This window comes from Neisseria subflava (genome assembly GCF_005221305.1).
Classification (GTDB): domain Bacteria; phylum Pseudomonadota; class Gammaproteobacteria; order Burkholderiales; family Neisseriaceae; genus Neisseria; species Neisseria subflava.
The window spans coordinates 691,484-922,169 of record NZ_CP039887.1 but is presented as its reverse complement, the minus strand read 5'-3'; the positions used below and the strand labels follow the sequence as shown (position 1 = coordinate 922,169).

The 230,686-nt window shown below is 48.7% G+C and carries 192 protein-coding genes, 3 tRNA genes, 1 other RNA gene and 14 pseudogenes (1 of these 210 only partly in view); 95 read left to right on the top strand and 115 right to left on the bottom strand.

All coding sequences use genetic code 11. From position 1 onward, the window contains the following. Nucleotides 1–189, bottom strand: the 5' portion of a protein-coding gene (gene mpl, locus FAH66_RS04445; protein WP_137040820.1) for a UDP-N-acetylmuramate:L-alanyl-gamma-D-glutamyl-meso-diaminopimelate ligase. Its footprint begins 1,188 nt before the window's first position; 189 of the gene's 1,377 nt are visible here — the first part of the coding sequence; the start codon lies at nucleotides 187–189; its stop codon lies off the left edge, out of view. Nucleotides 190–389: 200 nt separating this feature from the next. Here mpl and FAH66_RS11135 point away from each other — a divergent pair. Together FAH66_RS11135 and FAH66_RS04440 are read left to right on the top strand one after the other, a co-directional pair. Then, a pseudogene (locus FAH66_RS11135) lies at nucleotides 390–509 on the top strand (hypothetical protein); the annotation flags it as partial. A gap of 58 nt (nucleotides 510–567) precedes the next feature. After that, nucleotides 568–891 carry a BCCT family transporter gene (locus tag FAH66_RS04440; RefSeq protein ID WP_279638376.1) on the top strand — a complete coding sequence of 108 codons (324 nt, stop codon included), beginning with the start codon at nucleotides 568–570 and terminating at the stop codon, nucleotides 889–891. Here the strand turns inward: FAH66_RS04440 and FAH66_RS11020 are convergent. Together FAH66_RS11020 and FAH66_RS04430 are read right to left on the bottom strand one after the other, a co-directional pair. Continuing rightward, nucleotides 862–1,844, bottom strand: a pseudogene (locus FAH66_RS11020) (low temperature requirement protein A). The gene FAH66_RS04440 and the pseudogene FAH66_RS11020 sit on opposite strands and share 30 nt — an antisense overlap. 208 nt (nucleotides 1,845–2,052) lie before the next feature. Then, complete coding sequence (locus tag FAH66_RS04430) at nucleotides 2,053–2,766, bottom strand: aldo/keto reductase (protein ID WP_208648088.1); 714 nt, start codon at nucleotides 2,764–2,766, stop codon at nucleotides 2,053–2,055. Between FAH66_RS04430 and FAH66_RS04425 the strand changes: the two genes are divergently transcribed. Further along, nucleotides 2,752–2,979 carry a hypothetical protein gene (locus tag FAH66_RS04425; RefSeq protein ID WP_244285017.1) on the top strand — a complete coding sequence of 76 codons (228 nt, stop codon included), beginning with the start codon at nucleotides 2,752–2,754 and terminating at the stop codon, nucleotides 2,977–2,979. The genes FAH66_RS04430 and FAH66_RS04425 overlap by 15 nt on opposite strands. Nucleotides 2,980–3,233: 254 nt before the next feature. Here the strand turns inward: FAH66_RS04425 and FAH66_RS04420 are convergent, their stop codons facing one another. The 6 genes from FAH66_RS04420 to yhbY all read right to left on the bottom strand — a co-directional run bounded on the left by FAH66_RS04420 (nucleotide 3,234) and on the right by yhbY (nucleotide 12,508). Then, complete coding sequence (locus FAH66_RS04420) at nucleotides 3,234–3,572, bottom strand: P-II family nitrogen regulator (protein WP_003683576.1); 339 nt, start codon at nucleotides 3,570–3,572, stop codon at nucleotides 3,234–3,236. Nucleotides 3,573–3,661: 89 nt separating this feature from the next. After that, entirely contained in the window at nucleotides 3,662–5,446 is a 1,785-nt protein-coding gene (gene lpdA / locus FAH66_RS04415) for a dihydrolipoyl dehydrogenase (protein ID WP_137040818.1), read from the bottom strand. 77 nt (nucleotides 5,447–5,523) lie between these two features. After that, entirely contained in the window at nucleotides 5,524–7,140 is a 1,617-nt protein-coding gene (gene aceF / locus FAH66_RS04410; RefSeq protein WP_049352293.1) for a dihydrolipoyllysine-residue acetyltransferase, read from the bottom strand. A 144-nt stretch (nucleotides 7,141–7,284) separates the two neighbouring features. Next, complete coding sequence (gene aceE, locus FAH66_RS04405; RefSeq protein ID WP_049352289.1) at nucleotides 7,285–9,948, bottom strand: pyruvate dehydrogenase (acetyl-transferring), homodimeric type; 2,664 nt, start codon at nucleotides 9,946–9,948, stop codon at nucleotides 7,285–7,287. 620 nt (nucleotides 9,949–10,568) lie between these two features. Next, nucleotides 10,569–11,996 carry a tetratricopeptide repeat protein gene (locus tag FAH66_RS04400; protein WP_070631074.1) on the bottom strand — a complete coding sequence of 476 codons (1,428 nt, stop codon included), beginning with the start codon at nucleotides 11,994–11,996 and terminating at the stop codon, nucleotides 10,569–10,571. Between the two features lie 224 nt (nucleotides 11,997–12,220). After that, the gene (yhbY, locus tag FAH66_RS04395) at nucleotides 12,221–12,508 is read right to left on the bottom strand and encodes a ribosome assembly RNA-binding protein YhbY (protein ID WP_137040817.1); all 288 of its coding nucleotides are present in this window, start codon (nucleotides 12,506–12,508) and stop codon (nucleotides 12,221–12,223) included. Between the two features lie 111 nt (nucleotides 12,509–12,619). On the opposite strand from yhbY, the gene FAH66_RS04390 reads away from it, so the two are divergent. Both FAH66_RS04390 and ftsH read left to right on the top strand, forming a co-directional pair. Continuing rightward, nucleotides 12,620–13,240 carry an RlmE family RNA methyltransferase gene (locus tag FAH66_RS04390; RefSeq protein ID WP_101755469.1) on the top strand — a complete coding sequence of 207 codons (621 nt, stop codon included), beginning with the start codon at nucleotides 12,620–12,622 and terminating at the stop codon, nucleotides 13,238–13,240. Nucleotides 13,241–13,310: 70 nt separating this feature from the next. After that, nucleotides 13,311–15,272: an ATP-dependent zinc metalloprotease FtsH gene (gene ftsH, locus FAH66_RS04385; RefSeq protein ID WP_137040816.1), complete on the top strand. Its 1,962-nt coding sequence runs from the start codon at nucleotides 13,311–13,313 to the stop codon at nucleotides 15,270–15,272. Nucleotides 15,273–15,375: 103 nt separating this feature from the next. Here the strand turns inward: ftsH and tpx are convergent, their stop codons facing one another. The 3 genes from tpx to trpS form a co-directional block, all read right to left on the bottom strand. Next, nucleotides 15,376–15,870: a thiol peroxidase gene (gene tpx / locus FAH66_RS04380; RefSeq protein WP_049328352.1), complete on the bottom strand. Its 495-nt coding sequence runs from the start codon at nucleotides 15,868–15,870 to the stop codon at nucleotides 15,376–15,378. A gap of 43 nt (nucleotides 15,871–15,913) precedes the next feature. Next, entirely contained in the window at nucleotides 15,914–16,453 is a 540-nt protein-coding gene (locus tag FAH66_RS04375; protein ID WP_137040815.1) for a hypothetical protein, read from the bottom strand. Between the two features lie 81 nt (nucleotides 16,454–16,534). Next, entirely contained in the window at nucleotides 16,535–17,545 is a 1,011-nt protein-coding gene (trpS, locus tag FAH66_RS04370) for a tryptophan--tRNA ligase (RefSeq protein WP_137040814.1), read from the bottom strand. Between the two features lie 258 nt (nucleotides 17,546–17,803). On the opposite strand from trpS, the gene clpB reads away from it, so the two are divergent. Next, nucleotides 17,804–20,377: an ATP-dependent chaperone ClpB gene (gene clpB, locus FAH66_RS04365; RefSeq protein WP_137040813.1), complete on the top strand. Its 2,574-nt coding sequence runs from the start codon at nucleotides 17,804–17,806 to the stop codon at nucleotides 20,375–20,377. Nucleotides 20,378–20,605: 228 nt separating this feature from the next. Continuing rightward, nucleotides 20,606–22,594, top strand: coding sequence for a site-specific recombinase (locus FAH66_RS04360; protein WP_137040812.1), 1,989 nt, complete (start codon nucleotides 20,606–20,608; stop codon nucleotides 22,592–22,594). 65 nt (nucleotides 22,595–22,659) lie between these two features. Here the strand turns inward: FAH66_RS04360 and clpP are convergent, their stop codons facing one another. The 10 genes and pseudogenes from clpP to FAH66_RS04310 form a co-directional block, all read right to left on the bottom strand. Beyond that, entirely contained in the window at nucleotides 22,660–23,280 is a 621-nt protein-coding gene (gene clpP / locus FAH66_RS04355) for an ATP-dependent Clp endopeptidase proteolytic subunit ClpP (RefSeq protein WP_049328347.1), read from the bottom strand. 89 nt (nucleotides 23,281–23,369) lie between these two features. Continuing rightward, on the bottom strand, nucleotides 23,370–24,680 hold the full coding sequence (gene tig / locus FAH66_RS04350; protein WP_137040811.1) for a trigger factor: 1,311 nt from the start codon (nucleotides 24,678–24,680) through the stop codon (nucleotides 23,370–23,372). Nucleotides 24,681–24,872: 192 nt separating this feature from the next. Next, nucleotides 24,873–27,212: pseudogene (locus FAH66_RS04345) on the bottom strand (DNA translocase FtsK); the annotation flags it as partial. A gap of 293 nt (nucleotides 27,213–27,505) precedes the next feature. Beyond that, on the bottom strand, nucleotides 27,506–28,057 hold the full coding sequence (locus FAH66_RS04340; protein WP_137040809.1) for a hypothetical protein: 552 nt from the start codon (nucleotides 28,055–28,057) through the stop codon (nucleotides 27,506–27,508). A gap of 36 nt (nucleotides 28,058–28,093) precedes the next feature. Further along, complete coding sequence (locus FAH66_RS04335; RefSeq protein ID WP_137040808.1) at nucleotides 28,094–28,447, bottom strand: nucleolar protein; 354 nt, start codon at nucleotides 28,445–28,447, stop codon at nucleotides 28,094–28,096. 47 nt (nucleotides 28,448–28,494) lie between these two features. Next, a complete protein-coding gene (locus FAH66_RS04330; protein WP_137040807.1) occupies nucleotides 28,495–30,414 on the bottom strand; it encodes an ATP-binding cassette domain-containing protein in 1,920 nt (639 codons plus the stop codon). Between the two features lie 171 nt (nucleotides 30,415–30,585). Next, the gene (locus FAH66_RS04325; RefSeq protein ID WP_137040806.1) at nucleotides 30,586–31,353 is read right to left on the bottom strand and encodes an amino acid ABC transporter ATP-binding protein; all 768 of its coding nucleotides are present in this window, start codon (nucleotides 31,351–31,353) and stop codon (nucleotides 30,586–30,588) included. Nucleotides 31,354–31,362: 9 nt separating this feature from the next. Beyond that, nucleotides 31,363–32,079: an amino acid ABC transporter permease gene (locus FAH66_RS04320; protein WP_167480314.1), complete on the bottom strand. Its 717-nt coding sequence runs from the start codon at nucleotides 32,077–32,079 to the stop codon at nucleotides 31,363–31,365. Next, complete coding sequence (locus FAH66_RS04315) at nucleotides 32,069–32,893, bottom strand: amino acid ABC transporter substrate-binding protein (protein ID WP_137040805.1); 825 nt, start codon at nucleotides 32,891–32,893, stop codon at nucleotides 32,069–32,071. The genes FAH66_RS04320 and FAH66_RS04315 overlap by 11 nt, the downstream gene beginning before the upstream one ends. A gap of 153 nt (nucleotides 32,894–33,046) precedes the next feature. Next, nucleotides 33,047–34,942, bottom strand: a pseudogene (locus tag FAH66_RS04310) (alpha-amylase family protein). A gap of 667 nt (nucleotides 34,943–35,609) precedes the next feature. Between FAH66_RS04310 and FAH66_RS04305 the strand changes: the two are divergent. From FAH66_RS04305 to FAH66_RS04295, 3 genes are read left to right on the top strand one after another with little or no spacing between them, the layout of a single operon-like run. After that, nucleotides 35,610–36,389 carry a (Fe-S)-binding protein gene (locus tag FAH66_RS04305; RefSeq protein WP_137040804.1) on the top strand — a complete coding sequence of 260 codons (780 nt, stop codon included), beginning with the start codon at nucleotides 35,610–35,612 and terminating at the stop codon, nucleotides 36,387–36,389. Next, a complete protein-coding gene (locus FAH66_RS04300; RefSeq protein ID WP_137040803.1) occupies nucleotides 36,386–37,087 on the top strand; it encodes a LutC/YkgG family protein in 702 nt (233 codons plus the stop codon). The genes FAH66_RS04305 and FAH66_RS04300 overlap by 4 nt, the downstream gene beginning before the upstream one ends. Next, nucleotides 37,084–38,535, top strand: coding sequence for a LutB/LldF family L-lactate oxidation iron-sulfur protein (locus FAH66_RS04295; RefSeq protein ID WP_137040802.1), 1,452 nt, complete (start codon nucleotides 37,084–37,086; stop codon nucleotides 38,533–38,535). Before FAH66_RS04300 ends, FAH66_RS04295 begins: the two co-directional genes overlap by 4 nt. A 189-nt stretch (nucleotides 38,536–38,724) precedes the next feature. On the opposite strand, the gene FAH66_RS04290 is transcribed toward FAH66_RS04295, so the two are convergent. Continuing rightward, on the bottom strand, nucleotides 38,725–42,558 hold the full coding sequence (locus FAH66_RS04290; RefSeq protein ID WP_137040801.1) for a DUF3683 domain-containing protein: 3,834 nt from the start codon (nucleotides 42,556–42,558) through the stop codon (nucleotides 38,725–38,727). A 260-nt stretch (nucleotides 42,559–42,818) separates the two neighbouring features. Here FAH66_RS04290 and ffs point away from each other — a divergent pair. Beyond that, nucleotides 42,819–42,915, top strand: an RNA gene (gene ffs / locus FAH66_RS04285) — signal recognition particle sRNA small type. 117 nt (nucleotides 42,916–43,032) lie between these two features. Here the strand turns inward: ffs and FAH66_RS04280 are convergent. The 6 genes from FAH66_RS04280 to FAH66_RS04255 all read right to left on the bottom strand — a co-directional run bounded on the left by FAH66_RS04280 (nucleotide 43,033) and on the right by FAH66_RS04255 (nucleotide 48,166). Beyond that, the gene (locus FAH66_RS04280; RefSeq protein ID WP_137040800.1) at nucleotides 43,033–44,250 is read right to left on the bottom strand and encodes a uracil-xanthine permease family protein; all 1,218 of its coding nucleotides are present in this window, start codon (nucleotides 44,248–44,250) and stop codon (nucleotides 43,033–43,035) included. A gap of 167 nt (nucleotides 44,251–44,417) precedes the next feature. After that, entirely contained in the window at nucleotides 44,418–44,729 is a 312-nt protein-coding gene (locus FAH66_RS04275; protein ID WP_003679235.1) for a hypothetical protein, read from the bottom strand. A 63-nt stretch (nucleotides 44,730–44,792) separates the two neighbouring features. Next, nucleotides 44,793–45,431: a hypothetical protein gene (locus FAH66_RS04270; protein WP_137040799.1), complete on the bottom strand. Its 639-nt coding sequence runs from the start codon at nucleotides 45,429–45,431 to the stop codon at nucleotides 44,793–44,795. Next, nucleotides 45,431–46,693 carry a multifunctional CCA addition/repair protein gene (locus FAH66_RS04265; protein ID WP_137040798.1) on the bottom strand — a complete coding sequence of 421 codons (1,263 nt, stop codon included), beginning with the start codon at nucleotides 46,691–46,693 and terminating at the stop codon, nucleotides 45,431–45,433. Before FAH66_RS04265 ends, FAH66_RS04270 begins: the two co-directional genes overlap by 1 nt. Before the next feature lie 75 nt (nucleotides 46,694–46,768). Beyond that, the gene (locus tag FAH66_RS04260) at nucleotides 46,769–47,731 is read right to left on the bottom strand and encodes an SPFH domain-containing protein (protein WP_070814059.1); all 963 of its coding nucleotides are present in this window, start codon (nucleotides 47,729–47,731) and stop codon (nucleotides 46,769–46,771) included. Nucleotides 47,732–47,740: 9 nt separating this feature from the next. Further along, a complete protein-coding gene (locus FAH66_RS04255) occupies nucleotides 47,741–48,166 on the bottom strand; it encodes an NfeD family protein (protein ID WP_063069005.1) in 426 nt (141 codons plus the stop codon). A gap of 125 nt (nucleotides 48,167–48,291) precedes the next feature. Between FAH66_RS04255 and ung the strand changes: the two genes are divergently transcribed. Then, nucleotides 48,292–48,951 carry a uracil-DNA glycosylase gene (gene ung / locus FAH66_RS04250; protein WP_137040797.1) on the top strand — a complete coding sequence of 220 codons (660 nt, stop codon included), beginning with the start codon at nucleotides 48,292–48,294 and terminating at the stop codon, nucleotides 48,949–48,951. Nucleotides 48,952–49,005: 54 nt separating this feature from the next. Here ung and FAH66_RS04245 read toward each other — a convergent pair whose 3' ends face one another. From FAH66_RS04245 to FAH66_RS04225, 5 genes are all read right to left on the bottom strand, one after another. Then, nucleotides 49,006–50,079 carry a sulfate/molybdate ABC transporter ATP-binding protein gene (locus tag FAH66_RS04245; protein WP_137040796.1) on the bottom strand — a complete coding sequence of 358 codons (1,074 nt, stop codon included), beginning with the start codon at nucleotides 50,077–50,079 and terminating at the stop codon, nucleotides 49,006–49,008. Beyond that, nucleotides 50,076–50,936: a sulfate ABC transporter permease subunit CysW gene (gene cysW / locus FAH66_RS04240; protein ID WP_137040795.1), complete on the bottom strand. Its 861-nt coding sequence runs from the start codon at nucleotides 50,934–50,936 to the stop codon at nucleotides 50,076–50,078. Before cysW ends, FAH66_RS04245 begins: the two co-directional genes overlap by 4 nt. 83 nt (nucleotides 50,937–51,019) lie before the next feature. Further along, nucleotides 51,020–51,856, bottom strand: a complete 837-nt coding sequence (gene cysT, locus FAH66_RS04235; RefSeq protein ID WP_137040794.1) for a sulfate ABC transporter permease subunit CysT — start codon at nucleotides 51,854–51,856, stop codon at nucleotides 51,020–51,022. Nucleotides 51,857–52,015: 159 nt separating this feature from the next. Continuing rightward, nucleotides 52,016–52,465, bottom strand: a complete 450-nt coding sequence (locus FAH66_RS04230) for a DUF4124 domain-containing protein (RefSeq protein ID WP_137040793.1) — start codon at nucleotides 52,463–52,465, stop codon at nucleotides 52,016–52,018. 13 nt (nucleotides 52,466–52,478) lie between these two features. Next, nucleotides 52,479–52,673 carry a hypothetical protein gene (locus tag FAH66_RS04225; protein WP_137040792.1) on the bottom strand — a complete coding sequence of 65 codons (195 nt, stop codon included), beginning with the start codon at nucleotides 52,671–52,673 and terminating at the stop codon, nucleotides 52,479–52,481. Nucleotides 52,674–52,859: 186 nt separating this feature from the next. Here FAH66_RS04225 and FAH66_RS04220 point away from each other — a divergent pair, with 186 nt between their 5' ends. Next, nucleotides 52,860–54,488: an ABC-F family ATPase gene (locus FAH66_RS04220; protein ID WP_003683571.1), complete on the top strand. Its 1,629-nt coding sequence runs from the start codon at nucleotides 52,860–52,862 to the stop codon at nucleotides 54,486–54,488. 223 nt (nucleotides 54,489–54,711) lie between these two features. Here the strand turns inward: FAH66_RS04220 and FAH66_RS04215 are convergent, their stop codons facing one another. Then, nucleotides 54,712–55,929: a D-alanyl-D-alanine carboxypeptidase family protein gene (locus FAH66_RS04215; RefSeq protein ID WP_137040791.1), complete on the bottom strand. Its 1,218-nt coding sequence runs from the start codon at nucleotides 55,927–55,929 to the stop codon at nucleotides 54,712–54,714. Nucleotides 55,930–56,133: 204 nt separating this feature from the next. Between FAH66_RS04215 and ilvA the strand changes: the two genes are divergently transcribed. After that, on the top strand, nucleotides 56,134–57,657 hold the full coding sequence (ilvA, locus tag FAH66_RS04210; protein ID WP_137040790.1) for a threonine ammonia-lyase, biosynthetic: 1,524 nt from the start codon (nucleotides 56,134–56,136) through the stop codon (nucleotides 57,655–57,657). A gap of 59 nt (nucleotides 57,658–57,716) precedes the next feature. On the opposite strand, the gene trmB is transcribed toward ilvA, so the two are convergent. The 3 genes from trmB to FAH66_RS04195 form a co-directional block, all read right to left on the bottom strand. Then, nucleotides 57,717–58,433 carry a tRNA (guanosine(46)-N7)-methyltransferase TrmB gene (gene trmB / locus FAH66_RS04205; protein ID WP_039862398.1) on the bottom strand — a complete coding sequence of 239 codons (717 nt, stop codon included), beginning with the start codon at nucleotides 58,431–58,433 and terminating at the stop codon, nucleotides 57,717–57,719. 137 nt (nucleotides 58,434–58,570) lie between these two features. Next, complete coding sequence (locus FAH66_RS04200; protein ID WP_137040789.1) at nucleotides 58,571–59,227, bottom strand: response regulator; 657 nt, start codon at nucleotides 59,225–59,227, stop codon at nucleotides 58,571–58,573. Next, nucleotides 59,224–60,984, bottom strand: a complete 1,761-nt coding sequence (locus FAH66_RS04195; RefSeq protein ID WP_137040788.1) for a histidine kinase — start codon at nucleotides 60,982–60,984, stop codon at nucleotides 59,224–59,226. The genes FAH66_RS04200 and FAH66_RS04195 overlap by 4 nt, the downstream gene beginning before the upstream one ends. A 258-nt stretch (nucleotides 60,985–61,242) precedes the next feature. Here FAH66_RS04195 and mobA point away from each other — a divergent pair, with 258 nt between their 5' ends. Continuing rightward, nucleotides 61,243–61,824 (top strand): molybdenum cofactor guanylyltransferase MobA, encoded by a 582-nt coding sequence (gene mobA / locus FAH66_RS04190; protein WP_049328535.1) that lies wholly within the window; start codon nucleotides 61,243–61,245, stop codon nucleotides 61,822–61,824. 79 nt (nucleotides 61,825–61,903) lie between these two features. Here the strand turns inward: mobA and FAH66_RS04185 are convergent, their stop codons facing one another. Next, nucleotides 61,904–63,199, bottom strand: coding sequence for a type I restriction endonuclease subunit R, EcoR124 family (locus tag FAH66_RS04185; RefSeq protein ID WP_425271369.1), 1,296 nt, complete (start codon nucleotides 63,197–63,199; stop codon nucleotides 61,904–61,906). Nucleotides 63,200–63,291: 92 nt separating this feature from the next. On the opposite strand from FAH66_RS04185, the pseudogene FAH66_RS11160 reads away from it, so the two are divergent. Together FAH66_RS11160 and FAH66_RS10810 are read left to right on the top strand one after the other, a co-directional pair. Further along, nucleotides 63,292–64,116: pseudogene (locus tag FAH66_RS11160) on the top strand (integrase core domain-containing protein); the annotation flags it as partial. Next, nucleotides 64,117–64,530, top strand: a pseudogene (locus tag FAH66_RS10810) (dioxygenase family protein); the annotation flags it as partial. 734 nt (nucleotides 64,531–65,264) lie between these two features. Here the strand turns inward: FAH66_RS10810 and nadB are convergent. Continuing rightward, nucleotides 65,265–66,773 (bottom strand): L-aspartate oxidase, encoded by a 1,509-nt coding sequence (nadB, locus tag FAH66_RS04175; RefSeq protein WP_137040786.1) that lies wholly within the window; start codon nucleotides 66,771–66,773, stop codon nucleotides 65,265–65,267. 51 nt (nucleotides 66,774–66,824) lie between these two features. Beyond that, nucleotides 66,825–67,937: a quinolinate synthase NadA gene (nadA, locus tag FAH66_RS04170; RefSeq protein ID WP_137040785.1), complete on the bottom strand. Its 1,113-nt coding sequence runs from the start codon at nucleotides 67,935–67,937 to the stop codon at nucleotides 66,825–66,827. 201 nt (nucleotides 67,938–68,138) lie between these two features. On the opposite strand from nadA, the gene FAH66_RS04160 reads away from it, so the two are divergent. After that, complete coding sequence (locus tag FAH66_RS04160; RefSeq protein WP_137040784.1) at nucleotides 68,139–69,077, top strand: NUDIX hydrolase; 939 nt, start codon at nucleotides 68,139–68,141, stop codon at nucleotides 69,075–69,077. Between the two features lie 76 nt (nucleotides 69,078–69,153). Then, nucleotides 69,154–70,035 (top strand): carboxylating nicotinate-nucleotide diphosphorylase, encoded by an 882-nt coding sequence (gene nadC, locus FAH66_RS04155; protein ID WP_137040783.1) that lies wholly within the window; start codon nucleotides 69,154–69,156, stop codon nucleotides 70,033–70,035. A gap of 219 nt (nucleotides 70,036–70,254) precedes the next feature. On the opposite strand, the pseudogene FAH66_RS04150 reads toward nadC, so the two are convergent. Next, nucleotides 70,255–73,491 (bottom strand): annotated as a pseudogene (locus FAH66_RS04150) (TonB-dependent receptor domain-containing protein). 632 nt (nucleotides 73,492–74,123) lie between these two features. Then, on the bottom strand, nucleotides 74,124–75,110 hold the full coding sequence (locus FAH66_RS04145; RefSeq protein WP_137040782.1) for a GlxA family transcriptional regulator: 987 nt from the start codon (nucleotides 75,108–75,110) through the stop codon (nucleotides 74,124–74,126). Between the two features lie 97 nt (nucleotides 75,111–75,207). Between FAH66_RS04145 and FAH66_RS04140 the strand changes: the two genes are divergently transcribed. From FAH66_RS04140 to FAH66_RS11000, 11 genes and pseudogenes are all read left to right on the top strand, one after another. Beyond that, the gene (locus FAH66_RS04140; RefSeq protein WP_070451972.1) at nucleotides 75,208–76,059 is read left to right on the top strand and encodes an MBL fold metallo-hydrolase; all 852 of its coding nucleotides are present in this window, start codon (nucleotides 75,208–75,210) and stop codon (nucleotides 76,057–76,059) included. 311 nt (nucleotides 76,060–76,370) lie between these two features. Beyond that, entirely contained in the window at nucleotides 76,371–78,569 is a 2,199-nt protein-coding gene (locus FAH66_RS04135; RefSeq protein WP_137040781.1) for a TonB-dependent hemoglobin/transferrin/lactoferrin family receptor, read from the top strand. Nucleotides 78,570–78,643: 74 nt separating this feature from the next. Further along, entirely contained in the window at nucleotides 78,644–79,435 is a 792-nt protein-coding gene (locus FAH66_RS04130; protein ID WP_137040780.1) for a heme/hemin ABC transporter substrate-binding protein, read from the top strand. A gap of 142 nt (nucleotides 79,436–79,577) precedes the next feature. Beyond that, nucleotides 79,578–80,519, top strand: coding sequence for a FecCD family ABC transporter permease (locus FAH66_RS04125; protein WP_137040779.1), 942 nt, complete (start codon nucleotides 79,578–79,580; stop codon nucleotides 80,517–80,519). Between the two features lie 36 nt (nucleotides 80,520–80,555). Continuing rightward, nucleotides 80,556–81,281, top strand: coding sequence for an ABC transporter ATP-binding protein (locus FAH66_RS04120; protein ID WP_137040778.1), 726 nt, complete (start codon nucleotides 80,556–80,558; stop codon nucleotides 81,279–81,281). 274 nt (nucleotides 81,282–81,555) lie between these two features. Further along, the gene (gene hutW / locus FAH66_RS04115; protein WP_137040777.1) at nucleotides 81,556–83,376 is read left to right on the top strand and encodes a heme anaerobic degradation radical SAM methyltransferase ChuW/HutW; all 1,821 of its coding nucleotides are present in this window, start codon (nucleotides 81,556–81,558) and stop codon (nucleotides 83,374–83,376) included. 92 nt (nucleotides 83,377–83,468) lie between these two features. Further along, nucleotides 83,469–84,086, top strand: a complete 618-nt coding sequence (locus FAH66_RS04110) for an NAD(P)H-binding protein (RefSeq protein ID WP_049351026.1) — start codon at nucleotides 83,469–83,471, stop codon at nucleotides 84,084–84,086. 432 nt (nucleotides 84,087–84,518) lie between these two features. After that, nucleotides 84,519–85,274: pseudogene (locus FAH66_RS10805) on the top strand (RHS repeat-associated core domain-containing protein); the annotation flags it as partial. Then, nucleotides 85,272–85,700, top strand: a complete 429-nt coding sequence (locus tag FAH66_RS11005) for a hypothetical protein (protein WP_244285054.1) — start codon at nucleotides 85,272–85,274, stop codon at nucleotides 85,698–85,700. The pseudogene FAH66_RS10805 and the gene FAH66_RS11005, both read left to right, overlap by 3 nt. A 12-nt stretch (nucleotides 85,701–85,712) precedes the next feature. Continuing rightward, nucleotides 85,713–86,267 (top strand): hypothetical protein, encoded by a 555-nt coding sequence (locus FAH66_RS04100; protein WP_137040775.1) that lies wholly within the window; start codon nucleotides 85,713–85,715, stop codon nucleotides 86,265–86,267. A 424-nt stretch (nucleotides 86,268–86,691) separates the two neighbouring features. Beyond that, entirely contained in the window at nucleotides 86,692–88,026 is a 1,335-nt protein-coding gene (locus FAH66_RS11000; protein WP_244285011.1) for an RHS repeat domain-containing protein, read from the top strand. Between the two features lie 429 nt (nucleotides 88,027–88,455). Here the strand turns inward: FAH66_RS11000 and FAH66_RS04080 are convergent, their stop codons facing one another. The 10 genes and pseudogenes from FAH66_RS04080 to FAH66_RS04025 all read right to left on the bottom strand — a co-directional run bounded on the left by FAH66_RS04080 (nucleotide 88,456) and on the right by FAH66_RS04025 (nucleotide 103,487). Then, nucleotides 88,456–89,010 (bottom strand): hypothetical protein, encoded by a 555-nt coding sequence (locus FAH66_RS04080; RefSeq protein WP_137040774.1) that lies wholly within the window; start codon nucleotides 89,008–89,010, stop codon nucleotides 88,456–88,458. 462 nt (nucleotides 89,011–89,472) lie between these two features. Continuing rightward, nucleotides 89,473–89,949, bottom strand: a pseudogene (locus FAH66_RS04075) (RHS repeat-associated core domain-containing protein); the annotation flags it as partial. Between the two features lie 51 nt (nucleotides 89,950–90,000). Beyond that, nucleotides 90,001–90,234 carry a DUF7660 family protein gene (locus tag FAH66_RS04070; protein WP_137040773.1) on the bottom strand — a complete coding sequence of 78 codons (234 nt, stop codon included), beginning with the start codon at nucleotides 90,232–90,234 and terminating at the stop codon, nucleotides 90,001–90,003. A 10-nt stretch (nucleotides 90,235–90,244) separates the two neighbouring features. Then, nucleotides 90,245–92,416, bottom strand: a pseudogene (locus tag FAH66_RS04065) (RHS repeat-associated core domain-containing protein); the annotation flags it as partial. Nucleotides 92,417–92,805: 389 nt separating this feature from the next. Next, on the bottom strand, nucleotides 92,806–93,168 hold the full coding sequence (locus FAH66_RS04050; RefSeq protein ID WP_137040772.1) for a cytochrome C biogenesis protein: 363 nt from the start codon (nucleotides 93,166–93,168) through the stop codon (nucleotides 92,806–92,808). Between the two features lie 11 nt (nucleotides 93,169–93,179). Continuing rightward, entirely contained in the window at nucleotides 93,180–97,502 is a 4,323-nt protein-coding gene (locus FAH66_RS04045) for an RHS repeat-associated core domain-containing protein (protein WP_137040771.1), read from the bottom strand. A 321-nt stretch (nucleotides 97,503–97,823) separates the two neighbouring features. After that, nucleotides 97,824–98,135, bottom strand: a complete 312-nt coding sequence (locus FAH66_RS10890; RefSeq protein ID WP_208648087.1) for a hypothetical protein — start codon at nucleotides 98,133–98,135, stop codon at nucleotides 97,824–97,826. 30 nt (nucleotides 98,136–98,165) lie between these two features. Further along, nucleotides 98,166–98,588 carry a hypothetical protein gene (locus FAH66_RS04035; protein WP_137040770.1) on the bottom strand — a complete coding sequence of 141 codons (423 nt, stop codon included), beginning with the start codon at nucleotides 98,586–98,588 and terminating at the stop codon, nucleotides 98,166–98,168. A gap of 8 nt (nucleotides 98,589–98,596) precedes the next feature. Further along, entirely contained in the window at nucleotides 98,597–102,853 is a 4,257-nt protein-coding gene (locus FAH66_RS04030; RefSeq protein ID WP_137040769.1) for a DUF6531 domain-containing protein, read from the bottom strand. 259 nt (nucleotides 102,854–103,112) lie between these two features. Beyond that, entirely contained in the window at nucleotides 103,113–103,487 is a 375-nt protein-coding gene (locus tag FAH66_RS04025) for an Mth938-like domain-containing protein (RefSeq protein ID WP_070632437.1), read from the bottom strand. Nucleotides 103,488–103,692: 205 nt separating this feature from the next. Between FAH66_RS04025 and FAH66_RS04020 the strand changes: the two genes are divergently transcribed. From FAH66_RS04020 to FAH66_RS04010, 3 genes are all read left to right on the top strand, one after another. Beyond that, complete coding sequence (locus tag FAH66_RS04020) at nucleotides 103,693–105,000, top strand: homoserine dehydrogenase (RefSeq protein WP_137040768.1); 1,308 nt, start codon at nucleotides 103,693–103,695, stop codon at nucleotides 104,998–105,000. Then, the gene (locus FAH66_RS04015; RefSeq protein WP_137040767.1) at nucleotides 104,993–105,427 is read left to right on the top strand and encodes a hypothetical protein; all 435 of its coding nucleotides are present in this window, start codon (nucleotides 104,993–104,995) and stop codon (nucleotides 105,425–105,427) included. Before FAH66_RS04020 ends, FAH66_RS04015 begins: the two co-directional genes overlap by 8 nt. Nucleotides 105,428–105,571: 144 nt before the next feature. Next, nucleotides 105,572–106,066, top strand: a complete 495-nt coding sequence (locus FAH66_RS04010; protein WP_244285003.1) for a hypothetical protein — start codon at nucleotides 105,572–105,574, stop codon at nucleotides 106,064–106,066. A gap of 45 nt (nucleotides 106,067–106,111) precedes the next feature. Here the strand turns inward: FAH66_RS04010 and FAH66_RS04005 are convergent, their stop codons facing one another. Both FAH66_RS04005 and FAH66_RS04000 read right to left on the bottom strand, forming a co-directional pair. Next, nucleotides 106,112–106,828 (bottom strand): S-methyl-5'-thioinosine phosphorylase, encoded by a 717-nt coding sequence (locus tag FAH66_RS04005; protein WP_003686342.1) that lies wholly within the window; start codon nucleotides 106,826–106,828, stop codon nucleotides 106,112–106,114. Between the two features lie 66 nt (nucleotides 106,829–106,894). After that, on the bottom strand, nucleotides 106,895–107,965 hold the full coding sequence (locus tag FAH66_RS04000; protein WP_137040765.1) for an AI-2E family transporter: 1,071 nt from the start codon (nucleotides 107,963–107,965) through the stop codon (nucleotides 106,895–106,897). A 206-nt stretch (nucleotides 107,966–108,171) separates the two neighbouring features. Here FAH66_RS04000 and purM point away from each other — a divergent pair, with 206 nt between their 5' ends. After that, nucleotides 108,172–109,206 carry a phosphoribosylformylglycinamidine cyclo-ligase gene (gene purM, locus FAH66_RS03995; protein ID WP_137040764.1) on the top strand — a complete coding sequence of 345 codons (1,035 nt, stop codon included), beginning with the start codon at nucleotides 108,172–108,174 and terminating at the stop codon, nucleotides 109,204–109,206. A gap of 73 nt (nucleotides 109,207–109,279) precedes the next feature. Here the strand turns inward: purM and FAH66_RS03990 are convergent, their stop codons facing one another. The 10 genes from FAH66_RS03990 to recO all read right to left on the bottom strand — a co-directional run bounded on the left by FAH66_RS03990 (nucleotide 109,280) and on the right by recO (nucleotide 121,264). After that, nucleotides 109,280–110,491, bottom strand: coding sequence for an acetate kinase (locus FAH66_RS03990; RefSeq protein WP_137040763.1), 1,212 nt, complete (start codon nucleotides 110,489–110,491; stop codon nucleotides 109,280–109,282). A gap of 212 nt (nucleotides 110,492–110,703) precedes the next feature. Then, nucleotides 110,704–111,873 (bottom strand): 2-methylaconitate cis-trans isomerase PrpF, encoded by a 1,170-nt coding sequence (gene prpF / locus FAH66_RS03985; RefSeq protein WP_049330884.1) that lies wholly within the window; start codon nucleotides 111,871–111,873, stop codon nucleotides 110,704–110,706. A gap of 117 nt (nucleotides 111,874–111,990) precedes the next feature. Further along, entirely contained in the window at nucleotides 111,991–114,597 is a 2,607-nt protein-coding gene (gene acnD, locus FAH66_RS03980) for a Fe/S-dependent 2-methylisocitrate dehydratase AcnD (RefSeq protein WP_137040762.1), read from the bottom strand. A 400-nt stretch (nucleotides 114,598–114,997) separates the two neighbouring features. Beyond that, the gene (prpC, locus tag FAH66_RS03975) at nucleotides 114,998–116,152 is read right to left on the bottom strand and encodes a bifunctional 2-methylcitrate synthase/citrate synthase (protein WP_070747779.1); all 1,155 of its coding nucleotides are present in this window, start codon (nucleotides 116,150–116,152) and stop codon (nucleotides 114,998–115,000) included. 84 nt (nucleotides 116,153–116,236) lie between these two features. Then, nucleotides 116,237–117,112 carry a methylisocitrate lyase gene (gene prpB, locus FAH66_RS03970; RefSeq protein ID WP_002233567.1) on the bottom strand — a complete coding sequence of 292 codons (876 nt, stop codon included), beginning with the start codon at nucleotides 117,110–117,112 and terminating at the stop codon, nucleotides 116,237–116,239. A 764-nt stretch (nucleotides 117,113–117,876) separates the two neighbouring features. After that, a complete protein-coding gene (locus tag FAH66_RS03965; protein ID WP_137040761.1) occupies nucleotides 117,877–118,299 on the bottom strand; it encodes a hypothetical protein in 423 nt (140 codons plus the stop codon). Nucleotide 118,300: 1 nt separating this feature from the next. Next, nucleotides 118,301–119,104, bottom strand: a complete 804-nt coding sequence (locus FAH66_RS03960; RefSeq protein ID WP_244285052.1) for an NUDIX domain-containing protein — start codon at nucleotides 119,102–119,104, stop codon at nucleotides 118,301–118,303. 153 nt (nucleotides 119,105–119,257) lie between these two features. Next, complete coding sequence (gene acpS, locus FAH66_RS03955) at nucleotides 119,258–119,635, bottom strand: holo-ACP synthase (RefSeq protein WP_003686416.1); 378 nt, start codon at nucleotides 119,633–119,635, stop codon at nucleotides 119,258–119,260. A gap of 88 nt (nucleotides 119,636–119,723) precedes the next feature. Continuing rightward, nucleotides 119,724–120,452, bottom strand: a complete 729-nt coding sequence (pdxJ, locus tag FAH66_RS03950; RefSeq protein WP_070814162.1) for a pyridoxine 5'-phosphate synthase — start codon at nucleotides 120,450–120,452, stop codon at nucleotides 119,724–119,726. 68 nt (nucleotides 120,453–120,520) lie between these two features. Beyond that, on the bottom strand, nucleotides 120,521–121,264 hold the full coding sequence (gene recO, locus FAH66_RS03945; protein ID WP_070824286.1) for a DNA repair protein RecO: 744 nt from the start codon (nucleotides 121,262–121,264) through the stop codon (nucleotides 120,521–120,523). A gap of 140 nt (nucleotides 121,265–121,404) precedes the next feature. Between recO and FAH66_RS03940 the strand changes: the two genes are divergently transcribed. Further along, nucleotides 121,405–122,841: a patatin-like phospholipase family protein gene (locus FAH66_RS03940; RefSeq protein ID WP_137040759.1), complete on the top strand. Its 1,437-nt coding sequence runs from the start codon at nucleotides 121,405–121,407 to the stop codon at nucleotides 122,839–122,841. A 112-nt stretch (nucleotides 122,842–122,953) separates the two neighbouring features. Beyond that, nucleotides 122,954–123,688 (top strand): epoxyqueuosine reductase QueH, encoded by a 735-nt coding sequence (locus FAH66_RS03935; protein WP_004464372.1) that lies wholly within the window; start codon nucleotides 122,954–122,956, stop codon nucleotides 123,686–123,688. A gap of 51 nt (nucleotides 123,689–123,739) precedes the next feature. Here FAH66_RS03935 and FAH66_RS03930 read toward each other — a convergent pair whose 3' ends face one another. Next, a complete protein-coding gene (locus tag FAH66_RS03930; RefSeq protein ID WP_137040758.1) occupies nucleotides 123,740–124,072 on the bottom strand; it encodes a stress response protein in 333 nt (110 codons plus the stop codon). Between the two features lie 404 nt (nucleotides 124,073–124,476). Between FAH66_RS03930 and nrdA the strand changes: the two genes are divergently transcribed. The 5 genes from nrdA (at nucleotide 124,477) to yfaE (ending at nucleotide 129,878) form a co-directional block, all read left to right on the top strand. After that, complete coding sequence (gene nrdA / locus FAH66_RS03925) at nucleotides 124,477–126,756, top strand: class 1a ribonucleoside-diphosphate reductase subunit alpha (RefSeq protein WP_137040757.1); 2,280 nt, start codon at nucleotides 124,477–124,479, stop codon at nucleotides 126,754–126,756. 35 nt (nucleotides 126,757–126,791) lie between these two features. Next, complete coding sequence (locus tag FAH66_RS03920) at nucleotides 126,792–127,715, top strand: Abi family protein (RefSeq protein WP_208648086.1); 924 nt, start codon at nucleotides 126,792–126,794, stop codon at nucleotides 127,713–127,715. Between the two features lie 215 nt (nucleotides 127,716–127,930). Further along, nucleotides 127,931–129,064 (top strand): class Ia ribonucleoside-diphosphate reductase subunit beta, encoded by a 1,134-nt coding sequence (gene nrdB / locus FAH66_RS03915; RefSeq protein ID WP_137041604.1) that lies wholly within the window; start codon nucleotides 127,931–127,933, stop codon nucleotides 129,062–129,064. Nucleotides 129,065–129,139: 75 nt separating this feature from the next. Beyond that, entirely contained in the window at nucleotides 129,140–129,517 is a 378-nt protein-coding gene (locus tag FAH66_RS03910; protein WP_036473287.1) for a DUF6979 family protein, read from the top strand. Between the two features lie 61 nt (nucleotides 129,518–129,578). Beyond that, nucleotides 129,579–129,878, top strand: a complete 300-nt coding sequence (yfaE, locus tag FAH66_RS03905) for a class I ribonucleotide reductase maintenance protein YfaE (protein WP_003686421.1) — start codon at nucleotides 129,579–129,581, stop codon at nucleotides 129,876–129,878. Between the two features lie 77 nt (nucleotides 129,879–129,955). Here the strand turns inward: yfaE and FAH66_RS03900 are convergent, their stop codons facing one another. The 7 genes from FAH66_RS03900 to gshA form a co-directional block, all read right to left on the bottom strand. Further along, nucleotides 129,956–130,525 carry an acetate uptake transporter gene (locus FAH66_RS03900; RefSeq protein WP_137040755.1) on the bottom strand — a complete coding sequence of 190 codons (570 nt, stop codon included), beginning with the start codon at nucleotides 130,523–130,525 and terminating at the stop codon, nucleotides 129,956–129,958. A 134-nt stretch (nucleotides 130,526–130,659) separates the two neighbouring features. Beyond that, nucleotides 130,660–131,409, bottom strand: a complete 750-nt coding sequence (gene aroD, locus FAH66_RS03895; RefSeq protein WP_137040754.1) for a type I 3-dehydroquinate dehydratase — start codon at nucleotides 131,407–131,409, stop codon at nucleotides 130,660–130,662. Between the two features lie 27 nt (nucleotides 131,410–131,436). Continuing rightward, entirely contained in the window at nucleotides 131,437–133,278 is a 1,842-nt protein-coding gene (uvrC, locus tag FAH66_RS03890) for an excinuclease ABC subunit UvrC (RefSeq protein WP_137040753.1), read from the bottom strand. Nucleotides 133,279–133,342: 64 nt separating this feature from the next. Then, complete coding sequence (gene gyrA, locus FAH66_RS03885) at nucleotides 133,343–136,114, bottom strand: DNA gyrase subunit A (protein ID WP_137040752.1); 2,772 nt, start codon at nucleotides 136,112–136,114, stop codon at nucleotides 133,343–133,345. A gap of 127 nt (nucleotides 136,115–136,241) precedes the next feature. Continuing rightward, nucleotides 136,242–136,724: an acyl-CoA thioesterase gene (locus FAH66_RS03880; RefSeq protein ID WP_049351048.1), complete on the bottom strand. Its 483-nt coding sequence runs from the start codon at nucleotides 136,722–136,724 to the stop codon at nucleotides 136,242–136,244. Nucleotides 136,725–136,838: 114 nt separating this feature from the next. Further along, nucleotides 136,839–137,909: a magnesium/cobalt transporter CorA gene (gene corA, locus FAH66_RS03875; RefSeq protein ID WP_137040751.1), complete on the bottom strand. Its 1,071-nt coding sequence runs from the start codon at nucleotides 137,907–137,909 to the stop codon at nucleotides 136,839–136,841. Between the two features lie 101 nt (nucleotides 137,910–138,010). After that, nucleotides 138,011–139,369 (bottom strand): glutamate--cysteine ligase, encoded by a 1,359-nt coding sequence (gene gshA, locus FAH66_RS03870; protein ID WP_137040750.1) that lies wholly within the window; start codon nucleotides 139,367–139,369, stop codon nucleotides 138,011–138,013. 265 nt (nucleotides 139,370–139,634) lie between these two features. Here gshA and leuC point away from each other — a divergent pair, with 265 nt between their 5' ends. The 8 genes from leuC to leuB all read left to right on the top strand — a co-directional run bounded on the left by leuC (nucleotide 139,635) and on the right by leuB (nucleotide 145,974). After that, a complete protein-coding gene (leuC, locus tag FAH66_RS03865) occupies nucleotides 139,635–141,044 on the top strand; it encodes a 3-isopropylmalate dehydratase large subunit (protein WP_004520350.1) in 1,410 nt (469 codons plus the stop codon). 124 nt (nucleotides 141,045–141,168) lie between these two features. Continuing rightward, nucleotides 141,169–141,423, top strand: a complete 255-nt coding sequence (locus tag FAH66_RS03860) for a hypothetical protein (RefSeq protein ID WP_049351052.1) — start codon at nucleotides 141,169–141,171, stop codon at nucleotides 141,421–141,423. A 104-nt stretch (nucleotides 141,424–141,527) separates the two neighbouring features. Further along, entirely contained in the window at nucleotides 141,528–141,893 is a 366-nt protein-coding gene (locus FAH66_RS03855; RefSeq protein WP_003686332.1) for a VOC family protein, read from the top strand. A gap of 45 nt (nucleotides 141,894–141,938) precedes the next feature. Further along, a complete protein-coding gene (gene leuD, locus FAH66_RS03850; protein ID WP_070632365.1) occupies nucleotides 141,939–142,580 on the top strand; it encodes a 3-isopropylmalate dehydratase small subunit in 642 nt (213 codons plus the stop codon). Between the two features lie 132 nt (nucleotides 142,581–142,712). After that, nucleotides 142,713–143,438 (top strand): SH3 domain-containing protein, encoded by a 726-nt coding sequence (locus tag FAH66_RS03845; protein ID WP_137040749.1) that lies wholly within the window; start codon nucleotides 142,713–142,715, stop codon nucleotides 143,436–143,438. A gap of 35 nt (nucleotides 143,439–143,473) precedes the next feature. Next, complete coding sequence (locus FAH66_RS03840; RefSeq protein ID WP_137040748.1) at nucleotides 143,474–143,935, top strand: NanQ anomerase/TabA/YiaL family protein; 462 nt, start codon at nucleotides 143,474–143,476, stop codon at nucleotides 143,933–143,935. Nucleotides 143,936–143,973: 38 nt separating this feature from the next. Next, nucleotides 143,974–144,837: a DUF1444 family protein gene (locus FAH66_RS03835; RefSeq protein ID WP_137040747.1), complete on the top strand. Its 864-nt coding sequence runs from the start codon at nucleotides 143,974–143,976 to the stop codon at nucleotides 144,835–144,837. 66 nt (nucleotides 144,838–144,903) lie between these two features. Then, entirely contained in the window at nucleotides 144,904–145,974 is a 1,071-nt protein-coding gene (gene leuB, locus FAH66_RS03830; RefSeq protein ID WP_137040746.1) for a 3-isopropylmalate dehydrogenase, read from the top strand. A gap of 134 nt (nucleotides 145,975–146,108) precedes the next feature. Here the strand turns inward: leuB and FAH66_RS03825 are convergent, their stop codons facing one another. After that, nucleotides 146,109–147,518, bottom strand: coding sequence for a DEAD/DEAH box helicase (locus FAH66_RS03825; RefSeq protein WP_137040745.1), 1,410 nt, complete (start codon nucleotides 147,516–147,518; stop codon nucleotides 146,109–146,111). A gap of 335 nt (nucleotides 147,519–147,853) precedes the next feature. Here FAH66_RS03825 and FAH66_RS03820 point away from each other — a divergent pair, with 335 nt between their 5' ends. The 8 genes from FAH66_RS03820 to gloB all read left to right on the top strand — a co-directional run bounded on the left by FAH66_RS03820 (nucleotide 147,854) and on the right by gloB (nucleotide 160,524). Beyond that, nucleotides 147,854–148,798, top strand: coding sequence for a class I SAM-dependent methyltransferase (locus FAH66_RS03820; protein ID WP_137040744.1), 945 nt, complete (start codon nucleotides 147,854–147,856; stop codon nucleotides 148,796–148,798). Nucleotides 148,799–148,910: 112 nt separating this feature from the next. Then, a complete protein-coding gene (locus FAH66_RS03815) occupies nucleotides 148,911–150,092 on the top strand; it encodes an aspartate aminotransferase family protein (protein ID WP_137040743.1) in 1,182 nt (393 codons plus the stop codon). 226 nt (nucleotides 150,093–150,318) lie between these two features. Next, nucleotides 150,319–151,254: a dihydroorotate oxidase gene (locus tag FAH66_RS03810; RefSeq protein WP_137040742.1), complete on the top strand. Its 936-nt coding sequence runs from the start codon at nucleotides 150,319–150,321 to the stop codon at nucleotides 151,252–151,254. A gap of 91 nt (nucleotides 151,255–151,345) precedes the next feature. Further along, a complete protein-coding gene (gene rep, locus FAH66_RS03805; RefSeq protein WP_137040741.1) occupies nucleotides 151,346–153,346 on the top strand; it encodes a DNA helicase Rep in 2,001 nt (666 codons plus the stop codon). 306 nt (nucleotides 153,347–153,652) lie between these two features. Then, nucleotides 153,653–157,549, top strand: a complete 3,897-nt coding sequence (gene purL, locus FAH66_RS03800; RefSeq protein WP_137040740.1) for a phosphoribosylformylglycinamidine synthase — start codon at nucleotides 153,653–153,655, stop codon at nucleotides 157,547–157,549. 125 nt (nucleotides 157,550–157,674) lie between these two features. Beyond that, entirely contained in the window at nucleotides 157,675–158,481 is an 807-nt protein-coding gene (locus FAH66_RS03795; RefSeq protein ID WP_137040739.1) for an HNH endonuclease, read from the top strand. Nucleotides 158,482–158,665: 184 nt separating this feature from the next. Beyond that, nucleotides 158,666–159,751 (top strand): hypothetical protein, encoded by a 1,086-nt coding sequence (locus tag FAH66_RS03790; RefSeq protein ID WP_137040738.1) that lies wholly within the window; start codon nucleotides 158,666–158,668, stop codon nucleotides 159,749–159,751. A gap of 23 nt (nucleotides 159,752–159,774) precedes the next feature. Then, complete coding sequence (gloB, locus tag FAH66_RS03785; protein ID WP_049329038.1) at nucleotides 159,775–160,524, top strand: hydroxyacylglutathione hydrolase; 750 nt, start codon at nucleotides 159,775–159,777, stop codon at nucleotides 160,522–160,524. Nucleotides 160,525–160,594: 70 nt separating this feature from the next. On the opposite strand, the gene guaA is transcribed toward gloB, so the two are convergent. From guaA to dut, 3 genes are all read right to left on the bottom strand, one after another. Beyond that, the gene (guaA, locus tag FAH66_RS03780; RefSeq protein ID WP_003686344.1) at nucleotides 160,595–162,160 is read right to left on the bottom strand and encodes a glutamine-hydrolyzing GMP synthase; all 1,566 of its coding nucleotides are present in this window, start codon (nucleotides 162,158–162,160) and stop codon (nucleotides 160,595–160,597) included. A 148-nt stretch (nucleotides 162,161–162,308) separates the two neighbouring features. Then, nucleotides 162,309–162,635 (bottom strand): hypothetical protein, encoded by a 327-nt coding sequence (locus FAH66_RS03775; protein ID WP_167480313.1) that lies wholly within the window; start codon nucleotides 162,633–162,635, stop codon nucleotides 162,309–162,311. A gap of 186 nt (nucleotides 162,636–162,821) precedes the next feature. Next, on the bottom strand, nucleotides 162,822–163,274 hold the full coding sequence (gene dut, locus FAH66_RS03770; protein ID WP_137040736.1) for a dUTP diphosphatase: 453 nt from the start codon (nucleotides 163,272–163,274) through the stop codon (nucleotides 162,822–162,824). Between the two features lie 111 nt (nucleotides 163,275–163,385). On the opposite strand from dut, the gene pdxH reads away from it, so the two are divergent. Further along, nucleotides 163,386–164,018: a pyridoxamine 5'-phosphate oxidase gene (gene pdxH, locus FAH66_RS03765; RefSeq protein ID WP_137040735.1), complete on the top strand. Its 633-nt coding sequence runs from the start codon at nucleotides 163,386–163,388 to the stop codon at nucleotides 164,016–164,018. Between the two features lie 159 nt (nucleotides 164,019–164,177). Next, nucleotides 164,178–165,236 carry a pseudouridine synthase gene (locus tag FAH66_RS03760; RefSeq protein WP_167480312.1) on the top strand — a complete coding sequence of 353 codons (1,059 nt, stop codon included), beginning with the start codon at nucleotides 164,178–164,180 and terminating at the stop codon, nucleotides 165,234–165,236. Between the two features lie 171 nt (nucleotides 165,237–165,407). On the opposite strand, the gene FAH66_RS03750 is transcribed toward FAH66_RS03760, so the two are convergent. The 10 genes and pseudogenes from FAH66_RS03750 to FAH66_RS03710 form a co-directional block, all read right to left on the bottom strand. Then, on the bottom strand, nucleotides 165,408–165,995 hold the full coding sequence (locus FAH66_RS03750; RefSeq protein ID WP_049351578.1) for a hypothetical protein: 588 nt from the start codon (nucleotides 165,993–165,995) through the stop codon (nucleotides 165,408–165,410). 3 nt (nucleotides 165,996–165,998) lie between these two features. After that, nucleotides 165,999–166,082: pseudogene (locus tag FAH66_RS11210) on the bottom strand (hypothetical protein); the annotation flags it as partial. A 372-nt stretch (nucleotides 166,083–166,454) separates the two neighbouring features. After that, nucleotides 166,455–168,833 carry an autotransporter family protein gene (locus FAH66_RS03745; RefSeq protein ID WP_208648085.1) on the bottom strand — a complete coding sequence of 793 codons (2,379 nt, stop codon included), beginning with the start codon at nucleotides 168,831–168,833 and terminating at the stop codon, nucleotides 166,455–166,457. A 177-nt stretch (nucleotides 168,834–169,010) separates the two neighbouring features. Next, nucleotides 169,011–169,364 (bottom strand): hypothetical protein, encoded by a 354-nt coding sequence (locus FAH66_RS03740; RefSeq protein WP_208648084.1) that lies wholly within the window; start codon nucleotides 169,362–169,364, stop codon nucleotides 169,011–169,013. Nucleotides 169,365–169,467: 103 nt separating this feature from the next. After that, nucleotides 169,468–170,064: an oxidoreductase gene (locus tag FAH66_RS03735; protein WP_244284999.1), complete on the bottom strand. Its 597-nt coding sequence runs from the start codon at nucleotides 170,062–170,064 to the stop codon at nucleotides 169,468–169,470. A gap of 73 nt (nucleotides 170,065–170,137) precedes the next feature. Next, entirely contained in the window at nucleotides 170,138–170,449 is a 312-nt protein-coding gene (locus FAH66_RS03730) for an ArsR/SmtB family transcription factor (protein ID WP_137040732.1), read from the bottom strand. A 266-nt stretch (nucleotides 170,450–170,715) separates the two neighbouring features. Continuing rightward, nucleotides 170,716–171,051 (bottom strand): thioredoxin family protein, encoded by a 336-nt coding sequence (locus FAH66_RS03725; protein ID WP_137040731.1) that lies wholly within the window; start codon nucleotides 171,049–171,051, stop codon nucleotides 170,716–170,718. A 92-nt stretch (nucleotides 171,052–171,143) separates the two neighbouring features. Beyond that, the gene (locus tag FAH66_RS03720) at nucleotides 171,144–171,644 is read right to left on the bottom strand and encodes an OsmC family protein (RefSeq protein WP_244284998.1); all 501 of its coding nucleotides are present in this window, start codon (nucleotides 171,642–171,644) and stop codon (nucleotides 171,144–171,146) included. A 47-nt stretch (nucleotides 171,645–171,691) separates the two neighbouring features. Beyond that, on the bottom strand, nucleotides 171,692–171,916 hold the full coding sequence (locus tag FAH66_RS03715) for an aldo/keto reductase (protein WP_244284996.1): 225 nt from the start codon (nucleotides 171,914–171,916) through the stop codon (nucleotides 171,692–171,694). 80 nt (nucleotides 171,917–171,996) lie between these two features. Beyond that, on the bottom strand, nucleotides 171,997–172,575 hold the full coding sequence (locus tag FAH66_RS03710) for an NAD(P)H-dependent oxidoreductase (protein WP_137040730.1): 579 nt from the start codon (nucleotides 172,573–172,575) through the stop codon (nucleotides 171,997–171,999). Nucleotides 172,576–172,752: 177 nt separating this feature from the next. On the opposite strand from FAH66_RS03710, the gene FAH66_RS03705 reads away from it, so the two are divergent. Further along, on the top strand, nucleotides 172,753–173,643 hold the full coding sequence (locus tag FAH66_RS03705; RefSeq protein ID WP_137040729.1) for a LysR family transcriptional regulator: 891 nt from the start codon (nucleotides 172,753–172,755) through the stop codon (nucleotides 173,641–173,643). 228 nt (nucleotides 173,644–173,871) lie between these two features. Here the strand turns inward: FAH66_RS03705 and rlmB are convergent, their stop codons facing one another. The 3 genes from rlmB to FAH66_RS03690 all read right to left on the bottom strand — a co-directional run bounded on the left by rlmB (nucleotide 173,872) and on the right by FAH66_RS03690 (nucleotide 175,698). Continuing rightward, nucleotides 173,872–174,621: a 23S rRNA (guanosine(2251)-2'-O)-methyltransferase RlmB gene (gene rlmB, locus FAH66_RS03700; protein ID WP_049322071.1), complete on the bottom strand. Its 750-nt coding sequence runs from the start codon at nucleotides 174,619–174,621 to the stop codon at nucleotides 173,872–173,874. Nucleotides 174,622–174,682: 61 nt separating this feature from the next. Beyond that, nucleotides 174,683–174,991, bottom strand: coding sequence for an AzlD family protein (locus FAH66_RS03695; RefSeq protein ID WP_003680717.1), 309 nt, complete (start codon nucleotides 174,989–174,991; stop codon nucleotides 174,683–174,685). Further along, on the bottom strand, nucleotides 174,988–175,698 hold the full coding sequence (locus FAH66_RS03690) for an AzlC family ABC transporter permease (protein ID WP_137040728.1): 711 nt from the start codon (nucleotides 175,696–175,698) through the stop codon (nucleotides 174,988–174,990). The genes FAH66_RS03695 and FAH66_RS03690 overlap by 4 nt, the downstream gene beginning before the upstream one ends. 101 nt (nucleotides 175,699–175,799) lie before the next feature. Between FAH66_RS03690 and FAH66_RS03685 the strand changes: the two genes are divergently transcribed. Together FAH66_RS03685 and FAH66_RS03680 are read left to right on the top strand one after the other, a co-directional pair. Next, nucleotides 175,800–176,774 carry a PhoH family protein gene (locus FAH66_RS03685; protein ID WP_004520317.1) on the top strand — a complete coding sequence of 325 codons (975 nt, stop codon included), beginning with the start codon at nucleotides 175,800–175,802 and terminating at the stop codon, nucleotides 176,772–176,774. Nucleotides 176,775–176,895: 121 nt separating this feature from the next. Further along, complete coding sequence (locus FAH66_RS03680) at nucleotides 176,896–177,882, top strand: malate dehydrogenase (RefSeq protein WP_137040727.1); 987 nt, start codon at nucleotides 176,896–176,898, stop codon at nucleotides 177,880–177,882. Nucleotides 177,883–178,357: 475 nt separating this feature from the next. On the opposite strand, the gene FAH66_RS03675 is transcribed toward FAH66_RS03680, so the two are convergent. Beyond that, nucleotides 178,358–179,794 (bottom strand): NAD-dependent succinate-semialdehyde dehydrogenase, encoded by a 1,437-nt coding sequence (locus FAH66_RS03675; protein ID WP_137040726.1) that lies wholly within the window; start codon nucleotides 179,792–179,794, stop codon nucleotides 178,358–178,360. Nucleotides 179,795–180,123: 329 nt separating this feature from the next. Between FAH66_RS03675 and dnaG the strand changes: the two genes are divergently transcribed. Beyond that, the gene (gene dnaG, locus FAH66_RS03670; protein ID WP_137040725.1) at nucleotides 180,124–181,896 is read left to right on the top strand and encodes a DNA primase; all 1,773 of its coding nucleotides are present in this window, start codon (nucleotides 180,124–180,126) and stop codon (nucleotides 181,894–181,896) included. A gap of 194 nt (nucleotides 181,897–182,090) precedes the next feature. Beyond that, on the top strand, nucleotides 182,091–184,043 hold the full coding sequence (gene rpoD, locus FAH66_RS03665; protein WP_003686285.1) for an RNA polymerase sigma factor RpoD: 1,953 nt from the start codon (nucleotides 182,091–182,093) through the stop codon (nucleotides 184,041–184,043). Nucleotides 184,044–184,161: 118 nt separating this feature from the next. On the opposite strand, the gene FAH66_RS03660 is transcribed toward rpoD, so the two are convergent. Then, nucleotides 184,162–185,514, bottom strand: a complete 1,353-nt coding sequence (locus FAH66_RS03660) for a polynucleotide adenylyltransferase PcnB (RefSeq protein WP_137040724.1) — start codon at nucleotides 185,512–185,514, stop codon at nucleotides 184,162–184,164. 216 nt (nucleotides 185,515–185,730) lie between these two features. On the opposite strand from FAH66_RS03660, the gene FAH66_RS03655 reads away from it, so the two are divergent. The 5 genes from FAH66_RS03655 (at nucleotide 185,731) to FAH66_RS03635 (ending at nucleotide 188,362) form a co-directional block, all read left to right on the top strand. Continuing rightward, on the top strand, nucleotides 185,731–185,916 hold the full coding sequence (locus FAH66_RS03655) for a DUF3460 family protein (RefSeq protein ID WP_003680728.1): 186 nt from the start codon (nucleotides 185,731–185,733) through the stop codon (nucleotides 185,914–185,916). A 12-nt stretch (nucleotides 185,917–185,928) separates the two neighbouring features. After that, a complete protein-coding gene (locus tag FAH66_RS03650; protein WP_137040723.1) occupies nucleotides 185,929–186,597 on the top strand; it encodes a class I SAM-dependent methyltransferase in 669 nt (222 codons plus the stop codon). A 14-nt stretch (nucleotides 186,598–186,611) separates the two neighbouring features. Further along, nucleotides 186,612–187,367 carry a tetratricopeptide repeat protein gene (locus FAH66_RS03645; RefSeq protein ID WP_137040722.1) on the top strand — a complete coding sequence of 252 codons (756 nt, stop codon included), beginning with the start codon at nucleotides 186,612–186,614 and terminating at the stop codon, nucleotides 187,365–187,367. 79 nt (nucleotides 187,368–187,446) lie between these two features. Then, complete coding sequence (gene purE, locus FAH66_RS03640) at nucleotides 187,447–187,932, top strand: 5-(carboxyamino)imidazole ribonucleotide mutase (RefSeq protein WP_003686478.1); 486 nt, start codon at nucleotides 187,447–187,449, stop codon at nucleotides 187,930–187,932. Between the two features lie 97 nt (nucleotides 187,933–188,029). Further along, the gene (locus FAH66_RS03635; protein WP_137040721.1) at nucleotides 188,030–188,362 is read left to right on the top strand and encodes a hypothetical protein; all 333 of its coding nucleotides are present in this window, start codon (nucleotides 188,030–188,032) and stop codon (nucleotides 188,360–188,362) included. A gap of 82 nt (nucleotides 188,363–188,444) precedes the next feature. On the opposite strand, the gene FAH66_RS03630 is transcribed toward FAH66_RS03635, so the two are convergent. Next, nucleotides 188,445–190,238 carry a 2-isopropylmalate synthase gene (locus FAH66_RS03630; protein WP_003686450.1) on the bottom strand — a complete coding sequence of 598 codons (1,794 nt, stop codon included), beginning with the start codon at nucleotides 190,236–190,238 and terminating at the stop codon, nucleotides 188,445–188,447. A 226-nt stretch (nucleotides 190,239–190,464) separates the two neighbouring features. On the opposite strand from FAH66_RS03630, the gene FAH66_RS03625 reads away from it, so the two are divergent. Beyond that, a complete protein-coding gene (locus FAH66_RS03625; RefSeq protein ID WP_137040720.1) occupies nucleotides 190,465–191,580 on the top strand; it encodes a methyltransferase in 1,116 nt (371 codons plus the stop codon). A gap of 121 nt (nucleotides 191,581–191,701) precedes the next feature. Here FAH66_RS03625 and bfr (FAH66_RS03620) read toward each other — a convergent pair whose 3' ends face one another. Continuing rightward, on the bottom strand, nucleotides 191,702–192,175 hold the full coding sequence (bfr, locus tag FAH66_RS03620) for a bacterioferritin (protein WP_003686403.1): 474 nt from the start codon (nucleotides 192,173–192,175) through the stop codon (nucleotides 191,702–191,704). A gap of 29 nt (nucleotides 192,176–192,204) precedes the next feature. Then, nucleotides 192,205–192,669, bottom strand: coding sequence for a bacterioferritin (gene bfr, locus FAH66_RS03615; RefSeq protein ID WP_003686357.1), 465 nt, complete (start codon nucleotides 192,667–192,669; stop codon nucleotides 192,205–192,207). 417 nt (nucleotides 192,670–193,086) lie between these two features. Between bfr (FAH66_RS03615) and typA the strand changes: the two genes are divergently transcribed. Further along, nucleotides 193,087–194,898 (top strand): translational GTPase TypA, encoded by a 1,812-nt coding sequence (typA, locus tag FAH66_RS03610; protein WP_070747910.1) that lies wholly within the window; start codon nucleotides 193,087–193,089, stop codon nucleotides 194,896–194,898. A gap of 101 nt (nucleotides 194,899–194,999) precedes the next feature. Here typA and FAH66_RS03605 read toward each other — a convergent pair whose 3' ends face one another. Beyond that, a complete protein-coding gene (locus FAH66_RS03605) occupies nucleotides 195,000–195,956 on the bottom strand; it encodes a cupin domain-containing protein (RefSeq protein WP_137040719.1) in 957 nt (318 codons plus the stop codon). 128 nt (nucleotides 195,957–196,084) lie between these two features. Between FAH66_RS03605 and FAH66_RS03600 the strand changes: the two genes are divergently transcribed. Further along, nucleotides 196,085–196,420, top strand: coding sequence for a carboxymuconolactone decarboxylase family protein (locus FAH66_RS03600; RefSeq protein ID WP_003680742.1), 336 nt, complete (start codon nucleotides 196,085–196,087; stop codon nucleotides 196,418–196,420). A gap of 112 nt (nucleotides 196,421–196,532) precedes the next feature. Beyond that, nucleotides 196,533–196,901 carry a rhodanese-like domain-containing protein gene (locus tag FAH66_RS03595; RefSeq protein ID WP_137040718.1) on the top strand — a complete coding sequence of 123 codons (369 nt, stop codon included), beginning with the start codon at nucleotides 196,533–196,535 and terminating at the stop codon, nucleotides 196,899–196,901. Nucleotides 196,902–196,956: 55 nt separating this feature from the next. On the opposite strand, the gene FAH66_RS03590 is transcribed toward FAH66_RS03595, so the two are convergent. Then, complete coding sequence (locus tag FAH66_RS03590; protein ID WP_049329421.1) at nucleotides 196,957–197,295, bottom strand: cupin domain-containing protein; 339 nt, start codon at nucleotides 197,293–197,295, stop codon at nucleotides 196,957–196,959. 98 nt (nucleotides 197,296–197,393) lie between these two features. Here FAH66_RS03590 and surE point away from each other — a divergent pair, with 98 nt between their 5' ends. The 8 genes and pseudogenes from surE (at nucleotide 197,394) to htpX (ending at nucleotide 203,971) form a co-directional block, all read left to right on the top strand. Continuing rightward, nucleotides 197,394–198,149: a 5'/3'-nucleotidase SurE gene (gene surE, locus FAH66_RS03585; protein ID WP_137040717.1), complete on the top strand. Its 756-nt coding sequence runs from the start codon at nucleotides 197,394–197,396 to the stop codon at nucleotides 198,147–198,149. A 93-nt stretch (nucleotides 198,150–198,242) separates the two neighbouring features. Then, entirely contained in the window at nucleotides 198,243–199,154 is a 912-nt protein-coding gene (locus FAH66_RS03580; RefSeq protein WP_003686291.1) for a peptidoglycan DD-metalloendopeptidase family protein, read from the top strand. A 78-nt stretch (nucleotides 199,155–199,232) separates the two neighbouring features. Continuing rightward, nucleotides 199,233–200,756: a phospholipase D family protein gene (locus FAH66_RS03575; protein WP_137040716.1), complete on the top strand. Its 1,524-nt coding sequence runs from the start codon at nucleotides 199,233–199,235 to the stop codon at nucleotides 200,754–200,756. 43 nt (nucleotides 200,757–200,799) lie between these two features. Next, nucleotides 200,800–201,333: a C40 family peptidase gene (locus FAH66_RS03570; protein ID WP_137040715.1), complete on the top strand. Its 534-nt coding sequence runs from the start codon at nucleotides 200,800–200,802 to the stop codon at nucleotides 201,331–201,333. 29 nt (nucleotides 201,334–201,362) lie between these two features. Continuing rightward, nucleotides 201,363–201,458, top strand: a pseudogene (locus tag FAH66_RS11205) (deaminase domain-containing protein); the annotation flags it as partial. Nucleotides 201,459–201,462: 4 nt separating this feature from the next. Further along, complete coding sequence (locus FAH66_RS03560) at nucleotides 201,463–201,846, top strand: hypothetical protein (RefSeq protein WP_002219725.1); 384 nt, start codon at nucleotides 201,463–201,465, stop codon at nucleotides 201,844–201,846. 184 nt (nucleotides 201,847–202,030) lie between these two features. Next, on the top strand, nucleotides 202,031–202,939 hold the full coding sequence (gene hemF, locus FAH66_RS03555) for an oxygen-dependent coproporphyrinogen oxidase (protein ID WP_137040714.1): 909 nt from the start codon (nucleotides 202,031–202,033) through the stop codon (nucleotides 202,937–202,939). A 192-nt stretch (nucleotides 202,940–203,131) separates the two neighbouring features. Next, nucleotides 203,132–203,971, top strand: coding sequence for a protease HtpX (gene htpX / locus FAH66_RS03550; RefSeq protein ID WP_070633622.1), 840 nt, complete (start codon nucleotides 203,132–203,134; stop codon nucleotides 203,969–203,971). A 49-nt stretch (nucleotides 203,972–204,020) separates the two neighbouring features. Here the strand turns inward: htpX and hpnC are convergent, their stop codons facing one another. From hpnC to miaA, 3 genes are read right to left on the bottom strand one after another with little or no spacing between them, the layout of a single operon-like run. Next, a complete protein-coding gene (hpnC, locus tag FAH66_RS03545) occupies nucleotides 204,021–204,836 on the bottom strand; it encodes a squalene synthase HpnC (protein ID WP_137040713.1) in 816 nt (271 codons plus the stop codon). A 53-nt stretch (nucleotides 204,837–204,889) separates the two neighbouring features. Continuing rightward, nucleotides 204,890–205,612, bottom strand: a complete 723-nt coding sequence (tadA, locus tag FAH66_RS03540; RefSeq protein ID WP_137040712.1) for a tRNA adenosine(34) deaminase TadA — start codon at nucleotides 205,610–205,612, stop codon at nucleotides 204,890–204,892. Between the two features lie 3 nt (nucleotides 205,613–205,615). After that, complete coding sequence (gene miaA, locus FAH66_RS03535) at nucleotides 205,616–206,557, bottom strand: tRNA (adenosine(37)-N6)-dimethylallyltransferase MiaA (protein ID WP_137040711.1); 942 nt, start codon at nucleotides 206,555–206,557, stop codon at nucleotides 205,616–205,618. 217 nt (nucleotides 206,558–206,774) lie between these two features. Between miaA and bioB the strand changes: the two genes are divergently transcribed. After that, the gene (gene bioB / locus FAH66_RS03530; RefSeq protein WP_137040710.1) at nucleotides 206,775–207,827 is read left to right on the top strand and encodes a biotin synthase BioB; all 1,053 of its coding nucleotides are present in this window, start codon (nucleotides 206,775–206,777) and stop codon (nucleotides 207,825–207,827) included. 47 nt (nucleotides 207,828–207,874) lie between these two features. On the opposite strand, the gene FAH66_RS03525 is transcribed toward bioB, so the two are convergent. From FAH66_RS03525 to FAH66_RS03505, 5 genes and pseudogenes are all read right to left on the bottom strand, one after another. Then, nucleotides 207,875–208,882, bottom strand: coding sequence for an adenosine deaminase (locus FAH66_RS03525; protein ID WP_137040709.1), 1,008 nt, complete (start codon nucleotides 208,880–208,882; stop codon nucleotides 207,875–207,877). Nucleotides 208,883–208,959: 77 nt separating this feature from the next. Continuing rightward, a complete protein-coding gene (locus tag FAH66_RS03520) occupies nucleotides 208,960–209,739 on the bottom strand; it encodes a ferredoxin--NADP reductase (RefSeq protein WP_137040708.1) in 780 nt (259 codons plus the stop codon). Between the two features lie 98 nt (nucleotides 209,740–209,837). Beyond that, a complete protein-coding gene (locus FAH66_RS03515; RefSeq protein ID WP_070747929.1) occupies nucleotides 209,838–210,281 on the bottom strand; it encodes an META domain-containing protein in 444 nt (147 codons plus the stop codon). 346 nt (nucleotides 210,282–210,627) lie between these two features. Then, a pseudogene (locus FAH66_RS11130) lies at nucleotides 210,628–210,829 on the bottom strand (protein Exp2); the annotation flags it as partial. Between the two features lie 49 nt (nucleotides 210,830–210,878). Continuing rightward, the gene (locus FAH66_RS03505) at nucleotides 210,879–212,036 is read right to left on the bottom strand and encodes a trans-sulfuration enzyme family protein (protein WP_137040707.1); all 1,158 of its coding nucleotides are present in this window, start codon (nucleotides 212,034–212,036) and stop codon (nucleotides 210,879–210,881) included. A gap of 178 nt (nucleotides 212,037–212,214) precedes the next feature. Here FAH66_RS03505 and folE2 point away from each other — a divergent pair, with 178 nt between their 5' ends. After that, nucleotides 212,215–212,988, top strand: coding sequence for a GTP cyclohydrolase FolE2 (gene folE2 / locus FAH66_RS03500; protein ID WP_049329433.1), 774 nt, complete (start codon nucleotides 212,215–212,217; stop codon nucleotides 212,986–212,988). Nucleotides 212,989–213,205: 217 nt separating this feature from the next. Beyond that, nucleotides 213,206–215,011 carry a protein-disulfide reductase DsbD gene (gene dsbD, locus FAH66_RS03495; RefSeq protein ID WP_137040706.1) on the top strand — a complete coding sequence of 602 codons (1,806 nt, stop codon included), beginning with the start codon at nucleotides 213,206–213,208 and terminating at the stop codon, nucleotides 215,009–215,011. A gap of 60 nt (nucleotides 215,012–215,071) precedes the next feature. Here dsbD and FAH66_RS03490 read toward each other — a convergent pair whose 3' ends face one another. Beyond that, nucleotides 215,072–216,244 carry an alpha-hydroxy acid oxidase gene (locus FAH66_RS03490; RefSeq protein ID WP_137040705.1) on the bottom strand — a complete coding sequence of 391 codons (1,173 nt, stop codon included), beginning with the start codon at nucleotides 216,242–216,244 and terminating at the stop codon, nucleotides 215,072–215,074. 359 nt (nucleotides 216,245–216,603) lie between these two features. On the opposite strand from FAH66_RS03490, the gene iscR reads away from it, so the two are divergent. From iscR to iscA, 7 genes are all read left to right on the top strand, one after another. Next, nucleotides 216,604–217,050 carry a Fe-S cluster assembly transcriptional regulator IscR gene (iscR, locus tag FAH66_RS03485; RefSeq protein ID WP_003680774.1) on the top strand — a complete coding sequence of 149 codons (447 nt, stop codon included), beginning with the start codon at nucleotides 216,604–216,606 and terminating at the stop codon, nucleotides 217,048–217,050. Nucleotides 217,051–217,102: 52 nt separating this feature from the next. After that, nucleotides 217,103–218,317 carry an IscS subfamily cysteine desulfurase gene (locus FAH66_RS03480; protein WP_049329436.1) on the top strand — a complete coding sequence of 405 codons (1,215 nt, stop codon included), beginning with the start codon at nucleotides 217,103–217,105 and terminating at the stop codon, nucleotides 218,315–218,317. 101 nt (nucleotides 218,318–218,418) lie between these two features. Then, entirely contained in the window at nucleotides 218,419–219,174 is a 756-nt protein-coding gene (locus FAH66_RS03475) for a YaaW family protein (protein ID WP_137040704.1), read from the top strand. A 167-nt stretch (nucleotides 219,175–219,341) separates the two neighbouring features. After that, nucleotides 219,342–219,470 (top strand): hypothetical protein, encoded by a 129-nt coding sequence (locus FAH66_RS11125; protein ID WP_279638375.1) that lies wholly within the window; start codon nucleotides 219,342–219,344, stop codon nucleotides 219,468–219,470. Nucleotides 219,471–219,538: 68 nt separating this feature from the next. Beyond that, nucleotides 219,539–219,925, top strand: a complete 387-nt coding sequence (gene iscU / locus FAH66_RS03470) for a Fe-S cluster assembly scaffold IscU (RefSeq protein WP_003674559.1) — start codon at nucleotides 219,539–219,541, stop codon at nucleotides 219,923–219,925. 265 nt (nucleotides 219,926–220,190) lie between these two features. Further along, nucleotides 220,191–220,436: a recombinase RecA gene (locus tag FAH66_RS03465; RefSeq protein WP_137040703.1), complete on the top strand. Its 246-nt coding sequence runs from the start codon at nucleotides 220,191–220,193 to the stop codon at nucleotides 220,434–220,436. A gap of 68 nt (nucleotides 220,437–220,504) precedes the next feature. Beyond that, a complete protein-coding gene (gene iscA / locus FAH66_RS03460) occupies nucleotides 220,505–220,825 on the top strand; it encodes an iron-sulfur cluster assembly protein IscA (protein WP_003685774.1) in 321 nt (106 codons plus the stop codon). On the opposite strand, the pseudogene arfA reads toward iscA, so the two are convergent. Beyond that, nucleotides 220,785–221,007 (bottom strand): annotated as a pseudogene (gene arfA / locus FAH66_RS03455) (alternative ribosome rescue factor ArfA). The gene iscA and the pseudogene arfA sit on opposite strands and share 41 nt — an antisense overlap. A gap of 79 nt (nucleotides 221,008–221,086) precedes the next feature. Here arfA and hscB point away from each other — a divergent pair. Further along, the gene (gene hscB / locus FAH66_RS03450) at nucleotides 221,087–221,587 is read left to right on the top strand and encodes a Fe-S protein assembly co-chaperone HscB (protein ID WP_049351512.1); all 501 of its coding nucleotides are present in this window, start codon (nucleotides 221,087–221,089) and stop codon (nucleotides 221,585–221,587) included. Between the two features lie 96 nt (nucleotides 221,588–221,683). Here the strand turns inward: hscB and FAH66_RS03445 are convergent, their stop codons facing one another. The 8 genes from FAH66_RS03445 to FAH66_RS03410 form a co-directional block, all read right to left on the bottom strand. Then, a complete protein-coding gene (locus tag FAH66_RS03445) occupies nucleotides 221,684–222,256 on the bottom strand; it encodes a 50S ribosomal protein L25/general stress protein Ctc (RefSeq protein WP_004519902.1) in 573 nt (190 codons plus the stop codon). 65 nt (nucleotides 222,257–222,321) lie between these two features. Continuing rightward, complete coding sequence (locus tag FAH66_RS03440; protein ID WP_101755247.1) at nucleotides 222,322–223,305, bottom strand: ribose-phosphate pyrophosphokinase; 984 nt, start codon at nucleotides 223,303–223,305, stop codon at nucleotides 222,322–222,324. A 176-nt stretch (nucleotides 223,306–223,481) separates the two neighbouring features. After that, nucleotides 223,482–223,557 (bottom strand) — tRNA-Gln (locus FAH66_RS03435). 11 nt (nucleotides 223,558–223,568) lie between these two features. Then, nucleotides 223,569–223,644: transfer RNA gene (locus FAH66_RS03430), tRNA-Gln, on the bottom strand. Nucleotides 223,645–223,654: 10 nt separating this feature from the next. Continuing rightward, nucleotides 223,655–223,730: transfer RNA gene (locus tag FAH66_RS03425), tRNA-Gln, on the bottom strand. A 5-nt stretch (nucleotides 223,731–223,735) separates the two neighbouring features. Further along, nucleotides 223,736–224,584: a 4-(cytidine 5'-diphospho)-2-C-methyl-D-erythritol kinase gene (ispE, locus tag FAH66_RS03420; RefSeq protein ID WP_137041601.1), complete on the bottom strand. Its 849-nt coding sequence runs from the start codon at nucleotides 224,582–224,584 to the stop codon at nucleotides 223,736–223,738. Nucleotides 224,585–224,592: 8 nt separating this feature from the next. Then, nucleotides 224,593–225,177 (bottom strand): lipoprotein insertase outer membrane protein LolB, encoded by a 585-nt coding sequence (lolB, locus tag FAH66_RS03415; protein ID WP_137040702.1) that lies wholly within the window; start codon nucleotides 225,175–225,177, stop codon nucleotides 224,593–224,595. Nucleotides 225,178–225,233: 56 nt separating this feature from the next. Further along, on the bottom strand, nucleotides 225,234–227,096 hold the full coding sequence (locus FAH66_RS03410) for a tetratricopeptide repeat protein (protein ID WP_137040701.1): 1,863 nt from the start codon (nucleotides 227,094–227,096) through the stop codon (nucleotides 225,234–225,236). A 175-nt stretch (nucleotides 227,097–227,271) separates the two neighbouring features. Between FAH66_RS03410 and FAH66_RS03405 the strand changes: the two genes are divergently transcribed. The 3 genes from FAH66_RS03405 (at nucleotide 227,272) to recA (ending at nucleotide 230,624) form a co-directional block, all read left to right on the top strand. Then, a complete protein-coding gene (locus tag FAH66_RS03405; protein WP_244284992.1) occupies nucleotides 227,272–227,871 on the top strand; it encodes an NUDIX hydrolase in 600 nt (199 codons plus the stop codon). Nucleotides 227,872–228,137: 266 nt separating this feature from the next. Further along, a complete protein-coding gene (gene aroA / locus FAH66_RS03400) occupies nucleotides 228,138–229,430 on the top strand; it encodes a 3-phosphoshikimate 1-carboxyvinyltransferase (protein WP_137040700.1) in 1,293 nt (430 codons plus the stop codon). Between the two features lie 147 nt (nucleotides 229,431–229,577). Next, a complete protein-coding gene (gene recA / locus FAH66_RS03395) occupies nucleotides 229,578–230,624 on the top strand; it encodes a recombinase RecA (RefSeq protein WP_101755208.1) in 1,047 nt (348 codons plus the stop codon). The last annotated feature ends 62 nt before the right edge of the window (nucleotides 230,625–230,686 follow it).

Here is a 230,686-nt window from a genome sequence, read left to right as displayed (position 1 = left end):
TTTAAATTCGTCTAATTGAGCGGCATCAAAACCTTCGTGTACGCCTATACCTAAGGCTTCAAGCTGGGTGCTCATCGGCGGATACATCTTCGCGTCGCAACCGCTGACTTTAAAACCTGCTTCTTTGGCAATAGCCGCTACGCCGCCCATAAATGTGCCGCCGATACCGATAATGTGGATGTGTTTCATGATAAGACCGTCTTGGGAATGAATTAATTTTAAAGCCGTCATTATAACGGAGTTTGGATAAAGGGGTCGTCTGAAAAGTAAAACGGCAATAAGAATAGGGGAAGAGATAGGGAGGATTGAATCTTAATAGGGAATTTTTAGGTTATAGTTGCTACTGAAATATTTATACTTTGGGTGCTGTGTTGCCGATTGAAAAAGGTATGAAATGGCTGGGCGATATGACTGTAGTTCTGTCTTTGCTCATGCTGGTGTTTGTTTTCTTGGTTGACCCGACTCACTACTTCCTCAGCAACTTGGTTGTCTCTATCGATAATATCCTTACTCAAACCGTTCACCATTCTTTCGAGCTGTACTTGTTCCACAACCGCGATTGGTCTAATGGCTTACTGGGTATGGTGGATTACTTGGGCACCATTTGTGGGCGTGTTCTTAGCGAAAATTTCCAAACGCCGTACTTTGCGCGAATTCGTGCTGGCATCCATTATGGTACTAGCCGGCTTCCTCGTGATTTGGTTCTCCGTATTCTCCGGCTTCAGCCTGTTTGATACTGTTGAAGGTACTGGATGCTTGGCAGAAATTGCCAATAAAGGCGACTACGAAGGCACATTCTATTACCTGCTCAATATGCTGCCTCTGTCTTTTGCAACCAAACCGTTGACCGTTATCCTGTTCTTAGGTTTCTGGGTTCTGGTTTGTTTGTGAAAGTTGTCGGGTGCGACGTTCAAAATACACTGTTGCCATGGCAATCGCAGCGGTCATCAATGCCGTTGTGGTTAAGATAACAAGGGGCTGCGGCGGTAAAACGGCGGCCAGCCCTGCGCCGATAACGAATAAGGTCGTCTGAAAAATCCAAAGCCGTTGCGGTCGGCGGTATTCGGGCTTGTTGTACGGCGTGTTGGCGGCAACCCCGAGATAAAACACGCCCAAACCGAGCCACAGCATTCGGACGGACTCAGCGGTAGCGGTGCTGTTTTGGTGCAGCCAAGCCAGTGCCACCGTTACCAAAGCGATGCCGATCAGTACGGCATAATGGCTGTACGAGGGCAATGCGCCCGAGTTTTGCGCTTTGTGTTCGTCGATAAAATAGGAAAACTGCATCACATAAACCGTAAACATCGCAAACAGAATCACAATCACGGGCAGTACGCCGATTTCAAACTTCGCCACGTGGAAATAAGGGGCGATGTCGATCACAGTTTCGCCGAAAAAAATAATCACCAGCCCGTTTAGGCGTTCGAGTAGATGCGGAAAATTCACCGCAGGTTGCTTGTGGCTGACAAAGGTGGGCAAAATCCAACCCAAACCGAAACCGCCCAGCGCAACCCACTGTCCGATATGGGCGGGAAACAACAGCGAACCGAGCACCGTCGCCGCCGTCAATCCGCGCAATCCCGCCACCAGCTTGATTCTGCGGCGTTGTTCGGGGGAAGCGTGGCGGGCAAGCTGCAACAGATATTGCAGGCAGACACTGCCGACCAGTAGCCCCAGCGCAAGATTAAACGGCACAAAATTTGCCAGCCAGTCGCTGCCCACCGCATTGGACAAAACAGCAGCAAAAACATATCGGCAAACAAAAACAGCCGATCCCGCCAAGAGTTGTCGCCGAAGCGGTTGATGTAAATGCTCTGGTATAACCAAATGGTAAACAGAATCACCAGCGAAATCAGAAACGTGACGTAATCGGCTTCGTCGGCGTGGTGCACCAGCTCGGTGGTGCGGGACAAAGATATACAAACACCAAATCATAAAACAGCTCGGGCAGCCCGACTTTTTTCTCTCCAACAGGCATAAGCCCTCCGGTTGTGATGAATAACTTAGTGAAGAATAACAGTTTTTACCGACAAGTACCATTGACTGGGCGGCTTAAAAATAGCTCTCGTCAATGTCCATTTTGCCCAGTTTTTGGTTAATGGCGTGCAATTCGTCCGCAGTCAGGCGGATTCGCAGTGCGCCGAGGTTTTCCGCCAAGCGGTGTTTTTTGGTGGTGCCCGGAATCGGTACGATAAAGGGCTTTTGCGCCAGTTCCCACGCCAACACGATGTGCGCGGCGGTGGCGGATTTGGCGGCGGCGAGCTCGTGCAGCAAGTCCAACACAGACTGGTTTTTCGTCATCACATCCGCCGAAAAACGCTTCATCGTGCGGCGGAAATCGCCTTTGGCGTATTGGGTCTGCGCGTTAAAACGGCCGCTTAAAAAGCTGTTCCCCAGCGGGCTGTATGCCACAAAGCCGATATGGTTGGCTTCGCAAAAAGCAAACAATGCTTTTTCGGGGGCGCGGAACACCATGGAATATTGGTTCTCCGTGGCGGTAATGGGCGTAACGGCGTGGGCGGCGGCCATATACTCAATCGGCGTGTTGGACACGCCCCAATGATGGATTTTGCCTGCCTTAATCAATTCGCCCATTACTTCCGCTACCGCCTCGGCGGGTACATTCGGGTCAATGCGATGCTGGTAATACAGGTCGATGTAGTCGGTTTGCAGATTGCGTAAGGATTCGTCCACTTGCTTGCGGATGGATTCGGGGCGGCTGTCCAGCACATTCTCCACGCTGCTGGCGGAATGAGTTTGCCCCACAATGCCGATCCAACCGTAGGCGACAACAGTATGGTAGTAAATTTTGCTTTTGCACCGACTTCAGTAGGCGGCTTGGGCATCAACTACACAATCACGCCGGAAGGCTGGTTGTATACGGTAAGCCATACTCAAGAGCAACAAGAGAAAGTCAACATATTCGTCAATGCTCTGAAAGTAGGCGGAAAAAATCTGCTCGAATTTCTTAATGCTTGATAATGTGAGATTTTTGGTAGATTGAACCTAAGTCAATCATAGAAAACGGATACATAAAATGCTGCTTGTTTGATAAGCGGCATTTTATTATCTATGGTTTCTATGTTTATTCAGGCTGGCAGTGATGGTTTGATGTCTTAGAAAAGTTGTGGCTGTAATTGTGAAAATAATGCCGTCTGAAAAATAAGTTCTGAGTAAACCACGCTACGACTTATTTTCAGACGGCATTTGTCTTCTGTATTTTACGATTTCTATTAAAGTGCTGCTTCTGAGCGTTCTCCGGTACGAATACGGATCGCTTCTTCAACCGGATAAATAAAGATTTTACCATCACCGATTTTGCCGGAATGCGCGGTTTCTAAAATGGCGTCCACAGCCTGATCGACTTTGTCGTCAGCCAATACCAATTCAATTTTTACTTTAGGCAGAAAATCGACTGCGTATTCCGCGCCACGATAAATTTCCGTATGGCCTTTTTGGCGGCCGAAACCTTTGACTTCGCTGACAGTCATGCCGGTAATACCGATTTCAGTCAGGATTTCGCGTACATCGTCGAGTTTGAAAGGTTTGATAATAGCTTCGATTTTTTTCATATTGAGTCTCCTTATTTGCGAAAAGGCCGTCTGAAACATTCAGACGGCCTTTGTTCCATCAAGTTTGTTCAAATTTTATTTGAGTGAACTTATTTCTTTTTCTGAGCAGGCAGGTCGGTACATACGCCCAATGCCACTTCCGCAGCCATACCGATGGATTCGCCCAGGGTTGGGTGTGGGTGGATGGTTTTACCGATATCGGCTGCATCACAGCCCATTTCGATGGCCAAGCAGATTTCGCCGATCATATCGCCGCCGTTAGGACCAACGATACCGCCACCGATGATGCGGCCGGTTTCAGCATCAAAAATCAGCTTAGTGAAACCATTGTCGCAACCGTTGGCAATCGCACGGCCGGAAGCAGCCCATGGGAAGTTGGCTTTGGTGATTTTGCGGCCGGAGGCTTTGGCAGACAACTCGGTTTCGCCAACCCATGCCACTTCAGGAGAAGTGTAAGCAACGCCCGGAATAACGCGCGCGTCGAAGTAGGCTTTGTGGCCGGCACAGTTTTCAGCGGCAACGTGACCTTCGTGAACGGCTTTGTGTGCCAACATCGGTTGACCAACGATATCGCCGATAGCGTAGATGTGTGGCACATTGGTGCGCATTTGTTTGTCCACTTCGATGAAGCCGCGATCGGTAACGGCAACACCGGCTTTTTCGGCACTGATGAGTTTGCCATTAGGCGCACGACCGGCAGCTACCAGTACGGCATCGTAACGTTGTGGTTCTTTAGGCGCATTTGCACCTTCGAAGGTAACGTAAACGCCGTCTTCTTTAGGCTCGACAGCAACAGTTTTGGTGTTGATCATGATGTTGTCAAAACGGTATTCGTTTTGTTTTTGCCATACTTTAACCAAGTCGCGGTCTGCGCCTTGCATCAGGCCATCCATCATTTCAACAACATCCAGGCGAGAACCCAGCGTGCTGTAAACCGTACCCATTTCGAGACCAATAATACCGCCACCGATGATCAACAGTTTGCCCGGTACTTCTTTCAGTGCCAAAGCGCCGCTGGAGTCGAAAATTCGAGGATCTTCAGGGATGAAAGGCAATTTGGTTACGCGGCTGCCTGCTGCAATGATACAGTTTTTAAAGGCAACGATTTTTTTCTCACCGGTAGGAGTCGCTTGTTCGTACACTTCGCTGGTCGTCAGAGAAACTTCCAAGTGGTGCGGATCTAAGAATTGACCGTCGCCTTGGATAACATCCACTTTGCGACCTTTAGCCATGCCTGCCAAACCGCCGGTCAGACGTGAAACCACACCGTCTTTGTAGGCGCGCAGCATGTCGATATCGAGTTCAGGCTCAGGGTATTTGATACCGTTGGCAGCCAAGTGGCGTACTTCATCGATAACGGCAGCATTGTGCAACAGTGCTTTGGAAGGGATACAGCCGACGTTCAAGCAAACGCCGCCCAAAGTTTTGTAACGTTCAACGATGGCAACTTTCAAGCCTTCGTCAGCAGCGGCAAATGCAGCAGAATAACCGCCAGGGCCGCCGCCCAATACAACTACGTCGTATTCGGCATCGGCAGAACCGCCGAATTGAGCAGCTTGAGGAGTAGGAGCGGCTGCTTTAGGTGCTTCTTGTGCAGGGGCGGCAGGCGCTTCGGCTTGAGGAGCAGCAGCTGCACCTTCGGCTTCAACGACAACAATCAAACCGCCTTCGGAGATTTTGTCGCCGACTTTAACTTTAACCTCTTTGACTACGCCTGCAACTTCGGCAGGTACGTCCATAGTCGCTTTATCGGTTTCCAAAGTAATCAGGGTATCGTCCACAGCAATGGTATCGCCCACATTTACTTCGACCGCAATAATATCTACATTTTCGTGACCGCCAATGTCGGGCACTTTCAATTCAACTAAGCTCATGTCTAATCTTTCTGAATGATGTTCGGACTTCTTTTTTCAGACGGCCTTTCTATTCAGGCCGTCTGAAAATGCTCGGATTACAGAGTAATGCGGCGGAAGTCTTTCAACAGGTTAGCCAGGAATACGGTGAAGCGCATACCGGCGGCACCGTCGATGACACGGTGGTCAAAGGACAGGCTCAACGGGCACATCAGGCGTGGAGCAAATTCTTTGCCGTTCCAAACCGGTTTGATTTGGGATTTGCACACGCCCAAGATAGCAACTTCAGGAGCATTCACAATTGGTGTGAAGCCTGTGCCGCCGATACCGCCCAAGCTGGAAATGGTAAAGCATGCGCCTTGCATTTCTTGTGGTTTGAGCTTGCCTTCGCGGGCTTTTTTAGACAATTCGGTCAGCTCTTGGCTGATTTGTTTCAAGCCTTTTTGATCCACGTCTTTGATGACTGGAACAACCAAGCCGTTTGGCGTGTCTGCTGCGAAACCGATATTGAAGTAGTTTTTCAGCACCAAGTTGTCGCCATCCAGAGAGGCGTTGAATTCAGGGAAGGCTTTCAGCGCAGCAACAGAGGCTTTGATGATGAACGCCAATGGGGACAGTTTCACGCCTTCGCGTTCCCATTCTTTGTTCAGTTGTTTGCGGAATTCTTCCAATTCGGTCATGTCCGCTTCTTCGTGTACGGTAACGTGAGGAATCACAACCCAGTTACGAGACAGGTTTTGACCGGAGATTTTCTTAATGCGAGACAATTCTTTAACTTCGACGCTGCCGAATTTAGAGAAGTCAACTTTAGGCCATGGCAACAAGTCCAGACCACCGCCCAAAGAAGCAGCGGCAGGTTTGCCTGCACCGCTTTGCATAACGGATTTAACAAAGGCTTTAACGTCTTCGCCCATGATACGGCCTTTCAGACCGGTACCTTTGACTTGGCCCAAATTTACGCCCAATTCGCGCGCCAGTTTGCGTGCGGAAGGACCTGCATGCGCTTTTGCAAATGCAGCTTCATCGATTTTGGCAGCAGCAGGAGCAGCAGGTGCAGCAGGTGCAGGCGCAGCTGCTGGTGCAGTAGGAGCAGGAGCGGCAGCTGGTGCAGGCGCAGCGGCTTGAGTGGCAGGAGCAGGGGCTGCTGCGGCAGAGCCGGCAGTTTCTACTTCAATAATGGCGGAGCCTTCGGATACTTTGTCGCCAACTTTCAGGAATACGGCTTTAACCACACCGGCTTCGGTACATGGTACGTCCATGGTGGCTTTGTCGGTTTCCAGAGTAATCAGGGTGTCGTCAACGGCAACAGTGTCGCCGACTTTAACTTCAACGGCAATAACGTCTACGTCAGAGTGGCCGCCGATATCAGGTACAACAACTTGTACGGTAGCGCCACCGGCAGGAGCAGCTGCAGGCGCAGCAGCTGGAGCAGCAGGAGCTTCTGCTGCAGGAGTCGGAGCGGCATCAGCAGCGGCAGCACCGGTTTCAACGGTCAGAATAACTCCGCCTTCAGAGATTTTATCGCCAACTTTCACTTTAACTTCTTTCACGACGCCGGCTGCATCAGCAGGTACATCCATAGTGGCTTTGTCGGTTTCCAACGTAATCAAGGTGTCGTCAACGGCGATGGTGTCGCCCGCTTTGACTTCTACGGCGATGATGTCGACGTTTTCATGACCGCCGATATCAGGGACTTTGATTTCTACGATACTCATTTGAGTTCCTTTAACATTTTCAGTTTGATGCCGTCTGAAAACTGTTTCTTACGGCATCGGTACAGTTTGTTCAAGCCATTCAAGCATTCGGTTTCCAGACGGCCTGATGTCTGAATAAAGCAAACAGGCCGTCTGAAACATCAATTAGCGTTTCCAGCTTGGAGCCACATCGGCATTAATGCCGTATTTTTCAATGGCTTGCTGAACGGTTTCTTTGCTGACTTTGCCTTGCTCTGCCAATGCGCTCAATGCTGCCACGGCAACGTTGTAGCGATCCACTTCGAAGAAGCGGCGCAGGTTGGCACGGCTGTCGGAACGGCCGAAACCATCGGTACCCAAGACATGGTAGTCGTTCGGGATGTACGCGCGGATACGGTCGGCATAGCTGCGGACATAGTCGGTAGCGGCGATAACCGGACCGTCATGACCTTGCAGTTGTGAGGTAACGAAAGGCACTTTTTCAGCTTCCAGCGGATGCAGGCGGTTGAAACGTTCTGCTTCGATGGCATCGCGGTGCAACAGGTTGAAGGACGGGCAAGACCAAATATCTGCTTCTACACCGAAGTCGGCTTTCAACAATTCGGCACCGGCGATGACTTCTTGCAGGATGGTACCGGAACCCATCAATTGGACTTTCTTGTCGCCTTTGCCACCGGCTTTCAGCAAGTACATACCTTTCAGGATGTCTTGTTCTACGCCTTCAGGCATGTCCGGATGAGTGTAGTTTTCATTCATCAGGGTGATGTAGTAGAACACGTCTTCGTGGTTAACATACATGCGGCGCAAGCCATCGTGTACGATAACGGCTACTTCATATTGGAATGTCGGATCGTAAGTTACACAGTTTGGGATCAAGTCTGCTTGAATGTGGCTGTGACCGTCTTCATGTTGCAAACCTTCACCGTTCAGTGTTGTACGGCCGGCTGTACCACCCAGCAGGAAGCCACGTGCATGCATATCGCCTGCTGCCCATGCCAAGTCGCCAACGCGTTGGAAACCGAACATAGAGTAGTAGATGTAGAAAGGAATCATCGCAAAGTTGTTGTTGGCGTAGCTGGTTGCAGCCGCGATCCAGTCAGCCATTGCGCCTGGCTCGTTAATACCTTCTTGCAAGATTTGACCGTCAACAGATTCTTTGTAGAACATCAGTTGGTCTTTATCTTGAGGGGTGTATTGTTGACCTTTAGGGTTCCAAATACCATATTGGCGGAACATACCTTCCATACCGAAAGTACGGCTTTCGTCAGGAACGATAGGTACAACGCGTTTGCCGATTTTTTTATCTTTCAGCAGAGTAGACAGGATGCGTACGAAAGCCATAGTGGTTGAGAATTCACGGTCACCGCTGGATTTCAGTTGGGCATCAAATGCTGACAGTTCAGGCACTTCCAGAACGTCTTGGGTAGGGTTGCGTTGAGGCAGGTAGCCACCCAAAGATTCACGGCGTGCGTGCAGGTATTTGTATTCTTCGCTGTCAGGAGCAAAAGTCAGGTAAGGCAGGTCGCCACTGTCAATTTGCTCGTCAGTTACAGGAATATCAAAGCGGTCACGGAATTGTTTCAGAGACGCTTTGTCCATTTTTTTGGCTTGGTGGGCAACGTTTTGACCTTCGCCGGATGCACCCATACCGTAGCCTTTAATGGTTTTTGCCAAGATTACAGTAGGTTTGCCGTTGGCGTGGTTCGCAGCGCGGTCGTAAGCGTTGTAGACTTTTTGAGGGTCATGACCACCGCGGTTCAATGCCCAAATTTCGTCATCAGTCATATCGGCGACCAATGCTTTCAGTTCAGGTGTATTGAAGAAGTGTTCGCGAACGTATGCACCGTCTTTGGATTTGTAAGTTTGATAGTCACCGTCCAAGCACTCTTCCATACGTTTGCGCAGAATGCCGTCTTTGTCTTTTGCCAAGAGGCGGTCCCAACGACGACCCCAGATGACTTTCACAACATTCCAGCCGGCGCCGGCAAAGTTGCCTTCCAGCTCTTGAATGATTTTGCCGTTACCGCGTACTGGGCCGTCCAAACGTTGCAGGTTACAGTTGATAACGAATACCAAGTTGTCCAAGCCTTCGCGTGAAGCCAGAGCAATAGCACCTTGGCTTTCAGGTTCGTCCATTTCGCCGTCGCCACAGAATACCCATACTTTACGGCCTTTGGTTTTAGCCAGACCGCGAGATTCCAAGTATTTCAGGAAGCGTGCTTGGTAAATTGCCATCAATGGGCCAAGACCCATAGATACGGTTGGGAATTGCCAGAAGTCAGGCAACAGGTGAGGGTGAGGGTAAGAAGGCAGACCTTTGCCGTCAACTTCTTGACGGAAGTTATTCAGTTGGTCTTCAGTCAGACGGCCTTCAACGAACGCGCGTGCGTAGATACCAGGAGCAACGTGGCCTTGGAAGAATACCAAATCGCCTTCTTCGCCTTCGCCTTTAGCTTTCCAGAAATGGTTGAAGCCGACTTCGTACATAGTGGCGGCTGATTGGAAAGATGCAATGTGTCCACCCAATTCCAAATCTTTTTTACCCGCGCGTAAAACGATAGCGGCAGCGTTCCAACGGACGAATGCACGGATGCGGTGTTCGATGTTTTGGTCGCCAGGGATGCCTTTTTCGTCTTCAACGGAAACGGTGTTCAAGTATGGAGTAGTGGTGCCGTGAGGCATACGGATGCCTTTGTCACGGCTGTATTTGACCAAACTTTCCAGCAGGTATTGGGCGCGCTCGCTGCCTTCATATTCTAAAACAGAGCTTAACGCGTCTAACCATTCTTTGGTTTCAATTGGGTCAACATCGTGTAATTGGGTGGACATAATATCTATCCTTGTGTTGAGTGTTTTTCAATGACGGAGTATTACTCCGATATTTTCGTTTGCGAACAAATGTGAGTTAAAAACGAAAATTCCTAGAGTCAAATTCGAAAAAGTTTTAATTACTGAAATATTTTCAATACGTTATAACCATTGATGAAAAATCAGAAAGAATTGAACTTTTTGCGAACCGGCTAACCTGCAAATGCTATCAGTAATTGGGCAAACTGGCAAATCATGCTGTAGATATTGATAGGATGTAGAGGTTGGAATTAGGATTTTTTAAAAGAGTTATAGAGTTTGTTTTAAATCGAGATATTGAGTGGATACAGTAAAAAGTATCAGGTGTTTGAGTAAATAGATTCGAATACGAAAAACATTTTTAAAATTTTGTTGTAAATTGAAAGTTTGGATTGGGTTTAGGGTTTGAAAGGGAAAATTTAGATTATCTGATTCTTTACAAAGAGAGTAGGCCGTCTGAAGACTTTAAAGAGATTAAGAGGGAATGGGATTTGAAGATAACGATTATTGAGGAAGGGTAAATGAAAAAAATGACATGTACAGGCTGTTTAGTTTAGCTCTGACATGCCATTTATGTAGGAAGTTAGAATTTCAGACGGCCTTTAATCGGCAGAGCCTTTTTGAGCGAATTGCTTCCATTGAGCCAAAAGCTCTTTGAGAACGTCTTGCTGTTCATGTCCATGTTGGATAGCTTCTTGCAGCCAGAAACAAGCATTATTGATGTCTTTTTCTACGCCCATACCGTGATAATACAGACAGGCAAGATTATATTGAGCCATCGTGTCTCTTTGTTTGGCTGCTGCTTCAAACCATTTTGCAGCTTGGGCATAGTCGACAGGTACACCTTGTCCACTGTAATACATCATGCCAAGATTGGTTTGGGATTTGCTGTGCCCACGTTCTGCGGATTGGTGGTATAGATCCAGTGCTTCAGCGTAATTCTGTTGGCGTTTTAAGCCATAGTGCGCTGCAAATGCCAGCTTGTATAGACGTTCAGCCTCCTGACGTTGGAGGGCGATTTCTTTCGTCAGCTCATAGTTTTGCTGGTTATTCAATGCGCTGTCAGACAGAAGTTTTTGGTAAGCGACAAGATTACCTAAATCAGCCGAGCGTTGATAATATTGACGTGCGGTGTCTGCATCAACTGCTTGTCCCAATCCGTAGCGATAGATATCACCTAAAAGGCGCAATCCTTCCGGATCATTTTGATCCGCAGCAAATTTAGCGTGCTGATAGGCCTTTTGAGGGTCTCGTTCGGTGTTTTTACCCAATAGATATATTTCGGCAAGTGCTACATGCGCATTACTGTCACCTTGTTCGGCAGCTTTTTCGAACCATTTCAATGCTTCAGCAGGATTTGATGCGGCTAAGAGTTCTCCAAGAGAAGTTTGCGCCGGAACAATGTCGTAATCGGCGGCAATACGCAAATGTTCGATGGCTTTTTCAGGATTTTGTGTAACACCTTGCCCCAATTTGTATTGAAGGCCGAGTTGCCAGTGTGCCGCAATAAATCCCTGTGCAGCGGATTGCTGATAAAGTTTATGGGAATATTCCAAATCAGGAGAGCTGGAGTATTGGTAATGTTGGGCTAAGAAGTATTGTGCCTGAGGATTTTGTTGTTCGGCAGCTTTTAATGCCCATTTGACTGCTTCTTGGTCATTGCCATTGTCTGCGTATAAACGCATCAGGCGCAGTTGGGCAGGAGCCAATCCTTCTTCGGCAAGCTCTTGATAGGTTGCAATGAGCTTTTCTACTTCTATTCCATTATTTTCTTGTAACTGGAGAAGATTATAGCGGGCATATGGATGACCAGCTCTTGCAGCTTGTTTTAAATATTCAACTGCAATTACTAAATCTTGCTCATTTTCATGGTGTTCGATCAGGCATCCTGCCAGCTGAAATGCAGCCTCAATATGCCCGGCTTCTGCTGCTTCGCAGAGCAATGGAATGGCTCGTGCAAAGTCAGGTGGGTTTTGAGTGATTAATTTTTCTGCTAGCAGAAAAGATTCTTCATATTGTTGAGCATTCATCGGTTTGCTTTTATATTTTGTGAAGGATTAAGAATAAAATTATCGGCCGACAAGGTGCGGCCGTTATGATTTTGTAATTTTGAGGTTATTTACAAAAACAGACAACCGGATTTGTATTTTTATACTTAGAATAATGGAATAATTTGTTTTATGCTGCATAAATACAACAGAAGGGTGTGATAAAGTGGGTTGAGAAAATACTTCTGCTGTTTATTCAGTTTAAATTATTCATCGTCCGGTTTTTTACGCCACAAAACAAGTAATTTACCAATATGTTGCACCAGTTGGGCACCCAGTGTTTCACACAGGGCATCACAAATTTCAATACGTTCAGCACGATCATCGCCAGAAACACGGACTTTAATCAATTCGTGTGCTGTCAATGCGGCATCGGTTTCTTTGATGACCGAGTCGGTCAAGCCTTGTTGGCCAACCATAACAACAGGGTGGAGGTGGTGTGCTTGGGCTTTCAAGGCCAAAATTTCTTTGGTGCTTAATTTGTTGTCGCTCATATTAATAAGTATCCAATTAAAAAGAATAATGGCTATATTGTACGCGATTTAGAACATTTACGGGGGAAATAACGTACAATGCTGATTTTAACTTAAGCATTTCAAATCAAGATGGCTGTACGCTCAAAATCTTCAAAAGCATGGCTGCATGAGCATGTCAACGATCATTATGTCCATATGGCACAAAAGGACGGATATCGTGCCAGAGCGGCTTATAAATTATTGGAAATTAATCAAAAAGACAAATTAATCAAGCCAGGTACGGTTTTGGCGGATTTGGGCAGCGCACCGGGAAGTTGGTCACAGGTTGCAGCCAAGCTGGTCGGTAAAACAGGGGCAGTGTTTGCTTTGGATATTTTGCCGATGGATGCTATTGAAGGCGTGTCATTTATTCAGGGTGACTTTAGGGAAGATGCTGTTTTGGAGCAGTTTGAAGCCTTATTGGATAATCGTCCGTTAGACCTTGTAATCTGTGATATGGCACCCAATATGTCAGGCAATGCCGTAACCGACCAGGCACGCAGTTTTTATTTGTGTGAACTGGCTTTAGATTTTGCCTCCCAACATTTGAAAACCGGAGGCAGTTTTTTAGTGAAGGTGTTTCAAGGTGCGGGTTATCAGGAGTATACGGCGGCTATGCGCGAATTTTTTGCCAGTGTACAAACTCGAAAGCCGGATGCTTCCCGCAATCGTTCCAGTGAGATTTACCTATTAGGTAAAAATAAACGCTGACAATGTAGGGTGGGTGCTTTAAAATTCTTTCCCTTGATTTTATTTATTTTGTAACCATGGAGCCTGTTCAGTGGGGAATACCATTAAAAACATATTAGTCTGGGTAGTGGGTGGTGCTATGCTTTTAGCAGCATTCAATGCGCTCAGCGATAAGCAGGAAGATAAACAGCAAATCGAATATTCTCAATTTATTCAGCAAGTTAATAGTGGCGAAGTATCCAATGTCAATATTGAAGGATCTGTTGTCAGCGGCTATCTGATTAAAGGTGAGCGCACCGATAAAACTGCCTTCTATACCAATGCGCCTTTGGATGACAACTTGGTTAAAACACTGTTGGACAACAAAGTACGCGTCAAAGTGACTCCGGAAGAAAAACCAAGCATGCTGGCCAGTCTGTTTTACAGCCTGCTGCCTGTTTTGTTGTTGATCGGTGCATGGTTCTACTTCATGCGCATGCAAAGCGGCGGTGGCGGTAAAGGCAGTGCATTCTCTTTTGGTAAAAGCCGTGCACGTTTGTTGGACAAAGATTCCAATAAAGTTACTTTTGCCGATGTTGCAGGTTGTGATGAGGCAAAAGAAGAAGTACAAGAAATCGTAGATTACCTGAAATCGCCTAATCGTTATCAAAGTCTGGGCGGTCGAGTACCTCGCGGTATTTTGTTGGCCGGTAGCCCTGGTACGGGTAAAACATTGCTGGCCAAAGCGATTGCTGGTGAGGCCGGTGTGCCATTCTTCAGTATTTCAGGTTCTGACTTCGTAGAAATGTTTGTCGGTGTCGGTGCGAGCCGTGTCCGCGATATGTTCGAGCAGGCTAAGAAAAATGCGCCATGTATCATCTTTATTGATGAAATTGATGCTGTCGGCCGTCAGCGTGGTGCCGGTTTGGGCGGTGGCAATGATGAGCGTGAGCAAACATTGAACCAATTGTTGGTTGAAATGGATGGTTTTGAAAGCAACCAAACCGTTATTGTGATCGCAGCAACCAACCGTCCTGATGTACTTGACCCTGCGTTGCAGCGTCCGGGCCGTTTTGACCGTCAAGTCGTTGTTCCATTGCCCGATATCCGTGGCCGTGAGCAAATCTTGAAAGTACACGCTAAAAAAGTACCTTTGGATGCATCCGTAGATTTGACTTCTTTAGCACGCGGCACACCTGGTTTTTCAGGTGCGGATTTGGCAAACTTGGTCAATGAAGCAGCTTTGTTTGCCGGCCGTCGCAATAAAGTTAAAGTCGATCAAAGCGATTTTGAAGATGCGAAAGACAAAATCTACATGGGTCCGGAACGTCGCAGCATGGTAATGCACGAAGATGAAAAATGTGCGACAGCCTATCATGAGGCCGGTCATGCAATCGTAGCGGAAAGCCTGCCGTTTACCGATCCGGTTCACAAAGTAACAATTATGCCTCGTGGTCGTGCATTGGGTTTGACTTGGCAGCTGCCTGAACGTGACCGCATCAGTATGTACAAAGACCAAATGCTGAGCCAGCTCTCAATCTTGTTTGGTGGCCGTATTGCTGAAGATATTTTTGTCGGCCGTATTTCTACCGGCGCATCTAACGACTTTGAGCGTGCAACTCAAATGGCACGCGAGATGGTAACGCGTTATGGTATGAGCGACAAAATGGGGGTGATGGTTTATGCTGAGAACGAAGGTGAGGTATTCTTGGGTCGCAGCGTAACCCGTTCTCAAAACATTTCCGAGAAAACCCAACAAGATATCGATGCGGAAATCCGCCGTATTTTGGATGAGCAATACCAAGTGGCTTACAAAATCTTGGATGAAAATCGCGATAAGATGGAAACCATGTGCAAGGCACTGATGGATTGGGAAACCATCGATCGAGACCAAGTTTTGGAAATTATGGCCGGTAAACAGCCTAGTCCGCCTAAAGATTACAGCCACAATGTCCGCGATGACAAAGTAGAAGAGCCTGAAGCGCCTGTTGCTGAAGCTGTTGAACCTGTTGAGCAAAATGAGGTTCAGAATACTGAGTCAGTAGAAGCAGACAAAACAGATAAATCTGTATAAGGCTTGAAACAGAAAACGGTAGCTTTTAAGCTACCGTTCTTATTTTGAAGATAAGCAAAAGGCCGTCTGAAAAGCTTCAGACGGCCTGATTTTATTGAGTCAATTACAAAACAGCCAAAGCAGCTTCGTAGTCAGGCTCGTTCGCAATTTCAGAAACCAACTCAGCGTGGAGAACTTGGTTTTGCTCGTTCAAAACCACCACTGCGCGGGCAGTCAGGCCGCGTAATGGGCTTTCTGTCAGTGTAACACCGTAATCGTTAGAAAAGCTGCTGCGGAATGTAGAAAGTGTCACTACATTTTCCAAACCTTCTGCGCCGCAGAAACGGGCTTGTGCAAACGGTAAATCGGCAGAAATGCACAAAACGACGGTATTGTCCAAAGACGAGGCATGTTTGTTGAAAGTGCGGACGGACTGGGCGCATACGCCGGTGTCAATACTAGGGAAAATATTCAGCACTTTGCGTTTGCCTGCAAAGTCAGCCAATGATTTCTCAGATAGGTCTGCTGCTACCAATGTGAAATCAGGTGCAACTTGGCCGATAGCGGGCAAATTGCCGTTTGTAGAAATAGGTGAGCCTTGGAAAGTAACTTGGGCCATGATTCAGTCCTTGTGTCAGGGGGAAAATAGGATGGTCAGGAGTTTAGTAATGACGGCGGCGGAAATAGAACATGCCTTCGCTGTCAATTTCTAAAATATAGCGGCCGTTTTGTACGGCGGCATAACCGCTTTTACCTTCGGTATAAGGTTGCAAAGCAGCGTGTGAAATCAGATAGTCGGTCAGTTTGCTGCCGTCTTGGGCAATATTATCCACCATTTTTGCAAAGGTAGTGTGGCAGACTCCGTTGGCTGACCAGCCGGCTGAAACGCCTTTTTCATTTTTTTCCATGCATTGGCCGCTGATGACTTCTAAGTCGGTAGGGTGCTTGCCAATCAGATTGATGACGCCACCCTCTATGCCGTTAATCGGATAGGTGCGTTGTTTTTTACCTTCTTTGGTTTCGCCTTCTTGAGCTGTACCCAAATCCAAACCGGCTATGGCTTGTTCATCGATATATTTAACTTTGAAGGTAGGCTTTGGCGCTTTGCCTGAAGCAGCATCATTGGCTGCATTATCTTCAGATTTACCGCCGCAGGCAGCCAATGAAAGGCTGAGCAAGATAAGGGGAAAGGTTTTTTTCATATGAGAAACCCTAGAAAAACGATTATATTTCAAATAATAAACGATATTATGGCCGTCTGAAATTTTCAGACGGCCTTGCTATTATTTCAACGGACGAATACCTACCGCGTCGCGTACTTTATCCAACAATTCGCGTGCTTCTTTACGCGCTTTTTGTGCGCCGGCCTGCAAAATGTCTTCAATTCGAGAGGGTTTGGCTGTCAATTCATTGTAACGCTCGCGGGGTTCTGCGAGCTCGGCATTGATTTTTGCGCCCAAGAGTTTCTTAGCCTCACCCCAAGCAAGGCCTTTGGCCAGCATTTGCGTGAACTCGGCAGTTTCAGACGGCGTGGAGAAGGCTTTGTAGATTTCAAACAGAGGACTTTCATCAGGCTGTTTCGGTTCGCCGGGCTCTTTCATATTGGTGATGATTTTGTTAACCGATTTTTGGGTTTTCTTGTCGTTTTCCCAAAGCGGAATGGTATTGCCGTAGGACTTGGACATTTTGCGTCCGTCCAAGCCGACCAAGAGTTCGACATTTTCGTCGATTTTTACTTCAGGCAGGGTGAAGAGTTCTTGGAAGCGGTGATTGAAGCGGCCGGCAATATCGCGTGCCATTTCAACGTGTTGGATTTGGTCGCGACCGACTGGAACTTCATGGGCGTTGAACATAAGAATGTCGGCAGTCATGAGGATAGGGTAGCTGTATAGACCCATTTCCACGCCGTGATCCGGATCTTCCTGACCGTTTTCAGTATTTGCCTGTACTGCGGCTTTATAAGCATGGGCACGGTTCATCAGGCCTTTTGCGGTGATACAGGTCAGAATCCAGTTCAACTCCATCACTTCGGGAATGTCGCTTTGACGGTAGAAAGTAGTCTGTTCCGGATTGAGTCCGCAGGCGAGCCATGTGGCGGCAACAGCTTGAGTAGATTGATGAATCATTTCCGGCTCATGACATTTGATGATACCGTGATAGTCGGCCAAAAAGAGGAATGATTCGGTATTGGAATCTTGCGCTGCGCGGATAGCCGGGCGGATGGCACCGACATAGTTGCCCAAGTGTGGAATACCTGTTGTGGTAACGCCTGTTAAAACTCGTTTTTTGCTCATGAAAGTATCCTTCGGCACAAAGGCCGTCTGAAAATAAATATGGTGCCGATTATACCTGATTATTCTTGATTTTTCAGACGGCCTTTTGAGTAAAGGGTAACTGGATAATAAAAGTTATGCACATAAAATTATAAAAATAAAACTTTATAAAACAATAATATAGTAAAAATTTTTGATTAATGGAGTAAATAGCTATTGAGTTATCCACATTTGCGCTTATATAGGCTCTAACAGAATATATTTGAAGAGGAACGTAAAATGAGATTTGATAAATTGACTGCTAAATTCCAGCAAGCTCTGCAAGAAGGTCAAAGTTTGGCTTTGGCTGCGGACAGCAGCTACCTTGAGGCCGGCTTTATCTTAAAAGCGTTGCTTGACGATCAAAACAGTGGTGCTGCTGCGTTACTGGCTCATGCAGGCGTGAATGTGCCTCAAGTAAAACAACGTTTGCAGCAACATTTGAGCAGCTTGCCAAAAGTATCCGGTCAAGGCGGCGATATTATGCCTAGCCGTGAGCTGCAAGCTGTATTGAACTTGATGGACAAGGCTGCAACCAAACGCGGCGATGCCTATATCGCCAGCGAACTTTTCCTGCTGGCTTTGGTTCAGCAGAATGATGCGACCGGCAAAATTTTGAAAGAGGCTGGTGCAACCGAACAAAATATCAATGCCGCGATTGATGCGGTACGAGGAGGACAAAACGTGAATGATGCGAATGCTGAAGACCAACGCGATGCTTTGAAAAAGTACACACTTGATCTGACTCAACGCGCCCGAGACGGCAAGCTCGATCCTGTTATCGGTCGTGATGATGAAATTCGTCGTGCGATTCAGGTATTGCAACGCCGAACCAAAAACAACCCTGTGCTGATTGGTGAGCCAGGTGTGGGTAAAACCGCTATTGTTGAAGGCTTGGCGCAACGTATTGTTAACGGCGAAGTACCTGAATCCCTGCGTAACAAACGCCTTTTGGTTCTGGACTTGGCAGCTTTGATTGCCGGTGCGAAATACCGTGGCGAATTTGAAGAACGCTTGAAAGGCGTGTTGAACGACTTGGCTAAAGACGATGGCAACACTCTGATTTTCATCGACGAAATCCATACTTTGGTTGGTGCAGGTAAAACCGATGGCGCAATGGATGCGGGTAATATGTTGAAACCGGCTTTGGCGCGCGGCGAACTGCACTGCATCGGCGCAACCACCTTGGACGAATACCGTCAGTACATCGAAAAAGATGCGGCACTCGAACGCCGTTTCCAAAAAGTATTGGTTGGCGAGCCAAGTGTGGAAGATACCATTGCTATTCTGCGCGGTTTGCAAGAGCGTTATGAAATCCACCACGGCATCGATATTACTGACCCTGCTATCGTTGCCGCAGCGGAATTGAGCGACCGTTATATTACCGACCGCTTTCTGCCTGATAAAGCGATTGATTTGATTGACGAAGCAGCCAGCCGTATCAAAATGGAGCTGGACAGCAAACCTGAGCAAATGGATAAACTTGACCGTCGCATTATTCAGCTCAAAATGGAAAAAATGCACGTTGCCAAAGAAACCGATGATGCCAGCAAAAAACGTCTGGAATTGATAGACGAAGAAATCGACGGACTGCAAAAAGAATACGCTGATTTGGATGAAATCTGGAAAGCCGAAAAAGCGGCATCATCCAGCACTGCCGACATCAAGAAACAGATGGACGACATCAAAGTCAAAATCGAGCAGGCCAAACGCCAAGGCGATTTTGCCCGCGCGTCCGAACTCGAATACGGCGAGTTACCGAAATTGGGTGCACAGTTGCAGGCAGCGGAAAGCAACTCCGACGGCAAAAAACAAAACAAACTTTTCCGTACCGAAGTCGGCGCAGATGAAGTAGCCGAAATCGTTTCCCGCATGACCGGCATCCCCGTGTCAAAAATGATGGAAGGTGAACGCGACAAGCTGCTGAAGATGGAAGAAGTATTGCATCGCCGCGTGGTCGGTCAAGACGAAGCCGTGCGTGCCGTGTCTGACGCTATCCGCCGCAGCCGTTCCGGTTTGGCCGATCCGAATAAACCTTATGGCAGCTTCTTGTTCTTAGGCCCGACCGGTGTGGGTAAGACCGAATTGTGTAAGGCATTGGCAGGCTTCCTGTTTGACAGCGAAGATCATCTGATTCGTATCGATATGTCTGAATACATGGAAAAACATGCTGTTGCCCGCTTAATCGGTGCGCCTCCCGGCTATGTCGGCTACGAAGAAGGCGGCTACCTGACTGAGCAAGTCCGCCGCAAACCATACAGCGTGATTCTTTTGGATGAAGTGGAAAAAGCCCATCCGGACGTATTCAACATCTTGCTGCAAGTATTGGATGACGGCCGTTTGACCGATGGACAAGGTCGAACTGTTGACTTCAAAAATACTGTTATCGTGATGACTTCCAATATCGGTAGCCAACATATCCAACAAATGGGTACTCAAGACTACGAAGCAGTGAAAGAAGTTGTAATGGAGGATGTGAAAGAACATTTCCGTCCTGAAATGATCAACCGTATTGATGAAGTAGTCGTGTTCCACGGTTTGGATCAAGCCAATATCCGCAGCATTGCGAAAATCCAGCTTAAAGGTTTGGAAAAACGTTTGGAAGCACAACATCTGCATCTAAAAGTCGATGATGCTGCCTTGGATCTGATTGCTAAAGCTGGTTTCGACCCTGTGTATGGTGCCCGTCCGCTCAAACGCGCCATTCAGTCAGAAATCGAAAACCCGTTGGCAAAAGCATTGCTTGAAGGCAAATATGCACCTGATAGCACAATCCATGTTAAAGAAGAGGGTGGTAAGCTCTTGTTTGCATAAAATTAAAACAATGTAGTATGTTGTTGTAAAAGGCCGTCTGAAAGAATTCAGACGGCCTTTCCTAGTTATTGATTCACATCATATATTTGTTATCTAATTTGATTATTCATTGAATTTTAGAGAATATTAATCGAAAATCTTGTGCCATCGGTTGATAAAGAATGCGATATAATCCGACCTGTTTGTCGAGGTTCTTGCTAAATATCTCATTTTATGTAATATACTACAATGCAAAAACTGACTAATCAAAATCTTCACATTATTTTGTCGGAGCGCTTAAATGATACCGACTTTGTTCTTATTCTCAATGCATTAATCAAATTTTTGCGCCGAGGAGGCAAAAAACAGGCCTCCGAACGTTTCGATTTGATTTTATCTACTTTAAAACAAGACGATGCTTTATGCCGTCAATTCAGCCTGCGCTTCTATGCCTGGTTGTCCAAAGTTCACATCTATCCTGCGCTGATTAAGCTGGGTATTTTCTCGCGCCATAGTTTTACTCGGGAGATGGGCATACGGATTTACGAGCGTTTCAGCCCGTCTTATAAAGATTTTTCCAATCTGCGCGAAGTATTTTTATATCTTTTTCATTCGAAAAACGATGATAAATGGTTGCAAACCCTGAGTTTGCGTCAATGGTTGAGCATGTATGAATTGTTGCAGGGTAAAGCGGATCCTGCTTTGCTTCAGACGGCCAGCCGACAGTTGGCGGATGCCCGTTTGCGAGCGGTAGAAATGCTGTCTATTTGGATTGCTTCCGAAGCGATTGAGCCGGATTTAATACGGATTGCTCCCCGTTTGTTGGAGGCGGATTCGGCATTTGTTGCTTTGCAACGTGAAATTGCAAAATTGGTAGAACACTATCGCCACAGTGAAGAAACTTACGATACGGCGCACTTGGAGGTCATGTTTGACCAGTGCAACAAGCAAATTGAGTATCTGCGTCGTCGTGGTACAGGGGCGGGGTCTGGTTCGTCAGTGAAAGTGGCCCACTTGCTGGAGCGTCTGCAGCAAACCCTAGACCGTCTGAAACTGCTGACCAATATTCAAATTGAAACCGGCAGCCGCACCCGCTTAACCATCAATCTGATGAATGCGATGATTTACGCGGCGGTAGAGCAATACAGTACCAGCCACTTGCGTAAAAGCAGTATCCGAATGCTGGCGCGCAGTATTACGGAAAACAAAAGTCATCATGGTGAGCATTACATTACGCGCAACCGTAGCGAATATTTCAAAATGTTTTATTCTGCAGCAGGTGGCGGCGTAATTATTGCTTTGATGGCATTGAATAAAATCCATATTGCGTCTTTGGGGTTCGGCGAGTTTACTACTTCATTCCTTGCCGGACTTAACTATGGCTTAGGCTTTATGCTGATTCATATGCTGCACTGCACCGTTGCGACTAAGCAGCCTGCCATGACAGCGGCGAGCTTTGCCGAGCAGGTGGACTCAAATGAAGGCAGTAAAGCGGTGGACAATAAATTGGCAAAACTGCTGATTGACGTGTGTCGTTCGCAAAGTGTTGCTGTGTTTGGCAATGTATCGATTGCCGTATTGTTGGCGGCTGGGATCGCTTGGGGTTATGCCTACACGCATGGGCAGCCCTTGTTGAACGAGGCGGTTACAGCCTACCAGCTTAAATCTATTGAGATTTTTACTCAGCCTACCTTGTGGTATGCTGCTATTGCCGGTGTATGGCTATTTTGTTCGGGGATTATTGCCGGCTTCTTTGACAACCGTTCCGATTATCTGAACCTGCGTCAGCGCCTGCCGTTTAATCCGTTTTTACGAAAAATCATGCGCCCGCAGCCGCGCCGCCGTTTGGCCGCTTATATTCATAAGCATTACGGCTCGCTTATGGGTAATTTTATTTTCGGTATGCTTTTGGGGACGACCGGCTATTTTGGCCATCTTTTCGGTTTGCCGCTGGATATTCGGCATGTGGCGTTTTCTTCGGCAAATTTGGGTTATGCCGCGATTAGCGGTCATGCAGATATATTCACTTTTATGCTTGGCTTGGCAAGTGTAATGGCAATCGGCATGGTGAATCTGGTGGTCAGTTTTTCTTTGGCTTTGGCTGTTGCGCTTCGTTCTCGCGGTACGCGTTTGGGCAGTATGCACAATTTGCTGAAAAGCTTCTGGAGTCAAGTGAAAGCCAATCCTTTGATTTTGTTGTATCCGGTTCAAGTGAATAACAAAGAAAATACGAAGTAAGATTGAAGAAAGGCCGTCTGAATATATATTTTTCAGACGGCCTTTTGATTTAAAACCGATAAAGATTAGGCTTGCAGAGAGGCGCGGTTTTCCAAAACTTGGTCAATCAAACCATATTCTTTAGCTTCATCGGCAGACATATAATTGTCGCGGTCGGTATCGCGCTCCAAGTCGGCCAAATCGCGGTCACAATGTTTGGCGAGTAAGCGATTCAGTTTCTCTTTGATTTTCAGCAGCTCTTTAGCGTGAATTTCAATATCGGAAGCCTGACCGGCCAAACCGCCGCTGATGAGCGGTTGGTGAATCATGATACGGCTGTTTGGCAGGGCAAAGCGTTTGCCTTTTTCACCTGCGGACAACAGGAATGCGCCCATACTTGCCGCTTGGCCCAAGCATAAGGTAGAAACATGAGGCTTGATGAAGTTCATGGTGTCGTAAATCGACATACCTGCAGTAACCGAACCGCCCGGAGAGTTGATATAGAAGAAGATATCTTTATCAGGGTTTTCACTTTCCAAGAACAGCAATTGCGCAACAACCAAGTTGGCAGATTCGTCCGTCACCGGGCCAACCAAGAAAACGATGCGCTCTTTCAAAAGGCGTGAGTAGATGTCGAATGCGCGCTCGCCGCGACCGCTTTGTTCGATAACGGTAGGGACAAGGTAATTATTGAGATCGAAGGACATTTTTGTCTCCTGTTAATGATGGAAAAGCACCAAAGCATTTAAAGCGCTTCGGTGCTTTTGATTGTCTGTTTCAGACGGCCTTAGAGCGATTAAGCTTGTGCGCCCATTACTTCGTCAAAAGACAGCGCTTTTTCAGTTACTTTAGCTTTGCCCAAAACGAAATCAACAACGTTGCTTTCTACTGCCAAAGAAGTCGGACCTTGCAGGCGGGAAGGCTCTGCGTAGTACCAGTCGATAACTTCTTGAGGGTCTTCGTAGCTTTCAGCGAAGTTAGCAACAACGGCTTTGATTTGGTCTTCAGTTGGCTCAAGTTTGTTTTCTTCAACCAATTTAGCCAAAATCAGACCCAAAGAAACGCGGCGTTCTGCTTGTTCTTGGAACATATCCAAAGGAAGATCCAAGTTGGCAGCGTCAGCCATGCCTTGGTTGACGAAGTTTTGTTTCATTTCGTTTGCCAAGCGGGCGGCTTCTTCATTTACCAAAGCAACAGGCGCTTTCAGCTCTACGGCTTTGAGCAGCGCGTTCATTACAGATTCTTTGGTTTGTTCGTTTACGCGGCGCTCAACTTCGCGGCCTACGTTTTTCTTCACTTCTTCCCGCATTTTAGCAACGTCGCCGTCGGCGATACCCAATGCTTTGGCGAAGTCGGCATCAACTTCGGGCAGGGTGGGTTCGGATACGTTGTTCAATGTGATGGTGAAGACAGCGGATTTACCGGCAACGTCTTTACCGTGGTAGTCTTCAGGGAAATTGACGGTAACGTCTTTGCTTTCGCCTGCCTTCATGCCGACTACGCCGGCTTCAAATTCAGGCAACATTTGACCTGCGCCCAATACGAAGGCGTAGTTTTTGGATGCGCCGCCGGCGAAAGGTTCGCCGTCGATTTTGCCTTCGAAGTCGATGATGACGCGGTCGCCGTTTTGGGCTTCGCGCTCAACATGGTTGAAGCGGGTGCGTTGTTTGCGCAGGATTTCTACGGTTTGGTCCACTTCGGCATCGCCAACAGTCGCAGTAACTTTTTCTACTTCTTGGGCAGACAGGTCACCAATAGTTACTTCAGGGAAAACTTCAAAAATAGCGGCAACTTTGAAAGACTCTTGATCGTCTTGTTCTTCAACGGCTTCAAAGCGTGGGTAACCGGCAACTTTCAATTCTTGAGCAACGGCAACTTCGTAGAATTCGCGTTGTACCAATTCGTTGATAACGTCGTTTTGTGTGCTTGCGCCGTACATTTGGGCAATCATTTTGAACGGTGCTTTACCCGGACGGAAGCCGTCAATTTTTGCACGGCGTTGGGTTTGTTTCAGTTTTTTCTCAGTTTCTGCGTTGATTTTGGACCAAGGCAGAGACAATACTACTTTGCGTTCCAGATTTTCTAAAGTTTCAACAGTTACGCTCATCGTAAGCCCTTAAATTTGTTGTGTTTAAACGGTTATCCTTCTGCTCAGTATTCCGAAGAACTTCGGAAGCGTGCATAAGGTCAAAATTTAGCTGCTTAGTATAACACAATGTTTCACGAATAACATAAAAAGGCCGTCTGAAAAGTGGGAAATTCTTTTCAGACGGCCTTTGCGTTTCGATATTATTGTTTTTTACAGCTGGTCTTTTTGTGCCAGAATCCGTCGGCTACCGTTGATGTCTGCCGGAGAGAGAACACCGGCATTTTCAAGCGCATCTATCAAATTGGCGGCACGGTTGTAGCCAATGCGCAATTGGCGTTGCAGGGCAGAAATGGAAGTCTTGCGGCTCTCCAATACGAAGGCAACGGCTTGATCGAATAGCTCATCGCTGTTTGCGTTCGGATTGACAATATTGGTGGTTTCGATGGCCGCTTCGCCACTGAGCAGGCCTTCAACATAATTGGTCGGAGCCTGTTCTTTAACGAAATTGACGACCTGATGCACTTCATCATCGGAAACAAACGCACCTTGCAGGCGTGTCGGTTCTGCGCTGCCCGGTTGCAGGAATAATGAGTCGCCGTATTTGAGCAATTCGTCCGCACCCATTTGGTCAAGAATGGTGCGGCTGTCGATTTTGCTTTGTACGGTAAAGGCCATTCGTGTCGGAATGTTGGCTTTAATCAGGCCGGTAACCACATCGACACTCGGACGCTGGGTGGCGACAATCATGTGAATGCCTGCCGCACGCGCTTTTTGGGCAAGGCGTGCGATTTGCTGCTCAACGGATTTGCGTTCGGTCATCATCAAGTCAGCCAACTCATCGATAACGACCACAATCAACGGCAGTTTTTCCAGAGGCTCAGGATCGTCAGGATTTAAGCTAAACGGATTGAGTAATGGCTTGCCTGCTGCTTTGGCTTGTTCGACTTTTTGGTTGAAACCGTCCAAATTACGCACGCCGGCGTGGGAAAGCAGACGATAACGTTTTTCCATTTCGGCAACACACCAGTTCAACGCTTGTCCAGCCTCACGCATATCGGTCACAACCGGACAGAGCAGGTGCGGAATGCCGTCGTAAATGCTCAATTCCAGCATTTTCGGGTCAATCATAATGAAGCGGACTTCGTCAGGCGTGGCTTTGAAGAGCATGGACATAATCATGCCGTTCACGCCGACGGATTTACCCGAGCCGGTCATACCTGCGACCAAAAGATGCGGCATTTTTGCCAAGTCGCCGACAACGGGCGTACCTGCAATATCTTTACCCAAAGCAACGGTCAGTTTGGACTTGGCGTCGGTAAACACGGGTGAAGAGAGGATTTCGCTCAACATGACGTCTTGGCGTTTCTCGTTGGGCAATTCAATGCCCATGGTGTTTTTACCGGCAATGGTTTCTACGATACGTACAGCTTGCAGAGACATTGAGCGCGCCAAATCTTTGGACAGGGCGACAATTTGGCTGCCTTTGACACCTTGTGCTGGTTCGATTTCGTAGCGGGTAATCACGGGGCCGGAAGTGGCGGAAACAACCTGTACGCCGATGCCGAATTCAGCCAGCTTGGCTTCGATTAATTCTGCGGTTTGTTGCAATTCATCCGGATTGACGGCAACCGGTTCTTCAGACAGCATACGCAACAGGTTTATGTTGGGTTTGTGGTATTCGCCGTTGTTTTTAGGTTCAGTATCGTCAAACAGGGAAGTTTGGATTTTAGGAGGCGGCGCAACGGATACGGCAACGGTTTTACGGTTGCTGCTGCTGCCTGCCAACGGAGCAACCGGAGTGGCGGTAATGGTTTTGGCCTCTTTAACCATGCGGCGCGTATTTTGAGTTTCCAAAGCTTCGGTGCGGACATCTTCTTTTTTATTTTGGAATTGAGACAGTTTTTTCATCAAATTGCCAAACAGACCGCCCATATGGCTGCCGGATTTGGCCATGACTTCCAACCATGACACCTGAGCCAGCAGGGAAATGGATAAAAGCAACATTACGAGCATAATTAACAGACTGCCCGATTTGCCCAACAGCCAAGCCAAGCCTGAACCGGCCAACAAGCCGACTAAGCCGCCTGCACCGACGGGAAGGGATTCGCTCAATGCATTATCAAACAGGAAATGCTCGATAATCGGACTGCACACCAGCAGGAGGAACAATGCCAAAGCGGCTACGCCGTGATTGTAGGGCTTGTGGTTTTCCTGCTTTTTCATGGGGCGGAAATTTTTGTAGAGAAAAACGCAAGAGGCGGCTATCCACCACCAAAACGATAAGCCGAACAGATAATATCCGACATCGGAAAGATATGCGCCGAAGAGGCCGCCGAGGTTGGCGACATCACTGCTTTTGGGAACGCTGCGTGACCATGCAGGGTCGTCCATGCTGAAGCTGGCCAGGGAAATGGCCAGATAAATGGTGATAACCAAGCCAAACAGCCATAAAGCATCATTAATCAAGTTAACGACATGCTCGGGACGCGCTTTTTTTTCTTCATTTTTTTGCAGCTCTTTGGCGGCTTTCAGGCGTTGGGAGACTTTATTGTCGGCTTGAGTTTGTGCTTTGGTGGATTTGCGTGTGGTCGGTTTGGCTGCCGGTTTGGTAGAGACGCGTTTTTTTGTTTGGGTTTTAGAAGATTTTGCAGTCATGAGATAAAGGCCGTCTGAAAAGACCGGAAGTAATGTGCGTAAAGGGTAAATTATACCGTATTTACTAGGCACAAGAAATTGAAACGGGCGTAATCATTACAGGATTCAGGCCGTCTGTTTGGCGCGACGAAAATTTTGGATTTCGTGTCTACCTGTTCAGACGGCCTGATGTTTTGATCGATTTGGACTTACATTCTGCCCAGTTCACGTTGGAGGGCTTGAATGTTTTTCTCCCTATCCAAAACCGCACCTTGCAATGTACTGATGGCCTGTTGATTGACGCTACCGCCTTTGGCTGTCCGCGCTTGGCTCAGTTGCTTTTTGGCATCGGCCAAAGCCGCGCGTTCATTGGATAACTCGGTTTCCAAAATAGAGCGGCGGCTGTTGACGCCGGAGGATTTTGGAACCGGAGGAGGAGCCGTTTCAGAAGCAGTACGGACAGGGGCAGGTTTGGGTGTTGCCTTATGGTTGGATTTTGCAGCCGTATTTTTGCTTTTTGCAGGAGCCGTTTGTGATGTCGGTGCATCGAGTGTCGGCGCATCACTAACCGGAGTGTCGTATCGGCTGCTGCTGTATTTGCCGACAATCGGTAAATCATTGACGGTTTGGCAGTTGCCGCTTGGACGCGAGGTATAGACAATCGAGCCGTTGACTTCACAGGTGTAGATTTTTGCGGCGTGGGCTTGGCTGTTGAAAACAGCAAGCGGCAGCAGGGATAGGGTAAGCAGATATTTTTTCATGATTCAGGTAGGGCTGATTCGTTGCAGTTGAGCATTTTATTCTTGTTCAGACGGCATGGGCTGCTGTTTTTTAGCTTTTACACTGTTTTTGTTTTTGCTCGGTTTGTCGGCTTTTTTCTCTTGTTTATCGGATTTTCCCGTGCGTGCCTTTTTCTTAGGCTTTGCACTTGCGCGTTCATCAGAGGCATTGAGACTGCGGATGTTGAGATGGTAACCGCTGCCTTGATGGCCGCTGATTTTAGGCAATTCGGCCTGTGCGCAGGAGGATTTGGGTTCGGAAGTATAGCTGCCGTTGCCGCAGGAATAAACTGCGGCGGCTGCGCGAAGAGAAATGCCCAAGACGAAAGAGGATACGAGGAAGTATCCGACTTGTTTGATGGTTGAAGTCATGTTTTTCCGTATTGTGTTTTATTTCAGACGGCCTGACGGATCTATTTTTATTGGGAAAACTCGGCTTCGACATCAACTTGGATTTGCTCAAGCTCTTCCTGCCATTGCAGCCAGTTTTCTTCCAGTTGCGTTAATTTTACTTTAGTTTCTGTTAATTGTGCGAGTGTCTCTTGCAATTTGGGTTTATTTTCTTCTGAATAAGCAGATTCTTGTGCCAAAAATGCTTCACAGGCTGTCTGAATATCAGTCAAACGCGCGATTTCTTTTTCGGCTTTGTCGATTTTCTGCTGAATCGGTTTGCTGCGTTTGGCTTTTTCCTGACGGATTTGTGCTTCTATGCGCTTGGTGTCTTTACGGCTTTGGCTTTGTGCAGAAGCGGCGGGGGCTGCTGCGGCGTTTTCTTGTGCCAACCGCCATTGACGGTAGTCGTTCAAATCGCCGTCGAAGTTGTTCAGACGGCCTTTGTCGATAAGGAGGAAGCTGTCGGTAGTCGCTTCAAGCAGGCTGCGGTCGTGCGAAACGACAATCAATGCGCCTTGGAAACTTTGCAGGGCAAGTGTCAGGGCGTGGCGCATATCCAAGTCTAGGTGGTTGGTCGGTTCGTCAAGCAGTAGCAGATTAGGTTTTTGCCAGATAATCATGGCAAGGGCGAGCCGCGCTTTTTCCCCACCGGAGAACGGCTCGGTCTTTTGAACCGCCATATCGCCGACAAAGTTGAAACCGCCTAAAAAGTTGCGGATTTCCTGTTCGCGGACTTCGGGCGAAAGCTGCTGGATATGCCAAACCGGACTTTGGTCGGCACGCAATGTATCCAGTTGGTGCTGAGCAAAATAGCCAATATTGAGCTTTTCGGAGCGGACGATGCTGCCGGAAAGTAAATCGATTTTTCCTGCCAATGCTTTGATAAATGTGGATTTACCGCTGCCGTTAACGCCCAGCAGGCCGTAACGTGCGCCGCTTTCCAAAGACAGGGTAATGTTGTGCAAAACGGTATTGTCGCCATAACCCAAGTCGGCATGGTCAAGTTTCAACAATGGATTGGGCAGGTGGGTTGGATTGTCAAACTCAAAGGAAAACTCGCTATCCAAATGTGCAGGGGCGATGCGTTCGAGCTTGGCTAATGCCTTCATGCGGCTTTGAGCTTGTACGGCCTTTGTGGCTTTAGCTTTGAAACGGTCGATAAAGGATTGCAGATGTTTGATTTGCGCCTGCTGTTTGACGTAGGCGGCTTGTTGTTGCGCCAGACGTTGGGCGCGTTCGGCTTGGTAGAAATCGTAATTGCCGCCGTATTGGGTCAATTTTTGTTGCGACAGTTCGATGGTCTGCGTTGTGGTGGCATTTAAGAAGTCGCGGTCATGGGAGATGATGATTTGCGTACAGGGCAGGGAAGCGAGATGGTTTTCCAGCCACAACACGGTTTCTAAATCCAAGTGGTTGGTCGGTTCGTCAAGCAAGAGCAAATCGGCACGACAAATCAGCGCTTGGGCAAGGTTGAGGCGCATACGCCAGCCGCCGGAGAAGGATTTGACGGGGTGGGTATGTTCTTCTTGTGAGAAACCTAAGCCGTTAAGCAGTTTGGCGGCGCGTGCAGGAGCAGTGTAGGCATCGATTTCTTCAAGTTTGGCGTGATATTCGGCTTGCTTCATGCCGTCGTTTTGCGCTTCTGCTTGGGCTAAGGCCGTCTGAAAAGCCTGTAATTCGGCATCGCCTTGCAAAACGTAGTCTAAAGCGGAAATATCTAAATCAGGCGTTTCTTGAGAGACGGAAGCCAGACGCCATGTTTTGGGAATAAGGATTTCGCCGCCATCTTGTGTGATTTCACCTTTTATCAGCGCAAACAGGCTGGATTTTCCCGTACCGTTTTTACCGATTAAACCAACGCGTTGGCCGGGGTTGATTACGGCATCGGCTTTATCAAGCAGGACTTTCAAACCGCGTTGCAGGGTGAGTTTTTTAATTTCTATCATGATGGCAGGCAAGGAGATGAGTAAAACGAAAGGCGTTATTTTACCTGAAAAGACATATAAAAGGCCGTCTGAACAAGTATGAAAACGAAATCAACGATTTCTATTTCACTTATTCAGACGGCCTTTATGAAATGACAGTCGGAAATGCTTTCAAATTATCTGTCGTTTCAATTAAATTTGAAGATCGCCATTGTCCGCACGGATTTGGCGCAGGAATTTTTGTGTCCGCTCATGTTTGGGATGATTGAACAAATCTTGCGGGCTGCCTTGTTCGACAATAACGCCGCCGTCCATCACGACAACGGTGGTTGCCACTTCTAAGGCGAATTTGATTTCATGCGTAACGACAACCATGGTCCAGCCTTCTTGCGCCAATTCCTTCATGGTATCCAAAACATCTTGCACCAATTCAGGGTCAAGCGCGGAAGTCGGTTCGTCAAACAGCATCAGTTCAGGCTGAATCGCCAATGCTCGGGCAATACCGACGCGCTGCTGTTGACCGCCGGAAAGCTGGTAGGGGTAGAGGTCAATCTTATCGCTCAAACCGACTTTTTCAAGCAATTTGACAGCCTCTTCACGCGCTTTGGCGACAGGCTTGCCTTGTACGGCAACCGGCCCTTCCATGACGTTTTCCAACGCAGTTTTGTGCGGAAAGAGGTTGTATTGTTGGAACACCATACCGGATTTGCGGCGCAGTGCCAAAATATCGTGTTTGCTTGGTTTTTTGGAAAAATCGATGCTTAACGGCTGCGCATTGTCAAACTCTATCTGACCTTGTTCAGGCATTTCCAAAGCGTTTAAACAGCGTAAAAACGTGGTTTTGCCTGAGCCGGAAGGACCTAAGATAACAATCACTTGTCCTTTGCCGACATCCAAATCGATGCCGCGCAAAATGGTATTTTCGCCAAAGGTCTTATGGATATTGCGGATTTTAATCATGACAACTCCTTATTTGGCGACATAGCGGTCGAAACGTTTTTCCAAACGCGCCTGAATCAGAAACAGCACTTTGCAGAAACACCAATAAACCAATGCGGCTTCGATATAAACCGGCAAAAAGTCATAAGTACGGTTTGCTGTCTCTTGGGCGACGCGGAAAAGCTCCGTTACCGTTACCACGGCGGCAAGCGAGGTGTTTTTGAACAAGCCGATAAATTCGTTGCTTAAAGGCGGTACAGCAACGCGGAATGCCTGCGGTGCGACAATGCGGCGGAAAGTCTGCATATAGGTCATACCGATGGAGAAACCTGCTTCCCATTGGCCTTTAGGTACGGACAAAATTGCCGCGCGTATGGTTTCGGAAGCGTATGCGCCGACATTGAGCGAAAAGCCGATGATGGCGGCAGGAATCGGGTCGATATAGATGCCGATGGAAGGCAAACCATAGAATACGATGACCAACTGCACCAATAGCGGCGTACCGCGAATGACGGAAATATAAAATTCAACCAGCTTCAGCAAGCATTTTTGGAAAATGCTGTCGGAGGGCATGATTCGCACCAAAGCAACGGCTACGGCAATAATCATGCCGATAACGAAAGAAGCGATCGCCAAAGGCAAAGATACTGCAAAGCCGGCTTTGACCATAGGCCAAAACGCGCTGATGAGCATATCAGCGCGTGTTTCCGTCATAAACGGCAGAGAGGCAAGGAAATTATTTAACACTGATGTCTTTTCCGAAGAATTGTTCGCCTAGTTTTTTCAGTGTGCCGTCGGCTTTCAGCTCGTTGATTGCCGTGCTGAATTTGGCCACGACTTCGTCATTGCCTTTATTGACAATCAGGCCGGAACCGACTTTTTCGTCAGCAGGGGCAGACCAAACGATTTGTACGCCGGCATTTGGGTTTTTCTTCAGGTAGTCCAATACCGCCAATTCGTCGTTCAGGGTTGCGTCGGCACGTTTTTGTTCAATCAGGGTCAGAGATTGTGCCAAGCCATCTACCGGTACGAGTTCTGCGCCTGCAGCTTTGGCTTTTTCGCCATAGTTGCTGGTCAGGGATTGTGCGGTTTTCACGCCTTTGATGTCGTCGATGGATTTGATGTTGCTGTCTTTGCGGGCAACCAATACGGCACCGCTCCAGCTGTAAGGCTCGGATTTATCAAAAGTCGCTTGACGCTCAGGGCTGGTCAGGCCGACTTGGTTGGCAACCACGTCAAAACGGCCGGCTTTCAAACCTGCCATCATGGAGTCCCATTGTGTTTCTTTAAATTCAACTTTGATGCCCAGTTTGTCGGCAACTGCGCGGGTTACTTCGACATCGTAGCCGGTCAATTTGCCGTCTTTGTCGTGGTAGGTGAATGGTGCGTAAGTACCCTCCGTACCGACAGTGATGGTACCTTTGTTGTTGATACGCTCAATCAGTGAACCGGAGGCCGCACCGGATTGTGCCGGAGCAGAAGAAGCTGAGTTGCTGCCTTCGCCGCCGCAAGCAGCCAAAACTACTGCAGCGATGGTGCCGAGTACGAATTTTTTCAACATGGATTTTTACTCCTGACTTAAGTGTGTCATTTAGTATTAAAGCGTGCATTCTAAGCGAAACTGCCCAAAATACAAAATACATCTTATGCCTTAAAAGGCCGTCTGAACGCTGATTTGTTCAGACGGCCTTGAATGATGCATAAAAAATTCAGCTTATGCAATTTCAAGCCACATGACTTGATAGGGTTGCAGTACCAAGTCCTGATTCAGAGAAACGGTTTGGCCGCTAATCAAATCGTGTGCTTTAAACGGCATGGCCTGCAGAGTGTGCGCACTGATGGTTTGCGCATGTTCACTGAAGTTGCCGAATGCCAAAAGCGCGTTGTTGCGCATATAGCCGATGATGTGTTTGTTGTTGGTGTTGAAGGTAACCAACCTGCCGCCATTAAAGCGCGGATTGCTCTGGCGGATGGAGATCATATGGCGCAAACCTTGGAAGATTTGACCGGCAGTGGTCGAGCTGTCATGGCGTTGGTTGTACAACTCCTCATTGTACCGAGGACGGTGTGCCCAGCGGCTGTCGTCGCTCTTATTGCTGTCTTGTGACCAGTCGTCGTCATTGAGCGTACCCACTTCGTCGCCTAGGTAAATCAGCGGCAGGCCGCCGGTACTCAAAGCAATGCTGTACAAAAGTTTGATGCGGTCAACGGCATGTGGATCGTTTTGAGCCAAGCCGACCAATGCTGCTGCTGTACCGCTGACACGGCAGTCGCCTGTGCTTGGGTTGTATTGGAAAGGGACGCCGCGCGCGAAGCTGCCGTCGAAATGGTTGACGAAGAAACGGTTGAGGAATTGGCGGTGGTCGTAGCCGTGGATGCCGAATTGCGATGCGTCTTCGTCGGCGAACGTCCAGCCGATGTCGTCATGGCTGCGGACGTAGTTGACCCATGCGGTATGGTTGGGCAGGTTGTGGCGGTAGGAAAGGGCTTGGTGGAGCAGGTTGACCTCGCGGGTGGCGAGGGTGTTCCACAACAATGCCATTTGCAGCGGGTTGTAGCCGATTTGGCATTCGTCTTGTCCGATGTATTGAACGACTTGGTCGGGGTGGACGATGGCTTCGGATTTGAAGAACACGGCAGGTGCGGCGATGCGCATGACGGCGTTGAACGCGCGGATTAAGGCATGGGCTTGCGGCAGGTTTTCACAATCCGTGCCCATTTGTTTCCAAATAAAGGCAACGGCGTCCATACGCAGGATGTCAACGCCCAAATTGGCGAGGAACATCATTTCGCCCGCCATGGCGCGAAACACCCAAGGATTGCTGTAATTCAAATCCCATTGGAAGGAATTGAACGTTGTCCACACCCAGCGTCCGTCTTCCAATTGGGAGAAACCACCCGGATGTTGGTCGGGGAAGATTTCGCGCAGGGTGCGGTCGTATTGGTCGGGCATCCAGCGGTCGGGGAAGATATAGTAGAAATTGTCGAAAAGCGGATTGCCGGAAGCGCAACCTTTCGCCCATTCGTGTTCGTTAGACGTGTGGTTGAAGATGAAATCGACGACGGCGGAAATGCCCGCTTCGTGCAGCGCGGCAATGACATCGCGCAAATCGTCTATCGTACCCAAAGCCGGATTGACGTCGCGGTAGCTGCTAACCGCATAGCCGCCGTCGCTTTTGCCTTCGGGACATTTAAACAGGGGCATCATGTGCAGATAGGTCAGGCCCAACTCTTGGAAATAAGGGATTTTGGCTTTCAAGCCTTGCAGATCGCCGGCAAACAAATCGACGTAGCACACGCCGCCAACCTGTTTGTTGGACAAAATCCAGTCAGGATCGTTTTCGCGCGCAATCAATATCTTTTAAGGATAAGTTGCGTTGTGAATAGCTGCAATCAGTTGCTCCAGCATGGGGAGGACGGCTTCGTTGTTGTTGTAAACATTGTCCAGCTCATGCATCAGTTTGGGGAAGTGTTCCTCAAGTCGTCTGTCAAACTGTTTCCAGTCTTCAGATGTCTCGATGCTTGCACGCTGTTCGGGGGTATAAATCGATAGGGTGCGTTCTTTAAGGTGATGCAAGGTCAAATCAACCTGTTGAGTCTGGGTCAACATAATGCCTACTCCGAAGTTAAGGTGAAATTGTTTTGAAGCTTGGTTTCAATTCTTTTGCAAATCCATGCCGATTGTGGGCGGCTAAGACTGTAATTTTGCGTCAAGAAACTGTCACAATAATACTGGAAGTGCTTGAGTGTGCATAAGGTTTTCAAGGTTAGGGATGATGATTTTTCAAGTGTTTGATTTTGATTAAAAGTAGGATTGAGCAGATGGAAAGTAGCCTTTTGACGAACTATTTTTCAGACGGCCTGAGTCTTGTGAGAAAAACTTTTATTTTTATTATATTAGACATCTTTTTATGCTAAGTATGGCCGTCTGAAACATATGTGCAGCATAACGGGTTGCTTATTTTGTTTAAAAACGTGTCATAGAGATTAAGTTCATGACTTCTGATGTAAATCAAGATTCTATAAAGAGGCAGTTATTGTGTTTTGAAGAGGGAAGGAATGTACGAGTTTCATTTATTAAAAAATGAATCCATTATTTTTCTTATTGATAGTGGTTATTATGTAGATTATCAAGTTAATAAGGGAAAGGTGTCTGCTTGGTTTGTCATGCTTTTTTAATATTATTTTTTAAAATTAGACTTGACCCATTACAAGCAATTACTTAAAGTATCCATCTTATTTTTACACAAGAAAATGGGTTATCCCGTTCCAAAAAAATGAGCGCAATCAAACCACCACAAATCACCGTATTCGACAGCAAGCCAACCGATGCTTATTTCTTCGGTACTTGCGTTCTTGACCTTTTCATGCCGGAAGCAGGCATGGATGCCATTACCTTAATTGAACAGCAGGGTATCCGTATCCATTATCCGATGGAACAAAGCTGCTGCGGTCAACCGGCCTATTCGTCAGGTCATCCTAAAGAAGCCTTTGATGTTGCCAAAGCGCAACTGGATTTATTCCCTGAAAATTGGCCGATTGTCGTGCCTTCCGGTTCTTGCGGCGGCATGATGAAACACCACTGGCCGACTCTGTTCAAAGGCACTGAGTACGAGCAAAAAGCGATTGATTGTGCCAACCGTATCATTGAATTTACCCACTTCCTGCTGGCGATTGGTTACAAACCTGAAGATAAAGGCGAGCCGGTTAAAGTGGCCGTCCATACTTCCTGCGCCGCGCGTCGTGAGATGAATGTCCATTTGTCAGGCTGGCAGCTGATTGACGGCATGGAAAATGTTGTACGTATCGTTCACGACCATGAAAGCGAGTGCTGCGGTTTTGGCGGTACATTCTCTGTGAAACAAGCCGATATTTCCGGTGCGATGGTAACCGACAAAGTTGCAGCCTTAAAAGAAACAGGTGCAACTGAAATCATCAGCGCGGATTGCGGCTGTATGATGAATATCGGAGGCAAAATTGCCAAAGACGAACCCAATATGCCGCGTCCGAAACATATTGCATCTTTCCTGTTGGAACGTACCGGAGGTAAAGCATGAGCGCGCGCGAAAATATTTTAGCGAAATTGAAAAAAGCCGATGCCTTGCCGATGGAAGAACCGCCGGTTTTCGATTATTACCGTGAAATGGGTGTTTCTTGGGCAAACGATGTCGAGCGTTTGAAACATTGGGCGGCTGCCATGCGTGCCGTCAAAACTGAAATCTATTGGGTTACCAAATCCAACTGGCCGCAAGTATTCCGTCAAGCAGCCGAAGACAAAGGCTTGAAAAACATTCTGCTCCCATTGGAAACAGAACATGGTCAGCTGGCTCGTGCAGCTTTGGCCGATACCAATATTGAACCGCGTGGTTTTGAGCGAAAAATCGACGATTGGAAAAACGAATTCTTTACAGATATTGAGGCGGGTTTTAGCGGCTCTAAATGCGGTATTGCCCGTACCGGTACGATTATGCTGGAGTCCAGCCCTCTCGAGCCGCGCAGCCTGAGTTTGGTTCCGCCTGTGCATTTCTGCCTGTTTGACACCAGCAAAATGTACAACGAATTCCATAATGCTGTTGAAGGCGAAAAACTGGTAGAAAAAGGCATGCCTACCAACGTTATTTTGATTTCCGGTCCGTCTAAGACTGCCGATATTCAATTAACTTTGGCCTATGGTGCACACGGCCCGCGCGATTTGGTGGTTTTGGCCGTTCTGCCTGATCATATTTCCCCTGCCGATTTGGAGGAAAAAGCATGAGTTCCCAAACCATTAAATTCCATATGAAGCCGGAAACGTTCAAGCAAAACGCTGCGATTTCTTTGCAAGACAAGCCTCTGCGTAAAAGCTTGCGCACGGCGATGGATATGCTGATGACCAAGCGCAAAGCCGTTTTGACAGATGAAGAAGAGCTGCAAAGCCTGCGTGACTTGTGTGAACATGTCCGTCAACGTTCGTTGTCCAAATTACCTGCATTGCTGGAACAATTGGAAGAAAACCTGACCAAGTTGGGCGTTAAAGTCCACTGGGCGGAAACACCTGCCGAAGCCTGCCAAATCATTCACAACATCATTACCGATAAAAACGGCAAGCTGATGGTGAAAGGCAAATCTATGGTCAGCGAAGAGATTGAGCTGAACCATTATCTGCAAGACCAAGGCATTAAAGCGGTTGAGAGCGATTTGGGCGAGTTTATCGTTCAAATGGCCGGCGAGAAACCAACCCATATCGTGATGCCTGCCATTCATAAGACTAAAGAGCAGGTGAGCGAACTTTTCCACCAAAACCTCGGCACGCCATTGACAGACGACGTAGACCAGTTGACCGGATTTGCGCGTAAAGCTTTGCGCGATATTTACAGCACTGCCGATGTCGGTTTGAGCGGTGTGAACTTTGCCGTTGCGGAAACAGGCACTTTGTGTCTGGTCGAAAACGAAGGTAACGGCCGTTTGAGCACCACTGTACCGCCTGTGCACATCGCCATTACCGGTATTGAAAAAGTGGTTGCGAAGCTGTCGGATGTTCCGCCTTTGTACAGCCTGTTGCCGCGTTCCGCCATCGGTCAGAACATTACCACTTATTTCAATATGATTACCGGCCCTCGCCGTAGCGAAGAGCTGGACGGCCCTCAAGAAATGCACTTGGTACTGCTTGATAACGGTCGTAGCCAAGCGTATGCAGAAGATCAAATGCGCCGCACTTTGCAATGTATCCGTTGCGGTGCATGTATGAACCACTGTCCGGTTTATACCCGTATCGGTGGCGCGGCTTACGGTACGACTTATCCCGGCCCGATTGGCGAGATTATCTCTCCGCATTTGTTGGGCTTGGATGCGACACGCGATCTGCCGACTGCGTGTACCATGTGTGGTGCCTGTGTTGAGGTTTGTCCGGTACGCATTCCGATTACTGAACAAATGCAACGTCTGCGTGTTGAAGCGCAACGTTCGCCAACAGAAATCGTTCCGCATCCTATCCGCGGTCAAGGTGCATCGCATACTTTCGGCGAACAAATGGCATGGCGTACGTTTGACGGTATTTTCAGCGGCAGTAAAGCTTACCGTGCATTCGGTTGGACAGCCACTAAATTCCGTGCATTGACGCCTAGCAAGCAGCTGGGTTGGACGGATAACCGTGTTCCGATGAAACCGGCTAAGAAAACGCTGCATCAAATGATGGCAGAGAAACTCCAGAAAGAAAAAGCATAAGGCTTGATAAATAAAACCTGAGGAATAAAAGGCCTCAGGTTTTATTTTTTATTGAATGGTGCTGGTGTGCCATCGCTATTTGTAAAGGCGTCTGATTTGATTATTTTATCTTGATTCTTTTGAATAAAAAGGCCGTCTGAAAGGTTTTCAGACGGCCTTTCTTACAGCCAAAAGTTTTTGTCTAAGTCCTTAGAGCAATACTTTTTCTACACCGCCGTTATTGGCTTTTTTCACAAACTCATCCAGCCAGTTTTCGCCGAGGATATGTTTCGCCATTTCGATGACGATATAATCGGCAGGCATGTTGTTGTCGTCGGCGTAGCGGCTTAAGCCTTGCAGGCAGGCTGGGCAGGAGGTAAGCATTTTGACGGGTTCGCCCTGCGGCAGCTCTTTGAGGTTTTTCTCAATTTCCTCTTGTTTGCGGAACTTGACCTGAGTGGCGATGTCGGGTCGTTTGACGGCAAACATACCGGACTCGCCGCAGCAGCGGTCGCTTAAGACGACTTTTTGTCCCATCAGGCTGCTGACCATTTGGGTGGCATTCATGGTTTTGATCGGGGTATGGCAAGGATCGTGGTAGAGGTATTGCTGACCTTGTACGCCGTTCAGTTGCACGCCTTTTTCAAGCAGATATTCGTGGATGTCGATGATACGGCAGCCTGGGAAGATTTCCTCAAAACGGTATTTTTCTAGTTGGTCGTAGCAGGTACCGCAACTGACGACGACGGTTTTGATGTCGAGGTAGTTGAGGGTGTTTGCCATACGGTGGAAAGCCACGCGGTTGTTGGTGCTCATTTCTTCGGCTTTAGCCTTATTGCCGCCGGCGTCTTGCGGATAGCCGCAACACATATAGCCGGGCGGCAGGACGGTTTGTACACCGACATGCCAAAGCATGGCTTGAACGGCAAGTCCGATTTGGCTGAACAGACGCTCAGAGCCGCAACCTGGAAAGTAGAACACGGCTTCGGCATCTTCCGGAGAAGCCGGGTTACGGATGATAGGAATACTCTTGTCGTCTTCTATACCCAGCATGGAGCGCGGAGTTTTGGCTGGCACACTTTTTGGCAAAGGACGGTTGATGAAATGGATAACCTGTTCTTTGATTGAGGCAGTACCGACGGTGGCTTTCGGTTCGGCTTTTTGCTTTTTAGTGCCGATCGGAAGAAGCTTGCCGATTTTGTAGGCAAAGTTCTGCGCAGGGAAGCCGGTCTGTATCATGGCGGCGCGAAGGGCTTTGATGGTTTTCGGGCCTGTGGCGTTCAAAAATGCCATACCCATCGATGCGGCGGGCGCGAAGCGTTTGTGGCCGGAATCGGCAAGGTAGTTGCGGACGGCTACGGTAACGTCGCCGAAGTCGATGTTGACAGGGCAAGGTTTAACGCAGCGGTGGCACACGGTGCAGTGGTCGCCGATGTCCATCAGTTCTTCAAAATGTTTAATGGAAACGCCGCGACGGGTTTGTTCTTCGTATAAGAAGGCTTCAGTCAGCAAGCCTACGCCGAGGATTTTGTTGCGTGGGCTGTACAGCAGGTTGGCGCGCGGAACGTGGGTGGAGCAGACGGGTTTGCATTTGCCGCAGCGCAGACAGTCTTTAATGGAATCAGCGATGGTGCCGAGGTCTGATTTTTCCATAATCAGCGATTCCGCCCCCAAAAGCTCGAACGACGGCGTATAGGCGTTGCGTAAGTCAGAGCCTTTCATGAGTTTGTGACGGTTGAAGGTATGTTTCGGATCGACTTGGTTTTTGTAGTTCCAAAACGGTTGTAAATCTTCATCGGTCAGGAATTCGAGCTTGGTAATGCCGATGCCGTGTTCGCCGGAAATTACGCCGCCGAGCGAACGGGCGATTTTCATGATGCGTTCCACAGAACGGTAGGCCGTCTGAAGCATTTCGGCATCGTCTGAGTTAACCGGAATATTGGTGTGAACGTTACCGTCGCCGGCGTGCATATGCAGGGCAACGAAGACGCGGCTGCGTACGGTTTTGGCGTGGATTTTGCCCAAGCCTTGGATAATTTTGGTATCGGTTTTGCCGCTGAAGATTTCTGAAAGCGGCTTCATTACGTCCGCTTTGACAGACACGCGCAGGCGGAAATCGCGGAAGGCAATAAAGCAGCTTTCATTGTCTTTGGCTTCGAGCGAGGCGTGGACGGCTGCGCCATAGCGGGCTTTATAGTCGGCAAGCGGTGCGTCTAAGTTATTAAGCAGCCATTCCCAACGCGCTTTGACAGCAGAAACGTGGGCTAGGGCGTGTTTGCCGCGTTCGCCCAACAGTTCGGCAGTTGGCAGGTCTGTTCCCATTTTGTCGATGGGGAGTTTGCCGGACAGATATTGCTCCAAGGCGGCACAGAGTTTGAGTTTGTTTTGGATGGAAAGCTCAATGTTGATGCGTTCGATGCCGTCTGAATACTCGCCGAGCCTTTCGAGTGGGATTACCACGTCTTCGTTGATTTTAAAGGCATTGGTGTGTTTGGCGATGGCTGCGGTGCGGCTGCGGTCAAGCCAGAAGGTTTTACGGGCTTCAGGAGATATGGCGATAAAGCCTTCGCCGTCGCGGGCGCGGGCGAGTTCGCAGATGTGTTCGGCGGCTGCCTGTACGGCGGCTTCGTCGTCGGAAACCACATCTGCCAGCAAGACCATTTTAGGTCGGCCTTTACCTGCCGCTTTGGTGGCATAACCGACGGCGCGGACGTAGCGCCAGTCTAAATGCTCCAAACCGGCCAATCGTACGCTTTCATGGGCAAGCAGGAAATCGCGGATTTCGACAATGGACGGCGTAGCGGTGGCGACCGTGCCGAAAAATTCCATACACACAGTACGCGTGTATTTCGGCATTTTGTGCAACACGAAGGCGACGCTGGTGATGATGCCGTCTGTGCCTTCTTTCTGCACGCCGGGCAGGCCGCTCAAGAATTTGTCGGTAACGTCTTTGCCCAAACCGACTTTGCGGAATTTGTGGCCGGGGATTTCCAAACGTTTGGTATTGATGATATTGCGACCGTCTGAATCCAGCGTATGTACGTCAAATATGGCGGTTTCTTCGTCGTGAATTTTGCCGAAATTGTGGTGCACGCGTTCGATACGCAACCATTCGCCTTGAGGGTTAACCATGTTCCAGTAGGCGAGGTTGTCCAAGGCAGTACCCCACAGCACGGCTTTTTTACCGCCTGCGTTCATCGCCACATTACCGCCCACGCAAGACGCATCGGCGGAAGTCGGATCAACAGCGAACACCAAACCTGCCTGATGTGCGGTTTCTTCCACCCGCCGCGTGACCACGCCTGCGCCGCAATGGATAATCGGATGTCTGCCGTCCAAGCCTGCCAGCTCAACGTATTCGACGCCGCGATGCTTGTCGAGTTTTTCGGTATTGATGACTGCGCTGTTTGCGTCCAAAGGTACTGCGCCGCCGGTATAACCCGTACCGCCGCCGCGCGGGATAATGACCAAGTCCAACTCGATTAAGGCGCGGACCAAAGGCGCGATCTCTGCCTCGGTATCAGGATTGACAACGACAAACGGATACTCCACGCGCCAGTCGGTTGCATCGGTAACGTGTGTCACGCGCGCCAATCCGTCAAACATGATGTTGTGCGGCTTGGTGATTTTGCTTAAGCGTTCCAAAATCTGATGGCGTTTTTGGATGGTTTCATCAAAACTGCTATCAAAACGCTCGACTGCTTTTTCTGCTGCGGCAACCAAGACATCCACTTGCTGATTGTCGTCACGGCGCTTGCGGATCTCGTTCAAACGGTGGCGCATTTCACGCACCAGCGCGGCGCGGCGTTTCGGATGCTCCAGCAAATCGTCGACCAGATACGGATTGCGCACGACCACCCAAATATCGCCCAACACTTCAAACAACATCCGCGCCGAACGCCCCGTCCTGCGCTGTCCGCGCAAGTCTTGCAGAATCTGCCACGCTTCGTCGCCCAACAGTCGGATGACGATTTCGCGGTCGGTATAAGAAGTATAGTTATAGGGAATTTCTCGAATACGCTGAGGGGCAGTAGTCGTGGTCATGGTTGTGTTCCGTTGATGGATGTAATGTTTTTATATTAAAGGCCGTCTGAAAAATGCAATTTCTTCTTGATGGCGTAAAGTGTTAATGTAGTGTAATTTTCGATATTTTTCAACGGAAAAGACAATAAACATTCCAATGGGAATGATTTGCAACTAGGTAATATTGTTTACAATCTTGTCGTGTAAATGGTTTTCAGACGACCTGACAGATTTTATCGCTTGAGTTTTTCTGTAAAACCGCTATAATGCGTTTTTTCTATGGCGGGTCTCCCCGCATGGTAATTCGGAACACCGGGTCAGGGGCGGAAGCCAGCAGCCCACTCTGATGAGCCAGTGCCGGGGGTTCGGCTCGCCACCTTATTCAAAAATGCCGGAGATGGTTAAGTCTCCGGCATTTTTCATTGTATAAAGCGTAATAAAAAGGCCGTCTGAAATCTCATTTTCAGACGGCCTTTGAGTTTATGAGCCAGCTATTTATGCTTCTTCTGATTTTGTATTGGGCAAAACGCAGTTCAGGATAATCGCCAATACGGCGCACAAACCTACACCAGCAAAGCTCAAAGTACCTACTTTGATAATCATGCCGCCGATACCGGTGGTCAATACGGAGCTGACGATAACCAGATTTTTCGGCTGCATCAAATCGACTTTTGCATCAATCAATGTTTTGATGCCCAAAGAGGCGATTGTACCGAACAGCAGCAACATAATACCGCCCATAACCGGCATGGGAATCGAAGCCAAAAACGCGTTGAACTTACCGAAAAACGCCATAAAAATTGCAAAAATTGCCGCCCAAGTCATGATGACGGGATTGCTGTTTTTGGTAATCATCACCGCGCCGGTTACTTCGCCGTAAGTAGTCACAGGAGGGCCGCCAATCAAACCGGCCACGCATACGCCCAAGCCGTCGCCGGCGAGGGTTTTGTCCAAGCCAGGGTCTTTAGTGTAGTTTGTGCCGGTTACATTGCCGATGGCCATAATGCCGCCGATGTGTTCGATGGCCGGGGCGATGGCGACGGGCAACATAAACAAGGCAGCCTGCCAGTTGACTTGAGGCGTTTCAAAATGAGGGACGGCAAACCAAGGGGAGTTGACGATGGCGCTGGTATCGACCAAGCCCATGATCAAAGCTAACACATAGCCAGAAGCCACGCCGATCAGAATCGGAATTAGCTTCATCATTTTGCTGCCGAAGACAGAAACAATGACGGTTACCGCAAAGGTAAAGCCGGAGAGAATCAGCGAGTCGATATAGTCGATGACCTGTTTTCCATCTGCCTGACCCATGGCCATGCTGCTGGCTGCAGCGGCCACGGACAAGCCGATTACCATAATCACCGGGCCGATAACCACGGGCGGCAATAGCTTGTGTACCGCATCCAGACCGCGCCATTTGATCAGCGCGGCAAAGACAAAGTACATGAAACCTGCCGCAAACAGACCAAACATCGTAGAAGGCAGGCCCCATTCGCCGATGGAGTAGATAATCGGCGCAATAAAGGCAAAAGAAGAACCGAGGAAAATCGGCACTTTACGTTTGGTAACCAATTGGAACAACAAAGTGCCCAAGCCTGCGCCCAATAATGCCAAAGCTGGGTTCAGTCCCGTCAGTAGCGGCACAAGCACCATGGCACCGAATGCGACAAACAAAATCTGCGCACCGGCTACCGCTGTTTTAAGCTGGTTCATAAAAGCTCCGAAGAAAATTTAAACGGCGCAGATTATACTGATTTATCCTAGTCGTGAACATTTATTTACAAAAGGCCGTCTGAACAAATGTAACGATGACACCTGTCCAGACGGCCTTGTTCGATAGCGAATGGTTAATAACTTATCAAAATCGATTAGGAAATTTTTTAGCCGCGTGTTTCGCGCCAAACCAAATAATCGCGCAGGGGCGGCATGGGCGGGTTGATGCAGTGCGGACAGATGCCGGTTGTGTCTTCATCATCGCTGTCGATATGGTAGTCGTTTGGATCGAAGCGCACCTGCTGCATGACGGCTTGCGCCAAAGCTTGCGCCTGTACGACATCAAAGCGGAATTTTTCAAGGATTTCGTTTAATAGACGGATTTCGCCGTCGCTGAAAGATTCGCTGTGTTTGACAATGAGGCGTTGATAATCTTCATTGCTGATTTTTTCGTGAAGTAAATCGGTCTGGATAGTCATGATTTTTATTGTTGAAATAAGATGGTCAAGGTGCAGATTATAGCGGATATTGTGGCGGCTGTTTTAAATGTCGTCTGAAAGTTGACGGGCTTTGGCGGATGTGGGGATAAATCTGTTCAATTCAGTATTGACTGCCTGAAAATCGCGGCTATCAAAAAAATCGCCGATACGTATGGTTTTTCCCTGATAATCGAAAGACCATGCGCCTTGTACACATTTTTGGATACGTAAAATATTGGGGATATTGTGAATTTTTCGTTTCATACCATTTTGGTATAGGTTTTCGTTTGGCAACCTCTGTTTCCTTCCTTGTGCAATAGGAGCTTTAGGAATATGGTCACGAGAATGCCATTCGGAGATTTCTGACAACGGGAAACTACGCCAACGCCCAATGGAGAACAAGGTATAACCATGAGACAGCGTATGGTTACGGATCTTGATGTTTTCACGTCCGAAAAGTTGCCAAAGAAGGCTGTAAACCAGTGAGCCGACTAGGTAGAAAGTAAAAAGTAAAGGGATGAGAATGGCTTCTAAATTAGTGAAATAGTGCTCTTCAAGGTAAAACGGCGCGATGCATGTAAGAGCAAAGAAAAATATAAGAGATACCGTGGTAAAACCGATTTCCTGCGAGTCATGTACAACACGTGCAGATACGGTAATGCCGTCGGGCATGCGCTCTATTTTATAACGCGAAGATGCCATCAATAGCCTCCTACTTTGTCTGCCTGATACGCTTTTTGCAGCGGTGTAATTTGTGCCAAGCGGGCATGATCAATTTGTTCGGCAATTAAATGGGATTTTCCTTGTGCGCGGCACTCGGCGGCAATTTTGCCTGCATCTACTTGGTTGGCGGCCTCAAGTAAGGCCAACCAGTGTTCGCGTTGCGGATAGGGGGTATCTTCAAGATTCAGACGGCCTTGTTTGTCGGCCACGCAGACGTTTAAGGCCGTCTGAAAACGTTCGGGGCGGCGGAATGCGTCGGTTTTTTTCAAAACATTCAAAATGGTTTTGCTTTTGAACTGCCCGACTTGATGGAGCATGATGTGCCAACGGCAGACAAGTTCGGCAAGCTCGGCGCAGTGTTTGGGCGCGCGCAGGCGTTGATTGACTTCGCAGACGGGTTCGACGCCGTTGACATCGTGTCCGTAGTGTTTCGGCAAGATATCGGCCGGTGTTTTTGCCTTGCCTAAGTCGTGCAATAAGGCAGCATAGCGTTCGGCGAGGGAGAGATTCATCTCGGCGGCTCGTTGTACAACCATCAGCGTATGAATACCGCTGTCGATTTCGGGATGATAGTCGGCGCGTTGCGGTACGCCGAAAAGGGCATCAAGCTCGGGCAGTAAAACTTTGAGTGCGCCGCATTCGCGCAAAACTTCAATCATTCGGCGCGGATTTTTCTCCATCAAGCCTTTTGCCAATTCTTGCCAGACGCGTTCGGCAACCAAGGCATCCGCTTCGCCGTTTTCTACCATTTGCCGCATCAGCGACATGGTTTCATCGGCAATTTGAAAACCATAACGCGCGGCAAAACGGGCGATACGCAAAATCCTTACGGGGTCTTCGGCAAAGGCAGGCGAAACGTGGCGCAGGATGCCGGCTGCCAAGTCTTGTTGTCCGCCAAAAGGATCGATGATCGTGCCGTCTGAATCCTGAGCCATGGCATTGATGGTCAGGTCGCGGCGCATCAGGTCTTGTTCCAGCGTAACGTCTTTATCGGCATGAAAGCTGAATCCGGCATAGCCTTTGGCGGTTTTGCGCTCGGTACGGGCGAGGGCATATTCTTCGTGGCTGTCCGGATGGAGAAAGACGGGAAAATCCTTGCCGACAGGTTGATAGCCTTGAGCCAGCATGGTTTGCGCATCTGCACCGACGACTACCCAGTCGCGGTCTTTGACGTGCAGGCCTAACAGATGGTCGCGGACGGCGCCGCCGACAAGATAGGTTTTGATGGTTTGTGTATTCATATAAAAATCGAACGATATAAAAAGGCCGTCTGAAAAGCCGTATTGGGTTTTCAGACGGCCTGAGTCAGAACGCTATTATGACGCTTTAGGCTTGTTGCCGTCGATGATTTTCAAACCGGCGGAGACCAAGCTGCCGATGTCGGCAACGTTGGCAGGCATAATCAGCGTGTTGCTTTCTTTAGCCAAATTGCTGAAGGCGGCAACGTATTGCTCGGCAACTTTCAGGTTAACAGCTTCAGCACCGCCCTCGGAGCGGACAGCCTCGGCGATTTTGCGGATGGCGTCGGCGTTGGCTTCGGCAACCAGGCGCAGGGCTTCGGCTTCGCCTTGAGCGCGGTTGATGCGGGCGATTTTTTCACCGTTTGACGCGTTGATGGCGGCTTGCGCTTCACCTTCGGATTGTTGGATTTCTGCCTCGCGCTGACCGCTGGCAAGGTTGATCTGCTCGATTTTACGGCCTTCGGATTCGGCAATACGCGCGCGTTTTTCACGTTCGGCGGTAATTTGCGCCTGCATTGAGCGGAGGATTTCTTGCGGCGGAACCAAGTCTTTGATTTCGTAACGCAAGACTTTCACGCCCCATGCGCCTGCCGCTTCGTCCAAAGCAGCAACAACAATGCTGTTGATTTCATCGCGTTCTTCAAAGGTTTTATCCAATTCCATGCGTCCGATGACAGAGCGCAAAGTTGTCTGCGCAAGCTGGGTAATCGCCATGATGTAGTTGCTGGAACCATATGAAGCGAGTTTTGGATCGGTGACTTGGAAGTAGATAATGCCGTCCACAGTCAGCTGAGTGTTGTCGCGGGTGATACAGACTTGGCTGGGAACATCCAAAGGAACTTCTTTCAGCGAATGGCGATAGGCGACACGGTCGATGAATGGGATGAGGATGTTCAGGCCAGCAGTCAGCGCTTTGTGAAAACGGCCCAATCGTTCGACCACATAAACTTCCTGCTGCGGCACAACGATAAAGGATTTGAAACCAAAAACAACAACGACGATGAGGAGTAGGACGGGGAGACTGAGCAGAAATTCCATAATGTTTCCTTATGATGATGGTTGGGAGAGTGTGCGGATAATCAGAAGATTGCCGTTTTTGGCAGTAATGACTGCGCTTGAGGCCGTCTGAAAAGTATCTTGAGGCCGTTCGGCTTGTGCCTGCCAGTGTGTACCGCGGTATGCGACTTCGTAAATATTGTCATGCAGGTGGCGTAGGATGCGGACGTTTTGCCCAATATCTAAATCATCGTTGAGCGCTTGGGGAGCCAACTGATTTTTCAGACGGCCGTGTACCAGCCAGATACCGAGTGCACTGATGATGGCGGCAGTCAAAACGGCGGCAGAAAAGTGACCGCTTAATCCGTACATGATTCCGGCAGCGGCCAGCGCTACGCTGACCACCAAAAGATAAACCGTTCCGATAAACAATTCGACAATCAGAACAACGGCGGCGGCAACAAACCATATCGTCATGCGGCATATCCTTTTAAGAATCTTTTGATAATCCTTATCATAATGGCAACAGCTTGAAATGAAAAGGCTAAGGCTGAAATTTATTTCAGTTATAATAAGTCCATTCAAATACGGAGCAGCAAATAATGCAGACTTGGCACGAGGCAATTGGTGCGGAAAAAGAAAAGGCGTATTTTCAAACGATTTTGGAGAAGGTACGCCATGAAAGGCAGGCGGGGATAACCGTTTATCCGCCTGAGCGCGATGTATTCAATGCCTTTCGGACGACTGAATTTGGAAATGTAAAAGTAGTGATTTTGGGGCAAGACCCGTATCACGGCGCGGGTCAGGCTCATGGTTTGGCGTTTTCCGTGCAACTTGAAATTGCGGTGCCGCCGTCGTTGGTCAATATTTATAAAGAGCTGGCGACGGATATTGAGGGCTTTCAAATTCCGCAACACGGCTATTTGCAGCATTGGGCGGAACAGGGCGTGTTGCTGTTGAACACGGTATTGACTGTCCGTTCCGGTTTGGCGCATTCCCATGCGACTTTTGGCTGGGAGGCGTTTACCGATGAAGTCATCCGACAATTGGATAAGGAACGCGAGCATTTAGTCTTTATGCTGTGGGGCAGCCATGCGCAGAAGAAAGGCGCGTTTATCGACCGCAACCGTCATTTGGTGCTGACTGCGCCGCATCCTTCGCCTTTATCGGCATATCGCGGCTTTTTCGGCTGCAAACATTTTTCGCAGGCAAACGCTTATTTGCAGGCACATGGTTTAGAGCCGATTGATTGGCAGGTTTAAATAAGATGATAGGCCGTCTGAAAGCAGATTTTCAGACGGCCTTATGATTTAGTTTCAAATCGAATATTCAATCAGTTCGTTTTGAGAAAAGACATAAACCTGTTTCGGAATCAGCTTCAATTCTTTGCCTTCGGCGATTTGGTAACGCGCGGCATCGCTGCCTGCCAGCGTGATATGTACGTCTTGTTTGTCGTGTTTGACTAAAATATGCGTCAATGCGCCGACGGCGTGGATTTTTTCGATTTTGGCACGAATCATCGGTGTTTCATTTTCGGCGGCAAGCTGCCATTCGTGTGGGCGGATATAGCCGATAGCGGTTTGTTCCTGCCATTTGTAGTGCGCGTCCAATTTCCATGCAAAGCCGTTGTAGTGCCAGATGCCTTTTTCGATTCTGCCTTCAAAAGCGTCGGTTTCGCCGAGAAATTCGGTAACGAAGGCGTTTTCAGGTTTGCGGTAAATAGCTTCGGCGCTGCCGGTTTGTTCGATTTTGCCGTGGTTCATGACGACGATTTCGTCGGAAACTTCAAGGGCCTCTTCTTGGTCGTGTGTCACCAGAATGCTGGTTACGCCTAGGTTGTGATGGATGTCGCGCAGCCAGGTACGCAATTCTTTGCGCACTTTGGCATCCAGCGCGCCGAAGGGTTCATCCAAAAGCAGGAGTTTGGGTTCGACAGCGAGGGCGCGGGCAAGGGCGATGCGTTGGCGTTGGCCGCCAGAGAGCTGGTGCGGATAGGATTTGGCGAGGTGGGAGAGCTGCACGAGTTTCAGCAACTCCTCGACTTTGGCGCGGATTTGTTCTTTGGACGGGCGTTCGGACTTGGGTAATACGGTCAAACCGAAAGCGACGTTGTCAAACACGTTCATGTGGCGGAAGAGGGCGTAGTGTTGGAACACAAAACCGACTTTGCGCTTGCGCACATGCTTGGTGGTTACGTCTTGGCCGTCAAAGAGAATTTGTCCGCCGTCGGCGTTTTCCAATCCGGCGATGATGCGCAGGAGCGTGGTTTTGCCGCAGCCGGAAGGGCCGAGCAGGGAAACGAGTTTGCCGGTGGGGACGTTGAGGTTGATGTTTTTCAGCGCGTGGAACGCTCCGAAGTGTTTGTTTAAGTTTTGAATGGTGATGCTCATGCTGCGTTCCTTTCGGCGGCGGCGAGTTTTTTATCTTGTAATTTTGTGATGATGTTTTGCACCAGCAAGGTGGCCAAGGCTAAAAGTGCCAATACGCCGGAGAGGGCGAATGCGCCGGTGAAGTTGTATTCGTTGTAGAAGATTTCGACCAAAAGCGGGATGGTGTTGGTTTCGCCGCGGATATGCCCCGATACTACGCTGACCGCGCCGAACTCGCCCATTGCGCGGGCGTTGGTGAGGATGATGCCGTAGAGCAGCGCCCATTTGATGTTGGGCAGGGTAACGCGCCAAAACATCTGCCAGCCGCTTGCACCGAGTATCAAGGCGGCCTGTTCTTCGCTGTCGCCCTGCGCCTGCATTAAAGGAATGATTTCGCGTGCGACAAAGGGGAAGGTAACGAACAGCGTCGCCAAAATAATGCCGGGGATGGCGAAGATAATCTGTATGCCTTGCGCTTCCAGCCAGCCGCCCAATGCCGTGTGCGCGCCGAACAATAAGACGAACATTAAACCGGCCACCACGGGCGATACGGAAAACGGCAAATCGAGCAGGGTGGTCAGCAACTGCTTGCCGCGGAAGTCGAAGCGGGTCAGCAGCCACGCCATCGCCACGCCCAATACGGCATTGACGGGAACGACAATCAGCGCGGTAATCAGCGTTAATTTGATGGCAGACCATGCCTCGGGATCGGTCAAGGATTGCAGGTATAAATCCCAACCGCCTTTTAAGGCCTCGTAGAATACGGCAACCAAAGGCACGACCAGCATCAGCAGCAGAAAGCCTAAGGCGGTAGCAGTCAGTAACATGCGCAGCCAACGCGGTTCGCTCAGGTTTGGATTGGTAGAATGGGTTTTCATGTTAGTGAAGTCTCTATTTATTCTTTATCCGTTTAGGCCGTCTGAAAAATGTTTGCTTGATGTTTCAGACGGCCTGTTGTTTGTTAAACCTTCGCTCCGGCGCGGCGGCTCAAAGTCCATTGCATGATGTTCAAAATCAGCAGGATGACAAACGAAATCATCAGCATAAACAGAGCAACGGCTGATGCACCCTGAGCATCGTATTGCTCCAGTTTGCCGGTAATAATCAAGGGCAGGATTTCAGACACCATCGGAATATTGCCCGCGATAAAAATGACCGAGCCGTATTCGCCGGTAGAGCGGGCAAACATCATGCCTGCGCCGGTCAACAGGGCCGGTGTGATTTCTGGCAAAAGGACGCGGCGGAACGTAGTCCAACGGCTTGCGCCCAAAGTCGCCGCCGCTTCTTCATATTCGCCCGACAACTCTTCCAATACCGGCTGCACGGCCCGGACGATAAAGGGCATGCTGACGACAATCAGTGCAATCCAAATGCCGATGGGCGTAAAGGCGATTTTGATGCCCAAAGGCTCGAAAAAACGGCCTATCCAACCATTGGGCGCATACAGGGTTGCCAACGCAATGCCTGTTACCGCCGTCGGCAGCGCAAACGGCAAATCGACCAAAGCGTTTACCAACCCTTTGCCCGGAAATTCATAGCGCACCAATACCCAGGCGACCAACGTGCCGAACACGATATTGGTCAACATCGCATAAAACGACATCCGCAAACTCAGCCAGACGGCCGCCAAGACATTGGGTTCGATAATCGTGTTCCAAAATCCGCTCCAGCCGATTTCCGCCGCTTTGGCCGCCATCATCGCAAACGGCAAAACCACCAAAAGCGACAGGCACAAAACCGTCAAACCCAGGCTGAGCTTGAAACCTGGCAATACAGAAGGCGTTTTGAGTAACAACATAATGGCAATCGTCAGAATTTAATACACGCTTACTTTAACAAGGCCGTCTGAAAACTGGAAAGAATGCTTTGTTTGGTATAAAGACGATTTTGTTATATTGAAAAGATGAAAAGGCCGTCTGAACATCAAATTTCAGACGGCCTTGCTGGTGTTGGGGAATCAATAAGCAACAGATTCAGGCGATGAGGGCCGGCGTTGCGCCGCGTCATAGTTTTCCTGAGCCGAGCGGACGGCTTTTTCCAAACCGTTGATCCGTTCGAGATAGCGGGCATAGTTGCGTTCATTGCCATAACGCACTTTTTTGCCTTCTTCCAAGTTTTTCTTGGCAGTATCTAAAGCACGCTTGGCCGCACCGACATCAGTCGGATTGACTAGGGCGACAGCTTCTTCTGCCTGCTCGGCTTCGCTTGGCGAAGTCGGTGTTGCCGGTGTTGAAACAGGCGCAGAAGTATATACGGACGGTTTGCCGATATTGCTGACTTTGCAGTTTTTGCCGCCGGCTTGGGTATAGACTTTGCGGCCGGCAGAATCGGTACATTCAAAAATAGGTGCGGCGGAAACCACGGTTGTCAAAGCGAGCAGTAATGTGCTGATCCAAATTTTGTTCATTTTTTAGTTTTCCTTAAAACCATTTCCACCAAACAAACAAAGCCGTAATCATGATGATGTTGGCGAAGAGGATAGGCTTCCACTGTCTGGGCGCGCGCCACAATTCAGTGCCAGAGCGCGTGCGGCGGATATAGAAAAACGGGCTGAGCAGCATGGAAGCGGCGCATACCAAAATAATCACGGCGTAATAGATTTTGTGCGTTTCCATATCGTTTCTCTGTTTCAGACGGCCTGAAATGCTGCCTACAACGCATTTTTGCGTGAAGCGTTGCCTGTTTTCATCTTGCATCGGGTATTGGACACATTTGCCATGGCCTCAATCCTGAGGTCTTTGCAAAAATATGCTACAATCGCGTCCGATTATAACATTCTATTTATAAAGGTTTTACGAATAATGATTTCTACCAACGGCATCACCATGCAGTTCGGCGCAAAGCCGCTGTTTGAAAACGTATCCGTCAAGTTCGGCGAAGGCAACCGCTACGGCTTGATCGGCGCGAACGGTTCGGGCAAATCCACCTTCATGAAAATCCTCGGCGGCGATTTGGAACAGACTGCCGGCGAAGTAGCGATTGAAAACGGCGTGCGTTTGGGTAAATTGCGCCAAGACCAGTTTGCCTACGAAGACATGCGCGTGCTGGACGTGGTGATGATGGGTCACACCGAAATGTGGGCGGCAATGACCGAGCGTGATGCGATTTACGCCAATCCTGAAGCCACCGAAGACGACTACATGAAAGCCGCCGAACTGGAAGCCAAGTTCGCCGAATACGACGGCTACACCGCCGAAGCGCGCGCTGCCGAATTGTTGAGCGGCGTGGGCATTTCCGAAGATTTGCACAATGCGACCATGGCAGAAGTTGCCCCGGGCTTCAAACTGCGCGTATTGCTGGCGCAAGCCCTGTTCTCCAAGCCAGATGTATTGCTCTTGGACGAACCGACCAATAACTTGGACATTAATACCATCCGCTGGTTGGAAGGCGTGTTGAACCAATACGACTCCACCATGATCATCATCTCGCACGACCGTCACTTCTTGAACGAAGTCTGTACACACATGGCGGATTTGGACTACAACACCATCACCATCTATCCGGGCAACTACGACGACTATATGCTCGCTTCCGCCCAATCGCGTGAGCGCGCCCTGAAAGACAACGCCAAAGCCAAAGAGAAACTGCAAGAGCTGCAAGAGTTCGTTGCCCGTTTCTCTGCCAACAAATCCAAAGCCCGTCAGGCAACCAGCCGTCTGAAACAGGCAGACAAAATCAAATCGGAGATGGTCGAAGTCAAACCTTCTACCCGTCAAAACCCGTATATCCGTTTTGAAGCCGACGAAAAAGCCAAGTTGCACCGTCAGGCTGTGGAAGTTGAAAAACTGGCCAAACGTTTTGAAACCCAGTTGTTTAAAAACCTGAACTTCATCCTTGAAGCAGGCCAGCGCCTCGCCATCATCGGCCCGAACGGCGCGGGTAAATCTACCTTGCTGAAACTCTTGGCCGGCGCATACAATCCCGAATATTCAGACGGCCTGTTGCCGGACGAAGGTACCATCAAATGGGCGGAAAAAGCCAGTGTCGGCTACTACCCGCAAGACCATGAAAACGACTTCGACGTCGATATGGATCTGAGCGAATGGATGCGCCAATGGGGCCAGGAAGGCGATGACGAACAAGTCATCCGCGGCACTTTGGGCCGCTTGCTCTTCGGCAGCAACGATGTCGTGAAAAAAGTGAAGGTTCTCTCAGGTGGCGAAAAAGGCCGTATGCTTTACGGCAAACTGTTGCTGTTGAAACCCAATGTTTTGGTCATGGACGAACCGACTAACCACATGGACATGGAAAGCATCGAATCCTTGAACATGGCGCTGGAAAAATACAACGGCACGTTGATTTTCGTATCGCACGACCGTCAGTTTGTATCTTCATTGGCCACCCAAATCATCGAATTGGATGGCAAAGGCGGATATGAACACTACTTGGGCGATTACGAAAGCTATCTGGAGAAAAAAGGCTTAGTTTAAACCCATACTGATAAGCTATTAAGGTATTGAAATGCCGTCTGAAAACCGTTGTGTTTTCAGACGGCATTTTTTGAAGCGTTTCATATTGGCAATCACTGAAACTGCTAAGATTAAAATGGATAAATTTCTTGTTAGGAATTTTTATTAAAGCCATAAAATAGATATACAAAAGGCCGTCTGAAAATTTCAGACGGCCTTTATTTATGTTTTGATAGAAAGAGGATTAACTGAATAAACTTTTAAACCACAACACAATCGCGTCCCACATACGGCGCAACCAGCTGCCTTCTTCTACGCCGGTCAGGGCGACGACGTCTTTTTCGGCAATAATTTTACCGTCTTTCATGACTTTCAGCTTGCCCAATACTTGGCCTTTTTCAATCGGGGCGAGGACGGGCTGAAGCGTTTCTAAGATTGGTTTGACGTTTTTGCCGGTATCGTGAGGAATGGTAATGTAAACATCGTCCAAGAAACCGATATCTACGGCTTTGGTGCTGCCTTTGTAAACTTTGACTTGGGAAATCACTTCTCCGCCGTTGTAAAGTTTAGGCGTATCAAATGCCTGCAATGACCAGTTGAGCAGTTTGCTGCTTTCGCTGGCGCGCGCTTCGGTGGATTCGGCACCGGCAAGAATGGATACAATACGGCGGTTGTTGCGTTTGCTGGAAGCGGCAAGATGATAGCCTGCGCCTTCGCTATAGCCGGTTTTCAAACCGTCGATACTGCTGTCGCGATAGAGCAGGAGATTGCGGTTGGGCTGCTCGATATTATTGTATTTGAAAGATTTGTTTGCAAATAAAGGATAATATTTCGGATAGTCATTGATGAGCGCGGCAGCCAAGATGGCAAGGTCGCCAACGGTTGAAACATGGCCGTTAGAAGAAATACCGGTCGGGTTGTTGAAGTGGGTGTGCTTCATGCCCAAGCGTTTGGCTTCTTCGTTCATTTGTTTGACGAATTCATCGATAGAGCCGTTGCCAATGGCTTCGGCAAGGGTAATGGCGGCATCGTTGGCTGACTGGATGGTTGTACCCTTAATCAAGGAGCTGACGCTGACAGGAACTTTAGGATCGAGGAACATGCGCGAACCTTCGACTTTCCATGCAGCATTGGAAACAGTCAGCATTTGGCCTGCCTCAAGCGTACCGTTTTCCAGTGCTTTAAAGGCAAGGTAAGCAGTCATCATTTGCGTCAACGCGGCAGGCTCGATAGGCGTGTCGGCATTGTTGGATGCCAAGGTTTGCTTGCTGTGCAAGTCGGTAACGATATAGGCAGTTGCCGCAATTTCCGGCGGCGTTGTCGGGCTGTTGATGCTGTGCAGCAGCGGCTGCGTTTGAGCCTCGCTTTGTACGGCAGGTGTGGATGCAACCAGGTCGGCAGCAAGGGAATGAGTATTCAGGAGGGCAGCAAAAATTAAGCTAAGTAGCGTTTTTTTCATCATTATTTGTGGATTTGAATATGAGTGGACACTGTTATGAGGTAAACAGTTTGGCATATTAAATAGATATTAAGTGGACATTATACCGTCTCATTTAGGCTTTGCTAAGATTTTTCTTGCCTTCAGACGGCCTCAGGGGTATGGTTTTAACTTTTTCCTCCGGTCGATTTGGCCGAATTGCAATTTATTTCCGAACACTAAAATACCATGAACCATTCCCTTCCTCTTTCTGATTATCTAACCCGTATTTTGACCGCTTCAGTTTATGATGTGGCCGTAGAAACGCCTTTGGATTTGGCGCGCAGTTTGTCAGGCCGTCTGAACAATCAGGTTTTGCTTAAACGTGAAGATTTGCAGCCGGTGTTTTCGTTCAAAATTCGCGGCGCGTACAACAAAATGGCGAAGCTGCCAAAAGAAGCCTTGGATTGCGGCGTGATTGCAGCAAGCGCGGGCAACCATGCGCAGGGTGTGGCTTTGTCGGCGCAGTATTTGGGTTGCCGTGCGGTGATTGTGATGCCGGAGACTACGCCGAAAATCAAAATTGACGCGGTAAAGAGCCGAGGCGGCGAAGTGGTATTGAAAGGTGTGTCTTACAACGATGCCTATGATTATGCGATGGAGTTGGCAGAAAAGGAAAAACTGACCTATATCGCGCCGTTTGATGATCCTGATGTGATTGCGGGTCAGGGAACCATCGGCATGGAAATCCTCCGTCAACACCGCAATATCAATGCGATTTTTGTGCCGATTGGCGGCGGCGGTTTGGCGGCTGGCGTGGCGGCATTTATTAAACAGGTTTGCCCTGAAATTAAAGTCATTGGCGTGCAAACCGATGATTCTTGCTGTATGAAGCAATCGGTTGAGGCAGGGGAAATCGTACATTTGAAAGATGTCGGCCTGTTTTCAGACGGCACGGCTGTTAAAGTGGTGGGTGAGGAGACCTTCCGCCTGTGTAAAGAGCTATTGGACGAGATTATTACGGTCAATACGGATATGTTGTGCGGCGCCATCAAAGATATTTTTGACGATACGCGCAGCATTACCGAGCCTGCGGGCGCATTGGCCCTTGCCGGCCTGAAGGCTTATGTCGCGAAAAACAATATCCAAGGTCAAAATTTGGTTGCGGTCACTAGTGGTGCCAACATGAACTTCCACCGCCTGCGCCATGTTTCTGAACGCAGTGAACTGGGTGAGGGCAACGAAGGTATTTTTGCCGTTACCATTCCTGAAGAAAAAGGCAGCTTCCTCAAGTTTATCAATATATTGGGTAGTCGGAATATTACCGAGTTCAACTACCGCTACGGCAATGACAACAAGGCTCATATTTTTGTCGGCTTGCAAACTGCCGGTGCGCAAGACTTGGCCGTCATCAGCAAACAACTGGCTGACGCAGGTTTGCCGAATGTTGACCTGACCAATGACGAAATCGCCAAAATCCATATCCGTTACATGGTCGGCGGACGTACGGAAAAAGTATCCAGTGAACGTTTGGTCAGCTTTGAATTTCCGGAACGCCCCGGCGCATTGTCCCGTTTCTTGAACCATATGCGCGCCGAATGGAATATCACTTTGTTCCATTATCGCAATCATGGTGCGGACTACGGCCGTATTTTGGTCGGTATCGATGTACCTGAAAGCGACAATGAAGCCTTTACCGATTTCTTGGAGAGCTTGGGTTATGTTTATAAAGAAGAAACCGATAATCCGGCTTATAAACTTTTCTTGGCTTAATCAATAAGATAAAAGGCCGTCTGAAATTTTTCAGACGGCCTTGTGTTTTATGTTTGGCTTTATTTCTTACGGAACACCAAGTCCCAAACGCCATGACCCAATCGTTTGCCTCGAGCTTCAAATTTGGTTTCAGGGCGATAATCAGGTGTAGGGGCGTAATCGGCAGCCGTGTTTTGCAAAGCGTCGAAACTGCTCAAAACCTCCAGCATTTGCACGGCGTATTCTTCCCAGTCGGTCGCCATATGGACATAGCCGCCGCTTTTGAGTTTGGGCAGCAGCTTTTCAACAAACGGCACTTGTACCAAGCGGCGTTTATTGTGGCGTTTTTTGTGCCAAGGGTCAGGGAAGAAAATATGAATGCCGTCTAAAGAACCGTCTTCCAGCATCTTTTCCACTACTTCCACCGCATCATGACGCATCACACGGATATTGGAAATGTGTTCTTCCTCAATCAGCTTCAAAATATTACCGACACCTGGGCCGTGAACATCAATCGCTAAAAAGTCGGTATCGGGCAGACGTTTGGCGATTTCCACTGTCGCAACGCCCATACCGAAACCGATTTCCAATACTTTAGGATTGTCCCGTCCAAAAGCGCGGTTCAAATCCAAAGGAGCTTCTTGGAAGTCCACACCAAATTGCGGCCACATCGTATCAATGGCGCGCTGTTGGGCCGCGGTCATATGGCCTTGGCGTAAGACGAAACTGCGGATGCTGCGTTTGTGTTCTTCCGGAACGGTATTTTCGGGTGTATTTTCTGGAATGTTTTCGGACATGTTGTTTTAAATCAGTGAAAAATCAAATAAAAAGGCCGTCTGAAAGAATCAGACAACCCTGCATATAAATCGGCGTGATTATAGCGAATAAACGCTTTTCCTGAAACCTTTTAAAAAGAAGGTTTCAGACGGCCTTTTTAAGACAATACCGGTTGCGGTACTTTGTGTTGCACCGCATAAACCGCTGCTTGGACGCGGCTGCTTAGGTTTAACTTGCGCAACAGGTTTTGTACATGCACTTTGACGGTTGACTCTGCCAGATTCAAATGGCGGGCAATGATTTTGTTGCTGTGTCCGGCGGCAAGATAGCCCAAGATTTCCATTTCGCGCGGGGTCAGTTGCTCCAGCAGATGGTCGGAGCGTGAAGGAGAGGGAGAAATCAGCGATTGCACTAAGCGGCTGGTCATTTCTGGAGAAAAGACGTTGTCGCCATCGACAGCTTTGCGGATGCTTTCCAACAGGAAGTCGGCGTTGATGTTTTTCAGCAAAAAGCCTTTTGCACCCATACGCATACATTCGGTCAAATCGTCGCTGTCTTCAGAAACGGTCAGCATGATGACGGTCAGCTGCGGATTGATACTTAAAATTTGAGCCAATGCTTCGCGGCCGTTCATAACCGGCATATCCAAGTCCAGCAAGGCCACATCAGGCTTGAGCTGCTCAACCATTTTTACGCCGGCCAGGCCGTCTGAAGCTTCGCCGACGACTTCAAAATCAGGCTGGCGTGAAAGCAAGGCCTTGATACCGCTGCGAAATAGGGTGTGGTCGTCAATAAGGGTAATTTTAATCGTCATGATGCTGTTCTCATTTGTTGCGGCAAAGTCAGCATAACCGCCGTACCTTGCCCAATCTGCGATGTAATGGCCAATTCTGCGTTAATCCGTTGGGCCCGTTCTTGCATAATGCCCAAGCCGACATGTTCGCCTGAAGGCCGGTTTGATAGGTGTTCTTTATTAAAGCCTGCGCCGTCGTCACGAATGGTCATGACAAAATCGCCGTGGTTGGCAATTTCGACGCTGACATGTTGCGCACGTGCGTGCTTCCGGATATTAGACAGGCTTTCCTGCAAGATGAAGATGATCTGCAAATGCTCATCATAATTCAAAGCCTGCCCATCGTCCTGCCATTTTAAATCAACTGGAATACCGGTTTGTCGTTCAAAACGCGCCAGCAGCGATTCTACCGCTTCAGGAAAATCTTTATTACTGATTTTGGTGCGGAAATTCATCAAAAGTTCGCGTACGTCTTCGTAGCATTCCTGCACGCCGTCTTTGATGAAGCCGATATTTTCTTCGGCCTGCTCGCGTTGGTCTGAAGCAAACGCGCTTTCCAGCATTTGTACCTGCAAATTCAAAAAGGTCAAAGCTTGTGCGATGCTGTCATGCAAACCTTGCGCAATCAAGTTACGCTCCTGCAAGACTGCAAGTAGGCGGCGTTCTTGTTCCATGCGGTTGTTGGCGATGGAAATGCCCAACTGTCCACTTAAAGTATGCAGCAGTTTTTTGTCTTTCTCATCAGGCATATGGCCGTCTGAAAAATATAGGGTCAGTACGCCGAGCTGTTCATCTTGATAAACAATTGGAAATTCTACACGATTTCCTTCTTCGGTTTCACCGACGCTTGCCGCCAAATCAGAACGTTTCCGCTCCTCATCGGAAAGATATACCGTACCGCCTAAGGCTGAAAACGCCGGTAGAATTTGAGTTAAAAATTCTTCTGCCGCCTGTTGCGGTGTAAAGGTTTGGTGCAGATTACGCGTGGTTTGGTAGAGCAGGGTCAAATCACGGTTTTGTCGCGCCAAGTCTTGGGTTTGTTTGGCAACCTGTCCTTCCAAGTCTGTATAAAGCGTATGCAGACGACGGCTCATTTGGTTGAAACCCTTGCTTACTTGGGCAAACTCACGGATCTGGTCTGTCTCGATTTGAACGCCGAAATGCCCTTTGCTGATGGTCTCTACACCATCACGCAGTTTTTCCAAGGGTCGGATAATCCATGAATAATGCCAAACAATCATCAAGCCTGCAGCCACAACAATCATCAGCATCATGGCCATTTGAAAGCGGCGCAGCCACAAGGTATTTTGCTCGTTGGCATTTTCCATCGCCTGTAAAAATAGCTCGATGTTGCCGGCAAAACGGTACAGGCCGATTTGGGTCGGACGCTCGTAATGCTGCAAAGACGGCTTGATGTTGGATTCCCAATCAATCAACAGCATCGATTGAATCAAGTCGTAAGCCAATGGCATTTGAGACGGAATCAGCGGATGAATGGCATCGCTTTGCGTCACATTGGCCAGCGTACGCTCAAATTCTTTGATTTGGTTGTCAATTTGCGCATTGGGTGTACGGACACTTGCCATGTAAGCCAAACGGTACACCTGCATTTTCAAACTGCCCGCATCTTCAATCGTTTTGGCTGCGTTTTCCAAACGCCAAGAAAGCAGCAGGGTAAAGACAATCGACAAAAACGCCGAACTGACCCATAAAAAAGTCAGCAGTTTTAAACGCGAAGACAGGCTCAGGCCGTCTGAAGATCCGGAGAATAATCGCATAAAGCACGCAGGGAACTAATCCGACAATCTTATAAAAATATCATTCTTTCGGTCTATAAACAACCTGTCTAAAATAATTGTATGGTTATGATAAGAAAAAACAGGGGTTTAATGTAAAATCATGTTATGATAAAATTCATCTCAAGTGAATTAAATCATAAAAATAAGGTTTCAGACGGCCTGAAACCTTGAAACTTATCCAATAAACACAACATCTTGAACCATACTCCATACTCTGCTTCGCAAAGGACTACCAAAATGAAAATTTTCGCACTGATATTGGCCGGCGGGCAGGGAAGCCGGATGGGAGGTGTCGATAAGGGGTTGGTGCAATGGCACAACAAAGCCTTGATAGATCATGTTATCGAAAAAATCCGCCCCCAAGTCAGCCATATCGCCATCAGTGCCAACCGTAATCTTGAATCTTACGCACAACGCAGCGCACACGTTTTCTCGGATGCGCGCCAATGGCAGCATTACGGCCCTTTAGCTGCTTTGTGTACTGCCGCCAACGATTTGCAAATTGCCACGGCCGATTGGCTACTTATCGTATCCTGCGATATGCCGCGTTTGCCGGAAAACTTGGTTTCCCAGTTTGAAACCATCGCGCGGCGCACGCCATTGTGCAATGCGTTTTATGTGGAGACCCCTGCCAGACCGCATTACAGCGTGATGTTTATCCGGCCGCAAATCCTGCAAAGCACCGTGCCATACCTTTATTCAGGAATGCGCAGCATCCGCGGCTGGCTGCAGCAACAGCGCGCGCGGGTTGTCCATTTCCCTCATGAACAGGATTTTATCAGCTACAACACGGAAAACGATTTGGCCCAACCTTTGTAGTTGGATCAGTAAGGGAACTAATGTTTAGGTAGAGATATGCTAACTTGATGATTATTTAATATCTTTCAATAGGTAATAACTATCTTGTAATTAGTTCCCTTAGAAATTCATCAATCCGTATATTTAAATAAAATATACGGTCTTCGTTAAAATAAACTTTGGCTTTTTCCCTATCGACTGTTTCTTTTAGGTCATTTAGTCTGCCTAAGTCCAAATTTTCGCTGGTATATTTTCTTGCCAGCATTGCACGTAGCAAATCTCCATCTAGCCCTAAATCTTTAATTATTTTTAGCACCTTATCATTGGCATCTTTTTGTTTGTACGTGGTGATGTAATCACTTAATGCTAAATCTGAATCAAGCTTGATATCGCCGGATTGCACATCGTGTAAAAACAACTCAGCAAATTTTTGATCTTCTTTAGAAAGCGTAGCAAAAGAGTGGTGTAGCTCCTCGAGTGCAGCAGCTTCTTCTGTGCCGCCGATGGTTTTAAGCCATTTTTCAAAACGGGCATTCATATAATTTTGATCAATTTTATCGGTTTCGATTTCGTTGATGTGCGAACGCAAATCAAATGACACATCATCGCTACCGCCACCATTGCTTGGACTTTCTTTAAACAAATCTTTATAACGAGCCAGCAGTTTATCGTAGGTCTCTTGATCGAAATTGAGTGTGGCAGTGATCACGCTGTCGTCTTCCTGTACCACGTCATAGCTTGATTTTTCCCAAGAAAAGCCCAAGAGCCGGGCAGCTTGTAAGTGCTCATTGAGCTGATTGAATAGTTTGACAAACTTTGCGCATGAGGTTGTATCATTAGGTTTTTTTGAAAAATCCTCTAATCCTGCCCATTTAAAAATATCGGCAATATCGGCAAAACAGACATTCATTTTGTCGATAACTTTATCTAAATTATCTACAAACAGCCCCATTGGACGGTCGCCCGAATAAAGTTTTACGGCTCGCTCAATATTGCGTTGCATCGTATGCGGCTTGCGGTAATAGCGGATTAAACCAAAAGGCTTATCGGTTTTGTCACATAAGCGGTTAGTGCGGGAAAATGCCTGAATCAAGTTGGCGTAATCCAAAATTTTGTCTAGATAGAGCGTATTGAGCCATTTGCTGTCGAAGCCTGTCAGCATTTGATCGACCACAATCAACAAATCCAGCTGCTCGTCGGATTTAATTCTCTTATACGCATTGATATGCGACAACCTATCCGACAAATCCGTTTTAAATCGGGAATAAGTGGCGTAGCCGAAGCTTGTGCCAAACTGGGCGTTATAATCATTCAAAATTTCGGCAATCCATTCTTCCTTATCGTTGCCTTGACTATCGTTAAGAATATTCGGATCGAAAAGGGCAGTCAGCTTCAGCCCGGAATTTTTGGCTTTAATTAAGCGATAATAATCGACCGCTGTAGGAAATTGTCGCGTTGTTTACAGTATTTCCAGGAGAATACTGAAACATGAACATGCACAAAAACACCCGACTCACCCCGCACCACCGCCAAGCCATTTGGCTGGCCTACGCGCAGGGGAAGGAAAGCGTAACCTCCCTGGCACGCCGCTACCAAGTCAGCCGCGTCACCATTTACCGCGCACTTAAAGCCGCAAGGGGCAGACTGCTCAAACCCCAAACCAGTACCAACAACCGTTTCAAACAGGCAAAGTACGGAATGAAACGCCTGGCCAAGGTAGAACGCGGCATTCAGGAAAAACTCAAAAGGCAGGCCAAACGCTACAATAAATCCTACCCCGGAGAGCTGGTACATCTCGACACCGAACGGCTGCCGCTGCTCAAAGGGCAGAAAGCCACCGATAATCGGGATTACCTGTTTGTCGCCATCGACGATTTCTCAAGGGAGCTATACGCCGCCATTTTGCCGGACAAAACCGCAGACAGTGCCGCCAAGTTTCTGACCGAACACCTGATTGATCCCTGTCCATACCTGATTGAGTGCGTTTACTCCGACAACGGTACGGAATACAAAGGCTCGGCCAACCATGCTTTCAGTGTAGCCTGTTATGAGAACGGGATTGGTCAAAAGTTTACCCGGGTTGCCCGTCCGCAGACCAACGGTAAGGCGGAACGGGTTATCCGCACCCTGATGGAGATGTGGCATGAGAAACAGTTGTTTGACAGTCCGGAACACCGGCGAAAGGAGTTGTGCCGCTTTGTTAATTTCTATAACACTGTGAAGCCGCACCGCAGTTTGAACGGCGATACGCCGTTTGAGGTCTTGCAGGCTTCATTCTCAACCTGTGGTGTAAACAACGCAACGCTTTCCTACATTCCCGTGGTGCAACTGAGTCTTAACCGTTTGCAATCGGCAGAATGGCATTTCAATTTGGCGAAAAAATTAGCTGCTTTAAGAGAACAAGGCGTGCTGATTATCGGCAGCGGCAATATTGTGCATAATCTGAGGGCGATAAGCTGGGAACATATCGACAAAATCGGTGCAGGATATGACTGGGCGTTTGCTTTTAGGGAAACAGTCAATCAGGCGATTGCAACACGAGATGATGAAACTTTGGTGCATTATGATCAGTTAGGCGAAAAGGCCGAGCTTTCTGTGCCAACGCCGGATCATTACTTGCCCTTGCTTTACATTATGGCATTACGCGAACCGGATGATCCTATTACGTTTTTCAATGATAATTTGATTGTGGGATCGCTTAGTATGACGTCGGTTTTAATGGGATAAAAAGGAAAAAATTGATTCACTTTATGAATAGCGTGATATTGTTTCAGACGGCATCTTGTGTCCATATAAAAACGCTATCTCTATTGGCGAGGATGAGATTGAGCTTGTAATCTTTGAATATAAATGATTAGGATAGAACAAGCGTTTGGATTTTGAAGATGATTTATAAAACACTTCTTTGAAATTTGTCCACTCTTTGAAAAAGAAAAAAGGCCGTCTGAAAAACCTTTCAGACGGCCTTTTTATTTTTGAATTCTGTAAGTAATTGTAGAATTAAGAGAAACAGGAACTAGCAAACTAAAAATATTAGACTTATAAATTTAACATAATATAAATCATTTTCCTTTTTCCTATTCTTCTACAAATTCCGCTTTCTGTTCCTATATGTTAAATGAGAATTAATGATACTACTATAGAGTAGGTCAATAGTACTCCAATTTTTATTATAAAATCAATAGGTTTTAATAGAAATTCGGCCATTTAATTTTACTGTGACTCTATTATCAATTGTAGTCTGACAAAATAGGGTAGGGAAAAGATAGTGAATTGTGCTAACTTTGTTTGAACTTATTCAAAATTGTTCAGATAGTCTTATTTCATTAATCCTATTTTTTTCTCTCTACAAAATGCAAAGACCTTTGTTGATTAGTTATTATCACTTATTACTACTGTCAATCCCTGCATTTTAGTTTCCAATGACATTATTTATTGGAGAAATGTTTTCACTATCAGCCTTAACAATCATTATTAAAATGTGCTCCGATGTTCTGTCTCCGCCTGTATGCGGCTTGGGCGACGGCGAGGCTGCATTCGAGCAGGTTGCGGTTTTCGTATTCGGACGCGGTGTGCGGCTCGGTTTGGTTTTGCTTCCAAAGCCGCAGTTGGGCGATGGCGCGGTGTAGGTTGGTATCGTTGCGGAGAATGCCCAGATGGCGTTGATTGAACGCTTGCAGGGTATGGCGGCTGAATGCGTTTTGGAGACCGTCTGAAAAGATGTCTGTTTCGACGGAGGAGCGTTCAGACGGCCTTTGAGACGGTTCGGTTTGGAACGCATGTCTGTCTGCGATGGTTTGGGCGGCAAGTCTGGCGGTCACGACGCATTCGAGCAGGGAGTTGCTGGCGAGGCGGTTGGCTCCGTGCAGTCCGGTGCAGGCGGTTTCGCCTAAGGCGTAGAGCTGCGGCAGGGAGGTTCTGCCGCAGGGGTCGGTTTGGATACCGCCGCAGGTGTAGTGCTGCACGGGGCGGACGGGGATGGCTTGGCGCGTAATGTCCAAACCGCATTGGGACAGGCAGTGCCGATGGATGGACGGGAAATGCCGGCGGACGAACTCTGCGGGTTGATGGCTGATGTCGAGCGAGACGAAGTCTTGCGTTTGTTTGGCGATTTCGGCGGCGATGGCGCGGGCAACGATGTCGCGCGGCGCAAGTTCGGCTCGGCAGTCGTAATGCGGCATAAACCGTTCACCCGATTGGTTGGTCAGGATGCCGCCTTCGCCGCGCACGGCTTCGGAAATCAGGAAGGTGCGGCCGTTTTCAGACGACCTTGCCAAGCCTGTGGGGTGGAATTGGATAAATTCGAGGTTCTCAACTGTGCAGCCTGCGCGTATCGCCATGGCGATGGCGTCGCCCGTGCATTCGGGCGGCGTGGTGGTGGCGGCATAAATCTGCCCCAAGCCGCCGCCTGCGAGTACGGTATGGCGGGCGCGGATGCGGTAGGTTTCTTGCGTTCGACAGTCGAGGACGGTCAGTCCGCACGCCGCGCCTGATTCGGTTTGAATGTCCAACGCCATCTGCCGCTCGCAAACGCGGATGTTCGGGCGGCGGCGTATTTGGACAATCAGGCTCTGCATGACGGCTTCACCCGTGTAATCGGCGACGTGGGCGATTCGGCGGCAGGTATGCCCGCCTTCGCGCGTCAGGTGCAGGTCGTTATTATTTTGGTCGAACGCCACGCCCTGCGCCAGCAACCATTCGATTGCCGGTTTGCCCTGCGACAGGATGGTGCGGACGGCGGCTTCGTCACACAAGCCCGCGCCCGCTTCCAAGGTATCGGCAACGTGTTTTTCGATGTCGTCCTCTCCCGACCACGCCGCCGCAATCCCGCCTTGTGCATGACGGCTGGCGGTGTCGTCCAGCCGGTTTTTGCACAAAATGACGATGCGGAACGATTCAGGCAGCGACAGGGCGAGCGTCAGTGCCGCCAGCCCGTTTCCGGCAATCAATACGTCGCAATCGGTTTGCATGGTGTTGTCCTTGTTTGAGAGGTCGTCTGAAACGGCAATATGGACGGAAAATCAGGCGGGGCCCATGCCGTTGAACACATCTTTTTTCTTCAGCCCTGCCGCGAAGTCGAGCATACGCTGCAAAGGCAGTTTGGCGGCTTCGCCCAGCTTTCTGTCCAACAGGATTTCGTTACGTCCGCTTGTCAGGGCGTATTTGATGCCGCCCAGCGAATTCATCGCCATCCACGGGCAGAACGCGCAGCTTTTGCAGCTTCCGCCGTTGCCCGCCGTCGGTGCGGCGATAAATTCTTTGTCGGGCGCCTGCTTTTGCATTTCGTGCAGGATGCCCAAATCGGTCGCCACGATGAATTTTTTTTCAGGGCGCGATACGGCGGCTTTGAGCAGTTTGCTGGTCGAGCCGACCACGTCGCCCAGTTCGATGACGCTTTGCGGCGATTCGGGATGAACCAGCACCACTGCATCGGGATGCTCCGCCTTCAACGCCGCCAATTCCTGACCTTTGAATTCGTTATGGACGATGCACGAACCCTGCCACAACAGCATATCCGCGCCCGTTTCGCGGCGGATGTAGTCGCCGAGGTGGCGGTCGGGCCCCCAAATCAGTTTCTCGCCGCACGATTTCAGATACGACACGATTTCCAACGCCACCGAAGACGTTACCACCCAATCGGCACGCGCTTTCACGGCGGCGGAAGTGTTGGCGTACACCACCACCGTACGGTCGGGGTGTTGGTCGCAAAACGCTGAAAACGCTTCTTCGGGACAACCCAAATCCAAAGAACATTCCGCTTCCAAATCAGGCATCAGCACCGTTTTTTCAGGGCAGAGAATTTTCGCGCTCTCACCCATGAAGCGCACGCCCGCCACCACCAGCGTACCGGCTTCGTGTTCCGCACCGAAGCGCGCCATTTCCAGCGAATCGCCCACACATCCGCCCGTTTCCAAAGCCAAATCCTGAATCAGCGGATCAACATAATAATGCGCCACCAAGACCGCGTTTTTCTCCTTCAGCAAAGCCTTGATTTCGTCTTTCAGACGACCTGCCGTCTCGCGGTCGGGTGTGTCGGCAACCTTCGCCCACGCCTGACGGATTTGGCAGGCGGAAGTCGGCGTTTGGATGAGGGGCATATCGTAATCGAACGAGCGGCGGGCGGCGGTTTGCATGATGTTTCCTTGTAGCTTGTTTTCAGACGGCATGAAGGTTTGCCGTTTATATTTTGAAATAGTTTTATATTATGCTCAAATTGAGTATAATGTGCAAGGTCGTCTGAAAACAGGTTTGAGATACCGCAAAACCGACCCGCTTCGTTCCGACAAACCGCTTTGGTTTACAATAAAGCCTTTCCCACCCGCAGAAAGCCGAGCATGGACGCCTACCCCGAAGCCGAAGCCCCGCCGCAAAGCATCGTCGAGCTGGTTCCCGTATTGATTGCCGTTACCGACGGCGGCCTGCGGGTGTTGACCGTCGCCCAAGGCACGCTCCTGCCCAACGGCCCGCTCTCCCCCCTGCGCAATTCCCTGCAGGCGGGCGTGAAGCTGTGGGTCGCCAAGCAGACTTCGCAGCCTATGGGCTATGTGGAACAGCTTTACACCTTTGTCGACACCCACCGCCGCAACGAACACGGCATGCCCGTCTTGTACGTCAGCTATCTGGGGCTGGTGCGCGAGGCAGCCGACAGCATCCTGCACCCGGATGCGAAATGGCAGGACTGCTACGACTATTTCCCGTGGGAAGACTTGCGCACCGACGGCGGGCAGCGCGACGCCATCGTCAGCCACCTGCGCATTTGGGCAAACTCGGCGGACACGGAGGAAGTCCGCCAAAAGCGGCTCAAGCGCATTCATTTGTGTTGGGGGGTCGAACCGGAAAACTGGTCGGAAGAATACGTTTTGCAACGCTATGAAATGTTGTATGAAAGCGGCTTGATAGCGGAAGCCGCCGAGCCGCAGGCAAACTTCGACTTCGCGCTCACGGGACAGCCCATGCGCCACGACCACCGCCGCGTACTGGCGACCGCCCTGTCCCGCCTGCGCGCCAAAATCAAATACCGCCCCGTGATTTTCGAACTGATGCCGCCCGAATTCACGCTGCTGCAACTGCAAAACAGCGTCGAAGCCATCAGCGGCAGATTGCTGCACAAGCAAAACTTCCGCCGCCAGATTCAGCAGCAAAACCTCATCGAGCCGTCGGATACCGGCGTATCGGGCAGCAAAGGCCGTCCCGCGCAGCTTTACCGCTTCCGCGACGACGTCCTGCCCGATCAGCTGATTTCTGATATCGGACTGCCGCTGGGTAGCCGCTAACTGATTTTCAGACGGCCTCAAATTAAATTTTGCCTCATCGGGGCAATATCAATATTTTTCCAACAAAGGAACCTTAATGTCGTCTGAAAACAATCTTCTTTCTCTACCCGATACCCTGTTGCGTCCCATGGTAGAACAAGCCTTGAGCGAAGATTTGGGTAGGCGTAGCGACATTACGTCCGCCGCCGTTATCGCCCCCGATAAAACCGCCAAACTCTTCCTCGTCAGCCGCGAAAACGGCGTCATCGCCGGCATGGACTTGGCACGCCTCGCCTTTCAGACGATGGATCCGTCCGTCCGCTTCCAAGCCGAAATCCACGACGGGCAAGCCGTCCGCGCAGGTCAGACGCTTGCCGCCGTCGAAGGCAACGCCCGCGCGCTGCTCGCCGCCGAACGCACCGCGCTCAACTACCTCACGCACCTGAGCGGCATCGCCACCGCTACCGCTCGCGCAGTAGCCGAAGTTGATGGTTACAATGTGGACATCGTGTGCAGCCGTAAAACCATCCCCCTGCTGCGCGTCCTGCAAAAATACGCCGTCAGGGCGGGCGGCGGCGTGAACCACCGCATGGGCTTGGACGACGCCGTGCTCATCAAAGACAACCACCTCGCCTATTGCGGCAGCATCGCCCAAGCAGTTCGGCAGGCAAAACAGGCGGTCGGACCGTTGACTTGTGTAGAAATCGAAGTGGACACGTTGGCACAACTGGACGAAGCCATCGCAGCGGGCGCAGAACGGATTTTGCTGGACAACATGGACGACGAAACCTTGAAAGAAGCGGCAAACCGCTGCCACACACAAACCGCCCACACACACACCATCTATTGCGAAGCATCGGGCGGCATCGGCTTCGACCGCCTGAAGCGCGTGGCACAAACCGGCGTGGATGGCATCGCCCTCGGCTATCTGACCCACAGCAGCTGTTCGCTGGACATAGGGTTGGATTTCGTGGCTTAAATTTTGAGTTTGCTATAAAGCAAAGGCCGTCTGAAATATTGACGTTTCATTTTCAAGCAGCCTTTTTAATTCCAAAGCAGAAGATATAAAAATTATGCAGGTTAGCTTCAACTTTCATATAACATGAAAGAGTAGGGCATAACTAAGCCATCATGTAAAAAGCCGTCTAAAACCCAATGTTCAGACGGCCTTTTTACTCCCAAAATGATTAATTGATCATTACCATTTTCCAGTTATCCCAATACGGATTGTCCTACCTGGTGCAGGCATATAGGAACGGCTCATTGGGTCGAGGTAGTAGCGGTTGGTCAGATTGCTGCCCACCAGTTCGGCAGTCAGGTTTTTGCCGATTTTGTAGCGCAGGTAGGCATCCCATACCGCAACAGGCTACCAGCGCATATCGTTATATTGGGGTTTATGATTAGTTCCCATATATTGATTGAATACGTTGTAGTGGGGCTGCCACGTATCATTGCGGTTTTCATAGACGCGGCTGTGGTAATGGAAGCGCACGCCTGTTTCCAGTTTGTTGACAAGGAAACGGCTGCCCAATTCGGCATCAATCGACCAACGAGGTTGAAGCACGCTTGCCAGATAGCCCGAATCGGTCAAGCCGCCGTGGTTGCAGACAGGACGGTTCATAGTCTTACCGTTTTTCACAAAATAGCTTGAATTAACCATGCCCTCTGTTGCGGATGTCCAAGGGAAATTTTCGTCGCACATTTTGTTTTTCAGGCTGTGGAATACGTTCAGGCTGCCGAAGACGCGTCCGGTATCGAAGCGGGTGGACAGCTCGACACCACTGCGGATTTGTCTGTCGAATTGTTCGAATTCGAGATTGTCATCCCTGTCGATAACGTTTTTGGTCTTGTTATGGAAGTAGTTGATGCGGAAATCCGCTTTTTTCATTTTCGGTAACAGCCCCGTCAAATCATGGATGTAGCCCACTTCCCAGTTTTTGGCGTGTTCGGGTCGCCAGCCATAGCCCATGCGGTTGAATGAGCCGGCGGCGGTAGAAAAGCCGTAAGTCCCTTCAAAAATGCTGGGGTAGCGCAGGGTTTCGGTATAGCGCAAATAGGCGCGGCTGTAATCAGTAAAATTGACAGTGGCAGAAAATGCGGGCACCCAACCGCTGCCTTTCTGCTTCATTGCCCTCTGTCTTTCGGCTTCGGTCATTGGCGTTGTGTAAACACTTGCACTGGCTGCATCGTATTTAGGTACAAATTGCGGACTGTCTGGAATAGACGAGTCATATACAGGATTGGCGACTTTGGTGTGCAAATCAGGAATGCTGCCATTGGTAAGGGGATGATCCTGCATATTCAGACGGCCTTTATCGTCTTTCAACCAATAGAAATCCACCTTTTCATTAGGATTGACCCATTTTTCGCGATCATCTGTCAAAGTCGGAATATATTGCGAATTGACTTGAAACGAATACAGGCTAATTTGTTTATGTTTTTTTCTTTGTTCTGAATATTCGTCCGCCATATATAAAGCATAATCAAGACTGCCATTTGCCAAAGCATCGTCAATTGCCTTGTAATCCGCGTATTCTTGCGGCGTGGCAACCCTGCCGATCGAATATTTTATTCCCCTGTTCATTTCTAACGGATAGCCGGTCTTATACGTGCCGCTTTCCAAACGTTTGCTTTTATCCTGAAGCTGAAAATTGGTGTACCGTCCGCCCGCCATCAATGTCAGCCAGCGGAACGGCTCGTAGCGGAAATTGAAGCCTAGATTGTATTCTCGCCGCTTGCCGTTGCGCGGTACACCGTATTGGTTCAATTCATAATTTGCCCTGATGGTGCTGTTTTCGAGTTCTTCCCGATATTTGTCGTATCCTCCCCGCTCCAGCTCGTCTGAAAAATCATTGCGCGATGTCAGTTTTTCGTTTTGAAAATCGCCCATCAAGGTCAACGACAGTTTGTCGCTCAATTTCATACGGTTGGAGAATTGAAAGCCTGTCCGGTTGTTACGGGCGTAATAGGCGTTGCCTTTAATGGTGTTGAAGCGTCCGTTGGTATTGGGCGTTTCGGGTTTGGGCGGTTTTGGGGTTCCAAAGCCTGCATCCAGCAATTCTCGACGTTCTTCGGGCGTAGATTTTTGCCATCTGTCATACTCATCCCATGCTATTTGAAATTTGTTGTCCTCATAAACGGTATCGCCGGGTGAGCCGCCTGCGGTATTGGTTTTGGAATTGGTGCGCGTTGTCCAAAGCGTGCATCGAAATCTATCCAACGGCTGCCCTCGGGCTTCCATGAATAGTCGATATTGTAGGAACGCTGTTTGACCCATGTCTGCAGCCATTCGGCAATTTTGTTGAGGACGGACGCATCCCAACTGATGGGGCCGATAATGCGCGAAGGCATGATTTCGCCGAACGTGGAATCGGTATGGCGCAGGCCGAATTTGAGCGTTTGGCGGTTCGGCAGACGGAAGGTGGTTTTACCTACCCATGATTTGGTTTCGAGTGAGGTATTGCTGACTTCCCCGCCCGGATGGTAGAAAAGTCCGATTTTTGAAATATCAGGTGCGCCCAGCATGTTTTCACTGCCATAAAATTTTTCGCCCTTGGTAGCGGCTTCTTCTTGACGACGTTTTAATTCGTCTAAAGTTTCTTGTGTCCAAGGACCGATATAGCCGTAGCGCTCCGCCCCTTTTTTACCGGAAAAATAATTGCCTTTACTGCGGTAGGTATAGGCGAGCATGGCATCGAAATTGTCCTGCTTGGTGGCGGCGGCAATACGGTAGGCTTTATCCTCACCAAATTTATTGCGTCCGTTGAAACGCTGGTCGATTCGGTCGGTATCGTCAAAAAACGAACGCCAAATACCGCCCGTTGCTACTGCGGGAACAGGCAAGGTTCGATAATCGACTGAATGTTCATAAGCATTCTCACGCCTTTTGTTGGAATTGTTGGAAGCTTCCGCCTTCACTTCAAAGCCGTATTTCTGCCCTTCGGGGACAATATCGTCGGCATCGATGGTTTTCAGGGCGACGGAGCCGCCTATGCCGCTTTTCATATCACGGCTGAACGATGGGCCTTTTTCGATGGAAACGCTGCTGATGATGTTGGGGTCGACGTAGTTGCGGTTGTTTGCGCCTGCTCCGTGCCGTCGATGGTAACGGGAATCCGTCCCTGTCACTGTACGCCGCGTATATTGGGATCCAGCGCGCCGCTGTTGCGCGCGTCGCCGCTGTACACGCCGGACATGCCGCTCAAAAGGTCGGATACGGTGTTGCCTTTGAAGGTTTCGACTTCGTTTTTGCTCTTGTAAAGATTGACGATTTCGTGGGCATAAACCCGGTTTTTACCGATTTCGTCTTTATTGCGTGTGCCTTTGACAGTGATGGTATCGAGAATAACTGTCGAATTGTCTGCAGCATAAACAGCAGGGACGAAACCAATGGCGGCGATACAGGCGGAGAGGGGAGGACTTTGATCGGTTGCATAGAATGTATCCATATAACTTGATTGGTAAGGCCGTCTGAACAAGACAGATCGAATAGATGCGATTACACTCTGACTAAAATAATACAAATAAGTTTGATTATTATTTATAATTTTGTGAAATTCTAACTAATTTTTAATAATATGGAAATGTTTTTTGAGTTTGAGGTAAATAGAAGGGTGAGGGATAAGAGGAACAAATAAAAACTTATTTGAATATTTCAGACAGGCTTGGATTCGGATTTCAAATGCAACATCCGAATACCAGTGGTTGGAACAGATTCAAGAATAAAATACTTGGCGTTCCGTGGCTAAATGTTTTTTCGGCGATGCGCCTTTCGATCTTTGTCGATTATCTTGATGAAGGTGGCGGTAAACGGTGCTGTGATGGAATGTCATCTAGTGGTGTTTGTACAGGTAGGCGTAACGAATACATATGCTCTGTTCCTTTGTAGAGAGAGCGGAAATCACCGTATGCGGCGTGAATTAGATGAAGTTAATACGCCTGCCTTGGGCAAGTATTTGTCTGACTTTCACGTTTTATTCCGCCTGCGGCAGTTTGGTGGGAAACTCGGTTTCAGTGGAGACCTCCGAAGCAGCCCGCACTCAGGTATTTTGGATTGACTAACGCGAGCTATCTGCCAAATACTTTCCGCCAGGCATTCGGATTGATTTTAAACTTGGCTTTGAACTGCAAACGTAGGTTTGCCGCGCTGCCGAAGCCGCTTTGTTCGGCGATGCGTTCTATCGGCAAATCCGTATTTTCCAATAAATCCTGTACCTGCCATAGCCGCTCTGTGGTGAGCCACTCACCGAAATTCATGCCTGTGGCTTGAGAAAAATGGCGGATAAAGGTACGGCGGGAAACGGCTAATTTTTTTGCCAAATCGTCCAAGCGGTATGGGGTGGCAAGGTTTTGGCGCAGTTCGTCCAATAAGTGATTGATTTTGTCATCGGCGGTACGACGTTCGACAGGTCGGTGGATAAACTGTGCCTGCCCGCCTTCGCGGTGTGGTGCCGCAACCAAGGTACGGGCAAGGTCGTTGGCAACGGTTGCACCGTGGATTTTGCGGATGAGGTAAAGGCAGCAATCCAGCCCGCCCGCCGCACCTGCCGATGTTAAAAAGTTGCCGTCTTCCGCATATAGGCGGTTGGTATCTAGATGAATTTTAGGGAAACGGCGGACAAAGTCGTCTTCGGCCAGCCAGTGGGTAGCGGTGGTTCTGCCGTCTAAAAGTCCTGTGTAGGCAAGGGCGTAAGTGCCGTAACATAGGGCGGTGATATGCGCACCACGTTGTACTGCTTTCTGTAAATGTGCGCTCAACTCGGGTGTCGGGGCTTCTTCAATATTGCGCCAGCCTGCGATGACGATGATGTCGGCTTCTTCCGTCAAATCCAAGCCGCCGTGTACGGGAATGCTTGCGCCCAGTGCCGTGATAACGTCTTTGCTGTCATCGGAACAGATTTTCAGGTCAAAGAGTGGATTGTTCCGATAGGTCGTCTGAAAAACAGAAAAGGGAATGTTGAAGACAAAATCATTCATGCCCGATTGAGCATATAGCACGATTTTGGGGACAGTTTGATTTTGGCGAAACTCGTTACGCTCGTTTTCAGACGACATTTTGGCACTATCCTTACGTTTATTGGCAATATTGCCTATTTTAGCCGATACACCTGCTGCTTAAAATACGCTCCATGATTTTTTAAGGAGCAACATCATGAAATTCAAGCAATTTATTCTTGCCACTGTTTTGGGCGCGACAGCCTTTTCCGCTTGGGCAGACGATTCATACCAACATATCCGTAACGCTACCGCCAAAGTCGAATATGCGGGGCAGACGTTTTTGATTGACCCGTTTTTCGCCCCCAAGCATTCCATGAACGGCTTTGCCGGCACGTTCAATAACCAAGCCAAAATGCCGCTGGTCGGGCTACCGATGAGCGTGAATAAAATTTTGGACGGTGTGGATGCAGTTATCGTTACCCATACTCACGAAGACCATTGGGACGAAACCGCTGCACGTTCCATTCCGAAAAACCTGCCCGTATATGTGCAGCACCAAGCCGACGCGGCAAAAATCCGCAGCCAAGGCTTTACTGATGTACGCGTGTTGAACGGCAGCACCGTCTTCAACGGCGTAACCATCAGCAAAACCGGCGGCGTACACGGTACAGAAGCCATGTATGCCAATCCTCAGCTAGCCGAAATCTTAGGCGATGCAATGGGTGTGGTATTCCAAAGCAGCGGACATAAAACCGCTTATATTATGGGTGATACTGTGTGGACGGCAGATGTAAACAAAGCATTGAACCGCTACAAACCCGATTATCTGATTATGAACACGGGCTACGCGCTGATTTCAGGCATTTCAGACGGCATTATTATGGGGACGGCTGATGTATTAAAAGCCAGCCAAGTCATGCCTAAAGCCAAAATCATCACCGTACACATGGATACCGTGAATCATACCGCCGTCAGCCGCGCCGATATGCGTAAATTTATACGCGGTCAAGGCATTGAAAGCCGTGTGAACGTTCCGGAAGACGGAGAAATCCTGAAACTGGATTGATAAACGGCTTATTACCCTAAAGCAGCCTGCACCTTGTTTTCAAAGTGCAGGCTGCTTTTCGGATTTCAGACGGCCTTTAAAAGCAGTCTGCACAGGGTTTTCAGATAGCCTGAAAACTGCGTTTATGGCTTAACGGCCGCATCGCTGCCGTATCAGTCAATCATGGGCAGGTTAGAGCAGGCAGGCGTAGTCAGACGAATACATATGCTCCGCACCTTTGTTAGTGCTGTCTTGCAGTTCCCAAACTTGCAAAAACCGCCTATTTATTTTATAAATGTAAACCATTATTATTCAAATAATAAGGTTATGTAATGAAAAAGAAAGCGATTGCCTGTGTAGTAGGGGCGGTTTTTTCCGGACAGTTATATGCGGCTCAGATGCCGGTAGCTCAGGCAGAAATAGAGCCTGTGGTAGTCACGGCCGACCGCAACGCGCAAACGCTGGACAAAGCTGCGCCGAATGTGTCGGTTATCGGGCGCAAGACCTTAAACCAAGCGTCGGCGCAGAATTTGGACGACATGGTTTTGTACGAACCCGGCGTCAGTGTGCCGTCTGATAACAACCGCCGCGGCCATGCGGGCATCAATATCCGAGGCATAGACGGCAACCGCATCCTGATGATGGTGGACGGCGTACGCATTCCCGAGTCCTACGCGGGCGGCGGCTCCAACGGCGCGATTTCGGGACGCGATATGGTTGAAAGCGACACGCTGAAGCAGGTCGATATTGTCAAAGGTCCTTATTCCGCGCTGTACGGCAGCGATGCACTCGGCGGTGTGGTGAATATGGTTACGCTCTCGCCGCGCGATTTTGTCGATGCGGACAAACGCGGGCATTTCGGTTTGAAACACGGCTACCGCAGCCGCGACCGTAGCCACGGTGTAACGGCGACAGCCGCCGGTTTCCATGAAAACGCCGAAGGTCTGCTGATGCTGACGCGCCGCCAAGGCCACGAAACGGAAAACATGGGCGGCGACAAAAGCTACTCGACTTCGCGCACCGCCACCAATCCGCAGAAAAACAATGCCTACAATATCTTGGCGAAAGGCAATATCGGCAACGAACGCCACCGCTTGGAAACTTTGTACGAACAGTATTACCACGCCAACGATACCGTGTTGGCAAACAGCTTGGGTTCGCAATCGCGCGGGCCGGTAACCATCGCAACATCTGAGAGCAATGCTCGCGACCGCATCCGCCGTCAACGTATCGAAGCAGGCTACCGCTACACTGGCGAAGGCCGTCTGAAAGAAGCCAACCTGGCTGCCTATCAGCAAAAACTGCGTACGGAAGACGATGCCGTCGATGTGAGCATTACGCGTATGGGCGCGCGCCAATTAGGTAACTCGACCCGTTATTCCGACTACGGTTTCAATCAGACCATACGTGGGCTGAACGGACGTAGCGTGTGGGAGTTTGACGGCGCGGTCAAACAAACCGTCGTTGCCGGTGCCGAATACAAACATACTGAGACCGCCCGTCCGCGCGACAGTCTGACAGTGGACAATCTGAACGGCGCCGTCAGCAAAGTTTATGCAGGCAGCACCTATCCGAATAAAACCTTCCCCGACAGCAAGCGCAAAACGTTCAGCGTTTACGCACAAGACAGCCTGACCTTCGGCAACGGCATTGTTCTAACTCCGGCCTTACGTTACGAAAAAGACAAGCTGAATACTGAAACCGACCAAGCCTATCTCAACGCCAATCCCGGCGGAACGGCGACGCGCTTCAGTGATTCCGCGTTTACGCCCAGCCTGCGCCTGAGCGTGCCGATGGGTGAGCAGTTCACCGGATTTGCCACTTATTCACAAGGCTTCCGCACGCCGCCTTTTGACAGCGCGACCATGGCGTTTGCCAATACGACCTACGGCTATGCCATCATTCCCAATGCCAACCTCAAATCTGAACGCTCTAACAGCTTTGAATTGGGGATGAAGTTCAAAAACGAACGTGCCCGTGCGCAAGTCACCGCGTTCTACAACCGTTACCGCAACTTTATCAACCGCACTGAAATCGGTACCTCCACCATTGGCGGACGCCCGATTATCCAGTACCAATATCAAAATCTGGATAGGGTCAAAACCTACGGTGCCGAAGCCTCCGCCGCCTACAAATTCCTGCCGGGCTGGCAAGTCTCCGGCAACATCGCTTGGATGCGCGGTGAGCAGCAGGACGGCAAACCGTTGGATTCTGCTTATCCGCTCAACGGCGTTTTGGGTTTGGATTACACTCAGGAAAAATGGGGTGTGGGTACCAAGCTGCGCTGGTCGAAAAAACACAGCCGCGTCAGCAGCGACACTGTTTTCCAAGAGCCGGGTTATGGCGTATGGGATGTCGGCGCGTGGTACAAGCCGTTTAAAAACCTCGAAATCGGCGCAAACATTTACAACGTCGGCAACAAAAAATACTGGCAGCACGCAGACGTTGCCGGCATGAGCCGTACCAGTGTGATGGACTTGTACACCGAAACCGGCCGTAATTTCGCCGCAACCGTACAACTGAAGTTCTAATGTGATTCAACCGTTTTCAGACGGCCTGAGAAAACGAGCAGGCCGTCTGAAAGTATGCGACAAGGAAAAAAACAATGAAACTCAAACTCCTCCTGCTTTCCGCACTTATTTCGTTGACCGGCACTGCACACGCGCAACGCATCGTCGTGTTGACCCCTGATACGGCAGACATTGTTGCCGCGCTCGGCGCATTGGACGAAATCGTCGGCCGCGACCAGACCGTTCAAAATCCGGCGTTGAAAAACAAGCCCAGTATCGGCATTCATCGCCGCCTGACGGTTGAACCGATTGTGGCCGCCAAACCCGACATTGCCATCGGTTCATGGATGGCGCAGCCTGCCGATATTTTTGCCCACCTGCAAAAAGCAGGCATTAAAGCCGTCAATGTTGCGCCCGATGACAGCATCGCCGCCTATCCGCAAAGTATCCGCAACATCGGCCAGCTTATCGGCAAAAGCGTGCAGGCGGACAAGTTGGCCAGTAAGTGGCAGGCGGATATGAAACAGCAGCCTTCCAGCGGCAAACGCTACCTCTTCAGCTACGACGGACGCATCGTATCGGGCAAGAATACTGCCGCCGACGAAATCATCCGCCGTGCCGGCGGTATCAATGCCGCAGCCGCCATTGACGGCCTCAAACCGATGACGCGTGAGGCATGGATTGCGGCCAAACCCGACATCATCATTATTGCCGACCACAACACCGCCATGATGGGCAACGTCAAAACCTTTGCCGCACGCCCCGAAATCTCCGGCTCGCCTGCCGCGAAAAACGGCAAGATTTATTTGTGGAAGGCCAACGATATGTTCCGTTACGGGCTGGATACGCCGCAAGTGATTCAGCGTTTGCACGGTTTGGCGAAATAAACGCGCCTGTTTTGAACACCTTGCCTGATTTTTGTTTTCAGACGGCCTTGATTTGTTCCTTCTTATTGAGGAGGAAGTAAAACGGCTGTCTTAAAAATGCCGTCTGAAACTGTTCCTCAATCCGCTTAAACCGCATGATGTCATGAAACCGCATACCCTTACCCTCTGCCTGCTGCTTACTGCCGCCGCCGTTTATTTGTGCTGCGGCATCGGTTTTGGCGCGTGGGAGTCGCCGTTGGCGATGGATGAAACCGTCCGTCAAATCCGTTTACCGCGCATCTATACCGCGCTTTTGGTCGGAGCCGGTTTGTCCGCTTCGGGTGCGGCATTGCAGGCTTTATTTGAGAACCCGCTGGCTGATCCGAGTTTGATCGGGACGTCGGGCGGGGCGGCCTTGGGCGTGATTGTGCTATTGGCTTTGGGCGGTGGCGCGATGGGTGTGCCGGCGGCGGCTTTTCTCGGTGCATTGGGTGTGTGCCTGCTGATTTTGGCGGTGCACAAACTACTCGGCGGCGGTACTTTGGGATTGCTGGTGTTGGGGTTTGTGTTGAGCGCGTTTTCGGGCGCGGTGGTCAGCATGATTTTGTTTTTGTCTGACGATTTGGTATTGCGCAGCGCGACCACATGGCTGTCGGGCAGCCTTGCCGAAGCCGGTTTTTCATCGCCTGTTGCGGCAATCGCGGTCATGTTGCCCGGTTTTCTGATTTTGTTATCCGCAGGCAGGCGGCTGGATGTTTTGATGACAGGGGAAGATACGGCTGCCAGTATGGGGGTGTCGGTCGGGATATTGCGTGTGCAAACCGTAATCGGCGCGGCATTGATGACGGGGGCGGCGGTATCGCTTTCGGGCATCATCGGTTTTCTCGGCATGATGATCCCCAATGTACTGGCGCAAACCGTCGGCGGCAGCCGCCGCAAACTGATTGCGCTGTCGGCTTGGTTGGGCGCAGTGTTTTTGATGGTGGTGGACGGTGCGGCGCGCTGGCTGACATACCCTGTCGATCTGCCGGTCGGTATCGTGATTGCCTTATTGGGCGGACCGTTTTTTATGTATTTGTTTATCAAGCCTTTGAAAAGCCAATAGGCCGTCTGAAACTTCATTGCCCCCATATCTTTTGCCATGCACACCTTATTTCAAATCTGTAATCTTTCCGTCCGCGTCCAAGACAAAACCCTGCTTGAAATCGATCAACTGGATATACCTCACGGCATGACCGTCATTATCGGCCCGAATGGTGCGGGCAAATCTACTTTACTGCGTGCCTTAATCGGGCAAACGGGGCAGGGGGGAATCACGCTTTTCGGTGAGGCCGTTGCGCCGCAAATCCGCGCGGGCAGGGTGGCATGGGTCGGGCAGCATGGCCGTTACAATATGCCGATGACCGTACGCGAATACATTGAGTTGGCGTCATTCGTACAAAAAGGCCGTCTGAACCATGAATGGGCGGACGAGCTACTCGATTATTTTGATTTGACGGCGTTGGCGGATAAGCGCATCGGCAAGCTTTCAGGTGGCGAGCAACAACGCACCAACATCATCCGCGCCCTGTTGCAAAACGCGCCGGTCTTGCTTTTGGACGAACCGTGCAACCATCTCGATATCCGCCACCAACACCGCCTGATGCAGTATTTGGTCGGGCATTCAAACCGTGCCTCATCAATGATGGTATTACACGATTTAAACCTCGCCGCGCGTTATGCGGAACATATTATTTTGATGAGTAAGGGAAAAGTCGTTGCATCAGGCAAGGTGGGCGAAGTGATGTGCCCCGACTTGCTTGAATCGGTTTACGGTTGGCAGATACGCCGTTGCGAAGATGAAGCAGGGTTTTATTTCAGAAGCTGAGTGCCAACAGGCCGTCTGAAAAACGATAAAGAAAATTTATTTTATCGTTCAAAAATGAAACGAGATGGGAGGATATTCCCGACTTGAAGAACCAAATTTTGCGCATTTCACAAATAAAATGCCGATTTTCATCAAATAGAAATACATTTAATTATTTATAGAATACAATATTTTAAAATAATACTAATTTTGAATTACGCAAAAATATTGACAAGAAAACGATGATGGTTATTTAATATATAAATCTTATTAATAATTTTTATTAATCATTATCATGGTACAGCAGCTTGTTTGGACTCCGAAACAATCCGCGCCCAAGGCATTTCCCGAACGTCAGGCATTAATGCCCGTTTGGGGCGGTGTTCCAATGCCGCGCCCCCAGTGGCAGAACATTTGGAAGAAAAAGCTTCCCCATGCCACCGATGTGGACGCGCTTGCTTATCTGCATATTCCATTTTGCGCCAACCATTGCGTTTTTTGCGGCTTCTACCGCAATGCGTGGAAGGACAGCCAAAGCAGCGTGTACACCGACAAAATTATCGAAGAAATGGCCGCTGAAGCCGAAGTCCGTACAGGTAAGGGCAAAATCCGAGCTGTTTATTTCGGGGGCGGCACGCCGACCGCGTTGCTTACGGAAGACCTCGTCCGCCTGATTCGTGCCTGCTACCAATATCTGCCGCTTGCCGAAGATTGCGAGTTCACCATCGAAGGGCGCATGAGCCATTTCGATTTGGAAAAAGCACAGGCCTGCATCGAAGCAGGGGCCAACCGCATTTCCATCGGCGTACAAACTTTCAATACCGCCATCCGCCGCCGTCTCGGCCGCAAACACAGCGGCGACGAGGCATTTGAATATTTGGCAAAATTGTGCGAACTCGATGCCGTGATTGTGGCCGATTTGATGTTCGGCCTGCCCAATCAAACCGATGAAGTTTGGCAAAACGATATCGCCCGCGCCGCCGAGCTGCCTCTGTCCGGTCTGGATACATACGCGTTCAACCTTTATCCCATGCTGCCCATCAACCGCATGATTGAAAAAGGCGCATTTCCGACACCACCGGGTTTCGATATTCAGGCAGACCAATATGCCTACACGGTTGAAACACTGCTGGAAAAAGGCTGGGAACAAGTCAGCAACAGCCACTTCGCCTATCCCGGCCGCGGCGAGCGCAACCGCTACAATACCCTGATCAAATCCGACATTCCCTGTCTGGCGTTCGGCTCCGGCGCAGGCGGTAACTTCGGCGGTTTCAGCTATCAGGTGCAGGGCGACTTGGAGAGTTATCTCGCCACGCCGAAAGGCGAGAAAAACATCACGTTTATGAGCGGCCATAGTCCAAATAAAGCACTGCTCAGCAAAGTCCAGCACGATATTGAAACAGGCCGTCTGAATCCATTATTGTTCGACGGCAACAAAGCAGCGCAAAAGCTGATTGCCCAATGGCAGGAAATGCAGCTTTTTAAAGAACCCGATTCAGACGGCCTGATCCGTTTGAATACCAGCGGCCGTTATTGGTCGCCCACCCTTATCCGCAAACTCATGCTCACTCTTCCAACTCAAGAAAAGGATCAAACCATGCAAAAACTTTCAGCCGAACAACAAACCATGTTGCGCCAATCATTGGAAAAAAATCCAGGCCAAGTACTGGAAATGCTGGCAGCGCAAAACCAATGCAGTTTTGAAGACGTTATCCGCTGTCTGCCGGAAGAGAATGTGCGTCAAACCGAAGGCAGCCGCATAGTCGAAATCCTCCAAGCCATTGCCGCATGGGATGAATCCGTTACCTTCATCGCCCACACCCCCGATGCCATCGTCGAAGTCAGCGGCAAACTGCCTAACGGCAAAGTCGGCCGCGGTTTCTACAACTTTGACCATCCTGAAACCGATGGCGGCGTACACGGTCATATCTATTACGAAAACTGCGCCTCCATCTACCTTTTGGAACGCCCGTTCATGGGCAAAGCTACTTGCTCGCTCAACTTTATCAACCGCAACGGCGGCGCCATGTTTAAAATTTTTGTCGGCCGCGATGAGGCAGGCGAGTTGAAACAACACCAAATCGAAGCCATGCGCAAATTGTTTGATGCCGCTTAAACGGCTTCAGACGGCCTGATAATCCGTTCCTTGTTGCATAGAGGAGCGGATTTTCTAACAACAAACATCTACCATACAAAGGAACCCCAAACATGCAACTCATCTTCGGAGCCAACGGCCCGTCCGGCCGCGCCTATATCCGCACATTGACTGACTCAGCCGATACCGTCGCCGTATTGAGAAGGCCGTCTGAAGACAGCTTTTTTGCCGCACACAATATTCAAACCGTCGTCGCCGATGCGCTTGATGCCGACGCGCTCGATAAAGCGTTGGCACAATATCGTCCCGATACTGTGATCAGTTTTGTCGGCGGCAAAAACGAAGAGGGCATCCGCAGCGATGCGCTGGGCAATATCAACATCATTGCCGCTACGAAAGCCGCCAATCCGCAAGCTCGCTTTGTACTGATTACCAGCATGGGCTGCGGTGAACAATGGGACATGATGAGCGAGCCGTTCAAACAGGCACTCGGCGAAGCCGTCCGTGCCAAAACAGAAGCTGAAATCTATCTCAAACAAAGCGGTTTGAATTGGACCATCCTGCGCCCCTGCGGCCTTGCTGATGGCGAAGATAATACCTATACCTTGACACAAAATACCCAAGAAATTCCGCAAAAATACATGACGCGCAACGGCTTGGCCGCTGCCGTTGCTGCCATTGTCGGCCAAGCGGACAGCAAGGGCGAAACGTATAGCGTTGGTGCGGCATAAACGGATTGAGTAGATTGCCCACTTTCTCTTTATTAAAGTTGGAGTAGGTAATTGATTAGCAGCCGATCAAAACAATAAAGGATTTGCTTAGAAAAGGCTGGAGGATATAAATAAAAAGGCCGTATGAAAATTTCAGACGGCCTTTTATGTTTGAATTCTGTAAGTGATTGTACTACTGAGAGAAACAGGAGTTGGCAGGCTAAAATATTAGACTTATGAATTTAACATAATATAAATTATGTAGTTTTCTCTATACCCAACAATCGCTGTTGTTTGTTCCTGTTTGTTAACTATTAGTTAATCTTAAAAGATTCTGTATAATACTCCAATTTTTAGTATAAAATCAATAGGTTTTAATAGAAATTTGGCGGTTTAACATGCTATAACTCTCACACTTCATTATTGGCTAGTGAAATAGGGTAGAGGATAGTCATATCATCTTGCCAATGCAATTCTTCCTTCACCCCCAGGGAGAAGGGCAAAGGATATAATCTTGGCAATGGTAATCTCCTCAACTGCTACTATTGTTTAGGCACCCTGATTTACCGCCAGCTGCCCAATGGCAAAAACCAGTATTACCAATACGATTTAGAAAACCAACTCGTCCGCGCCGAAATCAAAAAGCCAGCCGGCAATACCGAGATCTGGACATACGCCTACGACCCGTTCGGACGACGCCTCTCCAAAGAACGCCAAGACAAACTCGCCTGGACGAGTACCGACCCGAAACGCACCCACTTCGTCTGGGACGGCAGCCGCCTATTGCAGGAGTACATCTACAAAGGCAGCTACACCTATATCTACACCGACCAAGACAGCTACGAACCCTTAGCCCAAGTCTTCCACAACAACCAAGACGAAGCACAATACCTTGCCTATTTCCACAACGACCAAGTCGGCATACCGAGGGAGATGACCGACATCCATGGTAATCTCTTATGGTACGGCGAATACACCGCTTGGGGCCGTCTGAAAAAAGATGAGCGGGTTTATCGGAATGCACATCAGCCGTTCAGACTGCAGAACCAGTATTACGATGAAGAAACCGGCTTGCATTACAACCTGATGCGGTATTACGAGCCTGAGGCGGGGCGGTTTGTAAATCAGGACCCGATTAAATTAATTGGTGGAGATAATTTATATCAGTTTGCGCTGAATACGCAGGCTTGGATTGATCCATGGGGTTTGGTTCGCCTTATACGTTACAAACCCCGAGATACTATTTCGGCTCAAAATGGTGCACGTGGAACAGCCATAGATAGAGCTTGGAGAGAGGAAAAAGCTTTAGTTGAAGCAGGGGGTGGTACTCGAAATTGGACACAAGCAGAAAGAGATTTGATTTTGAACACGAAAAATAAAAATTTGACTTCTGTTATGTCTGAAGCAGGTTATACTGGTCATCATATTAATTCTGTTGAATTAGGCAGTCTAGGTCAAAAATGGAAAGGTGACCCAAGAAATATTGTATTTTTGCCTAATAGTAACCATCCTGGAGGAGTTGACGAACATTTACATTCTAATCAAGGGCATAGAGGTCGCTGGACCAATTTGGGGCGCGGTAGGTTAATTGATAGGCGAACAATGTTGCAACAACTTAAAAAATGCACAAAATAGGAGTATATTATTATGTTTAGTTTGAAAACAGCAGTTAAAAATCTTTCTAATATTTATGGTCAACTCTCTCGTAAGGAGATCGATTTTGGGGAAATTATAATTGACGAAAAAATATTACAAGATAATGCGTCTATCATTAACTATTTTTTCAATTTGATAACATTAAATCCTCAAATTCATATAGGTCAGCCATTTAATTTAATTTTTGCATCATCTGAGAATCAAGAAGGCTTAGTAGGATGGCAAGAAGCCATAAACATAGAGAATTATCTCTATATAGCTAATCAAAATGACGAACCTATATTAATTTCAAAGGAAACCCTTGAAATCTTTTCTTTACGATTAGGGTCAAAAGAACCTAAAAAAATAGCTTCTTCTTTAGGAGATTTTATACAAACATTGTCTGAAATAATGGCATTGTCGGAAAAATTCTTTTCGAAGAATATTAATAATGATGATTATTTTATTCTAGAGGACGATGAATTTATTGCTGAACTTAATGTTTTTTTTCAATCAACTAAACTAAGTATTGAAGTAAAAAACTTCTATAATTTTTTCTTTGAATAATTGGGAATAACAAGCAAGCCGTAGCCTGCATAAATTTTCAAATTCATAGGTAGCAAGTCGTAGCCCGGACAAAACCTTCAGTCCTGACGTAGGGTATGTACGGTACGCACGCACGCGGTTTCTGCTTTTCAGACGACCTCAATACCTTCTTTGAGGTCGTCTGAACCATTTGTTCTTTAACAATCTTATTGACGGTTAACATAGAAGTCATCTGAAAGACCGTCCCGAGACTTGGCACATCCACCGGTTCAAACGCACCATCCTGCCCGACGGCCGCCATATCGATTACCTGTACTACGGCAGCGGACACCTGCACCAAATCAGCCTCGACGGCGAAGTCGTCAGCGACATCGAACGCGACAAACTGCACCGCGAAATCCAAAGGACGCAGGGCAGCATCAGCAGCCTGTACGACTACGACCCCATGGGTCGTCTGAAAAGCCAGCGTACCGTCCGGAGCGGCACACAAACGCTTCACGGCAAACAAAACCCGCTGGTCGGCGGCGCCGTCAACCGCCGCTACGCCTACGACAAAGCCGGCAACCTGATTCAAAGCGCCGACCAAAGAAGCGGCGTCCTTAATTACGTTTACGACAAAATCGGACGCATTCAAGAAGCCCGCAACAGCCAAACCGGCCGCAGCGAAACCTTCGCCTTCGACCCCGCCCACAACATCCTCGACATCCCGACATCTACTCCCTCTCCCGTGGGAGAGGGGCGGGGAGAGGGCAAAACGACCGCTCCGGTTTCAGACGACCCCAAAACTCAAGGTCGTCTGAAATCACCTGCCAAGCCCAACCTTACCAGTGGCAACCGCCTCAAAGAATACAACGGCATCGAATACACCTACGACGCATTGGGCAATTTGATCTACCGCCAGCTGCCCAATGGCGAAAACCAATATTACCAATACGATTTAGAAAACCAACTCGTCCGCGCAGAAATCAAAAAAGTAGCAGGCAACACCGAGATCTGGACATACGCCTACGACCCGTTCGGCAGACGCCTTTCCAAAGAACGTCAAGACAAACTCGCCTGGACGAGTACCGATCCGAAACGCACCCACTTCGTCTGGGACGGAACACGATTACTTCAGGAGTACACCTACAAAGGCAGCTACACCTATATCTACACCGACCAAGACAGCTACGAACCCTTAGCCCAAGTCTTCCATAACAACCAAGACGAAGAGCAATACCTCGCCTATTTCCACACCGACCAAGTCGGCATCCCGCGCGAGATGACTGACATCCACGGCAATCTGTTGTGGTACGGTGAATACACCGCCTGGGGCCGTCTGAAAAAGGACGAGCAGGTTTACAAGAATGCGCATCAGCCGTTCAGATTGCAGAACCAATACTTCGATGAAGAGACAGGGCTACATTACAACCTGATGCGCTATTACGAGCCTGAGGCCGGTCGGTTTGTGAATCAGGACCCGATTGGGTTGTTGGGTGGGGATAACTTGTATCAGTTTACGCCGAATGCGCAGGCTTGGGTTGATCCTTTAGGGCTTGCTAGTTTGTATGAAATAGGTATTTATGGGAGTTTGAACAGTAAAGCATATGTGGGAGATGGCTTGCAAGCTCATGAGTTAATTCGGCATAAGGCTTTGGTGCAAAGCGAATATACATCTAAAAATGTTCGTTTGCCGCAGAATCCTTCTATAGCTTTAGATTTAGATCATCATACAAGTAGTCCAAAGAAAGATACTCGTGGTATAGGCGGTGCGCATTATCATGAAGAGCAAATTCGTTGACAGTACTACCAACTAGGTAGGAATCAAATGTCTCCAAACCTGCATAGGGAAATTGATATTGGGCAAGGAGCTCTTAGAAAAGCAGGAGTTCCAAAAAGTGAAAGGAAGAAGTTACGCAGAGAAGCAAAAAAATTCATGAGGCCGACTAAGCGGCGGGCTTTGTCGTAATGGTAGCCGAAGGTATGCCCCAGTGCATTGGTGCGTCGGGTCGGCAGACCGTCTTGGCCGTATCTGTAGGTGGTTTTGGCTTGGATTGTTATGGAAAAGATATTTCAGACGACCTCGAAAAAGGAGTGAGGTCGTCTGAAAAGCAGAAACCGCAACACCCTATGTTGTGGAGGTTTCATGCGAATTGCGGCTTGCTATCGTTATATCTAATTGATGCGGAGCAACTTAGTTTTAAAAAGGGAACAATGTTTGTAAGAAAAACTATGATTTACTAATTTTTTTTAATAGTTTAGTAATATTTTCTTTTTCACTTTGATTAATTTCAGAATTGTCTTGATAGTCTAAAAGCATAAAATATAACATATCCAAATAATTACACTTGGCTATTTTTTTATCTAACTCTTTTTTAATATATAAGATATATTTTAGTCTTTCAGGTTTATTAATTAATAAATATCGAATAATAAATCTTCCTATTTCGCAAGCCACTGAACTTTCATAAAGCTCAGACGCTGAAGTAATTTTATTTATTAATTTAAACCTTTTAGCTTTAGTTATTTGGGAAAAGTCGAGATCTGAACTTTCTAGGGTAATAATAAATTCCCAAAGCCCCCTATTTTGGATTATTTTTTTATTACTGAGGAGGTAATATATAAAAAAGAATGTGTCGTTATCAATAGTAGGTTGAAATATTGTGCTATCTAAGTTTAGAGAAATATATTCCAAAGCATCTTGTAAATCCTTTTTATTTTCTAATGAGTGTAAATATTTAATTATTTCTAGATTGCTCATTGCATTAATTATTTTATAATTCATTTTCATAGCCTTTATATTTTAAAATTATGGCAATGCTAAACTACCAGCTCCTGCTACGGGGGTGGCAACAAATGATATAGCAACAGCTCTTACAATTTTATACCCTATGTAGATTGCAGCGGCGGTTCCCGCTGCTTTCCCCACAGTTTTCAAATTTTCTTGGGTTTGACTATTAGGCACTGAAGAAGGTGAGGTACATCTACCAGGGGATGGTGGAGGTAAATCATCGCAATTATCATTTAACCATTGTTTATGTTTTTTCAAAGTTTCTTTAAGTTGTTCAACTAGTTGAATATGTCCTTCAACTGAATCTCTAGGCTTTATACCAGGTTTGTGCTTATATGGTAAATTTCCAGGATTGGCTTTGATTTCTTGATTTCTTTTAATAATATCATTTTCTATATTGCTAATCTTTTTACGTCTAGCAATACAATTAGGATGGTCAAATGCAAATTTATTTTTTAATCCTAATATGTCAAGCCAACCTTGAACGTTCGGTACAAACTGATAAACGTTAAAGCCGCCCCACAACCCAATCGGATCCTGATTCACAAACCGACCCGCATCAGGTTCATAATACCTGAAGGAGTTGTAATGCAGCCTCGTTTCACGGTCGGCGTACTGGTTTTGCAATCGGAAGGGTTGGTGAGCAGTTCCGGATATGTTGGTTTCACTCTTCAGTTTGCCCCAACCGTAATAATCCCTGAACCACAGCAAATTACCGTCCTTATCGGTCATTTCTCTTGGGATGTCGATTTGGTCGCAGTGGAAGTAGTGGGTTTGTTGGAGGCTTTCTCCGTCTTCGTTGGTCCGGTTGTGTACCTGTGCCAAAGGTTCATAACTGTCGGGATCGGTGTAGATATAGGTATATCTGCCGTCCGATTGGATTTCTTGCAAGAGGTGGCTGCCGTCCCAAACGAAGCGGGTTTGCTCTTCGAGACGAAGGTCGTCTGAAAAATGTTTTGTCAGACGAACTACGTTTACTTATTGCTATTCATATATTCGTGAGGCATTCAAAATGTCTGCTAACATACTCCAATTTAAAGTTTTGTCGTTATATTCTTTCATACCCATATTTTTATAGTATCCATCCATATCTTCAATCCAATTTTTCATGGCTTCTAAAAAGCTATCTAGTGTATTATTTTCAAAATCTTCTGTATGAATTTCAGTAATGAATTCTTTTAAAAAAACTAGAAAGTCATCTCTATTTTTAATTTCCATAATTTAGTCCTCATTGAACAATTAGATTCTTGCCGTTGCCAAGTTTTAAAGTCATTGATTTACCTTCCGTTTTAGTAGTCATTTTCCACATTTGTTTTTTTACCATACTAGAATTTGCTTCTTGAACAGGAGTACATTCTATTTTCGCGATTTTAAAAGCAGCCAATCTACGATGGTCTAAAGTCCATGTTTTGCCACTCGCGTCTTTCCAAATATTAATTCTTAAAATATTAGGATCTAACTTACCAGATTTTAAATCTGCCGCATTTTGTAGAACTGTATAATCCCCTGTTTGATTTTTTGCACTGCTTTGCATGAAGTGAATATCTTTTGTTGGCATGGTTCCTGGCGGACAGTTTTGGCATTTCCCAGTCAAACCTAATACATCAATCCACCTCTGCATGTTCGGCGCAAACTGATAAAAATTACTTCCACCCCATAACCCAATCGGATCCTGATTAACAAACCGCCCCGCATCAGGCTCATAATACCTGAAGAAGTTGTAGTGCAGCCCCGTCTCACGGTCGGCGTACTGATTCTGTAATCGGAAGAGTTGGTGAGCAGTTCCCGTTATGTTGGTTTCACTCTTCAGTTTGCCCCAACCGTAATAATCCCCGAACCAAACCAGATTGCCTTCGCCATCGGTCATCTCACGCGGGATGCCGATTTGATCGCAGTGGAAATAGTAGGTTTGTTGGCCGCTTTCGCCTTCTTCGTTGGTCCGGTTGTGTACCTGTGCCAGGGGTTCGTAGCTGCCCGGATCGGTGTAGATATAGGTATACCTGCCGTCCGGTTGGATTTCTTGCAGTAAATGGCTGCCGTCCCAAACAAAGCGGGTTTGGTTTTCGAGGCCGTTCCCGCTTAAATCATGCGGGAATGACGTTTCTGAAACTTCTTCGTTTTTCAGACGACCTTTGCCTATCCTTCTGCCCAAGGCGTCGTAGCTGTACACCCAAGTTTCTTTTGTGCCGTCTTTCTTGAAGATTTCCGCTTTAACCAGTTGGTCGTGCAGGTCGTAGAAATAGTTCTGCACTTCGCCGTCGGCCAGTTCGCGGTGGATCAGGTTGCCGAAGTGGTCGTAGTAATAGGTCGTGCCGTTGTAGGTTTTCAGGCGGTTGTCGGTGATGGCGGAGCGGTTGTCTGAAAGCGGTGCGGTTGTTTTGCCCTCTCCCCGACCCTCTCCCACGGGAGAGGGGGCAGGGTACGGTTTGACCTTTTCCGTCGGAATGTCGAGGATATTGTGCGCAGGGTCGAAGGCGAACAGTTCGCTGCCGGCTTGGGTAATCCTGCCCAGTTTGTCGTACTCGAACTGCGTCGTGCCCGTCCGCTGGTCGGTGCTGTGGGTCAGGTTGCCGGTGCGGTCGTAGCCGTAGCTGCGTTTGACGGCGGTTTGGCCATAGCCCGCTGCGACTTTGTTTTTGCCTTTGCCGCCTTCGGTCAGGTCGTTGAGGGTGGCGATTTGTCTTTTCAGACGACCTAAAGGGTCGAGTTCGTAACGGCTGGCGAGTTTACCCTGTGTGCGGAAGATTTCGCGGTGCAGCCTGTCGCGTTCGATGTCGGTGATGACTTCGTCGTTGAGGCTGATTTGGTGCAGGTGGCCGCTGCCGTAATACAGATAGTTGATCTGTCTGCCGTCGGGCAGGACGGTGGCGGTGCGGTTGCCGTTGAAGTCGTAGTGGTAGCGGACGGTTTCGGTAACGGGCAGGTACAGCATGTCGTACTGCGCATCGCGCCAGTCGGTTTCGGGCAAACCGTTTTGGGCGTTTTCTTCCTTAGTCGGCACTTTCCATTGGTGCTGGCCGATGATTTGGCCGTTGCCGTTGTAGTCAAAGCAGGTAATGCTTTGGCTGTTGGCGACACGGACGAGGTTGCCGTCAAAGTCGTATTGGTAAACGGTTTCCTGAACCTTGTCGTTATCGCGGGCGAGTGTGTGGATTAAGCGTCCCAATACATCTCGTTTGAACTCGGTAATCCGCAGCGGGGTTTGGCTGTCGAGGCCGTCTGAAAGCGGGGCGGCATCTTTTTTAGCAACGGGTTGCCCGCCCAGTTGCGCCATCAGTTTGGCGGCGAGGGAGGCGTCGTCGCCGTATTCGCGCTGTTCAATTAGTTCGTTGCCGGCGTTGTAGTGGTAGCCGGTGAGCTTATGGTCGAAGCCGCTTTCGGCAATCAGGCGGTCGAGGACGTCATAGGCAAAGCGGTAGCGCGCACAGTTTTCATTGGTGAGGCCGATTAGGCGGCGGGCTTTGTCGTAATGATAGCCGAAGGTATGGCCCAGCGCATTGGTGCGTCGGGTCGGCAGACCGTCTTGGCCGTATTTGTAGGTAAGATATAGAGTAGAATGAACGATAATGAGATTATTCAGACAACCTAACTATTTTCTTCGAGATCGTCTGAACTATTTGTTCTTTAACAATATTATTACCGATTGATGTATATCTACTATTCAGTTGGATTTCCCGCAATAGGTGGCTTCCGTCCCAAACGAAGCGGATTTCCTCTTCGAGGCCGTCCGAAAGGGGTTTCAGACGGCCTTTAGGTTGTTTGTCGGTAACTACCCTAACTTATGCTTTGTTATACATAATTTCCTATCTTTTTTCTTAAAAATAAAAATATTTTTACCCCAAAGGGTGTTGTTAATCCCCAAATTCCTCCGAATATCAATCCTTCAAAGAGCATAAAATTCTCTCTTTTGATTTGTATAGCTAATCCCAGCAACATCCCAATTATCATCTGAATAATAGATAGGTATTTAATATTTTTTCTTTCTAATTCTAAATGGAACAATATCACTAAGAAAAAAGAGATTATTGGAAGTATAACCAATTTAACTGTTACATTATCCCCATAATAAGCCATCCATAACCAAATGAAAAACCAAGAAATTAAAATGCTTATCCAATATTTTTGAGTAAATTCCTTAAATTTATTAGACATAAAAAATCCTTTTAACCACACGGAGAATCGCTAAATACACTTTTTTTCTCTCCTCCAAAAATTGCTTTAGCTATTTGGCTAGTGGCAGCAACGGCTGCTCCAATTGCAGCATATTTTTTGATATTGGATAAATTATGAGCGGCTGCTTTTGTAGATTTACCTAGTTGTTTTCCTACTTTATGGCGGGCATTTTTAGCTCCTTGTTTTCCAAATAGTTCAGTATATTTTTTACCTAATTCCTTAGCCATAGATTTATTTTTTGCGAAACCAACAAGATTTGTTGAGCCTTTCCATGCACATTTGCCAACGGTAGCAGCTCCTGGAATAGTAGGAATAATCCCACCTATGGCTGCACTTACAGCTACTGAATTCCAATTAATACAATCCAATGGTTTATTTGATAAATAATTTCCAGCAACTTGGAAAACAATATCAACAGCTCCCCCCATTAAAGCTCCCACTGCCATTACAACAAGTATTGGTAAGTTACCACTGGGATCAATCCATGAACCAGTATTAGGCGCAAACGCATACAGATTCTCTCCACCTTCCAACCCAATCGGATCCTGATTCACAAACCGACCCGCATCAGGCTCATAATACCTGAAGAAGTTGTAATGCAGCCCCGTCTCACGGTCGGCATACTGATTCTGTAATCGGAAGAGTTGGTGAGCAGTTCCCGTTATGTTGGTTTCACTCTTCAGTTTGCCCCAACCGTAATAATCCCCGAACCAAACCAGATTGCCTTCGCCATCGGTTATCTCTCTTGGGATGCCGATTTGGTCGCAGTGGAAGTAGTGGGTCTGTTGACGGTTTTCGCCGCCTTCGGTTGTCCAGTTATGTACCTGTGCCAAGAGTTCGTAGCTTTCGGGATCGGTGTAGATATATGTATACCTGCCGTCCGGTTGGACTTCCTGTAAGAGGTGGCTGCCGTCCCAAACGAATCCGGTTTCCTCTTCGAGGTCGTCTGAAACTTCTTCGTTTTTCAGACGGCCTTTGCCTATCCTTCTGCCCAAGGCGTCGTAGGTGTACGCCCAAGTTTCTTTCATGCCGTCTTTTTTGAAGATTTCGGCTTTAACCAGTTGGTCGTGCAGATCGTAGAAATAGTTCTGCACTTCGCCGTCGGCCAGTTCGCGGTGGATCAGGTTGCCGAGCTCGTCGTAGTAATAGGTCGTGCCGTTGTAGGTTTTCAGGCGGTTGTCGGTGATGGGATTGAGGTCGGCTGAAAGCGGCACGGTCGTTTTGCCCTCTCCCCGACCCTCTCCCACGGGAGAGGGGGCAGGGTACGGTTTGACCTTTTCCGTCGGAATGTCGAGGATATTGTGCGCAGGGTCGAAGGCGAACAGTTCGCTGCCGGCTTGGGTAATCCTGCCCAGTTTGTCGTACTCGAACTGCGTCGTGCCCGTCCGCTGGTCGGTGCTGTGGGTCAGGTTGCCGGTGCGGTCGTAGCCGTAGCTGCGTTTGACGGCGGTTTGGCCATAGCCCGCTGCGACTTTGTTTTTGCCTTTGCCGCCTTCGGTCAGGTCGTTGAGGGTGGCGATTTGTCTTTTCAGACGACCTAAAGGGTCGAGTTCGTAACGGCTGGCGAGTTTACCCTGTGTGCGGAAGATTTCGCGGTGCAGCCTGTCGCGTTCGATGTCGGTGATGACTTCGTCGTTGAGGCTGATTTGGTGCAGGTGGCCGCTGCCGTAATACAGATAGTTGATCTGTCTGCCGTCGGGCAGGACGGTGGCGGTGCGGTTGCCGTTGAAGTCGTAGTGGTAGCGGACGGTTTCGGTAACGGGCAGGTACAGCATGTCGTACTGCGCATCGCGCCAGTCGGTTTCGGGCAAACCGTTTTGGGCGTTTTCTTCTTTGGACGGCACTTTCCATTGGTGCTGGCCGATGATTTGACCGTTGCCGTTGTAGTCGAAGCAGGTGATGCTTTGGCGGTTGGCGGCGCGGACGAGGTTGCCGTTCGGGTCGTATTGGTAAGCGGTTTCCTGAACCTTGTCGTTATCGCGGGCAAGGGTGTGGATCAGCCGTCCCAATACATCTCGTTTGAACTCGGTAATCCGCAGCGGGGTTTGGCTGTCGAGGCCGTCTGAAAGCGGGGCGGCATCTTTTTTAGCAACGGGTTGCCCGCCCAGTTGCGCCATCAGTTTGGCGGCAAGGGTGGCATCATCGCCGTATTCGCGCTGTTCAATTAGTTCGTTACCGGCATTATAGCGGTAGCCGGTCAGTTTATGGTCGAAGCCGCTTTCGGCAATCAATCGGTCGAGGACGTCGTAGGCAAAGCGGTAGCGCGCACCGTTTTCATTGGTGAGGCCGACCAGGCGGCGGGCTTTGTCGTAGTGGTAGCCGAAGGTATGGCCCAGCGCATTGGTGCGCCGGGTCGGCAGACCGTCTTGGCCGTATTCGTAGGAAGTGGTATGGCCTTCGCCGTCGGTATGGGTTTTTAAACGACCTGCGGCATCGTAGCCGAAGGTCTCTTTGCTGCCGTCGGGATAGAGGGCAAGGGTAAGGTTTTGATTGGCGTCGTAGTGGTATTCGGTATGCTGTCCCAGCGCATCGGTAATACGCGCCAACTGTCCTTCGGGAGTGTAAGAGAGTTTGGTTTCGTAACCCGAGCAGTCGGTAATCCGGTCGGGCTGATGGTTTTCGTTATAGTGGTAGGCGGTACTGCTGCCGTTCGGATCGGTCACCGACAGCAACAGACCGTTGCCGGCATATTCGAAACGGGTGATGTGTTTCAGCGGGTCGGTATGGGTCAGCAGGTTGCCCGCTTCGTCGTAGGTATAGCCGTGATAACGGCTTTCGGCATCGCTTTTACGGATCAGACGGTAGTTGTCGTCATAGTCGAAATGCAGGATGACGCCGTCCGGACGGGTAATGCTTTCCACCTGGCCCTCGTTGCTGTACTGATAACGGGTAACGCGCCCCATTGCATCGGTATGGCTGAGCAGACGGCCCAAGTCGTCGCGTTCCATCAGGTTGGTGCTGCCGTCGGCAAACACCCGTTTGGTCAACTCGTTGTTGTAGTCGTAATGGTATTGCTCGGTACGGCCCAATACGTCGGTTACCTCGGTATAACCTTCGTGATAGGTAAAACGCCATTCCTCGCCCAAGGAAGTCCGGTTGCGTAACACTTTGCCGGTCGGGGTGTAATGGTCGTATTCGTATTCCGATACCAATCCGGCTGCATCGGTGTGCGACACCATCAGATTGTTCTTATAGCCGAAGCTGCGTTTGACCTTGCCGTCGCGGCCGATAACGCGGACTAAGTCACCACTGCCGTTGTATTCATAGCGAACCAGCGGGCTGCCGACCCGGACCGCTTCGCCAAAGGCAGGCAAACCCTCCAACAGCGATACCGACAGCAGCCGCATTTTAGGCGATTGCTCATCGGCTACATTGCCAAAGTTCAGCGAGAATACCCGTCCGTTGCCGTCAATAATGTATTGCGGCAGACCGGTCAGCGGATGATAAATGAAACGCTGATGGTTGCCGTTGGCGTCTTCTACCGCGACCAAAGGGAAGAGGGTGGAATCTTCGTCCGAACCGTCTTCAGCGACCACCAAAGGCGCAAAACGCAACGCTATCGAACCGTCCAGCGACGCAATGACATAATGGCCGTCCGGGTTTTTACTGAACCAAATCTGTTCGCTTTCGAACAATACCGGTTCTTCATCATCTTCATCCACTTCCGGCAAAGGGAACAAACGGCCTTGATCGTCGATATAGGCCAATCCCGCCGCATCGCGGATGATGCGTTGGCAGCCCGGTACGCTCCAACCCTCGCCGAGCCAGCCGGTACCGTCTTGGTCGGAATAATAGCTGCGGCTCCATACCAGCGGCAAAATGCCTTCAAAGGCAAAGTCGGTTTCACCGGTTAGAAACTTCAAACCGTGTATCGGATTCACCGGCCGACCGGCACCCACTGCACCCTTACAGGACAGACAGGTTTTAGGGGGGAGTCTTTTGCTGAACTTGCCGTTCATATGGAACATATCGCCGGTGCGCACGATATAGCGTTTACGGATTTTAACCGAGGAAGAATGGCGCATAGGCCATGCCGGTTTGGTGGCGGTGCGGCTCTTTACCCCTTTACGGCCCGGAAGGGCGATTTCATCGCCATAAGTCTTGTCCGTCTTACTGGCTTTAAAGACAAAAGCAGGCTTGCGGTTGAGGCGTACGTCTTTGGCGACGGTTTGGGCACCGCCGAGGTCGGCAAAGAGTGGGAAGGGAATGGGCGGAACGGAAGGGGGAGCGGGTGGTGGCGGCCAACAGAAATCGGGGACGGTAAAGACAACGCGGAACTTGCTGCTTTTACGGGCGATTTTATTGACGGCCATGGCGGCTTGCTCCTGTTTGTGGGATGGGGTCGTCTGAAAATTTTTCAGACGACCTTACGGGCGCGTTAGAGCTTGGGAAAGCCTATGTTTACTCAGTATCTCTAATATTCATATTCCCTGATGAAATACCTTCTTCTGATTCTACAAAAAGTTCCCCATCCTCCTCTACGATAAATGAATTTCCAGTTCTAAATATTAAATTATATAATCCCTCATAAAATTTACCTCCCAAATAATATAAATCTCCAGAATCAGGAATAAAATAAATTCTTCCCAGTTCGTCAATAAGGATTTCTCGGCTATCTGCAAAGCCGAAATTTCTTAATTTTTTTTTCCAATAGATTTTTGATAAAAAATATAATCCTCATCATCTATCGAATAGTCAACTAAGGTATTTGTAGTTTCACCAAAGTTATGCAGTACCGTAGATAGAAAGATGCGTCCATTACTACGATAATAAGCGTCATTGCTAATTGTTAAATACCATATTTCTCTTAGAAATTTTTTTACATTATCAGGTAACTCCTCTAAATGGTGGGGTAGAGAATCTAAAATGATTTCTCTATTCTCATACCAGCCTGAATCAATCATTTTCTTAAAAAAATCTGAGTGTATTTCGTATGGTTGTTTCATAAATACTTCTTGTTATTTTACTGTAGTATTTTAGAATGAAATATTCAGCCTTATTGACGCCTGTTTGGAGTCATAGATGAACAAAAGGGAATTCCATGCTAATTCAGGTCCTTTAAATTCGAGTACTGGAGCACTTTTTAGTACACAATATGATTTTAAAGAAGGATATAAATTAAGAAAATTTTGAATAATTCTTGATTCTAAGATGTTTTTAGTTAAATAAAAATAGTCATTAAATAAGATATCAATTTCCTTTTTGTATATGTCAATAAATATTTTTCCTTCTTCTTCAAGGTAATAAATATTTTCTTGAAATAAATAAACACCTTCTTGTATATTTTTAAAATTTATTAATTTAGTTTTTTCTTTAATGTCTTTAATGTCATTAAAGTTTAAGGAGAGATTATTGATGACAATGTTTTTTTGTTGTATAAATAATTTAATTTGATTCATATTTAATTTTACCTCCTGAAAGATCGAAGTTTGCCAGTACTTGTTAATTTCGGTTTATCCATATCTCGAATATAATATTGAGTTGCTCCCCCATCACCATATTTTTTATTTGCTTTTGCTTTTGATTTTCCTACGCAAATATCTTCTTCTACTACAAATATATGTAATTGTTTTCTCATGTCACGTGCGGCAGTAGCATTTCCACTATGTTTCACCTGTACAGAATCGTTAAATGCTCTGGCATTTCCTCTTGCAGAACGTACAGCGTATCCTCGAACAAAATAATTCCCAGGGGCAGAAGCCATACCTGCCGGCCCATGTGGATACAGTGTAAACAATATTGTCCCTTTTTCTAGGACAACATTTTTCCAATTATCCACACCTGGATAGTCCTCACTTCCTTGCCAGCCAGCCGCTTCACCGGCAGGATCTTGTCCTGCACATGGATCATTACATGTTCCAGGCGATTTTTTAGAACTTAACCCTAATGGGTCAGCCCACATTTGACTGTTTTGTAAAGCCCAATAGAGGTTACTGCCACCAGCCAACCCAATCGGATCCTGATTGATGAATCTTCCGCAGTCAGACTCATAGTATCTGAAGAAGTTGTAATGCAGCCCCGTCTCACGGTCGGCATACTGATTCTGTAATCGGAAGAGTTGGTGAGCAGTTCCCGTTATGTTGGTTTCACTCTTCAGTTTGCCCCAACCGTAATAATCCCCGAACCAAACCAGATTGCCTTCGCCATCGGTCATCTCACGCGGGATGCCGATTTGATCGCAGTGGAAATAGTAGGTTTGTTGGCCGCTTTCGCCTTCTTCGTTGGTCCGGTTGTGTACCTGTGCCAGGGGTTCGTAGCTGCCCGGATCGGTGTAGATATAGGTATACCTGCCGTCCGGTTGGATTTCTTGCAGTAAATGGCTGCCGTCCCAAACAAAGCGGGTTTGGTTTTCGAGGCCGTTCCCGCTTAAATCATGCGGGAATGACGTTTCTGAAACTTCTTCGTTTTTCAGACGACCTTTGCCTATCCTTCTGCCCAAGGCGTCGTAGCTGTACGCCCAAGTTTCTTTACTGCCGTCTTTTTTGAAGATTTCGGCTTTCACCAGTTGGTCATGCAGGTCGTAGAAATAGTTCTGCACTTCGCCGTCGGCCAGTTCGCGGTGGATCAGGTTGCCGAGCTCGTCGTAGTAATAGGTCGTGCCGTTGTAGGTTTTCAGGCGGTTGTCGGTGATGGTAGGGCTATTGTTATCGGACAGGATATTGTGCGCAGGGTCGAAGGCGAACAGTTCGTTGCCGGCTTGGGTAATCCGGCCTAGTTTGTCGTACTCGAAATGCGTCGTTCCCGTCCGCTGGTCGGTGCTGTGGGTCAGGTTGCCGGTACGGTCGTAGCCGTAGCTGCGTTTGACTGCATAAGCCGATGTTACAGTGTTCTTATCTGTCTCGGTCTGCGTCAGGTCGTTAAGTGCGGCGATTTGCCTTTTCAGACGACCCAGGGGATCGAGTTCGTAACGGCTGGCGAGTTTACCCTGTGTGCGGAAGATTTCGCGGTGCAGCCTGTCGCGTTCGATGTCGGTGATGACTTCGTCGTTGAGGCTGATTTGGTGCAGGTGGCCGCTGCCGTAATACAGGTAGTTGATTTGTCTGCCGTCGGGCAGGACGGTGGCGGTACGGTTGCCGTTGAAGTCGTAGTGGTAGCGGACGGTTTCGGTAACGGGCAGGTACAGCATGTCGTACTGCGCATCGCGCCAGTCGGTTTCGGGCAAACCGTTTCGGGCGTTTTCTTCTTTGGACGGCACTTTCCATTGGTGCTGGCCGATGATTTGACCGTTGCCGTTGTAGTCGAAGCAGGTGATGCTTTGGCGGTTGGCGGCGCGGACGAGGTTGCCGTTCGGGTCGTATTGGTAAGCGGTTTCCTGAACCTTGTCGTTATCGCGGGCAAGGGTGTGGATCAGCCGTCCCAATACATCTCGTTTGAACTCGGTAATCCGCAGCGGGGTTTGGCTGTCGAGGCCGTCTGAAAGCGGGGCGGCATCTTTTTTAGCAACGGGTTGCCCGCCCAGTTGCGCCATCAGTTTGGCGGCAAGGGTGGCATCATCGCCGTATTCGCGCTGTTCAATTAGTTCGTTACCGGCATTATAGCGGTAGCCGGTCAGTTTATGGTCGAAGCCGCTTTCGGCAATCAATCGGTCGAGGACGTCGTAGGCAAAGCGGTAGCGCGCACCGTTTTCATTGGTGAGGCCGACCAGGCGGCGGGCTTTGTCGTAGTGGTAGCCGAAGGTATGGCCCAGCGCATTGGTGCGCCGGGTCGGCAGACCGTCTTGGCCGTATTCGTAGGAAGTGGTATGGCCTTCGCCGTCGGTATGGGTTTTTAAACGACCTGCGGCATCGTAGCCGAAGGTCTCTTTGCTGCCGTCGGGATAGAGGGCAAGGGTAAGGTTTTGATTGGCGTCGTAGTGGTATTCGGTATGCTGTCCCAGCGCATCGGTAATACGCGCCAACTGTCCTTCGGGAGTGTAAGAGAGTTTGGTTTCGTAACCCGAGCAGTCGGTAATCCGGTCGGGCTGATGGTTTTCGTTATAGTGGTAGGCGGTACTGCTGCCGTTCGGATCGGTCACCGACAGCAACAGACCGTTGCCGGCATATTCGAAACGGGTGATGTGTTTCAGCGGGTCGGTATGGGTCAGCAGGTTGCCCGCTTCGTCGTAGGTATAGCCGTGATAACGGCTTTCGGCATCGCTTTTACGGATCAGACGGTAGTTGTCGTCATAGTCGAAATGCAGGATGACGCCGTCCGGACGGGTAATGCTTTCCACCTGGCCCTCGTTGCTGTACTGATAACGGGTAACGCGCCCCATTGCATCGGTATGGCTGAGCAGACGGCCCAAGTCGTCGCGTTCCATCAGGTTGGTGCTGCCGTCGGCAAACACCCGTTTGGTCAACTCGTTGTTGTAGTCGTAATGGTATTGCTCGGTACGGCCCAATACGTCGGTTACCTCGGTATAACCTTCGTGATAGGTAAAACGCCATTCCTCGCCCAAGGAAGTCCGGTTGCGTAACACTTTGCCGGTCGGGGTGTAATGGTCGTATTCGTATTCCGATACCAATCCGGCTGCATCGGTGTGCGACACCATCAGATTGTTCTTATAGCCGAAGCTGCGTTTGACCTTGCCGTCGCGGCCGATAACGCGGACTAAGTCACCACTGCCGTTGTATTCATAGCGAACCAGCGGGCTGCCGACCCGGACCGCTTCGCCAAAGGCAGGCAAACCCTCCAACAGCGATACCGACAGCAGCCGCATTTTAGGCGATTGCTCATCGGCTACATTGCCAAAGTTCAGCGAGAATACCCGTCCGTTGCCGTCAATAATGTATTGCGGCAGACCGGTCAGCGGATGATAAATGAAACGCTGATGGTTGCCGTTGGCGTCTTCTACCGCGACCAAAGGGAAGAGGGTGGAATCTTCGTCCGAACCGTCTTCAGCGACCACCAAAGGCGCAAAACGCAACGCTATCGAACCGTCCAGCGACGCAATGACATAATGGCCGTCCGGGTTTTTACTGAACCAAATCTGTTCGCTTTCGAACAATACCGGTTCTTCATCATCTTCATCCACTTCCGGCAAAGGGAACAAACGGCCTTGATCGTCGATATAGGCCAATCCCGCCGCATCGCGGATGATGCGTTGGCAGCCCGGTACGCTCCAACCCTCGCCGAGCCAGCCGGTACCGTCTTGGTCGGAATAATAGCTGCGGCTCCATACCAGCGGCAAAATGCCTTCAAAGGCAAAGTCGGTTTCACCGGTTAGAAACTTCAAACCGTGTATCGGATTCACCGGCCGACCGGCACCCACTGCACCCTTACAGGACAGACAGGTTTTAGGGGGGAGTCTTTTGCTGAACTTGCCGTTCATATGGAACATATCGCCGGTGCGCACGATATAGCGTTTACGGATTTTAACCGAGGAAGAATGGCGCATAGGCCATGCCGGTTTGGTGGCGGTGCGGCTCTTTACCCCTTTACGGCCCGGAAGGGCGATTTCATCGCCATAAGTCTTGTCCGTCTTACTGGCTTTAAAGACAAAAGCAGGCTTGCGGTTGAGGCGTACGTCTTTGGCGACGGTTTGGGCACCGCCGAGGTCGGCAAAGAGTGGGAAGGGAATGGGCGGAACGGAAGGGGGAGCGGGTGGTGGCGGCCAACAGAAATCGGGGACGGTAAAGACAACGCGGAACTTGCTGCTTTTACGGGCGATTTTATTGACGGCCATGGGGTGCTTTACTCCAGAGATTGGATGGTGATATGAAGATTGATATCCGTTGACTGAATCTTACTTTATTTGGAGATAAAAAGGAAAGCTTAGTGAGAAAAAAGAGAATATTGGGATGGGGAACGTGAATTAGGTTAGTGGGTTTAAATAAACGAGCACAGATATCATAATGAATAAATTCCAGCATCATGAATTTAACATAATATAAATTATGCGAACTTATGCTAGTGTGATGTAAAAGCCTTGTCTACAAATTATGTTATGGCCACAACCAAGCCCATGTGCTTCGTTCTTCTCCTTGCAGTAAAACCAAAGTTCGGCAAGCTGAAGCTGTGTTCATGCATTCGAAGCCGATTCCGTAGGCTGATAAGGCTACGGTAATTTTTGGATGTAGGAATTGTTGTTTTGCTCCTGTACCTATGATAATGACTTCTGGACGGTTTTCTGCTGTTTCAATTGCTGATATAAAAATTTGTTCATTTAATTCTTCGATGGTTGTTTGAGGAATGATGCTCACTTTGCCATCTTGCCAGCAAATGGGTTCTGAATATGTTTGTTCACCGATTTGCAATATGCCTTGTGAGGATGAAAAAAATGATGCGGCTTCATCGATATGGTTTTCTGTGATTTTCATGGCAATTCCTGTTTTTATGGTAGAACGATTTTCAGACGGCCTTTGGAAACTTGCAAAAAAAGGTGCAAAATCAAGCAATATCAGGTAGGATTCAACGTTTGACCTTGTGCATTGATGCTTTGCTCTGAATTTACGATTGCAAGCGATTATAACAAGCCTTGGTTTTTCGTGATTATTTTAAAGTATCGGCTCAAAAGGAGACACAATGAAGCCAGTAAATATCGGTCTTTTAGGTTTGGGTACAGTCGGTGGCGGTACGGCGACTGTATTGCAGGACAACGCTGCGGAAATTAGCCGCCGCTTGGGACGTGAAGTCCGTATTTCTGCTGTTTGTGATTTGAGCGAAGAAAAAGCCAAACAAATTTGCCCGAATGCTGCTTTTATCAAAGATCCGTTTGAGCTGGTTCAACATCAAGATGTTGATGTTGTTGTTGAATTGTTTGGCGGTACCGGTATTGCCAAAGATGCGGTATTGAAAGCGATTGAAAACGGCAAACACGTTGTTACTGCCAACAAAAAACTGCTGGCTGAATACGGCAATGAAATTTTCCCTTTGGCGGAAGAAAAAAACGTCATGGTGCAGTTTGAAGCTGCTGTTGCCGGCGGTATCCCTATCATCAAGGCTTTGCGTGAAGGTTTGGCTGCAAACCAAATCCGCAGTATCGCCGGTATTATTAATGGTACCAGCAACTTTATTCTTACTGAAATGCGTGAAAAAGGTAGCGCGTTTGCAGACGTATTGAAAGAAGCTCAGGCTTTGGGCTATGCAGAAGCTGACCCTACTTTTGATATCAAGGGTCATGATGCCGGCCATAAAATCACTATCATGAGCGCATTGGCATTCGGTACACCAATGAATTTTTCTGCCTGCTATTTGGAAGGCATCAGTAAACTCGACAGCCGCGATATCAAATACGCTGAAGAGTTTGGCTATCGCATCAAATTGTTGGGGATTACCCGTAAAACCGACAAAGGCATCGAGTTGCGTGTACACCCTACTCTGATTCCTGAAAGCCGTCTGTTGGCTAACGTTAACGGCGTGATGAATGCTGTCCGTGTCAATGCCGATATGGTTGGTGAAACCTTGTATTATGGTGCGGGCGCCGGTGCATTACCAACCGCCTCTGCCGTGGTTGCAGACATTATTGATATCGCCCGCCTGATTGAAGCGGAAACTGACCATCGTGTTCCTCACTTGGCATTCCAACCTTCACAAGTTCAAGCGCAAAATATTCTGCCTATGGATGAAATTACCAGCAGCTACTATCTGCGCGTTCAAGCAACTGACGAACCGGGCACTTTGGGTCAAATTGCCGCACTCTTGGCCAAAGAAAATGTTTCTATCGAGGCTTTGATTCAAAAAGGCGTGATTAATCAAAGCACTGCTGAAATCGTGATTCTGACCCATACAACAGTGGAACACAATGTCAAACGCGCTATCGCAGCGATTGAAGCTCTGAGCTGCGTGGATGCTCCGATCACCATGATCCGCATGGAAAGTCTGCATGACTGAGCAACAGACGGAAAGGCCGTCTGAAGAACAACTGGCGGCTAGAAAGAAAGCCAAGGCAAAAATCCGCACCATCCGCATTTGGGCATGGATTATTTTGTCTTTGCTGGCTCTGACCACCCTGCTCTCACAATGCGCCATGAACAAGCCGCAGATGAAACAAAATGTGGTGGAATCTTGCGTGAAAAATATTCCTTTTGCTGAAAAATGGCAAGCTGATTTGAAAGCAAAAGGTTTGGATGCGCAAAACGAGAAATTGGCTCAAGACTATTGTGTCTGCATGTGGGATCAGCCTTTAAGCAAACTCTCTGACGAGCAAATCCGAAACTTCGGCAAAATCAGCCCTGAAGAGCAACTCAAGCTCTTGGGTGGCGCGGAAGCTTTTGAGGCACGCGATAAGCAATGCGTGGCTGATTTAAAGGCTGAGTAAACCGATATCGGTTTAAATCAAAGCTACAAGGCCGTCTGAAATTCCAGACGGCCTTTCTTATATTGAATAAATAGTAATAAGAATTGATTTCATTATATTTTAAGTTTAAGATAGCTTTGTTAATTGCTTTCTATGGTTGTTGCCATGCGCTACCATTTTCCTATTACCGTTGATATTTATGATTTTTTGTATACCGGTCGATTTGACTATCTGGAAATCGGACAATCGGCAGAGTCTATTTTGCAGATGTTTCCTGCGCCTGATTGCGTCCCTAAAAGCTTGTTAGTGCAAAAAGGCTGGAATATTTGGCTTTATGGTGACATTGAACTGCATTTCTCCGACAATCGTTTGACACAGATTCGTGCTGATTTTCAGCCTGATGCTGCATTAAGCGGCGGCCGTTGGGTAAAGTTGAATCCGTGGTTTTTTGCAAATGGCTGCCTTGATGTATACGCTGTCATTCAGCGCTTGGTACAACGCAATATTGACTTTATTAAAACGGAAACGCATACCAATTTAATTTTGCAGCTGCAAAGCGGGGTTGAATTAATTTTTGAAAAATGTCGTGGTATGAAACTTGCCTCGTTCCGCAAACAAAAAGCCTCCCTGCCCCATTGGGAGCGAGAAACAGCTTCTTAAATAAACAATGCCGTCTGAAAACATCATTTCAGACGGCATTATCAGTTACAAACCATTCAATAATTGTCGGATTTTCGTCATCGTCATAGAAGTCTGTTCATTACAGCCCTCAGTCCCTACTCCGCTATCAAAGCAATCAATGCTGCTGACGCTGCAAAAGTGGGCATAGGCCATTTTTAACTCCCTAGCCAAAACGGCTTCGGGCATGCCGGTCATACCGAGTACATCTACGCCGTCACGCCGATAACGGGCGATTTCTGCACGAGTTGGACGGCGTGGGCCTTGCAGGCAGCCATAAACGGCAGAGTCGTAAATTGGCACATTGTGCGCTTTCGTGATATTCAACAATTCTTGTCGCAATTCATCGCAATAAGGGTTGAAAAAATCGGTATGGACAACCGGACATTCTTGGCCTTCAAAAAAAGTATCTTTACGGCCATAGGTATAGTCGATCAAATCGTCCGGCAACACCAGACTGCCGTTTTCAAAATCGGGATTGATACCGACGACTGAAGAAATGGCAATGATGTTTTCGACGCCTAAAGAGTGTAACGCCCAGATATTGGCGCGGTAGTTGATTTCATGCGGCGCGATGGTATGGCTAAAGCCGTGTCGGGCGAGGAAAACAATATCCAAGCGCCCCAACCTGCCGAACAAAATAGGGCTGCTGGTTAAGCCGTATGGAGTGCGTACGATTTTTCGCTCAGTAATTTCAAGTTCCGGCAGTTTGGTCAAACCGCTGCCGCCGATAATGGCTAACATATAAACTTCCTTTGTTATCAATGGCCGTCTGAAACTTGGATTTCAGACGGCCTTAATATTATCGATTTATTTATGTTTGTAGAAATGGCTGCCGAAATAGGCAGATGCGCCTTCACGCAATAAAACCAATGTTACGGCGGCAAGCGGCAGGCCGGCAAGCATACCGACAAAGCCCATCAGTTGTCCGAAAGCCATCAACGAGAAAATCACCCAGAAAGGCGACAAACCGATGCGGTCGCCGACGATTTTAGGCGTAATGAAAAAGCTTTCCAAGAATTGTCCGACACCGAATACAGCCCAAACCATCAACAACCCCTGCCATGAGCCATATTGCAAAAGCGCGGCAACTGTCGCCAGTAAAAGGCCGGTAAATGCGCCCAAATACGGAATAAATACCAAAATACCGGCAATCATACCGATGGCAAAGCCGGAATCCAAACCGACCAGCATCAAGCCCAAGCCATAAACCAAGCCCATAATCATCATAACCATCAGCTGGCCGCGCAGAAACTCGCCCAAAACTTCATCCATATTGCCGCTGATACGCGTGTAGGTCTCGATAAAACGACGCGGAACCAGTTTGCTGATTCCGGAAGACCAACGTTTCCAATCCAACAAGAAGTAATACAGCAACAAAGGCAACAACACCAAATTGCTGACACCGCTGATGACGTTGCCGCTTTGACGCATCAAGGTCGGAATCCATGCTTTGAGCGTATTGCTCAATTCATCCGTATGCGACTGCAACCATGCGATGATTGATTCTTGATCGATTTGAGCATAATCCCCGCTGACGCTGTTGAGCCACGGCAGCAGTTTGTTTTGAACAAAGCCCACGATTTGTGGCAGGCGTTCGGCCAGATTGTTAAACTGGTTCAACAACATAGGCACGATAATCAGTACCAACGACAGCAATATCAGCAAAGCCAGTGCCATAATAATCATAGAGGCCGGCGCGCGGCGGATACGCTTCAATTGCAGCCACTCGACCAATGGATTCAAAACATAGGCCAAAACGGCGGCCACAATAAACGGCGTCAAAACATCGCCCAAGGCATATAAAAGCCAAATAAAGGCTGCGATGACGCAAGCCATAATAATCCACGGTTTTGCGCCGCGCGTTTTCTTTTGATACATAAAAAAGTGTTCCCCAGTTGATGCTTAAGGTTTTCAAAATAAATAAGCAGTATAACAGATTCACAAAGGCCGTCTGAAAGTGAGACGGCTATTAAGATAAAATAAAAATTGTTGACAATAATGCCAAAAAATTCAGCCTGAATCCTCCAATTTAAGATAAAATACGCTCCGACAATCTTACCCCCATACCCGAATAAGGAAATCCAATGAGCACTTCTTTGAGCTACCGCGACGCAGGCGTGGACATCGACGCAGGCGACCAATTGGTCGAAAACATCAAACCTTTTGCCAAACGCACCATGCGTCCCGAAGTGTTGGGTGATTTGGGCGGCTTCGGTGCATTGGTCGAAATCAGCAAAAAATACAAAAATCCCGTGCTTGTCAGCGGCACCGACGGCGTGGGTACCAAGCTCAAACTTGCCTTCGATTGGGATAAACACGACACCGTCGGCATCGACCTCGTCGCCATGAGCGTCAACGACATTTTGGTTCAAGGCGCAGAACCTTTGTTCTTCCTCGACTATTTCGCCTGCGGCAAACTCGACGTCGCCCGTGCTACCGACGTGATTAAAGGCATCGCCCAAGGCTGCGAAGAATCCGGCTGCGCCCTCATCGGCGGTGAAACCGCCGAAATGCCCGGCATGTATCCCGAAGGCGAATACGACTTGGCGGGCTTTGCCGTCGGCGTGGTTGAAAAAGAGTGCGTCATCAACGGCCGCAGCATCAAAGCGGGCGACATCGTGTTGGGTCTGGCTTCCAACGGCGCCCATTCCAACGGCTACTCCCTCGTCCGCAAAATCATTGCTCGCGACAATCCCGATTTGGATGCCGAGTTCGACAACGGCAAAACCCTGCGCGAAACTATCATCGCCCCGACCCGCCTGTATGTGAAACCCATTCTCGCCGCTTTGGAAAAATTCACCATTAAAGGCATGGCCCATATTACCGGCGGCGGCATTACCGAAAACGTACCTCGTGTTTTACCTGAAAATACCGTTGCACAAATCGATGCCAAAGCGTGGGAATTGCCTAAACTGTTCCAATGGCTGCAAAAAGCAGGCAATGTGGAAACCCAAGAAATGTACCGTACCTTCAACTGCGGTATCGGCATGGTCGTAATCATTGCCAAAGAAGATGCCGACGCGGTACAGGCATTCTTGAGCGAACAAGGCGAAACCGTTTACCGTTTGGGCGCAGTTCGTGAGCGCAACGGCGACGAACATCAAACCCAAGTGGCTTAATTGAGATGTAATTAAAAAGTGCGGATGATGAATCCGCACTTTTTATTGTTTATGATTTAGGGAAGTCTCCACCCTAGCCTGCTTCTTCCATAAAACCGGCCAACTGAGCCGTATCGTGGGCAATCATCAGCTCTTCATTGGTTGGAACAACCAAAACAGCCGGCATAGAACCTGTCGGGCTGATGATACCGGAGTTGCCATAGCGTTTGTCCATATTGGCTTTGGTGTCGATGTGCAGACCCAAGAAATCAAGATAGGAAACAGTTTTAGCGCGGATATTACGCGAGTTTTCGCCGATACCGCCGGTAAACACGAGTGCGTCAACGCCGCCACAAGCCACAGCCATCGAAGCAATATATTTGGCAAGGCGGTAAGTCATCACTTCCAGAGCCAAGCGTGCGCCTTCATGGCCTTCATCCGCGGCGATTTCCAAAGAACGGCAGTCATTGGAGAGTTCGGAAATACCGAGCAAGCCTGATTTTTTGTTCAGCATTTCATCAACTTGGGCAATATCCAAACCAGCGTGTGAAGTCAGATAGCTGTATACGCCCGGGTCGATGTCGCCGCAACGTGTACCCATTACCAAGCCTTCGATCGGCGTGAAGCCCATACTGGTGTCGACAGATTTGCCGTTTTTGATGGCGGTAATGGATGCACCGTTGCCTAAGTGGGCAATAATCATGCGGATGTCTTCCAACGGTTTGCCCAAGATGCGTGCGGCTTCAGGGGCAACGTAACGCATACTGGTACCGTGGAAACCGTAGCGGCGGAAAGCGTATTTTTTACGCAATTCGCGTGGAACGGCATAAGTGTAGGCACGCTCCGGCATGGTTTGGTGGAATGAAGTATCCATCACACCGACATTGGGCAGACCCGGGAAATGCTCTTGTGCGGCCAAAATGCCGTTGATATTGGCAGGGTTATGCAGCGGAGCGAGCGGAATGCAGGCATTGAGTTCGTCCATTACCGCTTGGTCGATCAAAACAGACTCGCTGTATTTTTCGCCGCCGTGTGCGATGCGGTGGCCAATGGCTTTAATGCGGTCGTGCAGGCCGTGTTTTTCAAGCTCTTTCAACAGCATACCTACGGCACCGGCATGATCGTTACGGCTGGTCAAAGCTGTTTGGCATTTTTTACCGTCTTTGCTGAACGTAATGACGGCTTCGGGCGTACCCAAACGTTCGCCGAGACAGCTTAAGAGAACTTTACCGTTTTTACGGTCGATAACGGCACCTTTGAGTGAAGAGCTGCCGCAGTTCAGAACAAGAATGAGTTGGTTGGACATGGTGTTTCTCCTTTGAATTTTGATTGTTTTTTTGGCTTCAGGCCGTCTGAAAAGAGCAAAAACATTTGAGAGCTTTCCAGATTGCCTTTGGTTTGGTGTTTAGTCAGGCTTCATGCCCAATCCTAATCTCCATTGCAGGTATCGCTACCCAACTAAAATCTGCTTATTTGGTTTTCAGACGGCCTTGTTTAATGGCGTGGCCGTCTGAAAACTTAAAAGCAATCTTCCGGCACTCGGACTTGTCCTTCCATAATCACGCGTGCGCTACGGCTCATGACCGCTTTGGTGGCCGTCCATTGTCCGTCCTGACATTCGGCGGCGGCACCGACACGCAGTGTGCCTGACGGATGACCGAAGCGGACTTCTTTACGCGCTCCGCCTCCGGCTGCAAGGTTGACCAGCGTACCGGGAACGGCGGCGGCGGTAGCGATGGCAACTGAAGCGGTGCCCATCATGGCGTGGTGCAATTTGCCCATGCTCAGCGCGCGTACCAATAAGTCGATGTCGGCAGCTTTGACGGTTTTTCCGCTTGAGGCGGTGTAATCGGCCGCAGGGGCGACAAAAGCGACTTTCGGAGTATGGGCACGGGTGGCAGCTTCTGATACGTCGCTGATCAAGCCCATTTTCAGCGCGCCATACGCGCGGATGGTTTCAAATTTTTCCAGCGCTGCGGCATCGTTGTTGATGTCGTCTTGCAACTCTTTGCCTGTGTAGCCCAAATCTGCGGCATTCAGGAAAATGGTTGGAATCCCGGCATTGATAAGCGTGGCTTTCAGACGGCCTATATTCGGCACATCAATTTCATCGACCAAATTGCCGGTTGGGAACATACTGCCTTCGCCGTCGGCCGGATCTAAAAATTCGATTTGCACTTCGGCTGCCGGAAACGTTACGCCGTCAAGCTCAAAATCGCCTGTTTCCAAAACTGCGCCGTTTTGCATCGGTACATGGGCAATAATGGTTTTGCCGATGTTTTTCTGCCAGATTTTGACGGTACACAGGCCGTCTGAAGGGATTTTGGATTTATCGACCAAGCCTTGTTCGATGGCAAATGCGCCCACGGCGGCGGTCAGATTGCCGCAGTTACCGCTCCAATCGACAAAAGGTTTGTCGATGGAAACTTGTCCGAACAAATAATCGACATCGTGATCGGCGCGTTCGGATTTATCCAAAATCACAGCTTTGCTGGTGGACGAACTGGCGTTGCCCAAACCGTCAATCTGTTTGCCGTAAGGGTCGGGGCTGCCGAGTACGCGTAAGAGGATTTTGTCGCGTGCCTCGCCTGCTTCCTGCGCAGCGGCCGGCAGATCGGTGCGTTTGAAGAAAATGCCTTTAGATGTACCACCGCGGTAGTAAACGGCTGGAATTTTAATTTGCGGCATTTCGAGTTCTCCTTTGTATTTCTAGTATGGTTTTTTCAGACGGCCTCTCAAATATTCAAGGCCGTCTGAAAACCTTTTTGAGCGTAGTCCGGGCATTTTGACGATACCCGATTTACCTTACGCTGCATTTCCTTCTAAAAAGTCTTGTGCGAAACGTTGCAACACGCCACCGGCTTCATATACCAACACTTCTTCTGCGGTATCGAGGCGGCAGGTCACCGGAACTTCGACGGTTTCGCCGTTTTTACGGTGAATCACGAGGGTCAGGTCGCAGCGCGGTGTGCGTTCGCCGACAACATCGTAGGTTTCCGTACCGTCCAGTTGCAGGGTGTGGCGGTTGGTACCCGGTTTGAACTGCAGCGGCAATACGCCCATACCGATCAAGTTGGTGCGGTGGATACGCTCGAAGCCTTCGGCAACAATCGCTTCCACACCGGCGAGGCGTACGCCTTTTGCAGCCCAGTCGCGGCTTGAGCCTTGACCGTAGTCCGCACCGGCAATGATGATGAGCGGCTGTTTACGGTTCATATAGGTTTCGATGGCTTCCCACATACGCATCACTTGACCTTCAGGTTCAACACGTGCCAGCGAACCTTGGCGTACGCTGCCGTCTTCGTTTCTCACCATTTCGTTAAACAGTTTCGGATTGGCGAAGGTGGCGCGTTGAGCGGTCAAGTGGTCGCCGCGGTGGGTTGCGTAAGAGTTAAAGTCTTCTTCAGGCAAACCCATTTTCGCCAAATATTCGCCTGCGGCACTGCTGGCCAAAATCGCATTGGACGGCGAGAGGTGGTCGGTGGTGATGTTGTCGGGTAAAATCGCCAGCGGACGCATACCGCTCAATGTGCGTTCCCCTGCCAGTGCGCCTTCCCAGTAAGGTGGGCGGCGGATATAGGTGGACATTGGACGCCAGTCGTACAGCGGGCTTGGTGCTTTTTGCGCTGTGCCGGTGTCGAACATCGGGATATAAACGTCGCGGAATTGCTGCGGTTTCACATATTCGGCAACGATGGCATCGATTTCTTCATCGGTAGGCCAAATATCTTTCAGGCGGATTTCTTTGCCGTCTGCAACGCCGAGTACGTCGTTTTCAATATCGAAACGGATGCTACCTGCCAGCGCGTAGGCAACGACCAACGGAGGCGAAGCGAGGAAAGCCTGTTTCGCATACGGATGGATACGGCCGTCGAAGTTGCGGTTGCCTGACAATACGGCGGTGGCGTACAAATCGCGGTCGATGATTTCTTTTTGGATTTTCGGATCCAGCGCGCCGCTCATGCCGTTACAAGTAGTACATGCAAAGGCAACGATACCGAAACCGAGTTTTTCCATTTCAGGCAGCAAGCCTGCTTCTTTCAAATAGATTTCGGCTACTTTTGAACCCGGGGCAAACGAAGATTTCACCCAAGGTTTGCGTTGCAAGCCAAGACGGTTGGCATTGCGTGCCAACAGCGCGGCGGCGACAACGTTGCGCGGATTGGAAGTATTGGTACACGAAGTAATCGCGGCAATAATCACTGCACCGTCAGGCATTTGGCCGTCTGAAGGCTCTTCGTAAGGTTTTGCCAAGCCTTTGCTGGCCAAATCGGCAGTCGCAAAACGGGCATGCGGGTTACTTGGGCCTGCCATGTTGCGCGTTACGCTGCTCAAATCAAATTTCAATACGCGAGGATAAACGGCGGTTTTCAAGGCATCTGCCCACAAGCCTGCGGTTTTGGCGTAGGTTTCCACCAATTTCACTTGCGCGTCTTCGCGGCCTGTCAGTTTCAAATAATCAATGGTTTGCTCATCAATAGCGAACATCGCGGCAGTCGCGCCGAACTCAGGGGTCATGTTGGAAATAGTGGCGCGGTCGCCGATAGACAGGCTTCTTGCGCCCTCACCGAAAAATTCGACAAATGCACCAACCACGCGCTCTTTACGCAAGAATTCGGTCAGTGCCAACACGATGTCGGTGGCAGTAATGCCCGGCTGACGTTTGCCGGTCAGCTCCACGCCGACAATATCAGGCAGACGCATCATGGATGCACGGCCCAACATCACGGTTTCGGCTTCCAAACCGCCCACGCCTACGGAAATTACGCCCAATGAATCGACGTGTGGCGTATGGGAGTCAGTACCCACACAAGTATCAGGGAATGCTACGCCGTTTTTAACTTGGACAACGGGCGACATTTTTTCCAAGTTGATTTGGTGCATAATGCCGTTGCCTGCAGGAATCACGTCCACATTTTCAAAGGCGGTTTTTGTCCAGTTGATGAAGTGGAAACGGTCTTCGTTGCGTCTGTCTTCGATTTCGCGGTTTTTGCGGAAGGCATCAGGATCGTAGCCGCCGCATTCAACGGCCAGAGAGTGGTCGACGATAAGCTGGGTTTGCACCACCGGATTCACTTTGGAAGGATCGCCGCCTTTTTCGGCAATCGCATCACGCAAGCCTGCCAAATCCACCAACGCTGTCTGACCCAGAATATCGTGGCACACCACGCGTGCAGGATACCAAGGGAAGTCGATTTCCTGTTTTCCCTCAATCAGCTGGCCCAGCCAGCTTTGCAGCGTAGGCAGGTCGACTTTGTCTGCGCGGTTGACCAAGTTCTCCGCCAAAATGCGGCTTGTGTACGGCAGCTTGTCGTAAGAGCCTGGTTTGATGTCTTCACACGCCTGACGCGCGTCGTAATATTCCAAATCCGTACCGGGCAAAGCTTTGCGGTAGCGTTGGTTGGCAGTCATGTCGGTTCTCCTAAATCTATTATTTTTTTGGTTTGAGGTTTCAGACGGCCTGTTGATTCGGACCTTCAGGCCGTCTGAAACCATAAATTCTGTTTTATTGCTTGTTGTCTAAAATCTATTCGCGGTATGAAAAAAAATTGCTGCTCCGCTACCATCATTCCCGTATAGACGGAAATCCAAACTTAAATCTTTCAGTACTCTTTACAGCAGAACATTTCACCTTTTGAATTTCTGCCTGTATGGGAATGACGACAGCAGAGCAGCATGTTTTCCAAACGGCCGGCTCTCTCTCTCGCATACTGCACTAGGCCGTCGAAAAACGAAAACATCATTTATTCATTGTTTTCAAACGGCATTTCGAGATGGGGCGGGCAGGCGGCCCACCCTGCTGTTACGCATATTAGCGGTTTTCAATCTCCACGAATGCCAAATCTTCAGGGCCTGTGTAGTTTGCGCTCGGACGGATGATTTTGCCGTCTTTGCGTTGCTCGAGAACGTGTGCGCTCCAACCGGTTGTACGGGAAATCACGAACAGCGGTGTGAACATAGCAGTCGGTACGCCCAATTTTTGGTAGGAAACGGCAGAGAACCAGTCCAGATTCGGGAACATTTTTTTCTCTTCCCACATCACGCTTTCCAAGCGTTCGGCAATGTCAAAGAGGCGCATATCGCCGGTTTCGTTACTCAAACCGCGTGCCACTTCTTTAATGACCACGTTGCGAGGGTCGGAAATGGTGTACACCGGATGACCGAAACCGATCACGATTTCTTTGCGGCCGATGCGTTCGCGGATGTCGGCTTCGGCTTCGTCGGCATTGCGGTAGCGTTTTTGAATATCGTAAGCCACTTCGTTCGCACCGCCGTGTTTCGGACCTTTCAACGCACCGATTGCACCGGTAATGCAGGAGTACATATCAGAGCCTGTACCGGCAATCACGCGGGCGGTAAAGGTAGAAGCGTTGAACTCGTGTTCTGCATACAGAATCAGTGAAACGTGCATGGCTTTGATGTGTGATTCGCTTGGGCGTTTGCCGTGCAACAGGTGCAGGAAATGACCGCCGATAGTCTCTTCGTCGCTTTCAACTTCAATGCGTTTGCCGTTGTGCGAATATTGATACCAGTACAAGAGGATGCTGCCGAGGCTGGCGATCAGTTTGTCGGCGATGTCGCGCGCTTCGCTTTCCGGATGGCTTTCGCGTTCAGGATGAACGCAGCCCAGCATGGATACGCCGGTACGCATCACGTCCATCGGATGGGTATGTGCAGGCAGGCTTTCCAAAACTTTAATCACACGGATAGGCAGGCCGCGCATGGATTTGAGCTTGGCTTTATAAGCGGCCAGCTCGAATTTGTTGGGCAAATGACCGTGAATCAGCAGGTGGGCGACTTCTTCAAACTCGCATTTTTGTGCCAAGTCCAAAATGTCGTAACCGCGATAGCTCAAATCGTTACCGGTACGGCCAACGGTACACAATGCGGTATTACCGGCCGCAACGCCAGAAAGCGCAACGGATTTTTTAGGTTTGAACGTTGGGGTTTGAGTAGTTTCAGTCATGGTATTTCTCCTTTGTATTTTTATGGGTTTTATTTTTCAGACGGCCGATGCGGATTTGTTGAAAGGCCGTCTGAAAGCGGTTACTTATTTTTGAAACAATTTATCCAGTTTTTGCTCGAAGGCATGATAGTTCAGATGCTCATACAATTCGGCACGAGTTTGCATAGTGTCAACCACTGCGGCTTGAGTGCCATCGCGCATAATCGCTTCATAAACATTCAGAGCGGCTTTGCTTGCTGCGCGGAACGATGACAAAGGATACAGCACCAGCGACACGCCGTTTTCAGCCAGCTCGCTTTGGGTATAAAGCGGAGTAGAACCAAACTCAGTAATGTTGGCCAATACAGGCACTTTCACTGCATCTGCAAATTGGCGGTACATTTTCAAATCGGTCATGGCTTCAGGGAAAATCATGTCCGCACCGGCTTCGACACAAGCCTGAGCGCGTTCGATAGCAGCATCCAAACCTTCTACCGCCAGCGCATCGGTACGCGCCATAATCACGAAGTTCTCATCAACACGCGCATCTACGGCAGCTTTGATACGGTCGACCATTTCATCTTTAGAAACGATGGCTTTGTTCGGACGGTGGCCGCAGCGTTTTTGCGCTACCTGATCTTCGATGTGAACCGCTGCAACACCAGCGCGTTCAAAGTTGCGAATGGTACGGGCAATATTGAATGCACCGCCCCAACCCACATCGATGTCCACCAGCAAAGGGGTATCCACGTTGTCCGTAATACGTCGCGCGTCGATCAGCACGTCTTCCATTGTGGTAATGCCCAAATCAGGGATACCGCAAGAGCAGGCTGCCACGCCGCCGCCAGACAGATAGATTGCTTTGAAACCGCTTTGAGTAGCCAATCGCGCAAAGTAAGCATTGACGCAACCGACCACGGCAAGAGGGTTTGATTCTTTCACTGCTTGGCGGAAACGTGCTCCGGCAGAGTGTTGACTCATCATATTTCTCCTTTATAGACTTTTTATCAGTATTAATCGGACGGCTCGGTTTTTTCACAACTTGAAACGAACCGTTTAAAAAGAAACAATCGTTCTAAAAACTGTTTTCAGACGGCCTGTAAATTTTTAATCATCAACCATCTAAAAATATAAAATCAATAAATACAAATAGTTATCAAAACCAATAAATACAATAAGGCTGAAGCGGAGGCGTACGTTTTTTAATTTTTATTAATCAAAATATGAATTCGATTGGAGATACAGGTATTTTAAAACCCGAAGCGTTTGTAGGAATGCGGAAACTGGATTCGGGTCGAGAGCCTTCAGACCGTCGGGACTGCCAATAAGCTGGCAGCGACGGGAGCGGCAGAGATGGGAGAAAATCTATAACAAGAGAGAGTGGTTTGATACAGATTCATGATGATGTTCCTTTGTAGTGCTATGTAGTTTTTATTTATGGAAACAAATTTAAAAAATAAAACCGGTCTTGTCAAACACTTTTTTCAAAAAAATTATAAAAAATTCAGTTATTAATAAACGATTTTTTTGCAACAAATGTAAAAAACGGACAGGCTGTACCACATCAAATCCTTATGTGGCCTAGCTTCTGTCCGTTTTATACTTTTGACTGATAGTCAGAATGATTGTAAACAATCTATCTAAAAATAATTTATAATTGATTCATTTGTAAGGAACTTTTAAATATACCGTCTGAAAAATTAAAATTTTTGCCTTTAATTTTTCAGACGGCCTTTGCCTGATGACTACTCTGCACTAAATGCCGTCTGAAAAGTCTGTTTGCCAATGGTAATGTCGGCAGTGTAATCATGGCGGCCTTCGACGCAAAACGGCAAGCGGACTTGCGCAGCCTGCCAACTTTGCGGCGATTGTTGCGTCAGGTTGTAGCGGTTGAAGCCCATGTCCATGTTTTTCATACTGAAACTGATACTGACCGCGCCCGTATTCTTCGGCACATTCTCCACCACAATATCGAAAGGCTCGTGTGTATTGATGGATGTTGCACGCACTTTTGAACCGTCAGGCAGGACGCAGTCCTGTGTTAGACTACATTCGACTACATTCGCTTTTGACTGTTGTCGCTGCCACCAATCCAAAAGCAGCAGTTTGGCCGCCGCAAACACAATCAATAAAACAGCGGCAATCAGTAGTTTTTGATTTTTACTCATTTCAGACGGCCTCAATGTCATTATCGGTCAAAACGGCATGCGCACCCATGCTCTGCCACTGCTCGCGATAAATGGAAACCATGCTTTCCGGAGCAGTCGCAATCAGCGGCATAGCCACGCCTTGCGCCAAAATATCGACAACTTGCTTGGCTGCCGCTTCATTCGCCACTTTCCAAACGACAGCATCAGCATTTTGTGCCTGCAACCATTGTTCGGCGTTTTCAATGACTGGCCACACGCTGGACGCTTCTATCGGCTTGCCTTGTTGCCAATCGGCAAAATCCAGCAATACCGCCGATGCGGTTTGATGCTGAGCCGACAGATATGGCACAACATGATATTCGCCCATGCTGTTTTGACCGCTCAAGCCGCTTTTCAGACGGCCTTGAAGCTGGCGCGGAATAGATAGGGAGCGTAACAATGCACTATTGGCAGGCAACATCGGCGCAACGGTAAAATCTCCTGCCTTTTGCCATGCCCATTTCTGCCCTTCCCTCGATTGGATTTCACCTGCCCATTGGTCGGCTTCTACCCATAAAAAATGCAGGCGCACATGTGCATGTTCGTAAGAATGGACTTTCGTCAGCCACGGCGTAGCGGCAAGGATACGGATGCCGAGTTCTTCTTCAAACTCGCGTTGCAAAGCTTGAAAATCGCTCTCGCCTGCCTCAACCTTGCCTCCGGCAAATTCCCAATAACCGGCATAGGGCTTGCCCTCTGGGCGGGAGCTGAGCAGGTAGCGGCCGTTTTGGTCGAGCAAAATTCCGGCAACCACTTGTACCAATGGACGTATGTCTTCAGTCATCATGAGCTTATTCTTATATGCGGCAGGCAGCGACACCTGCCGATTTATGCGTAAAAAAACGATGTCGGGCCTATACGCCCGACCTTCAACAAATACCTAACCCTTCAGGCCGTCTGAAAAGGATTTTCTATTTCAGACTACTTAAATCCGGCCTTATTTTTCCGCAATGACAAAAGCCATAACGGTATCCTCTTCATCGCTCATACTGAGATGGCAGCTTCGGATACCCTGCTCCTCCAGCCATTTTGTCAAAGCCGGTGCAAAAAACAATTCAGGTTTGCCCAATGCGTCATGTCCGACACCGATATTGCGGAAAGACACCACGCCGCGTATGCCCGTACCGACGGCTTTGGCAAAAGCCTCTTTGGCGGCAAAGCGTTTGGCAAGATAGTTGACCGGTTTGCCTGCCTGTGGAAACTCCAACAGCTCTTCCGGGCTGAGAATGCGTTGCGCAAATGCCAGTCCGAATTTTTTGTTCAGGCGGATAATGCGTTTGAGGGAAACGATGTCTGTACCTATTCCGTAAATCATGGGTCTGCTCCTTGTTTAAATAGTCAGGCCGTCTGAAAGTGTGAATACCGGCCAAAGCCAATTGCCTTAGCCGGTATGGCTGATGCCGTTAAGGCAGCATTCTGGCTCTGAACATGACTTCCTTCATCTGGCGGACAGCTTCTGGCAGGCCGAGGAAGAGTGCTTGGGAAATCAGTGAATGTCCGATGTTCAGTTCGCGGATGGCGAGGATTTGAGCGATCGGCGTAACGTTGTGAATGGTCAGGCCGTGTCCGGCATTGACGACCAAACCCAAATCGCTGGCATAATGCGCGCCGTTTTGAATGCGCTCGAATTGTTTTATTTGCTCGGCGTGGCTGTGCGCATCGGCATATGCACCGGTGTGCAACTCAATAACGGGCGCGCCGACATCATAAGCGGCTTGGATTTGTGCGTTGTCGGCGTCGATAAACAAGGACACGCGAATGCCTGCGTCGGTCAGGATTTTGGTGAACTCGGCCACTTTATCCTGTTGTGCCAATACGTCCAAACCGCCTTCTGTGGTCACTTCTTGACGTTTTTCAGGTACGAGGCACACATCTTCCGGCATGACGTTGAGCGCGTTTTCCAGCATTTCTTCCGTCAGCGCCATTTCCAAGTTCAGGCGCGTGCGGATGGCGTTTTTAACGGCGAACACGTCCGCATCTTTAATATGGCGGCGGTCTTCACGCAAGTGCATGGTAATCAAATCTGCACCGTGGGTTTCCGCGATCAGCGCCGCTTCGACAGGGCTGGGATAAATCGTACCGCGCGCATTGCGGACGGTGGCAATATGGTCGATGTTTACGCCTAACAACATAATAATGTCCTTTCATTAAGGTTTCAGACGGCCTGAGCCTTTACCTATCCAAGGCCGTCTGAAAAAATTCAACTGCCCAAACCAAACTGCTGCAACTGCTGCAAAACCTGTCTTGATTTGATGCCCTCGGGTAGAAGGTTGTCAATCAAAAGCCGCGTTACTTTCAAAGCCTGCCCCAAACTTTCCTGATGAACAAAACTGCCTTCCCTCAAATCGATTAAAGTCGCGCCCAATACGGCAACGCCCTTATTGAGCGCATGGAAACGGTCGGCCTCTGCCAATGGCACCACAGCCTCTTCAGGTGTGAGCCAATACGTTTCTTCGCCGTTGATTTCATTGCCGTTGCCATCGTGGAACAAATCGGGGGCAAAGCCCAAGCGTGTCAGTAGCGACCATTCAAAACGGCGTAAAGCAGCAATATGGTTGGCCTCGCAACAAATGGTTTTCATGGTTTCTGCCAAAACATCGTAAAGCTCGGGCAACGGGTCTTCGCGGACGGTCAATTTCAGCATTAACTCGTTCACATACAATCCGCTGAACAAAGCCCTGCCCTGCGGCTGCGGCCAACCTCCTATCCATTCGGCGCGATGTAGGGTTTTCAACTCTTGCGAGCCATACCAAGACGCGCTCACCGGCACAAACGGCACCAACACGCCGCGCAATTCGCTCTGCCGTTTGCGCGCGCTTCTGGCCAACAAAGCCACCCGCCCATAACGGCGGCTGAAAGCCTCCACCCACAAGCTGCTCTCGCGCCACGGGGCGGAAGCAAGCAGAAAGATAGGTTCGTGGTTGATGCGGTTTGGTTGCGCCATAAGGGTTTGGAAAGATAAAGATTGTGTCGATTATAACGGAAAATCGACGCGAAAAGGCCGTCTGAAAATCCGCCTTCTATAAAGGCCGTCTAAAAACCTTTATAATCCGTTTTGAATGAACAACCGACTTTCCTGTGTTTATGCCGAAATTCCCTTTTAAATCCGCTCTTTCCCTACTCTCCGCAGCCCTATTATCCGCCTGCTCGCTGGTGAAATATCAGCCTGTTGCCGGTATTGATACGGTCGACCTGCAACGCGGCTACCGCTTTGAAACCAGCCGGCTTCAACACCACGACGAAGACGATACGCTTATTGTGTTGATGTTCTCCGGTGGCGGTACGCGCGCAGCGGCTTTGGGTTATGGCGTGTTGGAGCAGCTTCATAAGCAACAGGTTACCATCGGCGGCAAAAAACAGTCTTTGATGTCGAATGTCGATGTGGTGGTCGGCGTCTCCGGCGGATCGGTTTTGGCGGCTTATTTTGCACTCAAGGGCGAAGAAACCATTCCCTTGTTTTATAAACGTTTCCTCCACCAAAACTTCCAACGCCAAGTCGTCAAACAAGCATTTTCCATGTCCAACCTGCCCCGATTGGCCTCGCCGGAATACGGACGCGGCGATCTGTTGCAGGAGCAGTTTGAAAACTACCTTTTCGGCAAAACCACTTTCCGCGATTTGGAAAAAAATGCCAAAGGCCCGTTTGCCATCATTTCCGCCACCGATATGGGCATAGGCGAGCGTTTCAATTTCACGCAAGAATATTTCGACCCGATGTGTATCGACTTGGGCGATTTGCGACTTGCCCGCGCCGTTGCCGCTTCAAGCTCCGTGCCGATGGTGTTTGCACCGATTACCCTCAATAACAACGGCGGCCATTGCCAATACACGCCGCCGCTGCAAATTGTCTCCGACAGCGAAGCCGGTAAAAAACAACTGCAAACCCGAAAAGAATTTCTCGAGCGTTTCCAAAAATACAGCGACAGCAAAAACCGTCCCTACATCCACCTTATCGACGGCGGCTTGACCGACAATCTGGGTATGCGCAGCCTTTTGGACATGACGGAAATGTATCCGGAAAAACTCCTGACGCATAAAATCAAACAAAACAAAATCCGCCATATTGTCGTCATCAACGTCAATGCCCAAAACGAAGTCAGCAGCGATTTGGATAAAAGCGCGGCCGTACCCGGTTTCCGCGATGTTGTTTCCGCCATCGTGAATATCCCGATCGACCAACATTCGCAAGAATCTTTGCGTCGCTTCAGGGCTTTTGTCGACCAATGGAACAAAGACAAACAGAACGAAGACATCTATTTCTCTTTCGTCAGCCTGAATCTCAAAGACCTTCCGCCATCCCAGCTGAGGGACAAGGTGTTGAATATCCCGACCAGTTTCTATCTGCCGCCGGAAGACGTGGACAATCTGCGTACCGCCGCTGCCGAACTGATGAAGCAGTCGCTGGACTATCGCAACCTGCTGGCAGAATTTGCGGCACACCCCAATCCAGACACCATCTTCGCAGCCCCGCCTCTAGATGCGCAAGAGTTCAAGCCATTGAACGAAAAAGAAAAGCAGTAGCAAACTGTTCCATAAAGTGTAGCTCTGTTAAAATATATGCTTCATCTTATATTTCAGACGGCCTCAATACCCAAGGCCGTCTGAAACACTTAACAATAAATAGAATCCAACCATGACCGAATTAAACACTCCCATCGTTACCGATATTGACCGCCCTATCCTCGTTCCACCGGGCGGCCATAAAAAAGTCTTGCTGCATTCCTGCTGCGCTCCATGTTCCGGCGAAGTGATGGAAGCCATGCTTGCCAGCGGCATCGACTACACCATTTATTTTTACAACCCCAATATCCATCCGCACAAAGAATATATGTTGCGCAAAGAAGAAAATATGCGCTTTGCGGACAAATTCGGCATCCCCTTTGTCGATAAAGACGACGACTACGAAAACGACCGTAAAGAATGGTTCGCCAAAGCCAAAGGCATGGAATTTGAACCCGAACGCGGTATCCGCTGCACCATGTGTTTCGATATGCGTTTTGAAAAAGCGGCTCAATATGCCCATGAAAACGGCTTTCATGTCTTCACCAGCTCACTGGGCATTTCACGCTGGAAAGACATGAAACAGATCAACGGCTGCGGCCATCGCGCTGCCGAGCCGTACGATGACTTGGTTTATTGGGATTTCAACTGGCGCAAAGGCGGCGGCAGCGCACGCATGATTGAAATCAGCAAGCGTGAGCATTTCTACCAACAAGAATATTGCGGTTGCGCCTATTCCCTGCGCGATTCCAATGCCCACCGCAAATCGCAAGGCCGCATCCCCATTAAGCTGGGCGTGTTGTATTACGGTGATGAATCTACCCAATACGAGCCTCAAGCCGAAAACAAAATCATTGTTGAGAAATAAATATCAAAGGCCGTCTGAAACATTCAGACGGCCTTTGTTTAAATCAGACGATTAACGGCGGCGGAATTTGCCGTGATCAAAATCATCAAATGCCTGATAAGCAGCTTGGCATTGAATTTTTTGCTCGGCATAAGGCAAACCGCGGAACGCTTTTGCCGCTTTACGGTTTTCTCTCAACTCGGCCTTATTGCCTTTATAGCGATACCAAGCGGCACGGCGCTCAAGGTATCTCTTACACGCAGGATGCAATTTGTTTTTCTTCGCCTGCTGGTGTTTGCTCACATGATGGCCATGCGGTTTGGCCACCGCTTCGGCAGAATAAGTACCTAAGCTCAATACGGCAACCACTGCCAGTGCAGAACCTAAAGTTTTCAGTGTCAACATGATTCGCTCCCGGTTTAGGTTGGATAGTCATCCCATTATATGCCTCGCCTGATACATCAACAAACCGCCTGATGTGTTGCATGACAGGCGAGTGTCAGCAATTACGACATTATCCTTCTTGCTTTGCAAAATTTAACACACCTTCCATTTAGACAGACGCCGAATATAAATTTCTTTATTTCATAAGCCTCTAGCCAATGTCTGACCAAATGTGATGCAAATGCAAAATAATGCCAAATCGCCACAAAGCCACATGAAACCTAGTCCGAGCCCTCCCCCTCCTTAATCAGCCCCCGAAAAAAGCGCATTGTCAAGTCTAGTTAAACAAAGAAAAATACATTATATTGTGCCGTTCAAAGCAATCACATACCGTATCTTGTGTTTTTTAATGGGGAGACTGAACAATGAATGCAGCAACGAATATTAAAGTAACCAAACGCGACGGACGCTTGGAAGATATTAATTTAGACAAAATCCACCGTGTTGTTACTTGGGCGGCGGAAGGCTTACAAAACGTCTCCGTATCGCAAGTCGAGCTCAAATCACATATTCAGTTTTACAACGGTATCCGTACCGACGATATCCATGAGACCATCATCAAGGCCGCGGCCGACCTGATCTCACAAGATACGCCCGATTATCAATATCTGGCTGCCCGCCTCGCCATTTTCCATCTACGCAAAATCGCTTATGGCGAATTCGAACCGCCTCACCTCTACGATCACGTTAAAAAACTGACCGAAGCAGGCAAATACGACCGCCACATCATCGCAGATTACAGCCGCGAAGAATTCGACGAGCTGAATGCCTATATCGACCACAGCCGCGATATGACCTTCTCTTATGCTGCCGTAAAACAGCTGGAAGGCAAATATCTGGTTCAAAACCGCGTTACCCGCCAAATTTATGAAACGCCGCAGTTTTTATACATCTTGGTGGCCATGTGTCTCTTCAGCAAATATCCGAAAGAGACCCGTTTGGATTACGTCAAACGCTTTTACGACGCCGTTTCTACATTCAAAGTATCGCTGCCAACCCCGATTATGAGCGGCGTGCGTACGCCTACCCGTCAATTCTCAAGCTGTGTATTGATTGAATGCGACGACAGTCTGGATTCCATCAATGCTACCACCAGCGCGATTGTGAAATACGTTTCCCAACGTGCGGGTATCGGCATCAACGCCGGACGCATCCGTGGTTTGGGCAGCGAAATCCGCGGCGGCGAAGCGCAACACACCGGCTGTATCCCATTCTTCAAAATGTTCCAAGCGGCTGTTAAGTCCTGCTCGCAGGGCGGCGTACGTGGCGGCGCGGCTACTTTGTTCTATCCTCTGTGGCACATCGAAGCCGAAAGCCTGTTGGTGTTGAAAAACAACCGCGGCGTGGAAGACAATCGCATTCGCCAGCTTGATTACGGCGTGCAAATCAACCGCCTGCTGTACACCCGCCTGATTAAAGGCGGCAACATCACGCTGTTCTCGCCTAACGAAGTTCCCGGCCTGTACGACGCGTTCTTTGCCGACCAAGACGAATTCGAACGTCTCTACACGAAATACGAGCAAGACCCGAATATCCGCAAGTACACCTTGTCTGCTACCGATTTGTTCTCCACGCTGATGCAGGAACGCGCCGGAACGGGACGTATCTACATCCAAAACGTTGACCACTGCAACACGCACAGCCCGTTTGACCCGCGCGTCGCCCCCGTTCACCAGTCCAACCTGTGCATGGAAATTGCCCTGCCGACCAAACCGTTGGATAACATCAACGATCCGAACGGCGAAATCGCCCTGTGTACCCTGTCTGCCTTCAACTTGGGCGCATTAAACAGCTTGGACGAGCTGGAAGGGCTTGCCGATTTGACCGTGCGCGCACTCGATGCCTTGCTGGATTATCAAGACTATCCGGTCGAAGCCGCCCGCACCGCGACCATGAACCGCCGCACGCTCGGCATCGGTGTCATCAACTACGCCTATTATCTGGCGAAAAACGGCGTCCGTTACAGCGACGATTCCGCGCTCGGCTTGACCCACCGCACCTTTGAAGCCATGCAGTATTACCTGCTCAAAGCATCGGTGAACCTCGCCAAAGAATACGGCGCATGCCCGCTGTTCAACCAAACCGTTTATTCGCAAGGCAAACTGCCCATCGACACCTATAAAAAAGACTTGGATGCCGTGTGCAGCGAACCGCTATTGTGCGACTGGGAAAGCCTGCGCGCCGACATCGTCAAATACGGTCTGCGCAACTCTACACTGACCGCACTCATGCCGTCTGAAACCAGCTCGCAAATCGCCAACGCCACCAACGGCATCGAACCGCCGCGCGGACTGGTAACGGTCAAAGCATCGAAAGACGGCATCCTGAAACAGGTCGTGCCCGAATTTGAAACCCTGAAAGACGCCTACGAAACCCTGTGGCAGCTTCCGGGCAACGAAGGCTACCTGAAACTTGTCGGCGTGATGCAAAAATTCGTCGATCAGGCGATTTCCGCCAACACCGCCTACGACCCGGGCAAATTCGAAGGCAACAAAGTTTCCATGAAACAAATGCTCAAAGACCTGCTGACTGCCTACAAATACGGCGTCAAAACCCTGTACTACCACAACACCCGCGACGGAGCGGACGATACGCAGACTGATATTCAGGATGACGGCTGCGCAGGCGGGGCTTGTAAGATTTAACTTTGCAATTAACCTATTTGAAAGTGAAACAGGCTATGCAAAGCAAGCAGATAAAAGAACCCAAGCTTTGGAAATCTTACGATGAGCAGTTGGAAATTCTGAGAAGTAGAGGATTGCAGATTGATGATGAGAAAAAGGCATTAGGATATTTACGCACCATCGGTTATTACCGATTAAGCGGTTATTTTTACTCTTTCCGACAATTTGCTCCTGAAAATCCTAAGAGCAGGTTGGATGAGTTTATTACAGATACTCGTTTTGAAGATGTCAAAAGCCTTTATATGTTCGATAAGAAATTGCGGCAATTGGCATTAGATGCACTGGAAAGAATTGAAGTAGCTCTTCGGGTAAATATTGCCCATACATTGGGGCGGCATGGTCCCTTGGCTTACAAGGATAGCAAATATTCTACCCCAGGCTTCGACCATGCTGAATGGCTGGATAGGCATAACAAGCTGGTCGAGCGCGAAAAGAAAACCAGTTTTGTTAAACATCATTTGGAACATTATGCCGACTTACCTGTCTGGGTAGCCTGCGAAGTATGGGATTTCGGCACGATGTCTATGCTGTATAAAGGGATGTTGAATAAAGATAAAGACCCTATTGCCAAATTGTATCGTTTGAAAGATGGTAAGCATCTACAAACACATCTGCACGCATTTAACTTTATTCGCAACGTTTCGGCACATCACAGTCGATTATGGAATAGAGACATTACGTTTAAAGCCAGCTTGAAAGGTTTGTCTGATGCAGAATGGAAATCACTGTCTATCAATAAACCGTTTGTGTATTTTTGCTTGATGAAACGGATGTTGGATGTTATTTGTCCGAGAACCGAATGGGGAAGCCGTCTCCGTGCTTTACTGGATGAGTTTCCTGATGTCGTGAATAAAGCTGTAAGTTTGCGCGATATGGGTTTGGAAAATGATCCGCGAAACTGGAGATTGTGGCAAAGATAAAAGAAAGCCCCCAACCTTGTTGCTCCAACCGCGTAGGTTGGCAAAGTTGGGGGAGTTGTTAGGGAGGATTATAACTAACAGCTATATTTAAGGCAAGAATTTAATGTACAGATACATTCAGACGACCTTACTTAAAACATATAAGGTTGTCTGAAATCCAAATTCCTAAATTTAAATAAACCTGAGAAAAACCCATGTCCTGCGAACACCTAGTCATGTCATACAGCACCTTTTCCAAAACCAAAAACGACGCGCTCAAAGAGCCGATGTTTTTCGGTCAGCCAGTAAATGTTGCCCGTTATGACCAGCAGAAATACGAAGTATTTGAAAAACTGATTGAAAAGCAATTGTCTTTCTTCTGGCGGCCGGAAGAAATTGACGTGTCGCGCGACCGTATCGACTACGCCAACTTACCCGAACACGAAAAACACATTTTCATCAGCAATCTGAAATACCAAACCTTACTTGATTCCATCCAAGGCCGAAGTCCAAATGTTGCCTTGTTGCCTTTGGTGTCGATTCCAGAGCTGGAAACTTGGATTGAGACGTGGAGCTTCAGCGAAACCATCCACTCGCGCAGCTATACCCACATTATCCGCAATATTGTGAATGATCCCTCGGTCGTGTTCGACGACATCGTGCAGAACGAATACATCATTGCCCGCGCCGAAGACATCGCCTGTTATTACGATGATTTAATCGAATACACCCAGTATTACAATCTGTTGGGTGAAGGGACGCACAATGTCGGCGGCAAGCTCGTTACCGTGTCTTTGCGCGAGTTGAAGAAAAAACTCTATCTTTGCCTGATGTGCGTCAACGTGTTAGAAGCCATCCGTTTCTATGTTTCATTCGCCTGCTCGTTTGCCTTTGCCGAGCGCGAGTTGATGGAAGGCAACGCCAAAATCATCAAACTGATTGCCCGCGACGAAGCCCTGCACTTGACCAGCACCCAGCATATGCTCAACCTGATGCGCGCCGGTGCCGACGATCCTGAAATGGCGGAAATCGCCGTCGAATTGCAGGACGAATGTTTCAAACTCTTCAAAAAAGCGGCGGAGCAGGAAAAAGAATGGGCTGCCTATCTGTTTAAAGACGGTTCGATGATCGGTCTGAACAAGGAAATTTTGGCGCAATACGTCGAATACATCACCAACCTGCGTATGCAGGCGGTCGGTCTGCCCGCCGGATTCGAAGGTGCGACCCAAAACCCGATTCCGTGGATTAACGCGTGGCTGTCGTCCGACAACGTACAGGTTGCGCCGCAGGAAGTGGAAATTTCCTCTTACCTGATTGGTCAGATTGATTCGGAAGTTAATGCCGACGATTTGGGCGATTTCGAGCTGTAAACCGCGTTTCAGACGGCCTTTGGGCGTAACCGGCCGTCTGAAAATCTCTTTTCAATCCTCAAGGTATAACCAAAAATGAAGATTTATGGCGACATTGCGGTAAAAGCAGCTGAATCATATTCTAAATATGAAGATATGGAACAAGCTTGGACAGAGATTGCGGCATTATTTCCCATCAAGGAGTCAATTAGAAAAAAAGGATGCCCAAAGAATGCATTTTTGGGATTGTGTCGTGCGGGGTTGGTTAAAGGAATCAACCCGGAAAAAGTCAAAACCAAACATTCCAAAAACGGAGAATATGCCGTTGCAGCGGTCAGCCTTTTAAAAAATGATCCCGAATGGGCAAATCAGAAAAAATCCGTTTTCTGGCGCGAAATTGTGGGTAATGAAAAAAAATATAACAGCCAGCTTCATGTCGTTTTGGCCTTGTGGGAAAAAGGCTTGATTATTTGAATTTATATATTTAAGGCCGTCTGAAACATTGTTCAGACGGCCTCTATGCCCTAAAACACACATGGCACTCATTAGCACACACGACAAAACCTTCCAACTCCAACAAGGCGAAACCTTATTGGAGGGCTTGGAGCGCACCGGACACGAAGTTGAATACCAATGTCGCAGCGGTTATTGCGGTTCATGCCGTGTCAAAATCTTGGATGGGAAAGTCTCTTATGATAATTTTCCACTCGCTTTTGTCGCGCCCGGAGAAATTTTGCCGTGCTGCTGTCGGGTTACTGAAGACATCAAGCTTGATTGTCGAGAGCGCATCAAAGAGCCGGATTTATTTGATGTCGATTTATTTGAAGACAAATAAAAAATGCCGTCTGAACATTGTGGTCGAAATCTTTGATTTCATGTCCACTGTTCAGACGGCATTTTGTATGGTTAAGCTTATTTACGCTCGCCAACCGGCAAAACAGTACGGCCGAAAGATTCGTTGATGACCTCTGCCGCTGCCAAGTAGAACGCGCCAAGTGCAGTTACCAAGCCTAAGCAACCGCCGATATGGACGATGCTGTGGTTTTGCATACCATCGCCAATACCCAAAGCAAAGAAAGTCAGCGTCAAGCAAAAGAAAATACCGCTCAATACTTTAGGCTTGGTCAAAGTGGCCACAAACATCATCAGCGAAAACATACCCCATACGCAGAGATACCAACCGATAAATGCCGGGGCTGTTTCACCTTTGAAAAAGATGGTAAACAAAGCCCATGTCCACCAGAAGGCACCATAGCTGATAAAAGCGGTAAAGCCAAACGTATTGCCTTTCTTGAACTCAAACATACCGGCAATAACTTGGGCGATACCACCAAAGGCGAGAGCCATGCCCAAAACTAAGCCGACACCCTCTTGAGCAGTAAAAAAGCCGCCGTTAATCAGACTGAGCAACCAAGTTGTCAATGCAAAGCCACACAGGCCTACTGGACCTGGATTCGCCAGGTTTTCTTTAGTAGTAGTCATTTTATTTCTCCTCTAGTTATTAAAATAGGAAGCCTATTGTTACAGGTTTTATTTAAAATTAAAAGAAATAAATTTAAAAAAATCAGGCCGTCTGAAAAATATTTTTCGGACGGCCTTGAATATTAATAATTAAACTACCCCAAAATCGCCAAAATTTTCCTTAATTCGTTGGCATCAATTTGGCCGGGGGCAGACGTTTTTTGTGCCGCACCAAAGGTAACGGCCGAGCCGAAAGTCGAGCCGGCCAAGCGGCTGACAGCTCCGATTTTACCCATAGACATAGTAATAATCGGGCGGTCGATAATTTGTGAAACATTATATGTTGCCTGTAATAAGGTCAATACATCTTGCGGCGATTGCGGCATCACGGCAATTTTACAGATATCCGCGCCCCACTCGGCCATTGTTTTCAGACGGCCTGTAATGTCTGCCATAGACGGCGTGGCTTGGAAATCGTGATTACAAAGTAAGGCGGCAGTTTGATATTTATGCGCCAAAGCTATGGCTTTTTTTACGCCGCTTTCTTGGGCAAAAAGCTCGATGTCGATAATATCGGCTTGTTTGGAACGGATGATTTTTTCCAATAATTCAAAATAATAGTCGTCAGAACAAGGCGTATTGCCACCCTCTTGCGCCCTTCTAAACGTAAACAGCAAAGGTTTGTCAGGAAAAGCCTGTCGGACAATGCCTAATTGCTCGGCAATAAAATCGGCATCAAGCGCCTCTTGGAAAAAATCCGCACGAAATTCAATAATGTCAAAAGCCGTCTCTTTCAATACGCGCAAAGCCTGCTCCAATTCCTGCGTATTGGCGGCCACCAGCGGCACGGCAATTTTAGGTAGGTCTTTGCCGATCTCGATATTTTTGATGATGACAGGTTTCATATTGTTCCTTTTTGCTGTTCAAGCCAATCAGTGCAGATGCTCGTAAATGGTTTCCGCCAATGCTTTACTGATGCCTTCCACTTTTTCCAAGTCTTCGCGGCTGGCGGCAATCACGCCGCGCAGTCCGCCGAATCGAGTAAGCAATGCTTGGCGGCGTTTGCTGCCGATACCGGGGATTTCGCTGAGTGAGGAAGTAACGCGTGCTTTGTCGCGTTTTTTGCGATGGCCTGTAATCGCAAAGCGGTGCGATTCATCGCGTACGGTTTGCAATAAATGCAAGGCCGGGCTGTTGGGTGGCAGGCGGAAGACTTCGCCGGTAAAAGGCAGTATAAGTTCTTCCATACCGGCTTTGCGCTCAGGGCCTTTGGCGATACCGACCAAAGGAATGTGCAGCCCGAGTTCTTCCCATACCGATACGGCTACGCCGATTTGCCCTTTGCCGCCGTCAATTAACACGACATCCGGCCATTTGACGCTTTCGCCATTGGCTTCGGCTTCCTGCATTTTGCCGTAACGGCGCGTCAACACTTCGCGCATGGCGGCGTAGTCGTCGCCGGGTTTGGCGGTTGTGATGTTGTAGCGGCGGTATTGCGAAGGCTGGATGTTTTGCTCATCGTACACAACGCAGGACGCAATAGTGGCCTCGCCTTGCGTGTGGCTGATATCGAAACATTCAAGGCGGTTGAGGCCGTCTGAATCCATGCCGAGGATTTTTGCCAGTTCATCAATGCGGTGTTGCTGGCTACTTTGTTGCAAGCGGCGTTGTGCAATCGCCATTTGCGCATTTTGCTCTGCCATTTTCAACCAGACTTTGCGTTCGCCTATGGTTTTGGTGACAAACTGCATCTGCTTGCCATGTTCGCCTTCCAAAGCCTCTTTCAGCGCATCAGGAACGGGAAAGTTGCTGATGATAATGTCGGGTTTGCTTTTGCCCAGATAGTGTTGGGCGACAAAGGCTTCGGCGTAATCTTGTCCGTTTGGCTCGGGATCGTTTTTGGTGTCGGGGAAAAAGCTTTTATCGCCGACATGCCGTCCGCCGCGGATGCTGACCCAGTGTACGCAAACCAGGCCGTCTGAAACCGCCAGCGCAAGCAAATCGATATCGTTTGGATTGTTCGGATTTTTACTGTCGATAAACTGATTGCTCTGCATGATGCCGAGTGCTTGGATTTGATCGCGGTAACGGGCAGCTTCCTCAAATTGCAGATTGGCGGCGGCGGTTTGCATTTTATGTTGCAAGGTACGCGTCAGTTCGTCGGTTTTGCCATTGAGGAAAGTGGCTGCTTCACGCACGCTGTCGCGATAATCTTCTTCGCTGATGTGACCGACACAAGGCGCGGTGCAGCGTTTGATTTGGTAAAGCAGACAAGGACGGTCACGATGCTCGAATACGCTGTCTTCGCAGGTGCGCAGCATAAAGACTTTTTGCAACACTTGAATGCTGTCGCGCACGGCGTTGCTGTTGGGATACGGGCCGAAATATTGATTAGGCTTCTTCAGCGTGCCGCGGTAATACGCCATTTGCGGATATTGATGGCCGCTGAGCATTAAATAAGGATAGCTTTTGTCATCGCGGAAAAGGATATTGTATTTCGGCGATAAGGCTTTGATGAAGTTGTTTTCGAGAATCAGCGCTTCGGCTTCGGAACGCGTGATGGTGGTTTCGATATGGTGAACCTGTTTTACCATCAATGCGATGCGCGGCGAATGGTCGTTTTTTTGGAAATAGCTGGAAACGCGCCGCTTGAGATTGACCGCTTTGCCGACATACAAGACATTGCTGTCTTCGTCAAAAAAACGGTACACGCCCGGCAGATTGGGCAGATTTTTCAGAAAAAGAGGTAAATCGAACGGTTCGGTTGCGCTCACGGGATTTTCTTTTGGAATAAGCAGGCCGTCTGAAAACTTTTCAGACGGCCTTTTTCATTGATGTTTAAGATTCTTGAGACGGAGTATCTTCAGCTTCTACCACTTGGTTTTCAGCTGCATCGCTTTCCAAAGCGGCTTCATCTTCAGCCTCTTCAGCCACACGCTCCAAGCTAACCAAGGTTTCGCCTTCATCCAGATTAATCAGGCGGACACCTGCGGCAGCACGGCCGGTCTCGCGGATTTGCTCAACTTTGGTACGAATCAGGACGCCGCCGCTGGTAATCAGCATCAGGTCGTCGGTTTCGCTGACCAAAGTCGCGGCAACCAAATCGCCGTTGCGCTCGCCGGTATTGATGGCGATATTGCCTTGGCCGCCTTTGTTTTTACGGCTGTAATCGGCAATCGGGGTGCGTTTGCCATAGCCGTTGGCGGTAGCAGTCAATACTTGCAAATCGCTTTGCTCGGCTTCAGGAGCGAAGGTAATCAGGCTGACAATCTTGCCATCAACCGGCAGGCGCATACCGCGCAAACCGCCGCTGCCGCGACCGGACGGACGGACACCGTGTTTGCCGCTTGGCAATGCGTTTTCGGCATTTTCATCATCCAGGCCGTCTGAATCTTCGTTTTCGATTTCAATATCGGCATCTTCTGCTTCATCGTTACCGGATTTTTCCCAATATTCGTTAAAGCGGATGGCTTTGCCCAAGTTGGAGAACAACATAATGTCGTCCGCACCGCCGGTTTGCGCTGCGCCGACCAAGTAATCGCCTTCTTTAAGCGCAATGGCTTTGATGCCTTGGCTGCGAACGTTTTTAAACGCAGATAGCTGGACTTTTTTCACCATGCCTTGTGCAGTGGCGAAGAAAACGTATTGGTCTTCCGGGAACTCGCGGACGGCCAAGATGGCGCTGACTTTTTCGCCTTCTTCCAATTGGATAACGTTATTAATCGGACGACCGCGACTGTTGCGGCCGCCTTCCGGCAGTTTGTACACTTTAATCCAATGGCACTTGCCCAAATTGGTGAAGCACATCAAATAATCATGCGTGTTGGCGACAAACAGGGTTTCGATAAAGTCTTCGTCTTTGGTTGCCGCGGCCTGTTTGCCGCGGCCGCCGCGACGTTGCGCCTGATAATCGGTTGTCGGCTGGGTTTTGATGTAGCCGCCATGAGTCAGGGTAACGACCATTTCGCGTTGCGGAATCAGGTCTTCATCGGCGATATCACCGCCAAACGGATTAATTTCGCTGCGGCGTTCATCGCCAAAGTTGGCTTTGATGTCTGCCAACTCTTCGCGGATGATTTGGGTAACACGCTCAGGTTTGGAAAGAATATCCACGAAATCAATGATTTTGCTCATCAGGTTTTTATATTCGCCGACAATTTCTTCCTGATCGAGGCCGGTCAGGTTGCGCAGGCTCATGCGCAAAATGGCATCAGCTTGCAATTCGCTCAGATAATAGCCCTGACTGTGCAACCCCAAATTCTCTGACAAGCCTTCAGGGCGCATCATGTGCAGGTCCAAATCCGTACGGCTGAGCATGTCTTCAACCAAGCTGCTGCGCCATGGGCGGGACAGCAGTTTTTCTTTGGCTTCCGGCGCATTGGCAGATTCTTTAATCAGACGGATGATTTCGTCGATATTGGACAAGGCAACTGCTTTACCTTCGGCAATATGGCCTTCATGACGCGCTTTTTTCAGGCGGAATAAAGTACGACGGGTAACGACTTCGCGACGATGGCGTAGGAACTCGGACAGGATTTGTTTCAGGTTCAGCAAGCGCGGCTGGCCGTCAACCAAAGCCACCATATTGATACCGAAGCTGTCTTGCAGCTGGGTCAGTTTGTAGAGTTGGTTCAAAACGACTTCGGCATTTTCATTGCGTTTCAATTCGATCACGACACGCATACCGGATTTATCGGACTCGTCGCGCAGGTCCGATACGCCTTCCAACGTTTTTTCGCGTACCAACTCACCGATTTTCTCAACCAGCTTGGCTTTGTTGACTTGATATGGGATTTCATCAATAACAATGGCTTCGCGTTCGCCGTTTTTGCCGATAGGCTCAATATGGGTTTTACCGCGCATTACCACGCGGCCACGGCCGGTTTTATAGCCTTCGCGCACGCCGCTTAAGCCGTAAATAGTTGCGCCTGTTGGGAAATCGGGCGCTTGGATAATGTTGATCAGCTCGTCGATTTCAGTTTCAGGCTCATCCAACAAACGCAGGCAGGCATTAATGGTATCGCCTAAATTGTGTGGCGGAATATTGGTTGCCATACCGACGGCAATACCAGACGAACCATTGACCAACAGCGCAGGGAAACGGGTCGGCAATACCAGCGGCTCATGTTCGCTGCCGTCATAGTTGGGGCCGAAATTAACGGTTTCTTCTTCAATATCCGCCAGCATTTCATGGGAAATTTTTTCCATGCGGATTTCGGTATAACGCATGGCTGCTGCGGCCAAGCCGTCGACAGAACCGAAGTTGCCCTGACCGTCGATCAGCACATAACGCATGGAGAAGTCTTGCGCCATGCGGACGATGGTATCGTAAACGGCTGTATCGCCGTGGGGGTGGTATTTACCGATAACGTCGCCGACGATACGCGCCGATTTTTTATAGGCGGAATTCCAGTTGTTTTTCAACTCGTGCATCGCGTACAACACGCGGCGGTGTACCGGCTTGAGACCGTCGCGGACATCCGGCAGGGCTCGACCCACAATCACGCTCATGGCGTAATCGAGGTAGCTCTTGCGCATTTCGTCTTCAAGGCTGACAGGCAGGGTTTCAAGTGCAAATTTATGGTCGTTGCGGATGGTTGCGTCGGTCATGATTATCTGTAATTTCGTATGGCAAAAATCTTGTTGATTCTACCACAAAACAAGCGGTTTATGGCTTTTGCGTGAAGGCCGTCTGAAACAGGATTTCAGACGGCCTTCATTATTTAATAAATTGAATTTAGTTGCAGCCAGAATCTTTGTCCGCAGCCTGCAAACTCAACTCTTTGCGCTTTTTAGCCCTTTCATAACGGCAGCGTTGGCGCGGAGTATTGATTTCCAAAGGTGGTACAGGAACCGGCTTACCGTCTTCAACGGCAACCATGGTGAAGTAGCAGCTGTTGGTATGACGCACTTCGCCAGTATGGATGTTTTGCGCCTCTACGCGGATGCCGACTTCCATAGAGGTACGGCCGGTGTAGTTGATGCTGGCGTAAAAGGTTACCAGTTCGCCGACATGAATGGGCTCTTTAAACAAGACTTTATCAACAGACAGAGTAACACAATAAGTACCGCTGTAACGGCAGGCGCAGGAATATGCCACTTGGTCAAGCAGGCGCAGAAGATCGCCACCGTGAACATTGCCGCTGAAGTTTGCCGTATAAGGCATCATCAGCTCGGACATGATGAGTTCATGGGAAGGTAGTTGGCGTTCCGGTTTCATAGTTTCTTCTCCTTTTGATATTTATTTTTAAATTGTCTGAAAACTTCATACTGCACGTGTGCAAAATCATTCTACCGTTTTTAAACGTTGACTTTCAACCCCTTGCCTACCCGTTTACAGCCACTTTCTACGCGAAAAGAAAATCAGCAGTCCGATGATGATGCACAGCATCACACCCAAAACCATGAAATAACCGTAATGCCAATGCAGCTCGGGCATATTGTCGAAGTTCATGCCATAGATGCCGGTGATGACGGTCAACGGCATAAAGATGATGGTGATAACCGTCAACACGCGCATTTGCTGGTTCATACGGTTGGATTGGAAGGAAAGATAAATGTCCATCATGCTCAACACCATATCACGCGAGGCATCAAGCGACTCGATAAGCTGCATATTGTGGTCGTACACGTCGCGCAGATAGACGGTCGATTCGCCTTTGAAAATAGCAAAATCGCCGCGCACGGCCAGTTGGTAGAACACATCGCGCAATGGTAAAAGCGTGCGCCGCAGACGGACGGCATCGCGCTTGAGGCAGTGAATCTTACTGAGAATATCGCTGTTTTCATTTTTAAACAGGGACTTGTCTATTGCTTCGACACGGTTGTTGTACGACTCCAAAACGATGAAATAGTCGTCCACAATGCGGTCAAGCAGGCAATAAGCAAGAAACGCTGTATTTTTGTTCAAAATATTGTGCGGATTTTCGTACATCTGCCGGCGGAGATGGCTGAACAAACCCAACGGTTTTTGTTGGAAAGACAACACAAAATCTTTGCCGATAATCACATACACTTGGTCGGAATGGAGTTTGCCTGTGGAAGTATAGTGGTAAACCTGTGCGGCAGTAAAAACATAGCTGCCGTAGTCTTCGATTTTCGGACGTTGCTTGCGGCTGAGAATATCCTCAATAACCAGCTCATGGATGCCGTAAGGCTCAAGCGCGTGTTTGAGCAAGGCAACATCATTGATGCCGACAAAATGCAGCCAGTTGATTTGGCCTTCTTGCGGACGGACAATATCGGGCAAGTTTTTTCCAGCAAGATAATCATGCTGAGCAAAGGTATCGGCGGAATACAGGGTCTGATGGATGGCAGAGCGCGGCGCATTGTCGGTATTGCTGCGCTGCATGGCTTGGTCTTGCAGAGTGTCGGTTGTCTCAACTGGATTGGCTGGTTTGCTCATAAAAATAAATCATGTTTTTTAGTTAGAATGAATTGTACAGACAGAAAAGGCCGTCTGAAAACTGATTTTCAGACGGCCTGACAATATCGATCAACGCTTTATTAGGCTTGAGGCGCGGTTTTCTCCAGCTCCAATGCGGCAGCAAGCAAGGACAGGCGCGCCATGACGCCGTAAACGTAGAGGCGGTTGTGTTCATTGTCCACGTCGCAGTCTTTTTCAGAGCGCGGCATACCGAGCGAATCCCATTGTTCAAATAAGCGTTTACAGGCTTCAGGCGCTTCTTGGGAATTGTCGCCGCTGCCGGTGGGAATGCTGTTGGACAGTGGGACGAACACCATACCGCCGGCGTTGAGGTTTTCGTCTGCACCACGCCCTTCGTGTACACGGAAGAAGCCGCCGATTACGAAACGGTCCATCATATAAACGACGGGTTCGCACACGGCACCGTTCATGGTTTCGTAGGTATAAATACCTTCTTGAACAATGACTTCACTAACTTCCAAACCTTCTTTCACCTTCGCCATTTTGTTGCGGTTTTTACGGTTCAATCCGCGCACTTCATCTGCAGATTTAACGCTCATCACACCCATGCCGTAAGTGCCTGCATCGGCTTTCACAATAACGAAGGGCTGGTCGGTAATACCCAATTCGTCGTATTTGGCTTGAGTTTTCGCCAATACGCGCTCAACTGCGCCTGCCAACGCATCCTCACCTTCACGCTCTTGGAAATCCAAACCGCTGATTTTTTCAAAACAAGGATTGATTTGCCATTCGTCGATGTCAATCAACTTGGCAAAGTCGGCAGCAACTTGGTTGTACGCGCCGAAATGTTCGGTTTTACGGCGAGTCGTCCAGCCGCCGTGCAGCGGAGGCAATACGGTTTGGCTGATATCTTTGAGAATATCGGGAACGCCGGCGGACAAGTCGTTGTTCAACAAGACAACGCAAGGCGAGAAGCCGTCTGCAAGATGAACGCGCTCGCGGGTACGCAATAAAGGTTCCAACAGGATTTTGTCGCCCAACGCGGTTTCAAATTCGGTTGGCTCAGTCACTTCAGGATTCAGACTGCCCAAGCGCACTTCATATCCTGCCGAACGCAAAATCTCGCTGAGGGCGTAAACGTTTTGCAGATAGAATGTGTTGCGTGTGTGGTTTTCAGGAATAATCAATACGGATTTGGCTGTTTCACAGGCACGCTGTACTGCATCCTGCGCGGCAACCGCCGCCAGCGGGATAAAGTTGGGATTCAAATTATTGAAGCCGCCCGGAAACAGGTTCATATCGATAGATGAAATTTTGTAACCGGCATTACGGATGTCAACCGAACCATAAAACGGCGGACGGTGTTCGTTCCATTGCGAACGGAACCATGCTTCGATTTTGGCGTGGTTGCACAAGATTTTCGCTTCAAACGCCTGAAGTTGCGACAGATATTCGGCAGCCATTACCGGTAATTTCATTCTCTATACCTCTTTGTTAAGTGTGGATATTGAGTGAGAATGATAGAACTTTTTAGTGCATTTCGACAAGTATTCTTTCAGATAAGATGCATCTTTTTGTCAACAATTCTACAATTTGTCTAATTTTTAATAAGGTTTTTTGAAACTTTGCAACAAATTTTAAAAATTGGACAAATTTCTATTGCACAGCCCCTATAAAAAGCCTAAAATCCGCCCATAAACGCAAACCATCATTCATACCTAACAATAGCAAAGAATACTCATCATGAGCGCACAAACCCTTTACGATAAACTTTGGAACAGCCACGTCGTCCGCGAAGAAGAAGACGGCACTGTCCTGCTTTACATCGACCGCCACCTGGTTCACGAAGTAACCAGCCCGCAAGCATTTGAAGGCTTGAAAATGGCCGGCCGCAAACTCTGGCGTATCGACAGCGTAGTCTCCACAGCCGACCACAACACCCCGACCGGCGACTGGGACAAAGGTATCCAAGATCCGATTTCCAAACTGCAAGTCGATACTTTGGACAAAAACATTAAAGAGTTTGGCGCACTTGCCTACTTCCCGTTTATGGATAAAGGCCAAGGCATTGTGCACGTTATGGGACCGGAACAAGGCGCAACCCTGCCCGGCATGACCGTTGTCTGCGGCGACTCGCACACCTCTACCCACGGCGCGTTCGGCGCGCTGGCACACGGTATCGGCACTTCCGAAGTCGAACACACCATGGCGACCCAGTGCATTACCGCGAAAAAATCCAAATCCATGCTGATTGCCGTTGAAGGTCGTCTGAAACCGGGCGTTACCGCCAAAGACGTCGCCCTCTATATCATCGGACAAATCGGCACGGCAGGCGGCACGGGCTACGCCATCGAGTTCGGCGGCGAAGCCATTCGCAGCCTTTCTATGGAAGGCCGCATGACCCTGTGCAATATGGCGATTGAAGCCGGTGCGCGCTCAGGCATGGTTGCCGTCGACCAAACCACCATCGACTATGTAAAAGGCAAACCTTTCGCACCTAAAGGCGAAGCGTGGGACAAAGCCGTCGAATACTGGCGCACGCTGGTGTCTGACGAAGGCGCCGTATTCGATAAAGAATACCACTTCAAAGCTGAAGACATCGAGCCTCAAGTAACTTGGGGCACATCGCCTGAAATGGTTTTGGACATCAGCGGCAAAGTGCCTAATCCTGCCGAAGAAGCCGATCCGGTCAAACGCAGCGGCATGGAACGCGCCCTTGAATACATGGGCTTGGAAGCCGGTACGCCATTAAACGAAATCCCTGTCGATATCGTCTTTATCGGTTCTTGCACCAACAGCCGTATCGAAGACTTGCGCGAGGCCGCCGCCATCGCCAAAGGCCGTAAAAAAGCGGACAATGTACAACGCGTATTGATTGTTCCCGGCTCCGGTTTAGTGAAAGAACAGGCCGAAAAAGAAGGCTTGCACGAAGTATTTATCGAAGCCGGTTTTGAATGGCGCGAGCCGGGTTGCTCTATGTGCCTCGCCATGAATGCCGACCGTCTGACCCCGGGACAACGTTGCGCCTCCACTTCCAACCGTAACTTTGAAGGCCGTCAAGGCAACGGCGGACGCACCCACCTCGTCAGCCCTGCCATGGCAGCCGCAGCCGCGGTTACCGGCCACTTTACCGACATCCGCACTATGGCTTAAAGTATTTTCAGACGGCCTTTATTGATCAGGCCGTCTGAAACAATACCTTGCTCAAGTAAGTTTTCCTATTGCGCAAAACGTCCGAAAACCTTCTCAATCATTGATAACTCGAAAGGAATCTAGTATGAAAAAACTGTTTGCATTGGCTGCCGCAGCCCTCATCCTGTCAGCTTGTTCCAGCACTTGGTCCGGCGCAAAAAACGATGCCAACCGCAATTGGGACAAAACCAAAGAGACTGCCGAGCGCGTAGCCGATAAAACCAAAGAAACTGCTGAAAACATTGCCGAAAAAACCGGCGAAGCCGTTAAAAAAGGCGGCAATGCAGTGGGCCGCGGCATGAGTCATGTTGGAGAAAAAATCGAAGCCGCTACCGAATAATTCGGTAAATCAGGCCGTCTGAACCTCCTGACTCCGTTTCAGACGGCCTGATACTTTATTATTTGTTCAGACATTTTCACGATTCCAAGCAAAAGGAAGAAACAATGAGTAATCCGTCAAGCTGGTTTGGTATTCACGCTCATGATTTGGATCGCGCCAAAGCCTTTTACGAATCCGTATTCGACAAGCCCCTGCAAGACGTTGGCGGCAACGGATTCCGTTTCATCATTTTTCCGGCCGATTACACCCAACACGGTACGGCCGGCATGATTTGGCATGACAGCAACGCCCAGCCCGGCCACGGCGGTACAACCATTTTCTTCAATTGCCCGGATTGTGCCGAAACAGCAGAAAAAGCCGTCGCAGCAGGCGGCAAACTGTTACAAGAGAAATTCCGCATTGCCAACGGCTTTGCAGCATTTATCGAAGATACAGAAGGCAACCGAATCGGTTTGCACAGCACACGCTAACCCGAATAGCCATATAATTTCCCATTATTACTATAAGAATCTGACATGAAAGCCTTTACCAAAATTACCGCCATCGTTGCCCCGCTCGACCGCAGCAACGTCGATACCGACGCCATCATCCCCAAACAATTTCTGAAATCCATCAAACGCAGCGGCTTCGGTCCCAATGCCTTTGACGAATGGCGTTACCTCGACCACGGCGAACCGGGCATGGACAACAGCAAACGCCCATTGAATCCGGATTTCTCTCTGAACCAGCCACGCTATCAAGGCGCACAAATCCTGTTGACGCGTAAAAACTTCGGTTGCGGCTCTTCACGCGAACACGCCCCTTGGGCATTGGACGACTACGGCTTCCGCGCCGTTATCGCCCCCAGCTTTGCCGACATCTTCTTCAACAACTGCTACAAAAACGGCCTTTTACCTATCGTTTTGACAGAAGAACAGGTTGACCAGCTTTTCAAAGAAGTTGAAGCCAACGAAGGCTATCAGCTCTCCATCAACCTTGCCGAACAAACCCTGACCACCCCTAGCGGTGAAACATTTACATTCGATATTACCGAACACCGCAAACACTGCCTCTTAAACGGCTTGGACGAAATCGGACTGACCCTGCAACACGCCGACGAAATCCGCGATTTCGAAGAAAAACGCCGCCAAAGCCAACCTTGGCTGTTTAACGGTTGATAAACGATGAGGTCGTCTGAAAACGAGCGTAGCGAATTTTCAGACGACCTCTTTTATTAACACACAATCAGATCGTTACTCTTTGCCATCATATTTGAAAAACATACCCAACAATTTCACACACACAACACCATGAAAAAAATTATCCTGCTCCCTATACTTTTTATCAGCCTCGCCGCACATGCGGAATTCTCAGAAATTCAAGATCCTGACGGATACAGTAACTTACGCGAACAACCGAACACCCAAAGCCGAATCCTGACCAAAATTCCAAACGGTACCCATGTTTATACCCCCGAGATGGAGGGAAAGCTTCATTTAGAACACGGTTGGCAGATGACCTACGATTTGCGCGGCAAAAAAAGCCTGGATGGCTGGGTTCATACTTCGCGACTGATTCCGTTGTCGCGTTATGAAAGCATCCCCGTTACGGCTACTGCCGACGGCTTTACCTGCAAAAAAAACGGCATGGGCGTGCGCATTAAATCGGAACGTTTCAACTATAAGAAAGAAAAACATCTGTTTACACACGATCAATACGGACTTTCCCATTATCGCGGAAAAGAAATGTTCGGCACTGACGGTACAATTCCATTCAGCCACTATCGTGAAATTGCCTTTTTCCGCAACGGTAAAACACAAATCGCTCCCCGAGCCCAATATGACTACCTGTTCGACCCATATTTTGAAAAGGCAGGCGATAATGCGCAACTGAGCCACTGTTACTACCGCGCTAAAGACGATACCCTTTTCTTAACGACCATCATCGGAGATGGTGCCGCCTATACTGAAGTCTTATTTGTCTTCCGGCAAGGCATCTTGAAGAACGTATTGGCTTCGCTACACCCTGAGGTTTAATTTTCAGACGGCCTTTTTATCTCTTTCTGCAAAACATGATTACCGACACCATCACCAACGCCGCCCGCTACGCCGCACTGCACCCCGCCTTCGCCGACGCCTTCCATCTGCTGCAAACGCTGGATTTCGCCGCCCTACCCGACGGACAAGTGCCGTGCGCAAACCCCAATATCCGCCTCTTTGTCGGCAGCGAACCGATGAGGGGCAAAGCCGAAGCCAAGCCCGAAGCGCATTTGAAACACATCGACATCCAAGTCCCCATCAGCGGGGAAGAAACCTACGGCTGGATAGACAGGGGTCGTCTGAAAAACGGTTTGGGCTACGACGAAAAGCGCGACATCGAGTTTTTCGATTGTGAGCCGGAAACCTGGTTAACTTTGGAGCCCGGCGAATTTGCGCTATTTTACCCGAATGATGCGCATGCCCCATTGGTCGGCGACAGACCGAACATACGCAAAGTTGTTTTTAAAATCCGTGTTGAAACCGAACGTCTATAATTTTTCAGACGGCCTTATCCCCTTATTCAGGACACAATATGTCTTTTTTCAGCAGGTTGTTCCGCTCCAAACCTAAATTAATGACTTGGCAGGAATTTGTCGAATACTTTGCCCGTCGCATTCAAGAAGAATTGCATCTTGAGGCAAAAATCGACTGGGGCGAAACTATTGCGTCTTCGCCGATTATTGTCCATTTTTCCAAAGACGATGAAGCATCATTCAGCACATATTTGAGCAACCATTACACAAGTTATCTGCAAAATCCTGAGGCCTTGGAAGCTATTGTTGCAGCCAATTTAGCGGTTATCTATAAGATTCAAGACACTGATGCCAGTGTTTCAGCACAACAAATTCTTCCGACGATTAAAAATACGATTTATCTGGAAAACGCCAGACTGATTACAAATACGGATGAAGCCGAACCTGCCGATTACCTGGTATACAAACCGATTGCGGGCGATATCATGTTGCTTTATATGGTGGATACGGACGAATCCATGCATACGCTCAATCGTGAGCATATGAAAGAGGCCGGTATTGAAGATGAAGACGCCTTGTATCGTACCGCCATGGATAATTTGCGCCAACGGATGAATGGACGTGTCCAAATCCATCATGCCGAAGGTTGGTCATTGGCTCAAATCCATTTGGACAACGACTATGATGCTTCCCTGATTTTGCTTTTGGACGAGGTACTTAAAGACGATCCTATGCTGCCGGCCAACCCTGTTTTTGCAGTTCCGGCACGCAATGCCCTGCTCGTTTGCAGCCCGTCCGATGAAGAAGCTTTGCAGGCGATGGCGAATATCGCCCTGCAGGCATTTGAAGAATCTGCCTACGCGATTTCTACCCAGCTTTGCCAGTACCATAATGGTACAATCAGCGTTTTCAGAGCAAATTGATTTAAGGCCGTCTGAAAAACTGACAGCCTGCCCTTTACCTAAAACCTTCCCATAAGGAAATCCGAAATGACCAAACATATCGCTATCTTGCGCGGCGACGGCATCGGCCCTGAAATCGTTGCAGAAACCGTCCGTGTACTCGACAAACTTATCGAACAAGGTTTGGATGTCAGCTACGAATACGCACCTTTGGGCGGCGAAGCCTATGACGAATACGGCCATCCTTATCCAGAATTCACGCAAAACCTTTGCCGTAAAGCCGATGCCGTCCTGCTTGGTGCAGTCGGTTCTCCTCAATACGACAATCTCGACCGTCCGCTGCGCCCTGAACGCGGCTTGTTGGCCATCCGTAAAGACTTGAATCTGTTTGCCAACCTGCGCCCTGCCATTTTGTATAAAGAGCTGGCCAATGCTTCTACTTTGAAACCGGAAATTGTAGCCGGCCTCGACATCCTTATCGTACGCGAACTGACCGGCGATATTTACTTTGGCGAACCGCGCGGCATCCGTGTTTTGGAAAACGGCGAACGCGAAGGCTACAACACCATGAAATACAGCGAAAGCGAAATCCGCCGTATTGCCCACGTTGCCTTCCAATCCGCCCAAAAACGCAGCAAAAAAGTCTGCTCCGTAGGCAAAGCCAACGTTTTGGAAACCACCGAACTGTGGCGCGAAATCTTTGAAGAAATCGGCAAAGAATACTCTGATGTCGAGCTTTCCCATATGTACGTCGACAATGCTGCCATGCAATTGGTACGCGCCCCCAAACAATTTGACGTGATTGCCACCGGCAACATCTTCGGCGACATCCTCTCTGACGAAGCGTCCATGCTGACCGGTTCCATTGGGATGCTGCCTTCCGCTTCTTTGGACGAAAACGGCAAAGGCCTGTACGAACCGTCTCACGGCTCTGCTCCAGACATTGCCGGTCAAAACAAAGCCAATCCGCTGGCGACCGTATTGTCCCTCGCCATGCTGCTGCGTTACAGCCTGAACGACGAAGCACGCGCGCAACAAGTTGAAAACGCCGTACAAAAAGTACTGCAACAAGGCTTGCGTACCGGCGACATTTACGAAGAAGGTACCAAACTGGTTTCCTGCTCCGAAATGGGCGATGCCGTATTGGCCGCTTTGTAAGAGGCCGTCTGAAAAAGCGTGGGATCAATTCCACGCTTTTTTATATGCGAAAACTCGAAACCATAAAAAAGAGCGTGTCTTCACACGCCCTTTCGTTTTATCGTCTTATTTCAGACGGCCTTAGATTGAAGCAATCAACCTTTTTTGTGTTTGCCGCCAAAGCTGTCGTTAGACTTGTGCTTGCCTTTAAAGCCTTCGCCGCCTTTTTTGAAACCGTCAGACTTCTTGAAACCGTCTTTCTTAAAGCCATCTTTCTTGAAACCGTCTTTTTTATGACCTTCGCCGCGTGATTTGCCGCCGAAGCCTTCTTTAGCCGGGTTCTTATCGCCGCGCCAGCCGCCGGATTTACGATCGCCCCAGCCGCCTTTACCTTTCGGTTTGCCACCGGCAGATTTGCGTTTACGTGTCGGCTCCATGCCTTCGATGGTCAGCTCAGGTAATTTGCGGCCGATGTATTTTTCAATTTTGTGTACTTTGACGTATTCGTTCACTTCGGCAAAAGTAATCGCAATACCGGTACGGCCTGCGCGACCGGTACGGCCGATGCGGTGAACATAGTCTTCAGCCTGTTTTGGCAAGTCGTAGTTGATAACGTGGGTAATGGTTGGTACGTCGATACCGCGTGCGGCAACGTCGGTGGCAACCAAAATTTTGCAGCGGCCTTTGCGCAAGTCCATCAGCGTGCGGTTACGCCAGCCTTGCGGCATATCGCCGTGCAGGCAGTTGGCGGCAAAACCTTTTTCGTACAATTCATCCGCGATGACTTCGGTCATGGCTTTAGTGGATGTAAAGATCACGCATTGGTCGATGTTGGCATCGCGCAGGATGTGGTCGAGCAGGCGGTTTTTATGGCGCATATCGTCGCAGTACAACAGCTGCTCTTCGATTTTGCCTTGGTCATCCACGCGCTCGACTTCGACGACTTCAGGGTCTTTGGTCAGTTTGCGCGCCAGTTTGCCCACCGCGCCGTCCCAAGTGGCGGAGAACAACAAAGTCTGACGATCGCTCGGCGTCGCTTCCACGATGGTTTCGATGTCGTCGATAAAGCCCATGTCCAGCATACGGTCGGCTTCGTCCAGAATCAGCACTTCCAAACGATCAAAATCAACTTTACCGCTCTGCATCAAGTCCATCAGACGGCCCGGAGTAGCGACAATCAGGTCAACCGGTTTGCTCAAAGCACGGGTTTGATAGCCGAAAGATGCACCGCCGACAATGCTGACAGTACGGAACCAGCGCATATTTTTGGCATACGCCAGCGCATTTTTTTCCACTTGAGCCGCCAGTTCGCGGGTCGGGGTCAACACCAAAGCGCGCGGGCCTTTGCCTGGTTTTTCGCTGCGCTTGGTCAGTTTTTGCAAAGTCGGCAGCAGGAAAGCTGCGGTTTTGCCTGAACCGGTTTGTGCCGAAGCCATAATGTCGCGGCCGTCCAAAGCAAACGGAATCGCCTGCGCCTGAATCGGGGTCGGGCTTTCATAACCCTCGCTGCGTACGGCAGACAAAATGTTTTTATCAAGGTTCAAATCGGCAAATTTAATAGACATATCTATCCTAAGAGACAACAACGCGCACGCCTGAACAATTTCAGACGACCTGAAGCAAAGGAAAGTAACGATACGGGAAATGTGAAGTTACAGGGTTGTCGCAAGCATCTTGCTTGTGGTTAACATCGACGACAACCTGCACAGAAAGGCTTGGCAAATCAGCAAGCAATAAAAGAAACACGCCCGAAACGGCGGTTTAGGTTGGATGACGATGGCTTCGTATCAAAAGACGAACGGCGGATAATATAGATTTTATGGATAACAGTCAAGCAAAAAGACATCAAGTGCGTTAAAATCCAAACCCTTCCCAATACTTATTCAGGCCGTCTGAAACCATGACCGACATTACCCCCTTTGCCAACCGCTTGGGCAAAAACATCAAACATCTTATGAAATGGGCAAAACGCAACAATATCGAAGCCTGGCGCATTTACGACCGCGATATTCCCCAATTTCCCTTTGCCGTCGATGTTTACGGCGACCAAATCCATCTTCAGGAATACGATACCGGCTGGCTGATGCAGCACGAAGAATACGAAGCATGGCTTGAGGATGTATTGGAAGCCATCGGTTTTGTGACCGGTTTTGCGCCCGAACAAATCCACCTCAAGCGCCGTGAACGTCAAAAAGGCCTGCAGCAATACGAGAAAACCGGCAAAACCGGCGACGATTTCGTCATCACTGAAAACGGCCGCAAGTTTTGGGTCAACCTCGACAAATACCTCGATACCGGCCTTTTCCTCGACCACCGCAACACGCGCAAAAAAGTCGGCGAAACCGCAACAGGCAAACGCTTCCTCAACCTGTTTTCCTACACCGGCAGCTTCACCGTCTATGCAGCCACCGGCGGCGCGGCATCCAGCGAAACCGTCGATTTATCCAACACTTATCTCGATTGGGCAAAACGCAATTTCGAACTCAACAGCATCAGCCCCGAACAACACAAAATCGTCCGCGCCGACGTGTTCCAATACCTGCAAAACGCCGCCGCCGAAGGCAAACAGTTCGATCTTATCGTCATGGATCCGCCCAGCTTCTCCAACAGCAAAAAGATGCTCGACATCCTCGACATCCAGCGTGACCACAAAAAGCTGATTGACGGCGCGATGAACCTACTCGCTTCAGACGGCATTTTGTACTTCTCCAACAACTTGCGCAGCTTCGTCTTGGACGATTCGGTATCGGAGCAATACGCCGTCAAAGACATTTCCAAACAATCCGTTCCCGACGATTTCCGCAACAAAAAAATCCATCAATGCTGGGAAATCAAGCATAAATAAGCATCAGGCCGTCTGAAAGCCAGTTTTCAGACGGCCTGATTACCATATTGAATCTCTCAATCAATAGGCGCATAATTTAAGAGATTGTTGACAATATCAAAAGGAAAAGAACATGCAAAACTACCTGACACCCAATTTCTCATTCGCCCCCATGATTCCGGAACGCGCGCTCGGCAGCTGGGTTTGGGATACCGAAGGACGAGAATACATTGACCTGTCAGGCGGTATTGCCGTGAACGCGCTGGGCCATTGTCATCCCGATTTGGTCGTAGCCTTGGCCGAACAATCGCAAAAACTCTGGCACATTTCCAATATCTACACCACCCAACCGGCGCAAGAATTGGCCCAAAAATTGGTCAAAAACACCTTTGCCGACAAAGTGTTTTTCTGCAATTCCGGCGCAGAAGCCAATGAAGCCGCGCTAAAACTGGCGCGCAAATACGGCCGCGATCATTTTGGAGAACACAAAACCGAAATCATCTCCTGCCTCAACAGCTTTCACGGCCGCACCCTGTTTACCGTATCCGTCGGCGGCCAGCCCAAATACAGCAAAGACTACGCGCCGCTGCCGGCCGGCATTACTCACGTTCCCTTCAATGATGTTGCCGCATTGGAAGCAGCCGTCAGCGACAAAACCTGCGCCGTGATTATCGAGCCGATTCAAGGCGAAAGCGGCATCCTGCCTGCCACCCAAGAATATCTGCAAGCCGCACGCCGTTTGTGCGACAAACATGGTGCTTTGCTAATTTTGGACGAAGTGCAAACCGGCATGGGTCATACGGGCAAACTGTTTGCCTACGAGCATTACGGCGTGACACCCGATGTTCTCAGCTCTGCCAAAGCCTTGGGCGGCGGCTTCCCTATTGGCGCGATTCTGACAACCGATAATATCGCCCCAACCTTCGGCCCCGGAACACATGGCTCGACCTTTGGCGGCAATCCGATGGCGTGCGCGGTCGGCAGCCGTGCGTTTGACATCATCAATACGCCCGAAACATTGGCACACGTTCAGCAACAAGGCCAAAAACTTCAGACGGCCTTGCGTGAAATAGGCGAAAAGACCGGCGTATTTAAAGAAGTCCGCGGCATGGGCCTACTGCTCGGCTGCGTGTTGGCAGACGAATACGCAGGCAAGGCATCGGAAATTACCGCCGCTGCTTTGAAACACGGCCTGATGGTACTGGTTGCCGGTGCCAATGTGGTGCGCTTTGCCCCCAGCCTACTGCTGAACGATGAAGACATGGCCGAAGGCTTGAAACGTTTTGAAGCGGCCTTAGCCGAATGGTTGGCCTGATTTCAAAACCCAATATCCAAATCAGCCGACAGCTTTTGTTCCTAATTGATGCCATATAGTGAAGGCCGTCTGAAAGACTATTTTGAGTTTTTCAGACGGCTTTTTTTCAATATTGAAAACAACATCCGCCTACATGCTTTGTCATTTGATGTTTGTTAAAAATCGTACCGCCTCTTCATGTTACGCTTGGCAAACAATTTGATTTTGCAAAGAAAAGGAACAGGAGATGGTATCGTTGAAAACCCAAATCGCCGGTTTTTCTTTTGACAACTGTCTGATGAATGCTGCTGGTGTGTCGTGTATGACTGTCGAGGAATTGGAAGCAGTCAGACAGTCTTCGGCAGGCACTTTCATTACCAAGACCGCAACGCTTACCCCTCGTCAAGGCAATCCCGAGCCGCGTTATCGGGACGTCTCTCTCGGCAGTATCAATTCGATGGGTTTGCCGAATCAAGGCATTGATTACTATTTGGATTACCTGCTTACCCTTCAAGAGTCTCAGCCGGAACGGACATTTTTCCTATCACTGGTCGGCCTGTCACCCGGCGAAACACATATCCTGTTGAAAAAGGTGCAAAACAGCGGGTTCAACGGCATTACCGAACTCAACCTATCCTGCCCAAACGTCGCCGGCAAACCGCAAATCGCCTACGACTTTGAAACCACCGAGACGATTTTGGATAATGCCTTTACCTACTTCGACAAGCCCTTGGGCATCAAATTGCCGCCATATTTCGATATTGCCCATTTCGATCAGGCCGCGAAAGTGTTCAACCACTATCCCTTAAAATTCGTCAACTGTGTCAACTCCATCGGAAACGGTATGTATATCGAAGACGAATCCGTCGTGATCCGCCCGAAAAACGGCTTCGGCGGCATAGGCGGCCAATACATCAAACCGACTGCGCTCGCCAATGTCCACGCGTTCTATCAAAGACTGGATCCACCTATCCAAGTCATCGGAACGGGCGGCGTTTACAGCGGCCATGATGCGTTTGAACACATCTTGTGCGGCGCAAGCATGGTGCAGATCGGCACGGCGCTACACCAGCAAGGCGTGGACATTTTTGAACGGGTTTCCCTTGAATTTAAAGCCATCATGGCGCAAAAAGGCTACGAAAAACTGGAAGACTTCAAAGGCAAATTGAAATATTTTGCATAAGGTTTACTCTAAAAAAACGCCCAAGGCCGTCTGAAAATTTCAGATGGCCTTGTTGTATAATTGCTCCCCACATTACCCGTCTTCCCCTTCAATGAAACTCAACCCCCAACAGCAAGCCGCGGTCAAATATCTAGGCGGCCCCCTGCTCGTCCTTGCCGGCGCAGGCAGCGGCAAAACCGGCGTGATTACGCAAAAAATCAAGCATTTGATTGTCAATATCGGCTATTTGCCGCATACCGTCGCCGCGATTACCTTCACCAACAAAGCCGCCACGGAAATGCAGGAACGCGTTGCCAAAATGCTGCCCAAGTCGCAAACGCGCGGGCTGACGATTTGCACCTTCCACTCTTTGGGCATGAAGATTCTGCGCGAAGAGGCAAACCATATCGGTTACAAAAAAAATTTTTCCATCCTCGACTCTACCGATAGCGCCAAAATCATCGGCGAGCTCTTAGGCGGTACGGGCAAAGAAGCCATATTCAAAGCGCAGCATCAAATCTCCCTTTGGAAAAACGATTTAAAAACGCCTGAAGAGGCAGTTCAGACGGCCGCTAATGTGTGGGAACAACAAACAGCACGCGTCTATGCGAGTTATCAGGAAACCCTGCAAAGCTATCAGGCGGTGGACTTCGACGACTTAATCCGCCTGCCCGCCGTGCTGTTGCAGCAAAACAGCGAGGTGCGCAACAAATGGCAGCGGCGGCTGCGTTATTTGTTGGTTGACGAATGCCAAGATACGAATACCTGCCAATTTACGTTGATGAAACTTCTGACCGGTGCAGAAGGCATGTTTACCGCCGTCGGCGACGACGACCAATCCATCTACGCATGGCGCGGCGCGAACATGGAAAACCTGCGCAAAATGCAGGAAGACTATCCGCAGATGAAAGTCATCAAATTGGAGCAAAACTACCGCTCCACCGCGCGGATTCTCAAAATCGCCAACAAAGTGATTGAAAACAACCCCAAGCTGTTCACGAAAAAACTTTGGTCACAGTTCGGCGAAGGCGAAATCGTCAAAGTCGTTGCCTGCCAAAACGAGCAACACGAAGCCGACTGGGTCGTCAGCCAAATCGTCAAACAAAAGCTGGTCGGCGGCGATAAAACCCAATATGCCGATTTCGCCGTGTTATACCGTGGCAACCATCAGGCGCGGATTTTTGAAGAAGCCTTGCGCAGCGCGCGCGTTCCCTACCAACTCTCCGGCGGACAAAGCTTTTTCGACAAAGCCGAAATCAAAGACGTTTTGTCCTATTTGCGCCTGCTTGCCAATCCCAATGACGATCCTGCCTTCCTGCGCGCCGTCACCACGCCCAAACGTGGTATTGGCGACGTGACTCTGGGCAAGCTCAATACCTACGCACACGAACACGAATGCAGCCTATATGAAGCCGCGCAAACAGAAGAAGCGCTTGCCCTGTTGAACCATACCAACCGCCAACACCTGCAAGCTTTCATGGATATGATTGAAAACTACCGTGCCAAAGCCGAAACCAGCGAAGCAGGCGAGCTTATTCATAACCTGCTGAAAGAAATCGACTACGAAAACCACCTATTGGCCAACGAAGAAGGCAAAGCAGGCGAAATCAAATGGCGCAACGTCAGCGACCTGACCGGCTGGTTGGAACGCAAAGGCGAGCAAGATGGTAAAAACATCATCGAGCTTGCCCAAACCATCGCCCTGATGACGCTTTTGGAGGGCAAAAGCGAAGAAGAAGTCGATGCTGTCAAACTCTCCACCCTGCACGCTTCCAAAGGTTTAGAATACCCCTACGTTTTCCTTGTCGGTTGCGAAGAAGGCATCCTGCCGCACAACGACAGCATCGAAGAAGACAACGTCGAAGAAGAACGCCGCCTGATGTACGTCGGCATCACCCGCGCCAAACGCCAGCTTACGCTGACCCACTGCGTCAAACGCAAAAAACAAGGCACATGGCAGTTCCCCGAGCCGAGCCGTTTCATAGACGAAATGCCGCAGGAAGACATCAAAATCCTAGGCCGCAAAGGCGGCGAGCCGATTGTGAGTAAGGAAGAGGGAAAAAGTAATTTAGCAGGATTGCTGGATATGCTGGGAAACAAAAGAAAAGGATAAAGCCAGGCCGTCTGAAAGCAATGTTTCAGACGGCCTTATTGTCAGCAAAATGTCAAAGTCAACAATTAAATAATTTTTACTTTATCCCTTTACGCCCATCTATCCCCATTCCTTCCGATTCTTCAAAAATAAACAAAAATAATCTAATAATCAGGTACAAAATAAAAAACTGGGCAGCACGATTGCCTTATTCCCCTTCAATTTACAAGCAAAAATTGTCAACACTTGAAGTATAAATTCACAAGCAAAATTGCATTTTTCAGGTATAATAATGGATTCCCCAACTGCATTTTGTGAGCTGAATCCATGTCTGTTGTTCTGCCCTTGCGCGGTGTAACCGCCCTTTCCGATTTCCGTGTTGAAAAACTCTTTCAAAAAGCAGCCGCCCTCGGCCTGCCCGAAGTCAAATTAAGCAGCGAATTTTGGTATTTTGTCGGTAGCGAAAAAACACTTGATGCCGAGACTGTCGAAAAACTGCAAGCCTTGTTGGCGGCGCAAAGCGTTGAACAAACGCCCGAAGCGCGCGAGGGCTTGCATTTATTTTTGGTAACGCCCCGTTTGGGTACGATTTCACCGTGGGCCTCCAAGGCAACCAATATCGCGGAAAACTGCGGTTTGGAAGGTATAGAGCGCATCGAACGCGGCATGGCGGTGTGGCTGGAAGGTCGTCTGAATGATGAACAGAAACAGCAATGGGCGGCTTTGCTGCACGACCGCATGACCGAATCCGTGCTGCCCGATTTTCAGACGGCCTCCAAATTATTCCACCATCTCGAATCCGAAACCTTCTCTACCGTCGATGTTTTGGGCGGCGGTAAAGAGGCTTTGGTCAAAGCCAATACCGAAATGGGTTTGGCACTCTCCACCGACGAAATCGATTATCTGGTTGAGAACTATCAGGCTTTGCAGCGCAATCCGTCCGATGTGGAGCTGATGATGTTCGCGCAGGCAAACAGCGAACACTGCCGCCACAAAATCTTCAACGCCGATTTCATCCTCAACGGCGAAAAACAGCCGAAATCGCTCTTCGGCATGATACGCGACACGCACAACGCGCATCCCGAAGGCACGGTCGTTGCCTATAAAGACAATTCATCCGTGATTGAAGGCGCGAAAATCGAGCGTTTCTATCCGAATGCGGCGGAAAACCAAGGCTACCGCTTCCACGAGGAAGACACGCATATCATCATGAAAGTGGAAACGCACAACCACCCGACCGCCATCGCGCCGTTTGCGGGCGCGGCAACAGGCGCGGGCGGCGAAATCCGCGACGAAGGTGCAACGGGCAAAGGTTCGCGTCCGAAAGCGGGCTTGACCGGCTTTACCGTCTCCAACCTGAATATTCCGGGCTTGGAACAGCCTTGGGAACAAGCCTACGGCAAACCCGGCCATATTGCTTCCCCTTTAGACATCATGATTGAAGGCCCCATCGGCGGCGCGGCGTTCAACAACGAATTCGGCCGTCCGAACCTCTTGGGCTACTTCCGCACTTTTGAAGAAAAGTTTGACGGTCAGGTTCGCGGCTACCACAAACCGATTATGATTGCGGGCGGTCTGGGCAGTATTCAGGCGCAGCAGACGCATAAAGACGAAATCCCCGAAGGCGCGTTGCTGATCCAACTGGGCGGCCCGGGTATGCTTATCGGCTTGGGCGGCGGCGCGGCTTCTTCGATGGATACCGGCACAAACGACGCGTCTTTAGACTTCAACTCCGTACAACGCGGCAACCCCGAAATCGAACGCCGCGCGCAGGAAGTGATCGACCGCTGCTGGCAGCTCGGCGACAAAAACCCGATTATCTCCATCCACGACGTTGGCGCGGGCGGCTTGTCCAACGCCTTCCCCGAACTCGTCAACGATGCCGGACGCGGCGCGGTATTCAAGCTGCGCGAAGTGCCGCTGGAAGAACACGGTCTCAACCCGCTGCAAATCTGGTGCAACGAATCGCAAGAGCGTTATGTGTTGTCGATTTTGGAAAAAGATTTGGACACCTTCCGCGCCATCTGCGAACGCGAACGCTGCCCGTTTGCCGTGGTCGGCACGGCGACCGACGACGGCCATTTGAAAGTACGCGACGACTTGTTCTCCAACAATCCCGTCGATTTGCCGCTGAACGTCTTGCTCGGCAAACCGCCCAAAACCACACGCAGCGACAAAACCGTGAGGTCGTCTGAAAAACCGTTTAACGCCGGCGATATCGACATCACCGAAGCCGCCTACCGCGTTCTGCGCCTGCCCACCGTAGCCGCCAAAAACTTCCTGATTACCATCGGCGACCGCAGCGTCGGCGGCATGACCCACCGCGACCAAATGGTCGGCAAATACCAAACGCCCGTAGCCGACTGCGCCGTTACCATGATGGGCTTCAACACCTATCGCGGCGAAGCGATGTCTATGGGCGAAAAACCGACCATCGCCCTGTTTGACGCACCTGCTTCAGGCAGAATGTGTGTCGGCGAAGCTATCACCAACATCGCGGCGGTCAACATCGGCGACATCGGCAACATCAAACTTTCCGCCAACTGGATGGCGGCGTGCGGCAACGAGGGCGAAGACGAAAAACTCTACCGCACCGTCGAAGCCGTCTCCCAAGCCTGTCAGGCATTGGATTTGAGCATTCCGGTAGGTAAAGACAGCCTGTCGATGAAAACCGTTTGGCAGGACGGCGAAGAGAAAAAATCCGTCGTCTCGCCGTTGAGCCTGATTATCTCCGCGTTCGCGCCAGCTCAAGACGTACGCAAAACCGTTACGCCCGAATTGAAAAACGTCGAAGACAGCGTATTGCTGTTTGTCGATTTGGGCTTCGGCAAAGCGCGTATGGGCGGCTCGGCGTTCGGTCAGGTGTACAACAATATGAGCGGCGACGCGCCCGATTTGGACGATACAGGTCGTCTGAAAGCGTTTTACAACGTGATTCAGCAGCTTGTCGCCGAAGACAAACTCTTGGCGTATCACGACCGCAGCGACGGCGGCTTGTTTGCAACGTTGGTGGAAATGGCGTTTGCGGCACGGTGCGGCTTGAATGTGGATTTGACTTCACTGGTTGCCAACCAAGCCGACGTCAACGAAGCCAGCATCCGCGCATTGTTCAATGAAGAACTGGGCGCAGTGATTCAAATTGCCAAACAAGATGTTGCGGCAGCAGAAGCCTTGTTCAAAGCGGCAGCGCTGCCCTTGCATACCGTTGCCACCATCGGTTCTGACGAAAAAATCGTTATCCGCAATCAGGCAGGCATCGTGTTGGAACAAGACCGCGCCGACCTGCAACGCGCATGGCAGGAAACCAGCCACGCCATCCAACGCCTGCGCGACAACCCCGCCTGCGCCGACAGCGAGTTCGCCCTGATTGGCGACAACGACCGCAGCGCATTGTTTACCGACGTGAAGTTTGATGTGAACGAAGACATCGCCGCGCCTTTCGTCAACAGCGGCGCGAAACCCAAAATCGCCATCCTGCGCGAACAGGGCGTGAACGGGCAAATCGAAATGGCAGCCGCCTTCACCCGCGCCGGATTCGATGCCTACGACGTGCATATGTCCGACCTGATGGCAGGCCGCGTCCACCTTGCCGACTTCAAAATGCTGGCGGCGTGCGGCGGCTTCAGTTACGGCGACGTACTCGGCGCGGGCGAAGGCTGGGCGAAATCCATCCTGTTCCACCCCGCCTTACGCGACCAGTTCGCCGCCTTCTTCGCCGATCCGAACACGCTGACATTGGGCGTGTGCAACGGCTGTCAAATGGTCAGCAACCTTGCCGAGATTATCCCGGGCGCAGAAACATGGCCTAAATTCAAACGCAACTTGAGCGAACAGTTTGAAGCGCGCCTGAGCATGGTTCACGTCCCCAAATCAGCCTCCCTGATTCTGAACGAAATGCAAGGCTCCAGCCTGCCCGTCGTCGTCAGCCACGGCGAAGGCCGTGCCGACTTCGCGCTGCACGGCGGCAACATTTCAGACGACCTCGGCATCGCACTGCAATACGTCGACGGACAAAACCAGGTTACCCAAACCTACCCGCTCAACCCCAACGGCTCGCCGCAAGGCATCGCCGGCGTTACCAACGCCGACGGCCGCGTCACCATCATGATGCCCCACCCCGAACGCGTGTACCGCGCCGCACAAATGAGCTGGAAACCGGAAGACTGGACGGAACTCTCCGGCTGGTACCGTTTGTTTGCAGGGGCAAGGAAAGCTTTGGGCTAAATCGTGCCCTGATTGACTGATCGGCAAGAAAAGGTCGTCTGAAAACCTCAAATTAAGATTTTCAGACGACCTTTTTGAAAATAAACAACTTCATAGACATTATGGAAAACAATTTGGAGAAACTTATGTCTGATATAAAAATTTTTAAAGATATGCCGGATGATGATGACTATATTAAATGGATTGATGAAAACCCAAATGGATTTGTATTAAATATACATAGGCGTAAAAACCCTTCTAATATTCATAAGAGTCATCCCAGAATACATTTTGCTAATTGTCACCACCTAAATGATAGACCGGGAGAAAGTACAACTGAAAAATATTTCAAAGTTTGCTCAAACTCCATTGAAGAACTTGAACAATGGAGCTGGATTGAATACCAAAAAGGACTAAATCCATGCAAAACCTGTAAGGATAAAGGGTTACCGGTAGAACAGCTCACAGGAATACAAAATTTTCAGGCAGCTTCTGCCTTATCCTTAAAATCTGATATATACAAACTCGAAAAACGTTTAGCATCCGAAACCAATCCAGAAAAGCGAACCGAAATTGAGACTTTGATAAAAGCCCGTCAAGGGCAAGGCAGATTCCGGAAAAAACTACTCGAACTGTATCTGAACTGCCCGCTAACAGGTCTAGATGTTCAGTCTTTACTCATTGCCAGCCATATTAAACCTTGGAGCAAGTGCAATAATGAAGAGAGGTTAGATCCCTTCAATGGTCTGATGCTCGCACCCAATATTGACGCATTATTCGATAGCGGACTGATTACGTTTGAGACCGACGGTACGATAAAAATCAGTCCGAAAATCGATCCGGGAAATCAAAAGCGGCTTGGGATTTTTCCCGATATGCAATTAAAAATCGAACCTGAAAGCGAAAAATATTTCGAGTATCACCGCAACCATGTCTTCCAAAAAGAAGAATAGATAGTGTTGAACAGTCCGTTGATTTAAGGTCGTCTGAAAACGATTTAGCGAACCTCGCTATATCCGTTTTCAGACGACCTTTTTGCGTCCTTTTGAGTATAAAGACCAAACCCGTCGCCGTCATTCTGTATAATTCCCACTTTTAAACTATAATCGACATATTCAGACGGCCTTTCCCGACATTATGACTCGACAAGCCTTTATCCTCAGCGATTGCGAATTTCCCGAATGTGGCGAAAAGCCTTACGCCCTATTGACCGCGAATCCGACGAAGGAACACCACTTCATCGCCCAAACCGAGCAGCGGCAACATGCGCATAATCCGCAGGTCAGCCCGCAAAACCAAAACGTTTACCGCCTGCCCTTGTCAATGTTCCATACTGGCGAAAAAGCCCTCGGCAAAGAACAAAACCGCAGCGAAGCGATAAGCGTCAACATCATCGGAAACTTGGCGGCGAAAAACCTCTATACGCTGACCTTTGTCGAAGACACCGCCAACCAATATAATCTGGAAAGCTGGTTCAACCGTCATGAAAGCGGCTACGAAGAGGCCTGCAATCATCTGCGCACCTTACCTGCAGGCCGTCTGAAAACACCTACGGCAAATGCCGATACCGTCAAAGTACCGGATACCTTGTGGCGGATATTGCGGCTGAAATTCCTCGGCATTCTGCGCAATCCGCACAACCATAAAAACCTGTTTGCCCACCGCCTGCACCAAACACTTCGGGCGCGGCTGCCGGAAGTCGGTTTTGAATTTGTCCGCTTGATCAGCAAACGCGACCCCAAGCGCATCGAGACCATTATGCAGGACTACCGTTTTTCTTTTCTCGGCTATGTCGATTGGCTGGGCGGGCTTTACGGTATGTTGAGCGAAGGCGTGGCGCAGCCGTCGTTGTTTGAACGGTTGTTTTGTAATATCTTTGCCGAACCCGAAGCCGTGAAAATCGAATTGTTCCGCTATCCGGAAAACACGGGGCTGTGCCTGTTTGGCGACAGCAGTTTCTGCCTGCAAGCCTCGGCCAAACTATTCAGCGTCGGCGTTAATATCTCGCACGATATGTTTGCCATCGTCCATCTGCAAACCGACCGTTGGCACGCGTTTAAAAATACCTTTCATCACGACGCGCCCAAACTGCAAGGCCAAGTGCGGATTATCGACGGCAATCAAACCCAAAGATTGCTGTTCAACCGACTGTGCATCCATCAAGCCCATGAAGCCGTGTTCGGCCAAAGCCCGAATATCAAAGATTATCTAGAGGCCGTCTGAAACCCCAAACCAAAAGAAAGCATATGAAAATCACGCCAATCCAAGCCCTAAACGACAACTACATCTGGATGATTCAAGAAGGCAACCATGCCGCCTGCGTCGATCCGTCCGATGCCACGCCCGTTTTGAAATTCCTCGTCCACAACCGCCTGATGCTGGCGCAAACATGGATTACCCATCCGCACCCCGACCATACCGGCGGCGCAAAAAGCCTATTCCACGGCTTTTTGGAATCCCCAATCTATGGCGAAAGCGACATCGACGTAGCGACGCATACCGTCACCGCAGGTACGCAGTTCCCGTTTGGCGAAGGCTTGGTTACCGTTTGGGCAACCCCCGGCCATACCGACCGCCACATCAGCTATCTGCTGGAAAATTCAGACGGCCTGCATGTTTTCTGCGGCGATACCTTGTTCTCCGCCGGTTGCGGCCGCGTATTTACCGGCACAATCGAGCAGCTTTACGACAGCTTCCACCGATTCAACCAGCTGCCCGAGGAAACGCTGTTTTATCCGGCGCACGAATATACAGCCTCCAATCTGCGCTTTGCCCAGCATATCGAGCCGGACAATGCCGACATTCAGACGGCCTTGGCCGCAGCCGAACACACGCCGACACTGCCTGTCAGCCTGGTGCACGAACGCAAAGTCAATCCGTTTTTCCGAGTACACCTACCTCAAGTTCAGGCACGCGCCGAAGAATTGAGCGGACGAAAATTAAACAGCGAACTCGAAGTCTTCGCTGCCCTGCGTGAATTGAAAAATCAATTTTAATTGGGCTTGGTTCCTAAAGAATAAGGCCGTCTGAACAATATCTGTTCAGACGGCCTTTATTATTCAGGGATTATTCCCACTCAATCGTGGCAGGCGGTTTGCCGCTGACATCGTAAACCACGCGGTTGATGCCTTTGACTTCGTTGATGATGCGGTTGGACACGCGGCCAAGCAGCGAGTATGGCAGCTCAGCCCAGTGCGCAGTCATAAAGTCGCTGGTAATCACGGCACGCAAGGCAACGACGTAATCGTAAGTACGGCCGTCGCCCATTACGCCGACGGATTTCACAGGCAGGAATACGGCAAATGCTTGGCTGGTCAGGTCATACCAAGACGTGCCGTTTTCATCGGTAGTATTGCGCAATTCTTGGATGAAAATATCGTCTGCCTGACGGAGCAAGTCGGCGTATTCTTTTTTCACTTCGCCCAAGATACGCACGCCCAAACCCGGGCCCGGGAACGGATGACGGTACACCATTTCGCGCGGCAAGCCCAAAGCAACGCCCAGTTCGCGCACTTCGTCTTTGAACAAGTCACGCAAAGGCTCAAGCAGCTTGAGCTTCATGTTTTCAGGCAGGCCGCCGACGTTGTGGTGCGATTTGATGGCGTGGGCTTTTTTGGTTTTTGCGCCTGCAGATTCGATTACGTCAGGGTAAATCGTACCTTGCGCCAACCATTTGGCGTTAGTAAGTTTTTTCTCTTCAGCGTCAAAGACTTCGATAAATTCTGCACCGATGATTTTGCGTTTTTTCTCCGGATCGGTCACGCCGGCAAGTTTCGCCAAAAACTGCTCTTCGGCATCAACGTGAATCACGCGTACGCCCAAGTTGCGGGCAAACATATCCATCACCATTTTGCCTTCATTCAAACGCAACAAACCGTGGTCAACAAACACGCAGGTCAGTTGGTCGCCGATGGCGCGGTGAATCAGTGCGGCCGCTACGGAAGAGTCCACGCCGCCGGACAAACCTAAAATCACTTCGTCGCTGCCGACTTGTTCGCGGATTTTGGCAACGGCTTCTTCGATGTAGTTCGGCATGGTCCAGCTTGGTTGTGCGCCGCAAATATCCAAGACAAAGCGGTTCAACAGCGCGCGACCTTGTTTGGTGTGGGTCACTTCAGGGTGGAATTGGATGCCGTAGAATTGTTTCTCAGCGTTTTCCATCATCGCAATCGGACATGACGGGGTGTCGCCGATGACAGAGAAGCCGGTAGGCAGCTTGGACACTTTATCGCCATGGCTCATCCATACGTCGAGCGTATTAGGCGCATCATCTTGAATGCCGCGTGTCAGCTCGCTATCGATGGTTTTCACTTGCGCATAACCGAATTCGCGTTGGTTGCCCGGGCTAACTTCGCCGCCCAAGTGGTGCGCCATAAATTGCATGCCGTAGCAAATGCCCAAAACCGGAATGCCCAAATCAAAAATACCGGTATCGGCTTGATAATCGGATTCGTAAACGGAATTAGGGCCGCCGGAGAGGATGATGCCTTTCGGATTGAAAGCTTTGATTTCTTCCAAAGGCATATCGAAAGAATGCAGCTCGCAGTAGACATGAGCTTCACGCACGCGGCGGGCGATAAGCTGGGTAACTTGCGAACCGAAGTCGAGGATGAGGATTTTGTCTTGGGTCATGGCGGAAACTTTGCAAAATGTAAGAAAACGGCGCGGCCGGGAGGGTAAATTTCAAATTTAAACCACAATAAAAAAGGCCGTCTGAAACGGCGGATTATACCATTGTTCAGACGGCCTTTATAGGGCAAAACCCAAATCTCTCATCTTTCTATTTTGTGTGTTTCTCAGGAATCATATCGCTGCGCGAGAGCAACAGCAGGCAACCCAACACGACCATGCCGATGGCCAACAGCGGCGAGAGGTAAATCCAGTAGCTCATGTGCAGATAAATGGCTGTACCGATATAAACCAGCATCGGCCCGGAAACGATGGACTGTTTGTTGATGCCGTCCATAATCAACACGGCAATGCCCAAAATAATTAATGCGCCGGCAATCATTGTCGATGTCGCAGGCAAAATATCCGTAGCGCGTAAAAACCAAATCGCGCCAAAGATAATCAAAAATAAAGGCAGAAAAAGTGAGGGGCGGGACATAACAACGCTCCGTAAAGGTTTCAGACGGCCTGTATTATTGGGTGCGTCGGCCATGCAGGCAAGATATAAAAATGCAATCTTGTGTGTAATTATGCAAAGGTTGTCTCAACAAAAAGGCCGTCTGAACCGCGGCAAACCGAAATCGAATATTTCAATTTATCCTCTTACAGACGGCCTTTCAAATCATCAGGCTTTGCCGGTGCTGCCGAATCCGCCTTCACCGCGCTCGCTGGCGGCAAACTCGTCCACGACTTTAAACGCGGCTTGGATAACCGGCACAATCACCATTTGCGCGATACGCTCCATCGGCTCGATGGTAAACGCTTCTTTACCACGGTTCCACAAAGAAACCTTCAATTCGCCTTGATAATCCGAGTCAATCAAACCGACCAAGTTACCCAAAACAATACCGTGTTTATGACCCAGGCCGGAACGCGGCAACAAAACGGCGGCGTATGCAGGGTTGGCCAAATGCACGGCCAAACCGGTCGGCACAAGGTACACATCGCCCGGCTGCAATACAACAGCTTCATCCAGGCAGGCACGCAAGTCCAAACCGGCAGAACCGGGCGTTGCATAAGCAGGCAGGGAAGCGGCCATTTTCGGATTTAAGATTTTCAGTTCGACTTCGGTTTGCATGACAGGACTCCGTATTGTTCTATATTGGAAAGGGATACGATTATACACAAATGCCCTTGAGGCCGTCTGAAAAAACGGAGTATGATTCAGTCAGACCTAAGGAGGAAAATCATGGATCTGCACAATATCCGCGAAGATTACAGCAAACGCGAGCTGTCGGAAGCCGAATGCCACGCCGACCCGATTGTCCAATTCGAGCAATGGCTGAACGAAGCGATTCATGCCGAAGTCAACGAGCCGACCGCTGTCAACGTTGCCGCCGTGGGCGAAGACGGCAGGCCAAACAGCCGCATGGTATTGCTGAAAGAAGTCAACCCCAAAGGCTTTGTCTTCTTTACCAATTACCACAGCCGCAAAGGCCGCTCCTATACGGCACACCCTTTTGCCGCCATGACCTTTTTCTGGCCGGAACTCGAACGCCAAGTACGCGTTGAAGGACGCATTGAAAAACTCGACGCCGCCGCTTCGGACGAATATTTTGAAAGCCGCCCGTATACCAGCCGTATCGGCGCATGGGCAAGCGCGCAAAGCGAAGTAATTTCCAGCAAAGCCGTATTGGTGGCCAAGGCCGCGGCCGTCAGTGTCAAACACCCCCTGCATGTTCCCCGCCCGCCGCATTGGGGCGGATACCTCGTCATTCCCGACCGTATCGAATTTTGGCAAGGCCGCCCCAGCCGCCTGCACGACCGTATCCAATACCGCCTGGTTGACGGCAACTGGATACGCGAACGCCTTTCGCCATAATTTTCGGATTTTCAAACAAAAATTTACTGGTTGAGTTACAATACAACCTTTCATCGGCAGGCCGTCTGAATTTGATTTTCAGACGGCCTTTTCCCCCAATCCAACCCCTGCCGCAACCGCCGCAGAAGAACCGCTTTTTTAAGCGAGTTAGGAAAAATCATGTCCAAACAGCCTTCCAGCAAACGCCAATGGCGCGACGACGTATCGTCTACCGCCAAAAAACCTTCTAAACCGGCCAAATCCTTTGCCAATAAAAAACGTTCCGACGACGAGAGAAAAACATCAGGCAAAACTTACGGCCAAAAAGTTTCAGACGGCTCTAAAGCTCAAAATACCGCGCCCAAACAACGTGCCGCCAAAGCCAAAAAACTGGTGGTCCGCAATCCCAACCAAAAAATCATGGAGCACGCCCGCGATTTGAAAGAACGCCGCAGCGACCTTTCACGCTTTGAACCCGAGCGCCTGCAAAAAGTCCTGGCCGCTTCCGGTGTCGGCTCACGTCGCGAAATGGAAGAATGGATCAGCAACGGCTGGGTAACGGTCAACGGCCGCGTAGCCCAACTGGGTGAAAAAGTTACGCCCGACGATCATGTTACCGTCAAAGGCAGCATCATCAAACTCAAATGGGCAGACCGCCTGCCACGCATCATCCTCTACTACAAACAAGAAGGCGAAATCGTTTCCCGCGACGACCCGCAAGGCCGCGTCAGCATTTTCGACCGCCTGCCGCAAGCAGCCAGCAGCCGCTGGGTGGCCATCGGCCGTTTGGACATCAATACCAGCGGCCTCTTGATTCTGACCACTTCAGGCGAACTGGTTCAACGCTTTGCCCACCCCAGCTTTGAAGTCGAACGCGAATACGCCGTGCGCGTATTGGGCGAGTTGACCACCGAACAAATGCGCGTCCTGACCGAAGAAGGCGTCATGCTCGAAGACGGTTTGGCTAAAGTAGAACGTATCTACGAACAAGGCGGCGAAGGCGCAAACAAATGGTACAACGTCGTCATCAAAGAAGGCCGCAACCGAGAAGTACGTCGCATTTTTGAAAGCCAAGGCCTGACCGTCAGCCGCCTCGTCCGCGTAGGCTTCGGCCCCATCGGTCTGCCAAACCGCCTCAAACGCGGCCAGTTCTACGAACTCAATCCGGCAGAAGTCGCCAACATTATCAAATGGGCAGATATGCTACTTCCAGGTGAACGTCGCCGGAAGAAAAGTTAATGTAAGATAAATCGGGGCTCAGACTTTTGCAAAATCGTCTCAGCCCGACAAAATCTTGCCAAAGTCATAAAAATAGTGGGGCAAACGGGCGGGCGACGCCGACCAAATCCAAATGGCCGCTGGCGAGTGCATCTTCCATGGCGTTTTGCGAACGGAAGCCACCCGTAATAATCAACGGAGCTTGGCTGAATCTCTACCAACTTCTAATGTACCGTTAGTAATACTGACATTAGAGCTAATATCACTCATGTTTCTTGGTGCAAATAAAGTGGTGCCACTCCCTCTTTGAACAAAGTCAACAATCTTAGTAGTAGGGGAAGCTGAGGTCATTTCAGGCGTGAAGTTAAAATCATCTGTTTGTGCGAAATCAAATTTGACCTTTTGAGGATTCTCTTCAAGTTTAATTTTTTCTACATCAAACGTGCCTGCTTTGTTGTTATCACCAATTTGGATGTTGGTTGTACCATTTCCTACTCTTAATGTCCCCGCAGTAAGTTTACTTTCATCTGCAACTAATACATTAACAGTATTGGTTTTAGAGCTCCAATCACTTGCGGCAACACGAATTTCGGCGTTTTTCGGGTACTGAAGCAATGAACCTTTACCGGTAACTGAAATTACCGTATTGGTGACATCTTCCGGGGTATCACGAAGCCATCCCCAAAAGTGAGGTGTCGGTTCAGTCCCTTCAAATTCACCGATTACCTGCCCACCATTGGAAACATATAAATTACCACTACCAAAGTTACCGATATTCATTGGATTATTGGCATCACTGGTTACAATGAGTTTACTGCCTTGCCCGTCAACGACAACAGTTCCTTTAGACTGGCGATGGTTGGCTATATGTAATGTCCCTTGTATATTTACAACAGAGCCCCCATCAATTCTAAGATTACCTTCATTACCATTACCACTACCAACTTGAACTAAGCCGTTAACCGTATCTGGGTTTACCTTCCCAAGGGTTTCCGGAATTCCGTCATTAGTCCATGATCAAGTAACGCTTGCATTCGCAGCCAATGGCGCGGCTAATAGAAGCAACGTTTTAAATTTCATAGTTTTTTTCCTCTCTGTCTCAGAATTAAGACGGGGCGCGATCATATCACTTTTTTATTGCTGAAACAAATTAGCAACCATATTATAAGAACCAAAACATCTAATAAAAAACCACCTTCAGAAGAAGGTGGTTTTTGTTTTATATATTTGTTATTTGAATTACCAAGCGTAGCTATAACCTAACACGGCTTTCGCACCGGAACGGTTACCTTTATTGCCTAGAGAATGTTCTAAACGAAGATCCGCATGAATAGCGTGGTTACCGAATGGTACATTTAAACCTGCACCACCTTCCAACCAAGTGCGGGAATAATTCTCGCCATATTTGGTATCACCGATTAAGACAGATTTTGCTTTAACAAAATCATGCCATACGTTTGCGACAAAATACACGTTTGGGTTACGTTGGAAGTCTTTGCTGTGGCTTAAACGCACACCAATACGTCCACGTAAGTTGTTGTCCGAACCTTGTGCAACATCACGAACTCCATCATGGAATGATTGAAGTTTTAAGCGTTGGTAAATCAATTGGGTTTGAGGTTCAATACGCCAGTTGGAGTTGCCCAATGCAAAGCTATGACCACCCTCAACAGATACCGCACCGCTCCAACCATGTTGTCTTACTTCACGGCTAAGATTGGGATTATACTTATTGGTTAAGTAAGAGAATTGAGCCACAGTATCCACATAAGCATCATTTACTGCACGGTATAAGTGATATACACCGATGTTTGCTGCTGTTGTTTTACCTTTACCGGTATATTTATCAGCAGCCACAACGCCGTTTTCAGCACGATATTGGTCGTAGAAGCGACTATCTGCACGAGAATAAGCAAAATATACACCGCTTAGAGATTGTGGTACGCCATTTTGCATTTCGCTGCGGTTAAAGTCATAACCTACTTGTGCGACATATTGTGAACTATCAACGTCTAAACGGGAACGTCCCTCAGTTTCCAAGCGTTTACCGGAAACACGCGCCCAAACGGAAGAATTTGGTGATTGGCTAATTTCACCACGACGTTGGTGTAAAGTATCTAACACGCTATAGCCTAATTCCATATTGACTCGTGGCATTTGAATATACGCAGAAACCGGTGCTGCATAAATATCATGACCAAATGCTTTTAATGTCCACGCGTAAATAGAACGATCCTTCTTGGTTAACTGAGCTTCTCCGGCATTTCTTGTTTTAGCCGTTCCAGTAAACGTAGCTTGAGAATTTATATTTGCGTCCCAAACCACAGGAGCTGAATAAGCATCTTCATGAGCTTTACGAAGAATGTCTCCTTCAATATAACCACTAGCCGTTTCAACTACAGTATGGCCGGTTGCTGAACGTAGAATATACAAAAGATCTGACTTGGTTGTACTTGAATCATTATTCCAAACGGAACTGACAATCAATTTTCCATTATTAGAAGTATAGTCAAGCACTCGAAGTGTTTTATTTGCCGATTCATCATCAGAGGCAAGACGAATAGTACCTTCATTATTAACGGTTAATGCGTCAGCATTATGACCGTTTAATGCTAATGTACCTTTGGAACCAATATTAATCTCATTGGTTTTAGTTCCAGCACCAAAAAAGACATTATCTCTACCAACTTTCAATGTACCATCGGTAATATCAATTTTAGAATTTACGCCTCTCATGCTTGTTGGCGCAAATAAGGTTGTGCCAGTGCCACTTTGTACAAAATTAGCATAAGACTCTTTCGCTACTACAGTGTAAATCTCTGGGGTAAAATTCAACTCATCATTTTGGTCAAAGGTGAATGTTGGTTTTGTAAGACCAATGGCAAAACCTCTAACATCTAGTGTTCCACCTTTACCTTTGTTGCCAATTTGGATATTGGCTGTGCCATTTTCTAATTGCAACACACCTGTGCTGAGTTTACCGCCATTAGAAATCAATACATCAATATTTGTTTCTTTGTGGCCGCCACCAACTACACGAATTAATGAGTCTTTATGATAAGAAAGTTCAGAACCTTCACCATCAATAATAATTTTAGTATTAATAGCTGTTCGACCATCTGGCTTATGACGAAGCCATCCCCAGAAGTGAGGATCATCACCGTTACCAGGAAATGTTGAGGTCACCTTTCCGCCCTCTAAAATAGAGAGATTCGCATTACTGTAGTTACCGATATTTAATAACCCGCCTACATTTAATTCACTTCCGGCACCAGTGACAGTCAATTTACCACCGAAACCGTCATTGTTTTGATTTCCAATCATTACTGTACCACTGATATTTAACTTAGAGCCATTATCAATGGTCATTTCACCATTTGCTTGCCCTTCAGGGGTTGTTTTACCCCCCTCCGCAATGGTTAAAAACCCATTTATAGTATGCTCTTGATTATCCGTGATGCTTGTAGCTAAGCCACTAGGCAGAACGTTGGTTCCGTTATGAGTGATGCTCGCATTAGCAATAAGCGGAGCCGATAATAAAAGTAATGTAAGTTTATTAAGCTTGAATTCCATTATTTTATCCTCGTTTTTAATTAAACATAGCTCGAATTTTAGCACGACATATACCCCAACACAAATCAAAGGAGTGTTTCGGAAAAAACTGACAGAAAACTCACCGCACTTTTCTAATTAAATCCAAAAAGTGCGGTAATTTTTCAAGGTATATTTCATATAAAAAATCGCCTTACTGCGGAACAATAAGGCGATTTATTTTTAGATAAATAAGTCAGAATATTATTTTGCGTCTTGTGCCGGCGCTGCGACCGGTGCAGGATTAAATTTTTGTTCTAATTCGACACTTTGTTTTTGTAACTCGGCCATTGCATTTCTTAATACTTCAGCTTTTTCAGTATAAGCTTTTTGTTGCTCCGGTGTTTGTGTTGGGTTAGTGAAACTCATATTAGCTTGATCAACCAATAAACCACTCGCCAAGCTTAATACATTTTTGGTTTGCTCTTTGATAGACTTAATTGATTCTGCTTTTACATCTAATGCATCTAAGCTTGTAATTGTATCTTTTACTGATTGATTAAATGTTTCAATCGCTTCTTTCACTTTTTTCTCATCTTGAGCTTGAACTGCAGCCACCAAATCTTGTTGGAATTTTTGTTGTGATTGTAACTGTGTTTGTTCTTGTGCCTTGTTCCAAAAATTATGAATGGTGAAAACCGATTTAGCCGGACGACCTTTATTAAATAAATAGGCTGCGGTTAAACCGGCATGCGCCCCATTGGTCTTGGCGGCGGTTGTGGTGCGACGAGAGGAATTGGCTGATGAGATAGCCGTGCGCGGCGTGAATTTGTACGCCTGAAAAGCCTGCCTGTTCGGCAATTTTGGCGGTTTGCACGAATTGCTGAATCAGCCCGTTGATTTCATCGGCAGTCAATTCGCGCGGCGGATTGATAAAGCCGTCCATGCCCACCAGCGGCACGGCGCTCGGCGCAAGCGGCGTTTTATTGACCACCGCAGGCGACTGTTTGCCCACATGGTTGATTTGCATAATGAGCAGCGTGTCGTTTTGCGTGCCTGCTTTCTCCCATTTTTTCAGCATTTCAAGACCACGGTCGTCTGAAATCACCACATCGTTTATCGAGCCTTTACCACTTTCGGTGACCATCACATTGCCCGTAACCAAAACACCCGCGCCGCCTTGCGCCCAAGTGCCGTACAGGCGGACAAGTTTTTCAGACGGCTGGTTGTTTTGAGCAAGTTGCTCTTCCATGGCGGATTTGAAGATGCGATTTTTGGCGGTTTTGCCGTTTTGAAAAGCGAATGGCGTGAATAACATAATCGTTCCTTTAAGTTGATAAGTTTAAAAATATAAACGTATTTGGGTAAAAATAAAGGGTCAACGGATAACCCTATTTTGAAAGCGGGCAATTTTGAGCCATCAAATCGGCAAGCTGTTTCAATCTCGCCACCGCATCCGCCATGGCAATACTGTAAAACCGCTCTTTGCCGACCTGCTCCACCGCCACCGCACCGGCTTGCAACATGATTTTCAAATGATACGACACCGCAGGGCGCGACAGATGCAGATGCTCGGTCAGCTCATTGACGTTCATCTTGCCGTGTTCCCACAGCACGCGCAGGATTTGATGGCGGTTTTCATCGCTCAACACGGTAAAAATGGGAATGCACTCGCGCATTAAATTCATGGTTTGTTGCGGTATATTCGGATTTTTGAGTTTATATGTTTAAAAGCTTGAACATGTTTTAGAGGGAATGAGGGGAATGTCAAAGGGAATTTTCAGGAAGTTGTTTTAATGTATAAATCACCGCTTTTCATCAATAATCATCTCAATCTGCAAACCGTTTCAGACGGCCTTTTTCGTAATAAAGAGCGGTCAAATTTTTAAGTGTTTTGCAAATCATCTTAAAAACTTGACCACTTGCATCATTATCAAGACCGCAGCCGTCTGAAACATTGATAGACCGGTTACTGATGTCCGCTTTCTGCTACTTTTGTCCATTTTGCCAATGTCTGCTTCATCTGTGCCTGAGGGATGAAGCGGGCCATCCGTTCTACTTCCTTGCCTTGATAAAACAGCAGCCATGCAGGTGCGGTCAGCACGTGGAAACGTCCGGCCATTTCGGGTATTTCAGCAATATCGGCTTTTACGGCATACACATTTCCTTCCTCCGCCAAAGCTGTGTCAAGCTGGGCAGCCACGACCGTACAAACACCGCAGATTGGGGCTTTGATATACAGTGATACTAAAGGGTGTGTGGCGATGGCCTGTTCGATGTCTTTCAAAGTGTGCAGTTGTTGCATGTCATGTACTCCTTTGAGCGATTAAGCCCTTTTCTAGTTGTCCAGAAAAGGGGCTTTTAACGAAATGAAAACAAGAAAACGTTTTGAGTCATCTAGATTTTTTCCACAATCACTTTTGCCCGCGCTTTCAGGCTGTTCAACACTGGCGAGTTGGCGGCTGAGCGGTCGGCAAAATTTTGCAGGGTAGGAAGGTCGGCGTCGGCTTTTACTTTTATGGTTAGCACCAGATTATCCAGTCCGCCGTAGCCATCTTCCATGCCGAACAGTTTGGCCATGTCGATACCGCCCCTTGCGGATATTTCAAACTGTTCCAGTTTCACGCCTGCCTGTGCTGCTTGCAACTCGAAACCTATGGAGCAGCAGCCTGCCGCAGCGCCGATCAGGTATTCCATCGGATTTGGGGCGGCGTTTTCACCGCCCATATTTCTCGGTTCGTCTGTGGTAAAGGCAGGGAAGCGGCGCACGGAGATTTCGTTCTTCGTGCCGGATACCCAGCGCGAATCGGCGCGTAATGCTGCCTTGCCTTTTGTATGGTCGTTTTCAATCGCTGCCATGGTAGTTCGGAAACGTTCGATATCTAACCCATTAATCATGTTTTGTCCTTTCATAATGATGAATTGCAGATAGTTTTTCGCTACACTTACACGCCCATTTTCCACGCGGAGACGCGTTTCAAATTATCCACCGTGTCGTGATTGACGATGGCGGCGAACGTGCCGTCCAGTTTGGCAATTTCGGCTTTGTCTTCATCGCTGAGTGCAAAGTCAAAGACGTTCAAGTTCTCCGCCATGCGTTCGGGTTTGGTGGATTTTGCCAACACGATGATGTCGCGTTCCACCAGCCAGCGGGTAATCACTTGCGCCACGGATTTGCCATATTTCGTGCCGATTAGCGACTAACAAAATGGTGGGCAAAAGCCCACCGCTTCAAGTTGATGTTTTATCATTAACCAAACACTTTTTTCAAATGTGCTTGGTAGTCTGCGAAGTATTGTTCTACTTGTGGATTTTTAACTACATCGTTACATGTAAATGTCGGTAGACGGGTCAAACCGATGAACTCGTTGAGTTTGTGGAAAGGCATGTACACAGCATCCACATCTTTGCCTTCAAAGAAGTCGCCTTCACGGGTGAACGCTTCAATCGGCGCATTCCAAGTAAGCGAAAGCATGTGTTTTTTGCCTTGCAACAAACCACCTGTACCGAAGCCTTCAGTTGGACTAACACGATGACGGCCATCACTGTGGTAAAGCTTGCCGTGTCCAGCGATAAATACTTCGTCTATGTATTTCTTCACTGTCCAAGGCTCGTGCATCCACCAAACAGGCATCTGCCAAATTACGGCATCCATCCACAAGAATTTTTCGATTTCTGCCTCAACATCATAGCCAGCATCAATCACAGTTTCTTTTACATTGTGTCCAAGTGCGGTCAAAACTTCTTTCGCTTTTTGGTGAAGCGTGTGGTTTAACTCACCATGCGAATGGCCGAATTCTTTACCACCGTTTAATAATAAAATGTTCATTTTTACTCCTAGAATAAATAATTTATAAAAAAAGGATGTGATGTTTACGGATATTGTCTTCTGTTTACTCTCATGAAGTTGCAGTCATTTTATGATTTGTTTTTATTGAGATAAATAGGGTTTAGCTTTATTATGTAATGAATTAAATTCACTAATAAAAGAGAGTTTAAAAAGGAAATGCAGAACTTTAACGAGCTGAATTATTTTTTGACACTCGCGCAAACGCAGAGTTTTGTGAAAGCGGGGCAACTTTTGGGGATTTCTTCTTCGGCGTTGAGCCACAGCATGAAAAATTTAGAAACGCGGCTGAACCTGCGCCTGTTCAACCGCACTACGCGCAATGTGTCGCTGACCGAAGCCGGACAGCAGCTTTTCGACCAACTTTCCCCGCTTTATCAAGCCATAAACCAAGAAGTCGTTGCATTAAATGATTTTTTGAATACGCCATCGGGATTGATTCGCATCAACGCCCCGTCGATGGCAGCGGAAGCCGTGTTGTATCCAAAATTAAAGCCGATTTTGAACCAATACCCGAAAACCCGCTTGGAAATCGTGGTGGACGACCGCTGGGCAGATATTGTGAAAGAAGGATTTGATATGGGCGTTCGGTTAGGTAACAAGGTAGCGAAAGAGATGATTGCGGTGCCAATTTCTGCGCCGCTCAAAATGGTATTGGTTGCCTCGCCCGATTATTTGGCGAAACACGGTTCACCGAAAAATATTGATGATCTGCAACAACACCGCCTTATCGGCGCAAAGCTCTCCGCCGAACACGGCGCGGAGATGCAGTGGGAATTCAAATACAAAAAAGAGCTGATTACGTTCACGCCCAAATCGCACTTTTCCATCAACAATCATCTGCGTCTGCAAGCCGTTTCAGACGGCCTCGGCATCACTTGGCTGCCGCATATCATCGCCGCAGACGCGCTCCATTCTGGGCAGTTGGTCGAGCTGTTGCCCGAGTACGCCATCACTTACGATCCGCTTTATCTCTATTACCCCAGCCGCCGCGGGCATTCGAATGTGTTTAAGCTGATTGTGGATGCGCTGCGGGTGGAGGTCATCTGAAAATGCAAAAGCAGCCTGAGTTTCGTTTGCCGAAATGCAGGCTGCTTTCAAATAATCTCAATATGTCCGTCTGATTTTCAGACGACCTCTCCGTGCCGTCTTCATGACTGAGCGCTCTCGGAGTCTACGCCATTTATACGCGGATTAACTTTAATCACCATAACAAACGTCGTCTGAAAACCAAACTTCCAGTTTTCAGACAACGTTTTCAGTTCATAAACCGAAGCGTTATTTCTCTGCTTTCAACACCCGTTGACGGCGGGTTTCGCTCAATACCATGCCTGCGCTGACGGAAACGTTCATGCTTTCTACCGTGCCAAACATCGGAATCGATACCAGCATATCGCAATGTTCGCGCGTCAGGCGGCGCATGCCTTCGCCTTCGTTGCCCATTACCCAGGCCACGCTGTCGGGCAAGTCGCAGTGGTAAAGGTCGGAGTCGCCGCCCATGTCTGTGCCGACAATCCAAATGCCGTATTCTTTCAGCTCACGCAAAGTACGGGCAAGATTGGTTACGGTAATATACGGCACAGTTTCCGCCGCACCACAGGCAACTTTGCTGACGGTCGCATTCAGGCCGGCGCTTTTGTCTTTGGGCGCAATCACGGCATGCACGCCCATTGCGTCGGCGGTACGCAGGCATGCGCCGAGGTTGTGCGGGTCGGTAATGCCGTCCAATACCAGCAAAAACGGAGGTTCGCTCAGGTTTTCCAACACATCTTCCAAGTGAACATGGTTTTTGGAAGCATCGATAAACCCTACTACGCCCTGATGGCGCGCCCCTTTGCTGATGGCATTCAGGCGGTCGGCATCGGCAAAATGTACGCGCACGTTTTCAGAGGCCGCTTTATCCAATACATCGCGGGTGCGCGCATCGGATTTGCCCTCTTGGATATAGAGTTCGGTAATCGATTTCGGGTTTTGCCACAAACGGGCATTGACGGCGTGAAAGCCATAGATGAGTCGTTGGTTTGCCATGTTTTTGCTTATCAAAAAATTCAGACGGCCATTATAACAAGTAAGGCCGTCTGAAAATTTTTTATTTCATCAAATAACCGAGTATGCCCGAAGTGCCAACGCCGATTAATACCGTCACCAACATCGAAAACCGGCTGGCGGCTAATACCGTCAAAGCAATGGCTATCAGCTCATGCGGTTTGTCCGATACAAAATAAGGCGCAATCACAGAAATCAACACGCAGCCCGGCGCAGCCTCCATAACCACTTGCGCGCGACGGCTCAACGTACGGTTGCGCAATGCAAAAAAGCCGATTAATCGGGTTGAATAAGTAACGGCCAACATGCTTAAAAACAGCAAAAACGATTGCAGCGACAACAAATCCTTCATTTTTGCTCTCCCCACAAATACGCCGCCAACAAGCCCGACAACGTTCCGGCCGGAACATACCATGCGCCATCTACGGTCAAATAGGTTACGCACGCCACAATCAGGCTGACAAACCAAGGGCGTGAAGCCGCAAAGCTCTTCCACATCCCGCGCAGCAACACCAAAAACACTGCAGGAAACGCCATGCCGAAGCTCCAAGCCGCCACATCGCCGAACATCGGGCCGACTGCCGCGCCAAACGCCGCAAAACCAATCCAAGTTACATACAAAATAAAACACACGCCGGCATAAAACGGCATATTGAACGCTGGCAAACCTGCCGCCTTACGCTTTTGAATTTCAGCAAACGCCATTGCCCAGCTTTCATCACACATAAAAAACAGCGCAGGCATCGCCTTTTTCAGCGGCATATCCCTCATATACGGCGCAATCGCTGCACCCATCAGGATATGGCGCGAATTAATCATAAACGTAACTGTTGCAATCAGCATAATCGGCAAAGGATTTGTCCACAAATTGACTGCGGCAAATTCCGAGCCTCCGGCAAAGTTCATGCCCGTCATCAGCAGCATTTCCAGCCAACTCATGCCTTTCTGCCCGCCCTGCATGCCCAAAATCAGCGCCCACGGCAACAAGCCGATCAGCATGGGCGATGTTTCTTTGATACCGCGCAGAAATTCTGAGCGAGGAGAAGCAGTGTGATTCATTTTGATTGGAATGGTTTATTAAAAAGAAGTAACGTATTATAAAGCAGGCCGTCTGAACAAGGTATAATACGGAAAAATTAGATTTATTTACGGAAACCGATATGACCCACACCGTCCATTTGCAGTTTGAAGAAATTGACAATACCGTGTTGCAACGCCTGTGCGGTGCACTCGACAGCAATCTCGAAGCCTTAGGCAAAGCCCTTGATATCCAAATCAGCCGCCGCTTCGAGCATTTCACCTTCATGGGCGAACTGGCACACGCCGGCCGTCGTGCCTTGCTGTCGCTTGCCGAAGCCGCAGAAAAAGGCGACTTGGACGACAACGCCATCAGCCTCGCGGCCGTTGAAGCAAAAACCGCAGATGAAAAACACGAAGAAAAACACCACGACCAACAATACTATTTCCGCACCAAACGCGGCAGCATCGGCGGCCGTACCCCGCGCCAAAACGGCTATATACGCGCCTTGCTCAACCACGATGTCGTGTTCGGCTTAGGCCCTGCCGGTACGGGTAAAACCTATCTTGCCGTTGCCGCCGCAGTCGATGCCATGGAAAAACACCAAATCGAACGCATCGTTTTGGTTCGCCCCGCAGTCGAAGCAGGCGAAAAATTAGGCTTCCTTCCGGGCGATTTGGCGCAAAAAGTCGATCCCTACCTGCGACCACTTTACGATGCACTGTATGATTTAATGGGCTTCGACCGCGTAACCAAATTGATGGAAAAAGGTTTGATTGAAATTGCGCCGCTGGCCTATATGCGCGGCCGCACCTTAAATGGCGCGTATGTCATTTTGGACGAAGCACAAAACACCACGCCCGAACAAATGAAAATGTTCCTGACCCGTATCGGCTTCGGTGCCAAAGCAGTCATTACCGGCGACATCAGCCAAATCGACCTGCCGCGCAACATCAAATCCGGCTTGAAAGATGCACGCGAAAAACTGCGCGATGTAGAAGGCCTGTATTTCCACACCTTCACCAGCGAAGACGTCGTCCGCCATCCTTTGGTGCAGAAAATCGTCGAAGCCTATGAAGCAGCAGAAGAACAAGCTGAAAAGAAAAACGGCGAATAATCTTTTCAAACACTTCAGGCCGTCTGAAAATCAAATTTCAGACGGCCTTTCTACATCATTCTCCCCATAATACTGCTATAATCCAAAAATCAAGTAAAACAACGACTTCAAAAGGAAAAATATGACCCTCAAGCCACCCGTCCGAATCGCCGTTACCGGCGCGGCAGGCCAAATCGCCTACGCCACCCTCTTCCGTATCGCCGGCGGCATCATGCTCGGACGCGACCAACCCGTTATCCTGCAGTTGCTCGACCTGCCGCAGGCACAACAGGCATTGCGCGGCGTGATTATGGAAATGCAGGATTGCGCCTTCCCGCTCCTTGCCGACATCTTCGCCACAGACGACCCCGAAGTCGCCTTCAAAGATGCCGACATTGCCCTCTTGATTGGTGCGCGCCCGCGTACACAAGGCATGGAGCGCGCCGACTTGCTGCACGCCAATGGCGAAATTTTCAAAGTACAAGGCGCAGCGTTGAACAAAGTTGCCAATCGCAACGTTAAAGTCCTCGTCGTCGGCAATCCGGCCAATACCAACGCCTACATCGCCATGAAATCCGCACCCGATATACCGCCGGAAAATTTCACTGCCCTGATGCGACTCGACCACCACCGCGCCGTCAGCCAAATTGCCGAAAAAATCAACCGCCCGATTACTTCCATCGAGCAAATGTGCGTTTGGGGCAACCACAGCCCGACCATGTACGCCGACTACCGCTACGCCACCAGCAACGGCGAGTCCGTCCAAGACATGATTACCGAACCCGATTGGAACACCGAGGTCTTCATGCCGAAAATCGCCGGACGCGGTGCTGCAATTATCGCTGCTCGCGGTTCATCATCTGCGGCCTCCGCCGCCAATGCCGCCATCTATCACCTGCGCGACTGGTTGCTCGGCAGCAGTGGCAAATGGATAACCATGGGCGTTCCATCCGATGGGTCTTACGGCATTCCTGAAGGTTTGATTTTTGGCTTCCCCGTCATTTGTGACGAAGGCAGCTACCGCATCGTCCGGGGCTTGGATTTGTCGGATGAATTCAGCCAAAAACGTATTACCGCCACACTGGCCGAATTGGAAGAAGAACGTTCAGCCATCCAAGATCTACTCTAAAACAAAGGCCGTCTGAAAACCAAATTTAAGACGGCCTAAATAATTAAATGCCCGTTCTACAATCATTTTTAAAAACTAGAATGGCACTCTTTGTCCTTGTTTATCTTTAAGATGCCATTGACCTGACGGTGTACAACCGCCACCATTACCGCCGACAGCATAATGATCACAATTCGGGTCAAGCCGTTTTCCTTGAGAATATGAGCCATTTGTCAAACCGTTCCCATCAAAGGAACTGCATGCACCGATAAAAGCTACACAAAACAGGACTAAAATTTTCTTAAACATTCACATTACCATTTTTTTGTGAAAGTAATACCAATCATAGAACTATGACTTTTGTTTTTTAATATAGTTCTTTAATTTTTGTTTTTTATGCAAATAATTAATAATGATATAAGATTGATTAGTAAGTTTTCTGCGTTTGAAAAAGGCCGTCTGAAATCAAATTTCAGACAACCTTTACCGTGCAGCCTTATTCCGCTACATCAATGCACAAATATTTCAGTTCCAAATACTCATCCGCACCATATTTACTGCCTTCACGTCCCAAACCGCTGCGTTTCACGCCGCCAAACGGTGCTACTTCATTACTGATTAAGCCCGTATTGATGCCGACCATGCCGTATTCCAAGGCTTCGCCGACGCGCCATTGGCGGGCAGTGTCGGAGGTGAAAAGGTAAGCTGCCAAACCGTATTCCGTATTGTTCGCAGCCTCGATGACTTCGGCTTCGGTTTCAAAACGGAACACCGGACACAAAGGCCCGAAGGTTTCCTCGCGAGCTACCGCCATTTGCGCCGTAACGCCGCTTAAAACAGTCGGCTCAAAAAACGTTCCGCCCAATGCGCTCCGTTTACCGCCGGTCAGACAACTTGCGCCTTTAGCCAATGCGTCGGCGATGTGCTGCTCGACTTTCTCCACTGCTTTTTCCTCAATCAGCGGCCCTTGGTTCACACCATCCTCCAAGCCGTTGCCCAATTTGAGCGCGGCCACTTTTTCACTTAATTTGCGGCAAAATTCGTCGTAAATGCCGGATTGAGCGTAAACGCGGTTGGTGCAGACGCAGGTCTGACCGCTGTTGCGGAACTTGCTGGACAGCGCGCCTTCGACGGCTTTGTCCAAATCGGCATCGTCAAACACGATAAACGGCGCGTTGCCGCCCAGCTCCAAACTCAGTTTTTTAATGTCTGCCGCGCTGTCAGCAAAAATTTTTGCACCGACTTCGGTCGAACCCGTAAAGCTGATTTTGCGCACGGTCGGATTCGTGGCAAATTCATGGCTGATTTCCGAAGCGCGGCCGCTGACGACGGGGAGCAAATCCTGCGGCACACCTGCTTCGTAAGCCAGCAAGGCCAGCGCATACGCGCTCAGAGGCGTGAGCGACGCAGGTTTGACTATCATCGCGCAGCCCACCGCCAAAGCAGGCGCAGCCTTGCGCGCAATCATCGCAGATGGGAAGTTCCACGGCGTAATCGCGGCGGTAACGCCGATGGGCTGTTTCAACACGACCAGTTTTTGCGACGCCTTCACACTTGTCAGCACATCGCCGTCAATCCGCCTCGCCTCTTCGGCAAACCAGCGCACAAACGAAGCCGCATAATCCATCTCGCCGCGAGCTTCGGTCAGGCTTTTGCCCTGTTCCATCGTCATGATGTGCGCCAGCTCTTCTTTGTTTTCTTTAATCAAAAAATACCAACGCCACAACACATCGGCACGCTCCAACGCAGTTTTTGCCGCCCATAATTTTTGTACCGCCTCTGCCTTTTGAATCAAAAGCTTCAGGCCGTCTGAATCAGTCTTACGGACAAATGCCAAAGCCTCGCCCGTTGCCGGATTGCCAACTTTGAGGCCGTCTGAAATCGGGGAAAAGGAAATATCGGGGTGGTTGAGCAGTTGGGAAAAGGTTTTCATGGGAAACGACCTTTCTAAAACCGAGGATATATGTTCATTATCATATTCACACCATGAAAGCGCAACTGAATTGCAAAATAAGCCGACAGCAAATGCCGTCTGAATATCTTACAGCCGGCCTTTGTTTTAGCGACATCATATCCATCTTAATAACGAATGAAATACGATTATTAATACTCTACCTCAAAAGGATAAGACACATGTATTACAACAATTTGCTATAATACGAAACTCATCTCAACCCTCATCCAAAATTCCATTTTCAGACGGCCTTTGTCTGTTTATAAGGCCGTCTGAAATGTTTTCCGTCCATCCTCTTCTGCCGAGCCATGATTCCATCTGATTTCATTGACGAGCTTTTGTCCAAAGTCGATATTGTCGATATTATCGACGAGCAGGTTCCGCTGAAGAAAGGCGGGGCGAACTATATGGCCTGCTGTCCGTTTCACAAGGAAAAGACACCGTCGTTTTCGGTCAGCCCGACCAAGCAGTTTTACCATTGCTTCAGTTGCGGGGCGCATGGTTCGGCAATTGGTTTTGTGATGGAACATCAGGGACTGTCGTTTCCGGAGGCGGTACAGTTTCTTGCCGACCGTGTGGGCATGACGGTGCCTAAAGTTCGCGGGCAGAAAGACAACCCCGAAATCCGTGCCGAACGTAAGAAAAAACAGCAGACTTTGGAAGAAACAACGGCTGCGGCAGCGGATTTTTATGCGCAACAGTTGAAATTCAATCCGGCAGCGAAGGCTTATTTAGACAAACGCGGCTTGAGTGCGGAAGTCATCGCGCATTATGGTTTAGGCTATGCGCCTGACGGTTGGCAGCCTTTGGCGCAAGTGTTCCAACCCTATCCTAATACTGCGTTGGTGGATACGGGCATGGTCATTGATAACGAAGGCAAACATTACGACCGCTTTCGCCATCGGATTATGTTCCCTATCCGTAATCCTCGCGGTCAGGTTATCGGCTTTGGCGGCCGCGTATTGGACGATTCGAAACCCAAATACCTGAACTCGCCGGATACTCCTTTGTTTGACAAAGGGAAAAACCTTTACGGACTATATGAAGGGCGTGCTGCCGTAAAAGAGGCCGGACGGATTTTGGTGGTCGAAGGCTACATGGACGTGGTCGCATTGGCTCAGTTCGGCGTCGGCTACGGCGTAGCGGCTTTAGGTACGGCAACCACGGCGGAACACGTCAAAATCCTGATGCGTCAGGCAGACAGTATTTATTTTTGTTTTGATGGCGACAGCGCGGGACGTAAAGCGGCTTGGCGCGCGCTGGAAAATGCGTTACCGCAATTAAAAGACGATAAATCGCTGCATTTTCTATTCCTACCCGAAGAACACGACCCGGACAGCTACATCCGCGCCTATAGCAAGACGCAATTTGAAGATGCCTTGTTAAACCAAAGCAAGCCCCTATCGGAATACTTTTGGGAACATCTTTCAGACGGCCTCAACCTCAATACGCAAGAAGGCAAAGCAGAATTGGTCAAAACCAGTTCTCCGCTTTTGGCTCAGATTACCGCGCCGGCATTGGGCTATCTTCTGAAACAAAAACTCAGCGAGCTGGTGGGCATTGACCCGGACAACCTTGCCCAGTTACTCGGACAAGAAGCGCCAAAGCGGCACGTCAAACAAAAAAGTTACAAACTGCCGCCTATTTCTGTCAAACAACCAACCATGCTGACACTGGTTCAAAGACAGATACGCAGCCTCTTGATAAATCCGGCTTGGGCTTCATATATAGACCTGCCCGATTATCTGGCTTTAAGCGGCGACTTTGCCTGCCTTGCCAATTTGGCCGAAACCATCAAGCATCATGATACGACTCCTGCAACTGCACAAGTGCTTGAATATATGCGCGGTTCGCCCTATGAGGAAACCGTCAATCAAATCTTTTTATCGACCCTTCACTCTGAAGAAATGGAAGGGGATAACGAAGAAGATTGCGAAAGTTTCCAAATCGGCATGAAAAAGTTGTTAAATGAATTAAAATACAGTCAAATCGAAACTTTAAAGCAAAAAAGTATTCAAACCGGTTTGACCGAAAATGAAAAAAGACTATTGCTGTCGCTTTTGACGGCAAAGCAAAACTAACCCCTCAGGCCGTCTGAACAATCTAAATACACGCTGCGAAACATGACACGCAGAACACTCCATCTGTAATATTTTCAGACGGCCTCAGAGTATTAAAGTGAAATCTGATTTCACAACAAAAAGCTCTGCTCCGCCTTCAGGTACGGCCACATCACCGTAAACCGTCGGCATCCTATCAACCTAGAGAGCAATCCATGTCTAAAAATCAAAACTACGAAGAATACCAAGACCAAGACGACAACCGTCCATTGAGTATCGAAGAGCAGCGCGCGCGTCTGCGCCAACTCATTATCATGGGTAAAGAACGCGGCTACATCACTTATTCCGAAATTAACGACGCCCTGCCCGACGATATGTCCGATGCCGAGCAAATCGACAACATCGTCAGCATGATTTCCGGCTTGGGTATCCAAGTAACCGAGCAAGCCCCCGATGCTGAAGACATCCTCTTGAGCGACAACGCCGCCGCCATGACCGACGACGATGCCGTTGAAGAAGCCGAAGCAGCACTCTCTAGCGCAGATTCAGAATTCGGCCGTACAACCGACCCTGTGCGTATGTATATGCGTGAAATGGGGCAAGTCGATCTGTTGACGCGCGAAGACGAAATCATCATCGCCAAAAAAATCGAAAATGCACTGAAAAACATGGTACAGGCAATCTCCGCCTGCCCTGGTTCGATTGCCGAAATTCTGGCGTTGATTGAGCAAGTCCGCAACGACGAAATCCGTGTGGATGAAGTCGTTGAAGCCATCATCGACCCTAACGAAGTCTTATTGAACGAATTGGGCTTGGGTCATTTGGAAAATGCCAAACCAGATAACGAAGAAGGCGAAACCGATAGCGATGATGAAGATGGCGACGATGAAGATGAAGACGGTTCAGGTAGCGACTCTGAAGCCATATCAGCCGCCCATTTGGCCGAACTGAAACAAAAAGTTTTGGAACACTTCGCCTTTATCGAGAGCGAATACGGCAAAATGATCAAGCAGTTGGAAAAACACGGCAGCCAACATGCCAACTACCTGAAACACCGCGATGCCATTGCCAACAAACTGTTGGAAGTCCGTTTTGCCACACGTCAAATCGAAAACCTGAGCAGCAACCTGCGCAGCCGCGTTGAAAACATCCGCAAACTCGAACGTGAAATCCGCGACATCTGTATCGACCGCGTCCGCATGGAACGCGACTACTTCATCAAAAACTTCCTGCCCGCCATTACTGATTTGAAATGGGTAGAAGAAGAAGTAGCCAAAGGCCGTGTATGGGCAAATGCGTTGGATCGTTTCCGCCACGCCATCCTCGAAAAACAAACCGAGCTGGCAAATATGGAAGCCGAAACCCGCATTTCCATCGAAGAGTTGAAAGAAATCAACAAAAACATGGTGTTGAGCGAAAAAGAAACCTCAGCAGCCAAACAGGAAATGATTCAGGCCAACTTGCGTTTGGTTATTTCCATTGCCAAAAAATACACCAACCGCGGCTTGCAGTTCCTTGATTTGATTCAAGAAGGCAATATCGGCCTGATGAAAGCGGTGGACAAATTCGAATACCGCCGCGGCTACAAGTTCTCAACTTACGCCACATGGTGGATTCGTCAAGCAATTACCCGTTCCATTGCCGACCAAGCACGTACCATCCGTATTCCGGTTCACATGATTGAAACCATCAACAAAATGAACCGTATCTCGCGCCAATACCTGCAAGAAACCGGTGAAGAGCCTGATTCTGCCAAACTGGCCGAGCTGATGGAAATGCCGGAAGACAAAATCCGCAAAATCATGAAAATCGCCAAAGAGCCGATTTCCATGGAAACACCGATTGGCGATGACGATGATTCGCACTTGGGCGACTTCATCGAGGATGCCAACAACGTTGCGCCGGCAGAAGCTGCGATGTACACCAGCCTGCACGAAGTAACCAAAGAAATCCTCGAGAGCCTGACACCGCGCGAAGCCAAAGTTTTGCGTATGCGTTTCGGTATCGATATGAATACCGACCACACTTTGGAAGAAGTCGGCAAACAATTTGACGTAACCCGTGAACGTATCCGTCAAATCGAAGCCAAAGCCCTGCGCAAGCTGCGCCACCCAACTCGCAGCGACCGCCTCCGCAGCTTCCTCGACAGCGAAGAAAACAAATCGTAAAAGCAAACCGCAGGTTGAAAGACCTGCGGTTTTTTATTGAAATACGAAAAGGCCGTCTGAAAAACCAAATCTCAAAAGATTCAATGGTTTCAGACGGCCTTAAATTTATTTTGATAACTTATTCAGCCTCAGTGGTTTTCTTTTTCGGACGACGGCGGCGACGTTTGGGTTTTCCATCAGTTGATCCATTTTGTTTCTGACGTTTGTGATCATTGGTCGCAGTCATTTGCTGACGGGTTTCCTCATCGGCATGTTGGAAAGTTGTCCACCAAGAAGCCATCTCTTTATCAACCTCGCCAACCTCGCTACGCAAAATCAGGAAATCATAAGCGGCTCGGAAACGGGCTTGTGATAGCAGGCGATACAGGCGTGCGCCGCGCATATTGTCAAATTGCGGCTGAAATTGCCAGATTTCACGCATGGTTGCAGAAAATCGTTGCGGCACGCCCCAACCTTTCTCTACCGTATCCCGCATAGTGTTCATCGCATCCATCAATGCAGGGACTGATTTTTGTCCATTACTCAGATTTCGTTGCCACATAACATTTAGTGTCGGCCACAATACCGCCGCCAATACGAAACCAACGGAAACGGACTTATCCGCACGGATACGTTCGTCGGTATTTTTCAACGCCAACAGAATCATACGTTTATCGGCCGCTTCAGCAGTTTTCAAGGCATCTAAAAGCGGATGGATGCCTTCGGGAATGCCCAACTCGTTCAACCGTTTCAAACAGGCACGGGAATGACCAGAAAACAGGATTTTCAGAATTTCGTCAAAAAGACGGGCAACAGGCTCATTTTTCAGACGGCCTGCATATTCGGCAATCGGCAAAGCCGTTTGCTCTTCCACTTCAAAGCCCAACTTGCCCGATAAACGTACAGCGCGAAGAATACGGACAGGATCTTCCTGATAGCGTTCGGCAGGATCGCCTATCATCACCAATTTTTTATCGGCAACATCAGCCACGCCCTGATGGAAATCCCAAATTTCCTCTTTAATCGGGTCGTAATACAGCGCATTGCAAGTAAAGTCGCGCCGCATGGCATCTTCTTCAATACTGCCGTAAGTATTGTCCTTCATAATACGGCCTTGCGCATTTTGCTGAACCTTATCGCCACCGCGGAACGTCGTGACTTCAATGGTTTCAGGTCCGATCATCACATGAACGATTTGGAAACGGCGGCCGATAATGCGGCTGCGGCGGAATACTTTGCGGATTTGCTCCGGCGTGGCATCGGTTGCGATATCAAAGTCTTTGGGCTCAACCCCGAGCAACAAATCCCGAACGGCACCACCCACAACATAAGCCTGAAAACCGGCTTCATGCAGGCGTTTGGCAATTTTCTCCGCGGCAAAGCTCAACATATCCGCGCGGATACCGTGTTGCTCAAGCGGGATAATTTCCTTTTCAGGCAACGATTTGACGTGTTTTTTAGGCAACACTTTATGCAGCCATTTTTTTAACATAAGCAGCTCTTTTCACAATAAAAAAGGCCGTCTGAAACTTGTCTGGCTTAAGCCTTTGCACAATATTCTGCCGCAGAAGGGGCAAAACATTGAGCAAAGGCTTCAGACGGCCTAAAAAAGACGTGCCATTATACCTTATGGAAGTTCGATTAATTAGCGTATTGGCAAAAAATATCGGCTATAATGACGGTCTGACAACGATTCAGGCAGAACATCATGTACCACTACAAATCCGAAGCTACCCAATTCCTCGACAAACTCATGGAAGACAATCCCGAAATGGAAGCGCAACGCCTCGAAAACCGCCATTTGCTGTGGGATGTTACCCTCAATCCGACTGAACAGGCTGAATTTGAAGCGGCCAAAGTCAACAAAAAACCCTATACCTACTACCAAGACTAATCCCGTATCGGCATGACGACCAACACGCACAATACCGATCCGGCATTACAACATTACCTCAACAGCATCGGTCAATCCGAACATCCCGTTTTGACCGCATTGCGTGAGCGTACCCAATCACATCGTCTGGGAAAGATGGCCATAGCCCAAGAGCAGGCGGCCATGTTGGTGTGGCTAGCCAAATTATTGAATGCCAAAAAATATTTGGAAGTTGGCGTCTTTACCGGTTACAGCAGCACCGCCATGGCGCTTGCCCTCCCCGAAGACGGCAAAATCACGGCTTGCGACATCAATGTAACCTTTACCGATATTGCCCGCGAAACATGGCAGGCAGCAGGCGTAGCGCATAAAATCTCGCTTCATCTGCAACCGGCTTTACTGACTCTGGACGATTTGATTGCGCAAGGCGAATCGGAAAGCTACGACTTGGCACTTATCGATGCCGACAAACCGCCTACGCCGCAATATTTTGAACGCTGTTTGCAACTGGTACGGAGCGGCGGCGTGATTGCCATCGACAATATCTTGTTGGGTGGACGCGTCATGAATGAAGCTGCCGAAAACGATCCGCCCAGCTTGGATATCCTGCGCCATTTCAACCAAAATCTGCCGCACGATACACGCATTATTCCCATTACCCTGCCTGTCGGCGACGGTTTGACATTGCTACTAAAAAAATAAAACGACACAATCCGATGAGAACATTATCACATTCCCTGTTTCTTTTGCCGCTTACTCTATTAGCCGCATCATGCGCCGTTTCCCATCCTCCCCAACCTGCCGACAATCCTAACTTTGTCCTGCCGGATATTCCGCATGAGCCTTTGCATGAAAAAAGTATTCCCTATCCGCGTTTGGATGCACAAACCCAGATTGACCACTTGGGCATACAAATTGCCCGACTGGAACGCACGGTTGAAGAATTAAATCAACGCTTGCACACATTGGAACAACAACGAAACATCAAACGTCTAACTACTTCGGCTTCCAACCCCAAAGCCCAGCGATTAGACGACCGCAAGCTGAAAATGAACTATTTGGCCAATGGCGGCGGCGTGCCGTCTGAAACAGACTCAGCCGCACAAAACGAATTGCGCCTTTATAATCAGGCGCAAAAATACTATCAGCGTAACAACTTCTCTGCCGCAGTAGCCATTTTAAAAGAAGCTGACGGTGGCAACGGCAGCGAAATTGCCCGCCGCAATATGTACCTGCTCCTGCAAAGCCAACAACGTCTGGGCAACTGCGAATCCGTTATCGAAATCGGCAACCGCTACGCCAACCGATTCCGCAACAGCCCGCAAGCTCCTGATGCTATGTACAGCATCGGCCAGTGCCAATACAAACTGCAACAAAAAGACATCGCCCGCAGCACATGGCGCAAACTGATACAAAGCTTCCCCAACAGCGAAGCGGCAAAACGCGCTTCTATCAGCCTTAAACAAAGATAAACGTTCAGACGGCCTTGTCATCTCCAAGGCCGTCTGAATATTTTTTACCCTTAATCCATTCAAGCAAAAGGAACCCCTCATGATCCAAGTCGGCATTATTATGGGCAGCAACAGCGATTGGCCGGTGATGCAGCAGGCAGCACAATTTCTCAAAGAATTCGGCGTTGAATACGAAGCGCGTGTCGTCTCTGCACACCGTACGCCTGATTTGATGTTTGAATACGCCGAAACCGCCCGCGAACGCGGCATCAAAGCCATCATTGCCGGCGCAGGCGGCGCAGCGCATTTGCCGGGCATGGTCGCTGCCAAAACCACGGTTCCCGTTTTGGGCGTTCCCGTTCCCAGCAAATATCTGCGCGGCGAAGACTCCCTGCTTTCGATTGTGCAAATGCCCAAAGGCGTTCCTGTTGCCACATTTGCCATTGGCGAAGCCGGTGCGGCCAATGCAGCGCTATTTGCCATTTCACTTTTGGCCAACGAAAATCCTGAATTGGCTGAAAAACTGGCCGCTTTCCGTGCCAAACAAGAACAAACCGTTCTTGCCATGGAATTGCCTGAAGCATAACTGACAAAGGCCGTCTGAACACTTGTAAAGGGAAACTTTGATTTCGTTTTACAAGTGTTCAGACGGCCTTAGCCTTTTATCAAATTGAATTAATGCCATGAAAACCCTAGCATTCGTCCTACTCGCCACCCTGCTTTACGCCTGCCAAAACCCAAGCACTCCGGCTCAATCAACTGCCACCCCATCTCAACAACAAGCCCAAGATACAACCGGCAATCTGATTATCTTCTATAATGCCCAAACCGGTTCCGCCCCATTGCTAAAAGCAGTGAAAACCTCCGGCGCAACTTTGGTTTACGAATACAAAAACCTGCACGGCATTGCTATCCGTCCATCTTCCAAGACCAGTATTGAAGATGCTATTGCCTATTTCAAGAAAGTAAACGGCGTATTGTCTGTCGAACAAGACCGACTGCTTAAACTTCAATAAACAAACTATTTTTTGACCAAATAAAAAAGGCCGTCTGAAACGCATCACTACGATTTCAGACGGCCTTTACCTTTTCAATAAATTAAATCATGCCGCTGCCTTGCGCTTTAGGCTTGGCTTGACCGAATTCCAATTTGCTCAGTGCAGACAGATAAGCCTTGGCAGTCGCCACCAACACGTCGGTATCTGCGCCTTGACCGTTGACCACTCGATCGCCACGTTGCAGGCGGACAGAAGTTTCGCCTTGGCTTTCTGTACCTTGTGTCACCGCGTTGACAGAGTAAATCTGCAAGGTCGCGCCACTTTGAGCCACGCTTTCAATGGCTTTAAAGATCGCATCAACAGGGCCGGAGCCGGTAGCGGTAGCGTGTTTTTCTTCGCCGCGAATACTGAACACGATATTGGCACGAGGCTCTTCACCAGTTTCGGTGCTGATTTTTTGAGAGATGAATTTGTAGCTTTCAGCATTCAGGCTGCCCATTTCATCAGACACCAAAGCGTGCAAGTCTTCATCAAAGATTTCGCGTTTCTTATCCGCCAGCTCTTTGAAGCGTGCGAATGCCGCATTCAACGCCTCTTCGCTTTCCAACTCGATGCCTAAATCAGCCAGCTTGGTTTTGAAAGCATTACGGCCGGACAATTTGCCTAAAGTCAGGCGGTTGGTTGACCAGCCGACTGATTCGGCAGTCATGATTTCATAGGTTTCAGGGTGTTTCAACACGCCGTCTTGGTGGATGCCTGATTCGTGCGCAAAGGCGTTTGCGCCGACTACTGCTTTGTTTGGCTGAATCGGATAGCCGGTGATAGTAGATACCAGTTTGGAAACCGGCACAATTTGCGTGGTATCGATGCCGGTTTCCAAGCCAAACAAATCATGACGCACCTTCAACGCCATCACGATTTCTTCAAGGCTGGCATTGCCTGCGCGTTCTCCCAAACCGTTGATGGTACATTCCACCTGACGCACACCTGCCTGAACAGCAGCTAATGAGTTAGCAACCGCCATACCCAAGTCATTATGGCAGTGGGTCGACCAAACTACTTTGTCGCCATTGGGAACGCTTTTGATGATGTTGCTGATACGCTCGTACCATACGGAAGGGATGGAGTAGCCGACAGTATCGGGAATGTTGATAGTAGTCGCCCCCGCTTCGATAACCGCCGTAAAGATTTTGGCAAGGAAGTCCAAATCCGAACGCACTGCGTCTTCGGCAGAAAATTCCACATCGTCAGTGTATTCTTTGGCAATTTTCACCGCTTTGACCGCCGCATCGATGACCTGCTGCGGCTTCATTTTCAGTTTGTGCTCCATGTGGATCGGGCTGGTAGCGATAAAAGTGTGAATACGTTTATTTGGAGCGGGGGAAACAGCTTCGCCTGCTTTGCGCACATCGTTTTCAACGGCACGCGCCAATGAGCAAACTGTAGATTTGGTAATAATTTTGGCAATCGCATTAACCGATTCAAAATCGCCCGGACTGGCTGCTGCAAAACCTGCCTCAATCACATCGACACCCATCTTTTCCAACTGACGGGCAATACGGATTTTCTCCTCTTTGGTCATGGATGCACCGGGCGACTGCTCGCCATCGCGCATGGTAGTGTCAAAAATAATTACACGATTGGTCTGTGTCATTTCTGTTCTCTCCAGAGATTCGTTTTTTTGTAAAAAAGCATTCAAATCAAGCGGTCTGCCTTGCGCTTCCGCCAAAGCGGTCAGTTTTTGCAACTGAGCCAAAGGCAGGGAACCGCGTGTACGCCATTTGTAGATAGCCGCTGTGGTCGCAGCATTTTCCGGGTCGTGCTGTTTCAGGGCTTCGGCCAGCGCGTTTACGCCGCCAAAATAGGCAACCAAACGGTCAATGTCTAATTGCATGATGTTCCTTGTCCAAATCCGATTAAGATTATTGTGTTCTGGTTTTGCATTATACTCATTTTAGACAAAACGACAATCTATTTTTATCAAAATATCAGATCAAATTTTAAAATTTAAGAATTTTTTATACATTTTGTCTAATTTAGACTATTAAAAGCTCCTCTCAAACCGAACACATCCTAAATATAGTAAACTAATCCCCTATTTCCCCGATTTGAAACACATTATGTCCCACCCCATCCCTACCAACCGCTCCGACATCGAATGGCGCAACGAAAGCACACAAAAACCGCCCAAGCAGGCGGTTTACATCCAAGAAGCAGGCGCAGCAGAAATTTTAAAAAATGCCCACGCGCAAACTGCAACTGTTTGGACTGGCGATTTTCACAATGTCAAGCAAGTCTTGGCCGCAATGAAAAAATGTATCCGCAGGCCGTCTGAAAAAAAGAAAGGCGCACCTGCCGATATTCAGACGGCCTTTCACGCCCACCGTATGAAACAGGCTCAGCAAAGCCGTTTGCTCAATATGCTTGCCGTTGAAATCCAACCGAATTTTCAACTGGACAATGCACGCGCACCCGACATCTACGCCGCTCTGCGCGATGTTTACGATACACCAAACGACAAGCCGTTTCTCTTACCGCTGAATCAATTACTGGGCTTTATCGGTGCGCACGAGTGGCACAAAAAAGGTATAGACATTCCGCAGCTAGACGGAAAAATCCATGTTCCTTTCGGCGTATTCTCTCCACTGCGTGGCGAATATTTGGATTTAATCGCCCAAGCACCACTCGCTCCCAATATTCAGACGGCCTTTGACATCGGCACCGGCTCAGGCGTGATTGCCGCAATTTTGGCCAAACGAGGCATATCTAACATCATTGCCACAGACACCAACCCCAAAGCAATTGCCTGCGCCACAGCAAACCTCAAACGCCTAGGCTTGAATAAAGCTGTCAATATCCAATCGATTGATTTATTTCCAAAAAGTTGCGCCGACCTTATCGTCTGCAATCCGCCTTGGCTGCCGGCAAAACCGACCTCCGCCATCGAGACTGCTCTTTACGACCCCAATCATGCCATGCTGACTGCGTTCCTCAACGGCGTACGTCATCACTTAAATCCAAACGGCGAAGCCTGGCTGATTATTTCCGACTTGGCAGAACACTTGCATTTGCGCGATAAAGACTTTTTACAACAATGCTTTCAGACGGCCTCACTCAATGTAGTCGATATTCTAAAAACCAAACCGCAACACAAAAAAGCAATAGATGAATCCGATCCTTTAGCGTTTGCCAGAAACAAGGAAACCACTTATCTATACCGTTTGAAAGCGATATAAAATCAAGGCCGTCTGAACATTCAGACGGCCTTAAAGCATTTCCATAAAAGAAAACGGCATATCCGTAAAGATATGCCGTTGATGGGAGCAGGGACTGCTATATTTGGCAGTGGTTTGTGTTTTAGTCCTCTTGCGCCGCTGTTTGCAGGTAGTTTGGCAAACCAACTTTGCCAATCAATTCCTGCTGAGTTTCAAGCCAGTCGATGTGTTCTTCGTTGATGTCTTTTTGTTTTTCCAACAAATCACGGCTGACGTAGTCTTGTTGTTCTTCTGCAAGAGCGATGGCTGCAACCAGAGCATCATGTTTTTCATACTCTTTTTTCAGATCGCAGGCAATGATTTCTTCGGTAGATTCACCGATCAACAGTTTACCCAACTCTTGCAGATTAGGCAGGCCTTCCAAGAACAAAATACGCTCGATCAAATCGTCTGCGGATTTCATTTCGCGGATGGATTGTTTGAAGAAGTGTTCGCCCAATTCTTCAAAGCCCCAGTTTTTCAAAATGCGGGCATGCAGGAAGTATTGGTTGATGGTAACCAAGAGCAAGCCCAAGTTTTTATTCAATTCGCGGATAACTAAGCGATCGCCTTTCATTTTCAGCTCCTTATACGTTATACGCTAGACTACAGTTGGCTTTGGTAGTAGTTGCCTTCGCCGACCAATTCGATCAGACGCAGTTGTTGTTCCAACCAGTGAGCGTGATCTTCTTCAGTGTCTTTCAGTTGGGCAACCATCAAATCGCGGGTAACATAGTCTTGAGCTTCTTCGCACAATTTGATGCCTTTTTTCAGTGCATCGCGTACTTCGTATTCAGTGTTCAAGTCTGCTTTCAGGCAGGAAATTACGTCAGTACCGATGTTCAGTTCGGCACGGGTCATTTTAGGAGTACCGCCCAACATCAGGATACGACGGATGAAGTCTTCGGCGTGAGTGGTTTCTTCTTCCATCTCATGGTTCAGACGTTCGAACAGTTTGGTGTAACCCCATTCAGAGTACATGCGAGAGTGGATAAAATATTGGTCGCGAGCAGCCAACTCGCCAGACAATAATTCGTTCATGTAATCAATAACTGCTTGGTTGCCTTGCATAATTCTTTCTCTTTCTTTTAAAAGTTGACGATCACGAAATGAAGATTCGTGTGTTGTTATGGAATGACGTAATTGTATGCACAAGCAGCACTTTTGACAAATTTTCTATTTAAAATACAAACAATTATCAAAAAATTTAACCCGCCTAAAAGGCCGTATGAAAAATTAATCCCCTGTTTTTAATAACAATTTTTTGACATTGGTATTAAGAATCCATTGCATTATTCAAAAACATTTACATTCGTTAACCATAAATAAAAGCAAATAATCCAACAAAATCAATCAAATTTAATTATGAATTATTCTCAACTGCTTTTGCCTCATTTTTTTGAATCTTCTACTCGGTCAATACTTAGGAATCGTGCTATAATTACCAGTTATCTTTTTTAAGCACCTAGCTGAAACACATAAATCATCATGAAACAAATCCGCAATATTGCCATCATCGCCCACGTCGACCATGGCAAAACCACATTAGTTGACCAATTGCTGCGTCAGTCCGGTACATTCCGTTCCAACCAGCAAGTAGAAGAGCGCGTAATGGACAGCAACGATCTTGAAAAAGAGCGCGGCATTACCATTCTCGCTAAAAATACTGCCATCGAATACGAAGGCTACCACATCAACATCGTAGATACTCCGGGACACGCCGATTTTGGTGGCGAAGTGGAACGTGTATTGGGCATGGTTGACTGCGTCGTACTGTTGGTTGACGCACAAGAAGGCCCTATGCCGCAAACCCGTTTCGTGACCAAAAAAGCCTTGGCTTTGGGTCTGAAACCTATCGTTGTCATCAACAAAATCGACAAACCGTCTGCCCGTCCAAGCTGGGTTATCGACCAAACATTCGAATTGTTCGATAACTTGGGCGCAACTGACGAACAATTGGACTTCCCTATCGTCTATGCTTCCGGCCTATCCGGCTTTGCCAAATTGGATGAAAACGACGAGAGCAGCGATATGCGCCCTCTGTTCGAGACCATTTTGAAACACACGCCTCCTCCAAGCGGCAATGCAGACGCAACACTGCAACTTCAAATTTCCCAACTGGACTACGACAACTACACCGGTCGCCTCGGTATCGGCCGCATCCTGAACGGCCGCATCAAACCCGGTCAAGTCGTTGCCGTTATGAACCATGAAGAACAAGTTGCACAAGGCCGTATCAACCAGCTTTTGGGTTTCCAAGGCTTGGAACGCGTACCTTTGGAAGAAGCTGAAGCCGGCGACATCGTGATTATTTCCGGTATCGAAGACATCGGTATCGGCGTAACCATTACCGACAAAGACAATCCTAAAGGCTTGCCTATGTTGAGTGTAGACGAGCCGACCCTGACCATGGACTTTATGGTCAATACTTCTCCTTTGGCCGGTACTGAAGGCAAATTCGTGACTTCCCGCCAAATCCGCGACCGCCTGCAAAAAGAATTGCTGACCAACGTTGCCCTGCGTGTTGAAGATACTGCCGACGCTGATGTATTCCGCGTTTCCGGCCGTGGCGAATTACACCTAACCATTTTGTTGGAAAACATGCGCCGCGAAGGCTTTGAATTGGCAGTCGGCAAACCGCGCGTGGTATTCCGTGAAATCAATGGCCAAAAATGCGAGCCTTACGAAAACCTGACCGTGGACGTACCGGATGAAAACCAAGGAGCCGTTATGGAAGAACTTGGCCGTCGCCGTGGCGAATTGACCAATATGGAAAGCGACGGCAATGGCCGTACCCGTCTGGAGTACCACATTCCTGCCCGCGGCCTGATCGGTTTCCAAGGCGAATTCCTGACCTTGACCCGCGGTACCGGCTTGATGAGCCACGTTTTTGACGACTACGCACCGGTTAAACCCGATATGCCCGGCCGTCACAACGGCGTACTGGTTTCTCAAGAGCAAGGTGAAGCCGTTGCTTACGCCCTGTGGAACTTGGAAGACCGCGGCCGTATGTTCATTTCTCCAAACGACAAAGTCTACGAAGGTATGATTATCGGTATTCACAGCCGCGACAACGACTTGGTGGTAAATCCTCTGAAAGGTAAAAAACTGACCAACGTTCGTGCCAGCGGTACAGATGAAGCCGTGCGCCTGACTACACCGATCAAATTGACTTTGGAAGGTGCGGTTGAGTTCATCGACGATGACGAACTGGTTGAAATTACACCACAATCCATCCGCCTGCGTAAACGCTACCTGAGCGAATTGGAACGTCGCCGTCATTTCAAAAAACTGGACTAATTCTGTTTGATTGATACGTTTTAAAATTAAGGCCGTCTGAAAAGTGTTTTAGAAATCTTAGATTTCATTTTTACACTTTCAGACGGCCTTTTATCATCTGTTCAAATAAAGTAAATCGGCATTTCTTCCGCTTGTACTGCCGCTTCATCAGTACGATCATTCTTACGATATTGCCCCGGCGATATCCCATATTGCTTTTTGAATGCCTTGCCGAAATGCGTTTCCGATTGAAAACCGACCGAGAGCGCAACCGATAAAACCGAATCCGCCGTCTGTTTCAACAATAATGCCCCTTGCTGCAAGCGGATACTGTTTACAAAGGCATGAGGGCTTGTTCCCGTCTGCTGCTTAAATACCCGCATCAACTGGGCGCGAGATAAGTTGGCTATCGCGGTCATTTTCTCGATATTCCATTCCTCTTCCGGCTTATCCACTACTGCCTGAAGCAGATTCCGTAGGCGTTTGTCCTGCCAACCATTCAGCAAACCGCTTAATTGCGCTTCCCCATTTTTCTCCAGGCTGGCTCGAAGTAGAAATATCAACAACACCGAAGCCAATGCGTTCACAACCGCTACCGAGCCGGACAAAGCCTGACCGCTCTCATACTGCAATAACGCCACTAAATACTGCAAAGAAGGATGGTTGATATTCAGCAAAACCGTATCAGGCAGCCCCGCCATAATATCCGCCTGCACTTCATATTCAAACCGCGCGCAGAAAAGATGCAAAGCCGCATCGCCTCCTGCATGACTCTGCTTGACTTTAAATACGCCTTTTTCACTCGTCAGCACGTTGACACCGAGATTTTCACAACTGCTATCGCTGCTCAAAGTATGCCCTACGCTGCGCGGGAAAAAAATGACATCCCCAGCACTCAGCAGCCTGGACTCTTGCTCCCCATCAATTCGGATATAACCCGAACCGGCAGTTACGATATGCACCAAACCATGCGCACGCTTTGGTTCATGCCGCACATACCATTCCCCCTGAAACAGGCATTGAACATCCACACTGCCTTTTACCTGTGCCAATTCGACCAGCCTATCCAAAATATCCATAGTGTTTTTTACCAATAAATGAGATGTTTTGACGATTTAAATCTTCCAATTATTGCAATAATACACGCACCAAACACAAACGGATAGGATTTTTTATCTTATCCACTCACATTAAGAAAGGACATATCATGTTTAAAGACTGGCCTGAACATACCGCCTTGGTAAAAAAATCATTCGGTGAACTGGGTAAAAACCATCCTAAAATGCTGCAAGCCTACGGTGCACTGGATCAAGCAGCCGCTGCCGAAGCACTGGATGCCAAAACACGCGAACTGATCGCCATTGCCGTTGCCATTACCACACGTTGCGAAAGCTGCATCAGCGTGCATGCCGCCGCCGCCGCCAAAGCAGGTGCAACCGAAAGCGAAATCGCCGGCGCATTGGCCACCGCTATCGCCCTGAATGCAGGTGCCGCTTATACCTACGCTTTGCGCGCTTTGGAAGCAGTAGAAACCCAACGCTAATCGGTTTGTAAAATCAGGCCGTCTGAAAGCCTACTCCCCTTTCAGACGGCCTGATGAAATGCTAAACTGATAAAGTTATCATATTGTTTTCTATCTAATAGGAGATTGAACCATGAAGAAACTGCTGACCGCCGTACTTTTTGCCGCCGCTATTGCCACTCCTTTGGCCGCTTCCGCAGCCTCTATGCCTAAGGTTGAAAAAAGCGCGGCACAACCTGCAAAAGCAAAAGGCGTTTGGATTGATGTCCGCTCTGCTGAAGAATTTAAAGAAGGCCATTTGCAAGGTGCGCTCAATATTCCGCATGACCAAATCGTTGACCGTATCAAATCTGTCAGCCCGGATAAAAATGCGCCGGTAAACCTCTACTGCCGCAGCGGCCGCCGTGCAGAAGCCGCGCTGACCGGGCTGAAAAAAGCCGGCTACACCAACGTAACCAACCATGGCGGTTATGAAGACTTGGTGAAAAAAGGTTTGAAATAAACCTAGTTGATTTTAAAAAGGCCGTCTGAAACTTTTCAGACGGCCTTTTTTGCCATTACAGACAGCAACTTCCAAATCTCAAACGTTTGCTGAGACCTGTTTCGTGAATTAATTGTTTGATAACCAAAATATTGGTGTTATCGGCCAACGCGCGAATGCTGTGTGCTTCCATCGGCTCAAGACGGATAACTTGCAAGCCTTCGGTTTGCAAAACTTCGTCCACCGTTTTGATTTCGGCTTTGCCGTTTAAAACCAAAAGCAAAATAATCGCATCCGCCTCATAGGCCGGAATTTCATTATCCTTCTGCAGTGAAAGCTGAACAATCTCCTGATTGCCGTCTGAAGCAATCACGCCGCCCAATAAAGCTTTGGGGTCTAACTCATAATGTTTCATTATTATCCTTTCCGCCCAAACGTTGCCGATTCGTGGACAATCGCTTAAGCAAACCAGTACAATACCTCCCATCTTACCGATAGACACAATATTGTCACATGAACATATTAATCTCAAACGACGATGGTTATCTTGCGCCCGGTTTGGCTGTTTTGGCAAGAGTGTGCGCAGAATTTGCCAATGTCAGGGTGGTTGCGCCCGAACGCGATCGCAGCGGCGTCAGCAATTCCCTGACTTTAGACCGTCCTTTACAACTGAAACAGGCGGAAAACGGGTTTTACTATGTTAACGGTACTCCTACCGACTGCATTCATGTCGGCCAGCATTTCCTCGCTGATTTCAAACCCGACTTAGTCTTGTCCGGCATTAACAACGGTGCGAACATGGGCGACGATACGCTTTATTCCGGTACGGTTGCCGCCGCGACGGAAGCCTACCTGATGGGCATTCCTGCCATTGCTTTCTCACTTGCCGATTCCAGCGGCCGTTATTGGGAAACCGCGGAAAAAGCCGCTTGGATACTGCTTTCCTACTTTCTCAAACGCCCTATTTCCGAACCCATCTTATGGAATATCAATATCCCTGCCGTCGCGCCTGAAGATATCCAAGGCATAAAAATTACACGGCTCGGCCGTCGTCATCATGAACAAAGCATTGTTCCCATGTATAATCCACGTGGCGAACAAATTTATTGGATTGGGCCGGTCGGCGATGTTTCCGACAGCGAAGAAGGTACCGACTTTGGCGAATGCGCGTCCGGCTTCATCACGATTACCCCCCTGCAAGTCGATTTGACTGCCTACGGACAAATGGAGCAAACCACTTCCTTTTGGTCAGAAATCCCTGCGCCTTAACAGTCCCTAACAGCCGAACACTTGAGAATCAAGCATATTTTTATTATGATATGCTCCGACGAGAACAATTACCCGAATACGAAAGTCATTAACATGTTGAAAAAAAGTGTATCTTATGCCGGATCGGCAGCTTTGGTTTTATTACTTGCAGCCTGTGCCAGCCAACAACCGGCTCCTGTAGTCGTCGGCACACAAAGCGGTGGTTCAACAACAAGCTCTACCGCTGACAATCCTTACGGTGCAGCGCCTTACAATACCAACACCAGCCCAGCGGCAGATGCTCCATACACTCCACCGGCAAGTACACCTGCTCCAACATACAACAGTGGCAGCACCGGCACTTACACGCCTTCTTATGCGCCTGTTGATATTAATGCAGCGACACATACTGTTGTTCGTGGTGATACCGTTTACAACATCTCCAAACGCTACAACATTACCCAAGACAATCTGCGTGCATGGAATAACCTAGCCGACAACACCATCAGCATTGGTCAAACCCTGCGCGTGAAACCTGAAGGCTACGTTGCACCTGCAGCTTCTGCAAGCAAACCTTCTACTCCAACAACGACAACCACTGCTCCAACCCCAAGCACTCCTGCTAATACACCAACCGTGTCTACCGGCAGCAGCCGCAACGTCAGCGGCATCACATGGCAGCGTCCGACTACCGGTAACGTTATCGCCAACTTCGGCGGCAGCAACAAAGGCGTAGATATCGCCGGTACGCAAGGCCAGCCGGTTGTTGCAGCGGCAGACGGTAAAGTCGTTTACGCAGGCTCAGGCTTGCGCGGTTACGGCAACTTGGTCATCATCCAACACAACTCCTCATTCTTGAGCGCATACGGCCACAACCAACGCCTGCTGGTTAATGAAAACCAAACCGTTAAACGCGGTCAAACCATTGCGCACATGGGTAATACCGATGCATCTCGTACCCAGTTGCACTTTGAAATCCGCCAAAACGGCAAACCGGTCAATCCGGCAAATTATGTTGCCTTCTAAGCTGATTCAAGCAACCTAATTTCAATTCAATCCCTACCTAAATGTCATTTAGGTAGGGATTGTTTGTACCGGTTTCCCATGAAATTTCATCTTCCCTTTCTTTATGCCCTGCTATTGGGCGGTTGCGCCGCGTTTTTGCCATCATTGGACGAACGCACCCAAAGCAGTTATCTTGACATACCTGCAACCCCACGGCTGGACAGCGCATTAGGCATTCCTTCTACGTCCTCCAAGACCGATGTTTCCCATATCTATCTGCTGAACGATGCCCATGAAGCCTTTGTCGCCCGTGCAGCCCTGATTGAATCCGCCGACCATACCCTCGATTTGCAATACTATATCTGGCACAACGACATATCCGGCAAGCTTCTGTTCAACCTGATTCATCGCGCGGCCGAACGCGGCGTCCGTGTGCGTTTGCTTCTGGACGACAACAACACCAACGGCATGGATGATCTCCTGCTGGCACTCGACAATCATCCCAATATCGAAGTACGTCTGTTTAATCCCTTTATTTTCAGAAAATGGCGTGCACTCGGCTACGTTGCCGACTTTCCGCGACTCAACCGCCGAATGCACAACAAATCGTTTACCGCCGACAACCGTGCCACCATTTTGGGCGGACGCAATATCGGCGACGAATATTTTAAGGTTAACGACGATACCATCTTTGCCGACCTCGATATCCTCGCCACAGGCCGCGTCGTAACCGAAGTTTCCCAAGATTTCGACCGCTATTGGGCAAGCCACTCCGCCTACAACGCAACCAGCATCATCAAACGGGGAAATCTGCAAAAAGGATTGGCAGAGCTCAATTACACCGACCAAGATAAAAACCAAACGCTCATCCGCTATCGTCAAAGCATCGAACACTCCAACCTCTATCAAAAAATGCAGAGCAACCTTATGGAGTGGCAAAGCGTCAGCACACGCCTGATCAGCGATGACCCGGCCAAAGGCTTAGACCGCGACCGGCACAAACCGCCTATTTCCGAACGCCTGCAAGACGCCCTCAAGCAACCTGAAAAAAGCGTTTACCTTGTCTCCCCTTATTTTGTACCCACAAAATCGGGAGTTAAGGCCATAGAAAAGCTGATTCACAACGGCGTGGACGTTACCGTCCTGACCAACTCCCTCCAGGCGACCGACGTTGCCGCCGTCCATTCCGGCTACGTCAAATACCGCAAGCCCTTACTTAAAGCCGGGGTTAAACTATACGAACTCCAACCCAACCACGCCGTTCCTACCTCCAAAGACCGCGGCTTAACTGGTAGCTCAGCCACCAGCTTGCACGCCAAAACATTCATCGTGGACGAAAAACGTATTTTCATCGGCTCATTCAACCTCGACCCACGCTCCGCACGCCTCAATACCGAAATGGGCGTCGTCATCGAAAGCCCCGAAATCGCAGGCCAAATGCAGCGCACACTCGTAACGACCACCCCAAGCTACGCCTATCAGGTAACGCTTGGCAATTACAACAAACTATACTGGTATGACCCAAGCGAAAAACGAACTTACGCACACGAGCCCGAAGCCAAATTCTGGAAACGGATGACTTCAAAAATCCTGTCCATCCTACCCATAGAAGGATTATTATAGAGGCCGTCTGAAAACAGAAATCATGCGGCCGGAGGAATTCACCATGTCTCGACTCATCTGCAAAACCCTATTTGTTTGTACCGCCAGCCTATTGTTGGCCTCCTGCGGCACTACCGGCAAACACAAATCCCACAAGCCGCAAACAGCCGCCAGAAAAGTCCAACCTGTCCTCATTTCCCATATCGACCACACCCAAGGTTCGCAGGAATTGATGCTTCACAGCCTAGGCCTGATCGGTACACCCTACAAATGGGGCGGCAGCACCACATCCACAGGCTTTGACTGCAGCGGCATGATCCAATTCGTCTATAAAAACGCCCTCAACGTCAATCTGCCACGCACCGCGCGCGATATGGCCGCAGCCAGCCGAAAAATTCCCGACGGCAAATTAAAAGCCGGCGATCTTGTCTTTTTCAACACCGGCGGCGCACACAAATATTCCCATGTCGGCCTCTACATCGGCAATGGCGAATTTATCCACGCCCCCAGCAGCGGTAAAACCATCAAAACCGAAAAACTTTCCACTCCGTTCTACGCAAAAAACTATTTGGGCGCACATACTTTTTTTACTGAATAAATCAAGGCCGTCTGAAAGGTATCGCAATATCATCATTAAAGACCTGTCAATCTTGCAGCAATGTTATTTTAGAGTTTAGAAATCGCTATCCAAATATTCAATTAAATATTTTTACAGGAAAATAGAATCATGGAAAAAATAAAAAATTATATAGAATTCAAGAAATTATTTAAAAATATAACGGAAAAATTTGTCAGAGATTTAGATATAACATTAATTGAAGCAGCTGAATATTCTATAATTGAATTCGAAATTTATTTATCTGAATATCCGGAAGATAGTACATTTATTTTTACAGCATGGGCAATCTATCTGTTAGAAAATAACTGTCTCAATGAAAGAGGAAAAGATAATTTTTTCATCGCGGAAATGAAAAAATGTTATCAACAAACTAATTTGGATAGAATAAAATCTATCTATTCTTCGAGTGACTATCATATTTTTGCTAAGGATGTAAACAAGATTCAACAAACATTTAAATTAAATCTTGCCAATATCATGCAGCAAGAGTAGCAACTGTATTTTTAACCCCGTAATACCTTTCAATCTATTGCCGATGAGTAACGCTTGATTGCAAGATACGCCCATGCAAAAATTTACCCATAATAAAGAAACAGAAAAATAACAATTAGTTTCAACAACTTAAATCATATTCTGCCCTGTCATTTTGCAAATACGAATCCATCAAGGATATATCATGCACACAGAATCCGTTCTAACCCTCCTCAAAACCCTGCAAAACCAAATCTGCGCCGCGCTGGAGCAAGAAGATGGCGAAGCCAAATTTGTGCATGAAGCATGGACGGGGAAACTGGGCATCGGCGAAACCCGCGTATTGAAAAACGGCACAGTATTCGAGCAGGCAGGTGTGAATTTTTCGCATGTAAAGGGAACAAAAATGCCGGCTTCTGCCACGGCCCATCGTCCGGAATTAACAGGCGCGGCGTTTGAAGCCATGGGCGTGTCGCTGGTCATTCATCCGAAAAATCCTTATGTTCCGACCAGCCATGCCAATGTGCGCTTTTTTATTGCCTATCCTGAAAATGCCGAGCCGGTTTGGTGGTTTGGCGGCGGCTTTGATTTGACGCCGTTTTATCCTTTTGAAGAAGATATCGTGCATTGGCACACAGTGGCTCGGGACGTATGCGCGCCATTTGGCGAATCGGTTTATCCTGAATTCAAACAATGGTGTGACGAATATTTCTATTTGAAACACCGTAACGAAACACGCGGCGTGGGCGGCCTGTTTTTTGACGATTTAAACCGCTGGGATTTCGATACCTGCTTGAATTTTATCAAGGCAGTCGGAGAAGGCTATATCGCAGCGTATCTGCCGATTGTGGCCAAACGCAAAAATACACCTTATGGAGAACGTGAACGAGATTTCCAACTCTACCGTCGCGGGCGCTATGTCGAATTTAACTTGGTTTGGGACAGAGGCACGCTGTTCGGCCTGCAAAGCGGCGGCCGTACGGAAAGCATTTTGATGTCCATGCCGCCTTTGGTACGCTTTGAGTATCAATATGTGCCGGAAGAAGGTTCTCCAGAAGCCGCATTAAATCAATTTTTAGTAGCGCGAGACTGGCTGAAAGAATTCGGAAAATAATATCTGTTTGCAATACAGGCCGTCTGAAAAGCTGTTTTTAACCATCAATACTGCTTTTTCAGACGGCCTTTGCTTCAATTGCTTTGAATTTGCATACCTTTGCCTATTGCGCTGTTTCATCTCTATAGAGTTTTTGAGACAATGCGCCCATATAAAAATCACCTCACAAACCACACTAAAAAGGAATAATCGGTGAAACGCATTTTCTTATTTATCGCAACCAATATCGCAGTTCTGGTTGTCATCCGTGTTATTTTGGCCATCTTGGGCATCAACAGTACCGACCAAGTCGGCAGCCTGTTGGCTTATTCCGCCGTCGTCGGCTTCAGCGGCTCGATTGTCTCCCTGCTGATGTCGAAAACCATCGCCAAACATTCGGTCGGCGCCGTCGTCATAGACCAGCCCCAAAGCGAAGAAGAAGCTTGGCTGTTGGCAACTGTTGAAGCGCAAGCCCGCCAATGGAATCTGAAAACGCCGGAAGTAGCCATTTACGACTCTCCTGAGCCTAACGCCTTTGCAACCGGCGCGACCAAAAACAGCTCGCTCGTCGCTGTCAGCACCGGCCTGCTCGACCACATGACCCGCGATGAAGTCGAAGCCGTTTTAGCGCATGAAATGGCGCACGTCGGCAACGGCGATATGGTAACGCTGACACTGATTCAAGGTATTGTGAATACTTTTGTCGTCTTCTTGGCGCGTATCGTTTCCAGCATGGTGGCGCGCAACAATGACGGCAGCACTTCGCAAGGTACATATTTCATGGTCAGCATGGTATTGCAGATCGTATTCGGCTTTCTCGCCAGCATCATCGTGATGTGGTTCAGCCGCCAACGCGAATACCGCGCCGATGCGGGTGCTGCAAAACTGGTGGGCGCGCCGAAAATGATTGCTGCCCTGCAACGCTTAAAAGGCAGCACCAGCGATCTGCCGCAAACCATGACCGCAATGGGCATTGCCAGCGAAGCCAAAGACTCTTGGTTCAGCACCCATCCTTCTTTGGACAACCGCATCAGCCGTTTGAAAAACCGCTAATCAAAAAACATCAAGGCCGTCTGAAACATCCATTTCAGACGGCCTTTTTTTATTTCTTCATCAAAGCCCGTTTGATGATAATCATCCAGTCTTTCTTATCCAACAGCGGCCGCTGGTTAAACACGTCATATTTGCAACCGTCCAGCTTCTGCAAAATCAACTGGCCGCCGACAATAATCATGCGCAGCTCAAAACCGATTCGTCCTTTGAGGGTTTTGCCCAACGGCGAGCCTGCCTTCAGTATTTGAAAGGCACGTTGGCACTCGTGCGCCATCAATCGTTGAAAAGCAAAATCGGCTTTACCGGCCGCAATCTGTTCTTCGCTGACTTTGAACTTCTGCAAATCCTCCTGAGGAATGTACACGCGCCCTTTTTGCCAATCTACCGCCACGTCCTGCCAAAAATTAATCAGCTGCAAGGCAGTGCAAATACCGTCGCTTTGCGCCATGTTCACTTCATCGGTTTGCCCGTACAAATGCAGCATAATGCGCCCCACCGGATTGGCGGACAAGCGGCAATAGGCAATTAATTCGCCAAAGTTTTCATAACGGGTTTTGACCACATCCTGACTGAACGCCGCCAGCAAATCATAAAACGGCTGCAACGGCAATTGGAACGGCTCAATCGCCTCATTGTACAAACGCTGCATCAAAGCCGTTTGCGGTTTCCCGCCTTGTGCAATGCAGTCTAACTCTGCCTTCAGTTCGTCCAGTTGGCGCAGGCGTTCGGCTGCTTCGGCATTGCCTTCGTCGGCAATATCGTCCGCCGTCCGTGCAAAAGCGTAAACGGCGTGAACCGGCTTGCGCAAACGGCGCGGCAGCACAATGGAGCCGATAGGGAAGTTTTCGTAATGATTGACTGACATGGGAAATCCGAAAATTTAAAATAAAGTGTTTTTGCTGACAGGCTGTCTGAAATTCAGACGGCCTTACGTTTGGCTGCAAAGAAATCCTGCAATACGCTTTGGCATTCTTCTGCCAATATGCCGCCCAAAATTGCGGTATGCTTGTTCAGACGTTTGTCGGCAAATAAATCGACCACGCTGCCTGCCGCGCCGGTTTTAGCTTCGGCCGCACCATAAATCACGCGCCTGACCCGCGCCTGTATCAAGGCAGATGCGCACATGGAGCAAGGTTCTAATGTGATGTACACATCGCAGTCTTCCAAGCGGTAGTTTTGCAAGGCTTTGCCGGCAGCGGAAAGTGCATTGATTTCGGCATGGTGGCTGACATTGTGGTCGCCAATGCAGGTATTGTGTGCTGCTGCGATTGCCTTGCCTTGATATACAATGATCGCGCCAACGGGGACTTCGCCCAATGCCGCCGATTGTCTGGCCTGTTCTATCGCCAGCCGCATAAAGGCTTCCATATCATTTTGAGAAGGGAAAACGGCAACAGGCGGATGGTTTTTCAAGGCCTTGCCCAGCTCCGTTTTTCTCTCCTCGGAAATATGCCGGACATCCACACCCGAAACCAGCGCATCCAGTTGCCATAAGGTGCTTTTGGTTACGGTCAAACCAGACGCTTTCAGCAATAGAAATGCGCGGACTGCGCCGATTTTTTGCAAATCTTCCAGTGTACGAATACCCAATTCTTTTAGCGTAGCCAAAGTTTTAGGGGCAAGTGGCGGCGTGGTCAGCATGGATTATTCCTGAAAATGCTGACGCGCCAAGGCTAAGACCGCCTGAACATAATCGCTGTCTGCGTAAGGATCTAACGTATGCGCCAAAGGAATTTTCCGCAACCAGGTCAACTGGCGTTTGGCAAGCTGGCGTGTGGCGACAATGCCTTTTTCGACAAAGGTATCATAATCGGTTTCGCCTTCGAGATAATCCCAAGCCTGACGGTAGCCCACGCAGCGCATAGACGGCATATCGGCATGCAGCTGCGGATAATCGCGGCGTAAAGCGTGCATTTCATCTAGGAAACCGTGTTCCAGCATATTTAAAAAGCGTTTTTCGATTTGTCGGTGTAACAAATGACGGTCTTCGGGAATCAGGGCAACCGTGCATAAATCCAATAAAGGCGCGGCCTGCTTCTGCTCTGTGAAATGTTCGCTCAAAGGCTTACCGGTCAGAAGGTAAACTTCCAAAGCGCGTTCAATACGTTGGCTGTCGTTGGCTTTCAGACGGCCTGCCGTCATCGGGTCAACTTCCTGCAAACAGCGATACAGGCCTGCCAGACCGTGTTCGTTTTTTTCTGCCTGAAGTTGTGCGCGCACCGCCGCATCTGCACTAGGTAAATCGTTCAAACCTTCCGTCAGCGCGTGGAAATACATCATCGTGCCGCCGACAATCAGCGGATAGCGTCCGCGTGCATGTATTTCGTTCACCAAACGCACGCAATCGCCGACAAAATCCGCCGCACTGTAACTTTCCAGCGGCGAGATAATATCAATCAAATGATGCGGTACGGCGGCAAGCTCTTCGGCAGTCGGCTTGGCTGTACCGATGTCCATGCCGCGATACACCAGCGCGGAATCCAAACTGATGATTTCCACCGGCAACGATTGGGCAATATTTAAGGCCAGTGCGGTTTTACCGCCGGCGGTCGGGCCGAGTACGGCGAAGGCTTTGGGCGCGTTCATAAGAAAACGGAAAAATTAAAAATGCGATTATAGCAAACCCGGGCAGACCATATTTCAGGCCGTCTGAAACATTTGCTCTACATTATCAAAAGCGTTACACTTGCTGCGCCGTTTCAGACGGCCTTTTATATTGATTTCAAACCTGCTGCTGCCGTCATTGCGCCGGTAGTCAAGCCGTCAGCGACACTGCGTCGCTGTAAACACGAAAGAACACACTATGACCGTATCTCCCGTAGCCTTGCGCCGTCAAACCGAGCGCAAGCCGCATCCGACTGCGCGTTATTGGAAAAAATGCGATGTCGAGGCTTTGTTTGGACTGCCTTTCCTCGACCTCGTTTTCCAAGCCGCCGAAATCCACCGCCAAAACTTCAACCCGCGCGAAATCCAACTTTCCACCCTGCTCTCCATCAAAACCGGCGGTTGTCCCGAAGACTGTGCCTACTGCCCGCAATCGGCACACCACAACACCAATCTGGGCAAAGAGCAGATGATGGATGTGGACGAAATCGTCGAAAAAGCCAAAATTGCCCAATCGCGCGGTGCCAGCCGTTTCTGTATGGGCGCAGCATGGCGCGGCCCCAAACCCAAAGACGTGGCCGTCGTTTCCGAAATCATCAGCGCGGTGAAGGGCTTGGGCATGGAAGTGTGCGGCACCTTCGGCATGCTCGAAGACGGCATGGCTGAAGACTTCAAAAAAGCCGGCCTGGACTACTACAACCACAACCTCGACACCGACCCCGAACGCTACAACGACATCATCCACACCCGCAAACACGAAGACCGCATGGACACCTTGGGCAAAGTTCGCAACGCCGGTTTAAAAGTCTGCTGCGGCGGCATCGTCGGCATGAACGAGACCCGCGCCGAGCGTGCCGGACTGATTGCCAGCCTCGCCAACCTCGACCCGCAGCCCGAAAGCGTACCGATTAACCAGTTGGTCAAAGTGGAAGGCACGCCGCTTGCCGATGCCGAAGATTTAGACTGGACGGAGTTCGTGCGCACCATCGCCGTGGCACGGATTACTATGCCGCACAGCTACGTCCGCCTGTCCGCAGGCCGCAGCAATATGCCGGAATCCATGCAGGCTATGTGTTTCATGGCTGGCGCAAACTCGATTTTCTACGGCGACAAGCTGCTGACTACGGGCAATCCGGACGAAGACGGCGACCGTCTGCTGATGGAAAAATTGAATTTGTATCCGCTGCGCTTTGAATTGGAAGAAGAATACAAAGCCGCGCAGGAAACGCCTAAAATCGAAGTCGACTATTAACCGCCATCAACAAAGGCCGTCTGAAACTTTCAGACGGCCTTTTATCGTTATTCAACATTAAAACTTTCAATCTTCCGTATCCATTCTTCCTTTTCCGCCTCGCTCAAAAATGAAGCGCGGAACGAATTAGCGCACAAGTTTTTGATTTCTTCCGCACTCAAATCCAAAGCCTCGGCAAGCGCTTCAAAATTGCGGTTCATATAGCCGCCAAAATACGCCGGATCATCGGAATTGACGGTTACTAACACGCCGCGTTGCAACATACGGCGCAAATTGTGTTTTGCCATCTCCGGAAATACTTTCAATTTTAAATTACTCAACGGGCAAACGGTCAACGGTATTTGCTCTGCAATCAAACGCGCCATCAAGGCCTCATCTTCTTCCGCCCGTACGCCATGATCGATACGGCGGACATGCAGCAAGTCCAAAGCCTCGTAAACATATTCCGGTGGGCCTTCTTCTCCGGCATGCGCCACCGTCAACAAACCCTCCGCCCGCGCCTGAGCAAACACACGTTCAAACTTGGAGGGAGGATGCCCCAGTTCGCTCGAATCCAAGCCTACACCGATGATGTGTTCTTTATAAGGCAAAGCCTGATTTAAGGTTTCAAATGCGCTTTCTTCCGACAAATGCCGCAGGAAACACGTAATCAAACGCGTACTTATGCCCCATTGCCGCCCGGCTTCACGGCAGGCTCGGACAATGCCGTTAATCACAGTTTCAAACGCCACGCCACGCGCAGTATGGGTTTGCGGATCGAAAAATATTTCCGTATGCACGACGTTGTCTTCACGGCAACGCTCAAGATATGCGCGGGTCAAATCGTAAAAATCTGCCTCATGCAGCAAGACACCGGCACCGGCATAATAAATATCCAAAAACGACTGCAAATTGTGGAAATCATAAGCCTGCCGTACCGCATCGACATTCTCATAAGGAATCGCTATGTGGTTGCGCTTGGCGATTTCAAACATCAACTCCGGCTCGAACGTCCCTTCGATATGGACGTGCAACTCGGCTTTGGGCAGGGCTTGGATCAATTGTTTGATATTCATATTTTCTCTGATTTTCGGTTTATATTTAATATTGAAGGCCGTCTGAAACTTTCAGACGGCCTTTGACCATTTATCTGTTAAAAACCATTTTCCATCATGATTTCGCCGGGGATGCGGTTGCGGTGCATGGCGTAGCCCAAATCCATCAGGGCTTGGAAAGTATCTTTGACCATTGCCGGATTGCCGCAAACCATAAAGCGCGTATCGGCCTTAGTAAACTTGAAGCCAACTTTTTCTTCCAAGTCGCCATTCTTCAGCAATTCGGGAATCCGTTTGCCACTCAATGCGCCTTCCGTTTCCTTGCGCGTGGTAACCGGAACAAAAGTGAATTTATGGAAATATTCTTCAATCAGCGGATGCTCTTTCAAATCGGCAAGGCGCTGGTTGAAAATCAACTCGTCGGCGTAAGAGACGGAATGCGCCAAAACCAAACGGTCGAAACGCTGCCAGATTTCAGGCTGCTCGATAATAGAGAGGAAAGGCGCAATGCCGGAACCCGTGCAGAGCATGACCAAATCTTTGCCGTCGGGGAAACGCTCGGGCAAAAGGAAACCGGTAGCCGTTTTATCCAGCAAAATGGTGTCACCCTCTTTCATCGCAGCAAAACGCGCCGACATCGGACCGCCTTCGATTAACACCGCGAAATACTCAAGCGTATCGGAGTATTCGGCAGACACGACAGAATACGCGCGCCAAATAAAGCCCTCGCCGTCACGGAAACCAAGGCGCGAAAACTGCCCTGCCGAAAAACGGTAGGACTCAGGACGGCTGATGGCAAAAGTCATCAGCTTAGGTGTATGGTGTTTGATCCACAAGACTTTTTCTTCGGTAAACTTGGCTTCGGGCGAGGCTGCCATAATAGGTTTCCTTGATATTCGGTATTAGTTTCAAATAGGGCTTATTATAAAGATTCAAAAGGCCGTCTGAAATTTTTATTTTTAGACGGCCTTTAAGATTATTCACGGCGCAAACGGATACTGATGCCTTTTTGTTCCAAAATCAAATCGTTACCGTCAAAACGATAGTTCCACACGCTTTGTTTGCGCAAAAACGCATCTTCCAGCTTCATGTCTTCACACAGCATCATGCTTACCGCAATATGGCCAAAATCAATTTTGTCCGAACCAATCGTATTGGCTTGGAACATCATACCGTTACACCCCATCTTGCCATACGCCTTAGGCATCTCACTCAAATCCAGATAGGCATCAGTACCGGCCAAATCTTTTTCGGTGAATTTATTGAAAGCGACAACACGCCATTTGGCGGCTAAAGTAGGCTGCGCCGTTTGTTGAGTTTGTACCTGAGATTTAGAGGCTTGTTCAGACTGAGATACTGAAGAAGATGTACAAGCTGCCAAAGCCACCATACTCATCAATGCACCGAATAATGTTTTCATATCTATTCCTTTATGTATTACTAAAGGCCGTCTGAAAAACCATTCACTTTCAGACGGTCTTTCAATTGGTAAGGTATTAGAGACATAGATAATTTAACCATTTTTTATTTCCAATACTCCTCAGAACTCGAGTCTAAGTGCGTTCCATGCCAAATGTTATCAACTTCATGAGCGTAAAATGGATCGTTTTGTCTCATTTCTTTTTCAAAAAATTCGTCATGAAATTCCGCAAATGGATCATTACCTTGAATCTTGGAATTCCAACCACCAATAGGCATATCAACAGGCCGCCATTTGCCATTGGTTTGTCTCATGTTTGTTTTAACTGCAGCAGAAAAATACTTACTTGCGTGTTTAGATTCGGTGTAATAGTCTACAATGGTAACAAAAACGAGTGATTGGAGTAATCCAATTATCCAAAAACCCTCAACAAAAAGATTTAATGTCGCTTCGCCTGTACTGAAGTACATTACCGTAGGCGTAGAGATGGAGAATGCCGCTACAAATAAGGTAACAAGCCTAAAAAGTTTTTTAGATTTTGTTTTCAATTTGCACTCCATAATGATTGGTAGCATTTCAGCTACCAATAAGCCTTATTTACAAAGTCGTATCCAATGCTTTGGAAATATCGTTCCAAATATCGTCCACATCTTCGATACCGACAGAGAAACGCAGCAGGCCGACTTTGACGCCCATTTCCATTTTCACATCATGTGGCACGCCGCTGTGGGATTGGGAATAGCAATGGTTGACCAAACTTTCCACGCCGCCGAGGCTGGAAGCCATTTTGACCAGTTTCATGTTTTTAATCACGCTATTGGCCGCTTCACGCGTGTCATTTTTGAGATAAACCGTAACCACGCCGCCGATGCCTTTGGGCATTTGTGCTTGGGCGAGTTCGTAATGTTCGTGAGACGGCAGGCCGGGATAGAACACTTTTTCAATGGCAGGATGGGCTTCCAAACGGCGTGCGATTTCGAGTGCGTTTTGGCAATGGGCGTTCATGCGCAGAGCCAGCGTTTTGATACCGCGTAACACCAGCCAGCAGTCCATCGGGCCTGCAATCGCGCCGGTATGTACCATCATGTTGTGCAAAGGTTGCGCCAGCTCTTTGGTTTTGGCAACGACTACGCCCATCAATACGTCTGAATGGCCGCACAAATATTTGGTAGCGGAATGGAACACAAAATCGCAACCCATATCCAACGGCTGTTGCAGATATGGAGTGGCAAAGGTGTTGTCGATACCCACCAGCGCACCGGCTGCTTTGGCTTTCGCAGCAAGCGCTTTGATGTCTACCAAGCGCAAAAGCGGATTGGACGGCGTTTCCAGCCAAACCAGTTTGACATTGTGCGCTTTGAGCAGCTCGTCCAGATTATCCGGATTGCCCAAATCGGCAAAAACAACGTTTACACCCCATTTTTGATAAACATCGACCAATAAATCATAAGCACCGCCGTAAATATCGGCGACCGCGACAATGGTATCGCCCGGGCGCAGGAAAGTACGCCACACGGCATCAATCCCCGCCATACCGCTGGAAAACGCAAAGCCGGCCGCACCGTGCTCCAAATCGGCAACGGTATCTTCCAATACCTGACGGGTCGGGTTGCTCAGGCGCGAATAGCGGTAAGGCACATTTTCGCCAATCTCGTGCAATGCAAACATACTGTTTTGATAAATCGGCGGCATCAGCGCACGGTTGTGTTCGTCGCAATCGTAGCTGGAATGAATGGCTTTCGTGGCGAATTTCATTTGGTCTCTGCCTATGTAGATGTGAATAATCGAAGATTTTATCACTATCTGAAAAATAGAAACAATCAATGCAGGCGGATAAAGCAAGTGATATAATCTCGCATTTGCAAATCGGCCGACACGAGCCGATTCCCTCCACACGCATCTCAACAATCCTATCATGAAGGACATACCACGCATGAACGCCATTGCAGACGTGCAATCCAGCCGCGATTTACGCAACCTGCCGATTAATCAAGTCGGCATCAAAGACCTGCGCTTTCCAATCTCCCTCAAAAGCAAAGAAGGCGAACAATCCACCGTCGCCCGCCTGACCATGACGGTTTTCCTGCCTGCCGACCAAAAAGGCACGCATATGTCGCGCTTTGTCGCCCTGATGGAAAAACAAACCGATGCTTTGGATTTCGATACGCTGCACAAGCTGACCGCCGATATGGTTGCCCTGTTGGATTCGCATTCCGGCAAAATCAGCGTTTCCTTCCCGTTTTTCCGCAAGAAAAGTGCGCCTGTCTCCGGCATCCAATCGCTGCTCGACTATGATGTTACCCTGACCGGCGAAATCAAAAACGGTACATACAGCCACAGTCTGAAAGTAATGGTTCCGGTTACTTCATTGTGTCCGTGTTCCAAAGAAATTTCCCAATACGGCGCGCACAATCAACGTTCGCATGTGACGGTCAGCCTGATAGCAAACGCGGATGTAGGCATTGAAGAAATCATCGATTACGTCGAAGCGCAAGCAAGCTGCCAGCTCTACGGTTTGCTCAAACGCCCTGACGAGAAGTATGTAACGGAAAAAGCATACGAAAATCCTAAGTTTGTCGAAGATATGGTTCGCGATGTGGCCACTGCGCTGATTGCCGACAAACGCATCGAATCGTTTGTTGTCGAAAGCGAAAACTTCGAATCGATACACAACCATTCCGCTTACGCTTATATCGCTTATCCTTAAAAGCCGAGCCGAATAGAAACAAAGGCCGTCTGAAAGTTTCAGACGGCCTTTGTATAGATTGAACGATAACATGAGACTATCGGTCATATATGGGCAACCCTATTTCGATATAATTCAAAAGCATTAGATTTCTCTCGCAATATTTAACATAAATTAAGCCGCTTGTTTTTTCCATCGTTTATAATGACGGTTCCTCAACGGCATCTCCGTAGATACTATGAAAAAATTCCTTTATTTCCTCATTGCATTTTTAGGCTTGAGCAGCTTCGCATTCGCAGTAGATGCCAATGATTTGCTGCCTCCAGAGCAAGCCTTTGTGCCTCAAGTCAATGTAACCGATCAAGGCATCAGCGTTCAGTTCAAGATCACTGACGGCTACTATATGTACCAGTCCAAAATCGTTGCAACGACCAATCCTGACAAAGTCTTGGGCGAACCCAAATTCAGCAAAGGCGAAGAAAAAGAAGACGAATTCTTCGGCAAACAAACGGTTTACCACCATACCGCGCAGGTTGACCTGCCTTACAAACAAGCCGCGCCGCAATACAAACTGACGCTGACTTATCAAGGCTGTGCCGAAGTGGGTGTGTGTTATCCGCCTGTGGACACCGAGTTTGACGTAAAAGGCAACGGGGTTTACCAGCCGCAAAGCGACGAGCCGGTTTCTGCCAAAGACCGATTCTTGCAACCGTCCGCCTCTTCAGACGGCCAAATGCCCACGCAACCCAGTACAAACAATCCCGACAGCAGCCGCTTCAAGCTCTCTTGGGATACTTTAAACGCCAACCTGTTGGCGTTTTTTGTCGCGGGTTTGGGCTTAAGCTTTACCGCCTGTATGTATCCGCTCCTGCCGATTGTTTCCAGCATTGTCGTGGGCGATAAAAAAGCCGGCAAAGGCCGCGCATTCACTTTGTCTATGGTGTATGTACAAGGCTTGGCATTGACCTATACCTTGGTCGGCGTGATTGCCGGTTTGACCGGCGCGCTGTTGACCGTATGGCTGCAACAGCCGTGGGTTGTACTTGCCGCCGCCGCGTTGATGGTGGTACTGGCGATGTCCATGTTCGGCCTCTTCAATATCCAGCTGCCAAACTCAGTCCAATCCTATTTCCAAAACCAAAGCAATAAACTCTCCGGCGGCAAAATCATTTCCGTCTTCATCATGGGTATTTTGTCCGCCCTGATTGTCGGCCCTTGCGTTGCGCCTCCGCTGGCATTTGCTCTGGGCTATATCGGCCAGACCGGCGATGCCGTATTGGGCGGCCTTGCACTTTATGTATTAGCACTCGGCACCGGCGTGCCGCTCATCATCATCGGCACATTCGGCGGCCATATCCTGCCTAAAGCAGGCGACTGGATGAACGGCATCAAATACGCATTCGGCTTCATCTTACTGGCCGTTGCCGTATATCTTGCCACACCGCATCTGCCTTATTTCGCAGTAGTCGGCCTCTACACCTTGCTGATGATTGTTCCCGCCCTTATGCTTTTGGCGAAATCCGGCAAACAAAAAGGCCGTCTGAAAACAGTTGCCGCCGTATTGGGCTTTTTACTGCTGATTGGCGGCTCATGGTTTGGCTGGCAAAGCTTTAATAAACAAACCACCGCCCTGCACCACTTCTTAACACTGGTTCCGCCATCCGAAGCCGGACAAGAAACCGACCACGGCAAGATGTTTACCGATGTCGGCGAACTCAAAGCCGCTATGGACGCCGCTTTGAAAGCTGATCCAAGCAAGCCCGTGCTGATTGATTTCTACGCCGACTGGTGCGTATCCTGCAAAGAAATGGCCGCCTACACACTCAACCAACCACAGGTACACGAAGCAGTCGATATGCAGCGCTTTTTCCAAATCGACGTGACCGCCAACACTCCCGACCATCAGGCCTTACTGAAAGAATACGGCCTCTTCGGCCCTCCGGGCGTATTTGTTGTCCGCGCCGACGGCAGTCATAGCGAAGCCTTATTAGGATTTGTCAAACCCGATGCCTTCATCGAATGGTATCGCAAAAACGAGAAATAGCCGTCTATAAAAAGGCCGTCTGAAAACAGTTTTTCAGACGGCCTTTTTTATGTTCGACAATTAAAATTCATCTTGATGCCAACGCGTAGAACGCAAAATGCTGGAATCCACATCTTGAATATTGCGGTGACCGGTAAACGCCATGGAAATATCCATTTCTTTATACAGGATTTCCAGCGCACGAGTTACGCCTTCTTCGCCATACGCACCCAAACCATACAGAAACGCCCGGCCTATCATCGTACCTTTCGCACCCAAAGCCCAAGCCTTCAAAATATCCTGACCGCTGCGGATACCGCTGTCCATCCAAACCTCGATGTCGCTGCCCACCGCACTGACCACATCAGGCAAAGCCTTAATGGCAGACACAGTATCGTCAAGCTGACGGCCGCCATGATTGGAAACGACCAATGCGTCCGCGCCGCTTTTCGCTGCTTTTTCCGCATCTTCAGGTTCCATAATCCCTTTGATAATCAGCTTGCCGCCCCACAAATCCTTAATGCGTGCCACATCGTCCCAGCTCAGGCGCGGGTCGAATTGTTCGGAAGTCCATGAAGACAGCGAAGACAAATCCCCCACGTTTTTCGCATGACCGACGATATTGCGGAAGGTGCGGCGTTCCGTGTTCAGCATTTTCATACACCATTCCGGTTTGGTCGCCAAATTGATTAAATTGGCAATGGTCGGTTTCGGCGGCGCAGACAGGCCGTTTTTAATGTCTTTGTGGCGCTGACCTAAAACCTGCAAATCGGCAGTCAAAACCAAAGCCGAACAATTAGCATCCTTCGCACGCTTAATCAAGTTCTCCATAAACTCGCGGTCGCGCATCACATAAAGCTGAAACCAAAACGGCGAACTGGTATTTTCAGCTACATCTTCAATCGAACAAATGGACATGGTCGACAGCGTAAACGGAATACCGAATTTTTCTGCCGCCCGTGCTGCCAAGATTTCGCCGTCGGCATGCGCCATGCCCGTGAAACCTGTCGGCGCAATCGCTACTGGCATTTTCACATCCTGTCCAATCATTTTAGTCTCAAGGCTGCGTCCTTCCATATTAACCAATACTTTTTGACGGAAACGGATGTCTTTAAAATCCGAAGTATTTTCATGATAAGTGGTTTCCGTCCAAGAGCCTGAGTCAATATAATCATAAAACATACGCGGCATTTTACGTTTGGCGACAAGGCGCAAGTCTTCGATACAGGTTATTTTGCTTAAATCAGATTTCATGGTCGATTGCCTCTGTTAAGGTAAGATGGATGATTCAAGGCCGTCTGAACATTTCAAACACCTCATTATTTTACTCCATCAAAACAACTAAATTTTAAGAATAATTTTGATAATCTATATCAGTATCAATATTAAATCAAAACATTTTAACCTTGAAATTTGTAGGGTTGATAGCCTTTTTTCAGACGGCCTCAAATTCAAATTGCAGAAAAATAAAGAAAATATTTTCCGATTTAAAAATCAGCCAATGCCACCATTTAAACAAACAATCAAACCGAGCCGCCACATACTTGACTGAAACACTCAGATATTAGACAATCCCCCCACTAATAAAAACGCCACACACAGGCAACCACACCATGAGACTGACTACCAAAGGGCGATTTGCAGTAACCGCCATGATAGATTTGGCGATGAACGCGCAAACCGGCGCTGTTAAACTCAGTGCCATCAGCGAACGACAAAGCATATCGCTTTCCTACCTCGAACAATTATTCAGCAAGCTGCGCCGTGCCGGATTGGTTGAAAGCCTACGCGGCCCCGGCGGAGGCTACATCCTTGCCGCTCCCGCCGAGCAAATCAATATTGCACAAATCATCTCCGCAGCCGAAGACCGACTGGATGCCACGCAGTGCGGCAGCAAAGCAAACTGCAACCACGGCGCCCCCTGTCTGACCCACGACCTTTGGGAAAACTTAAACAAAACCATCAATGATTACCTCAGCGGCGTTACGCTGCAAAGCATCATTGAACAAAAAAACTGCAGCGACAGCAGTCATGTCGTTACCTTTACACACATTCATTAAACCGACTTGCGGCAAAAGACCGCAGGCAGATGACCAAACGAAAGAGCAAACCATGACCGTCAAAACCCCCGTATACCTCGACTACGCCGCCACCACTCCCGTTGACCGCCGCGTTGCCGAAAAAATGATTCCCTACCTGTCCGATATTTTCGGCAACCCAGCCTCCAACAGCCACAGCTTCGGCTGGGAAGCAGAAGAAGCAGTCGAAAAAGCACGCGCAGACATTGCAGCCCTGATTAACGCCGACTCTAAAGAAATCGTTTTTACCAGCGGCGCAACCGAGTCCAACAACCTCGCCATCAAAGGCGCGGCGCACTTCTACAAATCTAAAGGCAACCACCTCATTACCGTAAAAACCGAGCACAAAGCCGTGCTCGACACCATGCGCGAACTCGAACGCCAAGGTTACGAAGTAACTTACCTGGACGTACAAGAAAACGGTTTGGTTGATTTAGACGTACTGAAAGCCGCCATCCGCGAAGACACCATCCTCGTTTCCGTCATGTGGGTAAACAACGAAATCGGCGTGGTTCAAGATATTCCTGCCATCGGCGAAATCTGCCGCGAACGCAAAATCATTTTCCACGTTGACGCAGCACAAGCATGCGGCAAAGTGCCTGTTGATGTTGAAGCCGCCAAAGTTGATTTGCTGTCTATGTCCGGCCACAAAGTATACGGCCCTAAAGGCATTGGCGCTCTGTATGTACGCCGTAAACCACGTGTCCGCCTCGAAGCCCAAATGCACGGCGGCGGCCACGAACGCGGTTTCCGTTCCGGCACATTGCCGACCCATCAAATCGTCGGCATGGGAGAAGCCTTCCGCATTGCCAAAGAAGAATTGGCACAAGACACTGCGCACTACTTAAAACTGCGCGATATCTTCCTCAAAGGCATCGAAGGCATCGAAGAAGTCTACATCAACGGCGACCTTGAACACCGTGCTCCAAACAACCTGAACGTCAGCTTCAACTTCGTCGAAGGCGAAAGCCTGATTATGGCAGTGAAAGAACTCGCCGTATCCAGCGGCTCCGCCTGTACTTCCGCAAGCCTTGAACCAAGCTACGTTTTACGCGCACTCGGCCGCAACGACGAATTAGCGCACTCTTCCCTGCGCATCACCTTCGGCCGCATGACCACCGAAGAAGAAGTGCAATTTGCAGCAGAACTGATTAAATCCAAAATCGGCAAACTGCGCGAACTGTCGCCGCTGTGGGAAATGTTCAAAGACGGGATTGATTTAAACTCAATTGAATGGGCGGCGCATTGATAATCTAGATAGGCTATCTAAAAAAGGAGAAGGATTTTGTTTTAGATAGCCAAAAAACTATTCTTATTAATTTTATTTCTAACTCCTAAAGGGATATAAAAATGGCGTATCGTTGTGATACTGATCTGGAATTTTTGGCAGAGATTAAATCAGAAGATTTAAATGACCTTGTATATTGCCTAACTCATGATAAAGATGGTGAGAAAAGATTTACAGAAGAATTAAGTGAGAGTGACGCATATAAAGAGTACTATCCAGACCACCATCAGTATTGGAAATTGATAGCAGCAGAAATTCAATGTTTTGGTGCAAATACTTTTGCTACATTATTAAGAGGAGGAGAAGGGATACTTTACAAGGAAGTATTAACGGATGTATGTGATAAATTAAAAGTTAATTATAACAATAGCTCATCAGTTGAAAAGATAGAAACACATCTATTAATGAAAATTCTAGAGGATTCAATAGAAAAATTAAGTCCTTCTGAATTGCAAGACTTGGCAAGAAATTTAGGACTTAAAAACTTTTCAGGAATTACACCAGAAGCACTAGTAGGTATATTTCAAGCAGTATTTAGAGCAGGTGGATTTAAATCATACCAGCTGACCTTAATCATTGTTAATTATATTATGAAGGCTATTTTAGGAAGAGGGCTAAGTTTAGCAGGTAACGCAGCTTTAACAAGAACAATGTCTGTTTTAGCTGGCCCGATTGGTTGGACTATTACAGGATTATGGACTGCGATTGATATAGCAGGTCCTGCTTACCGTGTAACAATTCCTGCTGTAATTCATGTTGCGGTACTTCGCCAAAAATATTTGTATGATGAGAAAGCAAGAGATGTTTCTTTTGGATAATTATAGTAATCGCAGGTTGGGTTGAAAACCCAACAAACCTATCAATCAACTCGTTTAATAAACCAACCTGCCTAATATATTAAAAACAACAAAGGTCGTCTGAAACCTCACAAAGACCTTTTCAGACGACCTAAAAGCCACCACATTAAAATCAAGGATACAAAACCATGAACGAACAAGATTTAGATTTGGACAATCTCGACAACCTACTCGAAGATTTTGACGGCGTTACCGTGGAAGGCGGCGTCGATTCGGAAAGCGACGACGGCTGCGAAGGCGGCGCGTGTAAAATCTAAACTTCAGGCCGTCTGAATATTTGTAAACAAACCATTTACACCACTAAAAACACAAAGGAAACCACATCATGGCATACAGCGATAAAGTAATCGACCACTACGAAAATCCCCGCAACGTCGGTACTTTCGACAAAAACGACGAATCTGTCGGTACCGGTATGGTCGGTGCGCCAGCCTGCGGCGACGTAATGCGTCTGCAAATCAAAGTAAACGATGAGGGTATTATCGAAGATGCAAAATTCAAAACTTACGGTTGCGGTTCTGCCATCGCTTCTTCCAGCCTGATCACCGAGTGGGTCAAAGGCAAAAGCCTTGACGATGCGCTGGCAATCAAAAACAGCGAAATCGCCGAAGAGTTGGAATTGCCTCCAGTTAAAATCCACTGCTCTATCTTGGCTGAAGATGCGGTAAAAGCAGCCGTTGCCGACTATCGCAAACGTCAGGAAAACAAATAACCGGATTCAATGACCCCTTGTCGGCAGGTGCCCAAGACTCCTAGCGAGTCTTCGAGAAAAGCAAATCTGGTGATTTATTCCCCTCTTAAGCAGACAGGGTGAATTGAGAGCACAGAAACTTCATCCTTTTGAAGTTGCCGCCAAATTTGGGACTGCCGCCTGCCAATCTATCCCCTCTCCCCGCGGGAGAGGGTTAGGGAGAGGGCAATAAATCGCAGCTTATATTTAATTTAGTCGTTATACCTGCAAAATCAAAGGAGGCGAAATGCCTTTTACTGATGAAGAAGTCCAATCCCTACTTGCTGTCAAAGGCATAGGTAAAACCATATTGCAGCGTTTGCAGCAAATGGGATTAGATGATATTGCCAAGCTGGCGGCGGCAGATTTAGACGATATTTTGGAACGGGGCGCACAATTAACCAGCTCGACCTGTTGGAGAAATAGTCCGCAGGCTAAAGCTGCCATTGCCGCCGCAATAGAGTGGGCAAAACAGCGTTTTCAGACGGCCTGATAATCAAGATGCCGTCTGAAATAAAAAGCAGGCAAAACAGAAAATGATTGCGAAATGAGGAAAAAAGCATGATTACTATCACAGAAAACGCAGCCAAACACATCAACAGCTACCTGACCAAACGCGGCAAAGGGTTGGGTGTGCGCTTGGGTGTGAAAACCAGCGGCTGCTCGGGCATGGCATACAACCTTGAATTTGTCGATGAAGTGAACGAGGATGATCTGATTTTTGAAGAACACGGCGCGCGCGTTTATATCGATCCAAAAAGCTTGGTTTATCTAGACGGCACGCAAGTCGATTACACCAAAGAAGGCTTACAGGAAGGTTTCAAATTTGAAAATCCGAATGTCAAAGACTCTTGCGGCTGTGGTGAGAGCTTCCACGTTTAAAATATAAAAAATGGCGGGAAAGTATCAAAACCATCCCGCCATTTTTTGGCTTCTTGCCTATTATAGCTGCCCTTGCCTTTTCTTTTTCGTTCTACTTTGTGTCGGAACAAATCAGATTTGACTAAGGCTTTTAAGGCATTGTCCCGTATTTTGTCTTTATTGTGTTGTACCTTACCTGTCATATTGTTTTCCTTTCGTATAAACAGTTTTTGGATTATATCGTAAAATAATCTTCTTCTTTAGATTTTTTCCTTTAATATCATGTCTCAATACTTCAACCTCTTCCAGCTTGAGCCATCTTTCAATATTGATACCGAAGCACTCGAACAGACCTATCGAGCTTTAGCTGCCCGTTTTCATCCCGATAAATTTGCTTCCGCCTCAGCTTTTGAGCAAAAACAAGCCGTCATGATGTCTTCTACAATTAATGATGCCTACCGCACATTAAAAAGCCCTATTGATCGGGCTGCTTATCTCTTGAAAAGCCAAAATATCGATGCTGATGCACCTGAACACACTTCGTTTTCACCAGAATTCCTCATGCAGCAGATGGAATGGCGAGAAACATTAATGGATGCACAAATGGAACAAAACCATGATGCCATCCGAGCGCTGGATCAAGAAATCCAAGAAGTACAAAGCAACCTATATCAAGATTTGCAACAAGCATTTGAACAACAGGATTATGAATCGGCCGCACAATGGGTACGGCATGGACGCTTTCTTAATAAACTTCGTAATGAAATTGCTTCAATCTTATAAAGTACATATGCTGTTACATTTGACCTAGTTATTTTATATGCAAAACAAAAACCGTATCAGATAAATCTGATACGGTTTTCTTATATTAACTACCTATTAGCGTTTTTTACCGGTAACAGTAGCAACAGCCAGGTTTTCGTTACGTTTCAGAGAAACGCTTTCAACACCTTCTGGCAATTTGATGTCTGACAAGTGCAGAATGTCGCCGGCAACTACTGATGCACAATCCAGTTCCAAGAAAGCAGGAATGTTTGCAGGCAAAGCAACTACTTCAACAGAAGTGTTCAACAGAGATACGCGGCCACCTTGCAATTTAACAGCTTGAGAGTTTTCAGCGTTAACAATGTGCAGAGGAACACGGATGCGTACAGGTTGATCAGCTTTTACAGCTTGGAAGTCGATGTGTTGAACTTCGCGACGGAATGGGTGCATTTGGAAGTCACGCACGATAACGTCTTTAGTTTCACCGTTCAAAGACAGTTTAATCAAAGCAGTATGGAAAGATTCTTTTTCCAATGCGTAGAATACAGTTTTGTGGTCTACAGCGATAGCAACAGGCTCTTGACCTTCACCGTACAGAATGCCAGGGATTTGGCCTTCGCGACGCAGGCGGCGGCTCGCACCAGTGCCTTGGGCTTCGCGAACAGAGGCTTGAATTTCGTAAGTCATGTTTAATACTCCAATTTAGATAAAATCGTCGTCATCGGCCGCGACCAGCTTAAGACGACATCGGGTTATGGCAGCAACATGCCGCCAGTCATCACATCCTCATTGAAAAGATATGAGACGGATTCTTCATTGCTGATACGGCGTACCGTCTCAGCCAGCAAACCGGCAATGGTAACTTGACGGATGCGTTCACATTTTTTAGCTGCTTCAGACAACGGAATCGTATCTGTCACAACTACTTGGTCAATTTCGGAAGAAGCAATTCGATTCACTGCTTCGCCGGAGAATACTGCATGGCTGGCGTATGCCAGTACACGATCTGCACCGCGCTCTTTCAGGGCTACAGCCGCTTTACACAGGGTGTTTGCCGTATCGATCATATCATCTACGATCAAGCAAGTACGGCCTTGAATATCGCCAATAATGTTCATCACTTCAGCCACATTAGCTTTAGGACGACGTTTGTCAATAATGGCCAAATCAGCATTTAAAGATTTAGCAACAGCACGTGCACGTACAACACCACCGATATCAGGGCTGACAACAGTTAGATTGTCGATACGTTGTTGTTTAATATCGTTCAATAAAATCGGGGTAGCGTAAATATTATCCACCGGAATATCGAAGAAACCTTGAATTTGATCGGCATGCAAGTCAACAGTCAATACGCGGTCGATACCTGCCGAGTACAACATATTCGCTACCAATTTAGCAGAAATAGGTACACGAACAGAGCGAGGACGACGATCTTGACGCGCATAGCCAAAGTAAGGAATCGCGGCAGTAATACGACCGGCAGAAGCACGTTTGAGTGCATCGGCCATAGTCAAAATTTCCATCAGGTTGTCATTGGTTGGCGCACAGGTAGGTTGCAAAATAAACACATCACGACCACGCACATTTTCCAACAGTTCAATGGCTACTTCGCCATCAGAGAATTTGGAAACGGTGGCTTCACCGAGTGAAATATCCAAATGTTTGACAACACGTTGCGCCAATTCCGGATTTGCATTACCGGTAAACACCATTAAACTGTCATAAGCAGCCATATCTTCACCTGATTCTAGATTTGATTTACGCGCAGAAAACATTACGCTTTCCTTTGCCCTATGTCTAAGACACTAATTACGCGATTATACGCGTAAAGACGGGTAAAAAAAAGTTTTTCAGCGTTATTTTGCTCTTAGCGTAAAAAAGCGTGTAAGTAAACTTACACGCTTTTATTTGGCTGGGGAGGAAGGATTCGAACCTTCGCATGCTGGAATCAAAATCCAGTGTCTTAACCGCTTGACGACTCCCCAATAAAGGGTGTTGGCTGGGGAGGAAGGATTCGAACCTTCGCATGCTGGAATCAAAATCCAGTGTCTTAACCGCTTGACGACTCCCCAACAAAGGGTTTGGCTGGGGAGGAAGGATTCGAACCTTCGCATGCTGGAATCAAAATCCAGTGTCTTAACCGCTTGACGACTCCCCAACTTACTAAATCATATAAAACAGAGGATGAATATCTAATCCTTCCACACAATAAGCTTTATATGATTGAGAAACCTGTTGGTAAATTGTATTTGCTTCTTGATGAGATGCACTTGCTATAAACAAACAAGCCCCAGAACCGGTCATTAATGCATAACCATATTGGAATAACTCAACATAAGCCTTCCAAACCTCAGGATATTCCTGAAATACAACCACCTGCATATCATTTTGAAACGGCTGTAATGATTGGAAAGTCGGCATTATGCTGGGTTTGGAATCACGTGTCAAGCCTTCATGTGCAAAAATTTTAGCTGTTGCCACATGGACAGGGGGCTTAACGATAACATACCATTGTTTAGGGACATCTATTTCAGCCAGCTTCTCGCCTACGCCTTTGGCAAAAGCACTTCTTCCAAAAATAAAAAAAGGAACATCCGCACCAAGACTTACGCCTAAATCAATCAGTTGCTGCCTGCTCAAGCCACATTGCCACCATTGGTTTAAAACCATTAAAACTGTGGCCGCATCAGAGCTTCCACCGCCCAATCCGCCTCCGGTCGGAATCACTTTATCCAACCAAATTTCAACACCGTGTGGTACGTTTGCATATGGCAACAATAATTTAGCCGCCCGATAAGTCAAGTCCTGTTCGGGCTCAAGCCCTTCGACCGGCGTATGCAAAATAATCTGCCCATCAGTACGCATTTTCAGATGAACGGTATCGTATAAGCCGATCAAACAGAAAATACTTTCCAAATTATGATAACCATCGCTCCTACGGCCGGTAATCCTCAAATCCAAATTTAATTTAGCCGGCGCAGGAAAGGCTTGAATTTCCTCTGAAACAGACATGGCATCCTCTATTTGCGTGCTGCGCATCGGGTTTGTCCATTCTTATCCAAAGAGTGATTTACTGTATCGAATACCAAGCGGATATTAAACTTGGCATTCTCAAGTTGAAGCGTTTTGGGCTGTCCTGAATTATTTAAAGTACGCGATATTGTCCAGTCAAACTGCTCCAGACGGCCATCAGGCAGGATTTTGTATGGCGCATTGGCAACGCGTTTACCATCCGCCCAAATATGCAGATATTGAACCGGCAAAGCAAAACCCAAAAGCTGCCTGCTCAATTCTTCAGCCGTTTCCGCCTGATAAACCTTACCCTTACTGTCTACTGCCAATACGCCTTCACTGTCTTGACACAGCTGGCCTACGGTATTGCCCAACGGTGTATTCACATCAATGGTTTGAACCGCATTCTGATAAGTCCAGTCGAAATTAGCATATGAGCCTTTGCCTTCCACTTTAACAGCCAATCGACCATCTGCACTAAAATCCTGCACCTGCTCTGCTGCTTGCCAACTGTTTTGCTGAGGTAAGTTTGGCTGCGCACAAGCAGCTAAAAACAACAAGGCAGCAACCGATGATAATTGTTTTAAATTCATGGATATTCCTTCATAGGCCGTCTGAAATCAAACGCTTTTCAGACGGCCTTTTGGTTTTATTTGTGTTTTTGAGGATGTGGTTTGCTGGACGTTATACCGAATTTGGACATTGTCTCTTTTAATACTCGGAGATTGCTTCCGCGTTTCAAGCCGTCATTCCAGATTTCTTTGGCCTTGTCTTGGTCTCCAAGCGTCCATAGGACTTCGCCCAAATGCGCGGCGACTTCGGCTTCAGGTTCTTTTTCATAGGCATATTGAATATATGGAAGCGCCATTTGCGCATCGCCTTTAAGATAATACGCCCAGCCTACACTGTCATTAATTGCTGCGCTTTCCGGCTCCATTTGATAGGCCGTCTGAACCATTTTAAACGCTTCCTTCAAATCCTTGCCGTTTGACAGCAAGGTATAGCCCAAAGCATTCCAACCGTGTGGATTATCCGGATACAACTCAACAACTCGGCGCAAATCGGCAATCGCCTTGCCTGGCTGATTCAGCTTCTCATACACCATCGAACGCTGATACAACATATTGGCAAGCAGCTCGGGAGAAGCTTGGGTTTTCAAGGATTTTTCAGTGGAATTTACCAAGCTGTTCAAAGCGTTCAACGATTCTTGAAGATTGGTATTTTTAGACAATACAAACAAAGCCGTATTCAGCAAATCACTGGCTTCAAAATAACGTCCTCTTTGCTCGGGCATTTTTTGTGCGCGTTGCACCAAAGCCCAAGCCTCTTTATGGTTGCCCTGTTTGGCTTCGATAGAAGCGGCCAAAATAGTTTTATCAAACGTATAAGCCGTTGCCGTTACCTTGTCCAGCCATTGTTTGGCTTTCGCAAATTCTTCAGCATCATTATAAGAAACCGCACCAATCAACGCCGCACGGCTGCGCTGCTCTTCCGTACCGGCTTTATAAGCCTTTTCCAGATAGCTGTTTACCGCAGAAATATTTTCCGTCTTGCTGGCGGACAATAAGGCGGCCTGAATATACAAATCAGGGTTTGGATTTTCTTCCAACAAAGTCTGCAAACGCTTAAAGGCCTGATCATTTTGGCCATGGGCGATCAAATTGGCGATGTCCAACTCCTGCCAAATCGGAGATAAGGTTTTGGTGTCTGTATCTTTGAAGAAGCCGTCCAGAATATCAGGATGCCGTTGCGCCATCAGTCGCAACGTAACAAAAGTCGGCGGCAGGATTTCGTTGTCCAACTTAGCCAATCGCTGCAATGCTGCAATGGCGTGTTTCTTTTGACCGTCTTTTGCACTAAAAATTGCATCTGCAATTGCCGCTTCAGGGAAGTCTTTATAATTCAGTGCCGTTTTATGCACCTGTTTGACTGCATCGCTGGTCAGATTCGGCTGTTGTGCTGCGGTTTGTGCCAAAAGCAGAAACACGCGCTTTTGCTCGTCTTCACTACCGCCGGCAATCACCTTGTCCAATCCGCTCAAATTCTTATCGGCTTTGCCCAGCAGCAAATTGCGCAACCAAGTCATACGCTTTTGTGTTTCACCAGGCTCCGGCTCGATTTCGCGCCATTTTTGGTAAATGGCTTCAGCCTGTTCAAAGGCATTTAAAGAAACCGCCATCTCCAAAGCGCGTTCGGCCACTTCGGGAGATTTGGTGCGATGCAACGTCAAAATATAAGTAAACAGAGCAGAAGCCGCATCACCCTTTTGCAGAGCCAGTTCTGAATTTAACAAAGTGAAAACCTGCGAGGTACGGTTTTGTATACCCAACAGACGTATCCGCTCCTGCTCGCGCTCTTCGGGAGAAAAACGGTCGGCACGGCTTTTCTTTTTAATAATCTTAGCCGATTCAAAAACTGCATTTGAATCGCCGGGCGCGGCAAAAGTTTGTGTAGCAAACAACATCATGACAGCCGCAGCTGCTACTCGAATACGGGATGGGAAAAACAACATAACTATCCTTTTTGAGAACCTGCCGACATTTTCAGACGGCCTAAGCACTTGCAAAACAGATGCAAAGCTTTATTTATCATTCAGGCATAACTGTAACACACGCACCCTATTTTGTTGACACGGTAACCGTAAACCTTGTGTAATCCTCATCTGCATAAAACGATCAGCGCCAAAAATGAATACCGACCACCTTATCCATTTCCTAACTCAAGCTTCACGCTTCAGCAGCCGTATGCAAGCAGAGCGCAATCAATTAGTTACCGCCCAAACGGTCAAAGATGCAGCCGTTTTAGTCGGCATTGTCTTGCATGAAGGAGCGTGGCAAATTTTACTGACCAAAAGGGCCGAGACCTTAAGGCAGCACACCGGACAAATCGCCTTTGCCGGCGGCCGCAAAGATGTTCAAGACGACAGCCTAACGGCAACGGCGTTAAGAGAAGCTTATGAAGAAACTGCCATTCCGATTACCGCATGGCAGACTTTTGCGCCGCTACCCTTCTATGACACGCCTTCCGGCTACCGTGTTACGCCCGTTCCGGCAATTTGCACCCATTCCGTCAACCCCAAAGCCTACCCCGACGAAGTAGCAGAAATTTTTTATCTGCCTTTGAGCTTCGCCTTAAACCTGAGAAACTACACATTCCGTCAGCTTCATCACAACAATCAAACCCTCGCCCTCCCCGCCCTGCCTTTCCGACACTACGACATTTGGGCTGACAGCAATCATCCTATATGGACTGGCAGAACGTTATCAGCAATATTGCCAAGCTTTTAAATAAGGCAAGGCCGTCTGAAAAAATAGGAAAGAATGGTTTCTGATTTTCTTATGGTGTTTGGTTATATACCTGCCACAACAAAATAAGTTATAGCGACAAACACAAAACAGGAGCAGAAAATTTCAAAATAAATGATTAGAAAATAGTGTAACGATATAAAAATTCATTTTTTCACAAATAAATTGTACCCTCTTCATTTTTCAGACGGCCTTTGCCTGCGTATAATATCGGTCTAATTTACAATTCAAACGAGCTTAGCCCAGCCATGACCGAATCCATCCGCCTGCCCGCTTCTACACTCAAGCCTTCTACCGTTGCCCTGCCCGGTTCCAAAAGCATCAGCAACCGTACGCTGCTCTTGGCAGCACTCTCCGACAACGTTTGCGAAATCCATTCTTTGCTCAAATCCGACGATACCGACCGAATGCTTGAAGCACTTGACAAACTCGGCGTACAAATTGAATCTTTACCTGAAGGCCGTCTGAAAGTTCATGGCACCGGCGGCCGCTTTCCCAACCAAACCGCCGATTTGTTTTTAGGCAACGCCGGTACGGCATTCCGCCCCTTGACTGCCGCGCTTGCCGTTTTGGGTGGCGACTATCATCTGCATGGCGTGCCGCGTATGCACGAACGCCCCATCGGCGATTTGGTGGATGCGCTGCGCATTGCAGGTGCGGACGTACAATATCTGGGCAATGAAAACTACCCTCCGCTTCAGATCGGTAAACGCCAAGACAACGGCGAGCGCGTTATTCCGATTAAAGGCAATGTGTCCAGTCAATTCCTGACCGCCCTGCTGATGGCTTTGCCCTTGACCGGACAAGCATTTGAAATTCACATGGTAGGCGAGTTGATTTCCAAACCTTATATCGACATCACGCTCAAGCTGATGGCGCAGTTCGGTGTGGACATCATCAATGAAGACTACCGTGTATTTAAAATCCCGGCCGGTGCCAAATATCATGCGCCCGAACATTTATATGTGGAAGGCGATGCCTCCAGCGCGTCTTACTTCTTGGGTGCAGGCCTGATTGCAGGTACACCCATCCGCGTAACCGGTATCGGCGCACACAGCATTCAAGGCGACGTCGCCTTTGCGCGTGAATTGGAGAAAATCGGTGCAGATGTCATTTGGGGCGAAAATTTTGTTGAAATTTCCCGCCCTGCCGAGCGCAAGATTCAGGCTTTTGATTTGGATGCCAACCATATCCCAGACGCGGCCATGACTCTGGCTATCGTCGCACTGGCCACCAAACAACCCTGCACCCTGCGTAATATCGGCTCATGGCGCGTCAAAGAAACCGACCGTATCACCGCTATGGCAACCGAACTGCGCAAACTGGGTGCAGAAGTCGTTGAAGAAGCCGAAGCCATCCATATCACGCCGCCCGAAACACTTACCCCTGATGCCGTCATCGATACTTATGACGACCACCGCATGGCCATGTGTTTCTCGCTGGCTTCGCTTTTGGGCATCCCCGTCATCATCAACGACCCGAAATGTACGCATAAAACTTTCCCCGACTATTTCCAAGTTTTTACATCATTGACCAACTGATTGATTATTCAAATTTTCAGACGGCCTGTTGCATACAAAAAACACAGGCCGTCTGAAAAATAAAAATAAAACTATACTTTTTCTTAATTTATGCGATAATAGCTAAATAAATTCTTAGCGATTCATATTTCCTTTCGGAGAGAAAACATGTCAGACGAAAAAAGCAAAGCCTTAGCCGCCGCCCTTGCCCAAATCGAAAAAAACTTCGGCAAAGGCTCCATCATGAAAATGGACGGCAGCCAACAGGAAGAAAACCTTGATGTTATTTCCACCGGCTCCCTCGGCGTAGACTTAGCACTCGGCGTTGGCGGTCTGCCCCGCGGCCGCGTGGTTGAAATTTTCGGCCCGGAATCCTCCGGTAAAACCACACTCTGTCTCGAAGCCATTGCTCAATGCCAAAAAAATGGCGGCATCTGCGCATTCATCGATGCCGAGCATGCTTTTGACCCGATTTACGCCCGTAAACTCGGCGTAAAAGTCGAAGAACTCTATCTCTCCCAACCGGATACCGGCGAGCAGGCATTGGAAATCTGCGATACATTGGTACGCTCAGGCGGTATCGATATGGTCGTTGTTGACTCCGTAGCCGCACTTGTGCCTAAAGCCGAGATCGAAGGCGAAATGGGCGACAGCCACGTCGGCCTGCAAGCCCGCCTGATGAGCCAAGCCCTGCGCAAACTGACCGGCCACATCAAACGCACCAATACATTGGTTGTTTTCATTAACCAAATCCGTATGAAAATCGGCGTGATGTTCGGCAGCCCTGAAACCACAACCGGCGGTAACGCGCTCAAATTCTACGCCTCCGTCCGCCTCGACATCCGCCGTACCGGTCAGATTAAAAAAGGCGATGACGTTATTGGTAACGAAACCAAAGTCAAAGTCATCAAAAACAAAGTTGCGCCTCCATTCCGTCAAGCCGAATTCGATATTCTTTACGGCGAAGGTATCAGCTGGGAAGGCGAATTGATCGACTTGGGCGTCAAACATGACATCGTTGAAAAATCCGGTGCATGGTACAGCTACAACGGCGCAAAAATCGGCCAAGGTAAAGACAATGTACGCGTTTGGTTGAAAGAAAATCCTGATATCGCCAACGAAATCGATGCCAAAATCCGTGCGGCAGTCGGTATCAATGTCGATATTACCGAAGGCAGATTGGACGATACCGACGGCGAGCGTCCTGAGGAATAAGTCTGTCTGAAATTAAAGGTTAAAGACCAAATAAAAGGCCGTCTGAAATCCGACCATTAATC

Bases quoted from the DNA above. Each gene is read 5' to 3' on its own strand.
- FAH66_RS03405 (WP_244284992.1), top strand. From the start codon at position 227,272: ATGAATACCGACCACCTTATCCATTTCCTAACTCAAGCTTCACGCTTC.
- hscB (WP_049351512.1), top strand. From the start codon at position 221,087: ATGTCTCAATACTTCAACCTCTTCCAGCTTGAGCCATCTTTCAATATT.
- FAH66_RS03625 (WP_137040720.1), top strand. From the start codon at position 190,465: ATGTCCCACCCCATCCCTACCAACCGCTCCGACATCGAATGGCGCAAC.
- FAH66_RS03490 (WP_137040705.1), bottom strand. From the start codon at position 216,244: ATGAAATCTGATTTAAGCAAAATAACCTGTATCGAAGACTTGCGCCTT.
- FAH66_RS03440 (WP_101755247.1), bottom strand. From the start codon at position 223,305: ATGGCTGCTTATGACAGTTTAATGGTGTTTACCGGTAATGCAAATCCG.
- FAH66_RS04230 (WP_137040793.1), bottom strand. From the start codon at position 52,465: ATGAACAAAATTTGGATCAGCACATTACTGCTCGCTTTGACAACCGTG.
- FAH66_RS03710 (WP_137040730.1), bottom strand. From the start codon at position 172,575: ATGAACATTTTATTATTAAACGGTGGTAAAGAATTCGGCCATTCGCAT.
- FAH66_RS04400 (WP_070631074.1), bottom strand. From the start codon at position 11,996: ATGAATGCTCAACAATATGAAGAATCTTTTCTGCTAGCAGAAAAATTA.
- FAH66_RS04050 (WP_137040772.1), bottom strand. From the start codon at position 93,168: ATGTCTAATAAATTTAAGGAATTTACTCAAAAATATTGGATAAGCATT.
- FAH66_RS03695 (WP_003680717.1), bottom strand. From the start codon at position 174,991: ATGAAGGATTTGTTGTCGCTGCAATCGTTTTTGCTGTTTTTAAGCATG.
- FAH66_RS04080 (WP_137040774.1), bottom strand. From the start codon at position 89,010: ATGAATTATAAAATAATTAATGCAATGAGCAATCTAGAAATAATTAAA.
- pdxJ (WP_070814162.1), bottom strand. From the start codon at position 120,452: ATGTTGTTAGGCGTAAACATCGACCATATTGCCACCGTCCGCAATGCG.
- FAH66_RS04245 (WP_137040796.1), bottom strand. From the start codon at position 50,079: ATGAGCATCACCATTCAAAACTTAAACAAACACTTCGGAGCGTTCCAC.
- FAH66_RS03790 (WP_137040738.1), top strand. From the start codon at position 158,666: ATGACTCGACAAGCCTTTATCCTCAGCGATTGCGAATTTCCCGAATGT.
- folE2 (WP_049329433.1), top strand. From the start codon at position 212,215: ATGAACGCCATTGCAGACGTGCAATCCAGCCGCGATTTACGCAACCTG.
- FAH66_RS03630 (WP_003686450.1), bottom strand. From the start codon at position 190,238: ATGCAATTAGACATTGACCGTTTGGTTGCCTATTTTGGCGGCGTAAAC.
- cysT (WP_137040794.1), bottom strand. From the start codon at position 51,856: ATGTTGTTACTCAAAACGCCTTCTGTATTGCCAGGTTTCAAGCTCAGC.
- gshA (WP_137040750.1), bottom strand. From the start codon at position 139,369: ATGAAATTACCGGTAATGGCTGCCGAATATCTGTCGCAACTTCAGGCG.
- FAH66_RS04270 (WP_137040799.1), bottom strand. From the start codon at position 45,431: ATGGCATCTTCGCGTTATAAAATAGAGCGCATGCCCGACGGCATTACC.
- FAH66_RS03575 (WP_137040716.1), top strand. From the start codon at position 199,233: ATGAAATTTCATCTTCCCTTTCTTTATGCCCTGCTATTGGGCGGTTGC.
- aroD (WP_137040754.1), bottom strand. From the start codon at position 131,409: ATGAAACCTGTCATCATCAAAAATATCGAGATCGGCAAAGACCTACCT.
- gyrA (WP_137040752.1), bottom strand. From the start codon at position 136,114: ATGACCGACGCAACCATCCGCAACGACCATAAATTTGCACTTGAAACC.
- FAH66_RS04295 (WP_137040802.1), top strand. From the start codon at position 37,084: ATGAGTTCCCAAACCATTAAATTCCATATGAAGCCGGAAACGTTCAAG.
- FAH66_RS04260 (WP_070814059.1), bottom strand. From the start codon at position 47,731: ATGGAATTTCTGCTCAGTCTCCCCGTCCTACTCCTCATCGTCGTTGTT.
- FAH66_RS11000 (WP_244285011.1), top strand. From the start codon at position 86,692: ATGGGTCGTCTGAAAAGCCAGCGTACCGTCCGGAGCGGCACACAAACG.
- FAH66_RS03660 (WP_137040724.1), bottom strand. From the start codon at position 185,514: ATGTTAAAAAAATGGCTGCATAAAGTGTTGCCTAAAAAACACGTCAAA.
- FAH66_RS03735 (WP_244284999.1), bottom strand. From the start codon at position 170,064: ATGTTATTCACGCCATTCGCTTTTCAAAACGGCAAAACCGCCAAAAAT.
- FAH66_RS03935 (WP_004464372.1), top strand. From the start codon at position 122,954: ATGACCGAATTAAACACTCCCATCGTTACCGATATTGACCGCCCTATC.
- lpdA (WP_137040818.1), bottom strand. From the start codon at position 5,446: ATGAGCTTAGTTGAATTGAAAGTGCCCGACATTGGCGGTCACGAAAAT.
- FAH66_RS04335 (WP_137040808.1), bottom strand. From the start codon at position 28,447: ATGACTTCAACCATCAAACAAGTCGGATACTTCCTCGTATCCTCTTTC.
- FAH66_RS04305 (WP_137040804.1), top strand. From the start codon at position 35,610: ATGAGCGCAATCAAACCACCACAAATCACCGTATTCGACAGCAAGCCA.
- FAH66_RS04140 (WP_070451972.1), top strand. From the start codon at position 75,208: ATGAAATTCAAGCAATTTATTCTTGCCACTGTTTTGGGCGCGACAGCC.
- FAH66_RS04315 (WP_137040805.1), bottom strand. From the start codon at position 32,893: ATGTTGAAAAAATTCGTACTCGGCACCATCGCTGCAGTAGTTTTGGCT.
- FAH66_RS04110 (WP_049351026.1), top strand. From the start codon at position 83,469: ATGCAACTCATCTTCGGAGCCAACGGCCCGTCCGGCCGCGCCTATATC.
- FAH66_RS04015 (WP_137040767.1), top strand. From the start codon at position 104,993: ATGACTGAGCAACAGACGGAAAGGCCGTCTGAAGAACAACTGGCGGCT.
- FAH66_RS04225 (WP_137040792.1), bottom strand. From the start codon at position 52,673: ATGGAAACGCACAAAATCTATTACGCCGTGATTATTTTGGTATGCGCC.
- leuC (WP_004520350.1), top strand. From the start codon at position 139,635: ATGAGCGCACAAACCCTTTACGATAAACTTTGGAACAGCCACGTCGTC.
- FAH66_RS04255 (WP_063069005.1), bottom strand. From the start codon at position 48,166: ATGACGATATGGTTTGTTGCCGCCGCCGTTGTTCTGATTGTCGAATTG.
- FAH66_RS04035 (WP_137040770.1), bottom strand. From the start codon at position 98,588: ATGAATCAAATTAAATTATTTATACAACAAAAAAACATTGTCATCAAT.
- aroA (WP_137040700.1), top strand. From the start codon at position 228,138: ATGACCGAATCCATCCGCCTGCCCGCTTCTACACTCAAGCCTTCTACC.
- FAH66_RS04215 (WP_137040791.1), bottom strand. From the start codon at position 55,929: ATGATGAAAAAAACGCTACTTAGCTTAATTTTTGCTGCCCTCCTGAAT.
- FAH66_RS03815 (WP_137040743.1), top strand. From the start codon at position 148,911: ATGCAAAACTACCTGACACCCAATTTCTCATTCGCCCCCATGATTCCG.
- FAH66_RS03600 (WP_003680742.1), top strand. From the start codon at position 196,085: ATGTTTAAAGACTGGCCTGAACATACCGCCTTGGTAAAAAAATCATTC.
- yhbY (WP_137040817.1), bottom strand. From the start codon at position 12,508: ATGAGCGACAACAAATTAAGCACCAAAGAAATTTTGGCCTTGAAAGCC.
- FAH66_RS03760 (WP_167480312.1), top strand. From the start codon at position 164,178: ATGTCCAAACAGCCTTCCAGCAAACGCCAATGGCGCGACGACGTATCG.
- hpnC (WP_137040713.1), bottom strand. From the start codon at position 204,836: ATGTCAGTCAATCATTACGAAAACTTCCCTATCGGCTCCATTGTGCTG.
- FAH66_RS03605 (WP_137040719.1), bottom strand. From the start codon at position 195,956: ATGGATATTTTGGATAGGCTGGTCGAATTGGCACAGGTAAAAGGCAGT.
- clpP (WP_049328347.1), bottom strand. From the start codon at position 23,280: ATGTCCTTCGATCTCAATAATTACCTTGTCCCTACCGTTATCGAACAA.
- FAH66_RS03845 (WP_137040749.1), top strand. From the start codon at position 142,713: ATGAAAAAAATTATCCTGCTCCCTATACTTTTTATCAGCCTCGCCGCA.
- FAH66_RS03920 (WP_208648086.1), top strand. From the start codon at position 126,792: ATGCAAAGCAAGCAGATAAAAGAACCCAAGCTTTGGAAATCTTACGAT.
- FAH66_RS03570 (WP_137040715.1), top strand. From the start codon at position 200,800: ATGTCTCGACTCATCTGCAAAACCCTATTTGTTTGTACCGCCAGCCTA.
- FAH66_RS03990 (WP_137040763.1), bottom strand. From the start codon at position 110,491: ATGTCCAACCAACTCATTCTTGTTCTGAACTGCGGCAGCTCTTCACTC.
- FAH66_RS03645 (WP_137040722.1), top strand. From the start codon at position 186,612: ATGAGAACATTATCACATTCCCTGTTTCTTTTGCCGCTTACTCTATTA.
- yfaE (WP_003686421.1), top strand. From the start codon at position 129,579: ATGGCACTCATTAGCACACACGACAAAACCTTCCAACTCCAACAAGGC.
- FAH66_RS04265 (WP_137040798.1), bottom strand. From the start codon at position 46,693: ATGAATACACAAACCATCAAAACCTATCTTGTCGGCGGCGCCGTCCGC.
- FAH66_RS03940 (WP_137040759.1), top strand. From the start codon at position 121,405: ATGCCGAAATTCCCTTTTAAATCCGCTCTTTCCCTACTCTCCGCAGCC.
- FAH66_RS03775 (WP_167480313.1), bottom strand. From the start codon at position 162,635: ATGTCCCGCCCCTCACTTTTTCTGCCTTTATTTTTGATTATCTTTGGC.
- FAH66_RS04425 (WP_244285017.1), top strand. From the start codon at position 2,752: ATGAGTTTGCCCCACAATGCCGATCCAACCGTAGGCGACAACAGTATG.
- FAH66_RS03515 (WP_070747929.1), bottom strand. From the start codon at position 210,281: ATGAAAACATTATTCGGTGCATTGATGAGTATGGTGGCTTTGGCAGCT.
- FAH66_RS04375 (WP_137040815.1), bottom strand. From the start codon at position 16,453: ATGAAAAAAACCTTTCCCCTTATCTTGCTCAGCCTTTCATTGGCTGCC.
- FAH66_RS03655 (WP_003680728.1), top strand. From the start codon at position 185,731: ATGTACCACTACAAATCCGAAGCTACCCAATTCCTCGACAAACTCATG.
- tpx (WP_049328352.1), bottom strand. From the start codon at position 15,870: ATGGCCCAAGTTACTTTCCAAGGCTCACCTATTTCTACAAACGGCAAT.
- FAH66_RS03880 (WP_049351048.1), bottom strand. From the start codon at position 136,724: ATGAAACCGGAACGCCAACTACCTTCCCATGAACTCATCATGTCCGAG.
- FAH66_RS04200 (WP_137040789.1), bottom strand. From the start codon at position 59,227: ATGACGATTAAAATTACCCTTATTGACGACCACACCCTATTTCGCAGC.
- FAH66_RS03525 (WP_137040709.1), bottom strand. From the start codon at position 208,882: ATGAATATCAAACAATTGATCCAAGCCCTGCCCAAAGCCGAGTTGCAC.
- FAH66_RS03810 (WP_137040742.1), top strand. From the start codon at position 150,319: ATGGTATCGTTGAAAACCCAAATCGCCGGTTTTTCTTTTGACAACTGT.
- lolB (WP_137040702.1), bottom strand. From the start codon at position 225,177: ATGAATTTAAAACAATTATCATCGGTTGCTGCCTTGTTGTTTTTAGCT.
- hutW (WP_137040777.1), top strand. From the start codon at position 81,556: ATGGTACAGCAGCTTGTTTGGACTCCGAAACAATCCGCGCCCAAGGCA.
- FAH66_RS03725 (WP_137040731.1), bottom strand. From the start codon at position 171,051: ATGCAACAACTGCACACTTTGAAAGACATCGAACAGGCCATCGCCACA.
- FAH66_RS04280 (WP_137040800.1), bottom strand. From the start codon at position 44,250: ATGAACCAGCTTAAAACAGCGGTAGCCGGTGCGCAGATTTTGTTTGTC.
- FAH66_RS04440 (WP_279638376.1), top strand. From the start codon at position 568: ATGGCTTACTGGGTATGGTGGATTACTTGGGCACCATTTGTGGGCGTG.
- recA (WP_101755208.1), top strand. From the start codon at position 229,578: ATGTCAGACGAAAAAAGCAAAGCCTTAGCCGCCGCCCTTGCCCAAATC.
- FAH66_RS04420 (WP_003683576.1), bottom strand. From the start codon at position 3,572: ATGAAAAAAATCGAAGCTATTATCAAACCTTTCAAACTCGACGATGTA.
- corA (WP_137040751.1), bottom strand. From the start codon at position 137,909: ATGAGCAAACCAGCCAATCCAGTTGAGACAACCGACACTCTGCAAGAC.
- FAH66_RS03795 (WP_137040739.1), top strand. From the start codon at position 157,675: ATGTCTGATATAAAAATTTTTAAAGATATGCCGGATGATGATGACTAT.
- FAH66_RS03650 (WP_137040723.1), top strand. From the start codon at position 185,929: ATGACGACCAACACGCACAATACCGATCCGGCATTACAACATTACCTC.
- aceE (WP_049352289.1), bottom strand. From the start codon at position 9,948: ATGTCCACCCAATTACACGATGTTGACCCAATTGAAACCAAAGAATGG.
- FAH66_RS04000 (WP_137040765.1), bottom strand. From the start codon at position 107,965: ATGTATCAAAAGAAAACGCGCGGCGCAAAACCGTGGATTATTATGGCT.
- nadB (WP_137040786.1), bottom strand. From the start codon at position 66,773: ATGCAAACCGATTGCGACGTATTGATTGCCGGAAACGGGCTGGCGGCA.
- FAH66_RS03900 (WP_137040755.1), bottom strand. From the start codon at position 130,525: ATGACTACTACTAAAGAAAACCTGGCGAATCCAGGTCCAGTAGGCCTG.
- FAH66_RS03580 (WP_003686291.1), top strand. From the start codon at position 198,243: ATGTTGAAAAAAAGTGTATCTTATGCCGGATCGGCAGCTTTGGTTTTA.
- FAH66_RS03475 (WP_137040704.1), top strand. From the start codon at position 218,419: ATGGCGTATCGTTGTGATACTGATCTGGAATTTTTGGCAGAGATTAAA.
- dnaG (WP_137040725.1), top strand. From the start codon at position 180,124: ATGATTCCATCTGATTTCATTGACGAGCTTTTGTCCAAAGTCGATATT.
- FAH66_RS04275 (WP_003679235.1), bottom strand. From the start codon at position 44,729: ATGACTATCCAGACCGATTTACTTCACGAAAAAATCAGCAATGAAGAT.
- gloB (WP_049329038.1), top strand. From the start codon at position 159,775: ATGAAAATCACGCCAATCCAAGCCCTAAACGACAACTACATCTGGATG.
- FAH66_RS04125 (WP_137040779.1), top strand. From the start codon at position 79,578: ATGAAACCGCATACCCTTACCCTCTGCCTGCTGCTTACTGCCGCCGCC.
- FAH66_RS03855 (WP_003686332.1), top strand. From the start codon at position 141,528: ATGAGTAATCCGTCAAGCTGGTTTGGTATTCACGCTCATGATTTGGAT.
- mobA (WP_049328535.1), top strand. From the start codon at position 61,243: ATGAAAATTTTCGCACTGATATTGGCCGGCGGGCAGGGAAGCCGGATG.
- FAH66_RS03595 (WP_137040718.1), top strand. From the start codon at position 196,533: ATGAAGAAACTGCTGACCGCCGTACTTTTTGCCGCCGCTATTGCCACT.
- pdxH (WP_137040735.1), top strand. From the start codon at position 163,386: ATGGATCTGCACAATATCCGCGAAGATTACAGCAAACGCGAGCTGTCG.
- nadA (WP_137040785.1), bottom strand. From the start codon at position 67,937: ATGCAAACCGCCGCCCGCCGCTCGTTCGATTACGATATGCCCCTCATC.
- FAH66_RS03930 (WP_137040758.1), bottom strand. From the start codon at position 124,072: ATGTTGACACTGAAAACTTTAGGTTCTGCACTGGCAGTGGTTGCCGTA.
- typA (WP_070747910.1), top strand. From the start codon at position 193,087: ATGAAACAAATCCGCAATATTGCCATCATCGCCCACGTCGACCATGGC.
- FAH66_RS04390 (WP_101755469.1), top strand. From the start codon at position 12,620: ATGGCTGTACGCTCAAAATCTTCAAAAGCATGGCTGCATGAGCATGTC.
- FAH66_RS03520 (WP_137040708.1), bottom strand. From the start codon at position 209,739: ATGGCAGCCTCGCCCGAAGCCAAGTTTACCGAAGAAAAAGTCTTGTGG.
- ung (WP_137040797.1), top strand. From the start codon at position 48,292: ATGCAGACTTGGCACGAGGCAATTGGTGCGGAAAAAGAAAAGGCGTAT.
- FAH66_RS04220 (WP_003683571.1), top strand. From the start codon at position 52,860: ATGATTTCTACCAACGGCATCACCATGCAGTTCGGCGCAAAGCCGCTG.
- leuD (WP_070632365.1), top strand. From the start codon at position 141,939: ATGAAAGCCTTTACCAAAATTACCGCCATCGTTGCCCCGCTCGACCGC.
- FAH66_RS04160 (WP_137040784.1), top strand. From the start codon at position 68,139: ATGGACGCCTACCCCGAAGCCGAAGCCCCGCCGCAAAGCATCGTCGAG.
- iscA (WP_003685774.1), top strand. From the start codon at position 220,505: ATGATTACTATCACAGAAAACGCAGCCAAACACATCAACAGCTACCTG.
- surE (WP_137040717.1), top strand. From the start codon at position 197,394: ATGAACATATTAATCTCAAACGACGATGGTTATCTTGCGCCCGGTTTG.
- bioB (WP_137040710.1), top strand. From the start codon at position 206,775: ATGACCGTATCTCCCGTAGCCTTGCGCCGTCAAACCGAGCGCAAGCCG.
- FAH66_RS03705 (WP_137040729.1), top strand. From the start codon at position 172,753: ATGCAGAACTTTAACGAGCTGAATTATTTTTTGACACTCGCGCAAACG.
- purL (WP_137040740.1), top strand. From the start codon at position 153,653: ATGTCTGTTGTTCTGCCCTTGCGCGGTGTAACCGCCCTTTCCGATTTC.
- dsbD (WP_137040706.1), top strand. From the start codon at position 213,206: ATGAAAAAATTCCTTTATTTCCTCATTGCATTTTTAGGCTTGAGCAGC.
- trmB (WP_039862398.1), bottom strand. From the start codon at position 58,433: ATGTCCGAAAACATTCCAGAAAATACACCCGAAAATACCGTTCCGGAA.
- FAH66_RS03505 (WP_137040707.1), bottom strand. From the start codon at position 212,036: ATGAAATTCGCCACGAAAGCCATTCATTCCAGCTACGATTGCGACGAA.
- FAH66_RS03635 (WP_137040721.1), top strand. From the start codon at position 188,030: ATGAAAACCCTAGCATTCGTCCTACTCGCCACCCTGCTTTACGCCTGC.
- nadC (WP_137040783.1), top strand. From the start codon at position 69,154: ATGTCGTCTGAAAACAATCTTCTTTCTCTACCCGATACCCTGTTGCGT.
- FAH66_RS04100 (WP_137040775.1), top strand. From the start codon at position 85,713: ATGTTTAGTTTGAAAACAGCAGTTAAAAATCTTTCTAATATTTATGGT.
- FAH66_RS04290 (WP_137040801.1), bottom strand. From the start codon at position 42,558: ATGACCACGACTACTGCCCCTCAGCGTATTCGAGAAATTCCCTATAAC.
- leuB (WP_137040746.1), top strand. From the start codon at position 144,904: ATGACCAAACATATCGCTATCTTGCGCGGCGACGGCATCGGCCCTGAA.
- aceF (WP_049352293.1), bottom strand. From the start codon at position 7,140: ATGAGTATCGTAGAAATCAAAGTCCCTGATATCGGCGGTCATGAAAAC.
- dut (WP_137040736.1), bottom strand. From the start codon at position 163,274: ATGCAAACCGAAGTCGAACTGAAAATCTTAAATCCGAAAATGGCCGCT.
- FAH66_RS03840 (WP_137040748.1), top strand. From the start codon at position 143,474: ATGATTACCGACACCATCACCAACGCCGCCCGCTACGCCGCACTGCAC.
- FAH66_RS04135 (WP_137040781.1), top strand. From the start codon at position 76,371: ATGAAAAAGAAAGCGATTGCCTGTGTAGTAGGGGCGGTTTTTTCCGGA.
- FAH66_RS04005 (WP_003686342.1), bottom strand. From the start codon at position 106,828: ATGTTAGCCATTATCGGCGGCAGCGGTTTGACCAAACTGCCGGAACTT.
- FAH66_RS03720 (WP_244284998.1), bottom strand. From the start codon at position 171,644: ATGATTAATGGGTTAGATATCGAACGTTTCCGAACTACCATGGCAGCG.
- ispE (WP_137041601.1), bottom strand. From the start codon at position 224,584: ATGTCTGTTTCAGAGGAAATTCAAGCCTTTCCTGCGCCGGCTAAATTA.
- miaA (WP_137040711.1), bottom strand. From the start codon at position 206,557: ATGAACGCGCCCAAAGCCTTCGCCGTACTCGGCCCGACCGCCGGCGGT.
- FAH66_RS11125 (WP_279638375.1), top strand. From the start codon at position 219,342: ATGAACGAACAAGATTTAGATTTGGACAATCTCGACAACCTACTCGAA.
- prpB (WP_002233567.1), bottom strand. From the start codon at position 117,112: ATGAGTCAACACTCTGCCGGAGCACGTTTCCGCCAAGCAGTGAAAGAA.
- iscU (WP_003674559.1), top strand. From the start codon at position 219,539: ATGGCATACAGCGATAAAGTAATCGACCACTACGAAAATCCCCGCAAC.
- FAH66_RS04025 (WP_070632437.1), bottom strand. From the start codon at position 103,487: ATGAAAATCACAGAAAACCATATCGATGAAGCCGCATCATTTTTTTCA.
- prpF (WP_049330884.1), bottom strand. From the start codon at position 111,873: ATGCCGCAAATTAAAATTCCAGCCGTTTACTACCGCGGTGGTACATCT.
- FAH66_RS04360 (WP_137040812.1), top strand. From the start codon at position 20,606: ATGCAAAAACTGACTAATCAAAATCTTCACATTATTTTGTCGGAGCGC.
- FAH66_RS03835 (WP_137040747.1), top strand. From the start codon at position 143,974: ATGTCTTTTTTCAGCAGGTTGTTCCGCTCCAAACCTAAATTAATGACT.
- FAH66_RS03465 (WP_137040703.1), top strand. From the start codon at position 220,191: ATGCCTTTTACTGATGAAGAAGTCCAATCCCTACTTGCTGTCAAAGGC.
- FAH66_RS04030 (WP_137040769.1), bottom strand. From the start codon at position 102,853: ATGGCCGTCAATAAAATCGCCCGTAAAAGCAGCAAGTTCCGCGTTGTC.
- FAH66_RS03590 (WP_049329421.1), bottom strand. From the start codon at position 197,295: ATGAAACATTATGAGTTAGACCCCAAAGCTTTATTGGGCGGCGTGATT.
- bfr (WP_003686357.1), bottom strand. From the start codon at position 192,669: ATGCAAGGCAACCAAGCAGTTATTGATTACATGAACGAATTATTGTCT.
- FAH66_RS03750 (WP_049351578.1), bottom strand. From the start codon at position 165,995: ATGAATATCGGTAACTTTGGTAGTGGTAATTTATATGTTTCCAATGGT.
- tig (WP_137040811.1), bottom strand. From the start codon at position 24,680: ATGAGCGTAACTGTTGAAACTTTAGAAAATCTGGAACGCAAAGTAGTA.
- FAH66_RS10890 (WP_208648087.1), bottom strand. From the start codon at position 98,135: ATGAAACAACCATACGAAATACACTCAGATTTTTTTAAGAAAATGATT.
- rpoD (WP_003686285.1), top strand. From the start codon at position 182,091: ATGTCTAAAAATCAAAACTACGAAGAATACCAAGACCAAGACGACAAC.
- rep (WP_137040741.1), top strand. From the start codon at position 151,346: ATGAAACTCAACCCCCAACAGCAAGCCGCGGTCAAATATCTAGGCGGC.
- FAH66_RS04300 (WP_137040803.1), top strand. From the start codon at position 36,386: ATGAGCGCGCGCGAAAATATTTTAGCGAAATTGAAAAAAGCCGATGCC.
- FAH66_RS03410 (WP_137040701.1), bottom strand. From the start codon at position 227,096: ATGTTGTTTTTCCCATCCCGTATTCGAGTAGCAGCTGCGGCTGTCATG.
- bfr (WP_003686403.1), bottom strand. From the start codon at position 192,175: ATGAAAGGCGATCGCTTAGTTATCCGCGAATTGAATAAAAACTTGGGC.
- clpB (WP_137040813.1), top strand. From the start codon at position 17,804: ATGAGATTTGATAAATTGACTGCTAAATTCCAGCAAGCTCTGCAAGAA.
- FAH66_RS03560 (WP_002219725.1), top strand. From the start codon at position 201,463: ATGGAAAAAATAAAAAATTATATAGAATTCAAGAAATTATTTAAAAAT.
- nrdB (WP_137041604.1), top strand. From the start codon at position 127,931: ATGTCATACAGCACCTTTTCCAAAACCAAAAACGACGCGCTCAAAGAG.
- iscR (WP_003680774.1), top strand. From the start codon at position 216,604: ATGAGACTGACTACCAAAGGGCGATTTGCAGTAACCGCCATGATAGAT.
- FAH66_RS03860 (WP_049351052.1), top strand. From the start codon at position 141,169: ATGAAAAAACTGTTTGCATTGGCTGCCGCAGCCCTCATCCTGTCAGCT.
- FAH66_RS03480 (WP_049329436.1), top strand. From the start codon at position 217,103: ATGACCGTCAAAACCCCCGTATACCTCGACTACGCCGCCACCACTCCC.
- FAH66_RS04020 (WP_137040768.1), top strand. From the start codon at position 103,693: ATGAAGCCAGTAAATATCGGTCTTTTAGGTTTGGGTACAGTCGGTGGC.
- FAH66_RS03675 (WP_137040726.1), bottom strand. From the start codon at position 179,794: ATGAAAACCTTTTCCCAACTGCTCAACCACCCCGATATTTCCTTTTCC.
- FAH66_RS03690 (WP_137040728.1), bottom strand. From the start codon at position 175,698: ATGAATCACACTGCTTCTCCTCGCTCAGAATTTCTGCGCGGTATCAAA.
- hemF (WP_137040714.1), top strand. From the start codon at position 202,031: ATGCACACAGAATCCGTTCTAACCCTCCTCAAAACCCTGCAAAACCAA.
- FAH66_RS04195 (WP_137040788.1), bottom strand. From the start codon at position 60,984: ATGCGATTATTCTCCGGATCTTCAGACGGCCTGAGCCTGTCTTCGCGT.
- FAH66_RS04120 (WP_137040778.1), top strand. From the start codon at position 80,556: ATGCACACCTTATTTCAAATCTGTAATCTTTCCGTCCGCGTCCAAGAC.
- FAH66_RS03680 (WP_137040727.1), top strand. From the start codon at position 176,896: ATGACCCTCAAGCCACCCGTCCGAATCGCCGTTACCGGCGCGGCAGGC.
- FAH66_RS04045 (WP_137040771.1), bottom strand. From the start codon at position 97,502: ATGGCCGTCAATAAAATCGCCCGTAAAAGCAGCAAGTTCCGCGTTGTC.
- nrdA (WP_137040757.1), top strand. From the start codon at position 124,477: ATGAATGCAGCAACGAATATTAAAGTAACCAAACGCGACGGACGCTTG.
- purE (WP_003686478.1), top strand. From the start codon at position 187,447: ATGATCCAAGTCGGCATTATTATGGGCAGCAACAGCGATTGGCCGGTG.
- FAH66_RS04130 (WP_137040780.1), top strand. From the start codon at position 78,644: ATGAAACTCAAACTCCTCCTGCTTTCCGCACTTATTTCGTTGACCGGC.
- recO (WP_070824286.1), bottom strand. From the start codon at position 121,264: ATGGCGCAACCAAACCGCATCAACCACGAACCTATCTTTCTGCTTGCT.
- FAH66_RS03960 (WP_244285052.1), bottom strand. From the start codon at position 119,104: ATGACTGAAGACATACGTCCATTGGTACAAGTGGTTGCCGGAATTTTG.
- FAH66_RS03910 (WP_036473287.1), top strand. From the start codon at position 129,140: ATGAAGATTTATGGCGACATTGCGGTAAAAGCAGCTGAATCATATTCT.
- tadA (WP_137040712.1), bottom strand. From the start codon at position 205,612: ATGCTGACCACGCCGCCACTTGCCCCTAAAACTTTGGCTACGCTAAAA.
- FAH66_RS03445 (WP_004519902.1), bottom strand. From the start codon at position 222,256: ATGACTTACGAAATTCAAGCCTCTGTTCGCGAAGCCCAAGGCACTGGT.
- cysW (WP_137040795.1), bottom strand. From the start codon at position 50,936: ATGAAAACCCATTCTACCAATCCAAACCTGAGCGAACCGCGTTGGCTG.
- FAH66_RS03825 (WP_137040745.1), bottom strand. From the start codon at position 147,518: ATGTCTATTAAATTTGCCGATTTGAACCTTGATAAAAACATTTTGTCT.
- FAH66_RS04070 (WP_137040773.1), bottom strand. From the start codon at position 90,234: ATGGAAATTAAAAATAGAGATGACTTTCTAGTTTTTTTAAAAGAATTC.
- FAH66_RS03820 (WP_137040744.1), top strand. From the start codon at position 147,854: ATGACCGACATTACCCCCTTTGCCAACCGCTTGGGCAAAAACATCAAA.
- acpS (WP_003686416.1), bottom strand. From the start codon at position 119,635: ATGATTTACGGAATAGGTACAGACATCGTTTCCCTCAAACGCATTATC.
- FAH66_RS04145 (WP_137040782.1), bottom strand. From the start codon at position 75,110: ATGTCGTCTGAAAACGAGCGTAACGAGTTTCGCCAAAATCAAACTGTC.
- acnD (WP_137040762.1), bottom strand. From the start codon at position 114,597: ATGACTGCCAACCAACGCTACCGCAAAGCTTTGCCCGGTACGGATTTG.
- guaA (WP_003686344.1), bottom strand. From the start codon at position 162,160: ATGACCCAAGACAAAATCCTCATCCTCGACTTCGGTTCGCAAGTTACC.
- ilvA (WP_137040790.1), top strand. From the start codon at position 56,134: ATGAACCATTCCCTTCCTCTTTCTGATTATCTAACCCGTATTTTGACC.
- rlmB (WP_049322071.1), bottom strand. From the start codon at position 174,621: ATGGCAAACCAACGACTCATCTATGGCTTTCACGCCGTCAATGCCCGT.
- FAH66_RS03965 (WP_137040761.1), bottom strand. From the start codon at position 118,299: ATGAGTAAAAATCAAAAACTACTGATTGCCGCTGTTTTATTGATTGTG.
- FAH66_RS04330 (WP_137040807.1), bottom strand. From the start codon at position 30,414: ATGATAGAAATTAAAAAACTCACCCTGCAACGCGGTTTGAAAGTCCTG.
- trpS (WP_137040814.1), bottom strand. From the start codon at position 17,545: ATGAGCAAAAAACGAGTTTTAACAGGCGTTACCACAACAGGTATTCCA.
- FAH66_RS04340 (WP_137040809.1), bottom strand. From the start codon at position 28,057: ATGAAAAAATATCTGCTTACCCTATCCCTGCTGCCGCTTGCTGTTTTC.
- purM (WP_137040764.1), top strand. From the start codon at position 108,172: ATGAGCACTTCTTTGAGCTACCGCGACGCAGGCGTGGACATCGACGCA.
- FAH66_RS04325 (WP_137040806.1), bottom strand. From the start codon at position 31,353: ATGATTAAAATCCGCAATATCCATAAGACCTTTGGCGAAAATACCATT.
- prpC (WP_070747779.1), bottom strand. From the start codon at position 116,152: ATGACTGAAACTACTCAAACCCCAACGTTCAAACCTAAAAAATCCGTT.
- FAH66_RS03685 (WP_004520317.1), top strand. From the start codon at position 175,800: ATGACCCACACCGTCCATTTGCAGTTTGAAGAAATTGACAATACCGTG.
- FAH66_RS04010 (WP_244285003.1), top strand. From the start codon at position 105,572: ATGCGCTACCATTTTCCTATTACCGTTGATATTTATGATTTTTTGTAT.